Here is a 230686-nt window from a genome sequence, read left to right on the forward strand (position 1 = left end):
GACGAAGGTGATCGCCGCTGCAACGGAGCAGCAAGCACAGGAGCTGTATCTTAAATGGAAGCAATCGCCGGCTGGACTCGCCGCTATTGGTGAAGAAATGCCTGAGCCGATTGTAGGTGGACCGGATACATTGCCAGAGCGGATGCAACAATTATTGAAGGAATATGATGCAGATGAGTTACTTTTGATCTGTCCATTGGATCGCTACGATGAGCGCATGTATGTATACGAGCATGCTGCCAGATGGTTATCGGCGATGCCGTCGCTTTATGAATAGAGCAGATATCGCATCATGCTTCATTCGTAATAGTGGAGTAGACAAAGTAATAATGGAACAGAAAAGATTTGCGAATATATGCAAGCCCGGACAGTTAGAATGAACTGTTTTTATATGGCTACAGTAGCAAATTTGTGATGTCCAGCTATCGAATTTTTACGAGAAGCTAGGGTTAACACAGTGCTTTTTAACCGGGTATCTACTATTAGAAGTGAATCGTACTGACGAGTCATATTTATGCAGCAGGATGAATGGTGATCCAGCTGCTTTAATTTCTGCGAATGGAACGATAAAGCACTAGTCTATCTTTCTCCCAGGCCAGATGGTGAGAGCAAGCAGAAGCTTCTCCTAGCTGTCATAGCGAGCAATCTAACAAAAGAGATTTACTTTTGTGCTAGATGATCTATTTCAGTGAAAAGGAATACAATATCGCGGAATTAGTTCGATCGCTTAGCTATTCCTTTACTTCATTTAAACAAAAAAGTGAATAAAAAAAGGCTCTCTTCCATATAAAGGAATTGAGCCTTTTTTATATTCCTATTGTATTCTGCCATCGCTATCCACTCTGGATGCAGCTATGCAGCAAGGGATAAAAGTTCATTGATCGCTTAATACCCACTGGAATAATCCACCAGATTAACCGGCAGTTTCTCCCCCTGCTGATAAGCCTTCAGGTTAGTCAGGAAAATATCCAGCACACGGTCGGTATAATGCTCATTACTACCTGCAATATGAGGGGTAATCATAACCTGCTCCATCGACCAGAGTGGATGATCCTCTGGCAATGGCTCAGGATCGAATACGTCCAGACCTGCACCAGCAATCGTACCGTTCTGCAAGGCAGCTACTAGATCGTCGGTACGCACTGTCGTACCACGTCCAACGTTAATAAATAGCGCTTCTGGCTTCATCGCAGCAAATCGTCCTTGATCAAATAAACCCCGTGTCTGCTCTGTCAGTGGCAAAATATTCACCACTACATCGGCAACCCCAAGTGCTTCGTCCAGCTGCTCCATGCTATACATCGTATCAAATTCATCGAGCGGCTGACCGGAACGGCGTACACCAACCGTCTTCATGCCAAATGCACGAGCCAGACGAGCCGTACCGATACCGATATTACCTGCACCGACGATCGCGATCGTTTTGCCGTGAAGCTCGCCAAAGCGCCCGCTCTCATCCCAGCGCGCCCGACTCTGATTGCGAATCGCTTGATGCAGATTGCGGCTGAACGCTAGCATATAGGCAAAGATTTGCTCGGAAATCGGAATCGTATGCACCCCGTTCGCGCTGGTGAGCAGCACTTGCTTTTGCTCCAGCTCTGTCAGTGGCATTTTATCGACTCCAGCAGACCAGGCCTGCACCCATTTCACCGCACAATCCGGTGATAAAATAAAATCTTGAAATTTTCGTGACCAGCCGACAATGATCTCAGCATCTGCCAGATCCTGCTCGGTTGCTTCCTTAACAGGAATAGCGACAATCTCATCATGGGGAGCGGCTGCCTCAATTTGCTGCTTTTGTTTTTCGCTCAAATGTTGCAGGAAAACGATCTTGGACATCGGACAATCTCCTCCTCGTATTAGGAACGTTATCGATTCATGCGTCTAACCGTACGTACAATCGGCTACCCTTTAAATGATATCAAATTTGGCTAACCGAACCAAACAGAATGGATTACACCAATTTGGGCTTGTATTAAACCATTTTGGGCTCTGGTTAAACTTTGCACTTCGCGTCAGATTGGTGTATACTATTTGCATTCGTCAAGAACGTGTGTTCGGATAATATAGAATTACATCAATCAACCCGAGGTTAGCGTAGCTTCATGTGCTTGCTAATTAGCAGCAGGGCTGACGAATAACAATGATGAGCTGTGTTGAAAGGAGTGTCGAAGGTGGCAACCGGTATTGATCAAGAGCGCGTATTTGCTGCGATTGCTGTAAAAGAGGAGGCGCAGGAGCGCCTGGCAGCATGGAGTCTTTGGATGCAGCAGCACTATACATTTCGCAAATGGACAGCCGCAGCTGACTTTCATATTACACTCCAATTTTATGGGGATGTGGATCGTGCGCGATTGCCTGAGCTGTCACAGACGCTTGCAGCCGCAGTAGCAGCACATTCACCATTTCAGCTACAGTTAGGTGACGCAGGGTACTTTGGTCTGCCAGAGCGTCCGCGTGTATGGTGGATTGACCCGGAGGGTGATCGTTCAGCACTCAGCGCCTTACAGCAGGATATTGTACATGCCTGTGAAGCCATCGGCTACAAGGCGGAGAATCGACCGTATCATCCACATATTACAGTCGCTCGAAAATATGCTGGAACAGAGCCGTTTCAAGCCCCTGCAATGGAGGAGCTACAGCGACAGACAGCTGCCTGGCAGGTGGATCAGGTCGCTTTGTATTGCACTCGAATGGAGCAGATTCCTATGTATGAGTTAGCAGGTTGTTTTCCGCTTACAGGAGACGAGCTACTCTAAAAACTTGTTTTTGTCAATTTGACAAAAGCAATGGAACTATAATAATATACTTCGTGCTGCAAAAGGCAGTGTTCTTTTAGGGGAAACGATACGAATTTTACATCACGGACAGTCATGATTGTCCGGGTATCCGTTGATCGGATATCGATTATCAAGTTGGCTCTTTTTTCGGATACGGGGTGTGTCCGAGCACTCATGTAATGTGCTTATGATTCAAAATTTGGATGTTGGTGTATTCAAATGGAAGGTCTAACGATTACATAGGAACTGGAGTATGCCAACGTTATTGGAGGAAAAACATGGAGTTTATTAGACGCAATCAGTGGATTACGCCTCTGCTCGGCGTGCTTTTTATATTTGTAATGTGCCTTCCGTTTTGGATGGCTAATCAACATACGACACACAGTCAATCCTTTACTAAGCTGCCCGCGTGGGGTGCGCAGCCGGCAGGTGTTGTTTCGTATGCACAAAAAGACAGGAGCAGTACGGAAGGTACGTTTATGGACTGGAATGAGAAGCATACACGTAACCTGATTCAACAGGCAAAAGCGAACAAAGCTACACTGGCTAAGCAGCAACAGGCTGCAACAGCCAAACAACAGCGCACACAAGCCGCACAAGCGAAGGCTAATAAAGCCGCAGCGGTCACGGCAGATGCAGCGATCGGCAATACCACCCCCACTAAACTATACTTTACTCGGACAAAGCTGCTTTCTCAGGATAACCATGCTCAGGCAACCTGGACCTACGCATTGTCAGATAAAGAACGGCTGATGCTGGAACGAATTGTTATGGCAGAAGCTGAAGGTGAACCGTACGAAGGCAAAGTGGCAGTTGCCAATGTTGTCTTAAACCGGCTACGGTCCGCTAATTTCCCCGACACGATTAAAGGTGTACTGTATCAAAAATATCAATTTTCACCTGTATCCAATGGTCGCTTTGAGCGCGTGACGCCTAATGCCGACTCGGTTAAAGCTGTCCGTGAAGCATTACAGGGACGCAAGGAAGTACCGGATAATACGTATTATTTTGTGTCGCTATCACTGGCGACTGATTTTGCGATTCCAAATTCACAGACGGTCGTGAAGAAAATTGGACACCATACGTTTTACAAATAATATCGTTATTTAACAAGTGTAGGAGCTAGTCGAATGTTCTTATAGATCGCTATGCTGGTCGCACATATATACAGATAGCGCTGGAATTCGAAACTACGCGTATGCAGGCTCTCTGAGATAACTATGCTAGGCGCATATACAGATAGTGCTGGTGCAAGTAGATGGTCTACCGAGCATGAAGCTAACAGCGTTGAAGGCGATCTTTATAGTCAACCGTTCAGCCTCGATTCTGCTATAGCCAGTCATTTCAGCTATGTTCGAATTTGCGCAATTGACGTAGTGATAAGCAACCTGGCACCTGCAAAGTTACAAATCTATCGATTTTGGTGATAAAATAAACGGTGGCTACACCATTCATTTTATTGCGGAGGTGCTTTAACGATGAAGATTACGTACTATGGACAATCCTGTCTGCTTGTGGAAGAAGGCGGTAAAAAGGTGATTATCGATCCTTTTCTGTCCGGCAATCCGCAGGTCGATGTTGATGTAAAAGATATTCAAGTGGACGCGGTCATTTTGACACACGGACACGGTGACCATTTTGGCGATACGGTAGAGATTGCACAAAATAATAATTGCCCGGTGATCGCAGTTGTGGAGCTGGCGCAATATGCAGCAGCCAAGGGCGCGGCAGACACAGTCGGTATGAACCTGGGCGGCTCCAAGCAATTCGATGGCTTCAAGGTAAAATACACACTGGCATTCCATTCCTCATCCAATGAGCTGGACGGACAAAATGTATACCTTGGCGAGCCAGCAGGCATTTTGCTAACAATGGGTGGCAAAACGCTGTATCATGCAGGCGATACTGCATTATTCGGGGATATGAAGCTGATCGGTGAAATGAATAGCATCGACGTGGCGGCATTGCCAATCGGTGACTTTTTCACAATGGGACCTGAGGATGCACTGTACGCGGCTGAATGGGTGCAAGCAAAGCACATCATTCCGGTACACTATAATACATTCCCGCCGATCGAGCAGGATGGCGATGCATTCGTTGCTGCACTGGAAGCGAAGGGCATCAAGGGAACCGCATTAAAAGTAGGCGAAAGCGTCGAGCTGTAAGCACACGCTATGCATTTGTGCGTCATTTATTTTGAGCTTAGTTTATACAGCAACGGACAGTCCTGTACAGGGCTGTCCGTTTTTGTTTTGGATATAGAGGCTAGTTTGATTTGCTCCATTTGGATGAATGCTGTACGGTAAGCTACATTAACCTATTGAATTATTTATTAATTTTAATGTATAATCATACACTATATGTAATGCGTTGCGTTATCACACTAATGCTTTGACGCAAAATAATAATTTATCGCATATATAAAAAGTTTGAATTGCCATCATGTAAGGTCAGTGTTAAAATGTATAAAACTAACGAAGGTTACAGCAATATCACATAGCTAAATAAGTTGCTTGAATCTCATCAAAGTGGATATTTATTCTTCGCCTGTTACTTCTAACCTATATCCAAACATAGGCTGCTTCCGTCACCGTCCTGTACAATATGTACAAATATTGTAGATGATACTGTATGGAATGAGCAGTCTGTTTTGTATACCCTACCCTTAGAAGCATGTATCTTCGTCCGGCCGTCCTCTGGCTCATCTCTTGACAGTCACTTCATAATAGAAAGGTTGCGTATTATGAACATTACAGGTTTACCTCCGAAGCAGGGTCTTTATGACCCGCAGTTTGAAAAAGATGCTTGCGGTATGGGATTTACCGCGCATATCAAAGGCATACCTAGTCACCAGATTGTCAGTCAAGCACTGACCATGCTCGAAAACATGGAGCATCGCGGCGGCCAGGGAAGCGAACCGAATTCCGGTGACGGAGCCGGCATTATGGTACAGATTCCGCATTCCTTCTTTGTAAAGGAAGCCAAAGCTAATGGATTTGAACTCCCTGAAAAAGGTCAGTATGGTGTAGCGATGGTGTTCCTGTCCCGTGACGAGGAACTTCGTGAGCGTCATGAAGCGCTGCTGAAGGACATTGTTGAGCAGGAAGGTCAAGTTTTCCTCGGTGCTCGTACCGTGCCGACAGATGATAGCACACTGGGCAAATCCGCAAAGGCGGCAAAGCCTGTCGTACGTCAATTTTTTATCGGTCGTGGGGAAGGGCTGCGTAATGCAGATGAGCTTGCTTTTGAACGCAAGCTATATGTGATTCGCAGAGTAGCAGAGCGTCAGATTCGTTATGCGGAAGCAGCGGGTGGCGAAACGTTTTACGTACCAAGTCTGTCCTGTCGTAAGGTCGTATACAAAGGCATGCTCACGACGATCCAGGTAGGCGAATTCTATCTTGATCTGCGCGATGATGCGTTTGAATCGGCAATGGCACTTGTTCACTCCCGCTTCAGTACGAACACTTTCCCAAGCTGGGATCGTGCCCACCCGTATCGCTTTATGATCCACAATGGTGAGATCAATACGATGCGTGGTAATGTGAACTGGATGCATGCACGTCAATCTCTGTTTGAGAGCGATGTATTTGGTAGTGATCTGGATAAGGTTCGTCCGGTCATTAATCCAGATGGGTCGGATACAGCGATGTTTGATAACACGCTTGAATTCCTGTACCTGAATGGACGCTCCCTGCCACATGTGGCGATGATGATGGTACCCGAGCCGTGGAGTAACCACGATACGATGGATGAGAAGAAAAAAGCATTTTACCAATACCATAGCTGCCTGATGGAACCATGGGATGGCCCTGCCGCAATGGCGTTCACCGATGGGATCCAGATTGGCGCGATTCTGGATCGTAATGGACTGCGTCCGGCACGTTATTATGTAACGAAGGATGACCGTATTATTCTGTCCTCCGAAGTCGGCGTACTCGATATTGCACCGGAAAATGTACTATATAAGGATCGTCTGCGTCCAGGTCGTATGCTGCTGATCGATACGCAGGAAGGTCGCATTATTTCCGACGAAGAGATCAAGGAACAGATCGCTTCTGAGCATCCGTATGCAGAATGGCTGGAAGAGCATCTCGTGAATCTGGAGGATGTTCCCGAAGCGCCAGAAGCGATTCAGCCAGATCACGATAATGTGCAGCAGCTACAGCTGGCATTTGGTTATACGTTTGAAGAGCTGCGTAAGGTTATCGAGCCGATGGCATCGACAGGTGCAGAAGCACTTGCTTCTATGGGCTACGATGCACCACTGGCTGTATTGTCTGAGCAGCCGCAACGTTTGTATAACTACTTTAAACAGCTATTTGCACAGGTAACCAATCCGCCAATCGATGCGATTCGTGAGGAGATTGTTACTTCGACGGCAACATCGCTCGGACCGGAGGGCAACCTGCTTGATCCACAGCCAGAGAGCTGTCGTCAGATTATTTTGAATACACCGATTTTATCAAACGAGGAATTTGCTAAGGTTCGTCACGTACGTCGTCCGGGCTTTAAGGCAATGACCATTCCGATCTTCTTTGAAGCAGCAAAAGGTGCAGAGGGATTGCAAGCTGCACTGGTGAACCTGTGCGAAGCGGCAGACCGTGTTATCGCCAAAGGTCACAATTTCCTCATCCTGTCCGACCGTGGTATGGATAAGGAAAATGCAGCCATTCCAGCTTTGCTGGCGGTTGCCTGTCTGCATCACCACTTGATCCGTCAGGGTACACGTACCCGTGTGAGTCTGCTGCTGGAATCCGGTGAGCCACGCGATATTCACCATTTCGCATTGCTGCTCGGTTACGGTATCAGTGCAGTAAATCCATATCTCGTATTCGAAACGATGCAGGATATGATTAAGCAAGGTATGCTGCGCGGCATTTCGCATGACAAAGCCGTGAAGAACTACATCAAGGCTGTGACCAAAGGTGTTGTAAAAATCCTGTCCAAAATGGGTATTTCCACGATCCAATCGTACCGTGGTGCACAGATTTTCGAAGCGGTAGGTCTGAAACAGGAATTCATCGATCAATACTTCACCTGGACACCATCTCGTATTGGTGGGATTGGTCTGGAAGAAGTAGCGGTGGAAGCACTGACGCAGCATAATCGTGCATTTACAGACAAGGACGGTAATGACCGTGTGCTGGATTCCGGCGGTGATTACCAGTGGCGTAATGACGGAGAAGAGCATATGTTCAATCCGCAAACGATCCACCTGCTCCAACATTCGGTACGCACAGGCGACTACAAGCTGTACAAAAAGTACGCTGCGCTGGTCGATGGCGAGAACGAGAAGCATCTGACACTGCGTTCCCTGCTCAAGCTGAAGCCTAATGGTGCTCCGGTGCCACTGGAAGAGGTAGAGCCAATTGAATCGATCATGAAACGCTTCAAAACAGGCGCTATGTCATTTGGCTCCATCAGTAAGGAAGCGCATGAGAGCCTGGCGATTGCGATGAACCGTATTGGCGGTAAGAGTAACAGCGGTGAGGGTGGCGAAGACCCTGCACGCTTTATTCCAGATGCGAATGGCGATTCTCGTCGTAGTGCGATCAAGCAGGTTGCTTCCGGTCGTTTCGGCGTTACGTCGAACTATCTGGTTAATGCAGATGAAATTCAAATTAAAATGGCACAGGGCGCGAAGCCTGGTGAAGGTGGACAGTTGCCTGGCCGTAAAGTATATCCATGGGTGGCAGAGGTTCGTCACTCTACACCGGGCGTAGGCTTGATCTCGCCGCCTCCGCATCACGATATCTATTCGATCGAGGATCTGGCAGAGCTGATCTATGATCTGAAAAATGCGAACCGTCGTGCGCGTATCAACGTGAAGCTTGTATCCGAGGTAGGCGTAGGTACAATCGCTGCGGGTGTGGCTAAAGGCCGTGCCGATGTTATTCTGGTGAGTGGTTATGATGGCGGTACAGGTGCATCTCCACAGGGCTCGATCCGTCATGCGGGTCTGCCATGGGAGCTTGGACTGGCGGAAACGCAGCAAACGCTCATTATGAACAATCTGCGTGACCGTGTCGTGCTGGAAACAGACGGCAAAATGCTGAGCGGTCGTGACCTTGCGGTTGCTGCATTGCTTGGCGCGGAGGAGTATGGCTTCTCAACCGCACCACTCGTTTCGATCGGCTGTATTATGATGCGTGTCTGCCAGATGGACACCTGTCCAGTCGGCGTAGCTACACAGAATCCAGAGCTGCGTAAAAACTTCACCGGTGATCCTCAGCATGTCGTGAACTTTATGAAGTTCGTAGCACAGGATCTGCGTGAGATTATGGCAGAGCTTGGTTTCCGTACTGTGAAGGAAATGGTTGGTCGTCTGGATTGTCTGGATGCTACCGCAGCCGATGTGCACTGGAAGAAGAAAGGTCTGGATCTGTCCGTATTGCTGCACCAGCCACAGCTTCCAGAAGGCAGCGAGCGCTTCAATGTACAGCAGCAGAACCATCTGCTGGAAGAAACGCTCGATCTGCGTCAATTGCTGCCACTCGCAGCTCCTGCACTCGAAAATGGGACAGCGGTTCAGGCTGAACTGGATATCTGTAACGTCGACCGTGCGGTAGGTACGATTCTCGGTAGTGAAGTCACACTCAAATACGGTGCGGCGGGTCTACCGGATGATACGATCTCGTTTACATTCAAGGGCTCGGCTGGACAAAGTCTGGGTGCATTCGTACCGAAGGGTATTACACTTCGTGTCGAAGGTGACTGTAATGACTATGTTGGTAAAGGTCTGTCCGGTGGTAAAATTATCGTGAAGCCTGATGCGGCGGCTACATTCGCTGCGGAGGACAATATCATTATCGGTAACACAGCGCTATATGGAGCAACAAGTGGTGAAGCCTATATTAGCGGTATCGCTGGTGAGCGCTTTGCCGTACGTAACTCCGGTGCGAAGGTCGTTGTTGAAGGCGTGGGTGACCACGGCTGTGAATATATGACTGGTGGACGTGTCGTTGTACTCGGCTCGACTGGACGTAACTTTGCCGCAGGGATGTCGGGCGGTATCGCGTATGTGCTTGATCCAAGTCACGATTTCGTTGGTCGTTGCAATCTGGAAATGGTGCTGCTGGAAGATATCGAGGACGCAGACGAGCTGGCTGAGCTGCGCGCTTTGATCGAACAGCATGTAGCCTATACAGGTAGTGAAGCAGGTAAGCGTGTGTTGGAAGATTGGGAACACCAATCGAAGGATTTCGTTCGTGTCATTCCGAAAGACTACAAACGGATGCTCGAGCAAATCCGCAAAGTTCACGAAAAAGGTCTGACAGGCGAAGCGGCATTGCTCGCAGCGTTTGAGGCTAATATGCGTGAACTGGCACGTTCCGGTGCGTAATCTACTGCAAGCCCTGGGGATGTTACTGGCACTGTTTGAAGTATTTGAGTAGTGCTGGTAACGCCATTGTTAATAATTTAATTATTAATGCTGATTTAATTTAGAACCCGCTCTATGCGGTGGCTATCATCGGGATAGCTGCTGCGTAGGGACGGGTTCTTTTTTGTATCAAGGGGAGGGTGTGTTACAATGAAGGCGCTACAGTGTAGTAGAGCAATAGGAGAGAGGTCGAATGAAGCCTACAGCAGGGGAGAGTAGAGTAGTCGGCGTGCATTAGGGCTTGCTGTGTGTGATGCACCATTAGATCGTGTGGTGTTTTAGCTAAAGGGTGAATAGAAAGGCAGTCGATGTAGCAAGAGAATTAGGAGTTAAACCATTGATGTACATACGTACTCTTGCTGTGACGAGTCTACAGTACACATTTGAAAGGGGCTAGATGATGACGATACAGGCAAAGCAACCACGGTCTTTATGTCAGTTACCCGATGGTAGACCTGAAGGCCATTCCTCCATGCAGCAAAAGAATGGGAACGAAGCAACTCGCACCGCAGGTGAGCAGCGATCGCCAGCGCAATCTGTCCAGTCGGCGCCTGGTGCTGGTGGTACAGATGCAACGACAGCAAGCCATTCGACAGCAGGTAGCACGATCGATCATCTTGCAGCGCCTGTTGTTCAATTTCGCGGTGTAACGAAAAAAATAGGCTCAAAGACGATCATTGATAATCTCACGCTGGATGTACCAGCAGGCTGTGTATTTGGCTTTCTAGGACCGAACGGCTCAGGCAAGACGACGACCATCCGTATGCTCGTTGGGTTGATGTCTCCGACTTCAGGCGATATTCGCATTGAAGGGCAAAGCATCCGCACACATTTTGAACAAGCGATTAGCAAAGTCGGCGCAATCGTCGAGAATCCTGAAATGTACAAGTATATGACCGGATATCAGAATCTCATGCATTATGCACGAATGTCACCGGGCGTGACAAAGGAACGGATCGCTGAGGTAGTCGATTTTGTCGGACTTGGCGGCCGTGTACGCGATCGGGTAAGCACATATTCGCTCGGGATGAGACAACGTCTGGGCGTTGCACAGGCATTGCTGCATCGTCCACGGCTGCTCGTGCTGGATGAGCCGACTAATGGTCTTGATCCACAGGGGATTCGTGAACTACGGGATTATCTGCGTGCGCTCAGTCGTGAGCAGGGAACGACTGTTTTCGTATCCAGTCACCTGCTATCTGAGATGGAGCTGATGTGTGATACCGTCGCAGTCATTAATGGAGGTCGATTGGTGGATGTGCGTCATTTGCACGGACAGACTACAGGATCGGTTGCATCCGCTACGGAGGAGCTCATCACCGTCCGTTTTGATACCGATCAGCCTGAGCAGGTACATGGCCTCATTCCAGGCAGTTATATCGAGGGTACTAGCTGTGTTGCCCGCGCGACACGCTCCGATATTGCTCGCTTGAACGCGCAGCTTGTGCAGCAAGGCATTGCCGTATATAGCATCGTGCCGATGCGTCAGACGCTGGAGGATCAATTCCTGGCGATGACACGCGAAGGTGGTGTGCGCTATGACTAACTTTATCCAGCTCATCTGGAATGAAATGCTGAAAATTGTACTGCGCATCTCCAACTGGGTCATGCTCATTTTACTGCTTGTTTTGTCACCGTCACTCTTATTGTTATTTAAGCTTGGCGATTATCCGAGTCCTGCATTGATGGCATTTCAAGACTCGTTTGCGATGTTTTTCCTGGTGGTACTATTCATGCTCATCGTTGCCTCAGAATCGGTGGCAAGTGAGTTTACGAGTGGTACGGTCAAGCTATTGCTTATTCGTCCATGGCAACGATGGAAGATTCTATGCTCGAAGTTTCTGGCGATGGCCATTTTCCTGTTTATTTTAACGCTGCTCTTCTCCCTGATTAATCTGGCGATATCGTATATGTTGTTTTCGAGCAACGTGACCAGCTTGCCGTATGGGGCAGCAACTTCACTAGAAGATAATCTATTGCTGCTGATCGCTTACTCCTTTATTCGTGCGCTGATCTTAGCGACATTTGCATTTATGCTGTCTGCCTTATTCCGCTCCGCAGCTGTAGCGATCACATTATCGATGCTGCTCTATTTTTCCGGCACCATTACGAATGGGCTTTTACGCGCATTTTTAAAACCGGAGGATTACTGGATTACGAAATATTTGCTGTTCACGAATCTCGATCTAACACAGTATTTCTCCAATCCAACAGGGAACTTTGGTGTAACCTCTGTAGGCTGGTCGCTATTCATTATGGCAGTATACTTCGTTCTCTTCGCACTCATTTCCTGGGTTTCGTTCTCAAAACGAGATGTTCGTGCATGATGGCGTAGTCGTCTAATCAATAAGGGATGATTGGGCAGGTGATGTGACGACAATATGAGCCCTTGTGTAGCGAGTAGATAGGTCATACTGCTATACGTATTGCCTCTAATCTCATCTGACCCGATAGCATAGGCACAGATATCCTGAAATAAATAGTCATCCATGTTCAAGGTTATAAAGCTCACCTGTACGATAAAGTTGTCCATATAGATGGCGGCTGTCGGTTACGGATGAATGAAAAGCCTTCTGTTTCTTATGCAGAAGGCTTTTTGGTGTGATTATGATGTATAGCATCTTCGTGCCGTACTCCTTTGTTGTCACACTACCTTTATCCATACTGTCTCTATCCGTACTACCTCCATCTCATACTACCCTCATGCTTCACTACCTTGATACTACATATACTTACCTGCTCACGATTACATCACAACGATCATTTACAATATTCAATTCCCTATCTATCACTATATAGCTTGTTCAACTATATCGCGTCGTGATATAGTAAGTCTATACACTATATCGCGCCACGATATAGTTGGGCGAATGAAAGTGGTGACAGGATGAACGATAAAATACGAAGCTATTTGCCAATGACGGAAACCGCCTTTTACATTTTACTAACGTTGCAAAAGGTTCGTTACGGCTACGGCATTATGCAGGACGTGGAGAGCTTGACCAAGGGACGAATCAAGCTCGGTGCAGGCACGATCTATGGCAGTCTGTCCCGAATGGAAAAGGATGGTCTGATCAAGGTGGTAGGTGAAGAGAATCGGCGTAAGTCGTATATCGCTACAGAGCTTGGTAGCGAGTTACTGCGCGAGGAGATTGCTCGAATTAGCGAGCAGTATCACAATGCAATGCAAATGGAGGGGATCAATGATGAGCAGCACTAAAAGCGTATTTCGCTGGTGGTGGATCTGGCAGTCGGAGAAGATCGAGGAGTGGTTGGAGGAGCAGGAGCGGCAGGGCTGGCATCTGATGGAGGTGAAGCCGAATCTGATGCGGTTTTATTTTCAAAAGGGCGAGCCGCGTACGATTCGTTATGTGTTTGATTACCAGACAGAAGTGAATGACGATTATATCATGCTATACGAGGATGCGGGCTGGGAGCCTTTGAATAACGGCAAACATAGCTGGTATCTGTGGCGTAAGCCGTACGAGGCGAATAAGCCTGAATCACGTCCGGAAATTTATTCAGATATCGATTCGGTGATTCAGCGTAATGATCGGATGAAGAGAACACTGATTATCGTGGGTGTAATCCTGATTCCGCTTATGATGAGCGTTATGATCACACAGCCATTATGGCAGGTTCGTCTTGCTTTTCTCATCTCGTATTTGTGCATCTGGGTTCTATTTATGTACGGGATCAATCGTCTCAGTGCTCAAAACCGTAAGCTACGCTCACGCTCCGTTTCGTCTCATCGTTAGCTGCTAGGATATCTACACATCATGTCAATGTACTCAAAATGTGCCTCTATACCTTTTCAATAACAAGTCACTCTCACGTTGTGATATAGAGTGGCTTTTTCATTTTATTATATAAAATACCCATCATTCAGCACCTCAATAAATGCCGATAATGCTTCACTATTTTTATAGCTCAGCCTCGCAAGTCCTCACGGTAAAGTACCCATCAACCTCGCCGCTGATCATGTAATTCCAACATGTCTATGTTTACAGATACGATGCTATAAAACGAACAAGCCAGATCGAGTGCTTTTTGCTCCGGAAAAATAACTCCAATCCATCACCCCCAATTTACCTCCGCCTTCCATGAAAAACCGTCTTCCATATTATCCAATCCACAACAAAAATCCCACAACCCCATTTCCTCGATGATAAACATCAAATAGCCCAACATATGTCGTTATGTTTATAGCGAAATCTGCGTACTGAGATGCTAATATTGCAAATGTAAGCGCTTATCTCATATTTTGGTAATTATTGCTGAGTGGATAAACCACTATTAGCATACCCAAGAGGAGGAAATAAAGTGTCTAAAAAATCAAAGCTGTGGAAAGTTGTCGGAACGGTAGCGATGACAGGGGTACTCTGCACCACATTCATGTCGGAGTATAGCTATGCGAGTCTCACGAATGGCAGTAAGTTTCTAGGTAACATTATTGCCGGCAGTGTCCCGTCCAGCTACGGTACATACTGGAATCAGGTGACTCCAGAGAACTCCACCAAATGGGGAGCGGTTGAAGGCAATCGCAATTCGATGAACTGGGGCCAGGCAGATATGGCATATAACTATGCACAGAGCAAAGGCTATCCGTTCAAATTTCATACATTGGTCTGGGGAAGTCAGGAGCCTACCTGGGTGAAAAATCTGTCCGCAGCCGAACAGAAAGCTGAGGTAACCCAATGGATTCAGCTTGCAGGTCAAAAATATGGCAAATCCGCATTTGTCGATGTGGTGAATGAACCGCTTCATGCGAAGCCATCTTACCGCAACGCGATCGGCGGAGATGGTGCGACAGGCTGGGATTGGATCATCTGGTCCTTCCAGCAGGCGAGACAGCAATTCCCGAACTCCAAGTTATTAATCAACGAGTATGGTGTAATCGGTGATCCAGCGCTGGCAGATCAATACGTGAATATCATTAACATTTTGAAAAGCCGCGGCTTGATTGACGGTATCGGTATCCAATGCCACCACTTCAATATGAATACCGTATCCACAAGCACCATGACAACCGTGCTGAACAAGCTCGGTGCCACAGGCTTGCCAATCTACGTATCCGAGCTGGATATGTCCGGTGACGATGCCACTCAGCTGGCACGCTACAAAGAAAAGTTCCCAGTTCTGTGGAATCACCCTTCTGTAAAAGGCGTAACACTGTGGGGCTATATCCAGAACCAAACATGGGAGCCAAACACACATCTGCTGAACAGCAACGGCACAGAACGCCCAGCTCTAAAATGGCTGAAGCAATTCTTCGGTCAATCCGTAACCACTGAAGGCCAATCCATCATGCTGGAAAAAGACAGCATGCAGCCTACCGAGGAAACCGTACAGCAGTAATTGGAAGAAGCACTCTGACACAGCCCAGATATGAATGGAATAGCATGATAATCGATCCGTTACGAAATGAATATCGGTTTGGGGTTGTATCAGATTGGTACTGTGATCGATAGGAAAAGCGATATACCATTCAACAACTGCACATATAGGCTATAAGCTTAGACATCAACAATAACGCTCATTCACAGCAGTATGTCAACCGCTTATTCTATACCGTGTATGCGATTCTAAATGAAAAATATCATTCCAAAAGCATCAGCCTTCCCTTAAATGGGAGCTGATGCTTTTTTCATTGCAACTTATACATACAACAACCAGAATGGTGTGTGTATGAATACTTATGTTTGAAAATAGCACGGAACGAAGGGAAGGAAATAAGGGGAAAGGATGACTTACCGTGTTAGCGATTTTCTAACACGGGGTTCAATAGAAAGTGATTTTTGCGAAGCAAAATATCTTACAGCTTTTGAGCACGGGAATCTACAATTCTCTCCTACTCCGTAGATTCCTGTGCGAGACCGGAGTCCGTCCCCTTATTCCTTCCCGGAGTGGTACCCCTCCAAAACATGAATCTGCAATTTCATTCCAACGCTCAAACAATACAAATCCCACCCCCTGTATCACAAGCTTGCCAAGTTGGTTATATGTTAATGATAAGCTATTGCCAAATAACCCTCCGATTCAGCAGCATTTCTGATATGATATTGTTGGCATAGAGATCCTATCGATCGAACAGGTTAACGTAAGAAAGGAAGGAACCCTGAGCATGGTCTGGTTGTTATTGTTATGTATTCTGTTTATTAGCCAGTGTGGCATTATACTGCTGCTGGAGTTCCGTTCGCCCACCAAGGCAGTAGCCTGGTTGTTCATTTCGTACTGTGTGCCATTTCTAGGCTTTATCATCTACTATTTTGTGGCGCGCAATTACCGCAGTCGGCGCACGATTCGTAAAAAAGGAACGATCCTGTTTCGCGAGGTACGCAGTCGATTATGGAGTCAGGCAGCTGTTATTCAGTCAGCGGACAATATGGGCAATCCCGAATTTCAGACGCAAAGCAGACTGTTTTCGCTATTATCCCATTTGACTGAGAATCCGATCACCTCATGCAGCGAAATTGAAGTGCTGACCGATGGGGAAGCGACCTATGCCGCAATGCTACAGGCATTGGAGCAGGCGCAGCATCATATTCATATTCAGTTTTACATTTTCCGCGAGGATACGATTGGTCGGAAGTTCACCGATATTCTTATACGCAAGGCACAGGCTGGGGTCAAGGTACGTATGATGTGTGACGGACTTGGTAGTTATCATTTGAAGGATCGCTTTGTCCGTGAGCTAAAGGAGGCAGGGATTGAGTTTTACTTTTTCCTGCCGCCATTCACATCGTTTATCCAGCGTGAGGTCAATTACCGCAACCACCGCAAAATACTGGTCATCGATGGCGAGATTGGCTTTATCGGCGGCTTGAATGTGGGTGACGATTATCTCGGTCATGATCCGAAGCTTGGATACTGGCGTGATACACATCTACAGGTGCGCGGCGATACCGTGTACTTTTTGCAAATTGTATTTTTGGAGGACTGGGAGTTTGCTTCCGGTCAGCGGATTACCGATTCGATCTATTTTCCAGTTCATCAATGTGCAGGCAGTGAACGAGCGCTTATCGTTGCGAGTGGGCCGGACCGTAACTGGAATGCGATTCAGGAAATGTGCTTTAGCGCGCTTGCGGTGGCGAAGCGCCGTATTTGTATTACGACGCCCTATTTTATTCCAGATCAGAGCATCTATGCTGCACTGAAAACAGCGGCAGTCAGTGGCGTAGAGGTCGATATTATTATCCCTAAAATATCGGACTCTCAGATTGTACAATACGCTTCCCTTTCTTATCTGGAGGAGCTGATGCGTGTCGGTGTACGTGTGCATCAATACGCGAAGGGCTTTGTGCATGCCAAAATTGTGATCATCGACGATCTGCTCGCCTCAGTAGGAACCGCAAATATGGATATGCGCAGCTTTTACAGTAATTTCGAGCTATCTGCGGTGCTGTTCGAGCAGGAGACGATTGAGCGATTGATGGATGATTTTCGCCGTGATTTGCAGGAAAGTGAGAAGATTAATTACCACGAGTTCATCCGTCGTCCACGCACGCAGAAGACGATGGAAACCTTATCCCGTATGCTCTCCCCACTGCTGTAAAAATGCAGGAGAGGGCTGAAGTCACCGCCGAATGTGGTATACTGGAAAAAGAATGAATAAACACGATGCACCGATCATTGATGTGATCGTGCTGCATGATGGAGGATAACATGGCACAATCATTGCCTCAGCAGGTGGCAAGCTTTACGAGCCGCAGTCTGGAGGATACCGAGCGACTGGCAGCCTTTTTGGCGAGTCGTGCGTTTCCGGGCACGATGATCACACTCGATGGCGATCTGGGTGCAGGGAAAACGCATTTTTCCAAGGCATTTGCTAAGCATCTGGGTGTGGCGGGTATGGTCAATAGCCCGACCTTTACCATTATTAAGGAGTATGAGGGTCGAATACCCTTTTACCATATGGATGTGTACCGGATTAGTGAGGATGAAGCAGCTGAGCTCGGTCTGGATGAATACTTTTTCGGGCAGGGAGCAACGCTGGTTGAATGGTCCAGTCGGATCGAAGACCTGCTACCAGAGCAACGATTATCGTTGCGGATTACGGTGAACGCAGACGATAGCCGCACAATCCTGTGCGAGGGATACGGCGATCCATATGGACAATGGTGCGCCGAGTTAAAACAGAATGGAGTCAATGACAATTCATGAGTGAAATGAACGAACAGCCGCGCAAGCGGTTTTTAGTTTTGGATACATCGACAGCCGCCCAGGTAGTTGCGGTCATGGAAGGGCAGAAGGTACTGGCAGCCGAAAGTAGTAATGCCGATCGTAACCATTCGGTAGGCTTATTGGACAGCATCGCCCGTATGCTGGAGGCGGCATCTGTATCGCGCCGCGAGCTGGATGGAATCGCAGTCGGCGTTGGCCCCGGCTCCTATACAGGGATTCGAATTGCTGTAACCACCGCGAAGACGCTGGCGTGGACACTACAGCTACCTGTTGCAGGCTTCTCCAGTCTGGCAGCGCTGGCGCTGAGTGGTTATCTTCAGGCAACTGGTAATGGAGAGAAAAAGGATGCGAACACATTAATCAACACATCTGCTAGCGGAGCAGATGAGCTATCTAATCAGGCGACAGCAGATGCTAATCAGCAGCAGACTGAACAGAGCGTATCCGCAGCAACAACGCAAAGCTGGATTGTACCGCTGATGGATGCACGTCGAGGTCAGGTGTATACGGGTCTATTTACAACAGAGGGTGAAGGCGTACCTCATTGTGTAGAGGCTGATCGGATTGTATTGATGGACGATTGGGTGGATCAGCTAATCGAGCGCTATCGTGTACTGGCTGAGCAGGAGCGTCCTGCCAACGTATATATTGTCGGTGATACGGCGCTGCATGAACAACGTGTGGCGAAGCTTGTGGAGCTGGCTGGAGATCGTGTACAGCTTCTGGCTTGCAGTCTGGAAGCAGAAGATGCAGGGAGCGTCGGAGCCGCAGCATTGCTGTCAGGGCAAAGTGAACCTGCGCATACCTTATTGCCGAACTATACGCAGCTATCGGAGGCAGAAGCCAACCTGCTGCGTCATTCCTGATGAAAGGACGTGCCGACGTGGCCATGTTATCAGAGCAGGGGGAAGAACATCCGGTTCTTCGCCAGATGAGTCTGGACGATCTACCTGCAATTATTGAAATTGAGCATGAGGCGTTTACCCTTCCATGGACAGAGGAAGCGTTTCGCAACGAGCTCATCATGAACCATTTTGCTAAATATATGGTGTTAGAGCTGAACGGCTACATTGTTGGCTATGCAGGCATGTGGACGATTATGGATGAAGCGCATGTGACGAATATTGCGGTTCGTGAAGCCTATCGTGGTAGAGGGCTGGGAGAGCTGCTACTCGTGCGCATGATGGAATGGGCAATGGAGCTTGGTATGATTCGTATGACATTAGAAGTACGGGTGACCAATGAGCTTGCACAAAGCCTGTATCGCAAGCTAGGCTTTACGGGTGCAGGCGTACGTAAAGCGTATTATTCGGATAATAATGAAGACGCACTGATTATGTGGTGCGAGCTCCCTGTCGATGGGGAGTCGGGAAACGGGAAGGAAGCGTGAACGATAGATGATGCATCAGGAGCACCGGGAATCGGTGTGTAATATACTTGCGATCGAGACAAGCTGTGACGAAACCTCGGTTGCGATTGTACAAAATGGGAAGCATGTGCTGTCCAATCTAGTCTCCAGTCAGATCGAGACGCACAAGGCATTCGGTGGCGTTGTCCCCGAGGTGGCTTCACGCAAGCATGTGGAGACGATTACGTTAATGATTGAGCAGGCGGTCGAGCAATCCGGGCTGACACTGGATGATGTATCCGCTGTTGCAGTGACAGAAGGGCCTGGCCTAGTGGGCGCACTACTCGTCGGCATTATGGCAGCGAAAAGTGTCGCCTTTGCACTGGATAAGCCGCTAATCGGTACGCATCATATTGCCGGGCATATTTATGCAAATAATCTGACTGCTGACATTGTCTATCCTGCATTGGCGCTGGTCGTATCGGGTGGACATACCGAGCTGGTATTGCTGGAGCGAGAGGGACAATTTCGTCTGATCGGCAGTACCCGCGATGATGCAGTAGGTGAAGCATATGATAAGGTGGCTCGCGCACTGGGCTTCCCTTATCCCGGTGGTCCCTATGTTGATCGACTGGCGATGGAAGCCGAGTCAGCGGTAGAGCTGCCGCGTGCATGGCTGGAGCCAGATTCCTATGATTTCAGTCTGAGCGGATTGAAGTCGGCGGTGTTAAACGTGGTCAACCAGAAGAAGATGCGCGGCGAGGAGCCGATGACTGCTGAGATTGCACGTGGTTTTCAGGAATCCGTCGTAGAGGTGCTGGTCGAAAAGGCAATCCGTGCGGTAAAAGCCTATGATGTACGTCAACTGCTATTATGCGGTGGAGTAGCTGTGAACAAAGGGCTACGTCGTACATTAACCGAACGCTGTGAGCGTGAAGGCATTGAGCTACTGATCCCACCATTTGAATACTGCACAGATAATGCAGCCATGATCGGTGCCGCAGCTTATTTAAAATGGAAAACAGGGGAGTTCTCCGATCTGCGCATTAAAGGCGATCCGTCGTTATCGCTGGAAAAGTGGTCAACTGCATCGATCGGCTAAGCCTACGCTTCAACAGCCATACCGAATGAGCAGAGTTATACGAAGAGATATGGAGTCACATCAAACAAGACCGTACAGGCAGAGATACACGTTCTGCGCTATACGGTCTTTTTGCTATACCGGAACAGCTCCAGTCGACAATCAACACTGGAAGTTTGGCTAATAATGGGTTTTACAATGGCATGCATCTTAGAGGTGGTTTTGTCAAGATGTTAACAAAGTTATCCACATATCCCCTGAAAAATGTGGGCAAGTTACAAAATGCTTGCTATATCTGTGTTTTTTAAAATCCTCATTCAGGGGATAGTTAAACACAGCTTTCTACCCAAAAACTGTGGACAATGTGCATAACTTGGTGGATAAATATGGATTTTTCTAAAAAAAGCGATTGTACCAACAAAAAACAGCTTTTTTTAATCCTTTTTATCGCTCTAAATCCACTGATTACTGTGGACAAGTCTGTTCACAACATTGTTGAGCTTCTTTTACAAAAAAAGTACGGACTTTTACAATTATATGGACAGGTCTTGACAAGCGTCTATTCAGCAGCTAACAATTCCCATTCCTCATAAGCTTGCTCCAGCGACTGCTGATGGCTGGCAATCTCCTCCTGACGAGTCTGTACCGCAGCATAATCCTGATAAATCTCCGGTAAAGTCAGCTCCTGCTCCAGCTCGGCAATGCGATCCTCATGCGTCGCGATCTCGCCCTCCAGCTGCTCTAGGCGGCGCTTACGATTACGCTCGTCACGCTTGGCCTGCTTACTTTCCTCGAAAGACATTGCAGCCAGACGAGTAGGATCAGTAGCCTGTGCATCTGGCTTCGCTGTTTTCATAGCGTTAGCCGCTTCTTCAGCCGCAATTTCCAGTAGCTCCTGCTTTTTAGCGGTATAATCATCGAAGTTACCGAGATACGTAGTCAGACCATCCGGACGTAGCTCCAGAATACGCTCTGCCATTTTGTTCAGGAAATAACGGTCGTGGGAAATGAACAGCAATGTACCTTCATAATCCATTAGCGCGGATTCCAGCACTTCCTTACTCACCAGATCCAGATGGTTGGTCGGCTCATCCAGAATGAGTACATTCGCTTCCAGCAGCATCAGCTTGCTGAGCGATACGCGTGCTTTTTCTCCACCACTCAGAGCCGCTACCTTTTTGAGCACATCCTCACCGCTAAACAGGAAGTTACCGAGCACGGTACGAACGCGTACCTCCTCCAGATGTGGGAAGCTGCTCCATACTTCCTCCAATACCGTATTGTTCGGATTTAGATGCCCTTGCTCCTGATCGTAGTAACCAATTTTCGTTTTGGCACCCCATTCAATTTTACCGCCATCCGGTGCATGATCACCGATCAGCGCCTTGAGCAGGGTCGTTTTACCTGTTCCGTTCGGACCGATCAGTGCAACCATATCGCCGCGCCACAGCTCGAATGAGATCGGCTCAAACAGCTTTTGCTTGTCCTCATACGATAGCGTTAGATTGTGCACACGCAGCACATCTTTGCCTGACACTACCGAGGTTTCAAATGTAAAGCTCGCCTTTTTCAGATCACCGGCAGGGCGATCCATACGATCCATCTTCTCCAGTGCACGGCGACGACTCTGTGCACGCTTCGTCGTAGACGCGCGAACGATATTTTTCTGGATAAATTGCTCCATACGGGCAATCTCATCCTGCTGCTTTTCAAATTGCTTCATAGCCGAGTCATACTCTGCCGCCTTAATATCGATATAGCGGCTGTAGTTACCGGTATAGCGTCTGGAGCGGTGACGCTCAATCTCGACGATGCTAGTTACGAGGCGATCCAGGAAGTAACGGTCATGGGATACAACCAGCAGAGCGCCAGAATACGCACGCAAATAATCCTCCAGCCAGGCGAGTGTGTCCAGATCCAGATGGTTAGTCGGCTCATCCAGCATGAGCAGATCAGGTGCTTGTAGCAGAATACGAGCGAGTGCCAGTCTTGTTTTCTGACCACCGCTTAATGTCGATACCGGTGTATCCTGTGAAAAATCAGCAAAGCCCATCCCGTGCAAAATGCTGCGAATCCGCGTCTCCATCTCATAGCCACCACGCTCACGGAACCAGTCCGATTGCTGGGAATAGCGTTCTAACAGATCAGCATAAGCTTTTTCATCGCCCATATGTGCCGGATCAGCGATTTGCTGCTCCATCGTACGCAGCTCACGCTCCGTCTCGATCAGATCAGCATACACCGAGCGCATTTCTTCACCGATCGTATTGCCATGGTGCAGCCCGCTATTTTGCGCCAAATAGCCCAGTGTGACTTCCTTACTGCGAAAGATTTGTCCGCCATCGTGGGACATTTCACCAGCGATAATTTTGAGCAGTGTCGATTTGCCGGCACCGTTGACGCCAACCAGACCGATCCGTTCACGCTCCTCAATCTGTAAATTGATGCCTTCCAGCACCGGTGTGATGCCATATAATTTGGTGATACCGCTTGCTTGCAATAACACAGTTCATTCATCCTTTCCTATATGAACAGCGATTCGCTGCTCGGTTCAATTGATCTGTTATACGAGTCCTATACCGATGGATATCGTCAGCTTCGCTTCTACGAAATAAGGCTAGCGGCAGCATCAGCATGGAGCATTTTATAAAGAAGCTTGTGTAGTAGATGGATACAGCGTTGTTGTTCATCGTGCTGCTGTATACGGACAGGGAGCATACACCTTACCCTATACTCAGCCCATCCTGTCTAGTGTACATGAAATGCTGTTATTTTGCATGATTTAATCCGGTATGCTGGCGCAAAAAGAGCTCACTTCCAGCGTATACAAGGGCATGCAAGAAGGGTACATACAATAGAAAGGGAAATTGGTTTTTTGACAGGAAAGTGTTACACTGTCAATATGAATGACTCGTGCCTTTTGCATCTCATTCGCCGGGTCGATGTACGGGAGGCTTTTGATGGAACACCTGAGTGATAAACGGCTACTTCGTGAGCAGCTTCAGCAGCGAAGACGAGAGCTTGATCCAGAGCTACGTGTTCAGCAATCGGCAGAGCTATGTGCGATTGCATCAGCGTATATTCATCGCTTGCGAGAGCAGAAGCGTAACCAGCCTTTTACGGTGTTCAGTTATTTGGCTTACCGGGATGAGCCGGATACATTGCCCTTGCTGGAGCAGTGCTGGAAGCATGGTGATCGTGTACTGGCGCCTCGTATTCAGCGAGAGCAGCAGGGCATTTTTGAATTGTATGAAATTAGTGGAATTGATGATGTTGAGCCTGGCATGTATGGCATTCCTGAACCACAGGCACATACCGCTCATTATCCAACCGAGCGCTGGCATGAGATTGATCTGGTAATTGTACCGGGTCTTGGCTATGATCGCTCTGGCGGACGGATCGGCTATGGTGGTGGATATTATGACCGCTTTATGGCACAGCTTACCGTTGCTGATCGGAATCATCGATCGTCTCATAAATCTTCTCCACTACTGGCAGCACCGGCATTCCATCAGCAGCTGGTACGACATATTCCGATGGAGCCGCATGATTTTCGAATTCATCTATTATTTACACCTTCCGGAGTAATTCATACACATGAATGACGGTGTACCGTTATCTTATAGATTAAGCAAGCGACGAAAGTTGGGATTTCATTGAGTCATGAAGGACATAACGAATATGAGGGCTTGCCGACCGCTAGTGGGCCACTCACTCATTTTAATGAGCAGGGCAGAGCACGAATGGTTGATATTTCAGGCAAAGAAGAAACGGTACGTGTAGCTGTAGCTACCAGCCAGGTCACGATGCAGCCTTCCACACTGCAAGCGATTCGCTCCGGCGAAGTGGGTAAAGGAGATGTACTCGCGGTCGCGCAGGTAGCAGGCATACAGGCAGCCAAGCGTACCTCCGACTGGATTCCAATGTGCCATCCATTGCCATTAACGGGTGTGAATATTACATTTCAGGATAACGGCAAGGATGAACTATATATTGAGGTCAAGGTGAAGACCGAAGGCAAGACAGGCGTTGAAATGGAAGCATTAACCGCCGCTTCAGCCGTTGCTCTAACGATCTATGATATGTGCAAAGCGTTACAAAAAGATATGGTGATCGGCCCTACGCTGCTGCAATCCAAGAGCGGCGGCAAAAGCGGAGATTTCACCAGAGGCTAACGACAGCGACACCAATAACAAGCTTAAATAGCAATGAAGATACAGAAGCAGCCGAAACAAAGATGGCATAGAGATGGGAGGGTGAGCGTATGGTTTGGAGAACGGCTATTTTAACTGCCAGTGATAAGGGAGCTCGCGGTGAACGTGAGGATACGAGTGCACAGGTCATTCGCGAGCTGGTAGAAGAGGAGCTTGGCGGTGAGATCGTAGAATACCGTGTCGTACCGGATGAGCCGGATGAGATTATCGCGGCACTGATCGAAATGACCGAATATTTTAATGCGGATCTGATCCTAACGACTGGCGGAACCGAGCTTGCCCAGCGCGATGTGACACCGGAAGCAACGCGGCGTGTCATTCAGCGCGAAGTACCGGGTATGGCAGAAGCGATGCGTGCTACAGTGATGCAGAAAAATCGTTCAGCTATGCTGTTCCGTGGCATTTGCGGTATTCGTGAGCGCAGCCTGATCGTGAATCTGCCAGGAACACCGAAGGGTGTGCACGAGCATCTGGCAGCAATTATGGATCAATTGCCAGAAGCGTTACTGATGATTACAGGTCAATATCGCCCTGGGGATGAGCGTTAACTCTAGCAGTTTGAGCTCTCATATTGCTGCATAGATACGGTCATGTCATAGCCACGGGTCGGGATGCTTCATATACAGATCGCTGATCAGGTAGAAGCTTCACGATGCAACAGGTATACTAGCATGAAAAGATGAGGACACAGCACAATTTTTCCAGATGGAGGAATTGTGTGTATTTGTGTGGAAGCAGGAAAATATTTTACGTGATCCAATAGTGAAGCGAAGTGCGTAGTTATGCTATGATAGGAGCACGATAGACGGATGCTGTCGTACAATGAAGGAGGAGTTCCAATGTTTAACGGTCTGGGTATTGGCCCAACTGGCTTCATTTTGCTCATTATACTAGCGCTTATTTTATTTGGTCCGAACAAGCTGCCAGAGCTGGGACGTGCAGTAGGACGTACATTCCGCGAGTTCAAGGAAGGTACACGCGATATGATGAAGGAAGAAGATAATAAAACAAAGGCACCAGCAGAGCCAGTTCAAGCGACTCAGCTACAGCAGGAGTCGAAGCCAGTAGACAAACTTTAATCCTACCTACCCGGTGCTTCGTTCAAAGCAGAACGTCATCACCGTTCAACTATGACGGAGGCTAGCTCTATAGAGCCTCCGAATCCCTTCCTTTTTGGAAGGGATTCTTTTCGTATAGGGCGAAAGGGAGCTGCTCGGAATCTGTCCTGTTTATACTACAGGGCATGAAGAAGTGAGGGAATCCATGAACAAATTAGAAAAAGAAATGTCGCTGCTGGATCATCTGACCGAGCTTCGGCGCAGGCTCATTATTGTGATCGCGGTGCTATTTTTCGGTATGATTCTAGGCTTGTTCGTCGCTCAGCCGGTCTATCAATATCTGGTGTCTGCTGAGACAGCGCGCAATCTGGTCTTCCATGTCTTTTCCTTCTGGGATGGCATTGGCTTATATATGAAAATCGCGATGGTTGTCGCGTTCGCCTTAACCTTACCATGTGCGTTGTTCCAGCTGTGGGCATTTGTTAGCCCGGGCTTGCTACCTAAGGAGCGGCGAACGGCCTTACGTTATATCCCATTTGTATTTTTAATGTTTATCATTGGTGTATTATTTGCGTATTATGTTGTGTTTCCGATGGCGCTTACCTTCACCTCGCAGGTGACTCGCAGCATGGGGCTGGAAGAAACGTATGGTGTAGTGCAATATTTTACGTTTATGTCCAATATCGTTTTTCCTGTGGCAGCCTTGTTCGAGCTTCCGCTGGTCATTATGTTTTTGACCACACTGCGTATCGTATCGCCTGCTCTGCTGCGTAAGCTGCGGCGAATTGCTTACTTTGTGCTTGTGTTTATCGCGGTTGTCGTTACGCCACCTGACTTTATCTCCGACATTCTGGTGGCGATTCCACTGCTTGGTCTGTATGAGCTGAGTGTATTCCTGTCGTCGATCGTCTATCGTAAGCAGCAGGCAAGAGATCGAGAACATCTTGAGGAATAAAGTAAATGACAGGACGCATGAGCCGATAACATCAAGGATGATGAATTAGTTAAACGAGTAAGTTATTTGACAAAAATGTCGACAAAGACAGAAAAGTAAAGAATAATATACGGATAAAATCACAAATCCAAAGACTGTTATTGGAAATTGTAAATACTATTTCTACTGAATTTTAGATTTGAAATATCTCTATTATGCATCCAAGTGCTCTTCCAGTGTCACTCGATCATGCAGGTAAATGCCTGTAGATACTGGAAAAGCACTTTTTTTACTTAATTATCTATTAAAACACTATCTTTTTTTAGCATAGCCGATTATAACTAGTAAATAAGGACTGATTTGAACGGTAACCTTTTGTAGAATAAACACGACAAACGCAGGTTGCTGGAATTGAACGGGTGAATGGGAGGAATGCGAAGATAAAGAGAAGCCAAACCTGTAAACCATAGCCTATACGATCGGCTTTGTGATTACATAATTCCACTCGCAGTGGAGCTTTACGAAGCCAGCAGGCGCACATATCCAGTATATAAACAAAAGGGGTTACGACATTGAAAAAAGTAGTCTTTCTAATCATTACATCTGCTTTGATTTTTTTACTGCCTACACTGGGGAGTATTGTAAGATGGGGAGGCTTGCCGGAAGGCTATGGTTTGTTTCCGGCACAGCAGGCAGGGAATGATCCCGGCTTTAATCTAACCTATTTCATCTGTGCTTCTGTCGTTGCTGCGTTTATTTTAATCTTCCTCTTATTCCCGAGATTGTTTGGCTTTAAAAAGGTAGTGGCAGCACCGGTTGTACGCCAAAAGGTAAATTTCCCATACTGGTTCTGGGGAGCGCTACCTGTACTGATCATTTGCTGGATTATCATGTGGACACGCGCGAAGATTCCCGTTGATCTTGAACCGATTACCTCTCTCCCGATTTCCTTCTCACTTGAACGTTATACTTTTGTACCGTTATGGTGGTCATTCATTTGTATTTTGGATGGCATTGTCTATAAGCGTAATAATGCGATATCTCTATTGTCGATCAAGCCACGCGTGATGCAGGTGCTCGCTGTGGTGTCGTGTTATAGCTGGTTTGCCTTTGAATATTTGAACTTTTTCGTTATGGAAAACTGGTATTATCCGAATAATCACGTTATGAGTGACTTCGGTAATATCTTCTGGTTTTCATTATCTTATACAACAGTATTGCCAGCTATTGTAGAATGGTATTTATTACTTAAAACGTTCCCGCGTATGCGTGATCGTTACAGTAACGGGCCACGCTTGAAGGTGAATAAGGGCTGGCTGATCGCTTTGTATATTGTAGGCCTGGTATTGTCCTTACTGATGGGCTATTTCCCTTACCAATTGTTCTGGGTATTATGGGTCGCGCTGGTGCCGCTATTATCAGCAGCAATGGGTCTGACTCGTCTATGGACACCATTTACCCCAATTCGCGAGGGCAACTGGTCACCTATTTTACTGATTGCTATCGGTACCGTATTAAATGGCTTGTTCTGGGAAATGTGGAACTTCGGTAGTGAATGGTTCAAATCGGGATATCCTGCGAATCCGAACTATTGGAAATATTCTGTTCCTTATCTGGATAAGTTTCATATTTTCTCTGAAATGCCGATTCTGGGCTATTTCGGATATTTATTCTTTGGCGTCAATTGTTGGATTTTGTGGTTAGCAGCAGCATATATTTTCAAATTTAACCCTAACTTTGAGCTGGATGGTAGACAGGATGAAACGAGGGGACGCTAATGATATGGAAAGATCACAAATACACGGTGATAGAGGAAATTGCAGATCACGGCAATAAAGCTATTTATCGCTGCATTAATAATCTTTCCGGACAACGTGTAATTGCTAAGGTGCTTGGAGCTAAAGTATCTACCTATGAGTCGATTATGCGTATCAAAAAAGAATACAAGCTACTATCAGAGCTCAGTCCGACCATCTCAGGCATTATTCGCCCGATCCAGCTAGAGGAACGCGGCGGCTATATGATTTTGACACTGGAGGATATCTCTGGAGATTCGCTAAAAAGCATCATGAAAAAGCAGCATCTGGATACGCAAACCATTTTGCAGCTGGCGATCAAATTGACCGATATTATCGGCAGCATTCATGATCGCCAGATTATCCATAAGGATATTAAGCCTGCCAATCTCATCTGGAACCGTGAGACAGACGAGCTGCGCTTGATTGACTTTGATCTGTCCGTGCGCTGGAGTAATGAAAAGCTGGATTATGTGGCTACCGGTGTGATGGAGGGAAGTCTCGGCTACATTTCTCCGGAGCAAACGGGCAGAATTAACCGTACGATCGACTATCGATCTGACTTTTACTCGCTTGGTGTCACGCTGTACGAGATGCTGACAGGTAGCCGTCCACATCCTGTCGCGACGACGATGGAGCAGATCTATGCGATTATCGCGAGAAAACCGGTATCTCCTTATGAGCAGACGAGTGGCAAGGTTCCAGAGACGCTCTCTAATATTGTAATGAAGCTGCTTGAAAAGTCGCCAGAGGATCGCTACCGTAGCGCGTATGGCATTCGTGCCGATCTGAAGAAGTGCCTTGCTTCTCCAATGAATTATCAGTTTAAGGTCGGTCAGGATGACCGTATGACCTTTTTCCGCATTCCACAGCGATTGTATGGTCGTGATGCCGAGCTGACGATGCTGGAGCAGGCGCTAGATCGTAGCATTCAGGAGCGTGTGCAGCTCGTGCTCGTTGCTGGTGAAGCTGGTGTGGGTAAAACGGCACTCGTGAATGAGCTACAAGCGACAGTGTCTGCACGTAAAGGTCACTTTGTACAGGGGAAATTCGAGCAATATAACAAAAATATTCCGTATAGTGCCTTTGTTGAAGCATTGCGTGTATTGCTCAGTCAGTGGCTGAATAGCCCTGATGAGGAGCGCACAAGCTTACAGCATGCCTTGAAGCTGAATCTTGGTACAAATGCGGGTCTGATGACCCGCTGGCTACCAGAGCTGGAGCAATTGATCGGATCACAGCGTGAGCCAGACCAGCTGCTGCCAGTCGAAGAGAACAACCGATTTTTCCTGTCCGTATTGCGATTGTTGGAAACGCTGGCAAGTCAGCAGAAGCCGATTGTTTTGTTTATGGATGATGTGCAGTGGGCAGACATATCGAGTGTACAGCTTTTTACCCGTTTACTAGAAAGCAAAACACTGAAACGAGTCATGATTATCGCTTCATATCGTCCAAATGAAGTGAATGAGTTGCATCCACTTACCGCAGCCATTGAGCGTGTGCAGGAGCAGGAATTTATTCATCAAATGCACCTACAGCCACTGAGTGAGCCGGTTATTCAACAGTTTATTAACGATACGGTTGAATTGAATCCTCAGCAGCTCAAATGGCTGGCGCCTGTTATTCATCGCCAAACTAGCGGTAATCCATTTTTCGTGCAGGAGATACTGAAGGACTTATACAAGCAGAATGCGATCTATTTTGATCAGATGACTGGTGAATGGACGTTTGATTCGGTACAGATTCGTTCGCTAACATCGAACGAGGATCTGATCGATTATTTGATTCAGAAAATGAAAACTCTACCGGCAGAAACGCAATTGATTTTGAGCATTGCTGCATTGATCGGTCGTAGCTTTCACTGGCGTGTATTGCAATTGATCGGATATGCCGAAAAGAATCAGCTATTGCCTGCATTATTGCTGGCGGTAGAGGAGGATATTTTAGTGCCGTTACAGGCAAGCTATCATCTGCTTGATGCATCAACATTGTCTGAAGATGAGCTGGATCGGCTGAATATTCAGTTTGCCTTCCAGCATGATAAGCTTCAGCAGGCATTGTACCAGATGATCGATCCCCAGTTGCGTCAGCATCTGCATTTGAAGCTGGGCTGGTTATTATTAGAGCAGCCGGAACAGAGCATCCAGACCGATATTATGGATATTGCTGGACATCTGAATAAAGGCATTACATTAGTTGCTAACGATATCGATCGAGAGCGTCTAATCGAAGTGAATATGCAGGCAGGACGACGTGCGAAAAAGGCATTTGGTTATGCAGCCGCATTGACGTTTTTACAGGCGGCGATGGATCTGTCCAATGTACAGCACTGGTCTACTCACTATGAACGGATGTATGAATTATATTTCCTGTACAGCGAATGTGCTTATTTGATCCAAAATTATGATCGCGGTAATGAGATTAGTAAGGCATTGCTAGAACGTGCACATACGGATATTGAGCGTGCGACCATTTATGAAATGCGTTCCAGTCACTATATGTATCTCGGTATGATGGCAGAGGCAATTGCTGCTGGCAAGTCAGGATTGGCTTGTCTGGGCTTCGCTGTACCAAAACGATTAACGATGGTCATTGTAGGCAAAGAACTCATTGCTGTCAAAATCAAAATCGGTAGACGCAAGCCTCAGGAGCTACTCGAAGGCCCAGAAGTCAAAGATCCAAGAATGAAAATGATTATGCGATTGTTGCGTGGCTTTGCAGCACCTGCATTTATTAGTGGCGAAAAGGAATTGTTCGCCTGGTCGGTGCTCCGACAAACGGGACTTTCGGTTCGTCATGGCAACTCGCCCGAATCCGCAGGAGCTTATGTAGGCTATGCGATGCTACTGGCCGGGCTTGGTGATTTTAAAGGAGCTGAGGAATACGGTCAGCTGGCTGTACAACTGAATCGCAATTATGAAGATTTGCAGTGGCGAAGCCAGATCCATGTGCTATACAGCCTGTTCTGCTATAGCTGGAGTCACGATTGGGAAACACTGGAGGAGCAATATAGTCGCACTATGGAGTACAGCCTTCAATCCGGGGATATGCTGTATTTGGCACATGCCTGTTATTATATGAACCTGTGGAATCCAGGAATGGAGATCGAGACGTATTTGCAGGAAAGCGACTTTATGCTGGACAAGATTGAGAATACAGGCTATATGCCTGCACTGGCGACAGCACGCTTAGCTCAGCAAAAGTTCAGACTGCTGGCAGGTAAGCTGGAGCATACCGATTCACTGAACGAAGGAGCCTTTAATGAACAGGAATACCTCGATCTGCTAGAAGGTGCACGCTATTATTCTGGTATTGCGATCTATTATGTTACGCATTTGCAGATCGCCTTCTTGTTTGAACAACGTGGTCGCTCCCGAGAGCTATTGGAGCAGGCGGATCGTGTGATGCCAACGCTCGCAGGCTCGGCTTTCATGGAGGAAGCGATCTTTTATACCTTTATGTGTCTTGCAGCCGATTATGATCTGTACAGTATCCATGAAAAGCGCAGGGTACGGAGTAGAATGAAACGCGAGCTGGGCAGAATGAAGAAGCTTGCTGCACACCATCCGCATAACTTCCTGTCTCAATATGAGATGATGCAAGCCGAATGGCTTCGTCTTCAAATGAACTACCGTGAAGCGGAGAAGCACTATCATCAGGCGCTACGGCATAGTGAACAGGGACACTTTACACGTTATAAGGCAATCGCCAGCGAGCTGGCTGGACGCTTTTATTTGGAGCGTCAGTTGCCCGAAATTGCGGCTTATTATGTGAAGCAGGCATCTTACTACTATTCCGTCTGGGGAGCCAAGGCAAAGGTCATGCAGCTTCAGGAAGCCTACGAGGAATTAATGGGACATATTCAATGGTTGCCGCTGCATGGCGATCAAACGATGAGCATCTCTACCGAAAATATCGATATTCATCTGCTGCTCAAGGCTTCGCAATCGTTCTCGCGTGAAATCGAGATCGATCAGCTGCTGCATAGTATCATGAACGTGGTGCTGATTAATGCAGGGGCGCAGCGCGGCTGTATGATTATGAAGTCTGGACCGAGTCTATGGGCAGAGGGGCGATATGATGAGAACACCGATCAGGTAGATGTGCGCATTCATCATGATCAGCTCGCAATGGGGACTGAATTTCCATGGCTGACCCTGGAAGAAGTTGCTTCCGGTCAAGAGACGCTCATTTATAATGATGCGCGGTTGAGTAATCGGTTATCTGATATACGCTATATGACAGAGTATCAGCCCAAGTCCGTGCTGTGTATGCCGCTGGTGAATCAGGAGCGTGTGATCGCAGTCATCTATCTGGAGAACAATCTGATCACCGGTGCCTTCACACGTGAGCGACTGAATATGATCAATCTGCTTTCCCGTGAGATGGTGTATGCGATTGAGAATGCCAGTCTGTACAACGAGCTGGAGCATCTGGTCACGCAGCGTACCGAGGAACTGGAGATCAAGAACGATCAATTGCTCAAGTACCTCGATATTGTCGATAAAAATGTCATTATTGCTAATATCGATATCTACGGTCGTATTACTCATGTGAGTGAAGAGTTTTGTTTCCTAACTCGTTACAAGCGTGAAGAGCTGATCGGCAAGCCGCATCAATTTTTCCAGCCACCATCATCCCAGAGGGGAGACATACTGGAAGTCTTTGCGATCAATGAGCATCGCACCTGGCATGGCGAGCTACTTCAATTTTGCCGTGATCACAGTACGTTATGGCTTGATATGGTCATTGAACCGGAATTTGATGGAGATAAGCTGACCGGCTATACGTGTATCGGTCATAATATTACGGATAAAAAGCGAATCGAGCATTTGTCGATTACCGATGAATTGACCGGGCTGTACAATCGTCGTTATTTTAATAGCCAGATTCCGTATAAGCTGGAGCAGGCAGTGATCCAGCAGGCGAGCATCACGTTTATTTTGCTGGATATTGATCATTACAAAAAATACAATGACGCCTATGGTCATTACGAAGGCGACAATGTACTTCGCATCATTGGCTCTACCTTACTGGAGCAGGCAGGACATGACAGTATGGCTTTCCGGCTTGGTGGGGAGGAGTTTGCGATTCTGCATATTGGTAGCACTTATGATCAATTAGGTGCGTATGCCGAGCGTATTCGTCAGAGCATTGAAGCCTTGCAGATTCCGCATGAGCAAAGCGATGCTGCACCTTATGTGACGATGTCGATTGGTGTTGGCTTTGTAGAGCGTGCCACCGCTGATCTGTCAGAGGAGAAGCTGTATCGCCTGGCGGATGAAGCTCTTTATCAAGCAAAGGATAATCAACGAAACTGTGTCGTTATTCATACCCAGCAGACAGAGCCAACGACCTCGGATGAGGAAGATTATTCTGAGGCTGAACGTTGAGAGTAGCTAGTGGAGTAGCAATGAGAAGAGCAGAGCATTATTTTTCAGAAGTCACCGATCCTCGGTTAGACTCTATGAGAAATGATTCTCTGCTCTTTTTCTATGACTGCCGTACGATTTTTACATAAAGGGACTTGAAATCATCGCTCAAGTTGAGTATCATAAAGTTGGTTGTTAGCACTACACGTTGTTGAGTGCTAACACAACGGTGCAGATGATCTGCACAATGTAATCATTCAAAATAAGGAGGCTATTTTTCATGATCAAACCTTTAGGTGAACGTGTATTGGTAGAAGCGAGCCAGCAGGAGGAAACAACTGCGTTTGGTATCGTGCTTCCGGATTCCGCCAAAGAAAAACCACAGGAAGGTACAATTATCGCTGTGGGTAGCGGACAACTGAAGGATGGAGTTCGTGTTCCGCTTGAAGTAAAAGAAGGCGATCGCGTGCTGTTCTCCAAATATGCCGGTACAGAAATCAAATTCGAAGGCAAAGAATACCTGATTATGAAAGAAAGCGATATTCACGCAATCATCGGTTAATTCCGCGACCTTGCACATACATCGCCTGGACGATTATTGTCTAAGCAACGCTTTTCCAAACCTGATTTTCCAACATACTGAGGAGGTACTATTCAAATGGCTAAAGACATTAGATTTAGTGAAGATGCTCGTCGTTCCATGCTGCGTGGTGTGGATGCACTGGCAAACGCAGTAAAAGTAACTCTCGGACCAAAAGGTCGTAACGTTGTACTGGAGAAAAAATTCGGTAGCCCGCTCATCACGAATGACGGTGTAACGATCGCAAAAGAAATCGAGCTGGAAGATGCATTCGAAAACATGGGTGCACAGCTCGTTAAAGAAGTAGCTACCAAAACAAACGATGTTGCTGGTGACGGTACAACAACAGCAACCGTTCTGGCTCAAGCGATGATTCGCGAAGGTCTGAAAAACGTAACTGCTGGCGCTAACCCTATGGTTGTGCGTAAAGGTATCGACAAAGCGGTTCGCGCTGCGGTAGAAGAACTGCAAAAAATCTCCCGTCACGTTGAAGACAAACAATCCATCGCTCAGGTTGCAGCAATCTCCGCAGCTGATGATGAAGTGGGTCAACTGATCGCAGAAGCAATGGAAAAAGTCGGCAACGACGGCGTTATCACCGTTGAAGAATCCCGTGGATTCGCGACGGAGCTGGAAGTTGTAGAAGGTATGCAATTCGACCGCGGCTACATCTCTCCATACATGATCACAGATACAGATAAAATGGAAGCTGTCCTGGACAACCCATACATTCTGATCACTGACAAAAAAATCAGCAACACACAAGAAATCCTGCCGTTGCTGGAAAAAGTCGTACAACAAAGCAAACCACTTGTTCTGATCGCTGAAGATATCGAAGGCGAAGCACTGGCGATGCTGGTTGTAAACAAACTGCGCGGTACATTCAATGCAGTAGCTGTTAAAGCTCCTGGCTTTGGCGATCGTCGTAAAGCGATGCTGCAAGATATCGCTGCATTGACTGGTGGACAAGTGATCACAGAAGAACTCGGTCTGGATCTGAAATCCGCTACAATCGATCAACTGGGTACTGCACGTCAAGTACGCGTAACCAAAGAAAACACAATCGTTGTAGACGGTGCTGGCGACAAAGCTGACATCGATGCACGTATCAGCCAAATCCGTTCCCAGCTGGAAGAAACAACTTCCGAGTTCGACAAAGAAAAACTGCAAGAGCGTCTGGCTAAACTGGCTGGCGGCGTAGCCGTAATCAAAGTCGGTGCAGCAACAGAAACAGAATTGAAAGAGCGCAAACTGCGCATCGAAGATGCCCTGAACGCAACTCGCGCAGCGGTTGAAGAAGGTATCGTATCCGGTGGTGGTACTGCACTCGTGAACGTATACAACGCAGTAGCAGCTGTAGAGGTAGATGGCGACGAGAAAACAGGCGTCAACATCGTCCTGCGCGCTCTGGAAGAGCCAATCCGCACTATCGCAGCAAACGCTGGCGAAGAGGGCTCCGTTATCGTTGAGCGTCTGAAAAAAGAAGAAGTAGGCATCGGCTACAACGCCGCTTCCGGACAATGGGTAAACATGTTCGAAGCAGGTATCGTTGACCCTGCTAAAGTAACACGCTCCGCACTGCAAAACGCAGCTTCCGTAGCAGCAATGTTCCTGACTACTGAGGCAGTTGTAGCAGATAAACCAGAACCAGCAGCACCAGCAGCACCAGATATGGGCGGCATGGGCGGTATGGGTGGCATGATGTGATAAAGGCGTAAAAGCCTTTTAGCACCAGCCATACTCAATCTGAATATCAGACACTTTTAAAATAGAAGCCGCTTATGAGATCTTATATCTCATAAGCGGCTTTTTTTTATAGTTGAAATATATCAAGAGAGTGAAGCACAAAAAAGAAAGATTACCTGATGATTTTATACTTACCTGGATCATAAATTGAGAGAAGAGCATATTAAGAATTACAGAATAATTAATGTATATCAGATATAGATTTCTATAAGATGCTCGAACACCTCAACTTATCTAAAACAACATCAATCCAAACAAAAGCTGACACTCAGGGGAGAATGTCAGCTTTTTGCATTGGGCACGTATTTGGCAGATACGCACCCGATCTATAAAATTCGGCCGATTTTGAAAGGGGGACTTTCAATCGTGTTGGATCTATCACTTCGATTTCGAATGTTAGTCCTTGGATGCCAGCTTGATGGGGAGCAAGCTGGAGTGAATAACATCGAGTATTACGTTCAATCGATCTATATCAATTTGAATCGTAGTATTTCAAGCAAAACGTTCTTATTTTTGTGGAACAGTCAGTTGGAATCCAGCAGGCAGCAGGTTGTTGGCAGCAACCAGCTCGTCTACAGTTACACCATATTGAGCAGCAAGATCAGTCAGGCTGGCACCTTGTGGAACGACAACAGTGATCGTTTTGTTTGTTGCATCAGTAGCTGGAGTTTGGGAGTTGGCAGGCTCCTGTGTAGTCGTTGTGCTGTCTTCTTCAGTTGTACCAAACAGTGCTTGGAATTGAGCTTCTTGAGCTGCCAGGAATGCTGCGTTGTTAGCGATACGATCTGCTTTATCTTGACGTTTGTCGTGATTGGATTGTTCGTTCGTTGCAGCGTATGCGTGGCTGCCTCCGATTGGGGCAATTGCAACTGCACCCAGGGTAGCAGCTAAAGTAGCGGACATCAGGATTTTACTAAATTTTGTGTTCATGAGTAATGGCTCCTCTTTGTTAATATATTTTTTGTTTTTGTCATGGTAGTAATACCGTGCTGTTCTTCATGTACTAAATATAACATAGATTAAAGATGATTGCAATACTAAATAAAAGTAAATCTAAATAAAAGTAAAACTATTTATTTGAAACACTATTTATTAGTAAAGCATATCATTCAAAACCAACACAAAAGCCTGCACCCTGAGGATAAGCGGTGCAGGCTGTATACGAGCCAGAAGCTGACGCGTCACGCTTGCGGATTCGTGGTTGATGGTGTAAGCCCATTATAATAGAGCTGTATGTCGACTATATGTCAAAGGATGATCGTATCATGCAGCCATATCATCTTTTATCTATATAGCTATTTCGTATACTGCTCGTTTTTTAAAGACTACTAACGACTACTATGGTGAATAATCTCAGCAAGACGGTCTGCGACATAGCGAGGACCGCGGCGCAGCTCATCAGTACTCAGATTCAGCCAGCTACGACGCTCGTCCATATCAAATGCACTTGCGAAAAATCCACCTAAGCCTCGCCCACGACGATCCACCTCAACCAGTACCTGCAAGCCGTCTCCACTGAACGCCATCATCAGCTCCAGCTCGCTAACACGACCACTGAACTGGGGAGCCGGATAAAATTCGATCTCCTGTACATAGGGAACACTAAATGGAGCACGGGATGCATATTCCACGGTCGATGCCTTAAAGCGGAAGCCAAGCACCTCAGCAGCCTCCAGCACCGTGTCCATATACGGATGCGGCTTTACCGAAATATAATCCTGATCCGTTGGATCTACACTCATTTCAATATCGAGTCCAGTATGAAGCCATACTTTTTGGCTGCCGATCGTAAGCGGCGTTTGAGCGGGTAGCAGGAAGGCGAAGGGAACCTCAGTTTTTTGTCCACTTTTGATCAGCAGTTTATCCGATACACGGTGACGAGCAATCGCGTAATTCACTTCATGCTTTTTATCGTCCTGCTCGCGAGTATAACGAGTCATTACTTCGATATAGATACTTCCCACTTCCTGATCGACATTGCCGCCCTCAATATAGACTTTACCGTGCACCTCGCCTGTAGGCACATATTCGCTCTGCTCCAATACGGTATCGATTTTGGCAGCACCTACACCTACACGCGCAAGCATTTTGTTAAAGAATGACATTGTCCATTCCCCCTTTGATCCATATAGTGGTTTTCTGATTGCGTCTGCATGTCGTAGCGACGACAGCTAAGCTCGGACTGTATATGTATAAATAGAAGCTTGCTGCTCAGCGCTAGGATGATCTTGCTATGGTGAATATACGCAATAGAAACAGCATTCGTTTCCAAAAAAAATATATGTAAAAATACCTAGTGCAAAAATACCAGAAAATTGTCGAAATTAATTTAAATTACCTATTAAAAACGATTACACTAACCGATATAGCTAACATAGAAACTTAACTTTGAGTGAACATGGCCAGGAGGCACACACATGAATATTAAAATGAAGCTATACAGCATTTTCTCGATTATGATCCTGATTGTGCTGATCGTAGCAGGTGTAAGTAGTTATGCTGCACGTTATTTGAACAATAGTTATGATACGTTGCTAAATGGTCATGTCGAAAATATTTCAGCAATTAAGGATTTGAAGTATTTTGCGGCAGATGAAACCAAATACATGCGTGGTTATTTGTTAACAGGTCAGCAGGATCAGTTGAATCAATTGCAAGATGCAAAGCAGAGCACCACCAAGCAGATTGCTATGCTGGAGCAAATGTTGTCAGGTAACAATGCACAGCTGCTAGGTGAATTTAAAAGTGTACAAAATGATTATGCAACCCTAACAGAACAGCTAACTGCTCTGAAGCAACAGGGGGATGCAGCTACGTATAATCAGCTGGTGGCGACCAAATGTGTACCTATGGCAGAGGCACTTGCAGATAAAGCTGAAGCGATGGAGGATTATGAGCGTCAGCAACTTGTACAGGAACGTGCAGAGAATGCGCATACTGTGAATGTGGTGCAATGGACATTAATTACTGTTGGCATTGTAGCTGTGTTGCTTGGAATTATCATCGCTACCTTCGTAGTGCGTATGTTCTCCAGACCGATCAAGCTTGTTGCCGATTCTGCGAGTGAAATTGCTAACGGTAATCTGACCATTCCAGATATTGAGATCCATTCTAAGGATGAGCTTGGACAGATGGCCACAGCCTTCAATTCTATGAAAAATAAGCTACGTGAGCTAATGAATATGATTGCTAGTAGCTCCGAGCAGATGGCTGCGGCGTCAGAGCAATTGTATGCGAATGCGGAGGAAGGCATCAGTGTTTCCACCAATACAGCTGCAATCGTAAGTGGTATGTCTGATTCAGCGACAGCACAGCGTATGCAGGTGAACGAGAACAAACAGCGACTGGATCAGAACTCCAGCAGTATCGCTGATATCGTTGCAGCTACCTCGCAGGTGTCGCAGTCCTCTGAGCGTGTACTCAGCGAAGTGGAGCAGGGTAATCGTAATGTACAGCATACCGTTACTCAGATGAGCGTGATTGATCAGACTGTACAGGAAACAGCAGCATCGTTGTATAAGCTTGCTGAGCATTCGCAGGAAATTGCCGCCATCATACAGGTCATTCGTGATATTGCCAGTCAGACAAATCTACTATCGCTGAATGCTTCTATCGAAGCAGCTCGTGCAGGTGAGCATGGTAATGGCTTTGCCGTCGTTGCCAGCGAGGTGAAAAAGCTTGCGGATTATTCCAGTCAATCAGCTGGACAGATCAGCACGAAGATTGAGGATATGATTCAAAATATGTCATATACTGTGTCGAAAATGGAAGAGGGAGCACGTCAGGTACAGAGTGGAACCGCAGCAGTACAGCAGATGGGTGCGATTTTTGATACCGTTCAGGATACAATTCAGATTGTATCGGTTCAGGTGAAGGAGGCGCTACAGGCATCCGATGTATTATCGCGCTCGGCATCCAGTATTATGGACGCAGAGAATCATATCGTTGGTATGGCAGATATGATTATGGATAACTCGCGCACCGCTACAGATGCCTCCAATCAGCAGGTGAGTATGATGCAGGATATCTCCGCTGCTGCCGATTCACTCAGCCAGATCTCGATGGAGCTTCAGGAAGAGATTCGCAAATTCCGTGTCTAATACTGTAATCATGCTGTAATAAGATCGCATGGAAATAGGCTGGGGTCTGGATAATAGGCAGACTCCAGCCTAAACGTATGTTCCCATCTCGTGCAATCCCGTTTATACTTGTAAGGTATAGAAGTGTCAGATGAACGGATATTAACCACGGTCTGGCACGAGGGGGAGGAAATAAAATGTCATCCAAGAAAAAATGGGCTGCGGTAACCGCATTGATTGCGGCGATCCTCATTTACTTGATTACAGGCAAGCTGGATCTATCGCATGTGCTGGGACAGCTTCAAACAGGTACAGGAAGTGTAAAACAACAACAGGGGAATGCAGATTATACACTGCAATTTCCGCTTGATCGTTACCCAGAGACGGGAGCGCATATTCGCGAAGCGATTGCTGCGGGCAAATCGTCAATCTGTACGATTGATCGCTCTGGTGCGGAGGAGAATCGCAAGGCTTCCTTAAAAGGAATACCGACTCGTAAAGGCTATGATCGGGATGAATGGCCGATGGCGATGTGCCAGGAAGGCGGAACGGGTGCGGATATAAAATATGTCACTCCAGCCGATAATCGAGGGGCTGGTTCATGGATTAGTAACCAATTAGACAATTATCCTGATGGCACCCGTGTATTATTTGAGGTAAAATAGCTAGTGTATGGTTATTTATAATCAAATGATGTAAATCGGTGAAGGAGGAACGAGTGTGGAAACAGCGATGACGGCTCTACTGCCTTTATTTATGGAATTCAACGCACATACCCCTTACATTCTGCTGTATGCGGTCATGATCGTAGGCGCGTCCATTTTGTTCGGAATTTGGATCAAAAAGCTGAATGATCACAAAGATGATTCGGATAGCGGTATGTAATTGGAAGCAATGACGCATGTGTTCAACATGATAATGCAGGCTAGCTCGAATGGGTGATCCTGCAAATGATAAAAGAGGCTTCCTTAGACAAGGAAGCCTCTTTTATTTTGTACTTGTGTATAGCTATGATGTGAACGATTATTGCTGATCTTTCAGCTCTTCAATCGAGTTGACATTCATATAAGATGGAACGACCAGACCGACTTTAACACCTTTCAAATTCGGACCTAGATCTTCCAGTTTATCTTTGTATTTTGCCCAGTAATCCGCGTGTGTCAGTGGCAGCCATGCTGCTACTGTTGCATCCGCATCACCATTGGCAACACCGGTGAACATTGGGCCCGCTTCAACCTGAAGCGCGGTTACCTTGTAGCCCAGCTTGCTTTCGAGCACATACTTGACCAGATTCGTACTGGCAATCTCGGAATCCCATGCTACATAGCTGAGTGTCAGCGATTTGCCATTGGCTTTGCTCAAGCCTTTTGTCCATTCATTGACACGATCTTGGTGAGACTCTGCCCAGTCTTTGGCTGCGGCAGCTGGATCAGCACCATCTTGAATCGCAACCATGATTTCGCCCATTTCATCGTCTGTCCAGGAGAAACGGTCGAGGAATTGATAAGCAGTTGGATCCTGTTCTTTTAAGCCTTTGCGAGCAATCGTATGAATTTCTTCCGCATCACCGTAGGATTTTTTCGGATCCTCCAGATATTTTAGATCATATTTGCTAAACATCCAGTGTGGTGTCCAGCCGGTTACGATGATAGGCTCCTGGTTACGAATCGCTTTGGCGAGTGTAGCTGTCATCGCTGCACTGGAGCCTTCTACCAGTGTCCAGTCGCTCAGACCATAATCTTCAATCGCTTTGCGTGTAGCCTTCATAATACCTGCGCCTGCATCAATACCGATAATCTGGTGATTCACCTGTGCTCCGACAGGATCAGAGCTGGTAGCCACCTCGCCAGTACCTGGGAAGCTTGGGAATGGCTGGCGATCCGGGTTACATGCCGAAATAATCATAATCAGCACGATACAGCCAGAGAGAAGCCAGTTTCTGTACTTTTTCATAAGTGAATTCGCTCCTTTTGCATTCGTAGTCTTCATGGTCATATCTAGTTATAGTAATAGTAGGAAAAGTCATGCTCGATCATTGCATCGGAATATCCATGTATGCGTTTCGGTTATTTCGATCCGTAGCTATCGTTCAAGATACGGAGTATGTGATATTGCGATTATTAATGTACAACGTATCGATGTACATCTTTACAAAGGTAAAGCGGCTGTATTAAGCCGCTTTTTTGCTTTTACCATTAAAGAAGCTTTGGGACAGACGATCCAGTACGATCGCCAGCACAACAACAGCCAGACCGGCTTCAAAGCCTTCACCGATTTTCAACTGACCAACTGCACGATAAACGACTGCACCGATACCCTGTGCACCGATCATAGACGCGATAACGACCATAGACAGGGACAGCATGATCGTCTGGTTCACACCCGCCATAACGGATGGCAGGGCTAGTGGAAGCTGTACCTTGAATAGCTTTTGTCCACCAGTAGAACCGAACGCATCAGCCGCTTCGACCAGCTCGCCAGATACCTGCGTAATACCCAGATGAGTCAGGCGAATCGTTGGTGGCAGTGCGAAGATAACAGAAGCAACTACACCTGGTACGACACCAAGGCTGAAGAAGGTAACAGCCGGAAGCAGATAGACGAATGCAGGCATTGTCTGCATAAAGTCAAGTACAGGTGTTACGATACGTGCAACAATCTTACTTGAAGCACACCAGATACCGAGTGGAACACCGATAACGATCGAGATCAATGCCGATGTAACGACCAGACCAAGTGTATTCATTGTTTCTGTCCAATAACCGAGGTTATAGATTAGCAGGAAGCCGAGTGCAGAGAATAGCGCCATCGTCCATCGTCCTGCCATATAACCAAGGATTGCAATAATAGCAACGAATAAAAATGGATGTGGTAGCATGAATAGCCAGGTGAAGATGTCCACCACATACGTAATAATGTTAGAAACTCCTTTGAAAAATGCTGCCCAGTGAATGCTGAGCCACTCTACAATGACGTCAACCCAGCTTGCTACAGGAATCTTAGGCATTTAAAGCAACCCCCTCATTTTCAACTTCACCAGCAAGTGCGCCCAGCAATGCACCACGTACGATTACGCCACTCAGACGTTCGCGTTCGTCCACTACGGCAACCGGCAGCTTCGCCGTACTTACTAGCTCAAACAGATCGTTCAGCATACGTTCAGGCTCTACATGCGGAACATCCTTAATCAAAATATCTTCAAGCTTCTGCTGCTGACGTACAGCAGTGGAAGCATCTTCGGCTGTAATAATACCAAGCAATTTTTTCGAGCGGTCGATGACAAACAGGTTCGAAATACCGCGTTCGCGCATCAGCTCAAGTGCTACACGAGGTCCACGATCCAGTGTGATCGTTTCTGGTCTGCGCATCACATGGGCAGCAGTCAGCACTTTAGACAGATCGACATCCTCTACGAAGCGCTCAACATACGAGTTCGCTGGTTGAATCATAATTTCTTCCGGTGTACCGATTTGCACGACAGCTCCGTCTTTCATGAGAGCGATACGATCGCCGATACGCAATGCTTCATCCAGATCGTGCGTGATGAAGATAATCGTTTTACGCATTTTTTCTTGCAGCTCCAGCAGCTCATCCTGCATATCACGGCGGATCAGTGGGTCAAGTGCGCTAAAGGCTTCATCCATCAGCAGTACTTCAGGATCATTAGCAAGTGCACGAGCCAGGCCGACACGCTGCTGCATACCACCACTCAGCTCGTCTGGCATTTTATCGCCCCAGCCCTTCAGGCCGACCAGCTCCAGCGATTGCAGAGCCTTCTCACGGCGCTGTGCTTTGGCTACCTTTTGAACTTCCAGTCCATACTCTACATTGTCGAGTACGGTACGGTGAGGGAACAGTGCGAATTTTTGGAACACCATACTGATCGTTTTACGGCGTACATTACGCAGTTGTTCTTTGTTCATTTTGCGAAGGTCTTTACCATGTACAAGAATCTCGCCGGACGTTGGTTCGATCAAACGGTTAAACATACGCACCAGTGTTGATTTACCGCTACCGGACAGACCCATAATGACGAAAATTTCGCCTTCCTTGATCTCCATGTTGACTCGGTTTACGCCGACGGTGATCTGCTTTTCTTTCGCCATTTTCTCTTTGGTCCAGCCCTGCTCAAGTAGTTTTACACCCTGATCTGCGTTTGGGCCAAACAGTTTGCTGACATTTTTAATTTCCAGAATTGTAGACATTCCATCGTCACCCCTTATTAATAGTAGAAACATCATTCATCATGCTGTGTACATTCGGTATGCTGTATACATACTGTCTGCAGTGCTGCACAGTTTCCATATCGCGACGTGCGGATAAGATTGCCGCCGTATGGGAAGCCTCTGGAGCATAGCAGCGCATTTGCTCATTTGCTTGCTTTATTAACAGTAAGGTTATTAACCAGTTGTTAGCGAAATGAAAACAAAATTTATTTTCACATGAATGAATAATTTTCATGGCTTTCAATTCAACGGGATTAATTGTAACAAATTCGATTTTGCAAATCAACCGTAAAATCCGTATAATAAGTTTGTACAGAAAAAACTGTACGATATTTATAAAGTAAATACTGCCATATGCTAAATGATGCTCCCAAATGCTCATCTTTACATTTGGTGAGAATTTTTTTAAAATGGAAAAAGTCAAATTAATATTCTGATCGTTTTGTATAAACTGTATATATAGAATGGAGTTGTCAAGCATGAGCTTGAATCAATTAGATGAAAATCAAATCGAAATTGTGCAAAAATTAAGAAAACGAGTCATTGAGACACTCGGTCGCAATATGGATCTATACGGGATTTCACATTCCACAGGTCATTTATATGGCTTGCTTTTTTTTGCAGATCATCCGATGACGCTTGACGATATGGGGCGCGAGATGGCAATGAGCAAGACAAGCATGAGCACGGGCGTACGGAATCTGCTTGATCTTCATATGGTGAATAAGGTATGGGAGAAGGGCTCGCGTAAGGATCTATATGAAGTGGAGTATGATTGGTATCAGACGTTTACAGATTTCTTCGTTATCAAATGGCGTAAAGCGGTGGAAAGTAATCTGCTCATTCTGCGCAAGTCGGTGAAGGAGATCGATAAGCTGATCGCCAGTGAGGAGCAATCGCCGATACGTGACGTATTATTGCGGGATAAGGAGAAGATGCAGGAGTCGATCAAGTATTATGTCTGGCTGGATCGACTCATTGATACGATGGAGGATGGTACGATTTTCGATCTTGTACCACGTGAGGAGTAGGAACGGAATCGAGGAATGATCATAGAGCATTCATTCACTGCATTTATAAGTATGCAGTAGGATGAATGCTTTTTTTATTTTACGTATAGGTAAAAAGGCTGATATGAAGCGGTTTTGAAGTGGGACCTGTTCGGATTGATAAAAATAACCTTTTAATTTATACGTAACGCAAAAAAAATCTATACTTGGATAAAATATCTAGCCAGTGGTTAATTCAGGTGATAATATAATCCTATGTAACAAAATCTTCCTAAATATCTGCCGAATGGGGAAGGAGGTTAATAAAACTAACATATATATATTTTTGCTTACAACAGGGGTATCGGAATCGGAAGTATACACTATTTTATTGAAATGAGGGACGTAATTTGACGAAAACGAAATTTCACGTTTTACGCAAGCTGTCTACTGCATCTTTGGCTGTATTGCTTACCGCAGGAACCATCTGGGCGCCTGGTGCTGCTTATGCGGCGAATGAAGGCACAGCAGAATCACCGTACATTTTACAACAAAAAACATTGCCGGATCATCTGATCGGCTTGCAGGGAACAGATCAGGAGCATGTGATCTCTCCGAATATCAATACAAAAGGTACATCGAATATTCGCGTTATCGTACAGCTGACGAATCAACCAGCAGCGGTAGGTGAATATGCAGCGAAGATCGGTTTGCAGTCGATTGCTGCTGAATCTACAGAGAGTGCGGTTAACAACCAGCAGAACGACTTTGTAACGCGTGCACTGGCAGCAGGCATCAATCTGCATGTCAATTATCGCTACAACACCGTACTGAATGGTCTGGAAGTTACGATTCCTGCTAATCAGGTGCCAAAGCTGGCTGAACTGGAAGGCGTGCGCTCCGTATTTGAAAACAATACATACTACACCGTTCCCGTACAGGACCCACCTTCGTTGACGGCGAGCCAGGCTACATATGATGCTTCCCCACTTTCACTGATTGGTGCTCAAAAGGCATGGCAAAAGGGCTTAACCGGTAAAGGGGTAAAGGTTGGCGTTATCGATAGTGGTGTCGATTATTACCACCCTGATCTGAAGGGTGCTTATAAAGGTGGATATGATTCCTTTGATAAGGATAACGATCCGTACGAAGCACCTCCAATCTCTGTAGAGGATGATCCATACGGTATCGGCTTTGCAGGTACATCTCACGGTACACACGTATCCGGTACGATTGTAGGTCGTGCTGCCAACAAGCAGAGCGATGTCGTACAAAAGGGTGTGGCGTATGAAGCGGATCTGTACGTATATCGCGTACTGGGACGTAATCCACAAACAGGTCGTGCTTCCGGTTCCTCGGCACAGGTTATTGACGGTATCGAACATGCGGTAAAAGACGGCATGGATGTTATCAACCTATCGCTCGGCTCGGATGCAGAGAAGAATGTAAATTCTCCTGATTCGGTTGCGATCAACAATGCGGTACTGAGCGGTGTTACCGCAGTTATTGCTAACGGTAATGCTGCCAAAGCTGGCTATTACTATTACTCGATGGGTTCGCCTGCAAGCGCACAGCTAGCGATCTCGGTAGGGGCTTCCACCACACCGTACAATTTATATGAAGCAAGTGTAACGGCTTCGGTTTATGGTGGCACTACAGCAGCGGCTACGGCTTCGCCTGTACGCTATCTGAATGACAATAGTGCATCAACGGTGAGCGAGAATGTGTATGGCGATTCTACGTACGGACTGAGCCTGATGGGCTGGTATGTAGGTCAGGAGAATTTTGCTTCGATTCTGGGTACATCGAAACAGCAAGGTGTTTATGTAGGACTCGGTACAGAGGCGGATTATGCTGGTAAGGACGTGAAAGGTAAAGTCGTGCTGATTTCCCGCGGTAATCTGGCATTTGTAGACAAAATGTCGATTGCTCGTAAAAATGGCGCGAAAGCAGCGATTATTTTCAATGGTAATGCAAAGACTAGCAACCCGAACGAAGCTGATCTGTCCGAGAGCATTAGCGGACGCGATGGTCATATCGGTCCATCTGCATTTATCGGAGAAGGCTATGATTATGTACCAACCTTCGATATGTCCGGTAAAGAAGGACGCGCACTTGCACGTACTGCACTGGACAGTGCCAATGGCGAGCTGACGTTCAAATTCGGTAGTGAATATCCAAAAACAGTAGTAGCAGGCGACAACATGGCTGACTTCAGCTCACGTGGTCCGAACCAGGATGGTCTGCTGGGCATTAAGCCAGACCTGGCTGCACCGGGCGTAGGCATTCGTTCCTCGATCCCAGCCTATGGCAAATACATCAAGGACGCTTCCTACAGTCAGGCGTATGAGCGTGAAAATGGTACAAGTATGGCTTCCCCACACGTTGCCGGTATGGCAGTGCTGTTGAAGCAGGAGCATCCAAACTGGACGCCGTTTGATATTCGCGCAGCACTGGCGAACACTGCGGACAACATTGCGGATCAGGAAGGTACACCGTATGATGTGTATTCTCAAGGAGCTGGACGTGCGAATGTTGGCTCTGCGGTATACACACCAGCTGTACTGCAAACGGTAGAGGATATCACTATTCTCGATAAAAACTGGAACAAAACGAAAGTAACGAACTACAATCCATCTGCGGCATTTGGCTTGATCGCAGCTGGTGGCGATGCAGTAACCAAGCAGCTTCAATTGAAGAATCTGTCCGGCTCTACGGTAACGTATAAAGCAAGCGTGAAGCTGCATCCATCTGTAACTTCTGATCCGTACAATCCAGTGGCAACACCGGATGTAAGTAATATTACAGCTACGCTTGAGGGTGCAGGTGCAGACGGCTCCGTAACTGCAACCGCAGGTACAGCATCGAAGTTTGCACTATCGGTCAAAGCTTCCGCAAGTGCAGCAGAAGGACCTTACGAGGGCGAAGTGGTGTTAACAGCAACGGGTTATCCAACACTGCATCTGCCATTCGTTGCTCAGGTAGGTAAAAGCAATCCAGATAGCGGACTGGGTCTACAGGAAATCTCCGTAAGTGAGCCAGTTGTACGTTTGAACGGTAAACAAGATTCTACCGATGTTCGTTTCCGTTTGCTGAATACGGATACGAATGTAATGGAGCTGTATGTATACGATCTAAATGATGATTATGTAGGTACACTGGCACAGATTGTACAGCCTCCAGGGGATAACGGCTATCCAGTCTTTGCACCAGGCTACTATGAGTTCAGCGATATCGATAATATCTATATCGGTCAGGACGCGAACGGTAAGCCTGCCTTCAAGGTATTGGGTAAAGGTGTGTACAAGCTGGAGCTGGTAGCTTATCACATGGCTGCTGATGGCAGTGTAGCGGAAAGCTCCATCAAGCGTGCGTATTCTTCCTATCGTATTGATGCGACAGAGAAGGATCGTGTGAATACAGCAGCTCGTGCATTCAATTACATTCTGGATGGCAATACAGTCATCGGTCAGTCGGTACTGAATCTGCCACAGGATGGACGTGTACAATATAAAGTGCTGTCCAGCAGTGATGTAAAATATGTAGATAACAGCGGCACACTGATCAAATATCCAGCGACAGGCTATCGTATTGCTCGCTTGCAGGTACAGATCAGTTCACTGAATGATCCAACAGTGAAGCGTACCGTACAGGCACTGGTGAAGATCCAGAAGCCTAAGAAATAAGTCGAAGAAACACATGATTATTCGTTGATGATTATTCCATCCAAGCAATGATCAACGTGCAGTGTTAGTGTATCTTGTCTAATGACATGCTCTGTATGATCACCTGCACAGTTGGAATACTGAATCCACCCGTCATTATGATGTGTTGAAGTACAATATACCCTTTGAAATCGAGTCTATTCCCCTGTGGGAAGCTCGTTTCAAAGGGTATTTGTCATTGCAACAGTCCTGCTTTGACCTGTCCTATGACGTATAGAGGAATGAAGCATACAGGCATAATAGATCAGAATGTTATATAACTAAAGATACATAACAGATGAAAATCAACTTGCATCGTTTTCCTGGATTCATTTATTAATTTCCAAAAATAGAGAATATAAGGCGAGTATAACGTGGAAATGAGTAATTTTCAGATGGTTGATAAATAACATTTTCTCGATATAAAGTAGCGTTAAAAAATTGTTATCTGCTCGGAAAGTCTCTGTTCAGATGAATCATCACGATGATAGGATAGCTCTGCTTCATTACCAAAACCATATGAAATGAGGTAGAACGCTTGAGAACAGGGAATATGCGTAATCCATTCTGGATCTGGTCCATGGTGAGTGTACTGGCTGTGAGTATGATAGCTGGGCCATCAGTGGCGGGAGCGGCAGCTCAAGGAACAGCAGCATCACCGTATATCATTCAGCCAGCCGATGTCAAAGGACAGTCTGTGAATCTTCGCACTGCGCAGGAGCATATGATCTCGCCAGATATCAATACTGCATCGAGCGATCCGGTCTCTGTTATCGTACAGCTAACAGATCAGCCAGCCGCGGTAAGTCTGCACGATTCCAAGCTGGAGGCTAGTAAACGAATCGAATCAGAGCAGCTTGATCCAGCTGCTGATGAACAAATGGTCGCTTCTCAACAAAATCTAATTTTACAGCAAGCGCGCAATCAGAGCATTTCGTACACGGTCAATTATCGCTACAATACCGTACTGAACGGAATGGAAATGACGCTGCCAGCTAATCAGATTCCAGCACTGGCGAAGCTGCCTGAAGTCAAATCGATTTATCAAAATAAAACCTATACGACGATGCCTGTACAGGATCGCACAGCAACGCAGGCAACCTATGATCCTACGCCATTATCGCTCATCGGTGCTCCGATCGCCTGGCAAAAAGGATTGACAGGTAAAGGTGTGAAGGTCGGCGTAGTCGATACAGGAATCGATAGCGATCATCCCGATCTGATCGGTGCCTATAAAGGTGGCTACGATTCGGTTGATCATGATAATGACCCCTATGAGACACCACCTGTATCGGTGCAGGATGATGTATACAAAAAAGGCTATCCGGGTAGCTCACACGGCACTCATGTATCCGGTACCATTGCGGGGCGTGCAGCGAATCAACAGGGCGAAGTAAATCAAAAGGGTGTCGCTTATGGAGCCGATCTGTATGTGTATCGTGTGATGAAGCGTGATCCTGTCACCAATGAAGAGACAGGAGATTCAGCTACGATTATCGATGGCATTGAGCATGCAGTAAAGGACGGCATGGATGTGATCAATCTATCGATCGGCTCGGATGCCGATAAGGATGTGAATGCTCCCGATTCAATCGCAGTTAACAATGCAGTGCTAAGCGGAGTGACCGTTGTGATTGCAAATGGTAATGCTGCTGCGCCGGGTTCTTACTATTATTCGATGGGTGAACCAGCAACCTCACAGCTAGCGATTGCCGTTGGCGCATCAAGTGTCCCTTTTAGCCAGTATGTAGCGACTGTGCATGCAGATGTGTATGGTACAGCAGACCACGCTACTCCAGTAACAGGGGATGTGTACGGTTCGAGCAAGCCTGCCAAGTCGGCATCTACAGTAAGCAGCGATGTGTACGATACGAATGTGAATCAAGACTATGCGCTACAGATGCTTGCATGGAAGACGCATCAAGAGGATTTTGCTTCGATCATTGGTAAGGCTCCAGTGCAGGGAATATATGTAGGATTGGGTAGCGAAACGGATTATGAAGGCAAGGATGTGAAGGATAAAGTCGTCATTGTCTCACGCGGTGGAATCGGCTTTACTGATAAGGCTGAAAATGCTGCCAAGCATGGCGCACGTGCCGTGATTCTATTCAATGGAAATGCCGATCCGAGTCATCCGGGCAAAGCGGATCTGTCCAAAAGTATTTCAGGGCGAGATAGCTATATTGGTGGAGCAGCGTTCATGGGAGATGGATTTACGTATGTGCCTACCTTTGATATGAAGGGTGCAGAAGGTCGAGCGTTAATTCGCGCTTCACTGGCACAGGGTGGACAACCGATCACATTTACATTTGACACTAAGTATCCTAAGCAAGATGTGAGCGGTGACCATATCGCAAGCTTTAGCTCGCGTGGTCCGAATCAGGATGGGGTACTTGGCGTGAAGCCTGATCTGGTTGCACCGGGTGTGACGATTCGTTCTACCGTACCTGCTTATGGCAAATATATCAAGGATGCCAATTATGCGGATGCGTACAAGCGTGAGAGCGGCACAAGTATGGCTGCTCCGCATGTAGCAGGTATGGCAGCATTGCTCAAGCAGGAGCATCCAGACTGGACGCCATTTGATATTCGGGCAGCTCTTGCGAATACGTCCGAGTCGTTAGTGGATGAATCTGGTCAGCGTTATGATGTGTATTCTCAAGGAGCAGGTCGTGCTGATGTGGGCGCTGCTGTGAATACACCAGCACTGCTGGAGACGGTAGACGATATTACCATTCTGGATAAGGATTTTAACCGTAAAACGGTCACTAACTATAATCCATCTGCCGCATTTGGCGTGATGCAGCCCGATGGAAAACCACACGAACAGCCCTTACAGCTCAAAAATACGTCCGGCTCATCGGTGATATACCATGCAAGTGTGAGCATGCATCCGTCAGTAACATCAGATCCATCCGCACCTGTAGCTACACCGGATGTGAAGGCGATTCAGGCTGTATTGCAAGGGCTGGACGCGAACGGTACAATTACAGCCGCAGCGAATAGCGCAGTCTCGTTCAATCTGGAGGTTACACCTTCCACATCTGCGGCTGAAGGAGTGTATGAGGGAGAAGTCGACTTAACAGCAGAGGGCTATCCAGCGCTGCATTTGCCATTCTCACTTCATATTGGCAAGGATCAGCCAGATACAGGATTAGGTATTCAGCAGGTGGAAGTGAATCATCCAGCTGTGCGTTTGGATGGTAAGCAGGATTCGGCAGACGTAACCTTCCGTCTGCTTTCTAATAATGTGAATGCTTTGGAGCTAGACGCGGTTACACTGGATGGTCAATATGCAGGTACGCTTGTGCAAACGATCAAACAGCCTACCGCTACGGCATCACCAGCCTTTGCAGCAGGCTATTATCGTCTAACTGGACTGGACAATATCGTCACTTACTTTGGCGATGATGGAACCGGTGAGACTCGCGTGCTACAGCCAGGCACCTATTCGCTTCAACTGAACGCTTTTAATATTGATAAAAACGGCAATATTAAGAAAAGTGCGACCAAGCGTGCGAGCACGGCTTATCGGATCGCAGGTACAGAGAAGGATCGTGTAGCGACGGCTACCGCTCGTTTTAGAACGATTCAGACAGGCAATCAGGCAGTAGGTCAGCCTGTGCTTACTCTGCCACAGGATAATCGACTGGATTATAAAATTCTATCCAGCAGTGATCCTCAGCTTGTCGACAATAGCGGTAAGCTACTCAAGCTACCTGCTTCATCGTATCGGATTGTACGCCTACAGCTGAAAATTAGCTCGATCCATGATCCATCTGCATCACAGACCGTATCTGCACTAATCAAAATTAAAGGCACAGGAAAATAAAATATTCTAATCATCAATTAACTAATTCACAATTCATTAACTAACTGATTGCGAGAGTCGTACAGCCAGCGACTATTACATGAATAACAATAGTTCTACCCTTTGAGGGAGTGCACAGGTCGTTGAGTGTGCTCCTTTCAAAGGGTGTTTTTATATGCTTATATTTTTATAATAGTTCTCAATTCCCAGGTTGTTGCATAGATATGCTAAATCGAATTTCAATGCATGCTTCTAAAGTCGCTTTTACGAGAAAAATCAAGTTTGCCAAAAATAAATATTAGCTATAAAAATTACTTTCACTGGATAAATACAGGTGATTTTTAACTGATTTTAGATGTTTGATAAAAATCAGTTTTCGTTAAATAAGTATCGCAAAAAAAATATAATCTATGAAAAAAGTCTCTATTCAGTCATTTAGCAACGGTGATAGTATAGCACTGCTTTACTACAAACATATGGAATGAGGGAGAGAACTTGAACACAGGGAGTAAGCGAAATCGATTGTGGATGTGGTCTGTTATAACTATGCTGACGGTTAGCATAGTGGGTGACCCCTTTGTTGCCTCTGCTGCTTCGCAGGGTACAGCGCAATCGCCTTATATGATCCAGCAAGGCAATATCGCTACCATGTCTGGAGCGATTCAACAGCAGGAGCATCTGATTTCACCGGATATTGACACTTCCTCTAGCCATCCTGTCTCCGTTATCGTGCAAATGACGGATCAACCGGTAGCGGTTCAGCTACAGGATCAGACGACGAAGGCGAATCAACTGAATTCTCTGGCAGGTAGCGAATTGACAGCCACCCAGAATACGGTTGCCTCGCAGCAAAATACGATTCTACAGCAGGCGAGTAGTCAGAACATTTCGTATAAAGTGAATTATCGCTACAATACCGTACTGAATGGTGTAGAGATGACACTACCAGCGAATCAAATTCCGAAGCTTGCCAAGCTATCAGGTATCAAATCCATTTCTAAAAATAAAACGTATACGACATTGCCTGTGCCTCAATCAGCTGCTACTGCAACGAGTACAACGTATGATGGCGTACCTTTATCCATTCTTGGTGTACAGGACGCATGGGCAAAAGGCTTAACTGGAAAAGGCGTTCGCATCGGTGTGCTGGATAGCGGAATTGATTATGATCACCCTGATCTCAAGCAAGCGTATAAGGGTGGTTACGATTCAGTCGATCATGATCGCGATCCGTATGAGAATCCACCTGTCTCTGCTACAGATGATGTATACGGCACAGGCTATGCAGGGAGCTGGCATGGAACGCATGTATCCGGCACAATTGCCGGACGCGCTGCGAATACGACAAGTGATGTCGTACAAAAAGGTGTAGCTTATGGCGCAGATCTGTACGTATACCGCGTCATGAGGCGTGATCCTGATACGAATGCAGATACAGGTGATACAGCAACGATCATCGATGGTATCGAGCACGCGGTCAAGGATCATATGGATATTATTAATATGTCTATCGGTACGGATGAAGATAAAGATATCAACGCGCCGGAAACGATTGCTGTTAACAACGCAGTATTGAGTGGAACAACTGTTGTTATTGCAAGTGGTAATGCTGCTGCACCGGGATCGTACTATTATTCACTAGGTGAGCCAGCAACATCGCCGCTGGCAATTACCGTAGGTGCTTCGACTGTGCCTGTTACGTACTATAGCGCGACTGTCAAAGCTGATGTGTATGGTACAGGAACAGCAGCTACTCGTGTTATAGACGATACGTATGGGACAGGCACACCAGCTGATACCACAGGCAGCACCAAACAGTCCAATAATGTCAACCATGCCTATGATCTGCATCTGCTTGCCTGGAAGACTGCTCATGAGCAGTTCGCTTCCGTCCTTGGCACGAAGCCACTGCAAGGAGTATATGTTGGCTTAGGGGATGAATCCGATTATAGTGGTAAAAATGTAAATGGTAAGGTCGTGCTTGCTTCTCGTGGGGGCATTACATTTGTACAAAAGATTGCGAATGCGAAGGAGCATGGTGCTGTAGCCTTAATTCTTTTCAATGGTAATCAAAATGCTACAGATTCCAGTAAAGCCGACCTGACAGCAAGTATTAGTGGTCGTGATGGATATATTGGCTATAACGCTTTTTTACGGGATAGCTTTGACTATATTCCAACCTTTGATATGAAGGGTGCAGATGGTCGTGCGCTTGCTCGGGCTGCACTACAGCATGATGATCAGCCGGTCACCTTTACCTTTGGAGCGGATTATCCAGCGCAAAATGTGCCAGGTGATCATCTGATCTCCTATAGCTCACGCGGTCCGAATCTGGATGGAGGACTGAACATCAAGCCAGATCTGGTTGCACCGGGCTTGTCGATTCGTTCCACCTTCCCAGCGTACGGAAAATATATTAAGAATGCCAATTATGCAGATGCGTATGCTCGTGAGAGTGGTACGAGTATGGCAACGCCGCATGTAACCGGGATGGCAGCCCTGCTCAAGCAAGAGCATCCAGACTGGACACCATTCGATATTCGAGCAGCACTTGCGAATACTTCGGTACCGTTAGTAGATGAATCGGGACAGCAATATGATGTGTACTCGCAGGGATCTGGACGAGCGGATATCGGCGCTGCTATGAATACGCCAGCAGTACTGGAAGCTGTACAGGATATTACGATTCTGGATAAAAAGCTGAACCTGAAAGCTGTCACCAACTATAATCCATCTGCCTCACTGGGTGTGATGGAGGGGGATGGTAAGTCACACGATCAGGTGCTCCAGTTGAAAAACATTTCTGGCACAGCGGTCACGTATCACGCCAAAGTCAATCTGCATCCATCCGTCACATCTGATCCAGCTGCATCGGTGACTACGCCCGATGTAAACGATATTCAAGCGGTGCTTCAAGGTGTTGGTGCAGATGGAAGCATTAAAGCGAATCCGAATCAGGCGACTTCGTTCACCCTTTCGGTAACCCCGTCCACATCAGCAAAGGATGGAGTGTATGAAGGGGATGTGCAGCTAACCGCAGACGGCTACCCAGCCCTTCATCTGCCGTTCGTGCTTCATATCGGTAAGGATCAGCCTGATACGGGCTTAGGAATTCAGCAGGTAACCATCGATCATCCAATCGTGCGCTTGAATGGCAAGGAGGATGCAGCAGCACTGACCTTCCGTTTGATGCCAGATCATATCAATGCACTGGAGCTGGACGCATATACGATCAATGGTGATTATGTTGGTACACTGGTACAGCAGATCAAGTCGTCACCGGACACATTCAGTCCAGGCTATTACACGCTGAGTGGACTGGATAATATCGTGAATTTCCTAGGTGATGATGGTAGCTCACAGCTTCAGATTTTACAGCCAGGTACCTATCAGCTTCGTCTGAATGCATACCATCTCGATGAGAATGGCAATGTAGTACAGAGCGATACGAAGATCGCCAATAGCATCTATCGTATCGCAGGCACAGAGCAGAATCGTGTACAGGCTGCGGCTGATGCATTTCATAAGGTAATCACAGGCAACTCGGTTGTAGGGCAAGCTGTGCTGACTTTACCGCAAAGTGATCGTCTCCATTACAACATATTGTCCAGCAGTGATCCTGAGTACGTCGATAATACGGGCAAGCTGTTAAAATTACCGCAGTCCTCGCACCGAATTGTGCGTCTACAGCTACAAATCAGCTCGATCAATGATCCTTCTGCAACAACTACAATCACCGTGTCCGTCAAGATTCAACGTCAAAAGTAAGGCTTGATGCGATGTAGATATAAATGTAAATACAGACACAGATATAGCTTATTTGTCTGAAAGATTTCTTTTAAAATAGAAGAGTAAAGTAAAAGAACTGCTTCTCCATGTAGAAATATCAGCTAGAGCATAGGAGCATCAGTCACAGTCAATGCAAAGAGACATCCGCCTTAGTGGAAGGAGGATGTCTCTTTGTTATGATTGGTCAGATAAATCGTATGACCTGAAATGAATACTACAGCCTGAAATGAATGCTATAACCTCAAATGAAGCGTATCATCGATCAGCTACTTTGCTTCACGCCAAGCTGACTGTACAAAAGAGCCTGCTGTCGTAGCGCTTCCGCATATTTCTCATGATCGGCCTGCTGTAAAATAAAGGTCAGATCATCATGGAAATCCTGCACCATATAGCCTTCTGGCAAATCCTCGAACAGGCTATGGAAATCAACCTCAGGTAAGGTCTGCTCACCCTGCGCACAGCGCGCCATCCAATCGATCCAATCCGAGACAGCAAGAATGCCGCTCATGCACAGATCTTCCTGCAAGCTAATACTATCCTGTAGCTGCTCATACGCTTCCGGCTCGCTATAGCGCTGAAAGGCTTTGATCACAATCGTATAAAGGGCATCTGCCGCTACAGCAACCTCACCTGTTAAAGGGGCTTCCAGCTGCTCATGGAAATCCTCTAACTTTAAATGTCCGCCCTCATCGTACAACAGCGGCACAACCGAGCATTGATGCAAAATATCAATGAGTGTATCTTCTGGTAATATTCCTTCTGCAAACCATTGTTCCAGTTTATGTGGTGACATCGTTATCCTCCGGTTTCGATTCTTAGCAGCGTTGATGCTGCATCCGTCATACTGGATCAACATCCATATGACCCGTAACGATTATACACCACATGCTGAGACGATGTCCGCTGTTTGCACCATTTATACCTAGATAGTAGCAGTTACTGCTCCCACTGAGATCTGGTAGGTGAAGGACAATAGCTTGCCTGTAAACGCGTACGAATATGCACCAGACAGCCACAATGCTTGCAGGTAGTGCCGAATTGCAGAGAGGGGCACGCCATACAGCGCTGGAAGCGCTCCTGCTGGACAGCTTCGGATGCAAGCTCATTAGCCTGCTTACCAGCAATAGCAAGCTGTACGAGATGATTAATCTTTTCCTCGGATAGCACGGGACTGCGATTGCAGCCTTTACAGCCTTGATTCGTATCCGAATGAACCTGCATAGGACGAATTGCGCTCATTGCTCATCCCCCTTTCTGCAACTGAATATACCGCATATGATATACCGCATATGTTCATAAACGATAATCATATCTGGATTCCAAATAGGATCTACACGCATCGACTGCTTGCTACATCTCATAGGATATCGGGTCACTGCACATCCCATCGTCTTCCATAGCATCGTTCTATATTTCGTAGTTCTATTGGATGGACTGTATATTCGTCGATACGGTAGCAGAGTGTAGCATGTACAATTACGACAATGTAATACGTGCCACCGAAGCAGCAGGAAGCTCGAAGCTCAGTACACCTTCTGCTGACAGCGTTACGCTCAGCTCGGTTGGAGCTACACGCTCTGGCTGTTCAAATGTGTTGTGTGCATCCAGTGCATCGCCTGCCAGTACGATACCTGTAGCTGTATACGAGCCGCCTTCGATCTGACAGCTGAAGCTTTCGGATTCGTCATGACTCAGGTTACATACGGTAATGTGTACCTGACCCTGAGCATCCTTCGATGCAGCCGCACTAATTTTTGGAATCGATTGTGCGCCCATCACGTATTCCGGGCTTTCCCATTGCAGGTCAAGACGCTCGCTATCCTGATGCACCTGATACATATTGAATACATGGTACGTTGGCGTGAGCAGCATACGATCGCCCTCTGTCAATACCATTGCTTGCAGTACGTTTACCATTTGAGCGATATTTGCCATTTTGATTCGATCTGCATATTTATAGAACAGGTTCAGGTTCACTCCGGCTACGACAGCATCGCGTACTGTATTTTGCTGGAACAGGAAGCCCGGATTGGTGCCTGGCTCCACATCCGTCCAGATGCCCCACTCGTCAATGATCATACCGACCTTTTTCTCTGGATCGTATTTATCCATAATTTTGGAATGCTTCACGATCAGCTCTTCCATAAACAATGTATTTTTCAATGTGCGGAACCATTCTTCAGCAGCAAAGCCCGTAGCAGGCCCTTTAACCGGGAAAAATTCGCCCGATGGAATCGTGTAATAATGCAGACTCAGACCATTCATCAGATGACCCGCTTCACGCATCAGCACTTCGGTCCATTTGTAGTCGTCTGTATTTGCACCACAGGCGATTTTGTACACCTGATTGTCGCCATAGTTACGCACATATGTTGCATAATGACGGTACAGATCCGCGTAGTATTCGGGACGCATGTTACCGCCACAGCCCCAGTTTTCATTACCTACACCAAAGTACGTCAGCTTCCACGGCTCATCGCGACCATTTTGACGACGCCAATCTGCCATTGGAGACGTACCGTCCTGCGTCATATATTCGACCCATTGCTGCATCTCGTGTACCGTACCGCTACCTACGTTACCACTGATGTATGGCTCTGTATCCAGCAGCTCACATAGACGCAAAAATTCATGCGTACCAAAGTGGTTATTTTCCTCCACGCCGCCCCAGTGACTATTCACCATACGTGCGCGTTCCTCTGGCTTACCTACGCCATCTTTCCAGTGGTATTCATCCGCAAAGCAGCCACCCGGCCAGCGAAGCACGGGAATGTTCAGCTCACGCAGCGCTTCCAGTACATCATTACGGATACCGTCTGTATTCGGGATCGGCGAATCCGTGCCAACCCACATGCCTTCATAAATACAACGACCCAGATGCTCAGCAAATTGTCCATGCAGATGACGGCTTAATGTTCCGGTCGTTACAGTTGTGTTCACATTCATGTTAATCATAGTAAAATGCCTCCTTTGGTAGTAAAAGCTAGGTTAATGCTTGAATTAGCCTGATCTCATAACGATATTTTCAAAATTCAACGGGAAACGTTTGTATTTTTGTTAACCTAAGGATATAGTGAAAAGATAAATAAAAACGTTACACACTCGCTAATGGAGGAGCTTGCCCATGAATCTGGATATTTCGGACAAATCATTACCTGTGTACGAAGCCCTTGCCAGCAGTGTACGGCACAAAATCATTCAACTGCTTGCTGATAAACCGATGAATATTCGCGAGCTAGCAGAAGCGGTTGGGCTGACCAGCGCCATCGTATCGATGCATGTTAAAAAGCTAGAAAAGGCAGCGATTATCTCGACTAACATGCAGCCCGGTAAAGGCGGCGTGCAGAAGGTATGCTATCTACAGGTAGAAGAAGCGAATATCGCTTTTCCTAACAAGGTAGAGCATGTGCGTCACTATCATGAAAGTGAGATTTCGATCGGACACTATACCGATCTGGCGGCAGAGCCAACCTGTGGTCTGGCTTCAACCGAGAAGTTTATCGGTCAGGTCGATGATACACGCTACTTTTTCGATGCCGAGCGTTTTCAGGCGAAAATTCTATGGTTTAGCGAAGGCTTTATCGAGTATAAAATCCCGAATTTCCTGCTATCCACCGAAAATCCGCTGGAGCTGATCATGTCGATGGAGATTTCCTCGGAAGCTCCGATGACCGATGATCGTTTCCCGTCGGATATCACCTTTTACCTGAATGATGTGAAGCTCGGTACATGGACAAGCCCAGGCGACTATGGCGACAAGCGCGGCAAGTACAATCCTGCATGGTGGCCGGAAATTATTAACCAGTACGGTCTGCTCAAGCACTTGCAGGTTACGCGTGAAGGCACCTTTATGGATGGAATTCAGCTGTCGGATGTGACGCTCGATCAAGTGAATGTACGGGATCGACAATGGACACTACGACTGGCTGTGGAATCCTCAGCTGAGCATGTTGGTGGCCTGACTCTGTTCGGACGTGGCTTTGGTAATTACAATCAGGATATTGTGTTCCGACTGTATTACGACAAGCGTGTGCGCCCAACGGCAACGCCAGTTGACCAGCCCAAGCAGGAGAAGCAAGAGCAGCACTAGAATAGTGAGATCCGGCTTCGTATGAAGGCTACGGATCGGCTCTACTCATTTTGATAACGCTTGCATATTATGCTGTAGCTTGTTGCCTTGAAGCCTACATAGACTACAGGGTATCCAATCCAGCTTATCGTCATCAGCATCCAATGCTTGTTTTATGGTTGAATCTATTTAAGTAGATAGATACAAGCAGCAGGGAGGAAGTAATCGATCGATTGCTTCGCTCCCTTTTTGCTTTGTATGAAGATCATGAATGGTCATATGGGCTGAGTACAAGGATGCCATGTATATCGATTACTCGGATATGATGGCTAGTCTGAAGAAACGGTTTTACGTATTGATATAGAAAATTGTACGGACGTATGGGAATGAGTATGTTTACGCTTTACGCAAACGAATTACGTTCCACGAAGCCTTGCTCAAGCGTGCAGTCAGCATACCGCCATCCAGCGTAGAGTTACCACCGCTATGTGGCTTCACCTGCTCATTATCGGCTGTATTGACCGCTTTTAGATCATCATTTTCCAGTACGATATGCTCCTCGATCACATAGCCTTCAAACGAGCGAACATCACAGTTCAGATCAAGCGCATCGGTGAGATGACGGTTAACAGCGAAGATCGTCAGATGCTCATTTTCCTCGTCATGGACAACAGCGCTATCCAGATAAGGCACATCGGTGTAATCTTTAGCATCATAGACAGGCGAGTCGATAACTGGTTTCAGGGATACACCACGACCATACACCGAAGCGTGCATATATGGATAGAAGATCGTTTGCTTCCAGGAGCGTCCGCCAGTCTCTGTCATGATCGGTGCAATAACGTTTACGAGCTGTGCCATACACGCCATTTTCACGCGATCTGCGCGACGCAGGAAGGTGAGCAGCATACTACCAACGAGCAGTGCATCCTCAAAGTTATACACATCCTCCAGCTGTGGTGGGGCGATGCTCCACGGGTCCATTTTGCTATCTGCATCATTGGAGTGATACCATACATTCCACTCGTCAAAGCTGAGATACATATTCTTTTTGCTGCGTTTTTTCGCTTTGATATAGTCACAGGTCGAGATAACGGTATGAATAAAATGATCCATATCGACTGCGCGAGCCAGATAGTTGGCAGGGTCATTTTCCTGATTGCCATAGTATTGGTGAAGGGAGATGAAATCCACCTCATCATAGGCATAATCAAGTGTAGTTGCTTCCCATTGTGGGAATGTAGCCATACCTGTATTGGAGCTACCACATGCTACCAGCTCAATAGAGGAATCCACCAGACGCATTGCTTTTGCCGCTTCCAGCGCCAGCTTGCCATAATCCTCTGCATTTTTGTGTCCGATCTGCCATGGGCCATCCATCTCGTTACCAAGACACCAGGTTTTGATGCCATGTGGATCAGCATAGCCATGCTGCTTACGCAGATCACTATAATATGTACCGCCCGGATGATTGCAGTATTCCACCAGATTACGTGCAGCATCGATGCCACGCGTTCCCAGATTGACTGCCATCATAACTTCGGAGCCAATTTCACGCGTCCATTGCGCAAATTCATTTGTACCTACTTCATTTGGCTCGATTGTTCTCCATGCCAGCTCCAGACGCTTCGGACGCTGATCAACCGGGCCTACGCCATCCTCCCAATTGTAACCGGATACAAAGTTACCACCAGGATAACGAATAATAGGAACCTGTAGCTCCTGAATCAGTTTTTTTACATCGTTGCGATAGCCATGTTCATCGGCGAGTGGATGCCCTGGATCATAGATACCGCCATATACAGCACGGCCCAGATGCTCGATAAAAGAGCCATAAATTCGCTTATCAACCTCGGCAATACGGAAGGATTTGTCAACAATCATTTTAGCTTTGATGCTTGTTTGGGACATGGTGTTCATCCTTTCATCTTCAATGTGGAGGTGGTGCAGGTCGGAGCCTTTGCAGCTAGATATACAGCAACAGTAAGTAGCTGCAAGATCCTATCGTTTATAGTTTGAATGTAACATAACGTTCATAGATAGGTCAATTATAATATTAATAATTAATGTTTTTATTAACTAATGATCTCTCGGATGTAAAATCTACTTGTTGCGGAGCGCTTGATGATTCTGCACTGTTCTCTCCTTGCTATGGCATATCGCTATTACATGACGAAGGTCGAATCGACATATGATGGATATGACACGATAGAACGATGAGCGAATGTAGCGATAAAAGTAACCTTTTGTGCAGTGGAATTTGTTATAATCTCACCATATACGCGCGCTAATCGCTTGTAGGATGATGCAAGAAGAGCGCACGACCAATGAAAGGGTGGATGACGTATGCAATCTAAGGATGTATTTCCAGCGCGTGTGCGCGAAGTGATCGACTTGATTGAGCAGGGGGATGTATTAAGTGGAACCTATAAAGAGTCTGTTCCAATGGTAGATATAGCTACACAGACACCGAAGCATTACATAGAAATGAGTACGCCAGCGAATCTGTTTAACGATTTGCAGGAAGCGTTGCAATTTTATCAGGATGAAGATATAGAGCCGCCTTATTATCATTTGCCCGATATAACGGCAGAAGCATTAGGAGATATTCCAGCTGCGACTAGCGATGAGCAGAGAGCGCTAAATCGTGCGCTAATTGAATATGAGGAGGAGCATAATTTTTACGAGCTTATAAAGGAAAGAATTGCTCCGCTTGCTGCCAAACTACATATCGAGGACGAGGAAGCTAGTCTTGTGGCAGATATCATTAGCAGCGATCTGTACCATTGTGCCAAAGCCAGATTGTTGCTAGAGGAGCCACATCCATATTTTGAGCATATACTGAGTATTTATCGTAATCAGGGGATGCCTATTGGCTGGATTGGAAGCGAAGCACCGGATGAAGGGGAATTCATTATCTATACGCGAACGTATAATGTGGAATAGGTACTATCGATAGGATGGCTCAGCAAATTGATGAGAATATTCCATACAATTAGCTATTCGCACAGCTACTCGCAAAAAATCTACAGGTGAAAATGTAAACTAATCCGGTATAGCGGCACTCTATATTTTAGCGCCGATACAGATTTTCTTCTTCCTATTTACAAGTACAGGCGGTTCCGATATGATATATTTATAATTATTCTAAATATAAATACAAGTTACGTGTGTTGATGGTCTCTCTTACAGTCAGGCACGGTATTGTGCCGTGTGCGTGAATATACAGATATCGGTATCCATTTATATTATGTTCGGTATGTGCAGACATGGATGTGTACGTCGTGTCGAGATGTTAGCTACACCGTACCATTTGGAATACATGACGATGATGAAATGCCCAACCGAAAATGACATTGTGAAACGTTACTTGGACAGGAAGAATGAAATCAACCGGAAGGTGTGAAGAACATGATGGTGCTGACGGAACAGGTAGACCGGATTAAGGAACGACTCAAATCCAAAGGCTACAAGCTGACGCCACAGCGTGAAACGACAATCCGGGTATTGCTGGAGCATGAAAAGGATCACTTGAGCGCAGAGGAAGTATTTTTGCTCGTGAAGGAACAATTCCCGGAGATCGGTATGGCGACCGTGTATCGGGTACTTGATCTGCTAAATGAGCTACAGATCGTACAAAAGGTGAATTTTGGCGATGGGGCGGCACGCTTTGATCTGCGTGCAGCGAATAGTCCCCATTTGCATCACCATCTCATCTGCACACGCTGCGGCAATGTAGAGGAGATTATGGAGGACTGGCTGGTCACACTGGAAAAGCGTGTAGAGCGTGAGTACGGCTTTACAGTGACTGATCACCGACTGGACTTCCAGGGTGTATGCTCCGCTTGCCAGGCAAAGGAACGCGAGAAGAATAAAGGCGGCAAGAACTGCCAAGCGGTTTCCTAATAATAAACGGTGAGCGTGCTATCGCTATTGAGCTAGGATGGAAAAGTAATGATGTATGAAAGAGCCTGCAAAGGCTCTTTTTTGCTGTGTGGGTTATTTTTTTAGCCAGTCTAGCCGACATTATACAATAAAAGTATGATTTTACAGTTAGTCTATGTAGCGTTGTGGTCATATTAGAAAATAGAAATGAAGCAAGCCACTTACTTTTGGAACGCGAGCTTCATTCCCAGCGTACATAGAGTATAGATTTACATATATAGAAAAGGGGTTAGAACAATGGCCTTATTTGAAGTTGTAAAATATGATGGCACACCGGATGTGTATGCGTGGAAGTATCCCAATGAAGAGGTTAGCACATGGACACAATTAGTTGTAAATGAATCGCAGGAAGCGATTTTGTTCAAAAATGGACAGGCGTTTGATACGTTTCAGGCGGGTCGTCATACACTGAGCACTATGAATATTCCGCTACTAAACAAAGTGATCAATCTACCCTTCGGTGGACAATCTCCATTCGCCGCTGAAATATGGTACGTGAACCGGGTCAACAATCTGGATGTAAAGTGGGGAACCACATCACCGATCCAGCTTCAAGATCCGAAATATAATATCATCGTGCCTGTACGTGCATTTGGACAGATGGGGATTCGTATTGAAGACTCCCGTCGATTCCTGATCAAGCTGGTCGGGACATTACCAAAGTTTGAACTGGCTGATATTTCAAGATATTTCCGCGGTTTATTGTTAATGAATATTAATGAGTGCATTTCATCGTATCTCGTTCATCGTAAAATTAGCATTCTGGAGATCAATGCGTACATTAGTGAGATTTCTACCTTTGTACAGGAACGTATGGCTCCTGTATTCGCCGAGTATGGCATTGCGGTTGTGAATATGTATGTCGACTCCATCAATACACCGGACGAGGACGTTTCCGTTCAGCGACTGCGGGAAGCACTCGCCAAAAAAGCAGAGATGGATATTATTGGTTACACCTATCAACAGGAGCGCAGCTTTGACACGCTGGAGGGTGCAGCTAAAAATGAAGGTAGCATGCAGTCCGGTATAATGGGTGCCGGGTTAGGACTTGGTATGGGCGTAGGCATGGGCGGCCCGCTTGGTCAATTGATGGGACAGGTTGGACGTGTGATGGACGTGAACACGAGCAGTGTATCCAGTAACTCCACATCGACAAATGCGAAGCCGTGCAGCAATTGCGGTCAGCCGCTCATCGCTGGCTCCAAGTTCTGCCATCATTGTGGCGATGCGTATCTGGCATGCGAGCATTGCGGTGCGGACAATCCGGAAGGTGCTGTGCAGTGTAACAGCTGCGGGAAGGCACTCTCTCATCCCTGTCGTCAATGTGGCGCTTCGTTAAAAGCAGATGCGCGCTTCTGTCATGCATGTGGTACACCAACTACGGTAGCATGTAATCATTGTGGAAAACCAATGCAGCCCGGTCAGAAATTCTGTATGGAATGCGGACAAGCAGCGCCGGAGCAGGGGGGACAAACCTGATGAATCGTAATCGAGGTATCGCCATCATCGCTCTATTGTATGGACTGACACTACTGGTCACCATCATTAGCTTTATCCTGCTCGGTAATGTGCTGATTGCAGACAGTCGCTTCTGGATATCGCTTGCAGCTCTATTATTAGCTGAAACGTTGTTCTGGTCGCTGGCTGGATGGGGAGCATTACGTGGAGAACGTTTTGCTTCTACCGTGCCTGCCTATATGGGACAGCTTGTGACTGCTGGTCTGTATGCTATACTGGTCATCGTCTATACGCTTCTATTCTGGTTGCTGTTCAATCTAGGGGCGTTGTTCTACGGCTGGCTGCAATTAACGACATTTGTCGTAGCGGTTGGCGTGATCGCGCTTATCAGCTGGTTTATGCAGTCTGAACGTTATATCGATAGTCAGGAACGTCTACAAAAGCTGAGCATTCATGATATTCGGCAGGGTTTAGGCGAAGCTGGTCTGCATATTCGCAGCTGGCAGGAGCCGTATCGTAGTGAGGTGAGTCGCCTGCTGTCTGAGCTTGAGGAAAATGTACGTTTTAGTGATCCGGTTACCCACCCTGCTATATGGAAGGAAGAGGAGCAGCTCACCGATGAAATACGTCAGCTGCGTGAATGGATGATGCAGGCGCCAACTGGAGATGAGCAGCAGATGAATCGTCAGCTGGAGCAGCTGCGACAGCATTTCCAGACAGCACACGATATTTTACGTCAGCGAAACACTCGACTGGCAGCTTCCAAGTCATAGCTCTTTATTCGATCGAGCAGGCTTGTCTTCAAACAATATAGAAGAATATAGAATGATGTAAAAGGGGAGATCGACCATGCTTGCAGGAGGGATTGTTTGTATTATTTTTGCCCTTCCTTTATTGTTATTTGCATTGTTTGGAGTAGGTGGTACATTATCGAGTGATCCGGGATCAGCGATTGTACTGGGAATGGTGTTTGGTTTCCCGGGAATCATATTGATGGTATTCGGAATTTCTATGATTCGCAAAAGTCAGGCACAAACGCGATTGGAATATGAGCAAATGATGACGGCTCAGCAGCAGTGGAATCAGAACAATCTAAATGGGCAATTTCAGCATTCGTCATCACAGTCATCCATGCATGTGAATATATCTTCCAGTACAAATGGAGTGCAGCGAGTCAATGAATCGTATACGATTCATAATCCGCTTGATCCACGCACAGCTGCCTATGTGAATCATCGAGCAAGGCAGCAAGCAGCGTCCTCGACATCTTCAAACCCTATGAATCAGGCATCTACTAGTAATCAACCGAAAACCGTAGATTGTCCGGGCTGCGGGGCGCCACAAACGCTGGCACCAGGTCAGAGCCGTGAGTGTGAATACTGTAGCACAGTCGTTGCTTACAAATGATTTCAGGATGACTTTAGCACGCTTGTGTAAATTTTCTGAATTGCAAAATATCCGCTTCTATTCTGAAAGAAGCGGGTAAATACTACAAACAAGGCGAAACCGAACAGACCTATGCTGGGCGGCTGTTCGCCTTTTTAAGGTGTAGTTATATATAATAGGATTATGTCTTTCATTTCGGCTGATGTCATATGCCGAATATTTTTCACCATCAGCGGTGAATTCGTACGCTGCATTGTCCGATTTCGAAGCGTTAGCATGGCATCTGATAGCATCTTGCAGGTCGCTCATAATTGACAGTTATCCGGCTTCCGCATTAACATAGTTGTATTGCCCGGATGGGCAAAAACGGATAGAAGGTGACTGTAATTGCAAGAGCAATATCGACCAACAAGAGCGGAAATTAATCTGGATGCGCTGCGGGCGAATTACGAAGCTTTTCGGAGTGCATTGCCGCACACAACCAGACTGATGCTTTGTGTAAAAGCAGGAGCGTATGGACATGGTGCTGTAGGGGTAGCCCGTGAGCTGGAACAGCTCGGTGCGGACTACTTGAGCGTAGCTTTTTTGGACGAAGCGATTGAGCTACGTCAGCACGGCATTTCGTTACCGATTCTGGTACTGGGCTATACGGCACCAGAAGGGGTAGCAGCAGCGTACGAGTATGATGTTACTTTAAATGTGTTTACAGAAGAAGTGCTTGAAGCGATTGCCGGACTGTCTGTGGAACCTTCCGGTCGCAAGCTCAAGGCTCATATCAAAATTGATAGCGGAATGGGACGACTCGGACTATTTCCAGATCAGGCACCTGCATTTATCGCCAAGGCGTTTGCAGTACCAACACTGGAAGTAGAAGGAATGTTCACTCATTTTGCAAGAGCAGACGAGCATAATAAAGATTATACACTGATGCAATACGAGAACTTCCAACGCGTGGACCGTGAAGTGCGAAGCATGGGCTATACTATCCCTGTCATACATACGGGGAACAGTGCTGCCGCGATTGATGCTCCCGAGCTATCCCCACAGATGGTTCGGGTAGGAATTGCACTGTATGGGCTGTATCCTTCGACCGAAGTGAACCAGCAGGCGATAGCGTTAGCCCCGGTCATGGTCTTGAAAACCAGAGTGGTCTATACCAAAACGCTGCCGGCAGGCGCGGGTGTAAGCTATGGCACCCGTTATGTCACCGAGCAGCCAGAGGTTATTGTCACACTGCCAATTGGCTATGCGGATGGATATTCGCGCTTACTCAGCGGAAAAGCCGAAGTGCTGCTTCGCGGACGCAGAGTCCCTGTCGTTGGAACGATCTGTATGGATCAGTGTATGGTATCACTCAAATCTTTTGCCCATGAGGCAGAAGAAATCCAAATCGGCGATGAGGTTGTCTTAATCGGCCGTCAGCAGAATGAATTCATCTCGGCTGATGAGCTTGCTTCATGGCTCGGTACTATCAATTACGAAGTGGTTTGCATGATCGCTTCCCGCGTCCCTCGTCTCTACTACCGTGACGGCGAAATCGTTAGCTGTTTAAACCCCCTTTTGCGTTAAAATATTTTTCGCAGAGTGGAAGGAAACGGAAAATGTTGAGCGAATCTTACATAATGTGATGAAAAGTCTGTACTCATACTGTTGTTGTAGTTTATAATGAGGGCAGCAAAGTGGCTTTATGTATTGTGCATGAAGCCAGACCATAAACTTGGATTCGCATTATGAAAAAATGCCGTTACAACAGCTAAGGGGTATAGCTGAAAAGGTTTTGGGGGTGCTGGACAGTTGGACAACATGCAAAACGTGCAAGGGATTATGGTCCATTTACCGGATCAGCTTTTGCAGGAAATCGATGGGATCGCAGCCTTGGATAATTCCGACCGTAATGAGTTAATCAGAAAGGCGACGAAAGTGTATCTAACGGAGCGTAAGAAGCGGATTGTCCGCGAATCGATGCAGCGTGGATATATGGAAATGGCCAAGATCAATCTCAGAATTGCTAGTGAAGCATTCTATGCGGAGGAAGAAGCGGACATCACTCTGGACCGCTTAGTTAGCGGGGTGTAGACATTGATCGTAAAGCGTGGCGATGTATTTTTTGCAGATTTATCGCCCGTCGTCGGTTCTGAGCAGGGTGGCGTGAGACCGGTTCTGGTGATCCAGAACGATATCGGTAATCGCTTCAGTCCGACGGTCATTGTGGCGGCGATTACGGCACAGATTCAAAAGGCCAAATTGCCGACGCACGTGGAGATCGACGCGAAGTCTCATGGTTTTGACCGGGACTCCGTCATTTTACTAGAGCAGATTCGTACCATTGATAAGCAGCGTTTGACTGACAAAATCACACATCTGGATGAAGATACCATGCGTAGGGTGCATGATTCTCTCCAGATCAGCCTCGGCCTGGTGGACTTCTAAAAGGCTTTCGGCAAGCAAGTGGACCCGGTGACTGCACCGGGTTTTTTGCGTCTAATGGGGCAACTTCATCAATATGGTTTGAGATCATGCCCAACTTTTGAGATAATACAGCTATTGATATAGGGTTCTCTGCATGAGTAGAGAATGGAAAGAGGGATCAGATTGTCTGAACAAAAAGTAATTCATGAAGCGCAAGCGAAAGATAGCGAGCAGCAGGTACGTGAGCGGATCGTACGTCAGATCGCCGATGAGCTGAATATCTCGCAAAAGCAGATTCGTACGACGATTGATCTGCTGTCGGAAGGCAATACGATTCCATTTATTGCTCGTTACCGTAAAGAGATGACCGGAGAGCTGGATGAGAACCAGCTTCGCGATATCGAGGAGCGCCATCAATATTTGCGCAATTTACAGGAACGTAAAGAAGAGGTGCTACGCATCATCAGCGAGCAGGACAAGCTGACCGAGGAGCTGGCAAAAGCGATTCAAAATGCAAGCAAGCTGCAAGAGGTCGAGGATCTGTATCGTCCATATCGCCAAAAGCGTAAAACACGTGCAAGCGTAGCGCGTGAAAAAGGATTAGAGCCACTTGCACAGTGGATTCGTAGTGCGCCGAAGGCGCCAGAAGCGCTCGTAGAGGCTGCTAAGTATGTGGATGAGGCAAAAGGCGTCGAGGATGCCTCACAGGCGCTACAGGGAGCGATGGACATCATTGCCGAGGAGATTTCGGACGATGCAACAATTCGTGCCTGGATCAGACGTTACACCTTGGATCATGGTATGCTCGTGACCGAAGCGCGTAATGCCAATGAAGAATCCGTGTATGAAATGTACTACAGCTATCGCGAGCTAGCGAAAAAAATGCCGCCTCACCGCATTCTGGCAATTAACCGTGGTGAGCGTGAAAACGTACTGAAGGTACAGCTGGAGGTAGCTCCAGAATCGATCTATCGTTATATGGAGAAGCAGCTCATTCAAGGGCCATCTGCGGTACAAAAGCTGCTGGGCGAAGTAATCGAGGATGCCTACAAGCGTCTGATTGCCCCATCGATCGAGCGCGAGGTACGTACCGAGCTGACAGAAAAGGGAGATAGCCAGGCGATCTCGATCTTTGCTGGTAATCTGCGCAATCTGTTGCTGCAAGCACCGATCAAGGAAACAAGAGTGCTCGGCGTTGACCCAGCTTTCCGTACAGGCTGTAAGCTAGCAGCTGTTGATGAGACAGGCAAGCTGCTGGAGGTAGCGGTAACGTACCCAACTCCACCAGTCAACAAAAAGCGTGAAGCGACGGAAATCTTCCATCGTATGATTAATGAGCACAATATCGAGCTGATCGTGATCGGTAACGGTACAGCTTCGCGTGAAACGGAGCAATTCGTAGCCGAGCTGATTCAGGAGATCAAGGATCGCAAGCTTGCGTATCTGATCGTGAGTGAGGCGGGTGCAAGTGTATATTCTGCTTCCAAGCTGGCGCAGGAGGAATTCCCTGATCTGGATGTCGCACAGCGCAGTGCAGCATCGATCGCTCGCCGTGTACAGGACCCACTAGCAGAGCTGGTCAAAATCGATCCAAAAGCAATCGGTGTCGGTCAATACCAGCACGATGTATCACAGAAAAATCTGGAAAGCTCGCTTAAAGGCGTTGTAGAGTCAGCGGTTAACCACGTCGGCGTCGATGTGAATACAGCTTCTCCATCGCTGCTGTCCTATGTGGCAGGCGTGAATGCAACGATTGCTAAAAATATCGTAAAATATCGTGAGGAAAATGGTCGCTTTATTAGCCGCAAGCAGCTGCAAAAGGTGCCACGTCTGGGTGCTAAAACGCTCCAGCAATGTGTCGGCTTCCTGCGTATCAAGGGTGGAGACAATCCACTTGATTATACCGGTATTCACCCGGAATCGTATGCAGCGACAACGAAGCTTCTGAAGTCGCTCGGTATCCAGCCAGAGCAATTAGGCAGCACCGAAGCGGTAACGGCTCTTGCAGGCGTCGATGTGGAGCAGACAGCGGCAGCACTGGATATCGGTGTGCCAACACTGCGCGATATTTTAGATAGCTTGCAGCGCCCAGGACGCGATCCACGGGATGAGTTGCCATTGCCAATCTTCCGTACCGATGTGCTGAAGATCGAGGATCTGACGCCAGGGATGGAGCTACAAGGCACGGTACGCAATGTTATCGACTTTGGTGCTTTTGTTGATATCGGCATCAAAAATGATGGATTGGTGCATATCTCCCAGCTGAGCGAGCAATTCGTGAAGCACCCGATGGACGTTGTTTCTGTTGGAGATAATGTAACGGTGTGGGTACTGAATGTGGATTTGAAAAAAGGTCGCGTAGGTCTGACGATGCGCCCATCCTCTGCTCAGGAAGCAGCTGGACAGTAAAAGGTATGAATCAACACTCTGCTTACTGGCAAGGCGTAGATACGGATGTACAAGCTATTGAACGTCATTATGGTAAGACATCGTATGAAGCCATACATGTTAACTATAACGATGTAAGGATGCGTAAGCGGAGCGGCATGTAAGCAACCAGAACTGCGAGTAAGCAGGTCAAGCTATGTATCAGCTATCAGAGAGCTAGAGCAAAGCTGTAATGATAACCGGAACGAAACGCAAACAGCCCTGTAGATCATTCTACAGGGCTGTTCGTATCTTCTAACTATTCAGATCAGATGATTAGTGGCAGTATTATTGCTGCTCCGCATACTCTTCATACCACTGCTCAAGCTGCGCCTGTAGCGCACGAATTTCAGTGAGCAATGAGATCAACGGATACTCCTGCTCCTGTAGACGGGCAAATGACTGCTCCAGCGCATTGATATAATCTAATCCGCCGATCGTTTGTGTGCCATCCTGTAATAGCTCCAGATCACTACATTCAGCAACTGCGCGTGGAAGCTTCGGCACATCCGTAGCAGTCAATTTGCTAATTTCCTTATGTAAACGTAAATTAAGCGCGCTGAGCTGGTAAGCATAATCAGCAGGCATCTCCACATATTGAAGCTCCGTGTCCTGCTGTAAAAGTACATAGCGCATAAGTGAGGTGCTCATCATCATTCTCCTTCAATCGAATTGCCGGCATGCCGGTATACATGTTCGCTACAAATAAATGAACGAAAATGTAGTTTGTACTTGAAGTGTAGCGCATAACAAAGTTAAAATTCAAGAGAAGCAGGTTGATCTTTTTCTATGCAAACTGATCTGGAACAATCATGTCAAAGGAGCAGAGCGGGTTTCATGACTAACGAAGAACTTCAGGCATGGGTGGAGCAGCTATCCTTGCAGCATTTTGAACGTCCATTTTTGCATGAGGCCGTCTTTAATGCACGACTACGCACAACCGGTGGACGTTATTTTCTCAAAAGCCATAATATCGAGATTAACCCGCATCAGCTTGCTGCCTTTGGTCGCGAGGAAGTGGAGAAGATTATTAAGCATGAGCTGTGCCATTATCATCTTCACATTTTAGGTCGAGGCTATCAGCATAAGGATGCAGAGTTTAAATACTGGCTGCAACGCGTAGGTGGCGGACGATATTGCCAGATTCCACCCGATATGTTGAAAAGTAAACCCAGAGAGTTGTACCGTTATCGACTTCTATGCGGGGATTGCGGCACCCAATATTTACGTAAGCGCCGTATGGACCCGGGCAAATACCGCTGTGGCAAATGTGGAGGAAAACTCACATTGGAATCGCTTGACTTGCCCAGAGAAACATGGTAAATTATTTTTTAGATTGAACAATGTTCCCTGATAGCTCAGTTGGTAGAGCACTCGACTGTTAATCGAGTTGTCACAGGTTCGAGTCCTGTTCGGGGAGCCATTTCTTGGAGAGATACCCAAGTGGCTATAAGGGGACCCTCTGCTAAGGGGTTAGACTGCGTAAGCGGTGCGAGGGTTCGAATCCCTCTCTCTCCGCCATATGAATTTATATTCATGTAGCAACTTTAGCAACAAGCATACATAGGTTAAGTAAAGAGTCGGCGCTGCCGGCTCTTTTTTTGCTTTGAGTTTTATAGTTGGAGTTTTTATATATTTTGCAGCCATTTTTGAATAGAACAGCCTTCGATAAGAGTAGTCAAGCTTATCAACAAGCCTAGATTCAGATTCAAGGAAGCTTTTATACAATGTGCTCATGTAAGCTAATGCTCCATAGCGCATACAAAAAAGATCATCCTATAAATTAGCTAAGGATGATCTTTTTGCAGTTTCTTATATTACATCAATACATGTACAGGATATTGATGTCTGCCCGGTAGAATGGTATGTGTGAATCAATACAGTGATTCAATCCAATGAAGCTATCCAGTGAAGCAACTTTAATCTGGTGACTAGCGTTGCCTGACAAGTAGCTTTAACCTTGTAAATTAAAATCACACCAGCGGCACATTCAACCCCAGCGCCTTATAGATCGCATGAGCCACGCCATCCTGCTCATTCGTCAATGTAACGTCATCGGCGATAGCCTTCACCTCAGGTTCTGCATTGCCCATAGCTACCCCCAGCCCAGCAAGCTGGATCATGGATACATCATTAAAGTTATCGCCAATCGCCATCGTTTGCTCCAGTGGGATACTATAGTGCTCTGCCAGATGCTGGAGCGCTGTTCCTTTAGAAGCATTTTTATGCTCAATCTCAAAATTCATATGACCGGAAACGACCATCGTCATATCCTCACGACCAGCAAAATGCTGACGTCCCACTTCCAGCTTCTCCTGTTCAAAGGATAAGGCAAGAATATTGTAAAACTCCGTGTTGTCTGGAATCTCATGATACGTATTCACACGAATCATTTTTAGCTTGGCACTCATTCCCTGCATCGCTTCTAGCATTTGCAAATAGCTTGGATCAGGATTGGTGCTCAGCAGACGATCAACCTCTACAGCCAGTACCTGATGACCGGTGCTAATCGTATAAATGCCTTTGCTCGTATGTGCTTGATAGTAGTACTGATTCGTTTCCAGCCAGTTCAGCACTTCCATCGCTTGATGATGTTGCAATGGGAGGGAGAACATCGGCTCTTTATGCTCATTATGGATAACCGAACCATTAGAGGAGATGACCGGAGTTACCAGCTCAGCAGCTTCTAGAAAAGAGCGTACATTATTATGCTCGCGACCCGTAGCAATCGCTACAATTACGCCTTCCTCCTGTGCAGCACGAATGGCTGCCTTGTTCACATCATTAATATACGTATGGCCACTCAGCAGTGTACCATCCAGGTCAATTGCGATTAATTTGATACTCATAGACTCAGCTCCTTCGAAAATGATTGATCGGCAACCCATAGCTCTACCTCATGCTGATCAAGTAGCTCCAGCATTTCGGGAGTAGGGGAGCGATCCGTAATAATCAGATCGACTTCAGACAGATCGGCAAACTTATAAAATAGCTCACGTCCAAATTTGGAATGATCGGCGAGAATGATCGTCATCTCGGCTTGCTGCATCATTTTATGCTTAATCCGACCTTCCTCCACGGTGAGTGAGGTAAGACCTTTGCTAGAAATGCTACCGACACCGATAAAAGCTCGTTCAGCAAAATAATGCGATAGGGCTTCAACAGCAGCTGAGCCGTATACATAACGATGCTGTGATTGCAATTGCCCGCCGAGCAGATGAACAGAAATATCTTGCTTGTTGGATAAAATGTCTGCCTGATTAATTGAGTTGGTGACAATGGTACAGCCAGGTGCTTCGATAAATTCGGCGCATGCCTGAACCGTAGTAGAGGAATCGAGGATGATGCGTTGCCCGCTCTGAACAAGCTGTGCAGCGCGACGACCGATCTGCTTTTTCTCAGCAGATACCGTATTCAGGCGGTCATTATAGCTTGGGATAATGATCGGACCAGCTGAGAGTAGCGCACCACCACGCGTGCGTACGATTGAATTCTGCTCTTCCAGTCGCACAAGATCACGTCTGGCAGTATCCCGGGATACTTGAAAAATACGGCAAATGTCTTCAATCGTAATTCGCTGGTGCTTACTGAGATACTCCAAAATATGAAGCATGCGTTCTTCCTGATACATAGAAGCTCTCCTTTGGAAGAATAGAGAAAATGGATACAGCTCATGCTTGTTCGTTACCCATCATGATAAGCACAACAAGTATGATGAAGAACGGTAGCAAGCAATTTAGCTCATAAGTAAGTAGAAACAAGTAGAGGTAAGTAAAGTATGTCGTTTATGCTGCTTATTTAAGTTTATATAAGCAATTATAAGTAATGATAAGTCAAACTACAAGTCATTCTTTCGATTTTGACTTAAATAAAGCAACAAAATAGGGCATTTAAAAACTAATAAAAAAGTGCTTGCAATATAACTCTGTACTTGATATAATCATTTTTGTTGTTAAGAAAACGTGGCCCGTTGGTCAAGGGGTTAAGACACCTCCCTTTCACGGAGGTAACAGGGGTTCGAATCCCCTACGGGTCATCCCTTATTTCATTAGTGAGAGCCATTAGCTCAGTTGGTAGAGCACCTGACTTTTAATCAGGGTGTCGAAGGTTCGAGTCCTTCATGGCTCACTTTTTATATGCCATGCGGTCGTGGTGGAATGGCAGACACGCTATCTTGAGGGGGTAGTGGGTGTATACCCGTGGAGGTTCGAGTCCTCTCGACCGCATTCTGCAATACGTAAAAGTCCCTGTTTTATAACAGGGACTTTTTGTTTGCAATTTGTAGAATAAAATGGAATAATTTGAATAAATAAGGTGATCTTGCGCATAACCTTGTTGAATTCCATTCCAAACCATACTATATTAGTAATCATAATTGTGTTTTGGTTTGAAGCTAGACAGACTACATAATTCTTATGGCAGGCGGAATATCAATATTTATCCGAAAAGCTGGAATTGGTAGTTATAAAGCCGATTGTTTTGCTTGATTATGTACGTCCTTATGGAACGTAGACAGCCATTCATTGAAAATACTCGGGAATATCGAGTAGCTCAGCGACTTGTTTACGGTATCGTGCCGCCTTGCGTGTTCCATTGATCAGGTTGGATAAACGAGATGGCGGAATCCCGTAACACTCGCAAAACGTCTTTTGATCCATTTGTAGCTCTGCCAGCCTTTGCTTGATAGCCCAACCGAAGGAGGTAACCGGCTGCTTGCGGTTCAACGATATCACCCCTTGCTTGCTAAAAGTATAACGTACCATATGACTATAGGATCGGTACCGGTTCCCGATCATTATGGGCTCTATGGTATAATGATTCAGGAAAAGAAGTAAAAAAATGTCGTTAGATCAATTATATACTTAAATGCGATTTTTATCAATATTAAATTACTTATAAAAGTGTTATTGGAAGCTTTAGATGACATGGTCGGGGAGTTGAAATCATATGCAGTCGCAATCCATTTATGAACGCATTGAATTACTGATCAAAAATAAAGGCATCACGAAAAAGTCATTCTGCGAACAACTTAAAATTAGTACCGGTAACTTTGGCGATTGGAAACGTGGCAAATCGACACCAGGTACACACAAGCTGATCGAAATTGCAGCTTATTTTGATGTTAGTCTGGATTGGCTCCTTACGGGGAAAGAGCGCTATGCACAGACGGTAAACGAGCAATCCAGCCCGTATTTTTTTGAACTTATGGGGCAATTGAATTGCCAGGATGAGGTACTGTCTGAGCGAGAGAAAGATTTCATTAAGGAATATATTGAGTTCTCCGTGTATCGCAAATCCAGACAGCAGGGTAGTAACCGCTAACTGTTACGTCTATATTGTCGGATAGTCTTGAATCGGAATTGGCAACTGAATGAGCAGAAGCCAATCAAGGCAGTGTCGAATGAGGATGAGCTTGGGGGGAAGCTAGTTCAGCTACAGGTCGTACAGAGCAATGAAGCTATAATAGAGGAATGTGGGACGCAAGCATTGTGAACGATCATGCAGAGCATCGACATTCATCCATATTCATTCATCGGCGCCCATTCAATGGAAGCAATTCAGATCATTGTATAGCAGGGCATTGTATATTGGCATAAAGAGGCTGGCAGATCACGTCTATATGACGCAGATGCCAGCCTGTTTGGTTATGCGGATTGCAAATCATAAATTCTTGTAGGGAGTGAATAGCTCCTTTTGCAATACAGGTCTATCGATATAACAGGTCTATACAGGTAGATGAGTGAAGTGGAGTAGAATAGTTAGTTGCCGGATACGGTTGGAGATAGGGATAGTGGCGATTGGAAGGAAGGAGGGAATAGCTGACTCTGTTCGTGATAGGCTTCCTGTGCCTGCGCTAGCCACTGCTGTTCCATGATAGATGACCATTCATCGGTTAGCTGCTGAGCTTCTCGTATCGTCAAGCCGAGCGCCTTAGCGACTCTACCCATACAGCAGGATAATAAAGTATAGAAGTAACACTCAATCGCCTGCTCGCGCTGCATTCCAAGCTGGATATTAATCCAGGCATGCAGAACGGTCAGTGAAAGGATCGCCCCATGCTGCTTCATTGCTTGCTCCAGCAGCTCAAAGCTCATCCACGGATACAGATTACGTGCTAGCTTGAGTAAGCGTTTTCCTGTTTGGCTGGCTTCCTGCATATGATCCGGCTCGATAATTTGCCGGATGATTGCGTGATCCATGCGGGCAAGGGTATGAGCATCCTGCTGGGCTTCGGCAAGATATACACCATAAATAGCAGGCGCTTCCCAGCGAAATAGATGAGGCTGTAAATGATTGTGAATATAATGCTCCAGCTCGGCGACACTCGTCATTCGACCTTCCTGTACATGCCTTTCCAGATTGTGCGCATGGGTAAAGCTAGCTGTTGGTAGCTTGGCTTCCAGTAGTTGCACATACACCAGCAACTTCTGATTGCTTTTCATTTTGAATCCTCCTCCGCACGGTGGATTAAATAATAATAGATGGAAATAATAACAGAATCCTATCTCTCTATTTAAATGTCTGATTAGCTATCATGAATATTAGTAATATAGCAGTTAGAATAAAAAGAAGTAGTTATTTTGTTAATAATAGTTACATAAATGTTGTCTATGTGTCAATAATATTAACCTGAATAACATGATTTAAACTAAAAAATGTAAATTATATAGGTTGTAAATTAATTTTATGATACTAGTGAAAATTATGCTGAAATATAAGTGACATTGAATGTGTAGTATATGATAGGATTATCCAATAGGGTGAAATAAGGATTTACAATGACATAAGAAGATGGTATATTATAAAAGTTGCTGAAGATGGTTCGACTATTTCATCCATCTACAGCTAATATTGTCTGCGCGGTCGTGGTGGAATGGCAGACACGCTATCTTGAGGGGGTAGTGGGTGTATACCCGTGGAGGTTCGAGTCCTCTCGACCGCATTTAGGTAAGAAGCATACGAAACGGTTCAATAGAACCAAAAAGCAAGCAACGGATCTGATCAAGATCGGGTTGCTTGCTTTTTTATTTATACGCCTGTTTTATGAATAGATATTCAGCTTATGAGGTGTATAAGGATATAATGTATGATGATACATATTGAAGTTCGCTAACATGGGTATGACTCAGAGCTTGAGACTCGGAGCTATGGTGATGGCTCGGCTGCTTCTACATTTTGCTAAAGAAGACTGGAGCTAGAAGATCAAAGTTGCTTACGAATGTCGTCTTCGATCTTATCCGGTGTTGTTTGTGGAGAATAGCGCTTCACAGGTGTACCATCTGGACTAATCAAGAACTTGGTGAAATTCCATTTGATTGCCTTGGAGCCTAGAATACCGGGTGCTTGCTCGGATAAATATTTGAACAGGGGATGTGCATCAGTACCGTTTACATTGATTTTTTCGAACATCGGGAAGCTTACACCATAGTTTAGCTGGCAAAATTCTGAAATCTCTTCATTGCTACCTGGATCTTGATTCGCAAATTGATTGCTCGGAAAACCTAGAATTTCAAAGTTTTGGTCTTTAAATTTGTCATAAAGCTCCTGTAGACCAGAGAATTGTGGCGTTAATCCGCATTTGCTTGCCGTATTCACGATTAGCAATGTTTTACCTTCATATTGATCCAGTGATACCTCTTCACCACGCATGTTGGTAGCTTTAAAATCATATACGTTCATCCGTTACACAGCCCCCTTTAATTATAATGATATCAACTTAATTTTAAAAAATTAAAATGATAAAGTCAATTTTAGTTTACCTATATAAATTCGCAAAATGGCGTTTCATTTGGAACGCAGTGCTTTACAAATATAGTGTTGGTTCAAAATCATGACGTATGAAGGAGCTGAATAATAATGGCATTGTATACTGCAACAGCGAAGGTTCATGGTGGACGTCAAGGTAGGGTTGAATCCAGCACAGGTGCTGTAGATGTGAATCTGGTGATGCCTAAGGAGCTGGGTGGCGGTGGCGGTAACGGCACAAACCCGGAAGAATTGTTTGCCGCTGGATATGGCGCATGCTATCAGAGCGCACTGGCTAATGTAGCGCGCAAAGCAAAGGTGAACGTAACGGATACACTCGTTACAAGTAACGTAATGATCGATAAAGATCCAACAGACGATGGCTTTAAGCTGTCGGTACGCCTGGATGTGAGTATCCCAGGTCTGTCTCATGATGAAGCACTAGAGATTGCCAAAAAAGCTCATGAATTTTGCCCGTATTCCAAAGCAACACGCGGCAATATTGATGTAGAGCTGAATATTGTGTAATTCAGGCAATTCGATTCGTATAGAGGATAGGTAGAATGATCTGCGCTGATATAGGCTGATGTAAAATGCTGATATAAGCTGATGTAAATTAATGATAGGTAGCGTAGTCCAGGTACCTATGACATTTCTATACGATTACCGTATGTATAAACTATAAAAAAATCCCCCTTTGTTTTTGCAAAGGGGGATTTTTATGGCGATATAGGGGAGCATGTACATATTGATTGTATTACAACTTCATCAACCGATATATTCATTACGATGTCAGCTGCTATTTTAGTTATATGCTACAGATTAGATAAGATTCATATTTTTTTGTTTACATAACCTCATCAGTTTTTTGGCTGAAAGCCGATTAATTTTACAGGACACGGGTAAGGTTAACATAACAGGGCAATCCGTCGAATAGATTCTGGTTGTAAAACCAGAGTGCTTCCTGTACAGTAAATGGCAATAGTTGATGCGGCAGATCGTGACAATCGACGCAACAATTACCCGTTCGGCTCCATATTTGTGCTCCCCCGTACATCTATAGAGTTGACACATACCATAAAATTCTTTAATATGTCATAGGTGATTTGTAATTTGCTACGAAATTTTAAGGATAACGGGTGATGATAAAATGGCATATAGACCGACGATTACGACGCTCAAAAAAGCCGGTATCAATGAAAAAGAAGGACTGTACGAATTTACGGCAACACTGGTAGACGGAACAGAGTGCCGCATGTTCTACAATCGTTTTCCAGAGTGGAAAATGACTTATATCAATCGACTGCTGACCAAGCCATGTCCTGTATGCCGCAAAGACTTTATTTGCAACTGCTTCAATGCCTTTGCTGGCGAAATTGATCAGCAAATTAAAGATCGTCAACTGATTGACGAAGCACTAGCATAAGCTATTTTGTCACAACGCCATAACGTTTATATGCAGAGCGCGGGGGAATCTTCTTCGTGCTTTTTTGCTATTTTTGTAGTGTTGTAGTGGATGTAGTGAAGGCTCAGCGTATCGCAAACGACTTTGTATATTTGTATAAAGGAGAGTGGCGAGAATGGTAACTGCACATGCTCCGGTATCGAGACCGGGCGAACCTACGGAACTGACGGATCAACAGATCGAAGTGCTTATTCAGGGTGATCATCCGATTGTACTGGTAGATGGAGTTTGTCATTTTTGTCAGGGCGCGACCAAGTTCATCATCAAGCGTGATCCAAAAGGAATTTTCCATTTTGCTTCGTTACAATCTGAGGTGGGGCAAAAGCTACTTCAAAAGGGTGGCATGAGAACCGATCAGATGGATACGTTTGTATTGATTGAGAAGGGCACCTTTTATACTCGTTCGACAGCTGCATTGCATATTGCGCGTAAATTACGGTTTGCGTGGCCGTTATTGTATGCCTTTATTATCATTCCACGTATGCTACGGGATGGAGTCTATAATATTATTGCGCGTAATCGCTACCGCTGGTTTGGTCAATCGGATCAATGTATGCTGCCAACACCTGAGATTCGGGAGCGTTTTTTAGAATAGTTGAGGATAAGCAACAAGATCGTTTTAAGTGAACAGTGGTGAGCAGAAGTAAGTCTGGATGAAGATAAGCTGAAAAGCCTGTCGCATTATACAGATCACTAATCCATCCGTGTGCTTGTAGAGCAGATCATGGATTGTGATGTAGGATGCGAGCAGGCTTTTTGGTGTGTTTATTTTTGGACTACATATTTAGAAAGGGTGCCTTGGCCTTGATTGGTGTATACGGCATGATCAGCGTAATCAAAGGTCAGATCAGACGAAGTGCGGTGCCATGCAGCAATGATCGCATGTGTCGTTGGATTTAAAATATACGTACGATCCAGCATTGTAATTAACAGATTGCCGTCGCTTGTATGCTGTATCCAGCTCGTATCGCCGGGGCTGCCTTTTAAGGTGGTAGACGCTACTGGCTTTTGCGAGCTAGAGCGATACCATTTAAATATATTATGGTCGTACAGAATATAGCCTGAATCGGTGGATTGAAGCTGATAGTCATCGGATACGGCTTGCGTTCCGGTGATTTTGCCGTTGGCATCAAAGCGAATGAACCTATTCCCTTCGTCAGGCTTATACGTACCGATTAGCACTGTTCCATCATTCAGTACAGCAATCTGATCGTCATAATGATCAAATTCGAGTATAGCCCGATGGTTGTAGATGGAGTTTAGCTGTAGTCCATAAACGTCGACTTTTGCATTTTTTAATTGCGTATCATTGTTTTTGTAAATACTCGCATCTACAATGATCCGCTTACCGCTGGCTGCCATCACATAGCCGTTCACTACTTTTTGTTGCAGCAATTTGCCATTGGCATCATATCGCTTCAACATCGATTGCACATTGCCCTGTGAATCGGTATGAACCGCAACCGATACGAGTAGAGAACCATCCTGCATCAGACTTAGATCATAAGGAAAAGCATTTGCCATTGCAGGGAGCTTCACTGTCCAATTCACCTTTCCTGTTGGATTCAACGAGGTGAGTCTGTAGTGACCGTCGGCATATCGATTGCAAAAATAAACGGTGCCATTATTAGCATATTGTGTCACGCCAGTGTCTCCGGGTTCACCCAGATTGGTGTAGCTCCACTCTAGCTTGCCATCCTTCGTACTATAAGCATTAAAGGTATCGATCTCATGTGTATTCGTATCACTGGTAGAAGACGTAGCATGAGCATTCTGCTCGACATGTGAAGCCTTCACATAAACGAGTGATTGGGAGGGGATCACCTTAATATCATTTACTTCGGATAAATCGGGATGATCAGTGGCTGAAAAGAGTGGTGTTGACCAGGAAGCAGACTTTAGTGTCGTCAACGAATCGGCTTGAGCTGCAAACGAAGGCATAGCGATTGTAATGCCAAGGATCGCGGTGAGTAGACCTGTACCGAGACGGTAAAGGCGAGGTTTAGTTTTCAATATGTAATGCCACCTTTCCTATTCAAGTTTCTAATTTTTGTGCTGTGTTTTTACCGTAGAGCTATGCTACGGGCAAGCTAATCTACTAGCAAAAACAGCAGCTTGTAATGCTCGTACCCATCTATGTACTATGTTAGGATACTGCACTTATTATAGGATACTCTGGCAAAATGATAAGGTGAAATACGTAACAAGAGGTAACATTATTTTAAGATTTACATATAAAAGCCTGACCGTATGTTGCTGTTATTCTCCATTTATGCCGGATGTTGAAGCATTGATGGAGAGCAGGCTATACAATGGTCAGGCTTTTACATTATGATTTCTGTTGTTTGGCTTTAAGTGGCTTCAAATATCAGAATCGCCCTTATTTTTTGATCACATATTTGTATAATGTGCCATCCTTAACAGAGTACACGGTGCGATTCACATAATCGATCGGTGAGCCTAGATTCGTTGTATCGATCGTTTCTACAATCGCCAGTGTGGATGGATATACGATGTAGGTGCGGTCATCCATATTGATCATTAAATTGCCATCGCTTGTGCGCAGTACCCATGTGTAATCGGCTGGCGTACCTTCCAGTGTGACCGAGGCGATTGCTTTTCCAGACGACGTATTATACAGCTGTAGCGTATTATTTTCATAGGTGATATAGCCCGTTCCTGTCGATTGTGCGATAGAGCCACCCGGAATGACGCGTCCCCACATGAGTTTTCCTTTAGGATCGAAGCCAAATAGCTTATTGCCTACATCATCGATATTCGCACGGATTAGGACGGTGCCATCTTTAAGTACGAACATGGAGTCACTTCCATCGCCATAAATATTAGATTTTGGTGGGAAGGTATAGCTATACAGGCGTTTTAGCTCCAGCCCGTACACATCCACCTGTGGGTTAGGCACCATTTCCCAGCCGTTGGCGTTTTTGTTCAGCTTGCTGGCAGCGATGAGAATGCGATTGCCTTCTGCTTTGAGCAAGGAGCCCTGAATAGGCTGTTGATTGAGTAGCTTTCCATTATTGTCGTACCGCTGGAGTGTAGAGCGAATGATTCCTTCGGAATTGACGGTGCCTCGGCTAGCTACAAGCAGTGAGCCGTCCTTCATTAGCGTTATATTGGCTGCATCGCTGAGCGGCTTTTGCCAGTTTAGCTTGCCTGAGGAATGGATCGAATATAATTGGTACGTACCGTCTGAATATTCGGCATACATATAAACGGTGCCGTAGCTAGTATACACGGATTGTGTAGACAATGTGTAGGCTCCTGCTGGCTTGTGTAGGCTATAGCTCCATTGCAGCTTGCCAGTCGTTGAGCTATACGCCTTTAGTGTATCCAGATACCAGCTATTTTGCGTTTTGCCTGTAGTATTAGGAATATCCTGCTGGGTATGTACATAGACCAGCGATTTGGAGGGGACAGCATGCACATCGGTCACTCGGGATGCGAGCGCATTGTCGACTACATCTGCGAGTAATGGTGGCGATGACCATGAAGCAGGGCTAAGACGTGTGACCGTCTCTGCTGCAAATGCAGGTAAGGCAATAGACATGCCAAGTACGCCTGCAAGCAGAGCAGATGTCCAGGCGTAGCTGCGATGTGAATGATGGGAAGATTTCATAATTGAATTCCGCCTTTCTGTAAAATAGGATGGGCAAAGCTAATAGCAGATTTATACGAAGCAAGCCAGTAATGACATGCCATGGATATGCAGAATACAGCTAGTGTTAGAATTGGGTGTGTACGTATATTGGAAGAGAGGGATGTGGTCATAATAAGTCTGCTCACCGGAAGTTCCCTATACTTTTTAACCTGAATAGTGAATGACGCAACAAACATGAATGAAATGTCATTATTTTCAAGCCGATTCGACGGATCAAGCCGATCGTTCTAGCGCTTTTTGTATAGAAATAGAAAAATAGTATTGCAGACCTATAATTTCTATGCTATTCTTACGTTAAATTATAGCTTTTACAACGGAAGCACCGTTTAAGTTACGCACCCCAAGTGCGTTATTTAAACGGTGCTTTTTTTGTTGTTGTCAAAGAAGGAGGAATATCGATGGCTCCTATACAGATGGTAGTGTGCGTCGAGGATCAAGAGTATATTGAGCTGTTGCTGCGATACATCCGTTCTAGCGAATATGCAGCACGAGTTACGATTCGGGCATTTTCTGAGGTCGCCATGTTTGTAGAGTATATGCAGGATGGTCGTTATAAAGGGCTGGTTGCTGCTGAGGATGCATTTTTGGAGCCATGGCGTGCGAATGAGCAGGGTGGCTCCGTACGCTGGGTACGATTAGGTGAGCATGACCAGCAGCAGGCGGACGGACATACTATTGCTAAGTATCAGCCGCTGCATCATTTGATGGAGCAGTTATGTAATTTTACAGGGCGAACGGTGATCGAATCGCCGCGCGAAGCAGGCAGAGCGTGGGTTACCTGTCTGTATTCAGCCGTTGCAGGCAGTGGGAAATCGGTGACAGCGATGAATATGGCGAAGCAGCTTGGGCTGAAAGGACAGTCGGTATTTTATCTAAATCTGGAGGCAGCAAGCAGTGTGAGCCTGCTACAGCTAGAAACAGATCAGAATACACCTGAATTATCACGATTACTATATGATCTACAAGCCGCTGCGGAGCAGAAGCAAGCACCTGACGGAGCGATTACGGACTATACGGTATATGCGGAGGAGATTCGGGCAGAGACATTTATCCCGCCGTCTAATTTTAATGAATGGCTGCGTATGACGGCTGAGGAGACGACACTGCTGATTGATTATATCGCAGGCAGTGGTCAATACGATCACGTCATTATCGATTGTGAATCTGGCTGGGCAGAACGCGTTCAGGCTGCGCTGAACGGCAGTGACCGCATCATCTGGCTATTAACGGACGATCTACCCTGCATGACTCGAACAGAGCAGTGGCTGTCGTACTGGCAGTCATATCATGGTGAGTGGCTGGAGCAGATGGAGCCGAAGCTTTCATTTGTTATGAATCGTTACAGTGGCAATGTGATGAACACTCTACCAGCAGGTATACACCCGGAATCGACACTTCCTTATGTGCCTTCATGGAAGCAGGTTACGAGCAGTGAGCTATTATGGTGCTCGCCCATTTTTCAACGAGATATTTTGAAGCTATGCCGCCTTGACGGGGAACGTAGTCATGAGGGTGTCTGGGCGACAGGTGGGGTGAGCATGTGACCGAGAATGTATTTATTACACTGCGCGATGAGGTTCGTTCAGGGCTGGATGTCACATTTGCTGTAGATGATCGGGAGCTGATAAGCAGGATCGAATCGAAAGTGCTTGATGAAGCACGTTATCCTGAGCTAACAGCAGGTGAACGACGCAGATTAGTACGGCAGGTATTCGATTCTTTTCGTGGACTCGATATTTTGCAGCCGCTTGTTGATGATCGCAGTGTCACGGAAATTATGATTAACAGTCATGAGGATATTTTTATTGAGCGACATGGACAGGTGCTACGAAGTGAGTCTGTGTTTGAATCGCCAGAGCGACTGGAGGATATTATTCAGACAATTGTGGCAGGTGTGAACCGTGTTGTGAATGAATCCTCGCCGATCGTGGATGCACGTCTGCCAGATGGCTCACGTGTCAATGTGGTGCTACCGCCAGTAGCGCTCAAAGGGCCAACGATGACGATTCGTAAATTTCCAGAGAATCCGATGACGATGGAGGATCTGGTACGGATTGGCGCACTTGATGCTACAGCTTCAAGTCTGCTACAAACACTGGTACGTAGTAAATTTAATGTTTTTATCGGAGGAGGAACAGGCTCCGGTAAAACGACTTTTTTAAATGCACTATCCCAGTATATTCCGCCGGATGAGCGAGTGATTACGATTGAGGATTCAGCAGAGCTACAAATTCGCACTGTACCTAATCTAGTATCGCTAGAAACTCGCAATGCCAATACAGAAGGCAAAGGGGAGATCGGTATTCGTGATCTGATTCGATCCTCGCTGCGTATGCGACCGAACCGTATTATCGTCGGTGAGGTTCGTGGTGCAGAAGCATTGGATATGCTACAGGCGATGAATACAGGTCACGATGGATCACTCTCTTTAATACTGTGGTACAGAATCTACTGCTTCAATTGAATGTCACGTTTTGAAGGTATGCATCAAAAAATGAGTTTTTTACACCTTTGGGTTTTGTAAGTGGAGTATTGATTTCAATCCTATGGAACAAGGTTAAAATCATTTCTTTCTTCTCGTGATCATCCAGAAGACTCCAAAGTTCTTCTAGCTGTGCCAACTCTTCTACTTTAGGAATACCGGACAATGATTTTTGAGTCATTGCCAGCTTATCACGAATGAGCATTTCAGCATCGTTTTCAGCCTTCAGTTTCCGTCGTACATCGTCTTGACTGATCAAGCCTTCTACAAACATGTATTGCCACCTTGAACGTCTCTCAGCAAGCTTGGCGAGCTCACGTTTAGCTTCTGCAATGTCATCATTATACTCTTTTGCTTCGCTTTCGATTTTCGATGTTTCATCCCTAAGCTGTGCCACATCTACTTTAACCTTCAGAATATAATCCATCATAAGCTTTTCAACATGAACTTGTCTGAAAATTGGTAGATCACAGCTGCGGCTATGGTGTCGACTGGAACAAATATAGTATTGAGTTCGTTTCATTCCTCCAGTAGTTTTTCTTTGAGTTGTGAGCTTGCCAAACATAGCAGCTCCGCAACGTCCGCATCTTAATGCTCCAGAAAACCAGTAAATAGAATTCGGACTAAATCCACCCGAAGTTTTGCTTTTTTTATATTTTTGGATAGCATTGTATTCTTCTTTAGTAAATATTTCCTGGTGATCGCCTGATCCATATATACACTTTACTCGCTCGCCTCGATTGCTATTTACATATTTACCGTTTTTGTCTTTTGTGCCAACTCGAATTATTCCAGCATAAAACGGATTCTCTAGTGTGTATGAGACAGTTGCATCTGTCCATAACTTTCCGCGTCTGAGTTTGCCAAGACTGTTGAGTCGCATTGCTACTGATTTGTAACCCAATCCACTCATATACAATTGAGCAGCCTCACGGATCAGCGCAGCTTCTTCAGGAATAAACTCTCCAGTTGACGTATACCCGAAAGGGAAAATACCACCAGGACGTTTTCCTTCCTTTACCATTTGCTCCACACCAAAACGGACACGTTCAGAGATTGTTCCACGTTCCCATTCAGCCATTGCGCCCACGAGAGTGATAAAGAAACGTCCCATTGCGGTAGTTGTTTCAAATATTTCAGTAGCAGATTTGAATTTAACGTTATTTGCATCAAATTCTTCTAGCAACTCATGAAGGTTAGCGACTGAGCGTGTCAATCGATCCAATTTATAAACCAACACTACATCAAATTTTTGTTCTTTGACTTCGTAAAGCATCTGTTGCATTGCTGGACGCTTTAAATCTTTCGCAGAATAACCATCATCGATATAAAAATCAGTAATCGTCCAGTCTTGTGATTCTGCATACGAAATCAGACGGCTGCGTTGTCCTTCGACTGAGAACCCATCTTCTGCCTGCATATCTGTACTGACACGTATATATATTGCTACTCGCATTAATAATCGTCCTTCCAACTTCATTTAAGTGAGTCAGCTAATCTTGATTTGATAAGAATTCTTTTTACTTTTTATTATGACTTCTTAATTTTCTAAGTTGAATTACAAATGCTTCAGCAGCTATTTGCTCTTCTTCTGTCCATTCGCTCTCAGGAAACGATTCAGTATTTTCTATTTCTTCATCTTTTTTTATTCCTAATAAGTAATCTGCACTTACTCTATAAAAATTACAGAAAGCGATTAGTTCATTATGATCAACAGGCCGTTTGCCTGATTCCAACTTTGAAATTCCGCTATGATCGATTCCAATTTTTAAACCCAACTCTATTTGACTATATTTATGCTTCTTTCTGAGATATTTCAGACGTTCTCCGATGCTCATAAAATCCCCCCACACTTTATTTACAATAAATTCATAGTAACATTTTTGCTATTATAGAAAAATAAATTTTCTATTTGAGCAAATAATTGATTGACTTTTCTATTTTAGAAATATATATTGAAATTACAAATTTTCTAAAACAGAAAAAAAGTAGGTGCTCTATGAACCAATTTAATCTTCATTTCATACAAAAAAGACGTGACGATTTAAATTTAACATTGAAAGAAATGGCAGAGGAATTCGGCATGAAGAACGCATCAAACTACTCAAAATATGAAACAGGATTTTATGCATTTAAAGCAAAGGATTTGCCCAAACTCGCAATAAAACTAAAATGTGATGTGACAAATTTTTTTAGTTAAAAGTTTTCTAAAATAGAAAATTAATTAGGGGGATCATCTAATGGATGAAATTTGCGAGAAAAGCAAACCCGTGGGTATGAGTGATCTTACATGGAAAAAGTTTTATAAGCTTCTAGCTAAAGCTAACATCAAATATCGAGAAGAAATTATTAATATTCGTGCAGCTGAAGGACAAGTAAATCAAAAAACTTCTTAGTGTAAATCATTTAATTTGGTAGCAGTTGCAAAAACAACTTACTTAGACATATAGCAAGTTAATGCGTATAACAACGAGTTAACAATTACAGGTGAATTTAAATTGGAGGTATAGCAATGGGAGCTGCATTCGCAATTCAAGTGATGAGCGGTAAAGAGTCCAACGTTAAACGATTGATGGAATGGGCATTCTCAAAAAATGCGAATGCCCAAAAGTGGATCAAAGAGATTCACACATTTACACAATCCACTCAACGTGCACTCCGGTCTGGAGAACTAGGCAAACCAGTTAGCCGTGCATTGATGCCGGGCTATATTTTCCTAGAAATGAATTACAGCGTTGATGGTGAAAACACATCTGCATACATTGCTGATGACATATGGCATTTAATAAAAAGTGTTCCTGGCGTACTCAAACAATTTACACGTACTGGGCAAATTATCAGTACTGAAGAGTTTGGACAAATGCTTGGACTGGATCTGGAGGATCAGGTAGAAGTTGCTGTTCCTCTCTCTATAGAAGAAACGGATCATGATGAGGAAGAATTAGCTATTGCCGAATCACGAGTGCTTAATTCGCTACACCAGGTCAATATGGCAAAAACACCGCAAGAACGAGCAGAAGCTGAAAAGGTCTATGACGAAGCGGTACAAAATGAAGCCGAGTTGCTTTACGGACATGATCAAGTTGAATCGATCAGTAGCGAGCTTGAGTCGCTGGATGAACAGCACAAGTCCAATCCGATCATCAGCCGGATCAAGAGTATTTTGCGTAATGACAGGGAGATAGTTCGCTTTCCCAAGAGCATGCTGCAACGCATTGGTGTTCCGGAGCATGATAAGCCACTTGCTCATGTAGTCATTGATCGCCTACGGCAATTCATACGCTTGCTGGTTACATCCTAATGGATACTACAACGCTTACTGGGCACATTGATTATTTTATTCATCCTCAAAATGGACGATTGAGCGAGGAAAACCATTTTGGAATAGCTCATTTTCAACTGGATAATTTATCAAAAGAACCTGTTGTCGTCAAAGGTTCGCTATTTGGCATGGGCAAAAACGAGAGAATTACCGTAAATGGAGCGTGGGAAACTCATCCTAAATATGGGCAACAGTTTGCTGTTACACATTGGGAACGTCCATTACCAATCTCTACGGAGCAGGTGGTTGCTTTTCTAAGCTCCAAGTTTGTAAAGGGCTGTGGGAAGAAGCGAGCTGAATTGATTGCGAAACATTTAGGGGATAAGGCGATTGATCGAATTATGCAAGAGGGAACCGGCTGTCTGCTGGACATTAGGGGAGTTGGGAGTAAAAATGCTGGAAAGATTGCCAATAGCATTCAGCAAAATTTTGAAATCCAACAAGTAATGGCAGCGCTGATGCCTTATGGTATAACAGCAGAATTGATTACGAAAGCTTATTCCGCTTGGGGTACAGAATGTGTTGACATGATCTGCCGTAATCCATATCGGCTTACAGAGCTGGGGTCGCTTGGTTTTGTAAAAGCGGATGAAGTGGCATCACAGATCGGTATTGATATGGACTCGCCATATCGCTTAAATGCTGCATTGCATCATACGCTAAATGAAATGTGTTATGGCAACGGACACTGTTACGTAATGGAGCAGGAGTTGATCGATCGCACGATGCAACTTTTACATGGGGTGGATGGACGTGAAATATGGACAGAGTTACAATTGATGGCAGCTCATGAGCAAGTCATTTGGGAAAGAGATCGCGTGTATCCTAAATCGCTGTATATCTACGAGAGTAAGCTGGCTTACAAAGTGAGTTGCATGGTACAGCGTCCAGCGCAATCTGCACCAAATTTGGATCAGCTGATCCGTGAATATCAGTTGCAGAAAAAGATCGTACTGGCAGAGAAGCAACGCGAAGCGATTCGAATGTTATTTATGCAGCAACTTTTAATTGTCACTGGTAACCCCGGCACAGGTAAAACAACTACAGTGCAAGCGATGCTGGAATTGTACCAGCAGAAGCATACAGACGCAAAGATAGGCTTGTGTGCGCCGGCAGCTCGTGCAGCACGCCGATTAGGTGAAATCACTCATCGTTATTCTGAGACACTACATCTGTTGCTTGGGTTTCGTCCAGGAGAAGAGCCGGAGTACGGGGAATCTTTACCTTTGCCCTATGATCTTGTATGTATAGATGAATGGTCAATGGCTGACCTTCAAATGGCATATTATTTATTTGAGGCTATCGGCTCAAGAACAAAAGTGATTCTGGTTGGTGACAGTGATCAATTGGCATCAGTTGGCCCTGGTAACGTTTTACGCGATCTCATCGCAGCGGGAGTTCCACATATCCGCTTGGATGAGATTTTTCGTCGTGCCAAAGAGAGCCAGATCACTATGAATGCTCACCGGATCAATGGCGGTAAAGATATTCAAATTGATGATAGTAAAGATGACTTTTATTTTATTGAACAGTCTAGTCCAGAAGCAATTCAGCGGCTAATGATTCGAAGCGTACTACGATTTCTAGATATTGGGTACGCTTTGGATGAGATCTTTATCCTCAGCCCAATGAAGAAAGGTCTTATTGGAACGGAGGAACTGAATGTCGCTTTACAAGCTGCTATTAATCCGCCAGCAGGGGACAAGGTGGAGTTGAAAGTACAGGGGATGGTTTATCGACAGGGCGACAAAATTCTGCGATTACGTCGGAATGATTACAGTAAAAAAGTATTGAATGGGGATATCGGCACAGTCAAAGGCACGAAGTCTTTATTAGACGAAGAAGGCAAAGAAACTGATGAGATAGGTTTACTTTGTGACTTTTACGGTCACGAAGTGCTCTTATCTCAGCGTGAATTACGTGATTTTGGTTTGGGATACGCCGCCACGATCCACAAAACGATTGGATGTGAGGCTCCAATTGTGATCATGCCTGTATCGATAGAACATCGCAGTATGTTAATCCGAGAAAACGTCTATACCGGATTGACCAGAGCAAAACAGATTGCCGTTATGATCGGATCGCGCCAAGCTTTGCGCTATGCGATCCAAAACAAAAATAAATCCCCACGTAATACGGGGCTAAGGGAAAGGATTGGACAGCATTTAACTAATCGGTCTGCATCTATAAATCACAGTGGAAAGGAGAGAATAAATTGAGACAGGAATATTATTTTCATGTATATGTATTGTGCTGTTTATTGGTGATTCTAATATGCTTCTTAATTGTGATTGTCAATCAATGTAAATGGTCATATCCCCATATAGAGCAACCATATTTCGATAAGACGCGTCCCCTATTATCTCCTTTCTTTAATAATAGAAAGGATGATATAGATGAAAGAAATTAATTTTGAATTTATCATTGCAATAATAGGTATATTAATTATGTTTGGAATTACAATCCGTACGTTAACTAATGTACTTATTGGAACTCTATTAATAATTGGAGTTTGTATGGCAGGCTGCATTCGTATGCTGTATCAATTAAGTGACGTGATCTTTCATATATTTTAGGAGAATCCTCAGAAACCGCTAAATAAAATTATGATCAATTTGGCATTCATACTTAGCTGCGTTTATGGAGTAATTAAATTGTTATTTTAGAGAGGTCGATATCTATGAAAATGAGGAAAGTCTTAGATACATTTATGGCAATCATATTAATAGTTGGAGTGTTCGTGGCAGGTTGCTTGCGTTTCTTTCATTCCGAGGTTTGGCGTGTCCTATTTGCCCTACTTATAGGTAGTTTTATAGCGCTTGGTATGTATATGTATATCTTCTACCCATTCGTACTGTTCAATTGGCTCTTTAAATAGTTTCAAACTAAAGGTCGCTCTCACACGGAGAGCGACTCCGTAACAATTGCTGTTCCTTCTGAGGATGCAAGATTTCAATCCACGCTCTCGCACGGAGAGCGACAACATATTGAAGTGTAGCTAGATAAGCACCAGCTTATTTCAATCCACGCTCTCGCACGGAGAGCGACTTGTGCGGGATATCATCCAGCCGCAGATCTTCCTATTTCAATCCACGCTCTCGCACGGAGAGCGACCAATACCAACTCGCCATTTGATTCAACAAATTTTCATATTTCAATCCACGCTCTCGCACGGAGAGCGACACCTACTGGTACAAAGTGGGAGATGGACGAACCACTATTTCAATCCACGCTCTCGCACGGAGAGCGACAGCCTATCGCCAGCTTACCGCTTACGAATATTGGATTTCAATCCACGCTCTCGCACGGAGAGCGACAGTAGGCACTTTCAGCCCTTACACAGCAAGGCATTTCAAGCCCAAAAGTGCGAACCTCTTTGTTAGAGTAACGGAAAAGGTGGGAAAATACAATAAAAATGCTGAAATCCCTTATGTAGCAAGGAGTGCGAACCTCCCAGGGATTTTATGTGAACTTGGGGTTCGCACTTTTTTACTGATTATAGGAGGTGAATACCAACAGTGTCAGATCAGCATCAACTCAGAAAAAGGCTCAGTCAAGCGGAACAGCAGGCAAAGCGTAGAGAACAAGTGGATCTAAATCTAGTTAATCAAGAAGCTACTAAAGCCAATGAGCAAGGCTTTACGATCATTCGGCAAAAGCGAGTTAATCGTACTCCGTTTTCACAGACTATTAATCCTAATATCCTTTATTTATGTCAGCAAGAGTATTTAAGTGCTGCTGAATTAGCCTTTATTTTTACACTCTCACCTTTACTCAAAATGGGAGTCAATGCTATTGTCGATCCGCAAACGGATCAATATTGCTCGGTGGTAGAATTGGCTTCACTTTTAAAACGAAGTCGACAGAAAACCAGTGAGATGATATCTAATCTTATCAGAAAAGGCATTATGTATGAATTTGCAAATATTCACGAACTCAAAATTTACGGACGCCAAGTAACGAAGCGTCCGTTTTTTTTGTCGCCAGAAATTGTCTGTTGTGGAGATAAAAATAAGCTGGAGAGCGGAATCACACAGCTTATGATCCATCACGACATTTTAGAAAAGAAAGGTATTAAGCTGCCCATTAAGGCTATTGTGGAACCACATGCCACTTACGGAAAACTGGTTGCACGAAAGCAATTTTTAGAGTTCCAACAACAGTTGCGCAAAAAAATGGGAAATAAATAGGCTATTTTTTTGTGTTGGAAGTGTCACCAAAACGGGACACATGTGTCACTAAAAGGTGACACCCAAAATTGGATAAAAACGCTGTTGTATCAAGGGTTTACGACATTTTTGTAATGGTCTTTCTTCTTACTCTATAAATATGCAGAGGAGATAAAGTATGCAGCCATCTAAAAACATACGTGTTCTGTTTCATTTTGGTGAGGGAGACGAACATGAAGTAGACCTGCAATTAATATGGAAGTCAGATACTGGAACAGAAGCGTCAGCAAAGCCGCTATGCTCTCAGGAAGCATTAAATGCAGCAGTTGAACATTGGGTAGCTGAAAACGTAAGCTACACCTGGGAAGAAATCTTATCGGATGACGAAGCATAGAAAGGGGCAAAAAACGTGAAAGAAGTGCAGGATATTCTCGATCATTACGCTGAAAAGCAGGAAGATACCATAAAAGCAAGCAGTTACTGGGTTTGGACTGTAGAAGCCGAGCAGCAATCTCGTGGACGGCGTAGAGCGGGTAAGCGTATCGATACAACCTGGCAGCCGTATGCACCGGTATGGATGGTTGAGCAACAGTTGATCGTAGATGAAGAGGTGTTTCCTTATCCTGAAGGACAAGCCGATTTAATGGAACTGATCTGAAATATTATCAAATAAAGAATACCTCAAGATATCTTGAAAGGAGCATAATTAATGAATACAGTAATTAATGCATTACCGATTCTAATGATTATTTTTAATATATTATTCCTATTGTATGCATTAAACAAATTTTATGATTCTAGTTTTCATCGCAATATAATCAAAATTGTGATTGGAGCAGCATTGATAATAGTAAACGTTGTAGTTTTATTCAAATGACTTTGTGAATAGACTATATACTATAAAGGAGAATGCAGAGTGAAGGCCATTACAATAAGGCAGCCGTGGGCGACATTGATTATGCTACGGGAAAAACATTTTGAAACGCGGAGCTGGAAAACAAATTATCGAGGTCCGATTGCTATACATGCAGGCTTGGTGGTAGATTTTGACGCTTTAAATGAACCGCTTATTGCTATTGCCCTGAAGTCGCATGGTTATAAAACGATATCTGACCTACCAACAGGTGCTATAATCGGTAGAGCGATGATGACTAACTGTTTCAAATCTATAGACATGTGTGCAGATGGTTATCTGTTGGAGGGTGACCGCTATATTGCTAGTCCAGAATCTTATTATGGGGACTTCACGGTTGGGCGATTTGCGTGGGAGTTGACGGAAGTTGAGCAATGGAACGAGTCTGTAGAGGCAAAGGGAAAACAGGGGTTATGGGAGTGGGATCATGAGCGTGTTGCTACTATAGATCAGGGGGCTGAGGGAAGGGATGGAACCAGGGCATAGCTGCACAGTCTGCTAGCATGGCAGGTGGATCGGCACAGCAGCTCCCTGCCCACGTGTCCTCAGCCCCATGTTTAAATGATATTAATCCAAAATCCTCACTGGATGCGAACAAAAGTTCTTGCCAACTCTTGATTTTGGTATTATAATGGAGTTAGCCCAAAAAGCGTACATAACCAATTGGCCCATTCAGGGGCTTTTTTTATTGCCTAAATCTGATAAATCAAATAAATAGTAAAGCTGATATTCGCTTAGTTTGATGCGACTATCGGCTTTTTTCAATTCAGCTTTTAGACTGATTAGGAATTAAACCAACAGTTGGAGGCGCATTATGATTGATCCTAATCCGATCAAAGACACAAAAGAAAAAATAATAAATAATCGCAAAATTATAATATCAATAGATGATCGTCTTATGATTATAGTAATGTTATGTCTGCTTCTGCTTATTTTTTTAAAAATTTGGTTTGTTCTATCATTACACATACCTATCCTCATTAATCCAACATTTCTTAGTGGACTGAAATTTTTAAATGATCCATTACCATTTCATATTATCGTTTTAGGTTTGATCATTTTTAATTTAAAAACAAAAATAAGGTCTATAGACAAAAAATACACTTGGTTAATTTTAATATTGACATACTTACTTTCTTACGACTTTATGGTTGGTCTATTGTATTTAATGTTCTTATAAAATAGCGTTTCAAAATCAAGCCACTATGTGCTCCTTTGCATGTAGTGGCTTTTTTCGTTCTAAAGGATGTGGACTGTTAAAGTTCATAAAAAAAATAAGGAGGAGTCCATATGGCTATTGCACGTACGGTCGTAGCTGCTACTGATATTAGTCAGGAAAAGATGGCAGTCTATAAAGTATCAAAAAATTCAAAATTAAGTAATCTTTCTGGCGCAATTGCTTCGGCAATTCAGTGTGGAAAAGTTGCTGAGATGCAAGCGATTGGCGCTGGAGCAATCAACCAGGCAATCAAAGCAGTTTCTGTTGCTCGTGGAATGACTGCACCAAACGGTTATTATTTGGTAGTCGTACCGTCATTTTGTGATGTTGAGATCGGTGGAGAGACAAAGACCGGGATGAAGCTACTCGTACAGTCCGTACCCGTGTAAAAGGGAGGATATCAATGATCTTACAAAACGTTCTTGAAATGGTTGATCCGGTTCATTCTAATCGAGTTAGCTTATTGGCAGGGCAGTTCGCACGTCACCTTAATTTATCTTCTCATGAAGTCGAAGTGATTCAAGCAGCGGCGAAGTATCATGACATTGGTAAAATTTCTATACCTCTATCCATTTTACAGTCTGTAGAACCATTCACTGATATACAACGCAAGATCATGCAGCGACATGTACAGTATGGTTTGTCCATTTTATCTGTATACAACAGCGAAGAAATGGAAGTAGCCAAAACGATTATTGCAACCCATCATGAGCGCTGGGACGGAAAAGGTTACCCGAATGGATTGAGTGGTAACAATATTCCACTTGCAGGTCGGATCGTTGCCCTATGCGATGTGTTCGATGCGTTGTCTTCAGAGCGTCCGTATAAGCCAGCTTGGGCGTTGGGGCAGGTACTGGATTATATTCGTAGTGAACGGGGGAAGGCATTTGATCCAGAACTTACCGATAAGTTTCTGGAGCTGATCTGTGAAGGCGTATCGGAAGGTATCGCGTTATGAATGGTGCATCGCATTTGATCGGCGGCGTTACAGCTGCAATGCTATTAGGTATACACTCTCCAGCACAACTTGCGGTAGTCGCTGTTGCATCACTATTACCGGATATTGATCGCTCGAATAGTTTGTTAGGGCGATGGATTCCAGTGTTGCCTGCTGCTCTGGAGCAAGGTGTTGGGAAGCGTACGATAACGCATAGTCTACTCTTTGGAGTTGGTATCTGGCTATTGCTGGGCTTGTTACATACAAGCTGGCAATGGTCTTTTTTGATTGGGTACGGATCGCATTTGGTACTGGACGTATTTACTGGACGCATCGCGTTGCTCTGGCCGCTTCCATACCGATTCGGTATCCCGTTATTTGGAATTCCACCAATATTTATCGAAAGTCTGAGCCTTGCGGGGTGGGGAGCTTGGATGGTGCTGGGCGGATACCATCATTTTCATATCATGCTGTAAAAAGAAAGGAAGAAAGCAATGCAAATGATGTTTAAAGCTTGTTCGGTGTTGATTGTATTGTTAGCACTGTTAACGGTAGTTGAAGCGCCAGCTTTAGTTTATGCCGAAACGAAAGGGACTACTGGAACAAGTATTAAGGATAAGTTGACTAACACGACTAATGGATTAGAGAATCAAGTGGACAAGTCAACGAATAACTTTGTTGATAGTGCTCGCCATATTTTTATTTTTGGTGCTCTTGTGTTTGGGTTTTGGTTAGGTGCCTGCTTTTGGGGAGCTGGGTTCAGTCCAGATATATTAAGACAAACAAAAATTCAATCTCTTGCATTTATTGCTTGTATGGCAATGATTTTTTGGACTGAACCCATTCTCGGCTTTATCTTTGGCATCTTTGGTGTTGATATTGCCACCATCATGAGCTAGAGGAGGCAATCCTATGTGGGGACAATATCATCCCATTTCATACAAGTCTAGAATCAAGGAACGTTTCCTAAAAATTGCTGGTATTAGCCTGAGTTTTAAGGACACCATATGGTGGGGCTTGGGATTATATTTATCTACGCGTATGAGTCAATTTGTACCGCGTATTGGGAGCGATTGGCTTTATTCACGTATTCATTACGGCATCCCTTTTGCTGTATGTCTATATCTTTGTTACGCAAAACATACCGGGACTAATCTCCCGGTATGGCGTTATTATGCAGGAATAATCAAATTAAGATTAAGAAAGAGAATCTATCAATACAGGAAAGGAGGTTCGTAAATGATTTGGGCGATAAGTGGTATTTTCCTTGCGTTTTTCATATGGAAAATAAGAAAAAAAGATCAAAAGGAGCTAACGGTACAAGATGTGATCGGTGGCGATAAAACATCTGTCACTTGGGATGGGATGACGCAGCGCGGCAATTTATTTCGTCTTGTAATTGAAGTCGAGCCGATCAATACGGATCATGCATCGATTGAAGAGCAACGAGCAATGTGGTCTAACTTTTTAGGGTTAATCAATACGCTATCACTGCCATACAAACTTGTTCTTCAATCACAGCTATTTGAAATGCAGGATTATTTGCGAGATTACCAGGCTTCAATTGAACAACTATCGGATGATTATCCGCTTTTAAAAGCGAGCGGCAGAAATGTGAGTTTGTATCTTTCCGAGTCACAAGAGGAAGATGCGATTCGCGATTACCGCGGATATTTTATATTGGAATATGATCCTGTCCAAGCTGCATCAATCAATGGAGTAAATCTCGGCATTGGAAAATTAGATGATGTCGTTGGACAGCTTGGTAACAGAAAAAATCGATTATCCGATGAAGAAAAATCGGACCTGGCGCTCCAAATATTAGAAGAAGCTGCTGAAGAAATATATGGATTTTGTGAGCAGATCGATATGCGTTACCAGCGCTTGGATCGTGCTGGGGTATGGAATTATAGCTATCAAATGTTACATCGTGAGTTATCGGCTCATGCACGTATGGTGGATGCAATTGCAGCTGACAGCTTTAAACGTATTAAACGATCTTTAACTGATATCGGGGAGGAGGGAGCCTGATTGAGCTTTCTACGTCGTTTGAAAAAAAAGAAAAAGCATGTACCAACCGAACCGGTTTTAGACGCTGGTAAGGCGAGTGGTTTAGACTTTGCCGCACCTTCGATGATAAAAGAAACCTTACCAGGAGACATGACTTTTGAAAAAACGAAGGCAGATAGTTATGCCGTAGAGGTTGGTGGAACAATCACGCCTGCTCGATTTTTTCGCAATTTCTTTGTTGAAATATCGTCTGGGAATACATGGGCAGGCATGCTGGATAGTCTGATCCGATCCAAACAAGGCAATGGCGATGTCGATCTGGTATTGCATGTACAACCATCAGCAAATGATAAAGAGCTGGATGATATCGGACGAAGACTGGCCGGCCTGTTGTCCGATATAAGCGACGAAAAAGACGTCCGTAAAATCGATGCGATGAGAGATGAAATCGCAGACTTGAAGGAGCGTCAGAAGCGGATTCGCTTGAATGTAGAGCGTAGCTTTAAAGTTGGAATCCAAGTCATCGTAAGTGCGCCGAGTTGGTCAAGCTTGATGAAAATTTGTCGGTCATTGATCCAACGTTTTGCTGGCAAATCGCTCTATTTGCGTTCGACAGATGGTTGGCAGCTTTCAGCCTTACAAGGCGTTCTACCTACGGCAGCTGAGTGCAAACATGCTCCAGAGCATATCTTATCTCTGGAAAGTTCGAACGTGTCTGATCTATTTCCCTTCGGCGGCGGATCGCTAAATCACCGAACAGGCGTTGTGATTGGAAAAGACAGTAAGGGACGACCCGTAATGTTAGACAACTGGCATGCTGATCTCGTCAATTATCATATGGCTATCATGGCGAGAAGTGGTGCAGGGAAGTCATTCTTTATTCAGCTATTCGGTCTTCGATCCACTCACATTGGTCGCCAAGTGGGTGCGATCGACTGGAAAGGGGAGTATGGTGACTTTTGTAAGATGATCGGTTGTCCTTACATTGAGCTTAGCGAGCATAGTAAAGCTCGTTTAAATCCGTATGATGTCGATATCACTGAACTGGCAGACGGATCGCAATTTGTTGATATTGAAGAAGCTGCAAATGCTGTGCAGGCGACTGTTTTTAAAATGATCTCCGTTTACGACCGTACTGTACTCACTGGCGAAGTCAAAGTTTTTATAGGGACAGCTATTCGTGAGCAATATGCGGATTTAGAAATTGATTCTGATCCAGAAAATTTATATACCGTTAGCAGTCAAGAAATCGATGAGCAGTTCCGTATACATCGAACTCGGAAGGATATGCCTATCCTCTCTGGATTGTTTGATAAAATGCAGGCAAGTACCAGTGATATGATTCGTCAAGCAAGTGAACTGCTACGACCATTTACTAAAAAAGGGACAATGAAGTCCTATTCGATCTTTGATGGACAATCCACCGTAGAATTAAAAAGAGCTCCTTTCTTTGCTTTTGCAATCAACCGACTAGATGCCGAAATCATGCGTCCGATCGGTTTATTTGTAACGCAGAACTGGATGATGGAACGCTGGGCAAAAAAATATCCTGATGTTCAAAAAAATATGATCATTGAAGAATGTCAAAATATTTTTCTTGATGAGGATTTTGGTGCGGTTTGGGCAGAGCGTGCATACCGCGAAGGGCGTTCTACCAATACAGGTATTGCATCGGTCACGCAAGGCTTAGAAGTTTTTACACGCTCACAAGCTGGCATGGCAGCGATAAAAAACAGTCCAATCAAAATAATAGGCATTCAAGAAGCATTGGATATTGATGCTGTACGAGGAAAACTGGCACTCACTGAAGGTGAGGCTGATTTTCTTGTGTATCAAGCCCGAAAGGGCGATATGCTTGTAAAAGTTGATAATCAGTCTGTCATCGTTCATGTAGATGCTTCACCACATGAACATATGATGTTTACCAGCGATCCGAATGATCCAGCATACAAAGAGCGTAAGCGATATATACGTGAGCTGGAGGCGATGCAGCGTGAAGCATAAACTCGTCGCATTGATGGTAGTGTGCCTGCTGCTTAGCCTACCGATTAGTGTCTTTGCTCAGGGGATGGCAAACCAGCAAAATCAGGCTACTCAAAATCAATCCAATTCAGGCACTTCGCATTCTGGATCGAAAGGAAGCATTGATGGTGCGAAGGAAGGTTCGAAGGGGATTATTGGTAAGCAGATCGATGCGTACTACGAAGACCCAGATAATCAGCCGGGGCTGTTCGAACGCTCGATATCGGATGTGTTGATCGGGACAGCCAATTTTCTGATCCGATCGTTTGGAATGAAAGATGTCACCCTATTGGTATTTGATAAGAATCCTAATCCAACCAGTGACGGGTTTTTACAGGGTGGCGATACTCAAGCTTCAGGCACGTTATATCTTGGTGTATTTACAGAAGGCATGATGAGCGCCATTGATGCGTTGTATGCTACTTTTGAGCATTTTATGCCGTATCCCGTCGTTATCATTGTCATGGTTTTAGCATTCCTATCCCTTTGGAATAGTACACAAGCGGAAAAAAGAAGCCAATGGAAAGATTATGTAACGGCTTTTCTGGTTGGCATCTTATCGATTCGCTTCGGTTCTTACTTGTGGAACTTCGTATCGGCAACAACTGAATATTTCACCGATATGATCTGGGATACGATGGTCAGGCATGGTGTACAGCCTGATCTATTCCTTAATATGATTTGGGGAACTGGAGCTGAAGGCTACAATGAAATGATTCAGTATCGAGGATTCGTTGTCAGTATACTGGTATTAGCAGCGGCAATCATGACAGCAATGATCAATTATCAGTACACGATGCGAGTTATTATGTTGATGATTTTAGTAGCTGTGTTCGTTCCGTCATGCATCATCACTATTTTTCCTAAGTACCGTCATAGTCTTCAGATATGGTGGGACTTATTTATCTCTTATATGCTTATGCCTTGTGGTCATGCTCTTGCCCTGGGGCTATTTTTTTTGCTGCTTAAATTTAGTCCGGATGGTATATCTAACTGGGTTATTGTTGCTTACCTTTTCGGTTTTTCTGCAATCCACGGCATAATAAGCAAGATTGTCGGGGGAGAAGAGCAACAGCGCTCTGGAATGGGATCAATGTTTGGTGTCGGATCAATGATGGCGCTAGGGCGTATGTTTAGCCCGAAAGGGTCATCGTGGGGAAGGAAAGGTAAACAATCCGGTAGAGAAGCGGAGCAAACGAGTCAAGCTGGAAGTGAGAGCATGGCGGCAGGTACAGGGAATATGGCAGCAGGTGGAGCATCAGACGCTGCAATAGCATCCTCAGGCTCCAGATCAGCAGCTCCTATCTCGTGGAAACGTAAGGCTGTACAGACGGGTGGACGGGTGGCTGGCTTAGCGCTTAATTATGGAGCCAAAACAGCAGGTACAGTTGCCGGTACCTCGATTGGACTTATGGCTGGCAATCCGGTTATTGGAGCTGCGGTTGGCATGAAGTTAGGTGGCATGGCAGGCAAGGGAGTCGAGTATATGGCTCGTGGCGGAATAGCGGCAGGTAAGGGGGCAGCGCAAGGGGTACAAGCCATCCAGCAGCGACGACAAGCATCAAAAGCCACGAAGGAATTCGAACAAGAAAGTAATAGTGGAATGAATGCAGGTAGTGTCTCCGGCTCTGGTGGAAGTGAGATCGCTCCCGGATCAATCCCTTTAACAGGATCAGCAAGTGTGGGTGCCACCCAGTCAGAAGCTGGACTCTCCGTAGCGGCTGCTCAAGTGTCACTACCTGGTAGAAGGAACCAGATGGAGCAAGCAAGGGGAACTGGAACGATAACAACGGGACAATCTGGCTCAGCGCAGCCAACGACTTCCGCTCCTGCTAGTAACCGTAAAGGTACAAGTGCACCTACCAACGCTGAATCGACGATACCTTCTTTCTTAAAGCAACGTCAATCGTCTAGTGGTGCAGCTTCCGCTCCTTCTAAACCAGTTCGTAGTACACAACAGGCTCCTACTTCGACTACGCAGGCTTATAACGCTCCGCAAGGAAGTGAGCAAGTACGGCAATCGATCAATAAAGGCACTACGCCTCAACAACCGAGTCGTCCAGTAAAGCGCTACAGTGAGTCATCACGCTATAACGAGCCACCGCTACCTGAACCGCCGCCAGAAGAATCGCAAGAGCCTGTACGTAAACGTCATCCAAGTCATTATAACTACGATATCTAGGGGGAGATCATGTGGATATAAAGCAGCTTAGTAAAAAGGCTGCTCGTTATGTAGGCGATCTCTTACTTCGGAAGTTGCTTATTGCCATTGCTCCCTATGTGCTCATTTTTGTCGGCATCTTTATTCTTGGAGCGATTGCTTTCTATTCTATTTTTGAGATGCCAAAGGAAGCTTTAACCGGGACCACGACTGATCCCTTACAGGCTTTTTTTTACGGGACGAAGGAAGAACAGGAAGATGTATTTCCTAAATACCAAGAGGTTGCTTCAAAGTGGAATGAAGGATTAAATGCGTTTCAATTAGCGCAAGTTGATCCGTACAGCTTACCTTATGGCTGGCTTGCGATTGTGGATCGAACACTGCAAGATCCATTCTTTTTACAGACGTATAGTGATCCAGAAGTAGTATATAAAGAGTTGGTTTTGAAGCCGGATGAGACGTTTGAAGAAGTGAAGCCCGTCTTCACCTGGGAGAATAGACAGCAGAAAACGGTTCAACAAGTGTGTGTACGAAAGTCAGGGGGAACGAATGCAAATGGCAAAAAAAGCTACGTGATCCAGACCACAACAACCATTGTCACTAAAGAACTGTTGATGAAAGCACGCACGATGCAAAATGAGTATGTTTATTCTTATGTACCTACTGTAAGCAGTAGTAAAAAAAGCTCAAAGTGCGGTACGTTGACAACGACAATCTATTGGTTTGCTGTATCTGATGTACAGACCACACTAGAGGATTGGCAGCCGCTACGTGAGCTGCTTGTACAGCACAAGGTTTCGGATAAAGATCAGGATTTCTTAATGGATTATTGGAAAGAATATTTAGTAGATGATGATATAGAGGGTGGCTTTTTACCAGACGATAGCTGGGTACCTAGCGGTGGCTCTTTGACGTGGCCAGTACCCTCATCCCACCGGATCACTTCTTCATTTGGAGTGCGAGTACATCCGGTTACTGGCGAGACAAAGATGCATAACGGGATTGATATTGGAATACCAGAAGGTACGCCTGTCGTAGCTGCTGGGACAGGCACGGTTGTATATGCCGCCCCAATGGGCACAGCGGGTAATGCAATCATCATCAAACATGAGGGCGGTGTGGAGACACGTTACTACCATTTGCTCAAGATCAATGTACAGAGTGGTCAGACCGTTGAGGCAGGGCAGCAAATAGCTCTGTCTGGCACAACCGGACGGTCAACGGGTCCGCACTTACACTTTGAGGTACGTGTCAATGGCAATCCGGTTGATCCAATCAGCTACTTTGGTGGCGGTGGTAGTGATCCGCTCAAGTATCGTCCGCTTAACATCATGGCGATACAACTGTGGCTACAAAGTCGCAACTCGGCGCTTGCTAATGCCCCTACGTTACGCATGATTGATGCGGCTGGTAAAGCAACGAATGTCGATCCACATCTGCTAATCGCAATAACTGGTGCAGAGCAATCCTTTGTACCAGCCAGCCATCCGCAAGCCGCTCAAATCATCCGCAATCCGTGGAATGTGTTTGGATTTTGGTCGAAGGGTAAGGGCGCTACACTTACGACAGGAGAGTCTGCACGTATTGCAGCAAAGACAATTGTGAAATTGTCGAAGGGAAGACCAGCAAACGTTAATCCGATTCAGTGGTTGAGCAGTAGAGATAATCCATCCGGTTATTATGCCGGGGATGGAGACAATTGGTTTAAAAATGTCAGCATTTTCTATGACCAATTATCACAATTACGTTAGAACAGGAGCAAGCCTATGAAGTGGTGGATTTTAAGTTTGATTATAAGTCTAATTGTATTCGCTCTGCCCAGCTATGGTTTCGCTGCGGAGGACTCTGCGCCATCGAGTGTACAACAGCGGATAGAAGAACAGCAAAAGTTTAATCCTGAAGAAATAGGTAAAAACCTAGAACAAAAAGGAAATGAGTTAATGGGCATGGCACAATCGGGAGGCAAATTGTATCTAGGTGCTGCCTTGATCGTTTTTTTGATCTTACTATTTATTGGATTATTTTTTAAAAAGGTCAGAGCGTTAGCCTTCCTATCTCTCGTGCTATCCTTAGTTGGCTTTTTCGTAATTCAGTATTGGCAGGAGTTTAGCGACTTTGTTCTAGCTATCCTCCAGTGGTTTTTCACCATGAAGAAAGGAGAAGCTTCATGAAGATACATGTTGTCTTTGCAGCTGCTATTGTCCAACCACTTGTTCAAGCTTTACAAAATCGCGAGATTACGATTTCTGGTACGGATATCACACTGGAGCAATTTTACATTGCCGCTGAAGCAGGAAAAGTGGAAGCGGATATTGCTCTAATTGATGCATCTGCTGGTGCCAACAAACGAGATAGCATTGAAATTCTTCAAAAAATCCGAATGTGCATTCCAGCAACTCGGCTCATTGCCATATTGCCTGATGCGGATATCGAGTGGCAGAAGGCTCTTGGAACATATGGTATCTATGATATCTATATTGCAGAGCAGTTTAATGTAGATGATGTAATCCACTGGATCAATACACGCAAGACGATTGCAGATGTGCCTAAGCTGGATATAGTCGTGCCATCAAAACGCGATTATAAAGCGACGAAGCAAACATCATTTCATGATGCGCCGGAGCGGGATCGAACGTTGGAATTACCCTCTTGGTTGCGGCGCAAACCTAAAATAGATCGAGTGCTGGATACTGCAAAAGAAGTAGACCAAGTGACATCAGAACCAGATTCCGATCCGCCTCCACTAGATGAAGAATTGCAGGAGGATGCTACATCTGAGCCGGAACCCATTACACCGGTACAGCCTGATCAAAAGGATGACCTGGAAACATCTGATCCTCCAGTAGTCGAAACCACGGCAGAGGTGAGTCCGAGTCCAGTCCTTATTTCTCAGCCCCATGCAGTCAAAACGATGCTTATTAGTGTGGGAGCATTGGTGAGCCGTAGTGGAACAACGCATACGGCTATTCAGGCTGCCTATGAAGCTTCTAAGGGACATAAACATAAGACGGCGCTGGTAGACCTATACAGTGAACAGAAGCGATCAGACTTACGTTATCTGCTATCTCATCCTGGAACCGAAAACGTTGAGCGTGTAAATGGTATCGATATCTATCCAGAACAATCAGAAAAGCAACTGATGGATATCATCGCCACAGGCAAATATGAAGTCGTCGTGATTGACTTAGGTGTGTTAGTAGACCCGGCAGATCAACGATTATTGAAAATAACCGAATACTACTGGTTTACACGTAGTGATGTGGCATTGCTTACTCTGCCAGTTGCACCATGGGATATTGCTCGCTGGATCAACTTGTTACCGAATGTATGGCAGAACCACAAGCGTAATGCAGTTACCATACTGAATTATACAGATGACGAACGTACTGCATTATGCGCTGCTTTGTTAAAAGAATATTGTTCCATTGTTGTTCCTAATATAACAGCAGCCGATCCATTCACAGAGGAAGGACGTTTACTCGAAGGTCAATTGGTGGGGAAACCCCGTAAAAAAGGTTGGTTCAGATGATAAGGAGGAATGACATTGATTTGGAAATGGTTTAAGAAGGATCAGCGTGGAGGTATCGGTTTAGCTGAGTCAGAGACATTCGTGATTTCTGCTCCAGCTGAACCTAATCCTCCATCTAAACGAGCACGAGTGGTTTCCGTATCTAATTTTAATCTTACCGATACCAGTATGGGTGTCATGAGCTTGGTTAAAGCGTTACCGCACACAAAGACACTGGTTATTGAAATGCCGTGTCTTAGTGTTCCGCGACTGGCGGTTGCCGTTGTTCCTAACAAAGAGTTGCCGAAGTTGGATAGCGATCAAACGATGGATCGGCTCGTTTTGGATATGGATAGAGGGCAACTCAAGTCCCTTTCAGCCTACACGTATAGTAGTGGATCAACCGACTATATCTTACTTAATCCGCACGCGATGCTAGATCAGTCTCTAATTAAGCAGATACAGGATGCAGACACATTGATCAATCTGCCAGAGTGGATTATCGATCAAGCTGAAGCTGATTACGATACAGTTATGCTGGTGACGCAAGGCAAGCTGGATATGCCAACAACATTTTTTTCAATTGAGCAGGCAGATGCCAATGTATTCATAATCCATGATTCGAGCGATATAGTGCTAAATCAGTTAGCCATTGAACGTCTCAAGCAGGATTATCATTTCGCTTCAGATCGATTTGTCTTATTTGCTTCGAATCGTTCAGTTCAATCCGTAACGAAAGAAACGATGATTGTGTCTCCTAAACGACTGTGGAAAATGGTATATGACATTCCGCTATTGGACAATGAGGCTACATCCAAACCTATTGCATCGGATGAATCACATTTTGGCTATATTCAGCCTGTAAATTTCATTCGTAAAGAAGGACAAGATAGGGATCATTTGGTGTCCTCTAACCATTCCCTCAAGCCTATTCGTGATCTGAAAAAGTGGAATGACATTAAAGATCAGGTACAGCAGCAGCTCCAAGAAAAGCATCTGGATGATTTTGTCGCTTCATTGATGGATGGAGATGCGAGGGAACGGGTACGATTTTATATTGCGGACTTGCTTCGTTCATTCCCAGTGGGCAGTTTGCCAGGTAGATTAGAAGAAGTCACCCAGTTTGTACAAAGGGAAATTACAGAGCTGGGCGTTTTGCAAAAATTATTGGATGATCCGCAGGTAATCAATATTGAAATCAATGGGCCCAAGCAAGTCATTATTGAACGCGCAGGACAAGTGATGCAAGCCACAGACGTTGAATTTGAAGATGTGGATCATTTGTACCGGATTATCAATCGGATGCTCAGCTTTATGGGAAAACAGCTCACCAGTAATGAGCCTGTCATTGATACCACTTACCACGGTACACGCGTATGTGCTGTAGCGGATCGGGAAAGACGAAGTGGTCTAAGTATGGGATCGCCACTAGCCTCAATTCGGAAGTTCCCACCGCGTGTTTTGTCTGATGAAGAAATTATTGCGAGCGGCAATGCTTCGCAAGAAATTGTGGATTTCCTGAATTTTGCTGTGCCTGCTGGAGCCAACATTGTTGCCGTTGGAGCAACCAATAGTGGAAAGACAAGTACGTTGATCCGTTTTCCACTTTATGTTGATCCCTTAACTAGGATTATCAGTATTGAGGATTCGCCGGAAGTCTTACTTTCTAGCAAAGAGCAATACCGTCATTATCCGAATTTGCTTTCGTTGCTCACTAAAATTTTAGAGGATGTCACCAAAAGTTATCCGATCCAGCGATTGATTCGAACCTGCATGCGACTCAATCCGTGGGGGTTTCTGATTGGCGAAACACGCGAAGAAGAAGCTGCACTCGAAATGTTGAAAGCAGCGAATACAGGGCATGTGATGTGGACGACTACTCACGCCAATGGATGCGAAGAAGGGGCGATGCGTATTTTACAATTGTGTGGGAATACCTCAGCCATCGCTGCACAGATTAGTCAGTCGCTCGATATTTTCATTTTCCTTAAACGATTACCCAATGGTCGCCGCGTGATCATGCGGATTGCAGAACTTGTGCGGTATGAAGGCGTAGAAAAGCCCATCATGAACGTGATCTTTGCTTACGACTTGAAGCAGGAGCGTCATATTCAAGTTGGATATTTGAAGACCAATCGGATGCGCGACAAAATCAACAGCCATACACAATATTCGGAGGTAGAAATCAAACAATGGTGCCGTTTTGAAGAGGAGAATTTCTCATACCAGGAGGTGAAAAGGTCGTCATGATCTTAGTTTCAATGATCGTTTCCTTGTTAGCCACGTATGCTGTTTCCATTGTTTTACCTGAGCGCACACAACTAGGCGAACGTAAACGGTTCTGGCAGATGCAGCTTGGCACCTTTACCGTAAAACGTAGAGGCTCAGAGCTTGGTCTAGAATGGTCACTTTTGCACTATGTATGTATGATCGGCTCTGGGCTTGCCGTAGGAGCTATTCTCGTTTGGTTAACGCATAATGTACTCCTCATCATTGTTGGTGTGGTCGCTGGTTGGGTAATTCCTACGCTAGTGATGGAGGATGTCATCTATCGACGGAAACGACGTGTATTGATGAGCTGCGTGCCGAATTTGCGGCTATTGACATCCAAGTTACAAGAAGGCGGTAGCTTGGAATATGCTTTATCAAACACCGTGCCCCTTATGAATGGAGTCACTAAACCGATTTTTGCACAAATGCTTCAGCTCATTTCAATTGACCGTGGAGAGCCAGAACGAGCGCTTCGCTATTTAAAACAACAGCTTACCTTCCGGCGAATTGAGGATTTATGTGAAAAGTTGATAATTGGACGTAGCGAAGGCTTCACCTTCCGCATGGCGAGAAGCATTGGCAAGACAGTCGATGACATTTCACTCGACATATTAGATATTCAGGAAGTCGAGCTGATCAATCAAAAGAAGAGATGGAATATGATCACGCTTCATCTGATGTTGTGGACGTTGCCGTTTCTATTTAAATTCATGGAAATGAATATGGCAGATACCGTTTCTATGACACTAAGTATGAATACATTCTTAGGTCAAACCCTACTTGCTGCATTGAGTGTGAATACACTTATAGCAGTTTTGTATCTAAACCGCCTCACGCGCTTTGATATGCGAGATGCTTAATCTAATGCGACTATTTCACGAAGGGAGGTGAAATCGAAATATGAGTATCCTCATATCGATATCCGCAGCCACAATATTTGTTCTAGTGGCTTCTTTGTTGTTGCCGGGATTTTCACGGCATAAAGATACGCTACGTGCATTTCAAGCACTTCAGCGTGTACGGCATCAACCCCAGTCACGATTGCAGAGAATGATCTATGGTTTGATTGACCAGATCATACCTGAAGAATTGCGAAAAAAATATGAGGAGCTGGGTGAGAAAAAGACGCTTGAAGCGTATCTCACACGGCTTTTTTTATTGTCACTCTTAGTTAGCGTCGTGTGTTTAATAGTAGGTCAATCACGCGACAATGTATTGATGTACGTTCTAGCTGTATTAGCACCACCTATGCTGCTATGGGCTGGCATACAGAATATCGATAAGATGGTCAAAAAAAATGAAAGTTTGATTCTTGGTGACTTGCCCTTACTGTTTGATCGCATGGAGGTTGCCTTAGAGACAGGGAAAAGCTTTCAAGGTATTTGGATGGAAGTCAGCCAGCGATGTAAACCAGCACTAGCGCGTCATTTGAAAGAGTTAATTACTAACTCTGCATATGGCGAATACGAAGCTTTGCAGCAATTCGCCGATCGGATACGTCATCCGGTCGTGTATAACCTTGTTTCTGTCATTATGATGGTACGTGACTCTGGGTTTGAGTCATCTGAGAGCGCACTGCGATCAATTCAAACGGATATGCGTTCATTACGCCGTGCGAGCTTACAAGAAAAAAACCGTACGAAACCTGCTCTACTCAATGTATTTGTTGGTATTGCTGCTCTAATCTGCCTCAGTTTTATGATCATGATGGCAAGCAAAATTGTTGTGTTGATGAATGGATTCTAAAATAAAAACAGTCCTCAAAGGACCAAAGGAGCTAATTTATAATGATGCAATCCGTAACTTCCCTGGTGAACAATGCAAAGCAAAAAGTAGTTGCTGTACAAAATGCTGTAACGAATCGTATGTACACGCTTGTTAATACTCAAAGAGGGGCTATTTCAATTGAAACTGTAGCGCTTATTATTGTTGGCATAGCGCTAATTGTGTTTTTCTTTCCGCAAGCTAAAGACCTTATTACGACAGGGTTCACTAAAGCTAAAGGCTGGATGGATCAAATCTTGTAGGTGAAAGAAGGGAAGCGATATGGTCGCATATATTCGACACCGCTTCAGCTTCTTTTTCAGACAGGAACAAGGTGTTGTGGCTGACATTTTAGGTCTTATATTCTTCGGCTATTTTGCTGTTGTTACTGTCGCATTCATTGTTAACTTTTTGATGGCATCTACTTATCAGGGCGACCTGAATTATGCCGCAAAACAAGAAATGGGAACAATGTCAGAACAAAATGGAGCAGATGCAGGTTCTGAACAGAGGTTCAGAAATATGATTAAGGTGATGGGACATGATCCAAACAAAGTTACATTTAGCGCAACGCCACAGACGGTACAGCGTTATGACCCGCTCTATATACACTACACGTCCACTTATCCACTATGGGCATATAAATTTCTAGGAATGCCGAATGAAACGCTACAAATCGATGAGACAATACCTGGTGTAGCTCGTAAGTTGCTTCGTGGAGGTGGCTGATGGGGGCGCTTAAATTGCTAGCAAGCATCTTATTATTTGTTATCGTCGTGCCAGTAGTAGGAAGTCTTATCCTTCTAACTACTGTGCATCATAAAGGCGGTGATCGGTTAGAGATGGCAATCAACATCGCTGTGATCGATGCTTTAGAGTCTGTAGATGCAAGTAGCGGTGGCAAGGTAGTTATGAACCCGGATGTGCTTCGTAGCACCATCCGGGCTTCTTTTCGCTCGCAAATGAAATTAAACGAGCAACTGGAGAATGGTTTTATGTCAAACAGTCAGTTAGTGACGGAGATTACGACAACTTCATCTGGAAGTACAATCGTGACTTGTCGATTTTCGACAAAAGTTAGGATGCTCATTCCCGGCTGGACAAAGGATGAGTCTATTGTAAGGAATATACCGGTGTCAACCGAGTATAATTAAGGAGGACAGAAGTTGAAACGATTATTGGATCGATACTTGAATCGTACGACAAAAATGCTGGTGCTTATTGTATTGGCACTAATTGTATTCATGGTAAGTTATAAATGGCAGCAAGCAAAGCTGGCAGATCAGCGAGTCACCGTACCAGTATTGGTAGCCAAAGCAGATATCTTACCCTATCAGGAGCTAGATGATACCAACAGCGAGGTGCAGCAGCGAGTCAAAAGTGATGTACCTACAGATGCTCTAACAGATATCAAGCAATTAGAGAATGGTCAACGCTTTGCAAGTGGCATTGGCTTTTCACAAGGCAGTATGATCCGGCAAAACTATCTAACTACAGCGAGCCAGTCGGCAAAAGGAAGCAGTGTAGCGTTGAAGCAAGGAGAATATGAGTTGGGTGTGAAGGTTGATCTACCTACTGCTGCTGGCGGTGAAGTAAGAGCTGGCTCGAAAGTCGATGTGATAGCCTACGTAGGACGTGATAATCAAGGAACGGTACGTAGTGACCCGGTTCTAAAAGGAATTGAAGTTCAAACGGTTTTTGATTCTCAGGGGGGCATTATCAATAGCAGCGATGCAGATGGAAATAGAACCGTACCAGGTGTTGTAGTGTTACGTGTTAATGAGCAGCAGCGTAATTTAATCGTGGGGTATCAGGAAAGTGGAAAGGTGTACTTGGCTCCAGCTGGGCAACAGAAGTAATGAAAGAAAGACCAGTATGATCGATCGTACTGGTCCTTCTTTTGTAGAGAGGCGGAAGAGCAATGGAGTGGGATGTAAAAGAAGTGATCGACCAAGTGAAGCTCTTAAATGCGAATCAAAAGATAGCTCTTCTAGGATTTTTACTTGTGAAAATGGCAGATGAACTAAAATTTCGAGAAACGATAGTTGAAGGAATTCAGCAAATTTCTCATCTTCACTTAGATGAATATGGTTTTTTGACACCGCCTAATGGAAATGTACAATAATTTTTTTGGAAAACCGAACAAAAGTTCTTGCCAACACTTGATTTCCACGTTATAATGGAGTCAGCCCAAAAAGCGTCTAACATAAGTTTTACTAAATAAAGCCTAATTTGAGGCTTTTTTTGTTGGTTATATGCAAGGTGGGGTGCATCATGGACGAGGATTTGAAAAGAGTTATTTTCACATTTGCTAGTGTAGCTGTATTAATTAGCGTCATCTACTTGCTTGCCCATTTGAGCACTTGGACAGGCAATCGATCACGAAAAAAGCAAATCAAAAAATTATTTCCATTAGATGCAGAACTGTCTCAAGAGCAACGTGCTTTTCTTTTAAGTGACTTAGCACATACAATTGTATTTTTAAAATCTGAGTTTGATGACGAGCCACAAAAGGCAGAGCGTGTAGCTGATCATTTACAGCTTTTGCTTACAAAGCTGCAAGACGAAAAGTTATCCGAATCAGACATCAATCAACTAAATTCCATTTATAAGCATCGATTATGAAATAGGCCGCATGTACAGGAACTCCTGGGCATGCGGCTTTTTGCATTTTATAAAAAGGATGAGGAGGCATATACTATCTAACGAAATTTGGAATGAGCAAGTTAGAGAGATCAGGTATACTACAATTAAGGAATAGCTGGATTTTTGTGTAAGTCTATTAATTAAAAGAGGTGAATGTGATGAAGAAGAAGCTCTCGTTTATCACTGCTACGACACTTGCAGCTGTTGCTGTTACGCTTCAGCCACTACCGAGCTATGCAGCGGCAGCAGCCGACATTAAAGTAACGGTGAACCAAGCAGCCGTACAGTTCCCGGATCAGCGTCCAATTATGGATGCTAACCGCGTGTTGATCCCGACAAGATTCGTGGCCCAATCATTGGGTGGCAAAGTAGCATACAACAGTGCAACAAAGACTGTGACAATTGAGCAGTCTGGAAAGACCATTACGCTCAAGATCAACAGCAGTAAAGTAACAGCCGGTGGCAAAGTAGTCACACTCGATGTCCCAGCAAAGGTCATCAAAGGACGTACAATGGTGCCGCTACGATTTGTCAGCGAAGCGATGGGTGCAACAGTTGACTGGCAGCAGGCACGTAACCTGGTATCGATCACTACTGGCTCGGTGCAGACCAATCCTGTTCCTCAGCCCCCTGATACGACAGATGCTTTCCAGTTCGACCCGAACTTTGAAACGCTGGGTAAGATGCTCTTTGCGAATAATCTGAAGGAAGCTGATGGTAAGGTGACTTTCACACTTCCAGCAGGTGCAACTGGAACATACACGACGAGCTCAAAATATGAGAAATTGAAGCCGGGCCAAACGTACACTTTTCCAGTCGGAAAAGGAAATGGTTTTGTAACTATTGCCTATGTTGATCCAAACAAGCAAACTTCCATTCATGATCAGAAGACTTCTGAAGTATATTCGATCTTCTTAGATGGTTCTCGATATACTGGGCTTTCAGGTAATGAATCACCACGAAGTACAGATAGAGCATGGGTGGTTTCAGATATTGTTATCAACAAAGAATTTGTGAATCAGGTTGGAACAGTTGCAGAAGTTATTGCTTTAGCAAAAAGTCTGTAATTGTAGTTTACTGAGTCCCTAAAGGGACTCTTTTTTATAGGAGGTAACTATTTTATGAAGAAAAAGTGGTTAATAGCTCCATTAGCGCTCACTATCTTTCTACAGTCTGTTGTATCTGAAGCAGCAAGCACATCGATGGTTAGTTCCTTTGCTCCTTATAACTATGAGGATACTGGAGAACGGCTTAATGGAGTCATTCCCGCATTAGGAGATACTGAACCAGTGACTCGTGCATGGCAATTGAGTCGGTGGACAGGAATCATTAATTATCCAAACAACAAGCAGAGTATTATCCCGAATTATGATGTGTTCAATGTAAAGCCGCGTGATGGTGATCCTGATTTTGACAAAGAGAATGGATTTGGTCTTGTCTATAAAAGTCCAGAAGCATTAGGTCAACTATTTGATGCTTTTACCAAAGGAAATAATGGGGGAATATCAGCTAAGCAGTGGACTTTCTACCGAGATAGTTTTGAATCAAATGCTGATGATGAAGTGTTCAAATATCGCCATCCGTTTTTTTATAATGTAGAACAAAATTTTTTCTTTCTGCGTACATCTGGCATCATTCAACGGATGGGCTATAAGTTCGACAGTACCAAAAAGATCAGTGATGATGAGCGACAAGCGATTTACACAGCATCTGCCTGGCCTGAGTTATCGTTTACACGCACTGGTCAAGGATTCAAACTTAACTACAAGGCTTATGGTTTTACACAGCGCGATATTCGTATCGTAGCAACGAAGAAGGGTGCTTTTCCAGATCTGAAGCAAGTCATGTCGCTCACGGACGGGAAAATGATCTCAACAGATAAGGATACTGCTACCGGTAGCGTGAGTGTGACGAACCTGAACTCATTGCGTGAAAATCTCGGCAATGAGATCGATGTTGTGCTGGAGGATGGCTATGGTCGCACAGCAATTAAAACTATTAATATTGCGGAGCTGCTGAATATGGACTTTATTCCAGACTCACTTACACTTACAGACAGCAATCAATTGTGGGTCAAGTTCCATTACAAAGGTGAGGATTACGATAGTGCCGATTACATTAGCGAGCGCGGTATTCCGATGCTGGCGAAAGTCACCATTACGGGGCTGGATGGGGAAGATCAGACGTTGCAAGGGATGTACACTGGAAGTTCAAAAAAGACCGTGAATGGTCAAGAATATTCGTATTACTTTGGCAATGTACAGGTGGGGGAACAAGCTGGCAGGTACAAGATTAAAGCCGCTGTGACGATTAACAATCCATCGCATGAGGAACGTGCTACTGAATTTCCAAGCGAAGCATACGATAATAATACAATTACCGACGAGTGGACACGCGACTACACAGATTTGATAGCGCAATCTGTTACCGTCGATCCTGATAAGATCACAGACGGGGATAAAGCTCAGATCACGGCTAAGATTAAAAATGTGGGGCCAACTACTCAGGGTAACGTACTGATTCGCTTCACTGATAATGGGAATACTGTGTATGAAGCGAAAAAGACGTTACCATCTAATGAGATAACTACTGTCGGACCTTTTACCTGGGAAGGCACAGGTGAAGGAAATCACCAGATCATGGTCATTGTTGATCCGAAAGAGGAAACCGATGATATCGATTATAGCAACAACACGGCTATTGGAAGCTGTTTAGTTGTAGGGGCTGACGGTAAAGCAGGATCATGTACTGGCGATAAGGCAACGTCAAACTGGTCAGTCACATATCCCACCATTACGGGATATAAAAAAGATCGGAAAGGTAAGAAGCGTCCGATCTGGGAGTATAAACGGGTTTCTTATAAAGAATCGCTGACATTATCTGCGGATTTAAACACCAAGCAAGGAATTGCGACTGATCCTAATCATCCTAAAGACAGTGACCGAGAGAGTCGGGGGAGCTGGGAGATTATTCCCTGGAGTAAATCTCATGGAAAAGACCCGAATCAAGTTACGAGAGCCGGGTATGGTTTCGAGCTGACGGTTAAAACTAATTATTACACCGATTGGGAGAGCAAGGTGCCAAATGGCTATGAAGGTACCGCTCGCAGGATCGGAGGCAGCTACCACGGACCGACTCAAGTCACAGCAACGATTTACAATACACTGGGTCAGAAAGTAGATACAGTGAAAATGGAACGCATTGCTGGTGGTCAAGATCAAGCTACTTGGGCATTTCCGAAGCATACAGCGGTATCACCCGTAACGGGCGAAAAATATGTTGATCGCAAATGGTATATTGACGAAAAGACACGAGATGGTAACTATACGGTTAAAATCACAACGGACGCTGCTGGTAAAGATGGACTGATTGCTTGTACGAGTAAGGTAGTTACAATCTTTGGTAGCATGTACGACGATACGCAAGACCTGCGGGTCTACAACAAATGATCGAGTGGATGAATCATTATCTGTTATGGGCATTAGCATTGCTATGCCTCTATTTTGCGTACACGGATATCCGCTATCAAGTTATACCGAACCGGTGGACGCATCCGCTGCTGCTGATCTTGTTGCTGTGGCGAGTCGTTACATTTGAATGGACATGCCTATATGGGCTGATTCCAGCTCTGGTCTTGCTACTCATTTTTGTGATCCGTCCGGCAGCAATTGGCGCTGGGGACATTAAACTGCTTGCTGTTATCGGATTGGTTGGTGGCTTACCGATTGTACTCAGTACAATTTTCATTATGGGATGGTTATGTATGTTTTACGCAGGAGTGAGGATTATACGGAGACAGCCAGTTCGTCACCAGTTCCCCCTTGCTCCAATGATTGCAGTAGGTTACTGCCTAGCAATTCTGATAATTTAAAAGTTATACAGCAGAAAGCCCGTCATTTCTCTTTTAATGAGAGAGGTGACGGGCTTTTTTTATTTCATCTATCAGTGTAACAAGCTTTGCTTGTATTTGTGTAAGGAGGCGAATCTATGTAACTGCATAATTATTTCTATATGTGATGACAAAAGCCATAAAGTTTAAGTGATCAGAATGGATGGAGGAGGAATATGGGGAAAAAATATATTAATGGGTGCTTAGCAGCGATGGTGTTGTTAGGCTCTTTGGCGTTACCGATAGGAGACGTTCCGGTCGCGTATGCTTCGGAAGCTACGGCTTCCGACATTGCATTTGAACAAGCGAATTACGGGACGTTGGTAGCTCAAGGCTATGTCGAAAATCCTGCTTTAGGTAGTGTAACGGTTTCGGGAAACGCATCATACGGCTATGAAGGTGGTACCTATTACAAATATGCGAAATCGATTGAGGTATCGTTTCCGATTCCAGCACCAAATAATATGGGCAGCTCAGAATATTATGTGGTGATGGAAGCGGGCATGTCGACCTATGGATTTGGTGGTAACGGCGTAACCTCGTTTACTCGGTATATTGAGGCCAGTGACGGTACATCCACAACGCCAGTATGGGCTCATCCGTCCAATGGTCAAGCCGTAGGTGCAACTAATTATTACACGGGAACGCAGTATCAAGTGGTAAAAATCAATGGAGGTCTGTTCGATAATCGCACGGATGCTAAAGGGAACAGCGTTCAGTACGGTACCGATTTTCAAAAAACGATGAACAACATGAAGATTTCCTGGTCATGGGGGAGTAACTATTACGAATCCATGAAATCCATGAAATATCGTGTATATCGTAAAGAAATCCAACCGACTGCTCCACCGGTGATTACCGTTTCCCCTTCCGAAAACTTTCACACAGGAAACAATAACACCTTCACGATCCAAAAGCCCACTCGGTATGCCAACTACTTTGAAGGCGTATACGGTAAAATTCAGTATCGTCTCAATTATGGCCCTTGGATCAACTATACGCTGGAGGATGTAATTCCTGTGAAAAGCGAGGGTTCGGTGGTCATTCAGTCGCGTTTGGTGACGCAATATAATAATAGCGAGCTGGAGAGTCCGTATGGTCAGGCGTATAGTCGGCAAGATAATTCGCCGCCTAGTGTACCGAACTTTAGGGACTTGGATTCCACCAAGTGGTATAAAGGCGGGTATGACCTGTACGTAGACTCAGGCACCGACGCAGAGTCTGGCGTGGAAGGTGCCTATTATTCGCTCTTCGGCGCAACCGAACAAGCGAGAACGATCTTTAAACGTAGCGATATGCCCATGCTCCCTAAGCGCATTGTGGCAGAAGGAACCACGATTGTAACGGCTATTACCAGAAATAATGCGGGCATCGAAAGTGAAGTTGCATCCGGCAAAATCAACATCGATAATACGCCGCCGCTTGCGATCCTGACTGCGCCGCAAGGATGGGTGAAGTCACTTTCGATCCAGGCGAACGGATTGGATTCTGCATCGGGCATGAAATCGATCACGTTGCCATCTGGGGACGTGGTGCCTGGTAGTCAGGCGAGCTATCTTGCAACAACCAACGGTGAATACCCGTTTGTGTATAGCGACATAGCGGGGAATAAGGTCACGAAGTCGATTACGATCACGAATATCGACGATCAAAAGCCGACCGTCTCCCTTTCTAAAAACGGCACATCCTATACAGATCAAGCCGTATCGACGGAGTATACCTTTGCCGATGCGATGTCGGGCATCAATATTTATAAAATGTACTACAAGTGGACGCAATCCCCGGATTCGCCGTCTACATGGGATCAGGCGACAAGATTACAGGATACCCTAACACAAGCCCAAGAGGGTACATGGTATCTGCATTTGAAAGCTTACGATCTAGCGGACAACGCTGTCGAAATGACGTCTGCACCATTTCTGATTCAAAAGCAGCCGACTGCGCCTAAACTTTCGGTTCTGGGTACAGCAACTGATCAAATGCTCCTGAGCTGGCCGCTTCCATCCGGTAGCACAAACACCGACGGCTGGCAGTACACGGTGAAAAATGAGACCACCGGTAAGAGTTGGACAGTGAACTATCCAACCAATCAGCTGCTGGACTACTCACTGGAAGGGGGTACCGAATACCGCTATACGATTACCGCAAGTAATCATGTGGGTACGGCAACCAGTACCAGTGAAGTCATTGGCGTAACGCTGCCAATCGCAACCGTCCATGCGGACGTGTATGCATCGGGCAATGATTACCGGACAGCATTAGTAAGCATCGATCCGATTCGTTCGGCAACGGACTATCATATCACGGCGACCAATTGGACAACGCAAGAGGTCGATGCCGATGTGACGGTTACGGGAAACACGTATCAAGCGGTAAGTGGATTAAAGCCGTACACGATGTATGACTTTGCCATTCGTGGGGTGAATGCTTCTGGCGAAGGCGCGGCATACCATACCACATTCCTGAGTTTACCGGATCAAGTTGGCGGCTTCCAAACCGTGCAGATTGGCACCGATGCGATCGCACTCAAATGGAACACCCCTACACGAGCGGTGTATGGCTGGAATAGCGTGACAGAGGATACGTATTATCCGTTCTGGCGAGATAATCAGCTCAAGTATAACGGGACGAATCCTTTCTTCACCGATACGGGCTTAACCCCTGGCACCGAGTACAATTATGCAGCGGCGGCAGCCAACCGCACGGGTGAAGGAACTAAAGCCACGCTGAGTAACGTGCTGACACTCCCTGCACCGCCGACTGATCTACGCCAACTGTCTGCGACCCGTACATCCGCAATCATCGGAGTCTCGATGCCGCAAAGTGCGGATGCCATCCGCTTTGTTCTGAACGGCACCCGTACGTTCGATACGGCGGGATCAAAAAGCAGCTATACCATTCCGCGATTAACTTCTGGCACCACGTATCGCGCCGAAGTGTATGCTCGGAATAAAACAGGATTTTCAGCGCCAACGACCTTTATCTTCACCACCCTTCCGGATCAACCCTCAGCTGGAGGGATTGAGGTGAAATTGATTGAAGAACGTGCAGTTACCTTCCACGTTACAGACATCGTACCCGGCGCAACGAAGTACAAATTATCGATTGCTGGCAAGGATTACGAGCTGGGCGCTGGCGATTACACCGTAACGGATCTTGAGGCAGGTACATCCTACACGTATCAATTCGCAGCGGGTAACGCAGCTGGGTATGGTCAAGCCGTCGAAGGTCAAGTTCTGACGCTGCCAGCAGCTCCTACGGACTATAACGTCACTGACCATACGCCAGCCACGCTATCGCTAACGTGGACGCCTGTGAAGAGCGCGACAGCCTATGAGGTGATGGATGCAAGCGGTCAACTTCTGTCTACCGTATCCACGCCGTCGTATCAAGCAACAGGATTAACACCGGGTGCGACAGCTGGCTTCCAGGTACTTGCGGTTAACGATTCAGGCAAAGGCGCGGCATCGCACTATGCATTCCGCACGCTGCCGGGCTTTGACTCCGCGGTGGACGAGAATGATCTGGTACATGTTGATCCAATCGGCGTGCATGAGGCGACCTTGAATTGGATGGCGGTACCGGGTGCGGATCAATACCGTGTCTATGATGATCACCACCAGCTGTTGCAGACCGTTACCGCAACCCAAACGGTGTTGGAGAAGTTAGAAAGTGCGGTTCGCTATGCGGATTACACCGTTGTACCGGTTAACAGTGCAGGCGAAGGGAAGGCGATGAAAGCGCCGAGCTGGGTAACCCTGCCGGACGATACAATGGACATCAGTTATGAGAGTACACGGGATCGGGTGACCCTGCTGCTTCAGCACCAGTTGCACAACGAGCAGCTGGTGATCGCATCGCAAGGCACCGAGCTGTATCGCGGATCGATTCAAAATATGGACTCCTTCATGCAAGATCGCTTATCCGCAGGTGGTACCTACACCTTTAGTATCTGGACCGAAAACGAGCTTGGACAAGCGTCCAAGCCACATGAAATCGTGACGTATACGAAAAAAGAACGTGTTGTACTGCCTACTGCACCTGTCGTAAATGAGACGCAGCCTGTGGTGGAAGATCCGGTACCAACTGATCCTGAACCCGCACCAGTCGTAAAACCGGATGATAAAAAGAAAAGCTTTATTGATATCAGTACGAGCTTTGCCAAGACATCGATTAATCGTCTAGCCGACATGGGGATCGTACAGGGCATTTCTGATGATCTTTATGCACCGCAAAATGGTACAACACGTGCTGAATTTATGGCGCTGTTGACTCGGTTGGCATTGACTCCTGAGCAGATCAAGCAAGCTGGAGATGAGTCTCTTAGCTTTACAGATGTAAATAGCGAGGGATGGTATATACCAGAGCTGAGAGCCGCAATCCAACATGGTATCGCTAAAGGTTTCAGTGCGGATCGATTCGCCCCCGACGAGGCGATTGACCGTGAACAGGCAGCAAAGATGTTGGCTAATGCATTACAAAATACGGTATCAGTAGCGGATACGTTTTACACTGACGCTGATGCTGTATCACCGTGGGCGCAAAATGATGTAAACGGATTGACTGCAAAACGCATCTTGGAAGGTTACCCAGATCAAACCTTCCGTCCGCATGCGACACTTACCCGTGCGGAGAGCGCGGCGATGATTGACCGCGCTTTGCAACATGATCTGATACAAGTTAAAAAGTAAGTGTAAAAGGCTCTTGCCCTCTGTAGGGTGAGAGCCTTTTTTATGTAAAGAATGAGAGGAGGTTGTTGTGTTGAATCGTGAACAAATTTTAAAAGCATTATTAACAGCTACTGCTCGAAACGAAAATATGATCTGGATGCTTGCTGGACTCAAAATGTCAGAGCGTCCGGTGCAGAAAGAGCAATTGCGCGATGTCACAAATACAATCTATAAAAAAATTCATCCTGAAGCGGAGCAACTACCGATTCGTTCTAGGCATTTACTTGATGAGGCTGCTGCTATGCTGGAAGGAGCTGCACTGGTTGATGTAGCAGAGATCGCTAAAACCAAACAGTACACTGTATCTGTTTTAGGAGAAGAGTTGCTTCAATATCGGCATGATCAACGACAAATGGAGAAATCAAAAGGGGAGGAAACTTCTACATGTTAGATATGAAAATTAGTTTGAAATATGGTTTTTTTGGCTGGGGAATGGGCGGAACATCCATTGCCGTTGATTGTGCAGATATTCCGATGTCATCAGCTGATCCAACTCGTCCGTATACTTCATTACTTATTAATAGTAATGAAATCGACTTGGACAAATTACCTAATCTTCCTAATGCCAAAAAGCTCTTACTAAAAGGATACGGGCGTGGGGTTGGACGAGATATCGTACTGGGACAAAAAGCATTTGAGGACAATAAAGAGATGATTACGCAAGAGGTAGTAAGTTACTTTAAAGATCGCGATTATATATTCATTTCATGTGGACTTGGTGGAGGAACCGGTACAGGGGCATTGTTAGAAGCTATTCGTCTACTGCATACTTCTGGTTTTGCTGGACGGTTTGGGTTGCTACTTACCTTGCCGCGTAGAAATGAGGGGCGCAAAGTACTTTCTAATGCTCTGCAACGCCTACAAACACTCAAGCGTGCGATGTCTGGACTTGGTGCGATTATTGTTGTAGATAATGAGCAACTCTTTCAAGTCGGACTTGCTCAGGAAAAACCAGCCAGTGTAGAAGAATTTATGAAGTCTTGCAATCGTCATATTGCGAAACTACTTCATGAACTCAACACAGTGACTTCAAGCTATATTCCTGTTGGTAACTATCATTTTGATGCATCAGAGTGGCTCAACATGCTACGCAGCAGCGGATGTTTGCATATTGCTAAGTGTGTTCTGCCGATTAAAGACATTGATGTAAGTTCTCCGGTCACCTATATGGATAAGATCAAGCAAAGCGTACTAAATGGAGAACTGAGCACGGGCTATGATCTTTCCGATGCAGCTAGCAGCGCAGTTAGCATTGTAGCGGATCAGTCCTATGCAAATGAGCTTTTCACTCATGCATTTGTAGAGGAAGTTCAATCCTTTTTGCAAAGCACTACGCCTACACTGGATGAAAATCCAGTAGCTACGTATGGAGCAGATCAACCTGGCTTGGTAACGATCTATACCGTAGTTTCGGGGCTGAATTTTCCGAATAGTGTTGGTAAGCTAGCACTAGAAGCAGCCGAGCTTGAACGACTTGCAGAGGAACGCAGTCAAAAAACAGATGCGATTGCAGCTGCACTTGCTGGATTCAACAAGCAAGCCAAAAAGGAGACGACTGATCTGGAATCGCTATTATTTGATGATGACTCATCCCCAGCCCCTGAACCTAAAGCGCCGAAAGACCCGTTTGATTTTTTAAACGAGTTGAAGTGATACGCATCACTTAGATAGATGTGATGCACTAACTGATGCACTAGCAGAACCTATACTTCTGCCAAGTGCATCGATATGTGATGCACTTAACAGCCAAGAAATTACAATATTAAAAAAGGAGTGATGCAGTTGGTATTTTACGAATTCGAAAGCCAAAGAGAGCTACAAGAAATGGAAGCATTGGAACAGATGTATCAGCAAGCCATCATCTTATCGAAGCAACTTGGTAAAGCCATATCTGAAAAACGACCATTTTTGCCTGATAGTCTATCACCTGACCCCGTGGCATATCCGCCTTGCTTTATGAAAAAGTTTGAATTAGACGGGAGTCCAGTTTATCAATTCAACTATGAAGGGATGCTACCGCTATACTTTTCAGATAAAGCCTATGAAAATTCAATTCGTGATTACTATGTACAGGCAACAGTAGAAGCTCTTGCTGATCACAGACCTGAACCATTTAAAAATGCTATTGTTTATCTCTGTCATTATTTTAGTGATTTGCGGATTCGTGACTTAGATAATCGCAATCGAAGGCATTTAATTAATGCACTTCGAGCGGCTCGTATTATCGAAGATGATAGCTGGAAAAAGATGTCGTTCATGGAATCTGGATACTTGGATCATCAGAAAAAGAATCGGCTTGAATTGTATGTCACTAGCAAAGAAAAAATGATTGATTTGTTGCATCATGTGGATGAAATAAATGCTTGAATATCGGGTATATTTCCCCTGTTTTTGAGCACTAAGCAAAAATACCCGATATTTAAGCAGAGAAAGGTAGCTGGAATCCTTGCTATGACTGGGATCTCATGCACTTGGCAATACAGTTTTAAAGCGAGAGGTCATGGAGGGCTTCCGCTCAACTCAAGTTGAGGGGAAGGCTGGAATGACCCGCGATTGCAGATAGTGTGTGACCCCAACGAAGGTGTAATAAGAGAGCAAAAAGGAGCGTTTAGAATTTCCAGCAAAAGAGGGGGAGGAGCGTGCCGAAGCAGCGAGAATGGACGGAACGAGATGTGCAAATGTTGAGGGAGATGTATCGACTGCGAGAGATGACGAAGGAGCAGTTATTGCGGCGATATTTTAGCGGAGGGAAGGAAGGGTATGGGAGTAAACGGCTCCATGTGCTGAAGCAAGAGGGGCTGGTGATATCAGAGGTGCATGGGGCAAGAAAGAATGGACGAATGCTGCGTACCGCCTATTATCGTCTGACGGAGCAAGGGCTGCGGTTTCTACGAGAGAGAGGGGTGATTGAGGACTGCGGAGATCGGGCGCGCGATTTAAAGTGGAGTACGAAGCAGCGAGAGTTGATGCTGGATATGAATGAGCTGCACCTGAGTATGCCGGATATCGCATTTTCGGATTCGAGGGCAATCAAGCGAAAATACAGCATGAATCGTGGGGATCGCGTAGTCGGTGGATTTAATGTGGGAGAAGGAGACTATCTGGTTTACCTTCTGACTGCCAACGCACAGGAAGATACGCTGATCAAAATCATTGAGGAAATACGCAAACCGAAACCGATTCAAGGACACCTGGTGTACGCAAAGAGCAGTGCCGTTAAACGCCATTTTGAACGCCTGTGTGAACAGCAGAAGCTTGTCACGGGGGGAGTTCCCATGCATGTATTGTCATTGGATGCGCTTGGTGTTGGGATTACTCGACACTATATTCTATTGAACGGGTATAGCCATTTGCAGGAGCTGCTAGCGGATCACGGTAAGCTAAGTCGCGTGAAGGATCGGAGTAAATATGGATTTTGGTATGGAATGCGTCCACTCACCAGTATAGAAGCTGCCGCTGCCCCTTATGTGATTGAGTTGCTTACAGGCAATATCCTGATGCTAAAGCGCTGTTTATCTGCGTATAACCGAGATCGTAGTGAGAGGGAAGGACGGCGAATACTGCTCATTTGCTGGGATACTGAAATAGAACTCTATAGGCAAGAGCTGATCATGCATACACATATTGACCTGCTCGGCATACCACGCAGTGCCGTTGAAAGCCATTTTAAACGACTAGGAGGATAGGAACGATGGAAATGGATTACGATCATGAAGTTTCATGGCTCATTTCGGAGCCGACGATTTATTTGATGCATCGATTTACGCAGCCCGTCATCGTCTACGATTTCACCAGCCCCAGATTTACAGAGGATCATACACTGTCTGTTGATGCAGCTGATCCTATGGACTGCGTATGATCCGGTTTGTATGGCTCGTGCTCAGCTTAGGTGGCTGGGCTTATTTGTATTCGCGTACGCCCGACTGGTCTGGTTGGTGGACATGGTTACCTGCGCTGGGAGCATTACTCGTGTATATGTATGGTTGGGTGCTGGAGCAGCGTAATCAGGTGCTAGTGTTTTTCACTTGCCTGTTGTGGAGTGGAGTAGCATTAGCGCTCAAAGGGCAGGTCTGGCTGATCAAGCAGCCGACCTTTCCGATCTCATCCGTAACTGGATTGCATGTGCTACTTGTGATCGGATTACTGGCATCGCTGTTTTTGACGTTTGCCAATCATCGCATGCAGCATAATTTAATGAATCGGCGTGGAAATGTTAGTAAACAGCAACTGGTGGTTGTCAAACCAACTGTGTCTGACCGTTGGAAAGCCATTAAACGCGTGTTTACTCGCAGTAAAAGTACCGATATTCAACTGAATCTGGGAGAAGAAATCCCGATGAAGGAGTAATGTGCATGTCTTCAATTCAATTTGGTGGGAGTGATTTATTTACTCATATGCTGGCAGTGGGACCGACACGCTGCGGTAAAACAGCAACCCTGCTCAAGCCCATCATTTATCAGCTGCTGTTGATGAAAAAAAAGGGAGTACCCTTAGGACTTTCTGTAGTCGAACCTAAAGGCGATGTAGCGGCTATGGTAGCAGAAATGGCTGGGGAAATGGATATGCCGTGTGTGCATGTTGATCCGACTTCTCCAACAAGTGCAAGGTTTCCAGTCATGAAGGGAGATGAGGACGATGTAGCTGAAGCTACTGTTACCGTGCTCAAGTCAATGTTTGGTAAACAGGAGGCATTCTTTGCAACCGTTCAAGAGCTGGCTGGACGCAATATTACCAAGCTTTTAAAACGTCTTTACTTGGACGATGTGAATCTGGGCGATGTACTACGAACGATGCGTGATCAACGTGTGCTGGAGGATAAAGTGGCTGAGTTACGATTTAAGGAAGGCGAATCGGATTTAGTGCAGTTTTTCCAGTCGGAGCTATTAGGAGCGCAAAAAGAAAAATACCAACAATTCGTTATTGGTCTTCGAGCCCAATTGGAAAACTTAGTCTCTAATCGTCACTTGGAGCCGATCTTGATGGGACAGTCTGATTTTGATATGGATGCACACTTTGCCAATGGAGGTATCCTTGCGATCAATACAGCGATGGGAAAATTACGCAAAGCAGGGGATGCTTTCGGACAGTTTGGAATCATGCACCTGCAATCAGGGACATTTAGGAGACCAGGGACAGAGCTTACACGTATTCCGCATTTCATCCTTGCAGATGAGTATTCCCGGTATATTAATCCCGATGTAGAGCTTTTCTTGTCCATTGCTGCTGAATACCGAACAGCAGGATTTTTTGCAACACAATCGCTTGGTCAACTTGAGGTAGAGGCAGGTAAGGTCAGTGCTAAGGCTATGAAACAGGCAATATTAACAAGCTGCCGTAACAAAATCGCGTTTGGTGGTTTGGCATATCAAGATGCGCTGGAGTTCAGTCGTGAGTTTGGAAAGAAACAAATTATTAGTCGACAGAGTACCTTCAAACAGCAGCTCCTTGTCCCTAATCTACTACCAGAGACATATCGAGATACAGAGACTGAGGAAGATCGTATCTTTTATACACAGATGATGGATGGTTTACCCAAGTTTCACTATGTAGCCAAGCTACTCCAAGATGGAACGCCATTACCGCCAAAGATCGGCAAGGGAAGATTTGTTCCTCATGACTGGAAAGAGCGCAGAGAGTGGGAAGTCCGTAAAAAGCAGTGGTCATTTAAATTTCATTTTAAACGCAAACGTGATCATCCCGTTTCAGATCAAGTGACTGAACACAAATCGGAATTTCAAGAAGAGGAGAAGCCGATCAGTTCGTCTAGGCTGACATTCATTCAAACAGAGCAGCCAATAGAACATTCGGATGTGGATGCCAATCTGGAACCACCGATACAAGAAACTTCTCATATTCATGATCATTCGCAGGTCAAAGAAGAAGAGTCATTTGAAATGTATTTATTTACTTGGATATTGGACGAGTTAAAACTTCAATATAGCGACAATGATATATGGGTTGAGGTCATTCAGCATCCAGAAGCGCAGGCAGTCTTTCAAATGCTATTTCAGTTGCATGGAAGTGAGAATCCAACATTAAATAAGTTACACCACGAGTTTCAGTCTCGTAAGGAGCAGGCTATAGCTGTACAACATGAAATTGAAGATGATCCATTCGAGTAATTCCCTCACTGATTATCAGTGAGGGAATTTATATTGCTTTAAAACATCAACTAATGTGGAGGGTTTACCTATGAGTGAAGAATTGAAACGTGTACTGATTGAAGGCTACGACGAAAGCAAATTACAACAGAGCAGTTATGATGAGGGCTGGGCGCAGATTTATAGCGCGAAGCAGAACAATTTAATCTTACAAGCCGAACTCATCGGGATGGAAGTGAAGCTCGATAAACTTTGCGGCATTGTCCAGGTGGGTGATGTGCGTGGGTTAATTCCGCAGGATTATTCAGGTAGTGATGTCCATGCATTTCGTCGTATGCTTGGTGAACCAGTTGCATTTAAGATCGTTTCTTATGATCGCGAAGGCGAAACTTTCGTCGCTTCCCGTGCAGCAGCGATTGAACACATGGAATCCAGCACTTGGAAGTGGCTGGAGCTAAATGCAGTCATCACAGCAGTCGTTCGCACCGTATACACTAAATACATGATGGTCGATATCGGAGGGATCGAGGTCGAGCTGCCGGTTAAGGAGTTTGCCTACGGTTGGACAGAGGATTTACGCGATCTAGTGGATATTGGTGATCATTTCAAAGTCAAAGTAACTGCGTTGGACAAAGAATTGAAGCAAGTTACAATCAGCAAGAAAGCATTAGACACGAGTCCGTGGCCAGCTTGCAGCAAGCGCTATAATGTTCGTGGTGAATACATTGGGCGAGTGTCTGGTATTGCGGAGTATGGCGTATTCGTCAATCTGGAGCGTGGAGTGGACGCGCTTGTCCGGCACATGCCGTTTGATCGAGTAAAGGTGGGCGATAAAGTGCCAGTACGGATCATTAATATTGATCTAAAAAAGATGCAAATTTTTGCTCAAATTACTCGTAAACGCTGAGGAGGGCAACGGTATGGAAGATCATTATGGAGATCGGGCAATGTCCCGATCTCCTTTTTCGTTATCGCATGAGTGGGAATGGCAGCCGGTACAAGTGGACAAAGACAAATCTGGTTACGCTCCGCTCCGACTACCAATGGAGGAGGTTGGGTTACAAGCGATCGGGGCGATCGGGTGTATCGGCAGCGTGCAGCTTGGACGTTTATTTGCCTGGAAGCGTCCGCACATTCGGCGTATGCTAGCTGAGCATAAATTGGTGCAACACCAGCTCAGGAAGAACCGAACAACGATCCCAGTATTTACGTTAGGACCAAGAGCGATTCAACTGTTTAATCCTCACCAGCAGCTGAATAGTTGGTGTAACTGGAGTGTATCTGATGTATTGAGTAAGCTCGTATTTTTTCAATTTTCGTGTGCGCTACATGAGAAGCAGAAAGGGTTTCAGATTCATCCAGCAGCTGCACCTTTCACAGGTAAAGTACAAATGGGGGAGCATATGCGGTACGTGCTGATTCTTCGGGGGCAGGAAACTAGCGCTATTGAAAGGGAACTGCGGCGTAGTCAGTTGCCAGTAATCGTTATTGGAGAAAGTTTGCAAGAGATTGATCCGTTAAATCACGTTTTAACGACAGCACATGCATTACAGGATCATGATCTGCGTCAAGACTACACGTTTTACCGTCAAAAAGACGGGATTTGGCAACGTAAAGTAACTTTAGTTGAATAATATCTTATAGACCGTCTCAATTATGCTAAAATAGGTATAATTTTGTTTTATCTAAAATATATTTTATATTAGAGGTAGTAACAAATATGTGTCCTCACGACTCTACAACATGATAATCAAATAGAGAATAGAAATAGAAACAAGTTTTAAAAAAATCGCCAATATTTGTTGCTTCTAAAAATTAGCTACTCACAGAACTGCTTGAAGTTTATTTTTACATTTAAATTAAAACTAAAAAAGACGAACTCTTCCAATTTAAGGAGGGTTCGTCTTTTCATATCAACTGTAGAAAAGAACATAAATAATATTCAAATAGTAAAGAAGTGACTTGAAGTTGTTAATATCAAATAATAACTAATTAATAAATTTTAATCTAAATCATATATCGACCCTGCCAAACTTCCATACAATTCTTGATAAAGTTTTTCTGCATAAGAATCAGTCATACCCGATATATAATCAGCAATAAATCGTAGCCATTTTGGATCCTCTTTCTTACAATCTACATCATCCAAACCATCTAACCAACTTGAAGGGATTATCGACTTCCCATTGTAAAAAAAAGCTTCCCATAACTTATTGATGATATTCTCACCACGTTGTTGTAGACGCTGCACTCGCAAATCTTTGACTAAAGTTACCCATGCCAATTTCTTTAGAATAATCATTTTTCTTTTCAGTTTAGTGTCTTCAGAATTGTTACCATTTACAAATGTAACTTTAAACCAATTATCTTCCTCAATAATTCCAACCTGTTTAATAAAATTATTTACTGAAGAAGCTTTGTTTTCTTTACGAGTGAGAGAATCATTTTTGCCTAATTTTTCATAAGTTTTTTCCCAATCACCTAGAAATTCTTTAACAGTTGAATTTACTTCAGAATCAATATCAACATTTTCCCAAATTTTAGGATCCTTTTTTTTCGAATCTGCAACTTCGTTGGTGACATACTTAATTAATCTTTCGCTGAGCAGGAAAGTCTCCGTCATTTGTATTTTGCCCGCACGTATTCCATCTTCGATGTCATGCGAAGAGTAGGCAATATCGTCACTTAAGTCCATAAGTTGAGCCTCAATAGTTGCTTTAGTATTCGGCATATTCCATTCTTTGCGAATGCTTGAAATTGTAGACCACTCACTATCGTAAAGTCCTTTTAACGAATCTCTCTTAAGTTCATAAGGATATTTATTAATTGCTAATAAAGTTGCTGCTGTTAAATTAAGTCCATTATAATTTGCACTTCTTTTTTCTAAATGCATGAGTAAACGGAAATTCTGAGCGTTCCCCTCAAAAAATAAATTGTAATCTTTTAATTTTTCATTAAGGTCATGTTCACCTTTATGACCAAAAGGAGGATGACCAATATCATGTGCTAAAGCTGCACATTCTACAACTAAAGGATCAATAGTTAAGCCCGGCTCGTCATTTTTTTTTAAAACAGGATCGTCTTTTAACTTATTTGCTATACTTCTTGCAATTTGAGCTACTTCCAAAGAATGCGTTAGTCGAGTTCTATAGTAATCACCAGAACCAGCACCAAAAACTTGTGACTTACCTTGAAGACGTCTAAAAGTAGGGGAATGTATTAAACGACCATAATCTCTTTCAAATGAAGATCGAGTATCTAATGAGTCTCTACCAGAACTATCTTCATCAAACTGACGTCTTATCCTTACATCTTTAAATTCAGTCATAGGGCCTCCTAGGTAAATCAAGATGGAATATAAGTATTTTAATTACTGATTTACCAAATATCAACTTAAATATATGGTGGGATATTAATTTTAGTTCTTGCTTTTTTTAATTGAGAAACTTAATATAAGTTTAAAGATCAATACTTATACTCCCTTTATGCTGGAGACAAAGTAAATGTGTGTACGACCCTCGATCCTGCTGACTTATTGTAAGATAAGGAAGAGTGAGGTAAAAGCAGGCAAAAAGTTATTGTCCGTCACTCCCATTTGCTGGAGACAAGGAACAGAGTACCGAAAGGCTCTCCAAAAGTTATTGTTATTCTATGCAAACAAGCAAATAAACGTATACAAAGCCGATTTTAGCAGAGTTTCATTCTGCCGGAATCGGCTTTTTTGCGTTTAAATTAAAAGCCGAAAGGATGATCTACATGTTGTTGGGACTAAAAGAAATTGAGGAAGAGATCGAGGATGTGCGTAATCAGATGCATGGCTTGGCTGAATTAAAAGGTTTTCTCGATCCTCTCGTTATCGAGAAGTCGCAAGAACTGGATCAGCTGTTAAATCGGTATCATTTTCAGAAAGTGAATACGTTAGCTTAAACGATGATTGCATGTATCCATGTGAGCATCGTTTTTTAATTTCAAATTTGAAAAGGATAGGTGAAGAAGATGAACAAACAAACGAATACTCAAGGTGCAGCAATTCCTGAGCAAGTAGAAGCAACTCCATTCGAAGCATTATTGCCTGAATTGCGTGTAGCTCTAGCACTGCTAGATGATGTGTATCTAGCTGCTGATCCGAAGTTTAAAGGGGAAGTATTCAATGTTTGGCAGTCGTTAAATGGTCTGGTAAACAAGCATAGTTCTCCAGAAGAACAGCGAGATCAAGAGCCTATTCCTTATGTTATGACGACGATCAATGAGATGTTTGAAACCATTGATCCAGCTGCAACGGAGGATGCTCAAATCGCTGCATCGAGTACAGCCTTTGCACTTGGTATGTACGTTGCGGAAACATTTGGGCTTAGTCAGAAGGAGACTATTTTGGATAGTCTTGTCGTCATGATCCAGGCAGGTATGAGCAATGTGACTGAGGATACTAGCCATTAAAAAAACGAGAGGATGATTGTATGTCTGATTCCAAATTATTACCGACCGAGACGTTTGCAGAGGGGAATATCCTCATTTGTGTGTTCCCTAGTAGCCGATCCAACGGTGTGTATTTGGTACAAGTAAAGCCGTATCAGCACGACTTGGTTATCACGCACGAATGTCCCGCTTGTCGGTATAAACGACAGCAGCACATGTGCAAGCATGTTACGGCAGCACTAGAAGCATACAAACGGTGGCAATGGCAGGAGCCATACAAACGGGTGCATACTGTCACACAAAAGATTGTGCTTGATCCGGCTTGGGAACAAGTTCAGCTTTCTCTCAGCCCCATCGAGCGCATACTGGAGCGCATACTGGATGTGATCACCGATGCTACCTAGTATTGTTGAGATAGCAGAGCAACATGGACTGATCATGGATTCATCTTCCCGAAATCGAGAAGAGGTCAAATGTAAATGTCCATTTTGTCATGAAGATAGTAAACCCAATAAAGAGCGGAGATATTACCTTTCTCTCAACAGTAAAGACCAGGTATTCAAGTGCTGGTTTTGTGGGGAACGGGGTGGTGTCTTCCGCTTTATTTCGCTTCTGGATCAATTACCTGAAGCCGAAGTGGTGCAGTACTATCGCAAGCGGAAAACTGTACATCCGGTCGAGCGTCTGACCAGTCATCAACGCCACTTGCTAAGACAGTGGCTCGGTGGCAAAGAACCCGACTGGCTAAAAATGAGAGTACGCGATGCTGCTTATTACAAACGCTCGCTTGATCTTCTTTGGGAAGATTGGCAAGAGTTTGTAGCCTGTGAACAGCAACACGCCTACTTTGAACTTATACTTGGGATTCAATGCCAAAAGTATCCAGTTTATGTAGAGCGTATTCAGAAGCGTGAGAAGCAGATCGATGTTAATTTGCTCCAATACGTATGTGAAACGTATTCGATGGCACAACGTCCTGAATGGACATGCGCCATCGAGCAACGTGTGGAGCAGATGCTGATCGAAATTCAGATTTCAGAGATGGCAAATTCAAGAACAAATGGAGGATGACACATGTTAAATCGAGTGATATTAATTGGACGACTGACGAAAGACCCGGAGCTGCGTTATACACCAGCAGGGGTTGCAGTCGCACAGTTCACGCTGGCAATTGATCGTCCGTTTAAAGGACAAGACGGAGAGCGCGAAGTCGATTTTATTCCGGTCGTTGTTTGGAGACAACTTGCAGAGACTTGCGCGAACTACTTGCGTAAGGGTCGCTTGACGGCGATTGAAGGTCGCATTCAGGTACGTAACTATGAGAACAACGAAGGGAAGCGTGTATACGTGACTGAAGTTGTTGCCGATAATGTACGTTTCTTGGAATCCAGTCGCGACAGTAGTAGTCACAGTGGAGGCTATAGTGAGGAGACATCGCATGGCGGCGGTAATAGCAATAATAACCGTAGCAGCAGAAACAGCTCTTCTCGCAACAATCGCGATCCGTTTCACGATGACGGTAAACCGATCGATATTTCCGATGATGACTTGCCATTTTGATTAAAAACTGAATTTTATTTTAAAGAGGCGAATTGTTCCTATATGGGGATAATTCGCCTTTTTCATTTTAAGGAGGAAATTTTCATGAGAAAAAATGTGATTACTTGTAATATGTCGGATGATGCTATTGAGGTAAGTGTTCAAGACGCTCAGTTTTATACGCCGCCAATACTTTGTGTGGCAGATCAAACAAGCCGTATTGAATTGCTGCTCACCGATGAGCAATTGCTGCAACTGGAGCAAGCGATCCGTGATTACAAGCAACGCTTGAGTATGAAAGGAGCTGCAACGGTATGACGACTATTTTGTTGCTCCGTCTGACCCTCCGTAACTTCAAAGGCATTGATGAGTTCGAGTTTAACTTGGATGGAAAGCATACGAAAATATTCGGTGCGAATGCGACAGGTAAAACGACAATTGTTGATGCGTTTTATTGGCTGTTGTTTGGCAAAGACAGCCAGAATCGTACCGATTTTCAGATCAAGAAATTGAATCCAGATGGAACTGTAGCACAACATATGCTGGAACATGAAGTGGAAGGCGTGCTACAGATTGACGGGATCGAGCGAACGTTCCGCCGTGTGTTTGCGGAAAAATGGACAAAGAAACGGGGATCAGTGAAGAAGGAGTTTACAGGTCATGAAACGTGCTACTTTGTAGATGAAGTACCTATGAAGGAAGTCGCATACAAGGCTGAAGTTGCTCAGATCATAAAGGAAGACATCTTTCGATTGATCACGAATCCAGTTCATTTCAATGAACAACTCAAAACAGAGCAGCGCCGAGCTTTACTGCTAGATATTTGCGGGGATGTAACCGATCAGGATGTAATCAGTAGCAATGAAGAGCTAAAAGAGCTACCTGGCTACTTGAATGGTCGAACAATTGAACAGCACCGCAGTATCATCGAGGGACAAAAGCGCAACCTCAACAAAGAGATTGAGAAGATACCAATTCGGATTGATGAGGTGCGCCGGAGTATGCCGGATATTTCGCAGATTGATGTTAATAAGATCGATACGGAAATTTCTAACCTTCGTGATCAAATTGCGGAGCAAGAAAATCAGCTCCAGCAGATCCGGTCGGGTAGTGCAGCTATCGACATCCAAAATAACATTCGGCATCTGGAGGGTAAGCTGCTGGAGATAACAAATCGGCTTAAAGCTGGCAGTGTAGATTTAATTGCTGCTCAGCGTAAAGCCCTTGCAGATCATCAGTGGGAATACGATCAACTGACTCAGCAAATCGCGCAGAAGCGTAGCCAATGTCAAAACAATCAACGTCGGATCGATGCCGGTAAAGCAACCGCTCAGACACTACGTAATCGATGGTCAGAAGTGAAAGCAGCTACTTTCGAGCACAAGCACGAAAACGAAGGTAGCTGCCCAACTTGTGGACAAGCCTTACCGGAAGACCAGCTGCAAGAAGCGTTTGAGAAAGCTGAGGCTGATTTTAATCGCCAACGTGCTCAAACACTGGAAAGCATTCAGATGGATGGCAAAGCATCGATGAAAGAAGTGAATGAGCTGGAAGCATCTAATGAGACATTACTTGCTGAAATCGAAACTTTGACGCAGCAGCAATCGGAAAAGCAAGCAGGTATCATTTTTGCAAAGACTGAGCTAGCTGATCTGGACGATGCCATGATCGATCCGAAAGAGGATGCTGACTATCAAGCCGTGCAACAGCAAATCGTGGCGCTGCAAAATCAGTTGAAGGATATTCGGACGCTTGAGCAGGAAAGTGTAGCCAATACTCAGCAAATGATCGCTAGTCTTCGTACTGAAGCCGCTCAATTGGAGCAGCAGCGTGCACAGGTGACGCAGGCTAATGCGGTAACAGCTCGAATTGCAGAGCTGGAGCAGCAAGAAGCTCGCCTGGCAGAAGAGTACGAGCAACTTGAGTATCAAGTATTCCTGATTGAAAACTTTATCCGAACCAAAGTAAGTATGTTGGAAGGACGGATAAACAGTAAATTCAAGTACGCACGATTCAAATTATTTGAAACTCAGATCAATGGTGGTTTAAAGGAAGTGTGCGAAACAACCTACAGGGGTGTACCGTACAGCTCAGGACTCAACCATGCGGCTCGGATCAATGTGGGATTGGATATTGTCAATACGCTATCGGTTCACTGTGGCGTCACGGCACCGATCTTTTTCGATAATGCCGAATCGGTAACGAAATTAATCGATACGAATTCGCAGATGATCCCATTAGTTGTGAGTAAAGAAGATGCTACTTTACGAATTGAAAATATGGAGGGTGTACACGCATGAGTGATTTTTCTACCGCTTTAACTAAAGTAAATGAGAACTACTTTCCAATGATTGAACGGCAGCTCGTTAACAATGGTATTCACATGGATGAATATTCAAAATCATGTGTATTAAATGGACTGTCAGCAATCAACAATGCATTGGATACTAAAGGTATTGGTTGGAATGATACGGACTTGGATAAGAGCAACGTTACTCAAATCTTGTTGCAAGTTGCAGCTTTAAAGCTTAATGCTGCTGCAAGTCCTCGCGAAGTATACTTTCAAGTTCGAAGTGTCAAAGTGAAAGTGAATAGTAAAGAAGTGTGGAGGAAACAGATTGAAATGGGGATCGAGGGGGATGGCAATGATGCCATCCTAGCTCGTTTTGGTCGCGATGTGAAAAAGGTCGGACAGTATTGGTTAGTTCGAGAGAATGATCCATTTACCTACCCGCAATATACCGGATTTGACGTAGTGGCACCAACTTGGACACCTACTGGAAAAGGTAATGTGATTCGGGTAGTATATCCGATTCTGAAAGTAGACGGCACCATTGAATATCACATTGCAGAACGCGACGATGTGATCCGCAACCTACTTGCTCATATCAGCAACCAAATGATGAATGAAACATTTGATATCTGCGAAGACCGGTATAAGGCGACTACGGAGCAGCGGAAAGAAATTGCTTCGCGAAAAGCTGCAATTCTTAAACGCGCGAGTGAACTAGGATTAGCCGCTCTGGATAATGCTGAACTCAAAGCGTATATGAGTCCAGCTTGGACAGAGCCACAAAGCCGAGAATCTATGATTATTCGAAAAATGCGTAACAATGTGGTCAAGAAAATTCCGAAAGACTTTGGCAACTTCTTGGTGGAACGTTCTTATCAAGAAGCGAGCGATGAAGCGCTGCGAGAGATCAAAAAGGAAATCGAGGAAAATGCGAATAAGACTGTGATCGATGTGGAGCCATTGCATCCTAATCCTGAAGTCACTACACCAAAAAATGAAACGGTGGATGACACAGACGATGCACATGAACCGGATGTTGAGTCCAGTAGTGATCAACTGGAACCTGAAGCTTCCGAGCAAGATGGGCCAGGATTTTAATGATCCATATTACGGTTCTAGCTTCTAGCAGCTCTGGTAATGCCTATCTGATCACGGATGGGCAAACGGAGTTGCTGATTGAGGCAGGCATCCATTACAAACACATTCAGCGTGCGCTGGCTTTCCGGGTCGTATCCCGGTTAGCTGGCTGCTTGCTGAGTCACGAACACCGCGATCATAGCGAGTCGATATGCAGCTTGATCAAGTCTGGGGTCGATGTGTATACCAGTCAAGGTACAGCTGAAGTGCTGAACATTGCAAATAGCCACCGAGTCAAGCAGATTAAAGCACAGGAACGATTTGTCGTAGGTACGTGGACAATCTTGCCCTTTGAGGTTGAACATGATGCTGAGGAACCGTTAGGCTTTCTTCTAGCAAACCAGGACGGCGATAAGCTTTTGTTTGCTACAGATACGAGCTACTTGCGATATCGATTTGCTGGTCTGACACACATCATGATCGAGTGCAATTATGCGCTTGATATTTTGTATCAGAATGTCTCTTTAGGCAAAGTGTCAGTAGGTGTGAAAGACCGCGTGCTCGCATCGCATTTTTCATTAGAGCACGTAAAAGACTTCTTGAGAAGCAATGACCTCAGCCATGTACAGCAAATCCATCTACTTCATCTCAGTGACAACAACAGCGACGAAGAGCGTTTTCGCCGCGAAGTGATGGAACTGACAGGCTTACCCGTCTATGTTGCGAAAAAATAAATGAGCGAAGGAGCAAATTAAAATGGGATATACACATTATTGGTACCGACCGAAAGAAATCGAACCGATCACATTTGTGAAGATCAAAATGGATTTTGAACGCGTTTTGCCAGCCTTGACTGAAGCGGGTATTAAACTTGGTAATGGATATGGTCTTGGCTTTCCGATCATGAATGGAGAGATGATCCTATTTAATGGACCCGGATCACAAGGATATGAAGGGATGAATTTTCCACGAATCCTGACTCTTCACCCCGATGATCAGCCCAATGAGCAAGGTCATCACTTCGAATTTTGCAAAACGGATCAGCGTCCATATGATCTTGCAGTTACTGCTTTTCTGCTAATTGCCAAACATCATCTACAGGATGATCTGATCATTCGTAGTGATAAAGGACACAGCAATTGGGAAGCAGCGCAGAAGCTATGTGAACCTATTTTAAATTATGATGTTGCTTAAAAATTAAATCAATCAATTAAAAGGCGAACTTTCCCGTTAGGGTAGAGTTCGCCTTTTTTTATGATTCTAGGAGGAATTATATATGAAATACTATCCAATCAATGAAGCAGATGCTCGTCGTGCAAAGGAAGCGAATAGTTTTTCTGATTATAAAGAGGGTAACGCTACTGGTGAATATCAGGCGATGGTAGACCATGCATATGATGTAGCAGAAAAGTGTAAAGCGACAGCCGATCCAATCTATTATGAAAAATTGGATGCTCTTGTAGATACGTACGCTCGCAAATTGGCGCAGAACCTCGATGAACGTAATGTTATCGATGCTCGTGTGCCTTCTATCCTAATCGCAGGTGGAGGGAATTTCCCCACTCGTAAAAAGGAAAAGCAGAATGCAGCACGAGACCAGAATATGCAAGAATATCGAGAGATCGAGAAGCTTTTGGAGAAAATGCATAGTGTTGGTCGAGGAGGCATCAGTGCAGACGATCCTGACGTTATGGTCAAGCTGCATCAGAAGCTTGAGGCTATGCAAGCAGCTCAGAATCGCATGAAGGTGGTCAATGCTTATTATCGTAAGCATAAGACGCTGGATGGCTGCTCAGAGCTTACCGATCAACAAGTAGATGAGCTGAAGATGTCTATGTCCAAAGATTGGCGGACAGTTCCTGTGCCTTTTCCATCCTTTCACCTAACAAACAATCTACAAAATATTAAACGGGTGCAGAAGCGTCTGGATGATCTAAAGCAGAAACCTGCCGATGAATGGGAATTTGAAGGTGGAAAAGTGCTAAGTAATACCGAAGCCAACCGCCTGCAAATCGTATTTGATGACAAGCCGTCCGATGAGCAGCGCCAGATGCTTAAAAAGCGCGGATTTAAATGGGCACCGTCTCAATGCGCTTGGCAGCGGCAACTTACTGCTAATGCTCTCCAGGCAGTAAAATACATCGATTTTCTTCAACCCATTTCTAAGGTGTAACAGCCATGAAATATCGCTACTACTATAAAAAAGACACTCGGAAGTGTTTGCAAACGGTTCGGCGATTGATCGAGTCTGGACGTATTAGAATTAGTGATATTGTCACCATCCGAGGAAACTTCAACGATCACAAATGGTATCGGCTTACGATTCGAACCAAGACAGAGCAGCTTCAGTTTACTGGACTGAGCTGGTTTTATTTTGGCACTGGTTCGCTAGGTCTACAGCAGGTCTTACGATGGCTGCTTGTGCCATCTGCTTATCAAAAGGCTGTATTGGACGTGAAGTATCAAGGCGATACCTATCAGCCCAATTGCTTCGTGATTTGTTTTGAAAAGTGATGATAAATAAAAAATATATATTCAGAGAGGAAGATAAATATGAGTCATTTTACAGTTGCCGTTATCACACCTAATTTGAACAGAGTAGAGGATCTATTAGCTCCATTTCAAGAAAATAATATGGGGAATTGCCCTGAAGAGTATCTGGCATTTTTTGATGTAGAAGAGGAATATCAACGATCGTATGAATCGGAGTCAACGGAATATGTACAAATGGAAGATGGACGACTTGTCTCACCATATGATTCACGTTTTTATGTTACTTCTTTTGAGACGATGATGACCACGCTTGAAGCTCCAACACACTTACAACGTGTACAAATTCCACATAGAGAGAAGTACCCTACATTTGACGATTATATGATGGAATATGTAGGGTATACCGCTAAAGATGAAAAGACAGGCAAATGGGGATATTGGGAGAATCCGAATGCTAAATGGGACTGGTGGGAAGTCGGAGGACGTTGGTCGGATATGTTGTTGCTTCGATCAGGTGAACAAACCAGTGCAGCTCCAATTAAAGATATTTTCTTTATCGAGCAGGAGCACCACGAAGAAATAAGCGTTGAAATCGAAGGGATGTCTGTACCCGTGGCTATAGCTCCAAAACTCCAGATTTCCGTAGCGGAAGCTTCTCAAGAATGGAATCAAGTCATGACGGGACAAGGCTTATATAAGCCGGAATATTACATTAAACGATATGTTAATAAAGAAAGTTTTGTACGCGAAATACTGAGTATCAGCACATATGCTGTATTAACACCGGATGGTAATTGGCATGCTTCAGGAGAGATGGGATGGTTCGGCACAAGTTCGGAAAGTCCAGAAGAAGCCAGAAAATTCAGTACTTCATTCTATGATACGTTTATTAAAAATGCTAATCCAGAACACTTTTTAGTAATAGTAGATTGCCACATTTAAATTTGAATGAAAGAAGGTTATAAAATGAAAAATACTGCAACAGCAACTATTATTGAAACGGCGCAACAGACTGCTGATAAGCTGATCGTAGAGCTTCAGCATACGTATCCAGGCGTGAACTTCACTCTACTTGCGAATGAAGAAATGGATATTCCAAATGATGAGGCACCACACATTATCATCAAATGGCTGGATGGTCCGACCGAAATGGCTGTATACAAAACAGCGCGTCCATATCAAAGCACTGAAGATGGGCGTATTGAAGCTCCAATGGGGTATTACATCCGCGATCAACATTTCATTGGTGCATATTATATTGTGCCAGAGCGTGAGCTATCGACAGAACGCAAAGCAGCCGTTATGAAAGTAGCAGAGTCATTTGGATACACTGAAAAAACAGTGTGCGGATTTCAAATGGACTTGTGGGAAGAGGAACTTGTAGCAAACGGTAAATTATCTAAATAACGTGTAGAGTATAGATATAAGCGAGTGTTCTTCAATGAAGAATGCTCGCTTTTTTGTTTGCAACAAATTGAATGCATTGACGCTATATAATTAATGTAAGATACTTGTAAATAAGTTCTAGAATGGGAGAGTAGATGTTAAATGACAACAGAAGAAAAAGTAGAACAAAAGAAAGAGGAGCATAAAATATTTAAAATTGGAGGAAGCGTTCTAGTTATTTGGGGAATATCATTTTGGGCTATCAATAGGTTTGTAAATTCAGATTATAGAGGAATATTTGGTGATATGTTTGGAGCAGTAAACGCTCTGTTTTCTGGACTTGCGTTTGCCGGATTAATATATACAATCACGGTGCAAAGAAAAGAATTATCGCTTCAAAGAGAAGCAATTCAAATGCAGACAAAGGAATTAGAAGCACAACATATAGAAACAGCTCGTTCAGCAGATCAGTTACAAATGCAGCAAGAATTGTTGAATTATCAGCTTGTTTTAGCTACAGTAAATGATTTACTTAAGCTGAAGAATGCGGCTATCCAAAACATAAATACACACAATGGTGCTGATCAGTTTACGAATCGGTTTAAAAATTGGGTAACGTTTAATAAAGTATTTGATGGGGAAAATCTCAAGAATTTAGAACAATATAAAGAAACTTGTTTTTTGACATTACATTTTGTAATTACAAGCAATTTAAGGAATAAACAAATTTTTAAGCTGATAGATATAGTGAATGTAAACATAGATGCTACTGAAAAAAAATTATTAACTACTCTGGCCATCCATGAAAAGGATTTGTACATTCAGAATTTACTTAAAGTATTTAAAATATACCAAGAGAAGTAGTTACGATCCTGATTTTTGGGAATCTGTATATTTATTAAAAGGCGAATATTTTTTAAGGGAGATGCTCACCTTTTAAATTATTTTGATTATGGTATTCTAGTTGTATCAGCAATTATTAGACTGGATTAGTATAAGATCAATATTATTCTCGAAAGGAGCTGTAAAATGAATAAAGAAATTTACACGCGCGTAAGTAAACAGCAAGCAAAGAATGAGGATTCACTTGTAAAGCAACGTGAAGTTATAACCGACTATGCTAAGTCGAAAGGCTTTATAATCCTTGGTAATGAGTCAACAAAACCGACGAATAAGTCAGATTGAAGAAATGTCGATGCTAAAGTGGTTTGAATTACGAGTTGATTGCAAGTGGATTGATTCCATTCACGATTTTTCTGTTGTGCGAAATTGTAAGCTGTGCTAAAGTGAAAGTGTAATTTAGTTTCTCTCTTATACTCCCAATGCTGGAGACAAAGGAAATGTGTGTAATCCCCCTCGATCCTGCTGACTTTCTATATTTGTAGAAGGGAAGAGTGAGGTAAAAGCAGGCAAAAAGTTGTTGTCCGTTACTCCCATTTGCTGGAGACAAGGAACAGAGTACCGAAAGGCTCTCCAAAAGTAGTTATGTGATTGTATGTAAACAAGCGAATAAACGTATACAAAGCCGATTTTAGCAGAGTTTTATTCTGCCGAAATCGGCTTTTTTGCGTTTACATTAAAAACTGAGAGGATGATTTATATGTTGTTAAATCTATTCAAAGCAAAAAAGCAGGAAGAAAGCACACTGGAAAATGAGATCAATTCGTTTTTCCAAGATGAAAAAGAGCGTCGTCAAAAAGCAGAATCATTTGTACGCATGATGTTGGGACTTATCCCGTATGCTGCACAAGAAGTCTGGGGCTACAAAGAGGATCGTATGATCATCGGTGAAACGGTTCTGTTTGAAATGAGCAGCCAGCACTTTTTTGTGAAAAGTACAGATGGAGTCGAACTGGCTGTCCTTGACCTTAGAGGACAACCCTTCTGGCAATCGGTACAGGAGGTAATGAACTTTGCTCACGATTTGCTAGAGGATATCCAGCAGCGCGAGGTTGGCCGTAATCAATTGATTTCAAGTATGGATCAGTTGACACAACGAATCAAAGATAGTTCGATTGCAGCCAATAAGAAGGGTCTTGCGATTGCTCAGCAGGTTCCACAATTTGCGAAAAATAATTAAATACGTATAAATGCGATCCCTACAAGAGTAGGGATCGTTTTATTATCCAAATCAGAGAGGAAGATTCCTATGAAAAAAAATGACCGTAAACCTACACTTAAACAAAAAAAGATGATCACGTCTGCTAAATTTATTCCCGAAAATTGGTTGGTACGTCGCCAAGAAGACAATGTGTTGATCATTGTAAGTAAGAAATCCGGTATGGTTCGTGAGATTGCAATTTAAATATAGGAAGGACTCCAAGTGGCTGAATAAGCTGCTGGAGTCCTATTTATTTTAAAGGAGAGTGCAGCATGACCGTTCATGGTTTTGTATCGTACAGCATGGAGCGCGCATACGCCGCTTACAAGCTTGGAAAGATTACTCGGTGCGAATACTGCAATCGGCTGGCATATCTTATTTCGCTGCATTAAGACAAGGAGGTTAAGCAATTGAATTCAATTTTAAACAATATGGCTGCTGTTGGTGGTCAAGCGCCAACGGATATCATTGGACATTTAACCTGGGCAGGTGTGGGTGCGATGCTGATCACACGAGATGAGTTGAAACAAAAGCTCATCGATTCTGGACTAGGCGAAGGTTGGATGCCGAAACCGATCCGGTTGCCGGATGCATTTCGGCGTGCAACATCGGCTAAGTTCCGTCAAGAACTGCCAGATGGGAAAATCGAAAATTATATGTTCCGGGAAGTAACATCTAACAAACAGACGGTACAACGGAATTTAGTTTGCGAAACCGTAGATACCAAAGGTCGTCGCTTAGATTATGATGGCGCTGCCGGTATCGTTATTCTGGACAAAAATACAGACACGATTGATACGAGTCATACTTCTCCTATAGCGAGCCAGATGGTACAAAATGCTGTACTCCGGTTCGATATTTGTAAAAACCATTACGAGAGCACTACACTTCGTACTGTGATGACGAACGTTCTAAAAAGCATGTCGCCTACACCTGTCCGGCAATCCGGCGGTGTTTATTTTGTTCCGAAGCAATTTGATCTAGAGCTGCAAGCCTATATTGAATTTATTCGTTCGCTTGAAAAAGGCGAATCGGAAAAAATTCCAGTAATTAACACCAATGATATGCGTGGGATGATTACTCGTAAACTGCTGGAGCATTTGAAAGGAACACTGTATGCTTGTAAAGCAGGCGTAGATAACCAGCTTCGGAAGGCAGAGTTAAAGACCTTATTAGATGATGCCAAACGGATCGTGGAGGATTACAAGCAGTATGAATCGATTGTCACAGGCGATCTGAAAGATATGGAGCAGCTTTGCCTATCGATTCGTCAAAATATCGCTGTAGCTTTACAAAACATGGCGGACGATTAAAATACGAAAGGATGCTTAGATATGCAAGGACAAGCTTACATGCAGCACTGGGCGTTGATTCGCCAGGTGCTTCAAGATCATATCGTGCTGGACAAAGTTCGCTATAGCCAGCATGCAGGTGAGCGTATGGAGCAGCGTGGGATCAGTAAGCGGATAGTCGAATATGTACTGTACCACAATGATCCAAGCGAAATGCACGAAGCTGGTAAGTATCCACATGGTTCGCAGCCTTTTGCGAATAGTGATCCGGTTTTAACAGTGGTTGGTTCCTATGAGGAACAGACCGTTGCGATCGGACTTGCTATCAAAAAGCGTCCAGCGGGTATTCAATTCACGATTGTAACAGCGCTGTTGCCCGAATCAGGGCGGCATCTTCTGTAAAAGGATATACGCACATCTTGTTCGATATGGTGTATACTGAGTACACCATACTTCATAACAGGCGGTGACATTGATAATGAGAGGGAAAACAACCATGATGATTAATAACGTGGCGACAATCAATTTTCCTGTTGAAATGGTGGATGGTGAAGAGCAGTATCCTTTACACTCGGCTGCTGTCGTAGAAAGTATTGCGGATACCATTCCAGATGAAGTAAAAGCTTCGGTCACGATTGATTACGAACAGATTCCAGCCGATTACTTCTTGAAAGTAAAGAAGGAGCTTGGGATCGGATCAGTGGATCATGATAAAGCTTTACGAAACGAGCTGGAGCTACTGGACATGTTAAATCGGGACGGTGCTTTTACTAACCGTAAAAACTAAACCATATACGTATAAAGAAATGAGCTGAAGACTTCCTAAGTATAGGAAGCTTCAGCTTTTTTTATTTCAAAAATAGGAGGACTACACATGAAAATTTGGAATTTACTTAAAGAGCTGAATAATCAATTTGCAGAACGTGAAGAAGTAATTGAGGGTTTGGTTGTTGCCATGATTGCTCGGCAACACGCACTACTTATCGGCCCACCCGGAACGGGGAAAAGTGCTTTAGTGACTGAACTTGCACAGCGATTTACGGGTGTGAACTACTTTCAGTGGTTGCTTACACGTTTTAGCACGCCAGAAGAACTATTCGGTCCAGTCTCTTTAAAAGAGCTGGAGCAAGGCGTGTACAAGCGTAATACGGTTGGGAAATTGCCAGAAGCGCATACTTCCTTCTTGGATGAGATTTTTAAAGCCAACAGTGCCATCTTAAATGCTCTACTGACACTCATCAATGAGCGGCAATTTTACAACAATGATGCACCTGTACGGGTGCCTCTCATGTCTCTCATTGGTAGTTCAAATGAGTATCCCGAAGAAGGCGAAGGATTGGAGGCATTGTTTGACCGATTCCTTCTCAGGTTCGAAGTCAATTATATTGGCGAAGAGCAAGCATTTATCGACATGTTAAAGGGACAACCATCGAATCCTATCTATATGACTGTAGAGGAGTTAAAGGAGCTTCAACAGTTAAGCGATACGGTGATCATTCCCGACGAGATATACGAAATGCTGAGTAAAATTCGAATTGAATTGCGGAACCAAGGTATTCTTCCATCGGATCGTCGATTTAAGCAGATTCTCTCGCTTATTCGGGCAAAAGCTATTTTGGCAGGTAGAACGTCAGCGATAGCAGAAGATATTTCGATTCTTAAACATTCACTGTGGGACACTCCTAATCAACAAGATAAAGTGGCCAAGATTATCCGTATTCATTCGCAAGATGTGATTAAGACTAAAATAGACGATTCTCTTCTTGAAGTAGCAGATATCCTTCAAAATCTAGAGAAGGAAAAGAATAGCACTGAGGCTGCTATAGAATCTATCAAAAAAATAAAGATTATTGCTAACGATTTGAAAACCTTGCAAACCAAAAATCCTGAGCGTTTGGAGATACCTGGTGCTCTACAAAGTATTCAAGCATCACTAGATCACATTTCATCAACTGCATTGGGAGTATAGGCATATGAATCCTATCGAATCGGTATTAAATACGGATCAATATGATCGTAGACGCTTTGGCGAACTCCTACAAGTATCTGAAAAGTTAGCGAAGGTAAATGAACAAGGAGAGCAGCATATCCCCTTGTTTTCATCCTTGATGGGTGATCTATGGGCTGGATTATTTAAGATGCAGCCTCGGCTACTGGATGAAGTATCTCCCGATTTAAATATGAATCAGCAGCTCATGGATCATATCATGCATGATCGTCATTATACCGATTTTCGCGAGTTCACTCGGCTTGATGATTTTGCTTCTGCACTTGGAGCAAGCCAGTATAGTGAGACTGTACTTCATTGGATAGATCAACAAGCGGACGCTCGCCAGGATATACAACAGGCAAGGGATCAATATCAACAAGGTCTAGATGGTGCATCAGAAGCCTTTGCTGATGCTGTATTCTCAGCCCTGAGCGAACAAGGTCACTCGTTATCTCAGATGCTAACACAAGCGGCAGAGCAGGCGATGGAGACGAAGGATCAGGTGCAGTCATTGCTCGGTGGATTACAAGCCGGGCAAGGAGCTGCGGAGCTGATGAAAGTACCCTTAGGAGATAAACTACTCCTTGCAGAAAAATTGAGTCACGATAGGAAGTTACGTGAGATTGCAATGTGGGCAGGACGCATGAAAACCATTGCCCGTCGCAAGCAGCGATCCAAGCATTCGGAATCAATGAGTCGCAGCGGTATCCGACAAGGTACGGACATCGAGCACTTGTTGCCGATGGAGCTGGGCAGCTATGCAAGTCCAATCACTAAAATGGATTTTCTGCGCCGGTATGTAGAAGGTCAGACGCTACAGTATGATACTCAAGGGCAGGAAGAGCTAGGAAAGGGCCCGATCATACTATGCTTGGATCAGTCGGGAAGTATGATGAGCCAGGATTCAGTCTCTAAAGGTTTTGCGCTTGCTTTAATGAGTATTGCGCGAAAACAAAGAAGAGATTTTGCTCTCATTCCATTCTCAAGTAGTGTCCAAGAAACACTTATATACAAAGGTGGGAAAAGTACAGTACAGGATATGATTTCACTGGCTACAACTTTTCTGGATGGAGGAACGTATTTCCAGCCTCCCTTACGAAAAGCTATGGAGCTACTGAATCAGCATCGTTTCCAACAGGCAGATATTATATTCGTTACGGATGGAGAGGCTACAGATATAACGAGCATGTTTTTGAGTAGATGGAAGCAACTTCAGAAAGAGAGAAGGTTTTCAGTACTCACTTTGCTACTTGGAGTGGAGTCGGCTTCAGAGGTGGAAGGTTTCTCGGATCGAATTGTCAAAGCTTCATCATTTGCAGATGAATCGATCTATCAGGCTTTTGAAATTTGAGATGAGCAGGGCAGTGATAATGCTGCTCTGTTCTTTTCTTCTATTAAGATGAGGTCTATATGAAAAGATCAAGTATTCAACGTACTGTAAAAAGCTTACTTAATATGCGTGACCGTATCCGTTTTGACTTACCCTTCCAGCGTAATAGCGTATGGAAAAGAGATCGACGCTCCTATTTAATCGATTCTGTAATCCGAGATAGATATGTTCCCAACATTCTCGTTTGGAATAATGGCGATGGATATGTTTGGGTAGTTGATGGAAAGCAGCGTTGGGAATCTGTTTTCATGTTCAATGATGGGGAATATCGTCTTAGTAAGGGTACGGCTGACTTTCAGAATGAAGTGATTGCGAATAAAAAGCATGCAGAGTTATCAGACGATGCCAAGTTTGAATTTCTGACGTATAACTTTACTGTCACTGAGTTCAGCGAATGCACATTTGAAGAAGTCGAAGAAATGTTCTACCGAGTCAACCAGGCAGAGCCGCTTACTTCGACTGAAAAAACGCGTGTTAAGGTGAGTCCAGACGTTCGCGAAGTCGTACAGGAACTAGGCAGTCACTTGTTTTTTGAGAAGATTGCTTTTACAAAAGCAGATCGCAACCGTTATGTCGATGAGAAGTTGATGTGGCAGTTTTTAGCTTATACCTCACATGCAGATATCGACTACAGTGGAGCAAGCTTGAACATGTTTATTTCTAATCTGGATGAAGTTCCAAGAACTATTGCGGAACAAGTCGAACATCGATTAGAGTTTCTGGATGCCAGTTTCCGAAATTGGAATACGAAGCAACGGAAAGTGCTGAAAAAAGTACACGTAGACACGTTATTTCAAATCGTAGAAGATGCTGAGAAACATGCAGTTACCGAAGAACGATTCGGAGAATGGGCAGCTTCTTTCCTCATTGATCGGTACACGGTCGATAGTCCCTATGGACAGCTTTGTCAAAAGGGAGCGACCAGTAAACAGGGTATTCTTAATCGGAAAAATTATATGCTAGAGGATATGCAGAGTTGGTTGAAGACAGCAAAACACTAGAGCTGTCGAATTGCTGGAAAAAGTGAATATTATACTATACAAAGGGACTGCGGGTATGATGCCAACAGTCCCTTTTTGTATTTTAAAGGAGTGAATTCGAAGATGGGTCATCACTTATATTTCACCCCTGAAGCTGCTAAAAGTGTACTGCCACGTTATGAATATGCACTTGAGGAAGAACGCAAGTTAGTCAATCTATTAAAAAGCCAAATTGCTGATATACAGAAGAGTTCGCTAAAACGTCGGCGATCAGTTTACGGAGTATTTGGTTCAGAGGAGTTTCAGAAAGAACTGACGGAATGGCGTGAGCCTATTTTGGCTGGAATTGAACGTGAAGTAAGCGAGTTGAAACTTATAATAGCAGGTTGGACTTGGGAGCAGATTGTTGCACAACGAAAAAGGTCGCCAGAAGACGAAACTGAACCAACTCTATTTTGAAAGGATGATTAATATGGAATGGATCAAATACGAATGCGAAAATTGTAAACGCCGTTTTGCTGTAGAGGAAGAACCAGCAGATCGGCTTGATGAACCTTGTTGCCCGGAATGTGCAGAGAGCAATTGTGTAGAGCTTGGAGAAATGGAGGGATTAGAGTGAATATCGAATATAAAACATCGGCATTTTTGTTCGCTGGAGTGGGTGGAGCAACAGCCGGAGCCATGCGCAGCGCAGCTGAATATGCTGGTAGAGTCTACAAATTCAAAGTGCTTTGCGCCATTGATAGCGATCCCATTGCATGCCGCAATCACGATTTGATCACAGGAGAAAACACCTCTGTATGCATGGACTTGTTTACACGTTGGCAATATGAGGCATGGCACGGGCAAAAGCCACCGAAGGATTGGAAAGAAGTCACTGCTTGGGATATCTGGCAGGCGTTCAAGGAACAGGTGCCTTTCTTCTTATTCCTCAGCCCTCCGTGCAAAGGCTTGAGTGGTCTTCTACCTGGTGACAAAGCAGCCTCTGAGAAGTATCAAGCGTTAAATTATCTCACTGTACATGGATTAGAGTTGTCACTACAAGCGTGCTTGGAGTATGGCGGCTCTGTACCCGCTATTATTCAGTTGGAGAACGTACCTAGAATCACGACTAGGGGGAAAGCACTCTTATCGAAGATAAAAAAGTTGCTCAAGAAATTTGGTTATGCGGTCAGTATCCGAGCAGATCACAATTTAGGAGAGATCGGAGGGCTGGGGCAAAACCGGGTGCGCTTCCTAATTCTTGCCCGGCATGAAGCTCAGCTTCCGAACTTTATCTACTATCCAGAACGAAAGCCACTACGAACGATCGGAGATGTACTGTCCGACCTTCCTGCACCAGGCGATATCGTAGGAGGAGGGCCATTGCATAAGTTGCCACGCTTGCAGTGGAAAACGTGGATGCGACTTGCTTTAATCCCTGCCGGTGGTGACTGGCGTGATCTCAATAAGATTGATTGGGAAAATCTCCGTGTAACACATACTCCACGCGCTGGATCAACAGCCGTATCAGATCCACGTTTGCAAATATCTGGTGAGGGAAAGACAAATTTGTACCGGGTTCAGTCTGTTGATGAAGCAGCCACTTGTGTAACAGGAGCTGCTGGTGTCAATCAAGGTGCAGGTTGTATCTCTGATCCTAACTTGTCAGATCGATCCAACCGACATCCGGGCGTATATCAGATCGTGCGAGCAGATGAGCCAGCTCCATGCGTAACCGGTACTCGGTTTGGTAGCGGCGCAATTGCCGTTGCTGATCCTCGCGTCAATACCAAGTTGATGCCTGATAGTTACGGCGTGCAAGAGTGGGACACAACGGCTAAGACTGTGCGATCTGCCAATCGGATTATGCAGTCTGCTGGTAGCGTATCTGATCCTCGTGTACCGGATAGACCAGGGCGTTATACTGATCAATTTCGAATGCAGTCTGTTGACAGTCCGGCAGCTACAGTAACGGGAGCAACGGACGTACAAAACGGCGCGCAGCTCGTCGCTGATCCTCGAATCAATAGTGCACCGCGAGCAGACACAATGGGAGTACAAGATTGGAATTGTACTGCGAAGACAGTCATCGGCAGTATGGATGTGCATGCCGGAGCTGCGGCTGTAGCCGATCCGCGTATACCGGATGACAAAGAGCAAGGGGTATGGACGATTGTCTCACTAGATGGCACCTGGCATCGTCCACTCACAACTTACGAGCTGGCAATGTTACAAAGCTTCCCTACACATCTGCCGGATGGTCGTCCGTTTCAATTGGAGGGATGTAGCGATCAGAAAGCACGCGAGTATATCGGAAATGCTGTACCACGTGAAGCCCAAGAAGAAATGGGAAATGTATTACTGTTAGCAGCTGCTGAAGCTGATGCAAATGTGGGTTTTGCGCTTAGTTGGCAACCAGTATGGGTTGCTCCAACCAAAGAAGAATCTGCTCAACTAATTCAATAAGCGATAACTACGAAATGGAGTGAATACTATGAGTAAATATTTTACCTGTTCTCAACACCTGAAAAATTATCAACAGTTAAAAGCGAAATTTGTGCACCATTGGTCAAGCGAATATGCAGCGGCTGCTTATGTCGCCTCATTACCGGAAATCTATTATCGGATTAATTGGAATGATCAAGATTCGCCTGTTGCCTGGTACTTTGAATGGGTGGCTACGGGAACAGATGAGTATGGAGACGAAGACGGATACCATGCAGAATCTAAGATTATGAGAGGTCTTTCAGGAATCTATCAAGAATTGGTTCGTGGAGCTGTTGAACTATTTACCAGTGGTGATTTCAAATTTGATTTAATGCATTTCCTCGGTGGAGCAGATCAAACCCTCTACCTTGTATTTTTACAAATGATAGAGATTCGTCGGCGTTCATTTATTCTGAGTTTATCTAGCTATAGTCGAGATATAGAATCTTAAAAAGCGAACTATTATAAGTGAAGAAAATGAGGCGGCTACCTATATGGTAGCTGCCTTCTTTAAGTAGAAAGGACGGTGTAACTAAATGAAATCTCCACGTATTTTACATTACCCAGGGAGCAAATGGTCGATGGCGGAGTGGATCATAAGTCATATGCCGCAGCATAGCGCATACCTTGAACCATTTATGGGAAGTGGCGCTGTATTATTTAATAAACCGCCTGTATCGTTGGAAACAGTAAACGATTTGGATGGTGACATTGTAAATCTATTTAGTGTCATCCGCGATCATCCAGAAGAATTGGCGCGCTTGGTTGAGTACACTCCTTATAGCCGTCAAGAATACTATCGGTCATACGATTATACTGATGATATTACCGATCTGGAGCGTGCAAGACTCTTCATGGTGCGTTGTTGGATGGCGCGTGGCGCACGTAGCTCGGATCGTAATGGATGGCGGCATGTCATTGATCATAATGGACCGCGCCCTGTAAGGCAGTGGAATGACGTGCCACAAAAGATCATGCAAATCACAGAAAGACTCAAGTCGATACAAATCGAGCAACAACCGGCCGTAAAACTCGTAGAGCGATACAAGCATCCTGATTATCTGATTTACGCTGATCCGCCATATGTACTTGAGACCCGTAAAGGTCGTATCTATAAGCATGAAATGAACGACAACGATCATGTGGAACTTCTGGACGCATTAGATGCACATCCAGGACCGGTGTTGCTATCTGGTTATGATCATCCGTTGTACAACGATCGCTTACGACATTGGAGCCGTGAAGAACGTATTGTTCAAGCTGAGGCTGGTCAAAAACGTATAGAGGTCTTATGGATCAATCCTAACGCAACCGAACAAGTTGGACAAATGAAATTATTCTAACCTTTTGGAAAGGTGACCGTCTTAATGATGGTTACCTTTTTGTTTGATTAGATGCAAAGTTTATAAGTTATATCAGCCAGATAGGAGGGGGAATATGAGCAAACATAGTAAGCTGTATGATCGTGCTGGTCTATGGCAGACACGCGCATTACAAGCCTTAGCTAAAGGAGATTATGATCGTGCAGGGCGGCTCCGTACAAAAAGTTTGCAACTTGCTGCTCATGCTAAACGTGAAGAAGAAAAGAGAATAAAGAAGGAGCATCGTCCACAGAGAGAAATAATCAGGAATAAAAAAATACAAAATTATGTAAAAAAAGAAATAAGTTACAATTAAAATGTATTAGTTGTATAATGGAATTAGAGAACATGGTAAAAATTAAAATGGGGAGGAGATTATTTATATGACTGCTTCATTTATTATGATGGTACTTTATTTACTTTTTATAGTTGCCATTGTCGCTACAGCAGCTTTTTTCATAATAAGGTATGTTCGCAAAAATAAAAAGAATCACTCTGAGCAGCAATTAGCATTCAATTCTCATAAAGAAAAATAGCTCATTTTATGAATTGCAAAATAGTTAATAAAAGGCTGTCCCTCGAAAACAATGTGGGACAGCCTTTTATTCTTAGAACCTGATCAATACTAGTTCCAAGTTAGAGTCATCCATCCAGAGCTAGTTACGGTTGTATAAGCTATCCATCTTGAACTTCCAAGAGGTACCCAAGCATTGTCGAACATCTTTGCAGTGACAGAAGAATTGATTTCTGCTGGGAAGCTAGCAGTTGAAGTACCACGAGTGATAGTCAATGAAGGATCAGCAAATTGAGTAAATAGTCCCCAGTATTCTTGGTTACGTGCATTAGTAATTTGAAATTGTGATCCTGTTTTAGTGAGATCGAATCGGTAACTCATTGTAGAAATACCGTATGTAACTTTAGATGTCCATGTTCCTGTATAAGCTTGGTTTGATTCTGTACCTTGTGTAGAAATACTAGATTTAATTGGAGTGAATGTATTAGTCACCGTATACTCATTTCCTTTAGAATCGCTGTATTGCTTGGTTTCGGTAAAAGGAAGAGTAAAATTAACCTTGTTTAAATCCTTTTGTACATTCACATCTGGAGTAGCAACCGTAGATACAGGACTTGATACCACTTCATTTGCGAATACGGGTACAGCAGATGTAAGAGAGAGTGAGACAGCTGCTGCACATAACAACGTTCTAAATCCTTTTTTCATGCTTAAAACCTCCTAGTATATTATGTATTTCTTCTTTATTATAGAATTAGTACCAAATAAATACATTTATAAATGTTACAATAATTTGAATTTTTAATTTATTATGTATGAATTACATAATTTACTATAAAAAATATTACATAGCATATTAAAAATTATACTAAATAAATAGTTAGTGTTAGGAAGTAATCATTTGTGTGCGACAAATTTTAATTTAGATATATCGCTAAGTTTCTAAGTTTTGGTTAAAAATGTCTGTGTCAATAATAACTCCGCATGGTAATATAAGAACAAGTGTTCTTAAATGAGGATGTGGAATATTTGCAAATACAGATTGATTATACGAAATTACCAGACAACAAAGTGATCTGTGCAGATGCTAAGTCCTTTTTTGCTACTGTCGAAATAGTCAGTAGAGGACTTGATCCCATGAAAACCATGTTAGCCGTAGTTGGAGACTTGAGTCGGCGTGGATCGGTTGTATTAGCCTCAAGTCATGCGCTGAAGGAACGCTATCAAATCAAGACGGGTAGTCGCCTATTCGAAATTCCCAATGATCGCAACATACACGTCGTTCAAGCCCGGATGGGCTTATACATAGATCAGTCGATGAAAATACTTGAAATAGTTAATAGGTTTGCTCCTATAGAAGCCATACAACCTTACTCAATCGATGAATTGTTTTTCACTACGCTCGGAACAGAACGGCTTTTTGGATCTACATATGATGTGGCAATGTCCTTGAAAAAAACAGTGTATCGTGAGCTTGGTTTACTACTGGCTGTGGGGATTGGACCGAATAAATTTTTGGCAAAAGTGATTCTGGATAATTACGGGAAAAAGACGGGGGTATCTGAAATTACATACTCTCAAATTCAAAAAACGCTCTGGCCATTGGATATTATAAATATTTGGGGCATCGGTGTGCGTATGCAAAAACGTCTAAACAGTATGGGGATATACAAGCTTGGCGATATAGCTAAAGCTCCACTAGCTAATTTAAAACGCCAGTTTGGAGTTATAGGTGAGCAGCTCTACATGCATGCCTGGGGAGTCGATCTTAGTCCAGTATTTGTTGATCCACTTGTTGAAATCCGAAAGGGTGTAGGCTCTGGTATTACATTGATGCGAGACTACAAAAAACATGAAGCTCGCACTGTGATTATTGAGCTGACTGATCACCTAACAGCCAAGCTCCGGCGATACAAGGTTGCTGCGTACACTGTCACGCTATCGCTCCGTTATAGTCACAATGTGTCGCTGAGAAGCTATCATAAGGCGCATACAATGTATGCCGCCAACAATCTCACCAGCCCATTCCTTGATGTTCTGGAGAAGCTGTTAGAGCAAGGAACAGACGCACCCATACGGCATATAGGAATCTCATTTACAAATTTGGTTGATGAGTCCGCAATACAGCTTGATCTTTTTGATAGAGAAAGGCACATGCAGCAGCTACGCTTGAGTAGGACAGTCGACTATATCACACAAAAATATGGATCGAATGCGATCTATCGCGCTCTATCGATAACCGCTGCCGGTACTTGGTTAGATCGTGGACACAAAATAGGGGGGCATTATGAATGAACTATCAGGATCGAGGTAATAAGAAGTGGACAGCGATGTTTCTACCAGAGCATCGAGATCGACTGCATGAATGGGCTCTATCGCAATCAGACATTACGCATCCCATACTTGCTAATGACGAATTGGAAGAACTGAATCATTCTATCCATTTATACTTGCAGGATCATAGCTCAGTAAATGTCTCATTTTATAAAGATAAACAAATTAAGAATATTAATGGCATCCTTCATGGCTGCGATTTGCAGAATGGATTTTTAGTTATGTATAATCAAGATGAAAAAGTGGTACGTATTTCTCTTTCAAATATTTTGAGTATAAAAAAGGTTGAAAAAATATTCTGAAAAATGAGTTCATTTTTATTCAACAAATTGATAATGCTTAAAATAATAATACTGAGCAGTCAACGTTTTTTGCTTATTTTTATTGACAACATTGACAGTTTTATATATCATGAATATATATTCAACGCAACAGGCAATACGTTTTAAGGCGCTATAAATTACATCGTAATAATTTTATCGATTATTCAGTATCCAAATCATTCAAAGATTATTCCTAAAAAAAGAACGCCCCGAAGGGCGTCAGTTGTAGATAATATTACTTACGTTCTTTTAGATGCTTGTTGAGGTAGTCCCTAACTTTTACAAGTTTAGGATAGAACAATGAAGTGTTAACTAGCCATATGAAAACTGGTTTGTTAATTAGATACCTTATTAACCCATAACAAGCTGAAAAAACAATAGTGACAATTTCCCAAATTGGGAAACCAAAAAACGTATTTACTCCGTATTTGACCAATTCAAATATATTATCATTTAGAAAATTCAATAAAAAAACTCCTTTAAAGTATTGTAGTATGTATAGAAAATACAGTTGGTAGGACAACTGTATTAATCATTTGAGTCAGCCTAATTGGTTGACTCTATTTGATTATACACCTATGTATTAATATAAATGTTGAAGCAAATTTTGTCAAGAGGGGTTATGTATGGGTAATATTTGATGAATAATTCTGCCGAATTAGGGGCGAATAATAACAGAGTGGGTTAAAGACATCGTAGAATTTGTGAATACATATAAGGAACGAAAATCATTAGTTGAGAGTATAATAGATTCCCTTTTATTAGAGCTAATTAGCGAATTGCCTAATAGTAGTTCTAAGTATGAACAAATTACAATCAATCCAATGAGATGGAGAATAGATCTAGAATTTGAAGGACTAAAAACAGTTTCTTTTACTTTTAATTACAATGAGATTCTTGAAAAAAATAATTCTGTATTTCCTAAGATTGACAGAGTTCTTTCTATAAATAGAGGGAATATGCCAATATAGTATAAAAGAAGCAATGAGACCCTAGCTGCTTTATAACTAGGAACTCATTGCTTTTTTAGTAATCTGTAAACTATTGTTGACCATTCATCAATAGTTTTTTAGTTTGTCCTGGTAACTGTAATAGCTTAATTGTTTTCGGTTCTTCATCGATCCATTCCAGCTTGCCAATTGACTGCATTTCATCTAGGAAACGGATCAATTGCTCTTTGGATTTGCCAGTGGACTTGAGCAATACAGTCCATGACGGCATTTCCCTATAACTAGAAAAATAATTGTACAACACTCTGTGTAATTTTCTTTGCATGTCATTCACTTTGTTGTGTCCCTTCGATTAAAGGATATGAACTGTTCTCATATTCTTTAATTATTTTATAAAAGGTGTTCTTTTTCAAGTCAAGTTTCGTCATCAGTTCTACACCAGTCATTTCTCTAGATTTCCATTTAGGATAAGCAGATTTTAGTAAAGAACTTTGTATAGGTGAAAGTGTGGACAACTGGATTGCCGGTCTTCCCAAATGCTTACCCCTCTTACGAGCTGCTGCTATGCCTTCAGCTTGAGCTTGTTTAATGTCATTCCATTCTTCCTCAGCCAACCAGCTCAATATATGTAGTACTAAATCCATGATTAGCTTGCCAACACCTTCAAGTTCTTGATACTTACGTGTATCTAGAATAGGAATATCAATTACAACTACATGAACATTAGCATCAATAAGCCATTGCCATTCTTTTAATATTTCTTGTTTGTTGCGACCGAAGCGATTAATCGATTTAACAAATAGAGTATCCCCTTCTCTTAATACTCTTTTAAGTAGTTGATATTCGGGGCGATCAAAGTTTTTACCACTTACTTTATCAATAAAGATGAACTCGTTAGGAATGCCTTGATCTAGCAGAACGGTTAGTTGCCGATCTTCGTTCTGATCACGAGTTGAGACGCGAGCGTAACCATATTCTCTAGTATGTGTGCGCATTTTATTCTCCTATCGTTTGTAAAGGTATTGCATTTATTATAAACGTTTAAAATAGTAAATGCTAACCTTTAAGGACGTTGCTATTAGTCTTTTTATATAATCCTTAAAGGTACACCTTTATAAACATGTATAGGATTTAAAATATTTTGTAATCACACAAAAGAAGCCCTCTAATTGTAGGGCTTCTTTTGATATCATCTAAATATAAATAACTAAATTGGTAGATCGCTAAAGTCGCCATCAAAAATACAATATTCAAATACTACTTCATCATCTCTTCCCAGAGCTGTTGGTCTTCCATTATCGATTATTTCCACTGTTTTAGTTGCAGCATATTTATTTTTATTGTTTACCCATATTATAATTTCTCCTAGATTAGGACGTCGATGATGAGAAGAGAAGTCAAAAGTTTTACGAATGAGTGATTCATGAGGCAGCTCATTTTGTCCAAACTTATAACCTATTCCACGCATAGTTCCAGATGTATGCACTTGAATACTTGTATCGCCTGATTTGCTCCAACTTGTCTCGAATAAAAAATCTCCACTTCCTATACTGTACTTCCCATCGTTATTCGAATAATTAAATTTAGCAACCCCAGATTTTTCAGACGAGGAATATGATTTTTGGTCAGATAGATCAAGAGTATCAAAAATTAGTTCTGCTGTTGGAGGTATGGGGCGATCAAATTCTGTAATTACTTTTTCTGCTGAATTTGAGTATGATCTTTTTGAGTTACGATCAACATTAGTTTCAGGTAATACTGCTTGCATAATCCGTTCTTTTTGTTGTTGTTTGTTGTCTTTATAAGTTTTCACTTGATGAAGCAAATGTTTGCGAATTTGATGACCATCCTCATAATTGAAATAAATACCTTTACCTGAATACTCATTTTTAAATTTTTTAAGTAAAGCAGCTTGTTCGGCATATTCCAAATCAATTTGTTTTGGCTCATCGAAATAAATCATAATCGGTTTCTTACTTTCTATAAATATATTCAATTCTTCTATCGTTCCAGAAGGAGCATTTTTTGTTGGACTACCAAATCGATAACCAAAAATACCGATTAGCATATCAGCTGAATTCACAATTTGTTTATTTATTTCACCCTGAACATCTCCATAAGCGTAGTTTGGCATTAAATCTTTTTCCCAACGTTTTGGTAATAATACAATTTCGTAATCTTTTGAATGTTCATTATTCCATTCATATATAGCCTTTTCTATTTCATCCCTTTGAGCATTTACATCAGATGGAGAAGCGATTAAAACTTGAAGAACTGTAGCATTGTAGCTCATTAATAATTCTCCTCACTATTTTAATAAAAAATTTAGAATTTACTAAAACATAAAAAATGTATTTAAATCCATTATAGAGTATTTTTGAGTAATATTGATGAAAAAAACGTTTAAATGCTATTTTAAAAATTTCCAGCATATTTCATATGTTTCTAAATGCCAGTAGCTTATAATTTAATCATAAATTATGAAGCAGGATGGTGGATGGTGGACAAGGCGATTTATATCATATTAAGTATTTTTGACGCAGCAGCTATGTTGGCATTAATGTGCAAGTTATATCGTTTACCTATCCTAATGTATGCGAAACGAATGTCCATTTTAGTATTGATTATTGCGGTAGTATCTTATTTACTACGTATACGGCTTAGCTTACCTTATTTTGATCTGCCTATGCAGTATGTAATATTCGTTTTATTTTTTCGTTACATAATAAAAATGCGATTCCATTATGCAGCTTTTATAGTAGCAGCAGGATTTATTACTTTTACAAATATCCAGCTACTTGTATACTATTTTTATACAGCTACTGGTGCTGCTAATAGCACAATTTTGGCAGCTGTGAGCGGAATTGCAGTATACATTGTCCAAATAAGTACAGAGGCAGTAGTATTTGTGCTATGCTTTTTACTTTGGCGATTTGGCTACGGGTGGTCTTTTATCATTTTGCCGCCTCATAATTTTGCTAAAAAAGAGAAATATACAGGATTTAATATGGAACTCATTGTAAGTACTATTATTTCAGTTGTAGTTATTGTCGCTACAGTTGTATTTCTGCACGATGGAAATTCATTTCCTTTAATTATTCTTGTATTTATTTGCTTTGGAGTGTCTTATTACCTAAGTAAAAAGGGAGAAATGGAACCTTGATCACTATGGCATCAAGCCGGTTGGCTAAGCAGCTTAAAAGATATGATGAAGACGATGAGTATGATATAGAAGTTTTGGAATGGCAAATTGGGATTTATTTAAATTATTTGTTCACATTTCTATTTACTCTATTACTAGGTTTGATCTTAAATAATTTAATTGAAGCCTTTTTATCAATGATATCATTTATCGCTATTCGTAAATTCTCTGGTGGTGTACATCTGAGATCTCTTACACTATGTGCTATCGTATCGGCTGGATTATTCTCAAGCTTACCTTTTATTCATATCGGCACCGGAACTTTGATGTTTATAAATATCTTTAATTGTATTGTTTTTATCTTAATGTCTCCTAACATATTTGAAAATCTAAATACTTCTTTGATCGATCCCTATAGAAAATTTATCTCGATTCTCATTGTTTCTTCCAACCTATTGATTGGATCTGAGTTACTGGCTTTAACGTTTTTTGCTCAAGGATTGTTGATCATGCCATTTTGGAAAGGAGGTGGAAAATCCTTTGAGAAAAGAACTTGCTCACAAGATTCTGAATTTCATCAGTCGTAGTGCAGAAAGGTCAGCAACACAAAGCAAAGGACCTATTGGCGCCAAACCAGTACCTATGGCTTTGAAGGAGAAAAAATGACCCAATTGTTAGGTGTCCGCGTCGAGAATGGCGAAAAGACCGATATTTTCGAAGCTTTTAATTTAGAAGATGTTATCTTAGTGGACACTATTAAGCCAAAAAATCACAGCGTGCCATGCATGCATACAAATTATGGCGCTTTCGCATGCATGCATACATTGTCTGAATGTAAAGATTTTCTAGGAGACGAATTCATATCACTCTCTAATGGTGCCTTAGCTAGACTGAATCAAATAGCTTTTATTGTCGATTACGGCTATACAGTAACTGTGTATTTTAAAGACTCGCATTTAACTGGAGATTTAGCAAAAACCAAAAGAAAAATAAAGCCATTCTGTGATCTGATGATCGCCAGTGACTTCATTCCTGAGACCTTTTGAGAGGTCTCTTTTTTATTCATAAATACATATGAAAGTCAAGAAGAATCGGGGGCTTGGATATTTAGATACTTACTACAACAATCGACAAATTTCCTGTTTCTGGATTTTGTCAATTATAATAAACTAAATCAAGAACCTTTCTTATTTTGAAGTTGATAGATATTGAGTAACTGTTATAAGAAAGAATGAAAATACAATACTATAGAGGGAGGCAGCTCAAATGCTTGAGTTTATAGTTCCATCAATCGAAAAAAGAATCGAGAATATAACAAAAGAAAGTAATCAGAATTCGCAGCAGCAATATATAGAATTCGATCAAATATTAGCTAATATTAAAAGGCATTTACCAGATCACCTTCATGATGCTGCTGAACAGCTGGAAACAATGTACATACAAAGAACAGATGACATTGCCCCAGTATATTATCGTACAGGTTTTGATGACGCAATAAAACTTTTTAGGTTTTTCCAGAACGTTAGCTCAGATCAACTCAAAATCAATCAAATTTAAAAAACCGCCCTTCTATGTAAGGGCGGTTTTTTAAATATACTGTTCAGGTTGCAGCTGGAGCTGCTGTATAGATTGAAATGATCAATTTATAAAACTATAGTAGCTTGAAATAGTTATGATTAGTTTTTACTATACAATTTTTTCGTATGTATGATCCTTCTGCTGTCTTGATAGCCCCATCACTATATTCCATAATTTCTCCGGTATAATCCAATTCTTCAGCAACGTAAATTCTTACTTCAATAGCTGATCGTATAGCGTTGAATAGCTGTTCATCTGTTACTAAAACGAGTTCTTTTCTTCTTTGATTCAAGTCTCATGCCTTCTTTCCGTGATTCTTTTATACTAATCTATTATAGACAATGTGAGCCTTTTTTACTATTATAATTTAGGGAATATTTAGAAAGGAGTATAAAATAAGAAAAATATTTAATTAAGAGGAGAATTTTATTGAAAAAACCATCTGGTTTATTAAGAAGCTTGATCCTATGTTTGCTTATAGTAGCACTTATAACAACAGGTACATACACGAAGAAAGCTGAAGCTTTTGCTCCTGCACTTGCTTTAGGAGGCGTTGAGGCGGGTGCTATTATGTTCTGGGGTGGTGCAGTTGCTGTTGCAGCAACTGGTACTGCTGTAGGTCTTGATCCAGAAGCTATGAAGCAAATTGAACAATTCGGTAAATCTGCTTGGGAAGATGCGGATGAATTAACCCGAAAAGCAATTACTGCATCAGTCAATGGATTAAACCAAGTATGGAATGGTAATTCGAAATACAGTTTGCAATGGCAACCGGATGCAAGTATTTACCTTACTCAAAAATGGAATGAATACTTTGGTAATGGTGTGTTGATTGATCCAAATACAAAAAAAATCACTAAGATTGTAAGTATAACCGAAGTAATTGTACCATCTTATGTTGTCATTAATCCTGATGTTTATCCCAAAGACTTAGGTGCTTATCGAAATGGCTCATATTATTATATTAAAAATGTTAGCGTTGATCGCTATGGTAAAGTTGAATTATCGACTTCGCCCAATCTTGGCTTAGGCGACCGAAACTTAATTGCTGCAATGGGGACGTTTCCTAATGCATTAGCTGCTTACAATGCTGTTAAGAAGCTGCCACAATATTCAACAACGTTGCAAACCGTAAAGCCTGCTTTCTACTCTTATAATGATAAAGATCAAAAGGTCAGTTATACCAGCGTAAACTATCCTGTTAGTTTTCCTAATGTTATAACCATTCCAGCTCCTAAAAGTGGTGTAGACATTAGTGGTAAAGTAACACAATTGATACCTCCTACTATAGGAAAAAATGGGAATACAATTGTAATGGGTTATCCTAATGTTTGGGGTTCAGTTGAAACACTATCTCCTTCCGATTCAATAACTACTCCAATTGTAATAAAAGTTAAACTATCAGATAAGATAAAAAAGCAAATGCAGAAAAGAAATTGGACAGAAGAAGATATTGAGGATACAGTCAAAAACCCACATGCCACCAGCGAAGCTACAAATAAGGCAAATGGTAAAGAAGCTACAGCTTATTTTAATGAAGATGGAACGTATGTCGTTAAAGAAAATGAAACAGATGAAATTATACAAATTAGCAATAGGAAAGACCCGGATTGGGTTCCTGATCCTACAATTAAAACACCATATTATCCAAGTGGACGGGGGGCAAGTATGCCAACAAGTGATGAGCAGCCTGGAACTGTCAAACGTGGAGACACAATGTATTACAACGCTGAAGAAGCGCTTAAACTTATTTCTAAGTTGAAGAATAGTAAGTCAGTTATATACGGAATAGATTCCGTGAAAATTGGAGCGAATCAAACACAGCCCTATATGGAGCATAGCATCGATTTCAAAAACTCTAAAAGCAATTGGGATGCAGCTTCTGCTTTCATTGAATCGAAGGCGAATTTAGGGCTTATGTTTGATATTGTATCGGATGAGGAAATGACTAATACTACGTCTGTTCCATCATTTTTGGATATGCTAGTATATAAAGCCATGTTGAATTTCCTAGATAAACATCAAACTGAGGATGTTAAAACTCTTCTTGATGCTATGCAGCTTAATTCTGATGGACAAGCTTCTTCTGAAGTTTGGGCTGAGTGGCAGGAGAGTTTAAAAACATCTAAATAATTAATAAAAAATGGAGGAATGCTTGTCAATGATTCAGATAAAAACTATAGAAGAACTAAATAGCTTAAATGTGGGCAATCAAATTAAAGCTGTAGGAAAATTTAATAAACCTTATGCAGATAATTATCATACTCGCATAGAAGTGTATATGAAAGTGATAAAAAATGAAGCGGGTTCGAATACTTTTGCTGAAATCAACAACAATAATACGAAGTGGACAGCTTTAGATATAGATAGAGTTGCAGATCAGGTGTATTTAATAAAAAATTAATTCAAGGAGAACTTATGAATAGTGGGCGCTGGTGGGAATATTATTTGGTTCGTTATTTTGTGGGAACTATAGTAGGAACATTAATAGTCATGCATTTGTCTACGCAAGAGGGTATTTTCATTCATGAAATTTTATATGAAAAGTTGAAGTTTAACAAAGATGGAACCATTACCACTAGCAATCTTATAATATTTGGTTTTGTAGGACTCACTTTTTGTTATTTAGCTAGCGCTCCAATTTTATTGCTACATGCTTTAAGAAGTAATCTTCAGAGTGGTTTTTTGAGGAATATACTTAGATTCTCAAAAAACATAATTTATCTAAAATACACTTGGAAAGATTGTGAGTTTATTAGGAAGTTATTGTTTATAGTTGGAACTATAGCAATTATAGTAATAGCATATTTTGTCATTTTCAAGTTCCTTGAACCTAGCAATATCAAAATATATGGATTCTGGAGTTCTATTACAATATGTATTGTTTTCTCATTGCAGATTTCGTATATATTTTATCAATTAATAAAAAGGGACATATATGACTTTTACAAAAAATTAGCATCTAAACGTGCTAGACAAATTACAGCTTCTCAAGAATATGTGGAATCTTATCGACATTTAAGAGAACATGGGAATGCTTTTTTTATAGTATTTTGTGAGATGATTCTTGGATTCATATATTCAACAGTGAATTCGGTCACAACTGCTTTTGTATACACGTTGTTATGGATTATTCCGGTCTGTAGTGTATGGTTTATAGGTAGTTATTTAGAAATGAAATTTAAAAACAGTTAACTTTAAAAGAATATTTTATAAACAAGAGGAATATAAGTAATAGAAAATGTATAGCTTCTCTCACTATTACTATGTAGCTAAATCCCCAATTGACAAGCTTAATATGAAATTTGTACTGGCGAAGGGAAAGTTTGAGAGCTTTTAATTAATTGATACAAGGAGGAATCTATAAGAAGTCACTCTATTATCAGAGTGACTTCTCAATAATAAAATTCTAAAATGATCAGACAATTATACTTGTTCTTTTTTTAATTCTTCTTCAGCAGCAGCAATAACCTTCAGATGTTTAGATTTGTAATTTTCTTTAAAACTTCTTGCTACTATAATGATTGCTAAAACTACAAAAGCTAGTACACAAGTAAGCATAATGTTAGTAAATGAACCGAGTCCAATTTGTAAATTGTTTAGTATTTTATTAGTGATGTCGACCCATACAGTATAATTTTTCTGAAGATCTTTATTGTCTTTTAAAAATGCCAAGTTAGCAATAGTAATAGTAATGGTTAGTGTAATACCTGCTAACAAAACAGATAATACAATCTTATGAAAATAATCGATCAGGTTACCAATTAAGGTGCTACTATAATCTTCTGATTAGAGCCATAATTTAATCATTTTACGATTATGTTCTGGCATGAGCTTATAAGAATGAAAAAGAGATTCTGTTTTTTTGAAAGGAGTGAGTGCATCTATAGTTTTAATTCTAAGATGTGGTCTACGTAAGAGTCTAAAAAATAAGATCAGAGACAATATGTGAAATAAAATTATTAAGACCGCAGCAATGATTAAAAATGTAATCACGTATGATTCCACATCTTTCATTTACGCAAACTCCTTTTAGTTAATTTTTTAACTTTTATAGTATCGGTTATAAGTTTGGTAATATTTAGTGTTGTCAAAAACCTATATTTTATTATGGTTCTAACATCTCTCAGAATCAGTACGTAATCATTAGTTTAGAGTTGATAGAGCGTAGCGGATCACAAAGATAACATAATGTGATATCAATTTAATAGACCCGTCAGAGCTGGTGTATTCCTAGTCAACTTGAAATGAGGACAATAAATGAAGAAAAATAAAATAAAAGGTACTTCAAAAAAAATTCCACCCTCTATATCAATTCAAGCAAGTTACAAGAGTTTAACAGGTCGTATCATGTCTAAAACTGAAATTCAACATTCAATTGAAAAAATGCCTTTAGGGAGCATTTTAAGTGTTTTAAGCGACTTATGTTCAGATACGTTGGATAATTCAAAGCTTATAAGACGATTTAATACTCATCTTTTAAAACAAGGAAAAACCCCTCTTAAAATCGACAATGAACTTATATGTTCGCACCAGGGTTTAATGCTTTTATGGAAATGGATAATAGCGTATGGTGATGTGGATACAGTATCTAGTTTTAGTTATGACGAGGAGGAAGTTTTTTATGATATCATCTTGCTCAACTTGGCTCTTGTAGATCATTATTCTTCACCACTAGATGATAATATAAAGTATGAGTTTTTTAGGAATTTATTTTTTAATCATACAACTTATACTTATATATCATTATCTAGAAGTGTCATATTATATACTGAAATTGCACAAAATAGAGACTATTTTGACACTAAGGATTTTATGGATATCGGCGAATTTTTTTTTGAAAGGTACGGTTATACTATTCGTGATTATCTACATGTTCTTACTACACTATGGGCTGGTTATACTGGAAATTCATCAAAAGGTCGGATAGCGATGGATAAAAATTACTTTAAAAGAGCCAGATTTTATCCGATTGCTGAAAGAATATTAGATGAACTTTCTTTATCTATAGAAGAACGAAGGGAATGGGCAATCGATACTTTAAATGACCGTTGGAATTTTACTCAATTTATTGAGAAACCCTTGTTAGAAGTCATTCCAGGAGGATATATTTGTTTTCATGAAAAACTGATTGAAGAGTTATTTATTAATCAGCTTTATTTCAAAATCCGTCATTTGTACAATAATAATGACTCTCAAATACTCAGTTTTATGGGTAGATGTTTTGAAAAATATGTAGAAATGCTTACTGAGAAAGCCATAAATCTTTCTAGCTTACCATACGAATTAATTAAAGAATTTGAATGGAAAGGTAGAAGATCGCCAGATGTATTAATACGATTGGGAAATAAATTACTGGCTGTTGAAGTAAAAGGGCATAGGTTAAAGTTAGATTCTATTATAGGTTCAGATTCAAAATCGATAGACGGAGATTTAAATCGGATGTTGAATAAACCTATAAGTCAATTATATAAGTGTATACACTTTTTAAGTGATAGGAATCATCACGTAATGAAAGGAGTAGAAGAAATACACCTTATTACTGTGAGTTATGGTGGCATACCAACCTTTCTTCCTTTTGAGAAAGAATTTCAGAGTATAAAAGATTCTTTTGAGCTCCCTATATCTACAATAAATCATATGGACATCAGCGAATATGAAGAAATGATGGGACTTATCGGAAATAGAAACGCTATTCAGTTATTTCAAATGCTAAAGAATAAAGAAAATATCAGCCCATATGAATCATTTTCTAATTTTTATGCTAGATCTTCCTTTGGAAAGAAAGGTTCTAGATTAATTAGAAGCAGGTTTTATGAAATCATAGATGAAACATTAGATTTAATTGAGAAAAATTATAATCATTAACTGCTTTGTGGCACGAATTTATGCCTTTTACTGAAGATAACATATGCGATGTAGAAATACTCCTTCTCCAAGTCAGCATCAGATGTAAACCTTTATTATTACAATTAAATCATGCGCTGCTCTTTTGCTCTATACAAACAAAAAGCATTAAACTTAGTCATTGGGAGTCATATTAAAATAAATAGAACATTACCCAAATATACTATTACTTAGATTCAGGAGGACGTATTTAATGAGCGATCGCACCAGGGTGCAAAATCCACTAACTATTATAGCTATATTCGCAGGTATAGCTGAAATCGCAGGTACTACAGTTTTGCTGGGGCTTCCTCTTGAAATCCAAAAAATATTTGTATGGTTTGTAATCAGTTTTCCGTTTTTATTAGTTGGAGCTTTTTTTGCAGTATTACTTCTAAATCACCGTGTTCTTTATGCTCCAAGTGATTTTTCTAATGAAGAACATTTTATCACTTTGCTTAAAGAACGGCGTACAGCTAAGCAAGCAATTGCTGAAACAAATGATGTAGTTGAAGAACTAAAACTTTTGACGAAAAGCCAAGATTCAAACAGTGAGATATTAGATGCTGTTACAAAAAGATTGATCAGTATTGAAAGTGAGCTTAAAGAGAAGGCTTCATCAATAATACTGTCAACTGAAGAAAATAAGTTACAGTCTAATGGAAAGAAAGTTAAAATGTTTCGTGATTATGTTGATTTCATCGATATTGCTAATGGCATAGTCATCCCTGAAAAACAAATAAATTCACTTGAGAATGAAATCGTGAAGGAGTTAAAACATAATTATCCTACGCCTATGACAATCGAAGCAATTTCAAATAATACTCGCTTAGAAAAGCGAGTTGTAAAAATTTGTTTGGGGAACCTTATACGTAATGGTTTTGTAGTATCTTACGGAGAGCAAGGTTTTGCTTGGTGGAGAAAAGAAGAATGATCGAGAAATTACCATAATGGATATTAATAAAATAAAAGAAATCAAGTAAAAAAGCATCTCAATAAATGAGATGCTTTTTTACTTAGAAACGCGAAACAAAAACAACTTAATTGACTGCCTAAAGAAGATATATGAATTGGGAATTATCAAAAAAACAATCCAACAAATCAAAGAAGCCATTCACTTAACTCAGTCTAGTGTTATGTTTATGATCTGATTTATAAGAGTAGATATATACAAATAAATTACACCAAAAACCTTTACAATTATATGGAAAGATTGATTTAAATCCATCCTATTTTTTGTTGCGGATCACTATCGATAAAGTATATAGGCTAATACATAATGTCAGTAGCGTTATTGCTAAAGTAATATATTGAAGCATATATGCCTCCTCATAGTATAATGAAGCTAAATGATATTTCAGCAAAACACTTAACAAATGTTTAGTTTCTGGGTATAATTGTGTTAGGGGAACTGGCAATAGTATTGCCAGTTCGGATAATTACTTGGTTTTTTTCTTTCGGGACTTCAAGCGCCGCAAACGCTTAGAGTCCTTTTTCTTTTTGTCAGCAGGAGTAGAGTTACGCAATGCAATGAATAGATTGATCAATGCTGTTACCAATCCAATCACAGCTGCAATTAGAGTAAGAAGGTCCAGAGTAATCACCTCCTTCCTAACACTTCATTATTATATCATGTACATAAATCAAAATTACCAATAAGTATGCTGAAATAAGATCATTCGAAGCTCACAATAATTTTATTTAGAGCATTCAATGATCTTATTTCTGAATTTTAAATCGATCATTCAAATAGAACCTAGATCTATTTTTAGATTATAATAATCATCTGTTGTATAGAAATTAGTATTATCAGACGTCTTCAGCCTAAAATGAATTGGTTGATTTAATGTTAAGTTCTGTTTTCGTATTGTTTCTAAGATAGCATCTGTATTGCTTTTTATAACTTCTTCAAAATCTTTTAGTGCTGCTAAGTAGTAATCAGTATCTCTAATCGAAAAAAGATTATAGCCACTCATAGTAACTCCATTGCCTAAGGGGAAATATATATTGTCTTGGTCAATAGTAATTGGTGTATTTAAATTTGATTTTCTGAATTTTTTGAGTTGATCTTTGCTATATTTTTCTCCAGAGATTCCATATGCTCTATGATTTTCAAGTGTTTGTGGCCAATTATTATGAATGATTTTAATCAGATCAAAATCAGTGAAAGCTGTATGATCTAGTATTTGTAATAGATAAGCCTTATCGTCTACAAAACGAATATATAACAACTCTGAATGTTTTTGTTTATTATACCCTTCAACATTTCCTGGTTTACTGCTGATATGAAGATGATGTATGCCCCAGTGATTTAGCAACCCATCTTTAAATTCTAAATTTTTGATTTTTCTACTTATATGAAAATTGATGTCTGCGCCTTCCTTTATTTTTGAAATTAATTTTTTTAAAGATTTTCTATACATTGGAGGACAATTGAATTCTTTTGCTATATAAACTTCTCGCGGCAAAATATTTATTCTTCTTAATCGAAAGTTATGGTACATAATAGCTACCTCTACAACATCTTTATTTACTAACTCTTCCGTTAGCTCGTAGCCGTGATGTTGAAATTGCATAAGCAAATATTCTTTCCAGTCACTATTAAAGTCTAATTTTAGTTCAATATTTAAAGGCATTTTTTCCTCCTAAATAAAAGCATGTAAATGAGATGATTTTTTCTTCTTATTAACAATATTAATTTAGTTGGAGATTCTTTATATAAATATGCCGGTTGATAATTATCGTTTTGAACAGTATTTAGCTTTGAGACATTCTTTTCGTTTTTCCTCACAAGACAATTTGTTTTTTTTAATACTATTTTCAATTTCTTTTTTATATAACAAGGCAGCTTCATAAGCAGAATCAATTTTTTCTTGCTTACTCTTTCGCTCATTTAATTCATATTCAATAGATTTGATATGCGTAACATATACAGATGCTGTCTGAGAGTTTGCAAGTAACTTACCAACAATATATCCGATAGTTATAGAAATACTTAATGTCATAATTAATTTAACCCATAAATTAGCGTCTTCTTCAAAAGCCTTATTCATCGAAATAGAAAAAAACGCGACGGCAACTGATATAGCAGGTATAGGCAAACCTGAGTTCTTGATATATTCTAATTTAGCCTCATATTCTATTCTCTGAGCAATCAAACTCTCAGTAGGAAGATTTTTGAATTTTTTTATAGTTTCAGCAGCAGTTTTTTTTTCATGATTTTACTTCTTAATATATATTTAATCTCCGCTATCCTTGACCAGATCTGTGGGGATCAATTCAAAAAATAACCTCACCAAATATTATAACAGGTAAGGGATCGTAAGATGGGAAAAAGCGTAAAATATTGTACAAATGTACTCAATGACACCGGATGAAGGGGCTACTCGACAAGCAGTAGCAGAATATATTAAGGAAGTCCGGCTTTACCGGCAGATCGGCTTTGTACAGCGTGAAGCAAGTATTACGCAGGGGTACAGTCCGATGGAGCATGAATCAACCAATTAAATCAATAAACAGACAGAACTTATTACAAGTTGGAAGATGGATACGGAAGCTAAGCATTAACTACAAGATGCAGAATTACCAGAGGCTATGAGCCAGCGGAATAGGCACCAGAGAGAGGTTGTAAAGCGCAGCTACGCAAGGATGAGAGCTAGTTTTAGAGAGATGGGAGTTGCTGACAACACCTCACGAAGGACCAAGAAGGAAGCAAGTTTATTTATATAGGGGGATGCTTTATAGCTAAATTTACCCAAGATTGTTTAAAGCACTGGAAAAGCAGGCTTCTGTATATAGAAAAATTAAAACTTACGAAAGAAACATCAAATTATCTTCATAACTTATCTGCTTTGTTATATATTGTTGAACTATTCTGTAGAGTGACTTTTCTTAAGTTAACTATTAGTATATATATTATATTTCTTAGAGTTTAAATATGGAATTTAAACAAATAAATAGGGTAAGTATAAATTAGTATAAAGTGGGGATAAAATGAAGGAATTATTTAAAAGCTATTATCAACTAACTGAAGAAGAATTTAAGGAACTTTGGGGAAATTGTACCTTTGTTTTTGATAGCAATACGCTTCTTAATCTTTATCGTTATCCTGAGACAACCAGAGAAGTGTTTTTAGAAATTCTTCAAGAAATTAAACAAAGGTTATGGATACCTTATCAAGTTGCTTTCGAATATCATAAAAACCTCAATGAAGTGCTCTACACTCAAAACAATGGCTATACACTATTTCAGAAAATAGTTGATGATTCTATAAAAGAACTCATTTCTAAGATTGACACAAAAGCTAAAGAACTAAGGCACACAAATATCACAACTAATAGTCTTTTATCAATCATAAATAAGACTAAAGAGCAATTAACCAATGAGATTATTTTACAGCAAGGTGAACATCCAGATTTAGAGGATTTAAAAGAAAGACTCAATCTCATTATTGGTGATCAGGTTGGACGATCGTATACACAAGAGGAACTAGATAAGATATATGGCATTGGTGAGGGCCGTTACTCAAATTTAGTACCTCCAGGTTTTAAAGACTTGAAGGATAAACAAGGAAAAACTTCATTTTATGATGGAGTTAAATATAAAGATGAATATGGAGACCTTGTTTATTGGTTTCAGATTATTGAAAAAGCTAAAAATCCAGATGTAGATGGAATTATACTGATATCAGATGATACGAAAGAAGACTGGATATATAAAGTAAACGGACAAAAAAAGGGGATACATCCAGAACTAATGAATGAATTCCGAAGAGAAACAGAGGGAAAGTTATTTTATTTGTATAATTCTGAGCAATTTATTAAACATGCTAAGAAATATTTGTTAACGGATAATCAAAATATGCAAAATATAGATGATGTTATTACTGATATAAAAGTAACTAAGCAGAGTGAAGAATTGATTCAGGAAAATAATAAACGCTATATAGAATTAAGTCATTTTGTGCCTAGGAATATTTCTAAATCAAAAAATTATAATAACTCATATAAAGTGGATGAAGCTTCCAAAAGACCATATTACTATTACGTTATAACTGCGTCTAGTCTTTCAGAAAATCATGAACCTGATTTCTCTTACATCATTCCACATATAAGGAAATTATTAAAAGATTATATAAATTTACCAATTAAATTCGAAAAAATTTTAATAGAAAATCTACAAGTTTTTATTGGATTTTCAACGTTACGTCTTATTTATGACATTGAAGAGGTAGTGTATCTGATTAATAAAATTTTATTGGCTAGTAAAGATAGGGAATATTCGAATGTAGTAATAACCGATTATGAAGTTTCAAAAAGAATAATGGATGAGAACAATATTCCAGATAATATATTTATAGAAGACGATGAAACTATGATCAGTGAATTTTTAAGATTTAAAAAATTGATAGGAACTAATCATTGGATCTGGCATGATGAATACGGAAATGGAAAGGTAATTTTAGCAGATGAAAATAAATTTGAAATTATTGTTGATTTTAACAACCTAGTCAATCCTATTCGTTTTAGTTATCCTTATTCAGAGATTAGAGTGCTTTTAAAAGAGAAATAGAATCACTTTGAAAAGAAAATGTTTGGTGTAGAGTAGCCCTTAACAGTTATTTTGTTAAGGGCATTTTTGTATGGTCGCAAATTTGAATAGTTTGTATTTAAAGTGAGTATCAAATTATTAGTTACACATTAATAAAGATAGATCGATGTGTGATCCGCAGTTTTTTCATTTAAAACGCTGAATACCTACTTATACATGATTGTTATCTCATCAAATGAAAGCAAAACTAATAGGATTATTATAGAGGATTTATTGAAACTCACTGAAACAACTAAAGTAGCTAAGTTCAGTTAAAAAATGGAATTAAGTTGGTAGCTTATAAAACAGGCTTATCAATCAACTTAGCTCCATTTCTTATGTAAATATAGAATTAGGCTACATAAGAGTTCAAGCTTCTTTATTAAAAGCCATAATTTCTTATGAGGGGCCCTTATCAACTAGACGGGTAAAACAGAATAAGAACGAATAGAATTTTAAAAAGTAGTTATACTTTCAACTAATAATTAGCAGTCTATATTTGAATTTGCATAAGGGTTTTGATAATTTAATAAGTAAATTATTAGAGCCTATAATAAACTAATTTGTGACGGCATTGCTAGAATTATCAAACTTCTAGCAAGAAAGTAACCTTAAGATTTATAAATTATGTAGCGATAATTTGAAATCTTTAATATAGTGAGTTGTAAGATGAATTAGATGAATGCAATAAATATTAAGACGTGAATGAGCTGGCAGATCTGATTGAAGTAGCTTATCAGTATTGAAGAGTTTGAGTAGCTACTATCGAAAAACAAAAAAGAAATACGAAGGTTTTAAAGAAAACTTATATTGCTAAATGTTAAGTAGTCTATAAGTGAGGAGCAAAAAATGTTTAAGTATAAAGAACTTAGTAATTGTGACACTGAAAATTTAATTTTGCCTATCCTTGTTCATAAAGATTGTGAATACAGAAAAGATCTAAACAAAAAATTAAAAAAGTATATTGAGATGCTAGAAAACATGCAATTCATATCAAAAGATTTATTAATAGAAATCAAAGATATCAATAGAACAATATTATCCGCTGTAGATAACTATTATAATGCTGAAGTATTTATGGCACAAAAAGGTATAAGTGACTTATTAAATAAATTTAAAGAGTACGAGCTTTTAGTTTCTAATTTAGATAATTGTTTTGCTTTTAAATCAATGGTTCCTTATTTAAATTCAAAAATCATAACTAAAAAAGAAAGAGTAGAAGTGAAATCAAAACCTTTAAATTTTTATAGAGCTCGAATTGCGGCTAATCCTGGAAAAAGATTTATTGATAAAGAGATGCTTCATATTCCATTTAATAATCGAGGCATTATACAAACACAGCGATTTAGTATAGCTGGAGTACCTTGTATGTATTTTGGAGTCTCTTCATATGTTTGTTGGACTGAATTGGGTATGCCATCTAATGAGCTATTTAATGTAAGTTCCTATAGAATTAAAGGGGTTTTGAAGATATTAGATTTAACTTTTGGATGGTCATTGGTGAAAATTGTAATAGAAGAATATGAAAGTTTAGAAAATCCTGAAGATTTAATTCATGCATTATTAAAAATTTGGCCATTAATATGTGCAACGTCGTATAAGGTAGAAGAAGAAAATCGAAGTTTTAAATCTGAATACATTATTTCACAACTAATTACGTCATCTCTTTCAAAGATTGGAATTGATGGAATAGCTTATATATCTAAACAATCAGCGGTAGATTATGAAGCTTACCCTGTAAGTGTGAATTTAGCAATACCAATGAGGACTAACAATAACAATGATATTATCTCTGATTTTTGCAATAATATAAAAATATCTCCTGTAGTTAACTTTGAAGAATTTAATAAATTAAAATCGCGTCATCAAAAATCAAGTGAACAATCTTCTTTGATTTATTTCCATAAATATCATCGTACTCCTATAAATATCACAATGGCTGCTCAAAAAGTAATATATGATGACAGTAAGTTTGGTGAGTTCGACAACTATTTATCAGGACTTACTCATAAAGAAATAGATTTTTGAATTTGTTATAATATTACAGTATTAAAGATACTGCGTATTACCATCATAAAGACAAGTATTGCAGTTAAAAAGTTGCTTATTAAACACTATACGAACATTCTAAAGTAAAAACTCAGAATTATTATACAAAGAGATCTATACTCAATACATGCTTCTTAGAAAAATTGATATTATTTTAAATAAAAGAAATCATCCAAAATAGAAATCATATTATATAATAAAAATGCTATTTTGAAGCTAAGACTTCAAACTAAAAAGGGATATGTTGGAAAAAAAGATATACTTTTTGAGAGAAATATGAGATACTTTCAAAGAAATTTAAATATGATTTTATGAATGATTCTATAAAATTATTTTATTTCGTAGCTATGTGTTTAATATTTATGCTTCTGTGAATATTTTCTTCTTAGTCAGTCACCCTACCAATTTCTATTATGGTAGGGTTTTAACATGAATCAATGTTTGTCTTGCGCTCTAAATTAGACTTATTTCATCTTATTTTCATGCTATTTTAAGCTTATTTACATACTCTATATTTTATATTATGTATTATAATTTATTAAAAAAGAAGGAGGCATACAATGAATAATCAATTTATTCCAGTTTACAAGGTACATGAATATTTAACTGGGAGTCCTCCTTCTATTAAGACATTAGAAGATAGAGTAGAGGCACAAAAATCAATATACCTAGCATCAATATTAGGTGTGAATTGTGGAGATTTTGTTTATACTTGGTACAAAAAAGGGCCATATTCCCCTGCACTTACAGAATTATTGTACGATAATAAAGACAGTCTAGATAAAAATTACAATAGTTACTCATTGCGTGAAGATATTAAGGAAATACTAGAACCTTTAAAGATAGTCGTAGAAAAAAATTATATCAAAAAAAGTATGACAGATTGGATGGAGTTATTGGCTTCGATTCATTATTTATACTATGATGATTTGAAAAACAAAAAAATTAATGAATTAACAAAAGAATTATTGTCATATAAATCAAAACTAAAATATGATAGAAAAGATATTGAAAAAGGATTTACAGCACTTGCAGAAATTGGATTAATTAATTAATATGAGTCTATAGACCTTAGGGTCTGTAGACTCATTTTTTTGATAGGAGATTTTGTATGCTAACTGGAGATTTTCAAAGTGTATTAGAAATGTGGGAAAGTAAAATTAAATCTATAGAAAAATTTCAATCAGAACCGTTAACTGAAACAGATACTAGGTGTAAGATCATCGATCCAATTATTTTTGATATTTTAGGATGGAAGCAAGAAAATGTGAAAATGGAACCAAAAGTTGAGGCGGGTTATATAGATTATTTTTGTGAAAGTGAATCAAATAAATTTGTTATCGAAGCCAAGAGAACTAATGTTTTATTTAATATGCCTTCAAGTAGCGGAGGATATAAAACTAAAATTCTTTCTAAAAATAAAGAATTATTTGCTGCTATTGCACAAGCAAGAAGTTATGCTCAAGAGAAATATTGTGATTTTTGTGTTGTTAGTAATGGTTTAAACTTTGCAATTTGCAAAACTTATGTCACTGAAGAGGAAAGTGATGTTTATATAATTAATGGAAAAGATAGTATGAGAAAAAATCTACATATTATCTTTGAAGTAATGTCTCCTTATAAAGAAGGCAGAAAGTTTTTTTTCGAGAATGTATTTAAAAATAAAGCATATAGAACACCTCCACAATTTTCAAATGTTTATAAAAATAGTTTATATAATGTAGATAAACAGATAGACACTAATAAATTAGCATCATTTTTAAAAAATTATATGGATAAATACTTCCGCAACGTTGATTCTAATCCAGAATTACTTAATGAAGTGTATTGTAACACTGATAAATTAGGATCGTATGGATTAGAATTAAGAACTTATTTAAGAGATAGAGTTCCTTTTTTTAATTCTCCAGTAGAAGAAGTTGTTGTCGAAGGTTTAAGTGCTGGGAGTATAAGTAGAGATTATACATTGAAATTTCAAGCAAATAATAATGGGCATTTATTTCTATTACTAGGTAACTTAGGTGCAGGAAAAACTACATTTATTAAAAGATTTTATACAAAAATTTTAGATGAACCCACTAGGAAAAAACTTGTTTGGATCAATATAGATTTTATGAGATACTCTTCTGAAACAAGCTTTAGTGATTTCATTTACGAATGCATAGAAAGATATTTCCGACAGGATTATAAAGGTTTTAAGATTAATTCATTACAAGTTTTAGAAGAAATTTATAAAGAAGAAATAGTGGAAAAAGAAGACGGAGGTTTGTGGGAATTATTAAATGATGAATCCAAAAACCAGGAAAAATACAATTTTTTTCAAAGCAAACAAAAAAATAAATTTGAACACTTAGCTAACCAAATTGAATATATTAGAAAAAAATATGCTAATGAAGTTTGTTTAGTATTTGATAATGTCGATCATCACTCTGTTGAGAAACAAATGGAAATATGTTCTTTTGCAACTGAAAAAGCTACTCAACTTAAATCACTCATAATACTGTCTCTTCGCGATGAAACAATGTGGAGTATGAAGTCTAACTTACCTTCAAATGCATATAATAATACAAGTTATTATCAGATAATTCCTCCAGATGTAATAGAAATGATTCAAAAAAGAATAAATTTAGTGAAAAAAGATGTGAAAAATGAGAAGGTTTATTTTGATGCAATTCAAAGCGGACAACCTATGGGAATAACCTTAAAAACAAAAGAGGTTTTTGAGACTATAGAAAATACTATTAAGAATTCTCAAACAAAAAATTTGTTAGAACAAATATCAAGTGGAAATATGCGTTATGCTTTAGAATTTTTTAGCGATATGAATACCTCAGGGCATACTAATTTAATCAAGCTGTTTAAAGATTTAACATTTAAAGATCAACCTAAAATGCTAAATCATTGGGAGGTATTAAAAAGTATTGCTTTAGGGAAATATGAAATATACAACAATGATAAATCTTCAGTGGCTAACTTATTCCAAACTTTCGAAGATGGTTTTTTTAGTCATTTTGTGTTGATTAGAGTTTTAGAAAAGCTAAATGAACGAAAAAATGAGCAGTTTAATACTGATGTAGGAAAAGGATACATTCCTATAAACTCGTTGTTAGATTCGTTGCAGCCTTATTGTATTTCAGAACCAAGTTTAAGACAGGTTTTAATACCACTTTTAAGGAGCTATTTGATAGATAGTGATATAGGTTCTAGAAAACATCAAGATAAAAATTATTATGACAAAATCAAGTTGGTTAAATTAACACCTGCTGGAAAATATTATATAGATGAATTGATGGGTAGTTTTCAATATTTGGAGATAATATTACAAGACACTCCTATACATGATCACACTATATTAAGAGAACTAACTGATCATATTTATTTTTCAAAAAGAGAAACTAATAGGGATCAATGGGAAAGAAAATTCAAAATTGTGGAACAATTTTTGGCATATTTAGAAAAGGAAGAGAATAATGATTTTTCATATTTTTCTAGCGCTGGAATAACAAAATGGGGGAAAATAGTTCCGAATATAAGAAGTATTTATGATAAGGATAAACAGCGAATTATGAAGCAACTTTCTAAACATAAAGTATTTAATTAAGTATTATTTTATAGTATGAAGAGTTTTGCTTTCTCTAGAGTGAGTAGTTTCTTCATACTATAAAATAAACAAATCACTTCGAAACTGTATGAACTGAAATAAACAACTGAAGGAGTCTGATTACGTGGATTGGCTAGAGGAATTATCGGATCTAGAAAATAGATTAGTGATTGAGGGGAATGAAGCTGCAAAGGATTTTTTTGACACTGTAAAGTCGATAATTGAATATTATAATATAGCTATTAAAGATAAAAATTTTGATGAAGAAACAGAAATGTTTAATTTGTTTTTTTTTCAAGTGCGTAACTCTTTAATGCTTGCTTTTTTATCTGTTTTGAGACTACATACTATACAATCACATTTGATGTTAAGATATGCATTAGAATCTGCTGTATTAGCAGGTTATGCGATTCATCATAGTGATCGTTCTGTCTTCTTATCTATTAATGAACTAGGTCATGCTATTGAACATAAGAACTTGAAAAAGATATCAAAAAAATGGATAGAACGACATTTTCCTGAGTATTCTGAAACTATAAAAAGACATAAGGAAATAATTAACCAGTATTCTGCGCATGCAAATATTATTTCGACATATACTAATATGGATTTATCAGAAAGTTATGTTTCTTATAAATTTTTTGATAACCATAGTTATGAAATTATTAAGAGTTATATATGGGAAATAGGAATGCTCAGTATTACGATTCTAGAATTTATACACAAAGCTTCTCAAGAAAAAGATATAATAACATTTCAAGAAACTATAGAAATGGATTTGGAAAATTTTAAAATTGAAAGTAATAGCTTAAGAGAACAACTTCTTAATAGTGAAGTTTTTTCTAAATACAATATCTAAGATGAAAATTAATTAATATTTAATTTGTTCAAACCCTTTGATGTTTTTAGACATCTAAGGGTTTTTTTATGATCATAAATTTATTAATACCACAATATTAGATATACTTCACTCTCGACCGGTCACGCGAACAGCTCACGTGATATGCTGAGTCGTTTAGAAACGATGGTACTCAGTGGAGCAGAGCTACCGATTCAGGTCGTACGGCAGCAGATTAGCTCGGCGATTGATATTTTTGTGCATTTATCACGATTGCGTGATCGTTCTCGGCGTGTAGTCGAGATTTCGGAAGTGCGCGGTATGATCGATGGCGAGGTTGTATTAAATCCTCTATTTCTATTTGAAGAACAAGGCGAACGCGAAGGCAAAATTGTAGGTCAGCTGATGCCGACGGGGAATCTACTGATTCATACGGATAAGCTACGCGCGGCTGGTGTAGAGGAATGGAGACGGCTGGCTGCTATGGGCAATACCGAGTATACCGCTAATGCCTGATCAGAAAGGAGGAGCCTCACATGAACAGAAATAGTCGTTCTCTCTTAGGAAGACCACCATCCAATCAACCAATCAATCAGTCGATCAAGTCTCATCCCACACGACCGCCTATCAAGCAGGCTGTTGATGAAAGACCGCATGGAGCTACCTCAGCACCTGCGCTGGTCGATTACACTACCTACCAGTTAAGTGTTGTACAGCGAGTTAGCTGCATGATCATATGTGGAGCGATCTTTGCGCTGGTCGGCTATCTGTTTTACCACAGCTGGATTGTAGGCATTATGCTGGCGAGCGCAGCCTGGTTTATGCCGCGCTTACTACGCAAATACTTAATTGAGCGAAGGCAGAGCGCACTCAGTGCTCACTTCAAGCAAGCACTGTATTCTTTATCTTCATCCTTAGCAGCCGGTCGTTCGGTTGAAAATGGTTTTCGGGAAGCGGCACAGGATTTGCGGATGCTATATCCAGATGGCGATAACGATATGATACGCGAGCTAACGATCATTACAACGAGATTGGATTATGGGCAACCGATTGAGGAGGCGCTGGAAGATTTTAGCGTTCGCGCTGCCAGTGAGGATATTGCCAATTTTGCAGATGTGTTTGTGACATGTAAGCGAACTGGCGGTGATCTGGTGGAAGTTGTGCGCAAAACGTCGACGATTATTGGTGAGAAGCTGGACATTCAGCAGGATATAACAGTAATGATTTCGCAGAAGAAATTCGAGTCTTACATATTGATGGCGACACCGTTTATATTTTTGATTTTTTTGAATGTAGTAGCTGGTGATTTTATGCAGCCGCTATATGGCAATCCAATAGGTATCGTTGTATCTACCATTTGCTTGCTAGCTTTAACCGGCTGCTTTGCATTGATTCGTAAGTTTATGAATATCCGGGTGTAATGGATAAGGCTAAATCGGCATTGAAGGGAGGTGAATCAACTGATAGGAGTGTGGCTGGAGGGATTGATTGCGGCTTCGCTAATAGTGGGCTGGATTGTATTGTACCAGAGCGCCGATGAGAAGCATAAGCAGCTAGCGGAGGTACCATTTGACATGATCAAGCTAAGGAGATTTACGCCTGCATGGCTGGTACTGTTGGAGAAGGTCCGGTTTGTAGCTCGCTTTCCCGGTATATTTTATCGTGTTCAAAGCCATATTCAAAAAGGATTCGGGGTCCATTTGAGCGGAGAACGGGCACTATTATACATTGCCGAAATGACAGGCTACTGCTGGCTGTTACTGACTGGTGGCTGCATCGTATCAGCGCTAAACGGTGGAAGTATAACCTGGCTTGCACTATGCATATTGCTTGCAGTCGTATTACCAGCTTCGCTTGTACGCGATTTGCAAAAGAAGGTGCAGGAACGCGAGCACGAGATTTTGATGGAATTACCAGAGCTACTGAACAAAATCGTGTTGCTGGTTGGAGCCGGAGAAACGGCGCAGCGAGCGATTACGCGTTGTGTACAGCGCAAGCAGGCAAGTGCATCGACCCATCCTTTATATCGCGAGCTGTTCCAGATGCTTAATGAGCTGGAGAATGGATATCCATTTCAACAGGCATTAGAGTCGTTCAGTAAGCGCTGCGGGGTGCAAGAGGTGTCTGTATTTACGACGACTGTGCTGCTTAACTTCCGCCGTGGTGGTGGAGAGTTTGGACTGGCATTACGTGAACTGTCTCGCACATTATGGGATAAACGTAAAGCGGTCAGTCGTATGCGAGGGGAACAGGCTTCCTCTAAGATGGTACTGCCGATGGTCATGATTTTTTTGATTGTAATGATTCTAGTTGGAACGCCAGCATTTATGATGATGAATATGTAGGAGGAATAATACATGAAAAACGTACTTACCCAATCCTGGAATGGGATGAAAAGCTTTTGGAAGCAGGAAGATGGTATTGGCACGCTGGAAATGGTGCTGATCGTAGCGGTTATTTTGATCATTGCATTAGCGTTTAAAAAGAAAATTAAAGATGTTGTAGATGGGATGCTTGAATACATGGGCAATAAAAGTGAAGAGTTTAAAAACTAACTCTGCCATGACAAAACAAAGATTTTGGAGAAATACGCGTGGGAGCTTCACCATTGAAGCTTCCATCGTGTTTCCGATCATACTATTTACGACGTTGCTGCTGATGTTCTTTTGTATGTATTTATATCAAAATACGATGCTCAAGCAAGCCGCCTCTAAAACATCGGAGCGTGCAGCCTATTCCTGGGACAACAGCTACAAAAGTCCGAATAACGGCGCATTTGCAGAGGGTGAAAATGATGGCTTGTACTGGCGACTCACTCAAGATGAGATGCTGAGCAAGCTATTTGGATGGGCGGGTGCAGAAAATGGTGCTGAAGTTTCCATTCCAGGAGGAAGCGGCGGATCATTACCGGAGAAAAAGCTATCTGCCGCTGCCTCCTGGGTTCCTGGTGAAATGAGTGGAAATATCAAGTATGACAATGGGATGCTTGTTCGTTCGGTTGAAACCAATTTATCGCGTCCTATTTCCTTTCCAGCTCTTGAACGGCAATTGCATAAACCGCTTCGTTCCGAGATCGGAGCAGGCTCGGTCATTGTAGAGCCTGTTGAGTATATTCGTAACATAGAGCTGATGCGATATTATGCTGCCAAGGCAGCAGGCGTAGCTGGCCCTGCACTCCAGCTGGATAAAGCCGGAGCGATTTTAAAGTGGTTTGGCTTATAGGTGATAGCTGATTAAGCGGTGAATAGCAAAATACAAATGTCTGAATGATGGAAATGCTTAGTGGAGGAACTATGGGGAGAAAACGACGTTCAGCTCGCAAATGGCGAGACTGGGTGAGCTCGCTGCGGCACAGAGCGACAGATGCTCGTGGTGCGGTCACTATTTTTATGATTGTTGTGCTTGCCGGTGTGTTTTTGTTTACAGCGGTATTTATTGATTATGCGCGCATTGCGGCGATGCAGGTGCAGGCGGAGCGCTTAACACATGCTCTACTGCGCTCCGTGATGTCGGCGTATGAGCCAGAGTTTCAGTCTGGCTATGGTCTATTCGCTTTTGGGGAAAGTGATCCGAACAAATTATTGGATATCGCTGCGGCTGACAATCTGAGTTACACCGATCTGGATGACAGCTTCAATCTGATTCCACTACAAGTTGGTGATACCTCAATCGCGATGAGTCGTCCGCTCGGCAAATATGATGTATTCAACCAGCAGGTGCAGGAAGAGATGAAGTATAAAGCACCGATCGATTTTACAGTCGAGGTCGTCGAGAAGCTACGTGGCATGTCAATCATTATGAAGGAAACCACACAGACGGTAGATGTGTTGAACAAGGTTCGCGTTCCTTATGAAAAGAGAGAAAAAGCGATTGACGATCTGATTGCTCTGCAAAAGAAGACAGCACTGGATGTGAAAGAACTCGCCAAAATGGTCATGCATCCAGCGGCCAATCGTATTGCATCTAAAAACATCGGCTCGATCCAATCGCTTGCTGATATCGCGGCGCAGTTTAGCGACTATGCAAGCAAGATCGCTGAGGATAAAAAGCGTAAAAAGAACAAGAAATCAGCTATTCATACAGAAAAGATAGCAAAATACAAAAGCAATGCGTCAAGTCTAATCAGTAAAGTGATGCCCAAAGCTGGTCTGCTAGTCATTCAACACGGAGCTACATATAAAGACGCGGCTGCTCTAATGCAAACCATTCGTGAAGAGAACCAAAAGATTATTACGATCATTAAAGAAGCGAAAAGTCGAGCAGCGAATGCTGCTTATGATCGTGTTAGTAACACACATACGCCTGGTAGCACCAACACATCTGCAAATTCATCAGCCGAGGCGCAAATTGCCGAGCTGCGCAAAAATCTGGAGCAGCTGGTACTGCCTGAAGAATTGATGAATCGAATGGAATCAACGTATACGAGTCAGCAGACTGACTATGCGGCAATCAGACAAGCTGTGCAGGTTGCTACAGGCGAAGCACAGCAGCAGGTTGCACGAACATCCGGTAGTGCTTTGGTATTAGAATCAAAAACGATCGCTGCTGCCAGACTGCTGGATCGGTATCTGCAAGCGTACATGGGTAAGCCAGAATCACCTTCTGGTGCACTAGGCAAAATTGAGCAGGATGTATCTACTGCTCGCGCAGGGACGGATACCGTGGCAGCTAATGAAAAAAAAGCAAAGCAATCGATGAAAAAGGCAACTGCTATGATTGCTACCATTGCTGCACTGGGAGCAGGCGCCAAAGCAGCTAATGTTAGCTTTGATGAGGTAGATGGCTATTACCAATCCAATCTGGAGTTTAACCGGGTTGTCGGCGGTGGCTCTAATGCCGAGAAATCATTGAATAGCGATCCTTACGATGAGAGTCAGGAATCGATGAACACAATGGATATTTTATTTGGTGGTGTCTCCGATGTGCTGATGAAGAGCCGAAATGAGTTTTTTATGAATGAGTATGCGATTCATTATTTTGAGCCATTTGATGTGATGATGTGGGGCAATTTGCTCGATTCAGTAAAACAGCGTGATGCCTCACTGGCAGGAGATTTTCCGATTGATGATCTGATGAACAGTGGCAGTGCAGAGGAAGCGCTGACGATGCTGACAGTAGATCAGCAGCAACTGGAATATATCGTGTACGGCTTCAATGGCCCCGTTGCCAATCTAACAGCCGCATACACCGAAATTTTTGGTGTACGACTGGCGATTCGTACGGCTGAGGGCTTAGTGAAAAATGCACGACTGGGACATCCCCTTGCAGTGCTGGCAGCTGGGATCGCTTACGGTGTAGAGCGTGCCGTTATGGATATGTTTGATTTGTTTAGCAAAGGACATACGGATCTATCGGATTATTTGAAGGTGGAGTTTGAGTATCGTGATTATTTGCGACTATTTTTACTGCAAACGAACAATGAGAAAAAGATGTCTCGAATGCTGGCACTTATTCGCTATAACACAAAAATCAATCCACAGGAACGAGATACGTATGCAACTGCCCATGTGCGCACAGGGATGAAGGTATGGTTTTTGCCGGGCATTACGAAGATGCTACGCTCCGGTTATAACAATAGTTCAGTAGAGCAGGGTGTATATTATGCGGATCAACAGGCAGATTACAGTTACTAATCCGGTGAAAAGGCTACGACGTGAAGAAAAGGGTAGCATCGTTCTAGAAGCGGCGATGGTACTCCCGATCTTTCTGTTTGTTACTATTTTCCTCGTATATATCGTACAGATGACATTGCTATCCACCGCTCTGAATAACACCGCATCGGATACTGCAAAGTATGTGGCGACACATATGTATCCGGTAAAAATAGCAGCCCAGGCGGTGGATAATGCTCCTATTATGCAGAAGCTGAGCCTGACCGATCTTGCAGCAAAGTATAGCTCTGTCTTCCCTTCGCCGTTAAATGATTGGATTCAGGATGCAGCAAGTACAGGGGATACTCGACTTCGTCAGCTTAAAAATCAGGCTGCCGCAGCGGTACTGGATTCATCGATCAAGCCGCTTATTGAGCAAGTGTCTTCGGATAATGGTCTTGATTATGATCGTATCCATGTAACCGAGGTGACGGTACCGGATTTTTCAGGTGATCCTTATTTTGGAGTAGAGCTAAGTTACGAGCTGCCATTCAAGGTGCCACTTATTTTCAAGCCAATTGTATTACAAGCGCGTGCTACAGAGCGTCTCTGGATCGGGGATACTGGAGAAGGTGAAGCAGCCTCCAGTGATGATAGTAAGGAGGAAACAGGTGTACGTGTCGTGTCTGTACCGCATCCTGCACATCCTGAATCGCTTATTTCCATTGCAGCCACAGCGCCTGCCAATTCGCGTGTGAAGCTAGAAGTCCACTACAAAAGTGGGGTTAGCACTGCACAGGGGCTAGGAGAAGCGGTCGCTGATGCGAATGGCAATCTGATCTGGACATGGAAAATTCCTTCTTCCGCTTCGGCAGGCTGGGCAACGTATGTACTGACGACAGAAGACGGGCAAAAAATCCGCGGTACATTTGAGATTGCTACGTACGATGGTCGTCCAGTTGTCTCAGGTGCCCCAGGAACAGGAGCTTATCCTATACCCTAATTCGTAATAGGAGCAGTACGAGTGGGTGCTGACTGTGATGCACACCGAATAGCGAAGCGGTGAAAATGGCAGGGACGTCATTTTCGTGAGTAAAGGAGTCAACTGAAATGGAAACGATATTTATAGGTAGTGGAGTCTTTATTTTATGGGCATGCTGGACCGATATCCGCGCACGCAAAATTCCAAATCTGCTTAATCTGATCTTTGCACTCACAGGGATCATATATCACACTGTTGATGCGGGCTGGGAGGGAGCCTGGTTTGCTAGTAAAGGCATGCTGCTAGGCTTCGGAATCATGCTGCTGTTATATATTATGCGAGCGGTTGGCGCAGGTGATGTCAAGCTATTTGCAGGAATTGGTGCATGGTTTGGATTAGCGATGACGGCGCAGGTGATGATGTATTCCATTTTGTTTGCTGGCTTGATCGGTATTGTGATTATGATCTGGCGTCGCGAAACGATTGTACGTATGCGAACCGTATTATGGCGTATTACAGGAGCTTTATTGTGGAAGCAACCGATCCGACCTAACCAGGCAGAGCATCAGCAATATTTAACGTTTCCATTTATGACAGCGGTATTGCCTGGGGTGATTTTCTGCTATCTATATGTGTGAAATGACGAGACTAGAGGAATTATAGAATGAAGAAATAAGGCAATAAAAGAATAAAAACTCAAGTGATTGTTGATCACAAAAGATTGGAATGGGGTTAGGAGGGAATTGTGTTTATGGGTAGTGCATTAACACAGGATTTTATTCAGGATGGTAAAACATTCATGATTATTGATCGGGAGCAAGGCTTCGCGTCTGGCGAGTTAAGCCGCACGCAAACCGGTATGATGCTATCGAGTCGTATACAGGGTGTATTGCAATTACATTTGCATGAACTAAACATGAAGTCACAGCTACGCTACGATATTACAGGTAAACGGATGCTCAAGCATTGCCTGCAAAGTGAAGCGATTGGTATTGCTGAATATTTAGGATTGTTATTGCAGCTTGTATCGACGCTGGAAGAGAGCAGTCAGTATATGCTGTCATTATCTAATTACATTTTGGATGAAGATTATATGTTTATCGACGGTACATTACAGGCCGGGCGATTATATATCGCGTATGTACCTGTTACAGAATCACTGACAGATGAGCCAGTACAGGAGCATATTGCTCAGCTGGCTTCGCAATGGATCGCGGCTGTTCGAGAGCTTCATGGCAATATCGTACAGCAGATTTTGCGTTACTGTCAGGATCAGTCGTTTACACTGGCTGGCTTAAAGCAATTATTGCTGCATCAGCTTGCAGGAGGAACAATGGCTACAGAGCGGCAAAATCCTACATTTGGAGCATCTTATCCACCACGTCCGGGTGACCGGGATTGGGCAGCCGCTACCTATGAAGGAGCAATGTCAGCAGGAGGACAAGCTGCTGATTACAATAATACGGGTCAGGGATTTTCCAGCGCGTCTTCGCAGGGTTTACCTGGCTATGCTACCAATGAAGCGCCATACGCTCATCCAGCTGGCGCACGAGAAGTGCAGCGTGAACAAGCAGCTTATGGGCAGGGAGCTAGAGCAGATTGGCAGACACAGGCAGCATTTAAGCCTACACAGGGGATTGCTGGTATGTCATCTGCTGGTAGTATGGCTTCAGTTCAACAGGAAAATAAACCCAAACGCGCACTATTTAATACGAAAAAAAAGCAGGCTTCAGTGAACAGCAATCCAGATTATCAGGATACAGGAGATATGGAGCAAGAGCCCAAGAAGCTTCCATCCTCGTATCGGACGTATTTGCTGGCAGGTAGCGCTCTGTTAATTGCAATGATCTGGCGTTATGGTTATTTAGAGCATGGAAATGATCTCATGCTATATGGTTGCTCGGCATTAACGATTACAGTTGTACTGACGATCTATCTGATACTCAAAGGTAAAATTTCGATCGGTCCCAAAATTAATTCGGCTATTGAGCCTGTCAACGTTCATTCCGCAGTGGTTTCTAATGCTACACCGCTTAAATCAGGGCGCTTTGGAAGTAAAGCTAAGCAAGAGGCAGAAGCTTATGGGCAAGAGCAATGGCGCTGGAATAAAGAATCGATTACAGCTTCACCGATGAATCATCCAGCAGCGGCGATGCCGAATAGTGAAAGTGACGTACCACATTTTACTAACCATTCCGCTCCGTCACAGGAGTCTGTCCAGCAAAGAGAACGTAGCATCGCGGAATTATTTGGTTCGTTTGCACATTCGTCCTCTCGAAATAAATATGATAACGCAGGTGGGATCGAACATAACGGCTACGGGAATCGTAATGATCAGGCATCTGCTATGAAGACAGGGGCAGGATCAGTAGCGATGAATTTTGATTCAATGAATTCCCAATCTGCTAGTACAACGCGCGCATCAGATGAATATGGGAATTCGTATGGCAACTTTTCTAGTGAAGCTCATCAGTTTGAAAATCAAGCAGCAGGCTATGCGAATTATGCTCCTACCGAGACATTATCTTCCCATATGGCAACTGTGTTGCTCGATGAGCGTGACAACTCGAACCCGACATCTATGAGCGAAAATGTCTGGAATGGTTATTTGGAACGTCGTGATAAGGAGGGAGGGAGCAATGAGTCGATTCGTCTGCGTAAGGGAAGCTTTATTATTGGGCGTGCAGAAGATGGTGTGCACTATCATGAAAAATCGGTAGGCACCTCACGTAATCATGTAGAGCTGGAAGTACGCCAGGGACAGGTATTTATTAAAGACCTTGGTTCACGTAACGGTACACAGCTCAAAGGAGAAGCACTCGTTCCATATAAATCGTATCCCATGCAGGATGGAGATAGCTTTACTATAGCTAGAGCATTGTACACACTTCGGCTAACTAGCTGATACGAACTGTTTTGGAGTTGGAGTATTCAGTTAGTGGCCAAAAGCAATAAGGTAGCAATCCATGTAGAAGTATTCATAGAAGTGTTATGTAGCTAAAACAAATAGAAGTGAGATAAAAACGTAGAAGTGCTATAGCAATGAATTAGCATTAAATTAGAAATAAAGCAGAAATACCAACAGCAATAAAAAACGTGAAGATAGCAAAATTAGTAAAGTGCTAGAAGTGCTAGAAGTGCTAGAAGTGCTAGAAGTGCTAGAAGTGCTAGAAGTGCTAGAAGTGCTAGAAGTGCTAGAAGTGCTAGAAGTGCTAGAAGTGCTAAAGTCGTTACAACCAGTAAAAGCGATAACAGAAGTAAGAAGAAGTGCGAAGAATTAGAAAGCATAACTAGCAAATATAAAACAAAAGTTGAGCACAGCAAAATAGCAAGCTTCTCAATAAAGATACAACGTAGCAACAAACTATAACAAATAAGCCATGCTGAATAATACTGACAGAACCACAAAACTGCAGAACTACCGAACTATCACTGACTCAAACAAGTGAAATCACAAAACAATACCCGCAATTTGAAATCGCTTCTAAACATGCTTGTGCAGAACGATTTCATCTATTGCGGGTTATTGTGACTTTTCAGAGTCATATCGAATGGTACTACTGCGATCGATCGGTACTGTACTCAACCGTAAGCCCAGCCCAATTACACATCCACTCAACTTCTCCATATCATCAAGCGGATCATACATAGCTCAAATCACACCACACATGCACACATACATTTATTCATTTTCACGTATGTTTTCACGCACGCTTATTTTTGTGAACAGCAACTTCCTTCCCTTCCAGTTCAGCAATCGCTGAGCGTAGATCAGGATAGTGGAATGTAAATCCATGATCCAGTGCCTTTTGTGGGATCACCCGCTGACCTTGGAGTAGGATAACAGACATTTCACCAAGCACAGGCTTAATAGCGAATGAAGGCACATGGAACCAGTGTGGACGATGCATCACTTTGGCAAGGGTGGCGCCGAACTCTGCGTAACGCACCGGGCCTGGGGAGGAAGCATTTACCGGGCCTTCTACTTCTTTATTTTGAATACAAAAATCGATCAAGCGCACCATATCATCAATATGAATCCAGGATACCCATTGATGGCCGGAGCCGATTTTTCCACCAGCATATAGCTTATATGGCAGACTCATTAGTGGATAGGCACCGCCGTCTTTTCCAAGCACTATACTGATGCGTAGCTTGATCAGACGAACGTCCTTAATACTATCTGCAACAGCTTCCCATTGCTCGGCTAAGCTGGAAGGAAAGTTCATCGTACGTCGTTCACTGCTTTCGTCAAAAGTTTCATCGTCGGATGTACCGTAGATCGCCATAGCGCTCGCTTGCACGACAACCTCTGGTTTGTGTTGTAGCTTTTCAAGTGCTTTGGAAACGATATTAACGGTACGCATACGGGATTCGACCAGATCCAGCTTAGTTTTCGTTGTCCAACGTTGATTGAGCGATTCGCCGGATAGATTCACCAGCGCATCAACACCTTCGATCTTTTCTGGACGTTGCTCCAGATCATCCCACGTCATATAGTGAACACGTTCTGCACTAGAGCGTTCTGGTGTCAGATGCCGGGTGACGATGATGACCTCGTGTCCTTCATTCAGCCAGTATGGAACAAGATGCTTGCCGACAAAGCCTGTACCGCCGCAAATTACAATTTTCATAGCAATTCCCCCTTGGTCAGATCATAAATATGGATAATGATGCAATGTACGGATAAGGATTCATTTCATGATGTAATGATTCATGGTTAAGCGGATTCGCCGATCATCGAAACGCGATCATATGGGGTAGAATACGTTAATCATAAGGTAAGAATATGTTGGGGTTGTGTCAATCTATCCATTGCAGAGGATATTCTGCAAACCTGCAATCGTATGAGCTTGCTCACCGAAACGTGTGCAATTATAGGATGTCTTATCATGTATTACCCATGAATGAGGGCTACTGACCTGTTATTCTATTTATCATTTCTTCATCGAGGATTTCTAGCTTTCTGGGACTATTCACGTTAAAATAAGTGAGATTCAACTGGCGCTTTTATGAAGTGGCATACGGGTAAGCGTAGAGTATGCTATACGTTTTGCTGGGCATATGTATGTGTACATCAGGGAATTACAGTTTAAGGAACTAGAATATGCTATGGGGTTAGGTTCTATATGAAGTAGCATGATACCATGCGATTTGCACGCCAGCTATATGAATGAGAAGTATCGCCAGTAAGGACAGAGTAGCTTTCACCAAGGAGGAAAAGAACGTGTTGAAAATTGGTTCTCATGTATCGTTTTCAAATAAAGGTCTGCTCAGTGCAGCGACTGAGGCAGATCAATATGGATCAAGCTCGTTTATGATTTATACCGGCGCACCGCAAAATACGCGCCGCAAACCGATGGACACGATGTTTATCGAAGAAGGTAAAGCGAAAATGGATGCAATGGGCGTTGAGGAAATTGTTGTCCATGCACCATATATTATCAATCTTGGCTCGTATAAAGAGAACACGTATGAGCTGGCTGTGAACTTTTTGCAGGAAGAAATTCATCGTACGCATGAAATTGGTGTACGAAATATTGTTCTGCATCCAGGTGCGTTTACCGATATGGACGCCGAGTATGGCATCAAACGGATCGCGGCAGGTCTGGAGCAGGTTCTAGCTGGTGTACGCGAAACAGATGTAAATATCGCACTTGAAACGATGGCCGGTAAAGGAACAGAAATTGGGCGTAGCTTTGAAGAGATCGCTCGTATTATGGATCTTGTGCCGCACAATGAGCGTCTAACCGTATGCTTTGATACCTGTCACACGCATGATGCAGGTTATGATCTGGTGAACAACCTGGATGGCGTGCTGGATGAGTTTGACCGAACCGTTGGGCTTGATCGTATCGCTGTCGTGCACGTAAACGATAGCAAAAATCCAGTTGGTGCAGGTAAAGACCGCCATACTCCGATCGGCTCGGGTTGGATTGGCTATGAGGCGATTCAGCGTGTCGTACACCATGAGAAGCTGAAAAATCGTCCATTCATTCTGGAAACGCCTTGGATCGGAAAGGATGCGAAAAAACAGCATCCGATGTATGAGATTGAGATTGCGTTGCTGCGCGGTGATGTGGCTGGACGTTTTGGCAATGAGTTTGTTGACGATGTGGGCAAGCTGCACCAATTCTTTGATGGAAAAGGAATCGATGCGCGTACCTATGTGCTGGATACGTGGGCAGTGCTGAAAAACGATGCGAAAGCACGTAAAGCTGATCCGCGTGAGCCGCTGGAGCGTTTGTATGATCTAGTCGCGGAAGAAGGCATGTTTGCCACACTGCGTGAAGAGCAGATCAATTCGCGTCTGATTGCCTGGCTGGCAGGTAAACAATCACTGTAAGTGTTTCTCTATATCTACACTAAATATTCTCTACACTATTCTTCATTCATATTCTAATAATCCCGGTAAGCGCCGGGATTATTTTTTTGCATGTTCTTTTTCGCTTTAATGCGGTATATTAGAATAGTTGATTTCTGGCTTATGAGCAAGAAATCTATTTACTTTGCGTGCCATATCACATAGATTGTAATATAAGATATTTTGCCATATCGGCTAATTGGATGCAGTGGACGGTCAGTGTTGGGAATAAGAACATGCTGGAGCTGCTGAATAAAGAGCGAGTGGACGATCAGATCAGGACTAGCTGTAGCCTTAGGATGAAGCTAATGCGGATATTCAAACACGTATATTCGTATATGATGCAAGCTATGGCACCGATCAGATAGAAGAATATGCCATTGTATTGTTATTTAAGGAGGACATGAATGTATTATGGAAGTACATGTTAAACAAAATCGATCTGCACGCGAACCGCAGGATAACCGTGCACGTATGCTCATCTCCTGTCCGGATGGACCGGGTATTGTAGCAGCAGTTTCTCAGTTTTTGTATGAGCACGGCGCTAATATTGTGCAATCGGATCAATATACGATGGACCCGGATGGCGGCATGTTTTTCATGCGTGTAGAGTTCGATCTGCCGCAGCTGGCAGACAACCTGGAATCCTTACAGCAGAGCTTTGAAGGTATTGCAGGTCGTTTCCAGATGAAATGGACAATCAATCAAGTGAGTCGGAAAAAGCGTCTGGCTATCTTTGTTTCTAAAGAAGATCATTGTCTAGTTGAGCTGCTCTGGCACTGGCAGGCAGGCGATCTGGATGCCGAAATCGCTATGGTTGTGAGCAACCACAATGATATGCGCAGCTATGTGGAATCGTTCGGTATTCCATTCCATCATATTCCGGTTACAGCGGATACGAAGCAGGAGGCAGAGCGCCGTCAGCTCGAAGTGATCGGTTCGGATATCGATGTGATCGTGCTGGCGCGTTACATGCAGATCATCTCGCCATCGTTTATCGAGCATTATCGTAACCGCATCATCAATATTCACCACTCCTTCTTGCCAGCCTTTGTCGGCGGTAAGCCATATGCGCAAGCTTATGATCGCGGTGTGAAAATTATCGGTGCAACAGCGCACTATGTTACCGAGGAGCTAGATGGTGGCCCGATCATCGAGCAAGACGTGCAGCGTGTGAGTCACAGCGATAACGTAAATGAATTGAAGCGTATCGGTCGTACGATTGAGCGTGTGGTACTGGCACGTGCTGTACAATGGCATGTAGAGGATCGCATTCTAGTACATCAGAACAAGACGGTTGTTTTTAACTAATTGTGCTTGAAATAGATGCATGGTAATCCAAGCTATGTTGGATAGTTTAAAAGTATAGTGATGCCAAATGCCACTCTTATAATGAGAGTGGCATTTTTATATGGGTATTGAGTTTGCCACCCTTGTAGTAGACGTTAAATGAAAAGTATCCAAGCAAAGCTTATAGTATTATTTAACGAACTTCATTAATTCTACAAACAGTTTTAAGCTACCATCAAGCAAGTCGTGAATCTGTTTTAAATTCGTTTTAATCTTTTTCAAAATTTCTTTTAACATCACATATCCAAAGGCTCAATCAATAATACTTCCATTAATTTTACTATTGTGTAATTTTATGCTAAAATGTAAACGTTATCAAAATACATATCAAAGGAGAGCGTAACTATGAAATTTGTGAATGTGGCTTGGAAAATGCTTGTATCTTCTGCTCTAGTCGTAGGAACACTTGCTTTCGTTTCCGCTCCAACTTCTGTTTCGGCTGCGCAGCCAACTTTGAGTGTGCCAACAGCAAGTAAGTATGTAGAGGTTCGCTTGCCTAATAATCCGGGGCCAACCTATTACTACAACCGGGGAGGGTATTCCGGCACGTTAAACTATATTGCACAGGATACCAGCGGCTATATTTTCGGTGGTTATGTATTTTCGAATTGATCGCTGAGGATAGAATTCAATTTTAAACTTGAGGATCAATAACCAAACAACTGTAGGATAAGCATACCCATCATATACATGGGATGGCGAATCTAATGCTATAGGCTTCATTCAAAGTGTACAGCAGCTAAATACGTAACATCCAAACAATAACAGCCTTTCTTCCAACCGACGAGACGAAGCTCATCCTTCATCTGTCTGTGAGATGCAAAAGGCTGTTATTTTTTATTCCCTTTAATGCGCGGTTAATATTGAAATGCTATTTTAAATGAGCATGCGTCTAATCAGCATAAAGAGCCAGTGATTTCATATCCGTTTATCCGGTACATTTGCTGGCTCACGATAAGGAGCAGACTGGACTCATCATACTAGCCGTCCACATTCCGTTTACATTCAAACCGGATCAGCCAGCTTACTTCCGCATCTGCAAGGCACCAGCAGCACCAAGCACCAGCCCATACAGCACATGCCCGCTCAGCCAGTACATATAAGCCTGCCAGTCCTGCAACGCAGGCACACGATCAGACAGCATCGTTAGTGGGAAAAATAATAACGATGAGGCGAAGCCAAGCGTCAATCCTGCCAGCCACGGATGCTGCCAGCGTGTGATCCACCATCGGAAAAGAACACCAAGCACGAGGGCAACCACCAGATGCAGCGCAAATTCTAACCATTCAGGCAAGCGTGGTGGCAATAACGGAATAAAATCAATATTCAACAATAATGTGTACACAAGTGATCCGGTGCGGTACTGAATCCATTTCAATACAAGCCCGAGCACGATGCCGCTGATCAATCCAGCTAGCAATCCCTGTCTAATAATCGTACGCAAAATACAGTCCTCCTCTTTTCGTATAGGGGATATTGGGTATAAATACAGTGGAACAAAATAACGATATGGTAAACTGTCCAAACTAGTGTTACAATGGACAAAGGGTTAATAAGTCAAATTGAAAGACTCAAGGGACATATTTCATTTGAGAGGTATTCAAACGGAATAGACGATCTTGTTTCAAATGAAATAAGAGCCGAGCACCTCGCTTTACCAAGAAGAATGAGGAGGATTAACATGACTGACAAGAAACAAGAGCAAGAACAAAGCATCTCCAAATCCGAAAACTCTAACGTGGACAATCTTTCGATTTCCACAATTCGTACGCTTTCTATCGACGCAATCGAGAAAGCTAATTCTGGACACCCTGGTATGCCAATGGGCTCCGCGCCAATGGGTTACCAATTGTTCGCTAAAACAATGACACACAATCCGGCGAACCCAACCTGGGTAAACCGCGATCGTTTCGTGCTGTCCGCAGGTCACGGCTCCATGCTATTGTACAGCCTGCTGCATCTGTCCGGCTACGGTCTGGAAATGGACGAAATCAAAAACTTCCGTCAATGGGGAAGTAAAACTCCAGGTCACCCTGAATTTGGTCACACTGCTGGTGTAGATGCAACAACTGGCCCACTGGGTCAAGGTGTAGCGATGGCAGTAGGTATGGCAATCGCTGAAGCACATCTGGCAGCTACTTATAATAAAGGCAACGCTAACGTAATCGACCACTTCACTTATGCAATCTGTGGTGATGGCGATATGATGGAAGGCGTAGCGAGTGAAGCTGCTTCTATGGCAGGTCACATGAAACTGGGCAAACTGATCATGCTGTACGATTCAAACGACATCACACTGGACGGTAAAGCAGGTCTGTCCTTCTCTGAAAATGTAGAAGATCGTTATAAAGCATACGGCTGGCAAGTACTGCGCGTAGAAGACGGTAACGATCTGCCTGCAATCGAAGCGGCACTGGCAGAAGCGAAAGCTGACACTTCCCGTCCAACACTGATCGAAGTGAAAACAGTGATCGGTTATGGTAGCCCGAACAAACAAGGTATCGGCGGTCACGGCGGTACGCACGGTTCTCCACTGGGCTCCGCAGAAGCGAAGCTGACAAAAGAATTCTATCAGTGGACATATGAAGAAGATTTCTACGTACCAGAAGAAGTACGCGAGCATTTTGCAAAAGTAAAAGCACGCGGCGTAGAAGCCAACAAAGCATGGGACGACATGTTCGCTCAATACAAAAAAGAAAATCCAGAACTGGCTGCTCAATTTGAGTCTGCATTCTCTGGTAACCTGGCTGATGGCTGGGATAAAGAACTACCATTCTACAGCACAGAAGACAAAGCGGTATCGACACGCGTAGCTTCTGGTAATGCACTGAATGGTCTGATCAACGGTGTTCCTCAGCTGGCAGGCGGTTCTGCTGACCTGGAGAGCTCCACAATGACTCACCTGAAAGGTCTGGACAACTTTACACCAGATACTCGTGCTGGCCGTAACATTTACTTCGGCGTTCGCGAATTCGCGATGGCTGGTGCAATGAACGGTATTGCTCTGCACGGCGGTATCAAAGTATTCGGCGGTACGTTCTTCGTATTTACCGACTATCTGCGTCCAGCTGTACGTCTGGCTGCTCTGATGGGTCTGCCTGTAACGTATGTACTGACTCACGACAGTATCGCTGTTGGTGAAGACGGTCCTACACACGAACCAATCGAGCAACTGGCTTCTCTTCGCATCATTCCAGGTCTGACTACAATCCGTCCTGCGGATGGTAACGAGACTTCGGCTGCATGGGCACACGCTGTTGAAAACAAAGGCGGTCCAATCGCACTCGTGCTGACTCGTCAAAACCTGCCAATTCTGGCTGGTACAACAGAAGGCGTACGCGAAAACATCAAAAAAGGTGCTTACGTGGTATCCGATGCTAAAGCGGGTCAACCAGTAGCACAACTGATCGCAACAGGCTCCGAGGTTCAACTGGCTGTTAAAGCACAGGAAGCTCTTGCTGCGGAAGGTATCGAAGTTCGCGTTATCAGCATGCCAAGCTGGGAACTGTTCGAAAAACAAGATCAAGCATACCGTGATTCCGTTCTGTTGCCAGATGTGAAACCACGTCTTGCAATCGAAATGGCTCAAACCTTCGGTTGGGAGCGTTATGTGGGCGATAAAGGCGCAATCCTGGGTATTACTACCTTCGGTGCTTCCGCTCCTGGCGACCGCGTAATCGCTGAGTACGGCTTCACTGTAGATAACGTTGTACAAAAAGTAAAAGGTCTGCTGTCCTAAGCTTTTTGGAACACGTATAGAATAAATTGCTTACAAGGTGCAGAGGTGGCCAAGCGCCGCCCCTGCGCTTTTTTCTGATATATTTCAGAGCGATTGTAGATTAGATGGCAGCGCGAGGTTGTAAAATTGCTGCTGTCACAATGCTGAAGGTAATGCCATTACACATGCAGGGAGCGGAATGACGAATGAGCCAATTCGAAAATGTAACTGTAATTAAGCAAGCAAATGTATACTATGATGGCAAGGTAACGAGCAGAACCGTATTGTTGCCGGATGGAAGCAAAGTGACGCTGGGCATTATGCTGCCAGGCTCGTATGAGTTTGGTACAGATCAGCATGAAACGATGGAGATTCTGGCAGGTAAGCTATCCGTTCTGTTACCAGGTAGCGAGGAATGGCTGCACATCGATGGTACAGCTACATTTGAGGTGCCAGCCAATACACGCTTCAAGCTGGAGATCAGCACAGTTACCGACTATTGCTGCTCGTATTCCTGATCGATCCTACTGGTTAGCTATAACATAAGTCATTGGTCATGGCAGATGGACTGGATTATACTGACGTCTGGCTAGCATCTTCGTATGCGAGAATGACTTGTATGGTGGCATTCTAGTTTTGGAAACCGGATAATCCGGGTAAACATATCGGTGTGTGCTACATGTATACATGGCATGGGTCTGTGTTCCGACATCCAGAACATTTCCGCTCCGCTGGATACAGACCAATCAAGCTTGTCGATTAATGCATGGATTTGCATGGCGTAAAAGAAGAGGCTGTCCGGTCACGACGTATGCAGCCTGCTATGACGCTATATACGAGTGAATGGTCATTATGCCTGACGCTTAATGGAAGTACAGATGTGATGCGTTATCGGCATCCTGCGTGCATCGGCTTGCATTGATGCGTGCATCGCGTCATACTTAACATTGGGTTTGCCTCGCACAGCCAGTTAGAAAGTGATGAGCTGGCTGCCGAGGGTACGGTGCAGCAAGGTGCTGCATACAGAATGAATTTATGGGAGGGTATTGAATTATGTCTAAAAAAGTGAAATTTGACTACAGCAAAGCTCTTTCTTTTGTTGCTCAACATGAAGTGGATTACTTCGCTGAGCCGATTCGCCTTGCACATGAGCAGCTTCACAACGGTACAGGTGCAGGCTCTGACTACCTGGGCTGGATCGATCTGCCGAACAGCTATGACAAAGATGAGTTCGCTCGCATTCAAAAAGCAGCGGCGAAAATCCAGAGCGACTCCGATGTACTGATCGTAATCGGTATCGGCGGCTCTTACCTGGGTGCGCGCGCAGCGATTGAAATGCTGAGCCATTCCTTCTACAACGTACTGCCAAAAGACAAACGCAAAACACCAGAAATCTACTTCGCAGGTAACAACATCAGCTCCACTTATGTGAACCATCTGCTGGAAGCGATCGAAGGTAAGGATTTCTCGGTTAACGTTATTTCCAAATCCGGCACAACAACCGAGCCAGCAATTGCATTCCGTATTTTCCGCGCTGAGCTGGAGAAAAAATACGGTAAAGAAGAAGCAAGAAAACGCATCTATGCGACAACAGATCGTGCAAAAGGCGCACTGAAAACACTGGCGGATGCAGAAGGCTACGAGAGCTTTATCATCCCTGATGATGTAGGTGGACGCTACTCCGTACTGACTCCTGTAGGTCTATTGCCAATCGCGGCAGCGGGCATCAACATTCAGGAAATGATGGACGGCGCAGCAGCGGCAGCCAAAGAATACAGCAATCCAAATGTTGCTGAAAATGAAAGCTACCAGTACGCAGCGGTACGTAACGCACTGCACCGTAAAGGTAAAGCGATCGAAATTCTCGTCAACTACGAGCCATCCCTGCACTTCGTATCCGAATGGTGGAAACAGTTGTACGGCGAGAGTGAAGGTAAAGACTTCAAGGGTATCTTCCCAGCAGCGGTTGATTTCTCGACTGACCTGCACTCCATGGGTCAATTCATTCAGGATGGTAGCCGTAACATCTTCGAAACTGTGATTCAGGTTGAAGAAGTGGCAAGTCATATTACGATTGAAGAAGATCCAGAGGATCTAGATGGTCTGAACTTCCTGGCTGGCAAAACGCTGGACTTTGTTAACAAAAAAGCATTCCAGGGCACATTGCTAGCACACACTGACGGACAGGTGCCTAACCTGATCGTTAACATTCCAGACCAAACGCCATATTCCTTCGGCTATCTCGTCTACTTCTTCGAGAAAGCCTGCGGCATCAGCGGTTACCTGTCTGGCGTGAACCCATTTGACCAGGAAGGCGTAGAAGCTTACAAAAAGAACATGTTTGCTCTGCTGGGCAAACCGGGCTTTGAAAAGCAAAAAGCGGAGCTGGAAGCACGTCTTTCCGAATAATCCAGCGAGCATTTGTTTGAATTTGCGGAAGAAGCTTCTGTAAAGGTCTTTTCGACAGAGCTACTTTTGATGTAAAATAGGATAAACTTCACGAGGAAAGCAGTTCTCTGACCGGAGTGTCGGGGGGCTGCTTTCTTGATACCTAAATATGGTGTATGATATCTTTAGTAACTGTGGGAAGACCCTCGGTGCTATCATACCCATATCGTGCAGGCATTTGCTCATGAATATATACTAATACCTATTGTTTGTTCTGCCTCATACGATCGGCAAGAATGATCTTATACAAGGAAAGGAACATCATGACAACAGACAAGCCAGAACGCTACAAAACGATACAGGAAGCCGGCGAAAAAGAGATAGTGATCAAAAAGTCGCGTTTCATCGGTCACTCCAAGCCAGTGGCAACAGAGGAAGAAGCACTCGAGTTTATCGAGAGCATCAAAAAACAGCATTGGAACGCCACGCATAATTGCTCTGCCTATCTGATCGGCTCGCGCGGAGAGCTTCAGCGTCAGTCCGATGATGGAGAGCCAAGTGGTACGGCGGGTAAGCCGATTTTGGAGGTGATCAAAAACCAGGGGTTGCAGGATATCGTCATTGTGGTCACTCGTTATTTTGGCGGTATCATGCTAGGTGCAGGTGGATTGATCCGTGCGTATACGGATGGTGCAGTTGCAGCGATTGAAGCAGGCAAGGCGATCACGCGTGTGCTCCATCAGCAGGTGCGGGTCGAGATTGATTATACATGGCTTGGAAAACTGGAAAATGAGCTGCGTAATCGTGATATTCGCATGGGGGAAACGGAATTCACGGACAAGGTCATTTTAAATTGCCTACCGGTTGCCAGTGAATCGGACGCATTTGAAGCCTGGATGACCGATCTTACTCAGGGACAATCCGTCATTACACGGGGAGAGCAGCGTTACTTTGCAGAGTGAACGATCTGTAGGGATTGCAGATCATACCGGATAAGAAGAATCGATGACGTCATGTATCCGCTCATGACCATCATCTGGACTGAAATTGGCAAGCGGGGTATGCCGTTTTCGAGCTATAGATGGCGAGTATACAGCCATACGTACAGACAGATGATACGGAACGGATCATGCAAAATGCTTGCTTGAAGGGGAATCACACTATGGCGCGTAGAGCGGTTGAGCAGGAGTTATCAAGAGAGAGAATTTTGGAAGCCGCTAGGCATCTATTTGTGACAAAAGGATATCGAGCGATATCGATGCGAAGTATTGGTCAGCATCTAGGCTACAGCCATGGTTCGCTTTATTATCATTTTAAGGAAAAAGCAGAATTGTTTTATGCGATTGTGATGGAGGACTTTGATCATCTATGTCAATTGCTGAATCAGGTAAAGGATATGCCAGAGCAAGGGGAGACGAGCAAGGTGGAACGTCTACTGCTGGAATTTATTCGCTTTGGACTGAATAATGCGCACCAATATGAGATCATGTTTATGATTCGTGACGAAGAGCTGCTAAGCTATTGTCGTGCTGAGCAAGCACGCTGCTTTGAAGTGTTTGCTTCGATTGTGAGAGGCAATATGGATCTGAATGAGCATTCGCTGGAAGCAATGCATACCGTGCCATTGAGTTTATTTTTATCGATCCTTGGCTTTATCTCGTATTATATTCAGGATCGAGTCACGTATGAGGAAGTCGAAGCTGCCGCCAATGCGCATGTTAAAACACTGTGCCGGGTACTGTGAGCGAAACGTTGAAGGTTAGAGGATAACGCCTCTGTTCAGCCTAGCTTTGCTTTACACTCGTTCAGGCATCCCGGTGGGGCAAAATACAGTAGAAGTAAAATCTATAGTGAAAAAGGATGTAAACCATGGATGCTGTGCGTCTGCACACTTTAAGACTTTCCCCTGTCAAAACGTTGAATCCCTATAGCGGACGAGGGAGTCAGAGCAAGGATAATCTTACCGATCACGGTAATCAACATAAAAGGCGGCTCACCTGATGACAGAGATCAGGAAGCCGCCTTTTTGTGCGCTGTATTCTCAACCTGTTATAGCTGTATAGACTGTCGATCCTTTTATAAACTAACTATACTTCTATGAACTAACTATACTTTTATGAACTAGCTATAGCTAAACAGAAGGGGATAACTAAAAAGAAAGTTATCACTAAATAGAAGGCTATAGCTACATAGAACAATTATAGCGATAGAGAACAATTATAGTACCCTCAGCCTTCCATAATTTTCACTACATATTCACGTGTACGTGGCCCATCGAACTCACAGAAATAGATACCCTGCCAGCGTCCTAGCAGCATATGCCCACCATCAATAATGACTGTCTGAGATGGCCCGGTTGTGATGGACTTGAGGTGTGAGGCTGTATTGCCTTCCATATGGCGATATTTCGGATGCTCCCACGGATAGACCTCATCCAGTCGCATTAATACATCATGCTTTACGTCAGGGTCGGCATTTTCATTAATCGCGATCCCTGCTGTCGTATGCGGGCAATAAATAATGACAATTCCGCTTTGAACGCCGCTCCGGCTCACCAGTGCAGCTACATCTCGTGTAATATCTCTAATTTCATCGCGTTTATGGGTTGAAATTGTGATCGTTTCTAGCATCGTATTCCCTCCTGATTGGCTTTTTATCAGTCTGGTGCTTACACTCGTTGTTCTTGCACAAAATGATCGTCAAATGATCATTTTCGGCCATGATTCTGCTCTTATATTACCCGAATTGGCTATAGCTTGAATAGGAAGGTGAAAAAGTAACTGTAACCGATACAGTTTCAGTCATGCTAAACATAATTCCACGGTAGGGTGACAAATGTGTTAAAATCGCCTCTATTCAGCGGTATAACGGTCATTTTTATCTCAGAAAAGTCTAAATTAGAGCTTTTCGTCGCCACTATTAATCATTTTGGCAAAAAGTTGTGAGGACATTGACGCAAATGTGACGATTTTGCTAAAGTATGGCTAAGATTTAAAACCAAGTATCCTAATAGGAAATAAAGGTTAAATGAAAAGATTCGAACGCATTATACCAAATCAATCGATATAATGACTCGGATGCAAGGAACGGAGTACTCGATCTGAACTATCACTGGTCAATGGTAAAGGGGTTATGACGTGAATAATACCTGGATTCGACACAAGGGCTGGACATGGGGCTTTCGCACAACTGTATTACTTTATTTTTTGATACTGATCGTACTGCCGATTGCAGGTGTATATGTGAACTCGCTATCGGATGGCTGGAGCGCATTTGTACAAAATATCGCTGATCCGATTGCATGGAAGGCGGTGCTGCTCACCTTACAGCTTGCACTAGTGGCAACGGTTATCAATGTGGCGATCGGGACGATGTCTGCCTGGGTGCTTGTGCGGTATGACTTTCCCGGCAAATCGCTACTGAACAGCATTGTCGATCTACCGTTTGCGCTGCCGACTGCGGTGGGAGGGCTGATGATTCTCGTGCTGCTCGGGCCGCATAGTGTCGTCGGACGTGCGGCTTCGGCACTTGGACTGGATCTGGTATTTCACCAGCCAGCGATTGTCGTGGCGATGGTATTTGTTACATTTCCGTTTGTGATTCGGGCGATTCAGCCGTTGCTGGAGGAGCTGGATACATCGGCAGAAGAAGCATCGTACACGCTTGGTGCATCGCGTGCATTGACCTTTTTTCGAGTGATTTTACCAGCGATGCTACCAGGGATTTTGAGTGGAGCGATGCTCGCCTTTTCACGGGCGCTGGCTGAATTTGGAGCGGTTGTACTGGTCGCTGGTAATATTCCGGGACGAACGCTGACCGCATCGGTGTACATTTTCGGCGAGGTGGAGAGCGATAATGAAGCAGGGGCGGCAGCCGTCTCTATTCTGCTGCTCACCTTATCCTTCTTAATTCTATGGTTGATTAATCTCGTGCAAACAAGGAGAGCGGACACATGAAAAGATTATGGATTACGCTCACCTGGCTCGTGTTCAGCATTCTGATTCTGATTCCGCTTGTTGTACTGGCAACAGGTGCCTTTGGTGAAGGCACGAGTGGTTTTATAAAGGCACTGGCACGGCCAGAGGCGCTGCATGCACTCAAGATGACCGGCTTGATTGTGCTGGTCGTTACGCTGCTCAATGGACTATTCGGCATTATGATGGGCATCTATCTTGTACGTGCGACATGGCTGAGTCGGCGCCTGCGGCAATTGTTTAACAGTATTGTCGATCTGCCTTATGCGGTATCGCCGGTTATCGGTGGTCTGATGATCGTCTTGCTGCTTGGGCCGGATACGATTGTAGGTGCATTTTTCGAGCAGATTGGCTTTAAGGTAGTATACGCATTTCCGGGTATGGTGATTGCCACGCTATTCGTCACTTTTCCGCTTATGGTACGCGAGGTGATGCCTGTACTACAGGAGCTGGGAACCGATCAGGAGCAGGCGGCTTCTACACTGGGTGCATATAGCTGGAGAACGTTCTGGCAGGTGACCTGGCCATCGATTCGCTGGGCGGTGATCTATGGAACGATTCTGACGGTGGCGCGCTCGCTGGGTGAGTTCGGCGCCGTGCTGGTTGTGTCCGGTAACATTATTAACAAAACGCAAACGGCGACAACGCTCGTTTATCAGGATATGGAGAACTTCAATGTGACCGCAGCGAATGGCGTTGCGCTTGTGCTGGCGGTATTCTCAATCGGGCTATTACTGCTCATGGAGCGTGCGAAGAAACGAAAGGAAGTGCATTGATATGCATATCGAGGTTCGCAATCTGGACAAGCATTTTGGTCAATTTCATGCGGTTAAGGACGTCAGCTTTTCGATTGAAAAAGGGCATCTGATCGGTCTGCTCGGCCCAAGTGGTGGGGGTAAAACATCGATTCTGCGTATGCTGGCAGGGCTGGAGACGCCGGATAGCGGTGATATCGTATTCCACGGTCAGCGTGTGAATAATTTGCCGCCACAGGAGCGAGAGATCGGCTTTGTATTTCAGAACTATGCGCTATTTAAGCATATGACTGTATTTGAAAATATCGCCTTTGGTCTAAAGGTAAAAAAGCTCAAGAAGCCTGCGATCCGCGAGCGTGTACAGGAGCTGGTAGAGCTGACAGGGTTGTCTGGATTTGAGAATCGCTATCCTCATCAGCTATCCGGTGGGCAGCGTCAGCGTGTTGCCTTTGCCCGTGCGCTTGCACCGGAGCCACAGCTCTTACTACTGGATGAGCCATTTGCCGCGATTGATGCGAAGATTCGGCAGGAGCTACGCACCTGGTTGCGCGAGCTGATCGAGCGTGTCGGCATTACCTCGATCTTTGTCACCCATGATCAGGATGAGGCGATTGAGGTTGCTGACGAGATTATGATCATTAATGGTGGACGTGTCGAGCAGAAGGGGACACCATGGGACATTTATAAGCAGCCTTCCACGCCGTTTGTCGCTTCCTTTATCGGGGAATCGACCATTATTGAGGATGTGAATCGACTGAAGGGCTTTGAAAATAGCTCACAGGCTTCGCGTGCACTGATTCGTCCCGAGTATATCGAGATCGGTCATGCTGGTGAGTTCCGTCTATTATCAGCTACAGAAAAGGGAACCGTGCGACATCTCCATTTCCGTGGAAGTCAGTGGATGGTCGAGGTGGAAGTGGGAGCAAGCCGTCTGATCACCTATCGTTCGCTGGAAAAGGAAACGCTGGAGGTTGGACAGGAGGTACATGTGCTGGTGCACCGTGCGTACCTGTTTAACGAGGAAGAAAGCTGGATTGCTGAAAATGCACTCAAGGCGGACAATGTGTCGATGTTCATTTAAATACAGCCGATACGTAGCAGAAAATACTACAGGTACAGAATGGGATCATCGGTCAAATGGCTGATCAGAGGGAGGAAGCCGACGTGAAAACAATACGAATAGCTACACGTTGGAAACGATACAGTATCGGTATGCTGGCAGTGCTCATGCTGCTGACGGTAGTTTTATCTGGTTGCGGCAAGAGTGCCAGTGAACCATCCGCAGCAGCGGCATCTGCGAATAACGGGGACGTAACGCTAGTGATCGGTGCATATAGTGTAGCTAAGGATGCGCTTGGTGAGATTTTGCCCAAGTTTCAGGCGTATTGGAAGCAGAAGACAGGGCAGACCGTTACTTTTCAGGAATCGTATGAAGCTTCAGGTACACAGGCACGAGCGATTGCAGGTGGCTTTGAAGCGGATGTAGCGGTACTGTCACTGGAAGGTGATATTGATAAGCTGGTCAAGGCTGGTCTGGTCAACAAGCAATGGAAAAAGGAAGCACCGGACAATAGCATGATCACGCGCTCCATTGTCGTGCTCGGGACACGCAAAGGGAATCCACTCGGCATTCATAGCTTTCAGGATTTGACCCGTCCTGGTGTGAAAGTGCTGTATCCAAATCCGAAAACCTCGGGCGGCGCACAATGGGACATTAACGCTATCTATGGTGCCGGACTGAAAGCCTCCGAACGAACAGAAGGCAAAAAAGATCCAGCCGCCGCCAAAGCATTTCTGGAGGCTGTGCATCAAAATATCGAATCGCTTGATAAAAGTGGGCGCGCCTCGATGGCAGCCTTTGAATATGGTGTCGGTGATGTGATCGTTACCTATGAAAATGAATTGCTGGCACGGATGGCAAAGGGAGCGGCGTATGATCTGGTCGTACCGGACGATACGATTTTGATCGAAAATCCAGCGGCTGTTGTCGATTCCTATGTGGATAAGCATGGTACACGCAAGGTGGCAGAAGCATTCCTGCAATATTTGTACACACCGGAAGCGCAGGAGATTTTTGCAAAAAATGGCTTCCGCCCGGTTGACCAGACTGTATTCAACAAGCATAAGCAGCAGTATCCAACGCCGCCAGGACTGTTTGATATTCAATATCTTGGGGGCTGGAGCGAGGTACGCAGCACGTTGTATTCCAAGCGTGGGATATGGTATCAGGTGCTAGCAGGTATTTAAATGCGCTTGTATGCAGATGTGAATGATCTCTTACACTTCATTATCTGTTATCTTTTACGAAGCTAGTTCTTACACTGTTATCGGCGATGGTATCAGTAGATAATATTAAGTAGATGATATCAGTAGAGGATCGATGGCGCGGCATGCTAGTATGGAGAGATAAAGCTACGGAATAACGTCGTTTTACATCTCCATGTATGCAGAATAGAAAACCAGGGAAATAAATAGGGGAAAAAGCGCGAATAGCGGCTTTTCCCTTTTTTGTATGTCTATAGTCATCCCTGAAGAAAAGGGATCGATTTGCGGTAGGAAGTTGGAATGAGCGGATGTCGCAAATTTCAGGAAAATGGTATACTCTAAGATATAATCCTATGGATATAAATAACTATAGTTCAATATAAACAGCCTGACTTTTTTATTCGCAATTACGGCTGAACGGATCGCGTCCTTAGCTACTTCGCTGGCGCAGATCGGAAGCGCGGTTTTCTCTCGGTAGGGAGTGGTATTCGGGCATGAGGTGATGGCGATACGCCAGGTAGAGCCTGCTTCATCATCCGTCCGGTATCATCCATCAGCGTGTGTACCTGTAGCAGACGATCCAGGCGGTGTATACGTTGGAGGTAAGCTTGCCAATCCACATACTGTAATCATGACGAGCAAAGATGATATCATCAGGCACAAGGAGAGAAGACGGAATGAACGGACGCATAGTGGACCGATTAACTTTTTTGGGTACCGGAGATGCGATGGGGGTTCCCCGCGTATATTGTGATTGTGAGGTGTGCGAGGAAGCACGTAGTGGAGGTAGTAACCGTAGACTGCGTTCCTCAGTACTCATCGAAGGTACAGGTGGCGATTTCCTGATGGATTGCGGGCCTGACTGGCGATTGCAAATGGAAATGATCAATCGACGTGCTGATATTACCGATATTGTGATTACACATGCCCATTTTGATCATATTGGTGGGCTACCGGAATGGGCAGATGCCTGTCGCTGGCAAAATAAGCAGGGACGTGTGTTTGCACCACAGGAAGTGCTTGATCTGATCCTGCGCCAATTTCCATGGATAAGTCGTCATCTGGAAATGATCGCCAATGACGATGGCATGATTTTGAGCGGCTGGAAGCTAACGCCGTGGAAGGTGAATCACGGGCACAATGGGTATTCCTACGCGTATCGTCTGGAAAAGCAGGATTTTAGCTGGGTATATTGCCCGGATGCGATTGGTCTGACGGAGGAGCAAAAGCGTCCGTTGGATCGACTGGATCTACTCGTGCTCGGTACGACCTTTGTCCATGAGCAAGCAGAATATGAGACACGCTCGGTGTATGATATGCATGAAGCAGCGGTTTTAATCGATGAGTTTTCCCCGATTCAGACGATCTTTACTCATATGTCGCATGATGTGGACATACGGAAAAGTCTACCTTTACCGACAGGTGCAACACCTGCACGTACAGGGATGACCGTGGATCTGGGTAATTATTCTGCACTGCTGCCTGAGGAATAATAGGAATACGTACAGTACTATACTACAGCATATGCTAGCTCACGTTATGGCATTCAATTCCCTACTCGATATGGATAAAAGCCGAGGCTGGTCATGGATTGGCTTCGGTTTGGAACCGGGGAACGGAATGCTATATTCTTATATACATGAAGTATTAAGCTACATAGCAATGGAATAGATATAACATGAACCGCTATCTAATGATAACGGTTTCTTTGTGTTTTTCGGATGATTATTTGTATCAAACGACTTAATTTTAGCTATTTTTAGTCGGATTACGTAGGATTATGTAGTCCGAACTTAGGATTATAAAAAATGTCATTATTCCTTACAACATAATCCTAATAAATGGCTATTTTGTACATATGAAAGGAGGAGTAGGATGATAACCTTCCATGAAGTTAACAAATTTTATGGTAATTTTCAGGTGTTAACTGGAATCAATCTCCATGTCAAACCAGGCGAGGTGGTGGTTGTGCTTGGTCCCTCCGGTTCGGGAAAAAGTACGATGCTCCGCTGTATCAATCGTTTGGAAGAAACGAGCAGTGGTCAGCTTACGGTCAACGGAGTTCGCGTCGATGATCGCAAAACCGATCTGAACAAGCTACGTCGCAATATCGGCATGGTGTTTCAGCATTTCAATCTATACCCGCACAAAAAGGTCATCGACAATATCACCCTTGCTCCAATCAAAGCGCTCGGTGTCTCCAAATCCGAAGCCCATCAAACCGCCATGCACTATCTGGAAAAGGTCGGTATTGCTGACAAAGCACAATCCTATCCATCCCAGCTCTCCGGTGGACAACAGCAGCGCGTTGCGATCGCACGCGGACTGGCAATGAAGCCACAAATTATGCTATTTGACGAACCCACCTCCGCACTCGACCCGGAAATGGTCGGCGAGGTACTCGACGTTATGAAAACACTCGCTCGCGAAGGCATGACCATGGTCGTCGTCACCCACGAAATGGGCTTCGCCCGTGAGGTAGCCGACCGCGTCGTCTTTATGGATCAAGGTAAAATCATCGAAGAAGCACCACCCGAACAATTCTTCTCTGCCCCACGCGAAGAGCGCGCTCAGCTATTTTTAAGCCGCTTGCTCAATCATTAAATGATATAGTGATGCACAGAACGGAGGGAAGGAATAAGAGGAAAGGATGATTTTTGAGCACGGGAATCTACATTTTACTCTTACTCCGTAGATTCCTGTGCGAGACGAGAGTCCGTCCCCTTATTCCTTCCCGGAGTGGTCGTCATCCTAAAACAAAATTCCAAATGAAAAGGGGAACTACGATGATGAACAAAAAGAGATTTTCATTACTGCTCGTATGTATGATCGCACTGGTAACCGTGCTTGGAGCATGTAGCACGACAACCGCTCCAAGCGCAAGCAATGGTGCAGGTGGAACGGATAGTGCCAGCTCACAGCTAGATCAGATCAAGCAACGTGGCAAGCTAATCGTAGGTGTGAAGTACGATACAAAGCTGTTTGGTTTAAAAGACCCGTCGAGCGGTAATGTCGAAGGGTTTGACGTGGATATGGCACATGCGCTCGCTAAAAGTATTCTGGGCGACGAAAGTAAGGTGGAGCTGAAAGAGGTTACTTCCAAAACACGTATCCCTATGCTGAACAATGGCGATATCGATATGGTTATCGCGACCATGACGATTACAGATGAGCGTAAAAAGGAAGTCGACTTCTCAGATGTCTATTTCCAGGCGGGTCAATCGCTGCTTGTGAAAAAGGGCAGCCCAATCAAAGGTATTGAGGACGTAACAGCAGATACAACGATTCTGGCAGCAAAAGGTGCAACCTCGATCAAAAATATTGAAGAAAAGGTGCCTAACGTGAAGGTGCTTGAATATGATAACTACCAGGATGCTTTCAACGCACTCAAGGCAGGTCAGGGTGATGCGCTGACTACGGATGATGCAATTCTGTACGGTATGGCTGCACAGGACCCGAACTATGAGGTGGTTGGAAAACCATTTACAGATGAGCCTTACGGCATTGCTGTGAAAAAAGGTCAAACCGCACTCGTGGAAGCGATCAATAAAGGTCTGACCGATATGAAGGCAGACGGTTCGTACAATGAGTTGTACAAAAAATGGATCGGTAAAGAGCCTGAAAGCAAATAATTGACCGCTTCAACATCGAAGCGATCTGGCGCTGGTAGACCAGTTGATGAGAAAAGGTGGGCCAGTTGTGCCCATCTTTTTCATTCCTAACCGAAACAGACGTTAAAGCGAAAACAATCTATAGGATACGAGTCCGAAGTAAAGCTGAAGGAGGGATGCTGGATGATCGATTTTTCGATTCTAGTTAATTATTTCCCCTATTATATCGAAGGTTTTCTGAATACGATTCTGGCAAGTGTGCTGGCGCTGATTGGGAGCTTTGTGCTGGGTTCGATTCTAGCGGTATTCCGAATTACAGGTGTGAAGCCGCTGCAATGGATCGGTACAGCATATGTTGAATTTGTACGAAATATACCGCTGCTGCTCATCGTATTCTTTTTCTGGTATGCTTTGCCGACATTTGGCATGCGACTGGATGGATTTCAAGCAGGAACCGTTGGGTTGACGATCTATACGGCTGCTTTTATTGCGGAAGCGATTCGTGCAGGTATTCTCTCTGTACCTAAGGGGCAAATGGAAGCGGCACGTTCGTCAGGCATGACCTATGTACAGGCGATGCTACATGTCGTTTTACCGCAGGCGATCAAGCTCGTCATTCCGCCGCTGAGTAACCAATTTATTAACCTGATCAAAAACTCCTCTGTGCTGACTGTCGTTGCAGGTCTGGATCTGATGTACTTTGCGGATAAGGTCAATGGGGATAGCTATGCAACGGTGAGTGCGTATGTATTTGCTGGCTTGTTCTATCTCGTGCTGACTTTGCCGATGAGCTACGGTTCTCATGTGCTGGAGCGTCGACTGGCGAAAAGCTCATAACTCGCAACATAGGAGGCTATTTTCTCCGATCATTGCTATCTGTGAAGTATTTGTACTGATCGTGCTGATGAATAGTGCTCCAGCTACCGAGCAACCGGAATGAGGACACAGAAAGAAGGAGGAGTATTATGGATTTTGCAGGAGCTTATTCAGCTGATAATTTGCGCTTTCTGATGGAAGGGCTGAAAATGACATTATACATCGCTTTCTGGGCGATTCTGCTGAGCTTTGTGATCGGCTGTATTATTGGAGTCATTCGTTATATGCAGGTGCCTGTCGTTTCACAGATTCTGGCGGTGATCGTGGAAGTGCTAAGGAATCTGCCGCTGCTGCTGATTATCTTTTTCGTGCAGTTTGCGATTCCGCAAATCAATGTGTTCGGCTTGCAGTTCAAGTTTACCGTTCCAGCAGGTGCGATCATTGCACTGACACTGTTTGAAGCGGCGATGATCTCGGAGGTCGTACGTGCCGGTCTGAAGTCGATTCCGAAGGGACAGGTCGAAGCCGCACGCTCGTCTGGTCTTGGCTCGATTCAGGCATTATGGCATATCGTACTGCCACAGGGCCTGCGCCGGATGGTACCCCCACTGGTGAGTCAGTTTATCTCACTACTCAAGGATACGTCACTGGCGGTTATCGTTGCACTGGCAGAGCTGATGCATAATGCACAGATTATTATCGGTCAAAGTCCGAACTATTCGATTCCGATTTTGTTACTTGTCGCCATGATCTATTTTGTTGTAAATTATACATTATCCCTGATCTCTAGACGCCTGGAGACCAGAACTGCCTGATCCTCTCTATTGATATTGATCGACCACCGAATGCTGCTGGTGAGTATACATGGCATGAAGCGAGTAGGTGATCATGTGAAGAACGATGGCAGAAGGCCGGTTTCCGGAAGGAGGCCGGCTTTTGTTGTACAGAGGGGCAAGGTGTTAACAGAAGGGCATTGTATTTTTGCGATCAAAACCGCATGAGAGGGACATTTTATGGTAACATATAAACAATTTCAAAAATCGGCGAGTGTCGTGCTTTCCACATTCCGGAAGCCTGTCGCCCGCTTCCGCCGCAAGGAGGCTGAAGGGCGGATGCCTGCTCTGTTCAGAAACGAAAAAATACAGATGCTTGTTGTGGCGCTTGGTACAGCTGTTGCAGGGGAATTCAAAATTAATCCGGTGCCGGGTGATCTGTTTCGCATTGGACTTGGTGGCAGTGCTTTTTTGTTGTTTTTGTTGTTAATGTCCCGACTTCCGTATATTCGCACAGGCTTGTATACGGCGGTGACGGTAATTGTTTTTCGTATGGTGCTGGATTACGTGTTCGCACCGGATAGCTTTGGCATATGGAGTAGCTTACAGGTGCATACCTCGGGTGGTCTGTATTATCTTACCTTCGCGTTGGGCATGTCGCTTATTCAAGGTCAGATTGAGCGGATGCATCTGCTGTTGCTTGGTGTGGTGGCGACCTGTATTGATTTTAGCTCCAATACGGTGGAAATGGTATCACGCTGGCTGCTTAATGGCTCGGATATTTCCAATCCCGCGACATGGGGCTATATTGCGCTGGTGGCTGCGTTACGTGGATTTTTCGTAACTGGATTGTACAGCAGTATTGCGGTCAGTCAGATTCGAGCGCTATCGCAGGAGCAGAATAAGCGGATGGAACAGATGCTATCGGTGAACTCGGGGCTGTATGGCGAAGTGTTTTATTTGCGCAAGTCGATGGATACGATTGAGCGTGTAACGAGCAGCAGCTATCGGCTCTATATGGATCTAAAGCGCGCAGAACTGAAGGAATTCAGCCAGCGTCAGCTCGGTATTACCCAGGAAATACACGAGGTGAAAAAGGACTCGCAGCGTGTAGCGGCTGGACTGCTCAAGCTATTCGATCAGGAAGCGCAAACGATGCTGGCGATGTCCGAAATTATGGATTATGCCATTCGTGGCAACCGTAAATACGCGGTGATGCTGAAAAAGCAGGCGGTGATCAGCGCCTATCTGGACGATGACTTTGTCACCTCAGATTATATTCCGCTTCTTACCTTGCTGAATAATCTGCTTGCCAATGCGATTGAAGCGCTCGGTCCGAGTGGTTCGATTGAGCTACGAATCGAACAGGAGGCACGCTGGACGGTCATTACGGTATCCGACTCAGGAAAAGGGATTCCAGCCAAAAATCGAGAGACGATCTTTGAGCCTGGCTTTACAACCAAGTTCGGCGAGGGTGGCAGTGCGGCGACTGGTATTGGACTGTCGCATGTACATGATATTATTTCCTCACTTGGCGGCACGATCAAGCTGTACTCTGATGAGCAAAATGCGCCGTGGACAACGATTTTTCGGGTAAAGCTACCAACTGGAGCGCTAAAAAAGGGGGAGTAGTATGGGATTGACTTTTTGTATTGTGGACGATGATCCGGCAACACGAGCGATGCTGGAAAATATTATTCAGGAGAGCCGCCTGGGGGAAGTCACGGGAACGGCACGCGGTGGCGAAGAGGGCGCACGGATCATTATGGAAACACGCCCGGATGTCGTGCTGATCGATTGGCTGATGCCCGATCAGGATGGGCTGGAAACGATTGTACAGCTCAAGCGACAGGGCTTCAATGGGAAATACGTGATGATCTCGCAGATTGAAAATCAAGAAATGGTCGGGGAGGCATACCAGTCGGGGATTGAATTTTTCATCCGTAAGCCGATTAATCGAATCGAGGTCGAATCGGTGTTATCGCGTGTAAGTGAGCATTCCGAGATTCGGCAGTATCTGAATGAACTCAAGTCCTCGCTGTCCAAGCTGGATACGCTCAATCTGTTATCAGCCGATCGTCAGGCAACAGCTTCGGTAAAGCCGCGCAGTGTGAGCGAAGTGGTTCGTCCTATTTATATGAATCTTGGCATTGTGGGCGAAGCAGGCTGTAACGATATTACGGCAATTATGGAGCTACTGCTGGAAAATGGGCAAAGCGGCCCTTTTCCACCACTCAAGCAGCTGTATGAAGGGGTAGCGGCAGGGTACAAAAGCACGCCGCGTGAGATTGACAAGGAAGCCAAAGCAATTGAGCAGCGTATTCGCCGTACAGTCACGACAGCACTGACGCATCTGGCTTCGATTGGTTTGACGGATTACGGAAATCCGAAGTTCGAGCATTATGCGCCACTGTATTTTGATTTTGAGGATATTCGGGCGAAAATGAAAGAGATTGATGAAGAGCGCGATGATGGCAAAAGCAAGGTGAGCATTAAGAAGTTTTTGCAGGTGCTGTATTTGGAGGCGCTGGATCAGATGCAGAGTGCTTGAGCGTAGTGATGGCTTTGCAGGCATGGATTTAGGTTTATGAGTTTAATTTCATAAGCTTAGTTATATACTGGAGCTAGTGTGATCATGTCGGTAAGGAATAAGAAATAAGGAATGAGCGCAGGTAGAATCTGTGAATCGATAGATTAGGATGCAGAATGAATTCTCAGGCTCAGAAAACGTGAAAATCCATCCCAATCAAAGGTTTAATGCTTCTTTACTGTATAATATTGAACTTATATAGAGGAATGTTCTAAAGTATTTAGAAACACGTGCGTAGAAGTACGCACCTAGAAGTATGTATCAAAAAGCATGTATCAAAAAGCATGTATCAAAAAGCATGTATCAAAAAGCATGTATCAAAAAGCATGTATCAAAAAGCACCTTGCAACGAGTATAGGATGATCTGTCCCTTAAATAAAGGAGATGATCCTATACTCGCTGGCAAGGTGCTTTTCAGTATGGCTAATGCCAGAAGCGATTCTTTTTTACCGAATCATAATGAAGCCGGATGGAATTAAACAGAAGCTTCTTCTGGGTTCAGGATGAACTTTTCGATCACTTCTTTGACGCCATCTTCATTGTTGCTAGCTGTGATATAGTTAGCGATCGCTTTGAGTGGTTCGATGGCGTTCCCCATTGCGACACCAAGACCTGCGGCTTCCAGCATTTCGTGATCGTTCCAGGAATCGCCGACAGCGATAGTGTCTTTCAGATCGCAGCCAAAGTGGTTAGCCAGGAATGTGAGTGCAGCACCTTTAGTGCCTTCTTTGTGCATGATTTCCAGGAATTCTGGCTTGGATTTGGTAATGTGTACGCTATCGCCAAGCAGCTCGCGCAGGATCGGTTGCAGCTCATCCAGGAAAGCAGGATCGTCGATGATCAGCATTTTGGGTGTTGGCAGCTCCATCAGCTTAGCGAAGTCAGGCTCGATATAGTATTGGGTACGGTTGAGCGTCGTGTAGTCGATCAGATGCTGGTTCAGCTCGCGAGCATATAGCTTGTCATCGATATACGTTTGCAGATGCAGGTTATGCTCGATGCAGTAGTCATGCAGCTTGCGTGCAGCTTCGACTGGAACATAACGCTCATACAGCACCTTTTCGTCCATCAGGTTTTTGACGAGTGCACCTTGATACGTAATGATCGGCACATTCAGACCCGTTTGGCGAGCAATCGCTTGAGCGGATGCATACGCACGTCCCGTTGCGAGTGTGACTACAGTTCCTTTCGCTACAGCTTGCTCCAGTGCTTGCTGTGTCGCAGGGGTGACTTCCTTGTCGTCATTGATCAGAGTGTCATCGATATCAATCGCAATCAGTTTATACATTAGGGGTACTCTCCTTCTATCCAGTTGATTTTATCTATATGAAAAGGGTTGAAGCTATGATTGTTTAGCGGTGGTAAAAGGGAAGATAGACAATCGTACAGGGAACGGATTTGAGCTTTCCATGCTTGAGCTGTCCTTTGCAGCTTAGTCTTCCAGCAGTACCAGTCCGATAAATTCGTCCAGCTCAATATTGCCAAAATAATGCTTGATGTCCACGCCGCTCATCGCTTCGCGCACGCTAATCTCCTCATAGCGCTTACCACGCAGACGATCCTCGATATCTGCAACATCGCCAATACCGAAAAAGTCGCCGTAAATTTTGATCTCCTGAATGTGACCATCCTTAATATCCATACGAATATCGATGATACCCACCGGGAACTTACGTGTGTGCTTAATGTTGGATGCTGGCGATTGACCATAGTTCCAATCCCAGTTACGATAGCGTTCTGCTGAGATTTCGTGAATTTTGTTCCAGTCTTCTTCAGTCAACACATATTGAGGCACATCGGCTGGCTCTACGCCGAAAATATGACGCAGAATCTCGTCGCGGAACTGCTGCATGCTCAGCGGCTCTTTGAGGAATTCGGATATATTCGCTACGCGGCTGCGTACAGACTTGGTGCTTTTGGATTTGAACTTTTCCGGGTTCACCTTGAGTGCAGATTGCACATTGTCCAGCTCCGAATCGAACATAAGTGTACCGTGGCTGAACATACGTCCGCGCGTGGAGAACTGTGCATTACCAGAGATTTTACGCTCACCGACCTGTAGATCATTGCGTCCAGACAGATCGGCATCTACGCCAAGCTGCTGCAATGCCTCAACAACAGGCTGCGTGAATTTGCGGAAGTTGTGGAAGGACTGTCCGTCATCCTTGGTCAGGAAGCTGAAATTCAGATTACCATGATCGTGATACACTGCACCGCCGCCAGATAGACGACGCACGACATGAATGTGATTTGCTTTTACATATTCGGTATTGATCTCTTCGATCGTATTTTGATGCTTGCCGATAATGATGGATGGCTCATTAATATAAAAGAGCAGGTAGCTATCATCCATTGGCAGATGCTTGAGTACGAATTCTTCTATTGCCAGATTGATGGTCGGGTCATTAATCCCCTGATTATCGATAAAGAGCATAGGGCGTTCCTCCAGTATTATTTACCTTGTACAAAAAGTAAGATATTTTGCTTTCGCAAAAATCACTCTTTCATTGAACCCCGTGTTAGGAAATCGCTAACACTAGAAATGGAAGCATACAGGCGCATAGCCTTCTTACTTATTGTAAACGAAACCGTCAGTAAAACCAATTGAATGTTGCAAAATGACAGTATCATACTATCACCGTCTGTAGAGATAAATTCCATTTCCATCCATAATGTCGTTTTATAGGAAAAAGGGAAGGGTAATAACAACTAACGCTTGCAAAAGGAGGCAAAACATCATGAATGATCAAGCACGAGAATTGCTGAAAAGTAAGCAGGAGAAGAACGAGCACAATCAGGATATGAAAAAGTTTGTAGAAGGTAAGGAGCATGCGCCTGATCTGGAACAGGGAGTGTCCGATCAGAACCAGCCGGATCAGCAAAATCGGATGAAAGATCAGGAGAACCGTATCACCTGATCGAAACACAATATGCAATACATGGGGCGCAGCAGGTGCATCACCATATAGCTTTATCATACAAGGTGGAATCCCCTCCAGCTCAGCAACGAATGTCACTCATTCCAGGATGAGGAGCATGCTGACGGTTGGAGGGGATTTTGTCGTGCAGTATACTCCTATCTATAAAGGCAATTGTAGCTACGATTATTATGCCCTATAATCAGAGGGATTGTATTCGTGTTGACCGAAGGTACTGAATAATGGCAGAGATGCCGCAAAAGGAGACTGTATAATGAACTTCAATTCTTCCCAACTACGCTGGTTGTCCTCAATCGTTATGGCAGCTATGCTATCCGTGTTACTTGCCGCATGCGCTCCAACACAGCCAGCGCCGACAACACAGCAGCCTGCTACCGAAAGCACAGAGTCGAGCAATACTAGCTCATCCTCCAATGCAACAAGCTCGGCTGGCGAGCAGACTACATATCCACTCACGATTAAGGACGCAACAGGCTATGACTTTACATTCAAAGAACAGCCTAAACGCATCGTATCCATCTCTCCAGCGGAGACAGAAGCCCTATTCGCGCTAGGACTGGATCAACAGATTGTTGGTGTATCCGAGTATGACAATTATCCTGAAGGCGTAAAAAGCAAAGCGCGCATCGGCGGTGTGAGTAAGCCAGATGTGGAGGCGGTTGTAGCTTTGCGTCCAGATGTGGTGTTCACTGGTATTTCGTCCAGCGAAGCGCTGGTAAAGGAGCTGCGTGCTGCGGGCATTCCTATTTTCAAAACAACGCCAAAAACGATTGATGATGTGATAAGTAATATCGAGCTGTATGGCAAAATTACGAATCGTCAGGCAGAAGCCAAGCAAGTGACCGATCATATGCGTGAACAGGTGAAAAGTGTGACGGATGCGGTAGCATCGCTAACACCAGAGCAGAAGAAAAAAGTCTATATTGAGTTTTCTCCCGGCTGGACAGTGGGGAAAGGCGAATTCATGGATGAGATGATCACCCTTGCCGGTGGCACGAATATTGCAGGCAATACGACAGGCTGGCATGAGATCAATGAAGAAGCAATCGTTGCCGCTGATCCTGATGTGATCCTGTATTCTAAACAATCGATGGATGCAACAACCAATCAGACGCTCGATCAGATTATTCGCGCTCGTAGTGGCTGGAATAAGATCAAAGCGATTCAAAATAATCAACTGTTCGGCTTGGATGACGATCTGGTGAGCCGTCCGGGTCCACGTGTTACGGATGGTCTGGTCGAGATTGCTCATGCGATCTATCCGAATCTATTCAAGCAATGAGTCGTCAACACGTATGGCCGTTGCTGCTATTTCTCATTTTGCTGGTCATTAGTGTGGTATTGAATACAGGAATCGGTTCGGTATATATTCCGGGCGGTCAGATTACGCGTATTTTGCTGCATCATATTCCCGGTATGCAGCGCTGGATTACACCGGATTGGAGTGAAGCAGCAGAGCAGATTATGCTGAATATTCGCCTGCCACGTGTGATGCTGGCACTGCTCGTAGGAGCAGCACTGGGGCTGGCAGGAGCGGCTTTTCAAGGAGTGCTGCGTAATCCACTTGCTGATCCTTTTACATTAGGGGTGTCATCGGGCTCCTCTGTCGGAGCGGCGGTACTGATTTTTACCGGATATCAATATTCGTTATTTGGCGGCTGGACGCTGCCATTAATTGCTTTTGTCAGTGGAGCGATTACGTTATATATCGTATTGGCACTGGCGCGAGAGCAGGGCAGAATTCCAACGGGAAGCTTGATTTTATCGGGTGTAGTGATGCAGTCATTTCTCGGAGCGATTGTATCGTTTCTAGCATCGATGTCAGAAGGCAGTGTGAATGAGATTATTTTCTGGACGATGGGTAGCCTGAGTCTGCGTGGCTGGCCCTATGTACTGGCAATGCTGCCCTATGTGGTGATCGGTATCGTGCTACTCTGGAGTCAGGCGCGTGCGATGAATGTGCTGTCACTGGGCGAAAGGGAGGCCGCGCATCTGGGAGTTCATGTTGATCGCACGAAGACGGTTGTACTGATCATCGCTACCTTAATTACAGCAGCAGCGGTATCTGTATCCGGTGTAGTCGCCTTTGTCGGCCTGGTCGTTCCACATATGATTCGCTTGCTACTGGGACCCGATTATCGATTATTGATTCCACTATCGGCCATCGGCGGAGGCATCTTTCTCATGTGGGCAGACACAGCGGCACGTACCGTGCTGGCACCTACGGAAATTCCACTTGGTGTGGTGACCGCTTTTGTGGGAGCGCCGTTCTTTGCTTATTTATTACATCGCAGCAAAAAGAAACAGCCCGATATGATGTGACGGTGCTGCTCCTCAGCTAATTTCACTATAAAATGCACCAAGCAAACATTCAAAATTACATTGCAATATCAAATAAGTAGTAGAAAAATGAAAAAAGTTCAATATACCTATACGCACTGGAGGTGGAATGATGCTGTCAAAGTGGAAGAAACGAAGTACCACCCCATCCAATCCATACGATCATTCGTCTACATCTGCTGGTCATCGTCATCCTGTCCTCCAGCTAAAAGAACTGACGAAGCGCTATGGCGAGCAGACCGTCCTGCATGAGATCAACTGGTCGGTACAGCCTGGCGAATGCTGGGGCATTGTCGGCCCCAATGGTAGCGGCAAAACGACGTTATTGCAGCTACTAGCCGGCACAGAGCATGCCCAGCAGGGCGAAATCTTTTTGCAACAGCGTCCACTCCATACCTACAGCCGCCGTGAGCTTGCACAGCATACAGCAGTGCTGGGACAGGAAGGACTGGCACCATTACACTACCCGGTCAAAGAAGTGCTAGCGATGGGACGCTATCCTTATCAAAACTGGCTCGGTCACGACCAGCTAGCTACAGCGGATCAATTGCTAGACGAGATCATGGAACGACTCGATCTAAAGGAGCTTGCCGATCGCCCATTGGATCAGCTGAGCGGAGGACAACGCCAACGTGTAGCATTCGGTAAAGTCATGGCACAGCAGCCCAAGCTACTCCTACTAGATGAACCAACCACCTATCTTGATATCGCTTATCAGGTGCATTTTATGGAATGGCTAGATACATGGCGCAGAGAAAGCAACATCACCGTCATCGCCGTACTACACGACCTCAACCTCGCCGCCCGCTATTGCGATCGATTACTAGCCCTACAAGAAGGCCAAATCATGATGCAGGGAACCCCGGAGCAATTAATGGAAGAGTCCGTCCTAAAACAACTCTTTCGAATCCGCCCCGCAATCGTCCATCATCCCGATATCGATGTCCCCCAGCTGTTATTAAAACGACGTTGAGATGCACTAAAACAGCATACTTACTACTGCTGCTTAAATCCTGTAAGCAGGTATTCCAGATCAAGATCAGCTCCCTAAAAGGAAGTAGACACAGCATCAAATGAATATGCAATTGTCTCGCCGCTAAAATGAATACTGCTCTACTGTTATTTAACTGCGATATTCATTCATAATATTCAACCAACGATCGAACAAGGATCAGGTGTCTATGATTTAATCTTTAATAGTGCGATCTTCCATATTTCAATAAAGTGAATGCACCTTAGATGATTATAATGCTATCAATAAAAAATGCCGTCCCCTCCAAAGGCGAGGGGACGGCATTTTTTGCTCGAATGATGTAATACTCACTTTTTTGATTAATCTTGATAGGTTGATCTGAATGATAAGTTTCGTATCACAATTTGTTGAGATACGAGATACGAGATACGAGATACGAGATACGAGATACGAGATAAACCGCACAGAACGAAGGGAAGGAAATAAGGGGAAAGGACGATTTACAGTGTTAGCGATCTCCTAACATGAGGTGCAATAAAAAGTGATTTTTGCGAAGCAAAATATCTTACAGCTTTGGAGGGGCGGGAATCTACAAGTCATTCCTAATCCGTAGATTCCCGCGGCTCCACTGAGTCCGTCCCCTTATTCCTTCCCGAAGTGGTTGCTGCCCACCCAATACTCTATCCAATAGACTCTATTAAGCAGCTCAATCTCACTAACCCCGCACTCTATTTAAGCGTAAACTTACTAACCGCATCCTGCAACGACCGAGCCTGTTCATTCAACTCTTCCATAATCGCCGCATAAGCAAACATCTCCGATGATTGACGATCCGTATTCTTCGCAATCCCTTGAATATTATCCAATGCCTTCTGCGTAATTTCAGCCGTTTCATCTACCGAAGCACTCACTTCCTCAGACCCTGCTGAAATCTGCTGCGTAGCTGCTGAAGCCGATTGTACCGTCATGTTCACCTGCTGTACCAGCTCAACGAGCTGATCAAATGACTGACCTGCCTGCTGCACGAGCTGTGTACCGGATTGGACTTCCTCGCTAACACGATTCATCGATTCAGTAGATTTGAGCGATTCCTCACGAATGGATTGCAATGCTGATTCGATCTGCTGAGCAGCTCCGCGTGATTGATCTGCCAGATTGCGAACCTCAGCCGCTACGACCGCAAAGCCGCGTCCATGCTCACCAGCACGAGCCGCTTCAATCGATGCATTCAGCGACAGCATTTGAATCTGCTTGGTGATCTCGCCGATGGACAATAGAATCTGACTGATCGATTCCGAACGATTAATGAGCATTTGAACCGATTCGCGTGTGTCGGATACAACCATTTCAACCGAATTCATTTGCTGAATCGCATGCTGTGCCATACCGTTACCGGATACCGCGTGATCGGAGGCTTGTCCCAGCTGCTCTGAGATATCCGCAGTCGAGGAAGCGATATGCTGAATACCGTTAGTGATTTCTTCCATTGCACGTGCATTTTCCGTTGAAGAAGTGGCGATCATTGTACTTCCGTCCTTGATCGTAGTGATCGAGTTAACGGATTGATCGACCATGCCCTGCATTTTGGTGATCCGTTTGCTAAGCGCTTCTGTACCGAATAGAACTTTGTCCGAGCTATCGATCACATGATTTACCATCATGCGCAGATTCTCAGTCATCAATCGGAAACCGCGTGCCAGCTGAGCGATCTCGTCGCTGCCCTGCATCTTGATATCCTGTTGCAGATTCCCCTCGGCAACAAGACGGGTATGACGTACAAGACGTGCGAGTGGCAGGGTGATTTTACGACTAAAACGATAAGCGACGAACAGACATACTGCAACCGACGCGATGGCTACGATGATTGTAGTTACGATCAGGTTCGTTATAATGCCGCCAACAAAGCTTGCATCCATGCTTGCTGCTACGAGAACAGAGCTGCCTGGAATACGATAATAATAGGTCACATGTGCGCCATTTTCAGTCGAGTAGAGGTCAGTGAGCAATTTACCTTTGTCCATCGCGATGTTGATATTATCGCTCAGCTCTACTTCCTGACCATCCTTGAAATTCTTCGATTTGTTGGAGGTAGCAGCAACGACTGCCTTATCCTTATCGACACGAAGCACATACAGATTATCCAGCTCATACGTATTCAACTGATCATTAAGATACGTTTCCAGCTTCATAATTTCGCCTGTATTTCCCTGTGCAGCCTGCATTACCTGTGTATTATCGATTCCTTTTAAAATCCCATCCATTGCGATACTTAGCACCTGACGGAATTGAGGTACCACATTGTCATTGACCACTCCACGGGTCATAAAATAGAAGAACGTACTCATTACAAGACAAACTACAATAATAAGGAGAGCAAAAGTAACCATGATCTTACGGCTAATCGATTGATTCATTCGAAACATACATAATCCCCTTCCTGTACTTGACACGATGCGAGATCTAAGATGTAAATATGCCAGTTCATCCTGTCTTTGATTCAAACACAGTTTACATACGTTAAAATAAGTGACGTGAGCAGTGAAATAAATTATCCGATTAAGGATCTAATGTAACAAAAGCCGGTCTTAGCGACTTTAGGCTTATTTTGTCAATAAAACATCCGACTCCCTTCAAGCTTCCGGAAACATATAATCTGTTAGTAGCAGTAAATATGCAAAACCAGGCTTTATACATGCTTAATGAACTAAGTAAAAAGACTTAAATGATTATCTATATTATATCAATTGACCGTTGTTTGAATAGTTCTTTGAGTCGATAAAATGATAAAAATACAAAAAAATCTGAAAAACAACAGCATTTTCGTGAAAAAATCTATAATATTTAACATATAGCTAACATCGTATTTTGCTTTACAATTTATAGGTGATTAGACGACACTACCTTTAAAACAAATGTTTAATTGCAAATGAAGCATGATGGGACGGCTCCGTTTCGCTAGCTCATTCAGTTTGAAACGCTTAAAAAAGGATACTTTTGACAGCAAAACAGGGTATTTAGACACAAATTGGGGTTGTGGAGTCGGTATTCCTGTGATAAAGTAAAACAGTTTTCAGCATGTTTCGCGGTTCGTAACCATCCCGCGTTATCAAAACTAGGGGGAAATTGGTGTGTTTAACCTATGGTGGGGTATTTTATTCGTTCTTGTTACGTATACATTATTTGTTCTATGCTATCGTCTATTTGGAATTAAAGGGATCTATGGCTGGATTGCGATTGCAGCGATTCTGGCGAATATTCAGGTGATCAAAACGATTGAGCTTGTCGGTGTCGTGACCACGCTCGGTAATACGCTATATGTGAGTATGTATCTGGCAAGTGATCTGCTGAATGAACGATTTGGACCACAGGTCGCTCGTCGTGCGGTATGGTTTGGCTTTCTCACATTGATTATTACGACGATTGTAATGCAGATGGCGCTGCAATTTGAGGTGGCACCTGGCGTGGATATTTCAGCAGATGCGCAGAGCGCACTGGAGCTTATTTTTGGACAGGTCTCGATTTTACTGATTGCGAGCCTGACCGCGTATCTGGTCAGTCAGCTGCTCGATGTACGTCTGTATCGCTGGCTGCGTCGTTCATTTCCGAAGCCAGAGCAGCTATGGATTCGCAATAATGGTAGTACAATGATCAGCTCATTTGTCGATACACTGATCTTTTGTACGATTGCATTTCTCGGCATTTATGATTGGTCGGTCTGGCTACAGATTCTGTTTACGACCTATATTTTAAAGTTCATTTTGACAGCAGCAGGCACGCCGTTCCTGTACTGGGCGCGTACCTTTAAGGCTCCGGCAGAGGATCAGCCCTTATTGCTGCGCCATGGCTCCGCGCATAGTGAAGCAGAGCGAGAATGGACTTGATTGGCTGAGCATTTTCACCGGACGGGTAGCGCAATAGCTATTCAAAACAAACCAAGCGATGGATACGCAGCATATGCGTATCCATCGCTTGGTTTTTTATTTACAGCATCGAAGCACGCTTCTTGAATATAGAAGCAGGCTTATGGACTGTAATAGATATTGTATAAAAAAGAGCAAAGAATGCTTCGGTCTTGTATACGAATCTACACTATAAAATAAAGCATAGATTGTTAGCCTTGCTAGCGTTACAAAGCATAGCTCGCTTGGCTTTAATTTAGCCGATAACTGTCAGCTCTTTCGGGAACGAGGATAGCACATCTACACCCTGATCGGTAACGATCACATCGTCCTCAATACGAACGCCGCAATGACCCGGAACGTAAATGCCTGGCTCCACGGTGAACAGTACGCCCGATTCCAGCAGGTTCTCATTTCCGCCATGAACCGATGGATATTCGTGCGTATCCATGCCCAGTCCATGTCCAAGACGGTGGATGAAGTATTGTCCATAGCCGGCTTCCGTAATCACATCGCGTGCCGCTTTGTCGATCGAGGCAAAGGTTACGCCCGGACGAGTCGCTTGAATGGCCGCTTCATTTGCAGCGAGCACCGTATGATACACACGAGACGTTTCCTCATCGATATCACCGAGTGCAAACGTACGGGTAATATCCGAAGCATACCCATTATAAAATAGACCCAGATCGAACATGACCAGCTCGCCAGCTTGCAGCTTGCGCTCACCAGGTACGCCATGTGGTAGTGCAGTATTCGGGCCAGACAATACCATCGTATCAAAGGCTGGTTTTTCTGCACCGACCTTCTTCATCTGGTATTCCAGCTCAGCTACGAGATCCAGCTCGGTCATACCGATTTTCAGACTGGAGATACCACGGCGCAGCACTTCCTCGATCTTTTGAATCGATAGACGCATACGCTCCACCTCTTCTGGTGATTTGCGTGAACGCATACTATTCAGCATGCTTGTAATATCATGATAGGCTTCCGCTTGCAGCACCTCAGCCAGCTGTTCAAAGCGTGCCACCGATAAATGCTCCTTTTCCACGCCCAGCTTACCGACTTTGCTGCCGATACATTGTTGCAGGCGCACATACGGATTATCGGTATCCATATGCGTTTCAATGCGCTGAATGATCGATACACTACGTGCCTTATCGGCATCGAGTGCAGGCAGCAAAATAAAAGGCTCATTGCCTTCTGGAATAAACAAGCCTAGAAAGCGCTCGTGCGGATCACTGGCGAAGCCGCTCAAATAGTATACATGCTTGGGATCGGTAATTAGCAGGCTGTCCAGCCCGGCTTGCTTCATCAATCCACGCAGTGTGGCGATTCTGTCGTCCATAAGTTACAGCTCCTTGTCGTTATAAAATAATCCTCATACCAAACATACCCGTATGAAGTCCTTATGCTCACTTTGTCTATTGTAGCGGTTAATGTGGCTCAGGAAAAGTCAGTCGGTCATGAGGGATAGATCAGAGCAGCTTACCAACATGTGGAGTAGCAGGCAGCTCAAGCGACATATCGATGGATGCAGAAGGAGATACGGCGTTCGTTCTCGAACATAGTTTACAGATACGTTTTAGGGTACAGATATGTATTTGAAGCAAAGGAAGCATGTTTGTAAAAGGAGGTAAGAAATACCGTGCTCAAGCTAGTACCGGAAAAAGTAGACTTTTACATATCGACCACCGATCTGATGGCAAGCTATACGGAATCAGGTGGCGTAACGATTCGATTGGATGTGCAGACGAGAGAGGATTGGCAGCAGGAGCGTTATCGTGAGCTGGAGCTGATCTTCCAGACTGTTGCCGAGCTACGTTGTATAACAATAAATATATTTGAGCATGTAGAGCATGTGATCGAGCTAGCGGAAGGTGCAGATGATACAGATGCATTTTGGCAGCAGCATGGCTATCATCCTAATCCGGGAATCTATGAAGTAGAGGCATCCGAGTGGCTGGCGGAAAAGCAGTCGCTATATGATCCGAGAGGACGACTTCAATTGAAGCATTATGTGATTGCAGGTTATGACAGTCATATCGAAATACTTGCTTCCAGCTATCAATATCGAATGGTAGAAGCACAATAGAACAGAGCGGAGGCTGCGAGGCTATCTAGCCGTTGCCATGGCTTATCTTCATATCAATAGAAGCTTGATTATAAAAAGCCGCCCATCCCTGTACATAGGAATAAGCGGCGTGGATGAAGCAGATGATCTACCCAGCTATTATGCTGAGGCGGACAGCTAGAACCAGAAAACTAGAAGCCGTCTTTTGCAAATAAAATATTGTACACTCGATCTACAGGGCACTCATTTTTAACCGTGAGCCGCCTTTAGTGCAGACTGAATTTCTTTCATTTGCTCCAGATGACGCTGTTCATGCAGTCCGATAAACTCTACCCATTCCTCCAGCGTCATCGAGCCGAAGACAGGGTGGTTCATCGTCTTCTGCTGTAGCTGCTGGGGATCACTACTCTGCACAAGCTGATTCAGATGCGAGCGTGAGCGTGACAGACGAGTATGCAGCTCTTGCCGCGTCATATGCTTATCCGCAGGCACAAGGTCGGTGGGCGCTTCAATTCGGCGCGAGCGATCCGGTGTCAGACGGAAAGAAGGAACATCGCTATGCTGAGACAGTGGCGGTGATGTAGGCTCATTTTGCTGTAGCACTGTGCCCATGCGTGTTGTAATGGCTGTCTCCATCAGGTAAAGATGCTCAAGCACCTGTGCCATACTCCATTGTCCGGCACGGGCATGTTCATTTAGTAATGTTTCGTCCTGTGAATCCATAAAGTCACAAATATGCTGGCGCATCGTAACAGTATGTGGATGAATCATAACAAAACCTCCTTAAATGGTGGTTTGCCTGCTAAAGGCGCGATACTGTGCATCGAAGCCCAAAGCGGTTATAATTGCAGAGTACCCCGCTAAGCTTCCCTTTGAAACGAAAGCAGCTTGAACTGCTTCTATACCAGATTATACACTAATTGGGAGCAGGACAGCTATCGAAGGTGTCGCGAGGATAACGGGGAGATACATAACGTACCAGATTACGCCTCGTTCAGAATGTCATGAAACAGGGTAATAAAGAGCAGCAAGCCAGATCCATCCCTGCTATCATCGTCTGCTCCATGAAGCTCACTATAGCGATAACAGGGGAAGTGGATGAGCATTTACACTTGATGAATGGCTGGCATGTTTACGACAGCAGCATCCCGATTCGGTTTGGAAAAGGAAAGGAGCTTGATGAGAAGATGACATCTATGCAACCCGGTCAACCGGACCCAGAACAACAACGCGAAATGGAAGAGGATTACGGCTACGCTCCCATTTATACGGTGCAATTATTATATAAAGAAAAGCCTGTTATTGATCGCGAAGCCTTATATGCCAAAATTATCGAATATACAGGGCCTGTTCGTACCTCTGAGGATTTAGCCGAGGATACGGAGGAGACACTGGCCGTATGGGAAGCGCGCAGTGAAGCGGGACATGAGGAGGATGAGGATCATTACCATTTCTTCCACCTGAATCATACACTGAACTATCAGGAAGGCCCGATGCCTGTACAAACGGTATTGATGCCAGTCAATGATACACCAACAGTCGAGATGTATGAGACGGCGCTCCAACAATCGTGGCACTGGGCAGAAGCAGCAGGAACGATCGAAGCGTGCCAGTATGAATTGATGCTGACCGATATGATGGCACGAGGCATGCCGCCACAGCGCAGATTGCCGCTCTTCAACAATGTATTGCGAGCGATTTTGGAGGTAGCTCCATGTGAAGCCGTATATTACAAAGCAAGTGATAAGCTGGTTTCCTCAGCAGAGCTATTACAGGCGCTTCAGCAGGATCAGCAGCTCTATGGTGCCCTGAATATTCGTCTGTATCAGATTCCAGGTGATAGTGAGCGGAAGGAAATGGTGATGGATAGCTGTGGACTGGCAGCGCTTGGCGTAC

208 protein-coding genes, 6 tRNA genes, 2 pseudogenes and 1 CRISPR repeat array (2 of these 217 only partly in view) are annotated in these 230686 nt (G+C 43.7%); of the genes and pseudogenes, 177 read left to right on the plus strand and 39 right to left on the minus strand.

The window, feature by feature from the left end:
- Positions 1 to 277: the end of an MsnO8 family LLM class oxidoreductase gene (locus IEX62_RS01125; RefSeq protein WP_188773569.1), read on the plus strand. The gene continues 677 nt to the left of window position 1, outside the view; only the last 277 of its 954 coding nucleotides appear in the window; its start codon lies off the left edge, out of view; the stop codon is at positions 275 to 277.
- 608 nt (positions 278 to 885) lie between these two features.
- Here the strand turns inward: IEX62_RS01125 and IEX62_RS01130 are convergent.
- Positions 886 to 1839 carry a D-2-hydroxyacid dehydrogenase gene (locus tag IEX62_RS01130; RefSeq protein ID WP_188773570.1) on the minus strand — a complete coding sequence of 318 codons (954 nt, stop codon included), beginning with the start codon at positions 1837 to 1839 and terminating at the stop codon, positions 886 to 888.
- Between the two features lie 335 nt (positions 1840 to 2174).
- Between IEX62_RS01130 and thpR the strand changes: the two genes are divergently transcribed.
- The 14 genes from thpR (at position 2175) to tsaD (ending at position 20798) form a co-directional block, all read left to right on the plus strand.
- Positions 2175 to 2759 (plus strand): RNA 2',3'-cyclic phosphodiesterase, encoded by a 585-nt coding sequence (gene thpR / locus IEX62_RS01135; RefSeq protein ID WP_188773571.1) that lies wholly within the window; start codon positions 2175 to 2177, stop codon positions 2757 to 2759.
- 299 nt (positions 2760 to 3058) lie between these two features.
- The gene (locus IEX62_RS01140) at positions 3059 to 3877 is read left to right on the plus strand and encodes a cell wall hydrolase (RefSeq protein WP_188773572.1); all 819 of its coding nucleotides are present in this window, start codon (positions 3059 to 3061) and stop codon (positions 3875 to 3877) included.
- Positions 3878 to 4258: 381 nt separating this feature from the next.
- A complete protein-coding gene (locus IEX62_RS01145; RefSeq protein ID WP_188773573.1) occupies positions 4259 to 4945 on the plus strand; it encodes a metal-dependent hydrolase in 687 nt (228 codons plus the stop codon).
- A gap of 578 nt (positions 4946 to 5523) precedes the next feature.
- Positions 5524 to 10125: a glutamate synthase large subunit gene (gene gltB / locus IEX62_RS01150; RefSeq protein WP_188773574.1), complete on the plus strand. Its 4602-nt coding sequence runs from the start codon at positions 5524 to 5526 to the stop codon at positions 10123 to 10125.
- Positions 10126 to 10636: 511 nt separating this feature from the next.
- Positions 10637 to 11710 carry an ABC transporter ATP-binding protein gene (locus IEX62_RS01155; RefSeq protein ID WP_188773575.1) on the plus strand — a complete coding sequence of 358 codons (1074 nt, stop codon included), beginning with the start codon at positions 10637 to 10639 and terminating at the stop codon, positions 11708 to 11710.
- Positions 11703 to 12491 (plus strand): ABC transporter permease, encoded by a 789-nt coding sequence (locus IEX62_RS01160; protein ID WP_188773576.1) that lies wholly within the window; start codon positions 11703 to 11705, stop codon positions 12489 to 12491. Before IEX62_RS01155 ends, IEX62_RS01160 begins: the two co-directional genes overlap by 8 nt.
- A gap of 560 nt (positions 12492 to 13051) precedes the next feature.
- The gene (locus IEX62_RS01165) at positions 13052 to 13384 is read left to right on the plus strand and encodes a PadR family transcriptional regulator (RefSeq protein ID WP_188773577.1); all 333 of its coding nucleotides are present in this window, start codon (positions 13052 to 13054) and stop codon (positions 13382 to 13384) included.
- Entirely contained in the window at positions 13368 to 13922 is a 555-nt protein-coding gene (locus IEX62_RS01170) for a DUF2812 domain-containing protein (protein ID WP_188773578.1), read from the plus strand. Before IEX62_RS01165 ends, IEX62_RS01170 begins: the two co-directional genes overlap by 17 nt.
- Before the next feature lie 610 nt (positions 13923 to 14532).
- Positions 14533 to 15522, plus strand: a complete 990-nt coding sequence (locus IEX62_RS01175; RefSeq protein ID WP_188774017.1) for an endo-1,4-beta-xylanase — start codon at positions 14533 to 14535, stop codon at positions 15520 to 15522.
- A gap of 766 nt (positions 15523 to 16288) precedes the next feature.
- Positions 16289 to 17719 (plus strand): cardiolipin synthase, encoded by a 1431-nt coding sequence (gene cls / locus IEX62_RS01180; RefSeq protein WP_188773579.1) that lies wholly within the window; start codon positions 16289 to 16291, stop codon positions 17717 to 17719.
- Positions 17720 to 17829: 110 nt separating this feature from the next.
- Positions 17830 to 18327 carry a tRNA (adenosine(37)-N6)-threonylcarbamoyltransferase complex ATPase subunit type 1 TsaE gene (gene tsaE, locus IEX62_RS01185; protein ID WP_229685544.1) on the plus strand — a complete coding sequence of 166 codons (498 nt, stop codon included), beginning with the start codon at positions 17830 to 17832 and terminating at the stop codon, positions 18325 to 18327.
- The gene (gene tsaB / locus IEX62_RS01190) at positions 18324 to 19214 is read left to right on the plus strand and encodes a tRNA (adenosine(37)-N6)-threonylcarbamoyltransferase complex dimerization subunit type 1 TsaB (protein ID WP_229685545.1); all 891 of its coding nucleotides are present in this window, start codon (positions 18324 to 18326) and stop codon (positions 19212 to 19214) included. The genes tsaE and tsaB overlap by 4 nt, the downstream gene beginning before the upstream one ends.
- Before the next feature lie 23 nt (positions 19215 to 19237).
- Positions 19238 to 19738: a ribosomal protein S18-alanine N-acetyltransferase gene (gene rimI, locus IEX62_RS01195; RefSeq protein WP_229685586.1), complete on the plus strand. Its 501-nt coding sequence runs from the start codon at positions 19238 to 19240 to the stop codon at positions 19736 to 19738.
- A gap of 7 nt (positions 19739 to 19745) precedes the next feature.
- The gene (gene tsaD / locus IEX62_RS01200) at positions 19746 to 20798 is read left to right on the plus strand and encodes a tRNA (adenosine(37)-N6)-threonylcarbamoyltransferase complex transferase subunit TsaD (protein WP_188773580.1); all 1053 of its coding nucleotides are present in this window, start codon (positions 19746 to 19748) and stop codon (positions 20796 to 20798) included.
- Positions 20799 to 21336: 538 nt separating this feature from the next.
- On the opposite strand, the gene IEX62_RS01205 is transcribed toward tsaD, so the two are convergent.
- Positions 21337 to 23283, minus strand: coding sequence for an ABC-F family ATP-binding cassette domain-containing protein (locus tag IEX62_RS01205; protein WP_188773581.1), 1947 nt, complete (start codon positions 23281 to 23283; stop codon positions 21337 to 21339).
- Positions 23284 to 23737: 454 nt separating this feature from the next.
- Here IEX62_RS01205 and IEX62_RS01210 point away from each other — a divergent pair, with 454 nt between their 5' ends.
- From IEX62_RS01210 to groL, 9 genes are all read left to right on the plus strand, one after another.
- Positions 23738 to 24382, plus strand: a complete 645-nt coding sequence (locus tag IEX62_RS01210) for a 5-formyltetrahydrofolate cyclo-ligase (protein ID WP_188773582.1) — start codon at positions 23738 to 23740, stop codon at positions 24380 to 24382.
- A gap of 51 nt (positions 24383 to 24433) precedes the next feature.
- Positions 24434 to 24952: a cyclic pyranopterin monophosphate synthase MoaC gene (gene moaC / locus IEX62_RS01215; protein ID WP_188773583.1), complete on the plus strand. Its 519-nt coding sequence runs from the start codon at positions 24434 to 24436 to the stop codon at positions 24950 to 24952.
- Between the two features lie 89 nt (positions 24953 to 25041).
- A complete protein-coding gene (locus IEX62_RS01220) occupies positions 25042 to 25539 on the plus strand; it encodes a MogA/MoaB family molybdenum cofactor biosynthesis protein (protein ID WP_188773584.1) in 498 nt (165 codons plus the stop codon).
- 291 nt (positions 25540 to 25830) lie between these two features.
- On the plus strand, positions 25831 to 26070 hold the full coding sequence (tatA, locus tag IEX62_RS01225) for a twin-arginine translocase TatA/TatE family subunit (RefSeq protein ID WP_188773585.1): 240 nt from the start codon (positions 25831 to 25833) through the stop codon (positions 26068 to 26070).
- A 184-nt stretch (positions 26071 to 26254) separates the two neighbouring features.
- On the plus strand, positions 26255 to 27004 hold the full coding sequence (tatC, locus tag IEX62_RS01230; protein WP_188773586.1) for a twin-arginine translocase subunit TatC: 750 nt from the start codon (positions 26255 to 26257) through the stop codon (positions 27002 to 27004).
- 551 nt (positions 27005 to 27555) lie between these two features.
- Positions 27556 to 28761, plus strand: coding sequence for a small-conductance mechanosensitive channel (locus IEX62_RS01235; RefSeq protein ID WP_188773587.1), 1206 nt, complete (start codon positions 27556 to 27558; stop codon positions 28759 to 28761).
- Entirely contained in the window at positions 28761 to 34172 is a 5412-nt protein-coding gene (locus IEX62_RS01240) for a diguanylate cyclase domain-containing protein (protein ID WP_188773588.1), read from the plus strand. The genes IEX62_RS01235 and IEX62_RS01240 overlap by 1 nt, the downstream gene beginning before the upstream one ends.
- Positions 34173 to 34431: 259 nt before the next feature.
- On the plus strand, positions 34432 to 34713 hold the full coding sequence (gene groES / locus IEX62_RS01245; RefSeq protein ID WP_188773589.1) for a co-chaperone GroES: 282 nt from the start codon (positions 34432 to 34434) through the stop codon (positions 34711 to 34713).
- Between the two features lie 96 nt (positions 34714 to 34809).
- Positions 34810 to 36438: a chaperonin GroEL gene (gene groL, locus IEX62_RS01250; RefSeq protein ID WP_188773590.1), complete on the plus strand. Its 1629-nt coding sequence runs from the start codon at positions 34810 to 34812 to the stop codon at positions 36436 to 36438.
- Positions 36439 to 36984: 546 nt separating this feature from the next.
- On the opposite strand, the gene IEX62_RS01255 is transcribed toward groL, so the two are convergent.
- A complete protein-coding gene (locus IEX62_RS01255; RefSeq protein ID WP_188773591.1) occupies positions 36985 to 37407 on the minus strand; it encodes a LysM peptidoglycan-binding domain-containing protein in 423 nt (140 codons plus the stop codon).
- A 398-nt stretch (positions 37408 to 37805) separates the two neighbouring features.
- Complete coding sequence (locus IEX62_RS01260) at positions 37806 to 38582, minus strand: sporulation protein (protein WP_188773592.1); 777 nt, start codon at positions 38580 to 38582, stop codon at positions 37806 to 37808.
- A 312-nt stretch (positions 38583 to 38894) separates the two neighbouring features.
- On the opposite strand from IEX62_RS01260, the gene IEX62_RS01265 reads away from it, so the two are divergent.
- The 3 genes from IEX62_RS01265 to IEX62_RS01275 all read left to right on the plus strand — a co-directional run bounded on the left by IEX62_RS01265 (position 38895) and on the right by IEX62_RS01275 (position 41441).
- Entirely contained in the window at positions 38895 to 40577 is a 1683-nt protein-coding gene (locus IEX62_RS01265) for a methyl-accepting chemotaxis protein (protein WP_188773593.1), read from the plus strand.
- Positions 40578 to 40753: 176 nt separating this feature from the next.
- On the plus strand, positions 40754 to 41221 hold the full coding sequence (locus tag IEX62_RS01270) for a NucA/NucB deoxyribonuclease domain-containing protein (protein WP_188773594.1): 468 nt from the start codon (positions 40754 to 40756) through the stop codon (positions 41219 to 41221).
- Positions 41222 to 41276: 55 nt separating this feature from the next.
- Positions 41277 to 41441 (plus strand): hypothetical protein, encoded by a 165-nt coding sequence (locus IEX62_RS01275; protein ID WP_188773595.1) that lies wholly within the window; start codon positions 41277 to 41279, stop codon positions 41439 to 41441.
- Between the two features lie 138 nt (positions 41442 to 41579).
- Here the strand turns inward: IEX62_RS01275 and IEX62_RS01280 are convergent, their stop codons facing one another.
- The 3 genes from IEX62_RS01280 to IEX62_RS01290 all read right to left on the minus strand — a co-directional run bounded on the left by IEX62_RS01280 (position 41580) and on the right by IEX62_RS01290 (position 44761).
- Entirely contained in the window at positions 41580 to 42509 is a 930-nt protein-coding gene (locus IEX62_RS01280) for a glycine betaine ABC transporter substrate-binding protein (protein ID WP_284446175.1), read from the minus strand.
- Between the two features lie 217 nt (positions 42510 to 42726).
- Positions 42727 to 43563, minus strand: a complete 837-nt coding sequence (locus tag IEX62_RS01285) for an ABC transporter permease (RefSeq protein WP_188773596.1) — start codon at positions 43561 to 43563, stop codon at positions 42727 to 42729.
- Positions 43556 to 44761, minus strand: coding sequence for a quaternary amine ABC transporter ATP-binding protein (locus IEX62_RS01290; RefSeq protein WP_188773597.1), 1206 nt, complete (start codon positions 44759 to 44761; stop codon positions 43556 to 43558). Before IEX62_RS01290 ends, IEX62_RS01285 begins: the two co-directional genes overlap by 8 nt.
- Positions 44762 to 45261: 500 nt before the next feature.
- Here IEX62_RS01290 and IEX62_RS01295 point away from each other — a divergent pair, with 500 nt between their 5' ends.
- From IEX62_RS01295 to IEX62_RS01310, 4 genes are all read left to right on the plus strand, one after another.
- Positions 45262 to 45813: a GbsR/MarR family transcriptional regulator gene (locus IEX62_RS01295; RefSeq protein ID WP_188773598.1), complete on the plus strand. Its 552-nt coding sequence runs from the start codon at positions 45262 to 45264 to the stop codon at positions 45811 to 45813.
- Positions 45814 to 46181: 368 nt separating this feature from the next.
- Positions 46182 to 49457 carry a S8 family serine peptidase gene (locus tag IEX62_RS01300; RefSeq protein ID WP_188773599.1) on the plus strand — a complete coding sequence of 1092 codons (3276 nt, stop codon included), beginning with the start codon at positions 46182 to 46184 and terminating at the stop codon, positions 49455 to 49457.
- Between the two features lie 556 nt (positions 49458 to 50013).
- Positions 50014 to 53307, plus strand: a complete 3294-nt coding sequence (locus IEX62_RS01305; protein WP_229685546.1) for a S8 family serine peptidase — start codon at positions 50014 to 50016, stop codon at positions 53305 to 53307.
- A gap of 474 nt (positions 53308 to 53781) precedes the next feature.
- Positions 53782 to 57054 (plus strand): S8 family serine peptidase, encoded by a 3273-nt coding sequence (locus tag IEX62_RS01310; protein WP_188773600.1) that lies wholly within the window; start codon positions 53782 to 53784, stop codon positions 57052 to 57054.
- A 283-nt stretch (positions 57055 to 57337) separates the two neighbouring features.
- Here the strand turns inward: IEX62_RS01310 and IEX62_RS01315 are convergent, their stop codons facing one another.
- The 3 genes from IEX62_RS01315 to IEX62_RS01325 form a co-directional block, all read right to left on the minus strand.
- Positions 57338 to 57868: a hypothetical protein gene (locus IEX62_RS01315; RefSeq protein ID WP_188773601.1), complete on the minus strand. Its 531-nt coding sequence runs from the start codon at positions 57866 to 57868 to the stop codon at positions 57338 to 57340.
- A gap of 143 nt (positions 57869 to 58011) precedes the next feature.
- The gene (locus tag IEX62_RS01320) at positions 58012 to 58314 is read right to left on the minus strand and encodes a hypothetical protein (protein WP_229685547.1); all 303 of its coding nucleotides are present in this window, start codon (positions 58312 to 58314) and stop codon (positions 58012 to 58014) included.
- A 237-nt stretch (positions 58315 to 58551) separates the two neighbouring features.
- Positions 58552 to 60030 (minus strand): alpha-N-arabinofuranosidase, encoded by a 1479-nt coding sequence (locus IEX62_RS01325; RefSeq protein ID WP_188773602.1) that lies wholly within the window; start codon positions 60028 to 60030, stop codon positions 58552 to 58554.
- 169 nt (positions 60031 to 60199) lie between these two features.
- On the opposite strand from IEX62_RS01325, the gene IEX62_RS01330 reads away from it, so the two are divergent.
- Positions 60200 to 61165 (plus strand): ArsR/SmtB family transcription factor, encoded by a 966-nt coding sequence (locus IEX62_RS01330; protein WP_188773603.1) that lies wholly within the window; start codon positions 60200 to 60202, stop codon positions 61163 to 61165.
- Positions 61166 to 61540: 375 nt separating this feature from the next.
- Here IEX62_RS01330 and arfA read toward each other — a convergent pair whose 3' ends face one another.
- A complete protein-coding gene (arfA, locus tag IEX62_RS01335; RefSeq protein ID WP_188773604.1) occupies positions 61541 to 63055 on the minus strand; it encodes an arabinosylfuranosidase ArfA in 1515 nt (504 codons plus the stop codon).
- Between the two features lie 435 nt (positions 63056 to 63490).
- Between arfA and IEX62_RS01340 the strand changes: the two genes are divergently transcribed.
- The 9 genes from IEX62_RS01340 (at position 63491) to IEX62_RS01380 (ending at position 72751) form a co-directional block, all read left to right on the plus strand.
- Complete coding sequence (locus IEX62_RS01340; RefSeq protein WP_188773605.1) at positions 63491 to 64090, plus strand: hypothetical protein; 600 nt, start codon at positions 63491 to 63493, stop codon at positions 64088 to 64090.
- 468 nt (positions 64091 to 64558) lie between these two features.
- Positions 64559 to 65050 carry a ferric iron uptake transcriptional regulator gene (gene fur / locus IEX62_RS01345; protein WP_373289082.1) on the plus strand — a complete coding sequence of 164 codons (492 nt, stop codon included), beginning with the start codon at positions 64559 to 64561 and terminating at the stop codon, positions 65048 to 65050.
- Positions 65051 to 65326: 276 nt separating this feature from the next.
- Positions 65327 to 66568 (plus strand): SPFH domain-containing protein, encoded by a 1242-nt coding sequence (locus IEX62_RS01350; RefSeq protein WP_188773606.1) that lies wholly within the window; start codon positions 65327 to 65329, stop codon positions 66566 to 66568.
- Positions 66568 to 67320 (plus strand): hypothetical protein, encoded by a 753-nt coding sequence (locus IEX62_RS01355; RefSeq protein ID WP_188773607.1) that lies wholly within the window; start codon positions 66568 to 66570, stop codon positions 67318 to 67320. Before IEX62_RS01350 ends, IEX62_RS01355 begins: the two co-directional genes overlap by 1 nt.
- A gap of 76 nt (positions 67321 to 67396) precedes the next feature.
- Positions 67397 to 67954, plus strand: a complete 558-nt coding sequence (locus tag IEX62_RS01360; RefSeq protein WP_188773608.1) for a hypothetical protein — start codon at positions 67397 to 67399, stop codon at positions 67952 to 67954.
- Between the two features lie 366 nt (positions 67955 to 68320).
- Positions 68321 to 69502 (plus strand): alanine racemase, encoded by a 1182-nt coding sequence (alr, locus tag IEX62_RS01365; RefSeq protein WP_188773609.1) that lies wholly within the window; start codon positions 68321 to 68323, stop codon positions 69500 to 69502.
- A gap of 225 nt (positions 69503 to 69727) precedes the next feature.
- Positions 69728 to 70009, plus strand: a complete 282-nt coding sequence (locus IEX62_RS01370; RefSeq protein ID WP_284446173.1) for a CopG family ribbon-helix-helix protein — start codon at positions 69728 to 69730, stop codon at positions 70007 to 70009.
- 3 nt (positions 70010 to 70012) lie between these two features.
- A complete protein-coding gene (locus tag IEX62_RS01375; RefSeq protein WP_188773610.1) occupies positions 70013 to 70363 on the plus strand; it encodes a type II toxin-antitoxin system PemK/MazF family toxin in 351 nt (116 codons plus the stop codon).
- A gap of 162 nt (positions 70364 to 70525) precedes the next feature.
- Positions 70526 to 72751, plus strand: coding sequence for a Tex family protein (locus IEX62_RS01380; RefSeq protein ID WP_373289076.1), 2226 nt, complete (start codon positions 70526 to 70528; stop codon positions 72749 to 72751).
- 306 nt (positions 72752 to 73057) lie between these two features.
- Here the strand turns inward: IEX62_RS01380 and IEX62_RS01385 are convergent, their stop codons facing one another.
- Positions 73058 to 73420 (minus strand): hydrolase/acyltransferase, encoded by a 363-nt coding sequence (locus IEX62_RS01385; RefSeq protein WP_188773612.1) that lies wholly within the window; start codon positions 73418 to 73420, stop codon positions 73058 to 73060.
- Between the two features lie 186 nt (positions 73421 to 73606).
- Here IEX62_RS01385 and IEX62_RS01390 point away from each other — a divergent pair, with 186 nt between their 5' ends.
- The 3 genes from IEX62_RS01390 (at position 73607) to IEX62_RS01400 (ending at position 74290) form a co-directional block, all read left to right on the plus strand.
- Positions 73607 to 74092: a SprT family protein gene (locus tag IEX62_RS01390; protein ID WP_188773613.1), complete on the plus strand. Its 486-nt coding sequence runs from the start codon at positions 73607 to 73609 to the stop codon at positions 74090 to 74092.
- A gap of 24 nt (positions 74093 to 74116) precedes the next feature.
- Positions 74117 to 74192, plus strand: a tRNA-Asn gene (locus IEX62_RS01395).
- A gap of 6 nt (positions 74193 to 74198) precedes the next feature.
- Positions 74199 to 74290 (plus strand) — tRNA-Ser (locus IEX62_RS01400).
- Positions 74291 to 74742: 452 nt separating this feature from the next.
- On the opposite strand, the gene IEX62_RS01405 is transcribed toward IEX62_RS01400, so the two are convergent.
- Both IEX62_RS01405 and IEX62_RS01410 read right to left on the minus strand, forming a co-directional pair.
- Positions 74743 to 75618 (minus strand): HAD family hydrolase, encoded by an 876-nt coding sequence (locus tag IEX62_RS01405; RefSeq protein WP_188773614.1) that lies wholly within the window; start codon positions 75616 to 75618, stop codon positions 74743 to 74745.
- Positions 75615 to 76400, minus strand: a complete 786-nt coding sequence (locus IEX62_RS01410; RefSeq protein ID WP_188773615.1) for a DeoR/GlpR family DNA-binding transcription regulator — start codon at positions 76398 to 76400, stop codon at positions 75615 to 75617. Before IEX62_RS01410 ends, IEX62_RS01405 begins: the two co-directional genes overlap by 4 nt.
- A gap of 333 nt (positions 76401 to 76733) precedes the next feature.
- Here IEX62_RS01410 and IEX62_RS01415 point away from each other — a divergent pair.
- From IEX62_RS01415 to IEX62_RS01425, 3 genes are all read left to right on the plus strand, one after another.
- A tRNA-Glu gene (locus tag IEX62_RS01415) sits at positions 76734 to 76805 on the plus strand.
- A gap of 19 nt (positions 76806 to 76824) precedes the next feature.
- Positions 76825 to 76897, plus strand: a tRNA-Lys gene (locus tag IEX62_RS01420).
- A 15-nt stretch (positions 76898 to 76912) separates the two neighbouring features.
- Positions 76913 to 76995 (plus strand) — tRNA-Leu (locus tag IEX62_RS01425).
- A gap of 294 nt (positions 76996 to 77289) precedes the next feature.
- Here IEX62_RS01425 and IEX62_RS01430 read toward each other — a convergent pair.
- The gene (locus IEX62_RS01430; RefSeq protein ID WP_188773616.1) at positions 77290 to 77493 is read right to left on the minus strand and encodes a helix-turn-helix domain-containing protein; all 204 of its coding nucleotides are present in this window, start codon (positions 77491 to 77493) and stop codon (positions 77290 to 77292) included.
- A 223-nt stretch (positions 77494 to 77716) separates the two neighbouring features.
- Here IEX62_RS01430 and IEX62_RS01435 point away from each other — a divergent pair, with 223 nt between their 5' ends.
- Positions 77717 to 78091 (plus strand): helix-turn-helix domain-containing protein, encoded by a 375-nt coding sequence (locus IEX62_RS01435; RefSeq protein ID WP_188773617.1) that lies wholly within the window; start codon positions 77717 to 77719, stop codon positions 78089 to 78091.
- A gap of 437 nt (positions 78092 to 78528) precedes the next feature.
- Here IEX62_RS01435 and IEX62_RS01440 read toward each other — a convergent pair whose 3' ends face one another.
- Positions 78529 to 79212, minus strand: a complete 684-nt coding sequence (locus IEX62_RS01440; protein ID WP_188773618.1) for an urease accessory protein UreF — start codon at positions 79210 to 79212, stop codon at positions 78529 to 78531.
- A 417-nt stretch (positions 79213 to 79629) separates the two neighbouring features.
- Here IEX62_RS01440 and IEX62_RS01445 point away from each other — a divergent pair.
- Positions 79630 to 79712, plus strand: a tRNA-Leu gene (locus IEX62_RS01445).
- A 260-nt stretch (positions 79713 to 79972) separates the two neighbouring features.
- On the opposite strand, the gene IEX62_RS01450 is transcribed toward IEX62_RS01445, so the two are convergent.
- Positions 79973 to 80449 carry a glutathione peroxidase gene (locus IEX62_RS01450; RefSeq protein ID WP_188773619.1) on the minus strand — a complete coding sequence of 159 codons (477 nt, stop codon included), beginning with the start codon at positions 80447 to 80449 and terminating at the stop codon, positions 79973 to 79975.
- Positions 80450 to 80623: 174 nt separating this feature from the next.
- On the opposite strand from IEX62_RS01450, the gene IEX62_RS01455 reads away from it, so the two are divergent.
- From IEX62_RS01455 to IEX62_RS01465, 3 genes are all read left to right on the plus strand, one after another.
- Positions 80624 to 81043: an organic hydroperoxide resistance protein gene (locus IEX62_RS01455; protein ID WP_188774026.1), complete on the plus strand. Its 420-nt coding sequence runs from the start codon at positions 80624 to 80626 to the stop codon at positions 81041 to 81043.
- Positions 81044 to 81665: 622 nt separating this feature from the next.
- A complete protein-coding gene (locus IEX62_RS01460) occupies positions 81666 to 81941 on the plus strand; it encodes a hypothetical protein (protein ID WP_188773620.1) in 276 nt (91 codons plus the stop codon).
- Positions 81942 to 82095: 154 nt separating this feature from the next.
- Entirely contained in the window at positions 82096 to 82575 is a 480-nt protein-coding gene (locus IEX62_RS01465) for a thiol-disulfide oxidoreductase DCC family protein (protein ID WP_188773621.1), read from the plus strand.
- A 170-nt stretch (positions 82576 to 82745) separates the two neighbouring features.
- On the opposite strand, the gene IEX62_RS01470 is transcribed toward IEX62_RS01465, so the two are convergent.
- The gene (locus tag IEX62_RS01470) at positions 82746 to 83993 is read right to left on the minus strand and encodes a hypothetical protein (protein ID WP_188773622.1); all 1248 of its coding nucleotides are present in this window, start codon (positions 83991 to 83993) and stop codon (positions 82746 to 82748) included.
- Between the two features lie 367 nt (positions 83994 to 84360).
- Positions 84361 to 85614, minus strand: a complete 1254-nt coding sequence (locus IEX62_RS01475) for an outer membrane protein assembly factor BamB family protein (RefSeq protein ID WP_188773623.1) — start codon at positions 85612 to 85614, stop codon at positions 84361 to 84363.
- Between the two features lie 440 nt (positions 85615 to 86054).
- On the opposite strand from IEX62_RS01475, the gene IEX62_RS01480 reads away from it, so the two are divergent.
- Both IEX62_RS01480 and IEX62_RS01485 read left to right on the plus strand, forming a co-directional pair.
- Positions 86055 to 87200 carry a CpaE/TadZ family protein gene (locus tag IEX62_RS01480; RefSeq protein WP_188773624.1) on the plus strand — a complete coding sequence of 382 codons (1146 nt, stop codon included), beginning with the start codon at positions 86055 to 86057 and terminating at the stop codon, positions 87198 to 87200.
- A pseudogene (locus IEX62_RS01485) lies at positions 87197 to 88084 on the plus strand (TadA family conjugal transfer-associated ATPase); the annotation flags it as partial. The gene IEX62_RS01480 and the pseudogene IEX62_RS01485, both read left to right, overlap by 4 nt.
- A 28-nt stretch (positions 88085 to 88112) precedes the next feature.
- Here IEX62_RS01485 and IEX62_RS01490 read toward each other — a convergent pair.
- A complete protein-coding gene (locus IEX62_RS01490; RefSeq protein WP_188773626.1) occupies positions 88113 to 89594 on the minus strand; it encodes a recombinase family protein in 1482 nt (493 codons plus the stop codon).
- Positions 89595 to 89658: 64 nt separating this feature from the next.
- A complete protein-coding gene (locus IEX62_RS01495; protein WP_188773627.1) occupies positions 89659 to 89976 on the minus strand; it encodes a helix-turn-helix domain-containing protein in 318 nt (105 codons plus the stop codon).
- A 161-nt stretch (positions 89977 to 90137) separates the two neighbouring features.
- On the opposite strand from IEX62_RS01495, the gene IEX62_RS01500 reads away from it, so the two are divergent.
- From IEX62_RS01500 to IEX62_RS01700, 41 genes are all read left to right on the plus strand, one after another.
- Positions 90138 to 90338, plus strand: a complete 201-nt coding sequence (locus IEX62_RS01500; protein WP_188773628.1) for a helix-turn-helix domain-containing protein — start codon at positions 90138 to 90140, stop codon at positions 90336 to 90338.
- A gap of 40 nt (positions 90339 to 90378) precedes the next feature.
- Positions 90379 to 90534 carry a hypothetical protein gene (locus IEX62_RS01505; protein WP_188773629.1) on the plus strand — a complete coding sequence of 52 codons (156 nt, stop codon included), beginning with the start codon at positions 90379 to 90381 and terminating at the stop codon, positions 90532 to 90534.
- A 116-nt stretch (positions 90535 to 90650) separates the two neighbouring features.
- The gene (locus tag IEX62_RS01510; protein WP_188773630.1) at positions 90651 to 91439 is read left to right on the plus strand and encodes a transcription termination/antitermination NusG family protein; all 789 of its coding nucleotides are present in this window, start codon (positions 90651 to 90653) and stop codon (positions 91437 to 91439) included.
- A complete protein-coding gene (recD2, locus tag IEX62_RS01515; RefSeq protein ID WP_188773631.1) occupies positions 91439 to 93679 on the plus strand; it encodes an SF1B family DNA helicase RecD2 in 2241 nt (746 codons plus the stop codon). The genes IEX62_RS01510 and recD2 overlap by 1 nt, the downstream gene beginning before the upstream one ends.
- A 729-nt stretch (positions 93680 to 94408) precedes the next feature.
- A CRISPR array of direct repeats spans positions 94409 to 94777; the repeat unit is 33 nt; unit sequence TATTTCAATCCACGCTCTCGCACGGAGAGCGAC.
- Between the two features lie 201 nt (positions 94778 to 94978).
- Positions 94979 to 95650, plus strand: a complete 672-nt coding sequence (locus IEX62_RS01520; RefSeq protein ID WP_188773632.1) for a hypothetical protein — start codon at positions 94979 to 94981, stop codon at positions 95648 to 95650.
- Positions 95651 to 95807: 157 nt separating this feature from the next.
- On the plus strand, positions 95808 to 96023 hold the full coding sequence (locus IEX62_RS01525; RefSeq protein WP_188773633.1) for a hypothetical protein: 216 nt from the start codon (positions 95808 to 95810) through the stop codon (positions 96021 to 96023).
- A 15-nt stretch (positions 96024 to 96038) separates the two neighbouring features.
- A complete protein-coding gene (locus IEX62_RS01530; protein WP_188773634.1) occupies positions 96039 to 96287 on the plus strand; it encodes a hypothetical protein in 249 nt (82 codons plus the stop codon).
- A gap of 258 nt (positions 96288 to 96545) precedes the next feature.
- Positions 96546 to 97028 carry an ASCH domain-containing protein gene (locus tag IEX62_RS01535; protein ID WP_188773635.1) on the plus strand — a complete coding sequence of 161 codons (483 nt, stop codon included), beginning with the start codon at positions 96546 to 96548 and terminating at the stop codon, positions 97026 to 97028.
- A gap of 328 nt (positions 97029 to 97356) precedes the next feature.
- Positions 97357 to 97722 (plus strand): hypothetical protein, encoded by a 366-nt coding sequence (locus IEX62_RS01540; protein WP_188773636.1) that lies wholly within the window; start codon positions 97357 to 97359, stop codon positions 97720 to 97722.
- A 161-nt stretch (positions 97723 to 97883) separates the two neighbouring features.
- Entirely contained in the window at positions 97884 to 98150 is a 267-nt protein-coding gene (locus IEX62_RS01545) for a stage V sporulation protein S (RefSeq protein ID WP_188774027.1), read from the plus strand.
- Between the two features lie 14 nt (positions 98151 to 98164).
- On the plus strand, positions 98165 to 98719 hold the full coding sequence (locus tag IEX62_RS01550; RefSeq protein WP_188773637.1) for an HD-GYP domain-containing protein: 555 nt from the start codon (positions 98165 to 98167) through the stop codon (positions 98717 to 98719).
- A complete protein-coding gene (locus tag IEX62_RS01555) occupies positions 98716 to 99174 on the plus strand; it encodes a metal-dependent hydrolase (RefSeq protein WP_188773638.1) in 459 nt (152 codons plus the stop codon). The genes IEX62_RS01550 and IEX62_RS01555 overlap by 4 nt, the downstream gene beginning before the upstream one ends.
- Positions 99175 to 99192: 18 nt before the next feature.
- A complete protein-coding gene (locus IEX62_RS01560) occupies positions 99193 to 99597 on the plus strand; it encodes a hypothetical protein (RefSeq protein WP_188773639.1) in 405 nt (134 codons plus the stop codon).
- Between the two features lie 340 nt (positions 99598 to 99937).
- Positions 99938 to 100729 (plus strand): hypothetical protein, encoded by a 792-nt coding sequence (locus tag IEX62_RS01565; protein ID WP_188773640.1) that lies wholly within the window; start codon positions 99938 to 99940, stop codon positions 100727 to 100729.
- Positions 100730 to 102712, plus strand: coding sequence for a VirB4 family type IV secretion system protein (locus tag IEX62_RS01570; protein WP_229685549.1), 1983 nt, complete (start codon positions 100730 to 100732; stop codon positions 102710 to 102712). It abuts the gene before it with no gap.
- Positions 102702 to 104912, plus strand: coding sequence for a hypothetical protein (locus IEX62_RS01575; protein ID WP_188773641.1), 2211 nt, complete (start codon positions 102702 to 102704; stop codon positions 104910 to 104912). Before IEX62_RS01570 ends, IEX62_RS01575 begins: the two co-directional genes overlap by 11 nt.
- Before the next feature lie 11 nt (positions 104913 to 104923).
- Positions 104924 to 106642, plus strand: coding sequence for a M23 family metallopeptidase (locus IEX62_RS01580; RefSeq protein ID WP_188773642.1), 1719 nt, complete (start codon positions 104924 to 104926; stop codon positions 106640 to 106642).
- 15 nt (positions 106643 to 106657) lie between these two features.
- Positions 106658 to 107062 (plus strand): hypothetical protein, encoded by a 405-nt coding sequence (locus tag IEX62_RS01585; RefSeq protein WP_188773643.1) that lies wholly within the window; start codon positions 106658 to 106660, stop codon positions 107060 to 107062.
- Positions 107059 to 108420 carry a hypothetical protein gene (locus tag IEX62_RS01590; protein ID WP_188773644.1) on the plus strand — a complete coding sequence of 454 codons (1362 nt, stop codon included), beginning with the start codon at positions 107059 to 107061 and terminating at the stop codon, positions 108418 to 108420. Before IEX62_RS01585 ends, IEX62_RS01590 begins: the two co-directional genes overlap by 4 nt.
- A gap of 15 nt (positions 108421 to 108435) precedes the next feature.
- Positions 108436 to 110649, plus strand: a complete 2214-nt coding sequence (locus tag IEX62_RS01595; RefSeq protein ID WP_188773645.1) for a TadA family conjugal transfer-associated ATPase — start codon at positions 108436 to 108438, stop codon at positions 110647 to 110649.
- A complete protein-coding gene (locus tag IEX62_RS01600; RefSeq protein WP_188773646.1) occupies positions 110646 to 111530 on the plus strand; it encodes a hypothetical protein in 885 nt (294 codons plus the stop codon). Before IEX62_RS01595 ends, IEX62_RS01600 begins: the two co-directional genes overlap by 4 nt.
- A gap of 40 nt (positions 111531 to 111570) precedes the next feature.
- Positions 111571 to 112416 (plus strand): type II secretion system F family protein, encoded by an 846-nt coding sequence (locus IEX62_RS01605; RefSeq protein WP_188773647.1) that lies wholly within the window; start codon positions 111571 to 111573, stop codon positions 112414 to 112416.
- Between the two features lie 41 nt (positions 112417 to 112457).
- Positions 112458 to 112697 (plus strand): hypothetical protein, encoded by a 240-nt coding sequence (locus tag IEX62_RS01610; RefSeq protein ID WP_188773648.1) that lies wholly within the window; start codon positions 112458 to 112460, stop codon positions 112695 to 112697.
- A 19-nt stretch (positions 112698 to 112716) separates the two neighbouring features.
- Complete coding sequence (locus IEX62_RS01615; RefSeq protein WP_188773649.1) at positions 112717 to 113163, plus strand: hypothetical protein; 447 nt, start codon at positions 112717 to 112719, stop codon at positions 113161 to 113163.
- On the plus strand, positions 113163 to 113588 hold the full coding sequence (locus tag IEX62_RS01620; protein ID WP_188773650.1) for a hypothetical protein: 426 nt from the start codon (positions 113163 to 113165) through the stop codon (positions 113586 to 113588). Before IEX62_RS01615 ends, IEX62_RS01620 begins: the two co-directional genes overlap by 1 nt.
- A 12-nt stretch (positions 113589 to 113600) precedes the next feature.
- Complete coding sequence (cpaB, locus tag IEX62_RS01625) at positions 113601 to 114293, plus strand: Flp pilus assembly protein CpaB (RefSeq protein WP_188773651.1); 693 nt, start codon at positions 113601 to 113603, stop codon at positions 114291 to 114293.
- Between the two features lie 62 nt (positions 114294 to 114355).
- On the plus strand, positions 114356 to 114559 hold the full coding sequence (locus tag IEX62_RS01630) for a hypothetical protein (RefSeq protein ID WP_188773652.1): 204 nt from the start codon (positions 114356 to 114358) through the stop codon (positions 114557 to 114559).
- Positions 114560 to 114708: 149 nt separating this feature from the next.
- A complete protein-coding gene (locus IEX62_RS01635; protein WP_188773653.1) occupies positions 114709 to 115059 on the plus strand; it encodes a hypothetical protein in 351 nt (116 codons plus the stop codon).
- A gap of 179 nt (positions 115060 to 115238) precedes the next feature.
- A complete protein-coding gene (locus tag IEX62_RS01640) occupies positions 115239 to 116147 on the plus strand; it encodes a copper amine oxidase N-terminal domain-containing protein (RefSeq protein WP_188773654.1) in 909 nt (302 codons plus the stop codon).
- Positions 116148 to 116201: 54 nt separating this feature from the next.
- Positions 116202 to 118529, plus strand: coding sequence for a CARDB domain-containing protein (locus IEX62_RS01645; protein ID WP_188773655.1), 2328 nt, complete (start codon positions 116202 to 116204; stop codon positions 118527 to 118529).
- An 8-nt stretch (positions 118530 to 118537) separates the two neighbouring features.
- Positions 118538 to 118951 carry a prepilin peptidase gene (locus IEX62_RS24070; protein ID WP_373289083.1) on the plus strand — a complete coding sequence of 138 codons (414 nt, stop codon included), beginning with the start codon at positions 118538 to 118540 and terminating at the stop codon, positions 118949 to 118951.
- A gap of 194 nt (positions 118952 to 119145) precedes the next feature.
- Positions 119146 to 123660, plus strand: a complete 4515-nt coding sequence (locus tag IEX62_RS01655; protein ID WP_188773657.1) for an S-layer homology domain-containing protein — start codon at positions 119146 to 119148, stop codon at positions 123658 to 123660.
- Positions 123661 to 123730: 70 nt separating this feature from the next.
- On the plus strand, positions 123731 to 124090 hold the full coding sequence (locus tag IEX62_RS01660; protein WP_188773658.1) for a hypothetical protein: 360 nt from the start codon (positions 123731 to 123733) through the stop codon (positions 124088 to 124090).
- On the plus strand, positions 124084 to 125352 hold the full coding sequence (locus IEX62_RS01665; RefSeq protein WP_188773659.1) for an FtsZ/tubulin family protein: 1269 nt from the start codon (positions 124084 to 124086) through the stop codon (positions 125350 to 125352). Before IEX62_RS01660 ends, IEX62_RS01665 begins: the two co-directional genes overlap by 7 nt.
- 129 nt (positions 125353 to 125481) lie before the next feature.
- The gene (locus IEX62_RS01670; RefSeq protein WP_188773660.1) at positions 125482 to 126066 is read left to right on the plus strand and encodes a hypothetical protein; all 585 of its coding nucleotides are present in this window, start codon (positions 125482 to 125484) and stop codon (positions 126064 to 126066) included.
- Positions 126067 to 126338: 272 nt separating this feature from the next.
- The gene (locus IEX62_RS01675) at positions 126339 to 127385 is read left to right on the plus strand and encodes a hypothetical protein (RefSeq protein ID WP_188773661.1); all 1047 of its coding nucleotides are present in this window, start codon (positions 126339 to 126341) and stop codon (positions 127383 to 127385) included.
- Between the two features lie 5 nt (positions 127386 to 127390).
- Entirely contained in the window at positions 127391 to 127558 is a 168-nt protein-coding gene (locus IEX62_RS01680; RefSeq protein WP_188773662.1) for a hypothetical protein, read from the plus strand.
- Positions 127555 to 128046: a hypothetical protein gene (locus IEX62_RS01685; protein ID WP_188773663.1), complete on the plus strand. Its 492-nt coding sequence runs from the start codon at positions 127555 to 127557 to the stop codon at positions 128044 to 128046. The genes IEX62_RS01680 and IEX62_RS01685 overlap by 4 nt, the downstream gene beginning before the upstream one ends.
- Before the next feature lie 5 nt (positions 128047 to 128051).
- A complete protein-coding gene (locus IEX62_RS01690; protein ID WP_229685550.1) occupies positions 128052 to 129821 on the plus strand; it encodes a type IV secretory system conjugative DNA transfer family protein in 1770 nt (589 codons plus the stop codon).
- Between the two features lie 70 nt (positions 129822 to 129891).
- Positions 129892 to 130707: a S1 RNA-binding domain-containing protein gene (locus tag IEX62_RS01695; protein ID WP_188773664.1), complete on the plus strand. Its 816-nt coding sequence runs from the start codon at positions 129892 to 129894 to the stop codon at positions 130705 to 130707.
- 13 nt (positions 130708 to 130720) lie between these two features.
- Positions 130721 to 131434, plus strand: coding sequence for a hypothetical protein (locus IEX62_RS01700; RefSeq protein ID WP_188773665.1), 714 nt, complete (start codon positions 130721 to 130723; stop codon positions 131432 to 131434).
- A 368-nt stretch (positions 131435 to 131802) separates the two neighbouring features.
- Here the strand turns inward: IEX62_RS01700 and IEX62_RS01705 are convergent, their stop codons facing one another.
- Positions 131803 to 133128 (minus strand): deoxyguanosinetriphosphate triphosphohydrolase family protein, encoded by a 1326-nt coding sequence (locus IEX62_RS01705; RefSeq protein ID WP_188773666.1) that lies wholly within the window; start codon positions 133126 to 133128, stop codon positions 131803 to 131805.
- A gap of 428 nt (positions 133129 to 133556) precedes the next feature.
- On the opposite strand from IEX62_RS01705, the gene IEX62_RS01710 reads away from it, so the two are divergent.
- The 31 genes from IEX62_RS01710 (at position 133557) to IEX62_RS01860 (ending at position 155123) form a co-directional block, all read left to right on the plus strand.
- Positions 133557 to 133727: an aspartyl-phosphate phosphatase Spo0E family protein gene (locus IEX62_RS01710; RefSeq protein WP_188773667.1), complete on the plus strand. Its 171-nt coding sequence runs from the start codon at positions 133557 to 133559 to the stop codon at positions 133725 to 133727.
- A 69-nt stretch (positions 133728 to 133796) separates the two neighbouring features.
- Positions 133797 to 134237, plus strand: coding sequence for a hypothetical protein (locus IEX62_RS01715; protein ID WP_188773668.1), 441 nt, complete (start codon positions 133797 to 133799; stop codon positions 134235 to 134237).
- A gap of 20 nt (positions 134238 to 134257) precedes the next feature.
- Positions 134258 to 134620: a hypothetical protein gene (locus tag IEX62_RS01720; protein ID WP_229685551.1), complete on the plus strand. Its 363-nt coding sequence runs from the start codon at positions 134258 to 134260 to the stop codon at positions 134618 to 134620.
- Positions 134610 to 135287 (plus strand): hypothetical protein, encoded by a 678-nt coding sequence (locus IEX62_RS01725; protein ID WP_188773669.1) that lies wholly within the window; start codon positions 134610 to 134612, stop codon positions 135285 to 135287. The genes IEX62_RS01720 and IEX62_RS01725 overlap by 11 nt, the downstream gene beginning before the upstream one ends.
- Before the next feature lie 3 nt (positions 135288 to 135290).
- Positions 135291 to 135776: a single-stranded DNA-binding protein gene (gene ssb / locus IEX62_RS01730; protein ID WP_188773670.1), complete on the plus strand. Its 486-nt coding sequence runs from the start codon at positions 135291 to 135293 to the stop codon at positions 135774 to 135776.
- 84 nt (positions 135777 to 135860) lie between these two features.
- Complete coding sequence (locus IEX62_RS01735; RefSeq protein ID WP_188773671.1) at positions 135861 to 136073, plus strand: hypothetical protein; 213 nt, start codon at positions 135861 to 135863, stop codon at positions 136071 to 136073.
- Positions 136070 to 138055, plus strand: coding sequence for an AAA family ATPase (locus IEX62_RS01740; RefSeq protein WP_188773672.1), 1986 nt, complete (start codon positions 136070 to 136072; stop codon positions 138053 to 138055). Before IEX62_RS01735 ends, IEX62_RS01740 begins: the two co-directional genes overlap by 4 nt.
- Positions 138052 to 139146, plus strand: coding sequence for a Sec-independent protein translocase family protein (locus tag IEX62_RS01745; RefSeq protein WP_188773673.1), 1095 nt, complete (start codon positions 138052 to 138054; stop codon positions 139144 to 139146). Before IEX62_RS01740 ends, IEX62_RS01745 begins: the two co-directional genes overlap by 4 nt.
- The gene (locus IEX62_RS01750; RefSeq protein ID WP_188773674.1) at positions 139146 to 139859 is read left to right on the plus strand and encodes an MBL fold metallo-hydrolase; all 714 of its coding nucleotides are present in this window, start codon (positions 139146 to 139148) and stop codon (positions 139857 to 139859) included. The genes IEX62_RS01745 and IEX62_RS01750 overlap by 1 nt, the downstream gene beginning before the upstream one ends.
- Positions 139860 to 139881: 22 nt before the next feature.
- Entirely contained in the window at positions 139882 to 140319 is a 438-nt protein-coding gene (locus IEX62_RS01755) for a hypothetical protein (RefSeq protein WP_188773675.1), read from the plus strand.
- An 82-nt stretch (positions 140320 to 140401) separates the two neighbouring features.
- Positions 140402 to 141298: a DUF8626 domain-containing protein gene (locus IEX62_RS01760; RefSeq protein ID WP_188773676.1), complete on the plus strand. Its 897-nt coding sequence runs from the start codon at positions 140402 to 140404 to the stop codon at positions 141296 to 141298.
- A 5-nt stretch (positions 141299 to 141303) separates the two neighbouring features.
- Positions 141304 to 141639, plus strand: coding sequence for a hypothetical protein (locus tag IEX62_RS01765; protein WP_188773677.1), 336 nt, complete (start codon positions 141304 to 141306; stop codon positions 141637 to 141639).
- A gap of 39 nt (positions 141640 to 141678) precedes the next feature.
- The gene (locus tag IEX62_RS01770; RefSeq protein WP_188773678.1) at positions 141679 to 142560 is read left to right on the plus strand and encodes a hypothetical protein; all 882 of its coding nucleotides are present in this window, start codon (positions 141679 to 141681) and stop codon (positions 142558 to 142560) included.
- Positions 142561 to 142584: 24 nt separating this feature from the next.
- Positions 142585 to 143025 (plus strand): hypothetical protein, encoded by a 441-nt coding sequence (locus IEX62_RS01775; RefSeq protein ID WP_188773679.1) that lies wholly within the window; start codon positions 142585 to 142587, stop codon positions 143023 to 143025.
- 141 nt (positions 143026 to 143166) lie between these two features.
- A complete protein-coding gene (locus IEX62_RS01780) occupies positions 143167 to 143868 on the plus strand; it encodes a hypothetical protein (protein WP_188773680.1) in 702 nt (233 codons plus the stop codon).
- Between the two features lie 165 nt (positions 143869 to 144033).
- Positions 144034 to 144189, plus strand: a complete 156-nt coding sequence (locus IEX62_RS01785) for a recombinase family protein (protein WP_188773681.1) — start codon at positions 144034 to 144036, stop codon at positions 144187 to 144189.
- A 415-nt stretch (positions 144190 to 144604) separates the two neighbouring features.
- Positions 144605 to 145084: a hypothetical protein gene (locus IEX62_RS01790; RefSeq protein ID WP_188773682.1), complete on the plus strand. Its 480-nt coding sequence runs from the start codon at positions 144605 to 144607 to the stop codon at positions 145082 to 145084.
- Between the two features lie 69 nt (positions 145085 to 145153).
- Positions 145154 to 145309 (plus strand): DUF6906 family protein, encoded by a 156-nt coding sequence (locus tag IEX62_RS01795; protein ID WP_188773683.1) that lies wholly within the window; start codon positions 145154 to 145156, stop codon positions 145307 to 145309.
- A 206-nt stretch (positions 145310 to 145515) separates the two neighbouring features.
- Positions 145516 to 146418, plus strand: coding sequence for a DUF6744 family protein (locus IEX62_RS01800; RefSeq protein WP_188773684.1), 903 nt, complete (start codon positions 145516 to 145518; stop codon positions 146416 to 146418).
- A gap of 21 nt (positions 146419 to 146439) precedes the next feature.
- Positions 146440 to 146799, plus strand: a complete 360-nt coding sequence (locus IEX62_RS01805) for a DUF4258 domain-containing protein (protein ID WP_188773685.1) — start codon at positions 146440 to 146442, stop codon at positions 146797 to 146799.
- 94 nt (positions 146800 to 146893) lie between these two features.
- Positions 146894 to 147184, plus strand: a complete 291-nt coding sequence (locus IEX62_RS01810) for a hypothetical protein (RefSeq protein WP_188773686.1) — start codon at positions 146894 to 146896, stop codon at positions 147182 to 147184.
- An 87-nt stretch (positions 147185 to 147271) separates the two neighbouring features.
- Entirely contained in the window at positions 147272 to 148366 is a 1095-nt protein-coding gene (locus tag IEX62_RS01815; RefSeq protein ID WP_188773687.1) for an AAA family ATPase, read from the plus strand.
- 4 nt (positions 148367 to 148370) lie between these two features.
- Positions 148371 to 149738: a vWA domain-containing protein gene (locus IEX62_RS01820; protein ID WP_188773688.1), complete on the plus strand. Its 1368-nt coding sequence runs from the start codon at positions 148371 to 148373 to the stop codon at positions 149736 to 149738.
- A 59-nt stretch (positions 149739 to 149797) separates the two neighbouring features.
- A complete protein-coding gene (locus IEX62_RS01825; protein WP_188773689.1) occupies positions 149798 to 150778 on the plus strand; it encodes a DUF262 domain-containing protein in 981 nt (326 codons plus the stop codon).
- Positions 150779 to 150880: 102 nt separating this feature from the next.
- Entirely contained in the window at positions 150881 to 151216 is a 336-nt protein-coding gene (locus tag IEX62_RS01830) for a hypothetical protein (protein WP_188773690.1), read from the plus strand.
- Between the two features lie 13 nt (positions 151217 to 151229).
- Positions 151230 to 151376: a hypothetical protein gene (locus IEX62_RS01835; protein ID WP_188773691.1), complete on the plus strand. Its 147-nt coding sequence runs from the start codon at positions 151230 to 151232 to the stop codon at positions 151374 to 151376.
- Complete coding sequence (locus IEX62_RS01840) at positions 151373 to 153205, plus strand: DNA cytosine methyltransferase (protein WP_229685552.1); 1833 nt, start codon at positions 151373 to 151375, stop codon at positions 153203 to 153205. Before IEX62_RS01835 ends, IEX62_RS01840 begins: the two co-directional genes overlap by 4 nt.
- 28 nt (positions 153206 to 153233) lie before the next feature.
- On the plus strand, positions 153234 to 153677 hold the full coding sequence (locus tag IEX62_RS01845) for a DUF2538 family protein (protein ID WP_188773693.1): 444 nt from the start codon (positions 153234 to 153236) through the stop codon (positions 153675 to 153677).
- Between the two features lie 85 nt (positions 153678 to 153762).
- On the plus strand, positions 153763 to 154569 hold the full coding sequence (locus tag IEX62_RS01850) for a DNA adenine methylase (RefSeq protein ID WP_188773694.1): 807 nt from the start codon (positions 153763 to 153765) through the stop codon (positions 154567 to 154569).
- A gap of 94 nt (positions 154570 to 154663) precedes the next feature.
- Complete coding sequence (locus IEX62_RS01855; protein ID WP_188773695.1) at positions 154664 to 154903, plus strand: hypothetical protein; 240 nt, start codon at positions 154664 to 154666, stop codon at positions 154901 to 154903.
- Between the two features lie 67 nt (positions 154904 to 154970).
- Positions 154971 to 155123: a FeoB-associated Cys-rich membrane protein gene (locus tag IEX62_RS01860; RefSeq protein WP_188773696.1), complete on the plus strand. Its 153-nt coding sequence runs from the start codon at positions 154971 to 154973 to the stop codon at positions 155121 to 155123.
- A gap of 89 nt (positions 155124 to 155212) precedes the next feature.
- Here IEX62_RS01860 and IEX62_RS01865 read toward each other — a convergent pair whose 3' ends face one another.
- The gene (locus IEX62_RS01865; protein ID WP_188773697.1) at positions 155213 to 155809 is read right to left on the minus strand and encodes a hypothetical protein; all 597 of its coding nucleotides are present in this window, start codon (positions 155807 to 155809) and stop codon (positions 155213 to 155215) included.
- A gap of 321 nt (positions 155810 to 156130) precedes the next feature.
- Here IEX62_RS01865 and IEX62_RS01870 point away from each other — a divergent pair, with 321 nt between their 5' ends.
- Both IEX62_RS01870 and IEX62_RS01875 read left to right on the plus strand, forming a co-directional pair.
- Positions 156131 to 157396, plus strand: a complete 1266-nt coding sequence (locus IEX62_RS01870; RefSeq protein ID WP_229685553.1) for a Y-family DNA polymerase — start codon at positions 156131 to 156133, stop codon at positions 157394 to 157396.
- The gene (locus IEX62_RS01875; protein WP_188773698.1) at positions 157393 to 157737 is read left to right on the plus strand and encodes a YolD-like family protein; all 345 of its coding nucleotides are present in this window, start codon (positions 157393 to 157395) and stop codon (positions 157735 to 157737) included. The genes IEX62_RS01870 and IEX62_RS01875 overlap by 4 nt, the downstream gene beginning before the upstream one ends.
- A 1062-nt stretch (positions 157738 to 158799) precedes the next feature.
- Here the strand turns inward: IEX62_RS01875 and IEX62_RS01880 are convergent.
- From IEX62_RS01880 to IEX62_RS01890, 3 genes are all read right to left on the minus strand, one after another.
- A complete protein-coding gene (locus IEX62_RS01880; protein ID WP_188773699.1) occupies positions 158800 to 158979 on the minus strand; it encodes a hypothetical protein in 180 nt (59 codons plus the stop codon).
- A 55-nt stretch (positions 158980 to 159034) separates the two neighbouring features.
- A complete protein-coding gene (locus tag IEX62_RS01885) occupies positions 159035 to 159703 on the minus strand; it encodes a recombinase family protein (RefSeq protein ID WP_188773700.1) in 669 nt (222 codons plus the stop codon).
- 212 nt (positions 159704 to 159915) lie between these two features.
- Positions 159916 to 161001 (minus strand): DUF4062 domain-containing protein, encoded by a 1086-nt coding sequence (locus IEX62_RS01890; RefSeq protein ID WP_188773701.1) that lies wholly within the window; start codon positions 160999 to 161001, stop codon positions 159916 to 159918.
- 204 nt (positions 161002 to 161205) lie between these two features.
- Here IEX62_RS01890 and IEX62_RS01895 point away from each other — a divergent pair, with 204 nt between their 5' ends.
- The 4 genes from IEX62_RS01895 to IEX62_RS01910 all read left to right on the plus strand — a co-directional run bounded on the left by IEX62_RS01895 (position 161206) and on the right by IEX62_RS01910 (position 163407).
- Positions 161206 to 161871, plus strand: a complete 666-nt coding sequence (locus IEX62_RS01895) for a hypothetical protein (protein ID WP_188773702.1) — start codon at positions 161206 to 161208, stop codon at positions 161869 to 161871.
- Between the two features lie 5 nt (positions 161872 to 161876).
- Positions 161877 to 162437 (plus strand): accessory gene regulator B family protein, encoded by a 561-nt coding sequence (locus IEX62_RS01900; protein WP_229685590.1) that lies wholly within the window; start codon positions 161877 to 161879, stop codon positions 162435 to 162437.
- A 75-nt stretch (positions 162438 to 162512) separates the two neighbouring features.
- Positions 162513 to 162896, plus strand: coding sequence for a hypothetical protein (locus IEX62_RS01905; RefSeq protein ID WP_188773704.1), 384 nt, complete (start codon positions 162513 to 162515; stop codon positions 162894 to 162896).
- 220 nt (positions 162897 to 163116) lie between these two features.
- Positions 163117 to 163407 carry a hypothetical protein gene (locus IEX62_RS01910; protein WP_188773705.1) on the plus strand — a complete coding sequence of 97 codons (291 nt, stop codon included), beginning with the start codon at positions 163117 to 163119 and terminating at the stop codon, positions 163405 to 163407.
- Positions 163408 to 163501: 94 nt separating this feature from the next.
- Here IEX62_RS01910 and IEX62_RS01915 read toward each other — a convergent pair whose 3' ends face one another.
- A complete protein-coding gene (locus tag IEX62_RS01915; RefSeq protein WP_188773706.1) occupies positions 163502 to 163720 on the minus strand; it encodes a hypothetical protein in 219 nt (72 codons plus the stop codon).
- Positions 163721 to 163857: 137 nt separating this feature from the next.
- On the opposite strand from IEX62_RS01915, the gene IEX62_RS01920 reads away from it, so the two are divergent.
- The 3 genes from IEX62_RS01920 to IEX62_RS01930 are packed head-to-tail and all read left to right on the plus strand — an operon-like array spanning position 163858 to position 166623.
- Complete coding sequence (locus tag IEX62_RS01920) at positions 163858 to 165561, plus strand: colicin E5-related ribonuclease (RefSeq protein WP_188773707.1); 1704 nt, start codon at positions 163858 to 163860, stop codon at positions 165559 to 165561.
- Between the two features lie 28 nt (positions 165562 to 165589).
- On the plus strand, positions 165590 to 165832 hold the full coding sequence (locus IEX62_RS01925) for a hypothetical protein (RefSeq protein ID WP_188773708.1): 243 nt from the start codon (positions 165590 to 165592) through the stop codon (positions 165830 to 165832).
- Positions 165833 to 165846: 14 nt separating this feature from the next.
- The gene (locus tag IEX62_RS01930) at positions 165847 to 166623 is read left to right on the plus strand and encodes a hypothetical protein (RefSeq protein WP_188773709.1); all 777 of its coding nucleotides are present in this window, start codon (positions 165847 to 165849) and stop codon (positions 166621 to 166623) included.
- A 231-nt stretch (positions 166624 to 166854) separates the two neighbouring features.
- On the opposite strand, the gene IEX62_RS01935 is transcribed toward IEX62_RS01930, so the two are convergent.
- Positions 166855 to 167148, minus strand: a complete 294-nt coding sequence (locus IEX62_RS01935; RefSeq protein ID WP_188773710.1) for a hypothetical protein — start codon at positions 167146 to 167148, stop codon at positions 166855 to 166857.
- 540 nt (positions 167149 to 167688) lie between these two features.
- Between IEX62_RS01935 and IEX62_RS01940 the strand changes: the two genes are divergently transcribed.
- Positions 167689 to 169296 carry a hypothetical protein gene (locus IEX62_RS01940; RefSeq protein ID WP_188773711.1) on the plus strand — a complete coding sequence of 536 codons (1608 nt, stop codon included), beginning with the start codon at positions 167689 to 167691 and terminating at the stop codon, positions 169294 to 169296.
- A gap of 232 nt (positions 169297 to 169528) precedes the next feature.
- A complete protein-coding gene (locus tag IEX62_RS01945; RefSeq protein WP_188773712.1) occupies positions 169529 to 170248 on the plus strand; it encodes a homeobox domain-containing protein in 720 nt (239 codons plus the stop codon).
- 811 nt (positions 170249 to 171059) lie between these two features.
- Here the strand turns inward: IEX62_RS01945 and IEX62_RS01950 are convergent.
- Together IEX62_RS01950 and IEX62_RS01955 are read right to left on the minus strand one after the other, a co-directional pair.
- Positions 171060 to 171950 (minus strand): hypothetical protein, encoded by an 891-nt coding sequence (locus IEX62_RS01950; RefSeq protein ID WP_188773713.1) that lies wholly within the window; start codon positions 171948 to 171950, stop codon positions 171060 to 171062.
- Positions 171951 to 172052: 102 nt separating this feature from the next.
- The gene (locus IEX62_RS01955; protein ID WP_188773714.1) at positions 172053 to 172472 is read right to left on the minus strand and encodes a hypothetical protein; all 420 of its coding nucleotides are present in this window, start codon (positions 172470 to 172472) and stop codon (positions 172053 to 172055) included.
- A gap of 835 nt (positions 172473 to 173307) precedes the next feature.
- Here IEX62_RS01955 and IEX62_RS01960 point away from each other — a divergent pair.
- The 14 genes and pseudogenes from IEX62_RS01960 (at position 173308) to IEX62_RS02025 (ending at position 190869) form a co-directional block, all read left to right on the plus strand.
- Positions 173308 to 174885 carry a PIN-like domain-containing protein gene (locus IEX62_RS01960; RefSeq protein ID WP_188773715.1) on the plus strand — a complete coding sequence of 526 codons (1578 nt, stop codon included), beginning with the start codon at positions 173308 to 173310 and terminating at the stop codon, positions 174883 to 174885.
- A gap of 867 nt (positions 174886 to 175752) precedes the next feature.
- The gene (locus IEX62_RS01965) at positions 175753 to 176931 is read left to right on the plus strand and encodes an RES domain-containing protein (protein ID WP_188773716.1); all 1179 of its coding nucleotides are present in this window, start codon (positions 175753 to 175755) and stop codon (positions 176929 to 176931) included.
- A 581-nt stretch (positions 176932 to 177512) separates the two neighbouring features.
- Positions 177513 to 178007 carry a hypothetical protein gene (locus IEX62_RS01970; protein WP_188773717.1) on the plus strand — a complete coding sequence of 165 codons (495 nt, stop codon included), beginning with the start codon at positions 177513 to 177515 and terminating at the stop codon, positions 178005 to 178007.
- Between the two features lie 56 nt (positions 178008 to 178063).
- Complete coding sequence (locus IEX62_RS01975) at positions 178064 to 180553, plus strand: P-loop NTPase family protein (RefSeq protein WP_188773718.1); 2490 nt, start codon at positions 178064 to 178066, stop codon at positions 180551 to 180553.
- 124 nt (positions 180554 to 180677) lie between these two features.
- Positions 180678 to 181412: a hypothetical protein gene (locus IEX62_RS01980; RefSeq protein ID WP_188773719.1), complete on the plus strand. Its 735-nt coding sequence runs from the start codon at positions 180678 to 180680 to the stop codon at positions 181410 to 181412.
- Positions 181413 to 181520: 108 nt separating this feature from the next.
- A pseudogene (locus IEX62_RS01985) lies at positions 181521 to 181907 on the plus strand (CpaF family protein); the annotation flags it as partial.
- Between the two features lie 20 nt (positions 181908 to 181927).
- Positions 181928 to 182812, plus strand: coding sequence for a type II secretion system F family protein (locus IEX62_RS01990; protein ID WP_188773720.1), 885 nt, complete (start codon positions 181928 to 181930; stop codon positions 182810 to 182812).
- A gap of 39 nt (positions 182813 to 182851) precedes the next feature.
- Positions 182852 to 183736, plus strand: coding sequence for a type II secretion system F family protein (locus IEX62_RS01995; protein WP_284446188.1), 885 nt, complete (start codon positions 182852 to 182854; stop codon positions 183734 to 183736).
- Positions 183737 to 183748: 12 nt separating this feature from the next.
- Entirely contained in the window at positions 183749 to 183946 is a 198-nt protein-coding gene (locus IEX62_RS02000) for a Flp1 family type IVb pilin (protein WP_188773721.1), read from the plus strand.
- Positions 183947 to 183953: 7 nt separating this feature from the next.
- Entirely contained in the window at positions 183954 to 184613 is a 660-nt protein-coding gene (locus IEX62_RS02005; protein ID WP_188773722.1) for a TadE/TadG family type IV pilus assembly protein, read from the plus strand.
- Between the two features lie 71 nt (positions 184614 to 184684).
- Complete coding sequence (locus IEX62_RS02010; protein WP_188773723.1) at positions 184685 to 187024, plus strand: hypothetical protein; 2340 nt, start codon at positions 184685 to 184687, stop codon at positions 187022 to 187024.
- Positions 186993 to 187985 carry a TadE/TadG family type IV pilus assembly protein gene (locus tag IEX62_RS02015; RefSeq protein ID WP_188773724.1) on the plus strand — a complete coding sequence of 331 codons (993 nt, stop codon included), beginning with the start codon at positions 186993 to 186995 and terminating at the stop codon, positions 187983 to 187985. Before IEX62_RS02010 ends, IEX62_RS02015 begins: the two co-directional genes overlap by 32 nt.
- A gap of 107 nt (positions 187986 to 188092) precedes the next feature.
- Entirely contained in the window at positions 188093 to 188602 is a 510-nt protein-coding gene (locus IEX62_RS02020; protein ID WP_188773725.1) for an A24 family peptidase, read from the plus strand.
- A 113-nt stretch (positions 188603 to 188715) separates the two neighbouring features.
- The gene (locus IEX62_RS02025) at positions 188716 to 190869 is read left to right on the plus strand and encodes a DUF6382 and FHA domain-containing protein (protein ID WP_188773726.1); all 2154 of its coding nucleotides are present in this window, start codon (positions 188716 to 188718) and stop codon (positions 190867 to 190869) included.
- 799 nt (positions 190870 to 191668) lie between these two features.
- On the opposite strand, the gene IEX62_RS02030 is transcribed toward IEX62_RS02025, so the two are convergent.
- Positions 191669 to 192598, minus strand: coding sequence for a TIGR01777 family oxidoreductase (locus IEX62_RS02030; protein ID WP_188773727.1), 930 nt, complete (start codon positions 192596 to 192598; stop codon positions 191669 to 191671).
- 593 nt (positions 192599 to 193191) lie between these two features.
- On the opposite strand from IEX62_RS02030, the gene IEX62_RS02035 reads away from it, so the two are divergent.
- From IEX62_RS02035 to IEX62_RS02045, 3 genes are all read left to right on the plus strand, one after another.
- The gene (locus tag IEX62_RS02035; protein WP_188773728.1) at positions 193192 to 194310 is read left to right on the plus strand and encodes a deoxyribonuclease IV; all 1119 of its coding nucleotides are present in this window, start codon (positions 193192 to 193194) and stop codon (positions 194308 to 194310) included.
- A gap of 432 nt (positions 194311 to 194742) precedes the next feature.
- Complete coding sequence (gene purU / locus IEX62_RS02040; RefSeq protein WP_188773729.1) at positions 194743 to 195639, plus strand: formyltetrahydrofolate deformylase; 897 nt, start codon at positions 194743 to 194745, stop codon at positions 195637 to 195639.
- Between the two features lie 384 nt (positions 195640 to 196023).
- Positions 196024 to 196290, plus strand: coding sequence for a hypothetical protein (locus tag IEX62_RS02045; RefSeq protein WP_188773730.1), 267 nt, complete (start codon positions 196024 to 196026; stop codon positions 196288 to 196290).
- A gap of 412 nt (positions 196291 to 196702) precedes the next feature.
- Here IEX62_RS02045 and IEX62_RS02050 read toward each other — a convergent pair whose 3' ends face one another.
- Positions 196703 to 197122 (minus strand): hypothetical protein, encoded by a 420-nt coding sequence (locus tag IEX62_RS02050; protein WP_188773731.1) that lies wholly within the window; start codon positions 197120 to 197122, stop codon positions 196703 to 196705.
- A 237-nt stretch (positions 197123 to 197359) separates the two neighbouring features.
- Here IEX62_RS02050 and tkt point away from each other — a divergent pair, with 237 nt between their 5' ends.
- The 5 genes from tkt (at position 197360) to IEX62_RS02075 (ending at position 203528) form a co-directional block, all read left to right on the plus strand.
- Positions 197360 to 199417, plus strand: coding sequence for a transketolase (gene tkt / locus IEX62_RS02055; RefSeq protein WP_188773732.1), 2058 nt, complete (start codon positions 197360 to 197362; stop codon positions 199415 to 199417).
- 185 nt (positions 199418 to 199602) lie between these two features.
- Positions 199603 to 199914, plus strand: coding sequence for a pyrimidine/purine nucleoside phosphorylase (ppnP, locus tag IEX62_RS02060; protein WP_188773733.1), 312 nt, complete (start codon positions 199603 to 199605; stop codon positions 199912 to 199914).
- A gap of 535 nt (positions 199915 to 200449) precedes the next feature.
- Positions 200450 to 201805, plus strand: a complete 1356-nt coding sequence (locus IEX62_RS02065) for a glucose-6-phosphate isomerase (protein ID WP_188773734.1) — start codon at positions 200450 to 200452, stop codon at positions 201803 to 201805.
- A 302-nt stretch (positions 201806 to 202107) separates the two neighbouring features.
- Entirely contained in the window at positions 202108 to 202746 is a 639-nt protein-coding gene (locus IEX62_RS02070; RefSeq protein WP_188773735.1) for a YigZ family protein, read from the plus strand.
- Positions 202747 to 202946: 200 nt separating this feature from the next.
- Complete coding sequence (locus IEX62_RS02075) at positions 202947 to 203528, plus strand: TetR/AcrR family transcriptional regulator (RefSeq protein WP_188773736.1); 582 nt, start codon at positions 202947 to 202949, stop codon at positions 203526 to 203528.
- Between the two features lie 484 nt (positions 203529 to 204012).
- Here the strand turns inward: IEX62_RS02075 and IEX62_RS02080 are convergent, their stop codons facing one another.
- Entirely contained in the window at positions 204013 to 204414 is a 402-nt protein-coding gene (locus IEX62_RS02080; RefSeq protein ID WP_188773737.1) for a secondary thiamine-phosphate synthase enzyme YjbQ, read from the minus strand.
- A gap of 507 nt (positions 204415 to 204921) precedes the next feature.
- Here IEX62_RS02080 and cysT point away from each other — a divergent pair.
- The 4 genes from cysT (at position 204922) to IEX62_RS02100 (ending at position 208760) form a co-directional block, all read left to right on the plus strand.
- The gene (cysT, locus tag IEX62_RS02085; protein ID WP_188773738.1) at positions 204922 to 205740 is read left to right on the plus strand and encodes a sulfate ABC transporter permease subunit CysT; all 819 of its coding nucleotides are present in this window, start codon (positions 204922 to 204924) and stop codon (positions 205738 to 205740) included.
- Entirely contained in the window at positions 205737 to 206534 is a 798-nt protein-coding gene (locus IEX62_RS02090) for a sulfate ABC transporter permease subunit (protein WP_188773739.1), read from the plus strand. Before cysT ends, IEX62_RS02090 begins: the two co-directional genes overlap by 4 nt.
- 1 nt (position 206535) lies before the next feature.
- The gene (locus IEX62_RS02095) at positions 206536 to 207594 is read left to right on the plus strand and encodes a sulfate/molybdate ABC transporter ATP-binding protein (RefSeq protein WP_188773740.1); all 1059 of its coding nucleotides are present in this window, start codon (positions 206536 to 206538) and stop codon (positions 207592 to 207594) included.
- A gap of 131 nt (positions 207595 to 207725) precedes the next feature.
- Complete coding sequence (locus IEX62_RS02100) at positions 207726 to 208760, plus strand: sulfate ABC transporter substrate-binding protein (protein WP_188774032.1); 1035 nt, start codon at positions 207726 to 207728, stop codon at positions 208758 to 208760.
- A gap of 452 nt (positions 208761 to 209212) precedes the next feature.
- On the opposite strand, the gene IEX62_RS02105 is transcribed toward IEX62_RS02100, so the two are convergent.
- Complete coding sequence (locus IEX62_RS02105) at positions 209213 to 209398, minus strand: hypothetical protein (protein WP_188773741.1); 186 nt, start codon at positions 209396 to 209398, stop codon at positions 209213 to 209215.
- A gap of 57 nt (positions 209399 to 209455) precedes the next feature.
- Here IEX62_RS02105 and IEX62_RS02110 point away from each other — a divergent pair, with 57 nt between their 5' ends.
- The 7 genes from IEX62_RS02110 to IEX62_RS02140 all read left to right on the plus strand — a co-directional run bounded on the left by IEX62_RS02110 (position 209456) and on the right by IEX62_RS02140 (position 216529).
- Complete coding sequence (locus IEX62_RS02110; RefSeq protein ID WP_188773742.1) at positions 209456 to 210271, plus strand: MBL fold metallo-hydrolase; 816 nt, start codon at positions 209456 to 209458, stop codon at positions 210269 to 210271.
- Positions 210272 to 210653: 382 nt separating this feature from the next.
- Positions 210654 to 211382: an amino acid ABC transporter ATP-binding protein gene (locus IEX62_RS02115; RefSeq protein WP_188773743.1), complete on the plus strand. Its 729-nt coding sequence runs from the start codon at positions 210654 to 210656 to the stop codon at positions 211380 to 211382.
- 182 nt (positions 211383 to 211564) lie between these two features.
- A complete protein-coding gene (locus IEX62_RS02120; RefSeq protein WP_188773744.1) occupies positions 211565 to 212410 on the plus strand; it encodes a glutamate ABC transporter substrate-binding protein in 846 nt (281 codons plus the stop codon).
- Between the two features lie 165 nt (positions 212411 to 212575).
- Positions 212576 to 213226 (plus strand): amino acid ABC transporter permease, encoded by a 651-nt coding sequence (locus IEX62_RS02125; protein WP_445376100.1) that lies wholly within the window; start codon positions 212576 to 212578, stop codon positions 213224 to 213226.
- Positions 213227 to 213354: 128 nt separating this feature from the next.
- Positions 213355 to 214020, plus strand: coding sequence for an amino acid ABC transporter permease (locus IEX62_RS02130; RefSeq protein ID WP_188773746.1), 666 nt, complete (start codon positions 213355 to 213357; stop codon positions 214018 to 214020).
- Positions 214021 to 214218: 198 nt separating this feature from the next.
- Positions 214219 to 215610, plus strand: coding sequence for an ATP-binding protein (locus tag IEX62_RS02135; RefSeq protein ID WP_229685559.1), 1392 nt, complete (start codon positions 214219 to 214221; stop codon positions 215608 to 215610).
- A 1-nt stretch (position 215611) separates the two neighbouring features.
- Complete coding sequence (locus IEX62_RS02140) at positions 215612 to 216529, plus strand: response regulator (protein WP_188773747.1); 918 nt, start codon at positions 215612 to 215614, stop codon at positions 216527 to 216529.
- Positions 216530 to 217043: 514 nt separating this feature from the next.
- Here the strand turns inward: IEX62_RS02140 and IEX62_RS02145 are convergent.
- Both IEX62_RS02145 and lplA read right to left on the minus strand, forming a co-directional pair.
- On the minus strand, positions 217044 to 217856 hold the full coding sequence (locus IEX62_RS02145; protein ID WP_188773748.1) for a Cof-type HAD-IIB family hydrolase: 813 nt from the start codon (positions 217854 to 217856) through the stop codon (positions 217044 to 217046).
- Positions 217857 to 218000: 144 nt separating this feature from the next.
- Positions 218001 to 219002, minus strand: a complete 1002-nt coding sequence (gene lplA / locus IEX62_RS02150; protein ID WP_188773749.1) for a lipoate--protein ligase — start codon at positions 219000 to 219002, stop codon at positions 218001 to 218003.
- A 304-nt stretch (positions 219003 to 219306) separates the two neighbouring features.
- Between lplA and IEX62_RS02155 the strand changes: the two genes are divergently transcribed.
- The 4 genes from IEX62_RS02155 to IEX62_RS02170 all read left to right on the plus strand — a co-directional run bounded on the left by IEX62_RS02155 (position 219307) and on the right by IEX62_RS02170 (position 222820).
- Complete coding sequence (locus IEX62_RS02155; protein WP_188773750.1) at positions 219307 to 219486, plus strand: hypothetical protein; 180 nt, start codon at positions 219307 to 219309, stop codon at positions 219484 to 219486.
- A 274-nt stretch (positions 219487 to 219760) separates the two neighbouring features.
- Positions 219761 to 220789 carry an ABC transporter substrate-binding protein gene (locus IEX62_RS02160; RefSeq protein ID WP_188773751.1) on the plus strand — a complete coding sequence of 343 codons (1029 nt, stop codon included), beginning with the start codon at positions 219761 to 219763 and terminating at the stop codon, positions 220787 to 220789.
- Positions 220786 to 221829 carry a FecCD family ABC transporter permease gene (locus IEX62_RS02165; protein ID WP_188773752.1) on the plus strand — a complete coding sequence of 348 codons (1044 nt, stop codon included), beginning with the start codon at positions 220786 to 220788 and terminating at the stop codon, positions 221827 to 221829. The genes IEX62_RS02160 and IEX62_RS02165 overlap by 4 nt, the downstream gene beginning before the upstream one ends.
- Before the next feature lie 127 nt (positions 221830 to 221956).
- The gene (locus IEX62_RS02170) at positions 221957 to 222820 is read left to right on the plus strand and encodes an ABC transporter ATP-binding protein (RefSeq protein ID WP_229685560.1); all 864 of its coding nucleotides are present in this window, start codon (positions 221957 to 221959) and stop codon (positions 222818 to 222820) included.
- 728 nt (positions 222821 to 223548) lie between these two features.
- On the opposite strand, the gene IEX62_RS02175 is transcribed toward IEX62_RS02170, so the two are convergent.
- Entirely contained in the window at positions 223549 to 225243 is a 1695-nt protein-coding gene (locus IEX62_RS02175; protein WP_188773753.1) for a methyl-accepting chemotaxis protein, read from the minus strand.
- A 705-nt stretch (positions 225244 to 225948) separates the two neighbouring features.
- On the opposite strand from IEX62_RS02175, the gene IEX62_RS02180 reads away from it, so the two are divergent.
- Complete coding sequence (locus IEX62_RS02180; protein WP_188773754.1) at positions 225949 to 226701, plus strand: queuosine precursor transporter; 753 nt, start codon at positions 225949 to 225951, stop codon at positions 226699 to 226701.
- Positions 226702 to 226975: 274 nt separating this feature from the next.
- On the opposite strand, the gene IEX62_RS02185 is transcribed toward IEX62_RS02180, so the two are convergent.
- Positions 226976 to 228064 (minus strand): M24 family metallopeptidase, encoded by a 1089-nt coding sequence (locus IEX62_RS02185; RefSeq protein WP_188773755.1) that lies wholly within the window; start codon positions 228062 to 228064, stop codon positions 226976 to 226978.
- Positions 228065 to 228364: 300 nt separating this feature from the next.
- Here IEX62_RS02185 and IEX62_RS02190 point away from each other — a divergent pair, with 300 nt between their 5' ends.
- Positions 228365 to 228811, plus strand: a complete 447-nt coding sequence (locus IEX62_RS02190; RefSeq protein WP_188773756.1) for a hypothetical protein — start codon at positions 228365 to 228367, stop codon at positions 228809 to 228811.
- Positions 228812 to 229039: 228 nt separating this feature from the next.
- Here IEX62_RS02190 and IEX62_RS02195 read toward each other — a convergent pair whose 3' ends face one another.
- Positions 229040 to 229561, minus strand: coding sequence for a DinB family protein (locus IEX62_RS02195; RefSeq protein WP_188773757.1), 522 nt, complete (start codon positions 229559 to 229561; stop codon positions 229040 to 229042).
- Positions 229562 to 229977: 416 nt separating this feature from the next.
- Here IEX62_RS02195 and IEX62_RS02200 point away from each other — a divergent pair, with 416 nt between their 5' ends.
- On the plus strand, positions 229978 to 230686 hold the 5' portion of the coding sequence (locus IEX62_RS02200; protein ID WP_188773758.1) for a DUF4261 domain-containing protein. The gene runs 269 nt beyond the window's last position; 709 of the gene's 978 nt are visible here — the first part of the coding sequence; it begins with the start codon at positions 229978 to 229980; the stop codon falls past the right edge of the window.

The sequence above is a fragment of the Paenibacillus hunanensis genome (assembly GCF_014645615.1).
Classification (GTDB): Bacteria; Bacillota; Bacilli; order Paenibacillales; family Paenibacillaceae; genus Saccharibacillus; species Saccharibacillus hunanensis.

What these genes read in the sequence shown, in the direction of transcription:
- IEX62_RS01795 (WP_188773683.1), top strand. Translation starts at nt 145,154, where the DNA reads ATGAAAAAAAATGACCGTAAACCTACACTTAAACAAAAAAAGATGATC.
- IEX62_RS02095 (WP_188773740.1), top strand. Translation starts at nt 206,536, where the DNA reads ATGCATATCGAGGTTCGCAATCTGGACAAGCATTTTGGTCAATTTCAT.
- IEX62_RS01565 (WP_188773640.1), top strand. Translation starts at nt 99,938, where the DNA reads ATGATTTGGGCGATAAGTGGTATTTTCCTTGCGTTTTTCATATGGAAA.
- IEX62_RS01965 (WP_188773716.1), top strand. Translation starts at nt 175,753, where the DNA reads ATGTTTAAGTATAAAGAACTTAGTAATTGTGACACTGAAAATTTAATT.
- IEX62_RS01405 (WP_188773614.1), bottom strand. Translation starts at nt 75,618, where the DNA reads ATGAGTATCAAATTAATCGCAATTGACCTGGATGGTACACTGCTGAGT.
- IEX62_RS01620 (WP_188773650.1), top strand. Translation starts at nt 113,163, where the DNA reads ATGGGGGCGCTTAAATTGCTAGCAAGCATCTTATTATTTGTTATCGTC.
- IEX62_RS01780 (WP_188773680.1), top strand. Translation starts at nt 143,167, where the DNA reads ATGACAACAGAAGAAAAAGTAGAACAAAAGAAAGAGGAGCATAAAATA.
- IEX62_RS01750 (WP_188773674.1), top strand. Translation starts at nt 139,146, where the DNA reads ATGATCCATATTACGGTTCTAGCTTCTAGCAGCTCTGGTAATGCCTAT.
- IEX62_RS01350 (WP_188773606.1), top strand. Translation starts at nt 65,327, where the DNA reads ATGGCCTTATTTGAAGTTGTAAAATATGATGGCACACCGGATGTGTAT.
- IEX62_RS01830 (WP_188773690.1), top strand. Translation starts at nt 150,881, where the DNA reads ATGGGTCATCACTTATATTTCACCCCTGAAGCTGCTAAAAGTGTACTG.
- IEX62_RS01435 (WP_188773617.1), top strand. Translation starts at nt 77,717, where the DNA reads ATGCAGTCGCAATCCATTTATGAACGCATTGAATTACTGATCAAAAAT.
- IEX62_RS01295 (WP_188773598.1), top strand. Translation starts at nt 45,262, where the DNA reads ATGAGCTTGAATCAATTAGATGAAAATCAAATCGAAATTGTGCAAAAA.
- IEX62_RS01720 (WP_229685551.1), top strand. Translation starts at nt 134,258, where the DNA reads ATGTCTGATTCCAAATTATTACCGACCGAGACGTTTGCAGAGGGGAAT.
- IEX62_RS02090 (WP_188773739.1), top strand. Translation starts at nt 205,737, where the DNA reads ATGAAAAGATTATGGATTACGCTCACCTGGCTCGTGTTCAGCATTCTG.
- IEX62_RS01315 (WP_188773601.1), bottom strand. Translation starts at nt 57,868, where the DNA reads ATGTCACCACATAAACTGGAACAATGGTTTGCAGAAGGAATATTACCA.
- arfA (WP_188773604.1), bottom strand. Translation starts at nt 63,055, where the DNA reads ATGTCCCAAACAAGCATCAAAGCTAAAATGATTGTTGACAAATCCTTC.
- IEX62_RS01810 (WP_188773686.1), top strand. Translation starts at nt 146,894, where the DNA reads ATGATGATTAATAACGTGGCGACAATCAATTTTCCTGTTGAAATGGTG.
- IEX62_RS01555 (WP_188773638.1), top strand. Translation starts at nt 98,716, where the DNA reads ATGAATGGTGCATCGCATTTGATCGGCGGCGTTACAGCTGCAATGCTA.
- IEX62_RS02175 (WP_188773753.1), bottom strand. Translation starts at nt 225,243, where the DNA reads ATGTTTCGAATGAATCAATCGATTAGCCGTAAGATCATGGTTACTTTT.
- IEX62_RS01910 (WP_188773705.1), top strand. Translation starts at nt 163,117, where the DNA reads ATGCTTGAGTTTATAGTTCCATCAATCGAAAAAAGAATCGAGAATATA.
- IEX62_RS01160 (WP_188773576.1), top strand. Translation starts at nt 11,703, where the DNA reads ATGACTAACTTTATCCAGCTCATCTGGAATGAAATGCTGAAAATTGTA.
- IEX62_RS01220 (WP_188773584.1), top strand. Translation starts at nt 25,042, where the DNA reads ATGGTTTGGAGAACGGCTATTTTAACTGCCAGTGATAAGGGAGCTCGC.
- IEX62_RS01775 (WP_188773679.1), top strand. Translation starts at nt 142,585, where the DNA reads ATGAAAAATACTGCAACAGCAACTATTATTGAAACGGCGCAACAGACT.
- IEX62_RS01855 (WP_188773695.1), top strand. Translation starts at nt 154,664, where the DNA reads ATGAGCAAACATAGTAAGCTGTATGATCGTGCTGGTCTATGGCAGACA.
- IEX62_RS01480 (WP_188773624.1), top strand. Translation starts at nt 86,055, where the DNA reads ATGGCTCCTATACAGATGGTAGTGTGCGTCGAGGATCAAGAGTATATT.
- IEX62_RS01930 (WP_188773709.1), top strand. Translation starts at nt 165,847, where the DNA reads ATGAATAGTGGGCGCTGGTGGGAATATTATTTGGTTCGTTATTTTGTG.
- IEX62_RS01495 (WP_188773627.1), bottom strand. Translation starts at nt 89,976, where the DNA reads ATGAGCATCGGAGAACGTCTGAAATATCTCAGAAAGAAGCATAAATAT.
- IEX62_RS01975 (WP_188773718.1), top strand. Translation starts at nt 178,064, where the DNA reads ATGCTAACTGGAGATTTTCAAAGTGTATTAGAAATGTGGGAAAGTAAA.
- IEX62_RS01285 (WP_188773596.1), bottom strand. Translation starts at nt 43,563, where the DNA reads ATGCCTAAGATTCCTGTAGCAAGCTGGGTTGACGTCATTGTAGAGTGG.
- fur (WP_373289082.1), top strand. Translation starts at nt 64,559, where the DNA reads ATGGTGCTGACGGAACAGGTAGACCGGATTAAGGAACGACTCAAATCC.
- IEX62_RS02005 (WP_188773722.1), top strand. Translation starts at nt 183,954, where the DNA reads ATGACAAAACAAAGATTTTGGAGAAATACGCGTGGGAGCTTCACCATT.
- IEX62_RS02015 (WP_188773724.1), top strand. Translation starts at nt 186,993, where the DNA reads ATGCGGATCAACAGGCAGATTACAGTTACTAATCCGGTGAAAAGGCTA.
- IEX62_RS01895 (WP_188773702.1), top strand. Translation starts at nt 161,206, where the DNA reads ATGGTGGACAAGGCGATTTATATCATATTAAGTATTTTTGACGCAGCA.
- IEX62_RS01890 (WP_188773701.1), bottom strand. Translation starts at nt 161,001, where the DNA reads ATGAGCTACAATGCTACAGTTCTTCAAGTTTTAATCGCTTCTCCATCT.
- IEX62_RS01825 (WP_188773689.1), top strand. Translation starts at nt 149,798, where the DNA reads ATGAAAAGATCAAGTATTCAACGTACTGTAAAAAGCTTACTTAATATG.
- IEX62_RS01260 (WP_188773592.1), bottom strand. Translation starts at nt 38,582, where the DNA reads ATGTCATTCTTTAACAAAATGCTTGCGCGTGTAGGTGTAGGTGCTGCC.
- IEX62_RS01680 (WP_188773662.1), top strand. Translation starts at nt 127,391, where the DNA reads ATGGAAATGGATTACGATCATGAAGTTTCATGGCTCATTTCGGAGCCG.
- IEX62_RS01330 (WP_188773603.1), top strand. Translation starts at nt 60,200, where the DNA reads ATGAATCTGGATATTTCGGACAAATCATTACCTGTGTACGAAGCCCTT.
- IEX62_RS01860 (WP_188773696.1), top strand. Translation starts at nt 154,971, where the DNA reads ATGACTGCTTCATTTATTATGATGGTACTTTATTTACTTTTTATAGTT.
- IEX62_RS01735 (WP_188773671.1), top strand. Translation starts at nt 135,861, where the DNA reads ATGAGAAAAAATGTGATTACTTGTAATATGTCGGATGATGCTATTGAG.
- tatA (WP_188773585.1), top strand. Translation starts at nt 25,831, where the DNA reads ATGTTTAACGGTCTGGGTATTGGCCCAACTGGCTTCATTTTGCTCATT.
- IEX62_RS02145 (WP_188773748.1), bottom strand. Translation starts at nt 217,856, where the DNA reads ATGTATAAACTGATTGCGATTGATATCGATGACACTCTGATCAATGAC.
- IEX62_RS02115 (WP_188773743.1), top strand. Translation starts at nt 210,654, where the DNA reads ATGATAACCTTCCATGAAGTTAACAAATTTTATGGTAATTTTCAGGTG.
- IEX62_RS02185 (WP_188773755.1), bottom strand. Translation starts at nt 228,064, where the DNA reads ATGGACGACAGAATCGCCACACTGCGTGGATTGATGAAGCAAGCCGGG.
- IEX62_RS02110 (WP_188773742.1), top strand. Translation starts at nt 209,456, where the DNA reads ATGAACGGACGCATAGTGGACCGATTAACTTTTTTGGGTACCGGAGAT.
- IEX62_RS01665 (WP_188773659.1), top strand. Translation starts at nt 124,084, where the DNA reads ATGTTAGATATGAAAATTAGTTTGAAATATGGTTTTTTTGGCTGGGGA.
- IEX62_RS01525 (WP_188773633.1), top strand. Translation starts at nt 95,808, where the DNA reads ATGCAGCCATCTAAAAACATACGTGTTCTGTTTCATTTTGGTGAGGGA.
- IEX62_RS01585 (WP_188773643.1), top strand. Translation starts at nt 106,658, where the DNA reads ATGAAGTGGTGGATTTTAAGTTTGATTATAAGTCTAATTGTATTCGCT.
- IEX62_RS02000 (WP_188773721.1), top strand. Translation starts at nt 183,749, where the DNA reads ATGAAAAACGTACTTACCCAATCCTGGAATGGGATGAAAAGCTTTTGG.
- IEX62_RS01145 (WP_188773573.1), top strand. Translation starts at nt 4,259, where the DNA reads ATGAAGATTACGTACTATGGACAATCCTGTCTGCTTGTGGAAGAAGGC.
- IEX62_RS02120 (WP_188773744.1), top strand. Translation starts at nt 211,565, where the DNA reads ATGATGAACAAAAAGAGATTTTCATTACTGCTCGTATGTATGATCGCA.
- IEX62_RS01615 (WP_188773649.1), top strand. Translation starts at nt 112,717, where the DNA reads ATGGTCGCATATATTCGACACCGCTTCAGCTTCTTTTTCAGACAGGAA.
- IEX62_RS01705 (WP_188773666.1), bottom strand. Translation starts at nt 133,128, where the DNA reads ATGACTGAATTTAAAGATGTAAGGATAAGACGTCAGTTTGATGAAGAT.
- IEX62_RS01945 (WP_188773712.1), top strand. Translation starts at nt 169,529, where the DNA reads ATGAGCGATCGCACCAGGGTGCAAAATCCACTAACTATTATAGCTATA.
- IEX62_RS01820 (WP_188773688.1), top strand. Translation starts at nt 148,371, where the DNA reads ATGAATCCTATCGAATCGGTATTAAATACGGATCAATATGATCGTAGA.
- IEX62_RS02155 (WP_188773750.1), top strand. Translation starts at nt 219,307, where the DNA reads ATGAATGATCAAGCACGAGAATTGCTGAAAAGTAAGCAGGAGAAGAAC.
- IEX62_RS01505 (WP_188773629.1), top strand. Translation starts at nt 90,379, where the DNA reads ATGGATGAAATTTGCGAGAAAAGCAAACCCGTGGGTATGAGTGATCTT.
- IEX62_RS01600 (WP_188773646.1), top strand. Translation starts at nt 110,646, where the DNA reads ATGATCTTAGTTTCAATGATCGTTTCCTTGTTAGCCACGTATGCTGTT.
- ssb (WP_188773670.1), top strand. Translation starts at nt 135,291, where the DNA reads ATGTTAAATCGAGTGATATTAATTGGACGACTGACGAAAGACCCGGAG.
- IEX62_RS01745 (WP_188773673.1), top strand. Translation starts at nt 138,052, where the DNA reads ATGAGTGATTTTTCTACCGCTTTAACTAAAGTAAATGAGAACTACTTT.
- tatC (WP_188773586.1), top strand. Translation starts at nt 26,255, where the DNA reads ATGAACAAATTAGAAAAAGAAATGTCGCTGCTGGATCATCTGACCGAG.
- IEX62_RS01960 (WP_188773715.1), top strand. Translation starts at nt 173,308, where the DNA reads ATGAAGGAATTATTTAAAAGCTATTATCAACTAACTGAAGAAGAATTT.
- IEX62_RS01755 (WP_188773675.1), top strand. Translation starts at nt 139,882, where the DNA reads ATGGGATATACACATTATTGGTACCGACCGAAAGAAATCGAACCGATC.
- IEX62_RS01725 (WP_188773669.1), top strand. Translation starts at nt 134,610, where the DNA reads ATGCTACCTAGTATTGTTGAGATAGCAGAGCAACATGGACTGATCATG.
- IEX62_RS01635 (WP_188773653.1), top strand. Translation starts at nt 114,709, where the DNA reads ATGGACGAGGATTTGAAAAGAGTTATTTTCACATTTGCTAGTGTAGCT.
- IEX62_RS01685 (WP_188773663.1), top strand. Translation starts at nt 127,555, where the DNA reads ATGATCCGGTTTGTATGGCTCGTGCTCAGCTTAGGTGGCTGGGCTTAT.
- tsaD (WP_188773580.1), top strand. Translation starts at nt 19,746, where the DNA reads ATGATGCATCAGGAGCACCGGGAATCGGTGTGTAATATACTTGCGATC.
- IEX62_RS01875 (WP_188773698.1), top strand. Translation starts at nt 157,393, where the DNA reads ATGAACTATCAGGATCGAGGTAATAAGAAGTGGACAGCGATGTTTCTA.
- IEX62_RS01165 (WP_188773577.1), top strand. Translation starts at nt 13,052, where the DNA reads ATGAACGATAAAATACGAAGCTATTTGCCAATGACGGAAACCGCCTTT.
- IEX62_RS01785 (WP_188773681.1), top strand. Translation starts at nt 144,034, where the DNA reads ATGAATAAAGAAATTTACACGCGCGTAAGTAAACAGCAAGCAAAGAAT.
- IEX62_RS02025 (WP_188773726.1), top strand. Translation starts at nt 188,716, where the DNA reads ATGGGTAGTGCATTAACACAGGATTTTATTCAGGATGGTAAAACATTC.
- tsaB (WP_229685545.1), top strand. Translation starts at nt 18,324, where the DNA reads ATGAGTGAAATGAACGAACAGCCGCGCAAGCGGTTTTTAGTTTTGGAT.
- IEX62_RS01655 (WP_188773657.1), top strand. Translation starts at nt 119,146, where the DNA reads ATGGGGAAAAAATATATTAATGGGTGCTTAGCAGCGATGGTGTTGTTA.
- IEX62_RS02010 (WP_188773723.1), top strand. Translation starts at nt 184,685, where the DNA reads ATGGGGAGAAAACGACGTTCAGCTCGCAAATGGCGAGACTGGGTGAGC.
- tsaE (WP_229685544.1), top strand. Translation starts at nt 17,830, where the DNA reads ATGGCACAATCATTGCCTCAGCAGGTGGCAAGCTTTACGAGCCGCAGT.
- IEX62_RS02195 (WP_188773757.1), bottom strand. Translation starts at nt 229,561, where the DNA reads ATGATTCATCCACATACTGTTACGATGCGCCAGCATATTTGTGACTTT.
- IEX62_RS02020 (WP_188773725.1), top strand. Translation starts at nt 188,093, where the DNA reads ATGGAAACGATATTTATAGGTAGTGGAGTCTTTATTTTATGGGCATGC.
- IEX62_RS01140 (WP_188773572.1), top strand. Translation starts at nt 3,059, where the DNA reads ATGGAGTTTATTAGACGCAATCAGTGGATTACGCCTCTGCTCGGCGTG.
- IEX62_RS01610 (WP_188773648.1), top strand. Translation starts at nt 112,458, where the DNA reads ATGATGCAATCCGTAACTTCCCTGGTGAACAATGCAAAGCAAAAAGTA.
- IEX62_RS01710 (WP_188773667.1), top strand. Translation starts at nt 133,557, where the DNA reads ATGTTGTTGGGACTAAAAGAAATTGAGGAAGAGATCGAGGATGTGCGT.
- IEX62_RS01990 (WP_188773720.1), top strand. Translation starts at nt 181,928, where the DNA reads ATGAACAGAAATAGTCGTTCTCTCTTAGGAAGACCACCATCCAATCAA.
- IEX62_RS01175 (WP_188774017.1), top strand. Translation starts at nt 14,533, where the DNA reads ATGACAGGGGTACTCTGCACCACATTCATGTCGGAGTATAGCTATGCG.
- IEX62_RS01130 (WP_188773570.1), bottom strand. Translation starts at nt 1,839, where the DNA reads ATGTCCAAGATCGTTTTCCTGCAACATTTGAGCGAAAAACAAAAGCAG.
- IEX62_RS01255 (WP_188773591.1), bottom strand. Translation starts at nt 37,407, where the DNA reads ATGAACACAAAATTTAGTAAAATCCTGATGTCCGCTACTTTAGCTGCT.
- IEX62_RS01805 (WP_188773685.1), top strand. Translation starts at nt 146,440, where the DNA reads ATGCAAGGACAAGCTTACATGCAGCACTGGGCGTTGATTCGCCAGGTG.
- IEX62_RS01880 (WP_188773699.1), bottom strand. Translation starts at nt 158,979, where the DNA reads ATGCCGTCATGGACTGTATTGCTCAAGTCCACTGGCAAATCCAAAGAG.
- lplA (WP_188773749.1), bottom strand. Translation starts at nt 219,002, where the DNA reads ATGCTCTTTATCGATAATCAGGGGATTAATGACCCGACCATCAATCTG.
- IEX62_RS01450 (WP_188773619.1), bottom strand. Translation starts at nt 80,449, where the DNA reads ATGAACGTATATGATTTTAAAGCTACCAACATGCGTGGTGAAGAGGTA.
- IEX62_RS01465 (WP_188773621.1), top strand. Translation starts at nt 82,096, where the DNA reads ATGGTAACTGCACATGCTCCGGTATCGAGACCGGGCGAACCTACGGAA.
- IEX62_RS01280 (WP_284446175.1), bottom strand. Translation starts at nt 42,509, where the DNA reads ATGAAAAAGTACAGAAACTGGCTTCTCTCTGGCTGTATCGTGCTGATT.
- IEX62_RS01355 (WP_188773607.1), top strand. Translation starts at nt 66,568, where the DNA reads ATGAATCGTAATCGAGGTATCGCCATCATCGCTCTATTGTATGGACTG.
- IEX62_RS01440 (WP_188773618.1), bottom strand. Translation starts at nt 79,212, where the DNA reads ATGAAAAGCAATCAGAAGTTGCTGGTGTATGTGCAACTACTGGAAGCC.
- IEX62_RS01715 (WP_188773668.1), top strand. Translation starts at nt 133,797, where the DNA reads ATGAACAAACAAACGAATACTCAAGGTGCAGCAATTCCTGAGCAAGTA.
- IEX62_RS02135 (WP_229685559.1), top strand. Translation starts at nt 214,219, where the DNA reads ATGGTAACATATAAACAATTTCAAAAATCGGCGAGTGTCGTGCTTTCC.
- IEX62_RS01500 (WP_188773628.1), top strand. Translation starts at nt 90,138, where the DNA reads ATGAACCAATTTAATCTTCATTTCATACAAAAAAGACGTGACGATTTA.
- IEX62_RS02075 (WP_188773736.1), top strand. Translation starts at nt 202,947, where the DNA reads ATGGCGCGTAGAGCGGTTGAGCAGGAGTTATCAAGAGAGAGAATTTTG.
- IEX62_RS01325 (WP_188773602.1), bottom strand. Translation starts at nt 60,030, where the DNA reads ATGATTAACATGAATGTGAACACAACTGTAACGACCGGAACATTAAGC.
- IEX62_RS01590 (WP_188773644.1), top strand. Translation starts at nt 107,059, where the DNA reads ATGAAGATACATGTTGTCTTTGCAGCTGCTATTGTCCAACCACTTGTT.
- IEX62_RS01845 (WP_188773693.1), top strand. Translation starts at nt 153,234, where the DNA reads ATGAGTAAATATTTTACCTGTTCTCAACACCTGAAAAATTATCAACAG.
- IEX62_RS01410 (WP_188773615.1), bottom strand. Translation starts at nt 76,400, where the DNA reads ATGTATCAGGAAGAACGCATGCTTCATATTTTGGAGTATCTCAGTAAG.
- IEX62_RS01510 (WP_188773630.1), top strand. Translation starts at nt 90,651, where the DNA reads ATGGGAGCTGCATTCGCAATTCAAGTGATGAGCGGTAAAGAGTCCAAC.
- IEX62_RS01885 (WP_188773700.1), bottom strand. Translation starts at nt 159,703, where the DNA reads ATGCGCACACATACTAGAGAATATGGTTACGCTCGCGTCTCAACTCGT.
- IEX62_RS01605 (WP_188773647.1), top strand. Translation starts at nt 111,571, where the DNA reads ATGAGTATCCTCATATCGATATCCGCAGCCACAATATTTGTTCTAGTG.
- IEX62_RS01290 (WP_188773597.1), bottom strand. Translation starts at nt 44,761, where the DNA reads ATGTCTACAATTCTGGAAATTAAAAATGTCAGCAAACTGTTTGGCCCA.
- IEX62_RS01690 (WP_229685550.1), top strand. Translation starts at nt 128,052, where the DNA reads ATGTCTTCAATTCAATTTGGTGGGAGTGATTTATTTACTCATATGCTG.
- IEX62_RS01630 (WP_188773652.1), top strand. Translation starts at nt 114,356, where the DNA reads ATGGAGTGGGATGTAAAAGAAGTGATCGACCAAGTGAAGCTCTTAAAT.
- IEX62_RS01770 (WP_188773678.1), top strand. Translation starts at nt 141,679, where the DNA reads ATGAGTCATTTTACAGTTGCCGTTATCACACCTAATTTGAACAGAGTA.
- tkt (WP_188773732.1), top strand. Translation starts at nt 197,360, where the DNA reads ATGACTGACAAGAAACAAGAGCAAGAACAAAGCATCTCCAAATCCGAA.
- IEX62_RS01560 (WP_188773639.1), top strand. Translation starts at nt 99,193, where the DNA reads ATGCAAATGATGTTTAAAGCTTGTTCGGTGTTGATTGTATTGTTAGCA.
- IEX62_RS02065 (WP_188773734.1), top strand. Translation starts at nt 200,450, where the DNA reads ATGTCTAAAAAAGTGAAATTTGACTACAGCAAAGCTCTTTCTTTTGTT.
- IEX62_RS01540 (WP_188773636.1), top strand. Translation starts at nt 97,357, where the DNA reads ATGATTGATCCTAATCCGATCAAAGACACAAAAGAAAAAATAATAAAT.
- IEX62_RS01550 (WP_188773637.1), top strand. Translation starts at nt 98,165, where the DNA reads ATGATCTTACAAAACGTTCTTGAAATGGTTGATCCGGTTCATTCTAAT.
- IEX62_RS01210 (WP_188773582.1), top strand. Translation starts at nt 23,738, where the DNA reads ATGGAACACCTGAGTGATAAACGGCTACTTCGTGAGCAGCTTCAGCAG.
- IEX62_RS01265 (WP_188773593.1), top strand. Translation starts at nt 38,895, where the DNA reads ATGAATATTAAAATGAAGCTATACAGCATTTTCTCGATTATGATCCTG.
- IEX62_RS01865 (WP_188773697.1), bottom strand. Translation starts at nt 155,809, where the DNA reads ATGAAAAAAGGATTTAGAACGTTGTTATGTGCAGCAGCTGTCTCACTC.
- ppnP (WP_188773733.1), top strand. Translation starts at nt 199,603, where the DNA reads ATGAGCCAATTCGAAAATGTAACTGTAATTAAGCAAGCAAATGTATAC.
- IEX62_RS01170 (WP_188773578.1), top strand. Translation starts at nt 13,368, where the DNA reads ATGATGAGCAGCACTAAAAGCGTATTTCGCTGGTGGTGGATCTGGCAG.
- IEX62_RS01850 (WP_188773694.1), top strand. Translation starts at nt 153,763, where the DNA reads ATGAAATCTCCACGTATTTTACATTACCCAGGGAGCAAATGGTCGATG.
- IEX62_RS01545 (WP_188774027.1), top strand. Translation starts at nt 97,884, where the DNA reads ATGGCAGTCTATAAAGTATCAAAAAATTCAAAATTAAGTAATCTTTCT.
- IEX62_RS01835 (WP_188773691.1), top strand. Translation starts at nt 151,230, where the DNA reads ATGGAATGGATCAAATACGAATGCGAAAATTGTAAACGCCGTTTTGCT.
- IEX62_RS01340 (WP_188773605.1), top strand. Translation starts at nt 63,491, where the DNA reads ATGCAATCTAAGGATGTATTTCCAGCGCGTGTGCGCGAAGTGATCGAC.
- IEX62_RS01905 (WP_188773704.1), top strand. Translation starts at nt 162,513, where the DNA reads ATGACCCAATTGTTAGGTGTCCGCGTCGAGAATGGCGAAAAGACCGAT.
- purU (WP_188773729.1), top strand. Translation starts at nt 194,743, where the DNA reads ATGGAAGTACATGTTAAACAAAATCGATCTGCACGCGAACCGCAGGAT.
- IEX62_RS01900 (WP_229685590.1), top strand. Translation starts at nt 161,877, where the DNA reads ATGGCATCAAGCCGGTTGGCTAAGCAGCTTAAAAGATATGATGAAGAC.
- IEX62_RS01695 (WP_188773664.1), top strand. Translation starts at nt 129,892, where the DNA reads ATGAGTGAAGAATTGAAACGTGTACTGATTGAAGGCTACGACGAAAGC.
- IEX62_RS01790 (WP_188773682.1), top strand. Translation starts at nt 144,605, where the DNA reads ATGTTGTTAAATCTATTCAAAGCAAAAAAGCAGGAAGAAAGCACACTG.
- IEX62_RS02170 (WP_229685560.1), top strand. Translation starts at nt 221,957, where the DNA reads ATGATGCTGTCAAAGTGGAAGAAACGAAGTACCACCCCATCCAATCCA.
- recD2 (WP_188773631.1), top strand. Translation starts at nt 91,439, where the DNA reads ATGGATACTACAACGCTTACTGGGCACATTGATTATTTTATTCATCCT.
- IEX62_RS01490 (WP_188773626.1), bottom strand. Translation starts at nt 89,594, where the DNA reads ATGCGAGTAGCAATATATATACGTGTCAGTACAGATATGCAGGCAGAA.
- IEX62_RS01740 (WP_188773672.1), top strand. Translation starts at nt 136,070, where the DNA reads ATGACGACTATTTTGTTGCTCCGTCTGACCCTCCGTAACTTCAAAGGC.
- IEX62_RS02140 (WP_188773747.1), top strand. Translation starts at nt 215,612, where the DNA reads ATGGGATTGACTTTTTGTATTGTGGACGATGATCCGGCAACACGAGCG.
- cls (WP_188773579.1), top strand. Translation starts at nt 16,289, where the DNA reads ATGGTCTGGTTGTTATTGTTATGTATTCTGTTTATTAGCCAGTGTGGC.
- IEX62_RS24070 (WP_373289083.1), top strand. Translation starts at nt 118,538, where the DNA reads ATGAATCATTATCTGTTATGGGCATTAGCATTGCTATGCCTCTATTTT.
- IEX62_RS01700 (WP_188773665.1), top strand. Translation starts at nt 130,721, where the DNA reads ATGGAAGATCATTATGGAGATCGGGCAATGTCCCGATCTCCTTTTTCG.
- IEX62_RS01815 (WP_188773687.1), top strand. Translation starts at nt 147,272, where the DNA reads ATGAAAATTTGGAATTTACTTAAAGAGCTGAATAATCAATTTGCAGAA.
- IEX62_RS01320 (WP_229685547.1), bottom strand. Translation starts at nt 58,314, where the DNA reads ATGAGCGCAATTCGTCCTATGCAGGTTCATTCGGATACGAATCAAGGC.
- IEX62_RS01390 (WP_188773613.1), top strand. Translation starts at nt 73,607, where the DNA reads ATGACTAACGAAGAACTTCAGGCATGGGTGGAGCAGCTATCCTTGCAG.
- IEX62_RS01460 (WP_188773620.1), top strand. Translation starts at nt 81,666, where the DNA reads ATGGCATATAGACCGACGATTACGACGCTCAAAAAAGCCGGTATCAAT.
- IEX62_RS01385 (WP_188773612.1), bottom strand. Translation starts at nt 73,420, where the DNA reads ATGAGCACCTCACTTATGCGCTATGTACTTTTACAGCAGGACACGGAG.
- IEX62_RS01155 (WP_188773575.1), top strand. Translation starts at nt 10,637, where the DNA reads ATGCAGCAAAAGAATGGGAACGAAGCAACTCGCACCGCAGGTGAGCAG.
- IEX62_RS02130 (WP_188773746.1), top strand. Translation starts at nt 213,355, where the DNA reads ATGGATTTTGCAGGAGCTTATTCAGCTGATAATTTGCGCTTTCTGATG.
- IEX62_RS01760 (WP_188773676.1), top strand. Translation starts at nt 140,402, where the DNA reads ATGAAATACTATCCAATCAATGAAGCAGATGCTCGTCGTGCAAAGGAA.
- groES (WP_188773589.1), top strand. Translation starts at nt 34,432, where the DNA reads ATGATCAAACCTTTAGGTGAACGTGTATTGGTAGAAGCGAGCCAGCAG.
- IEX62_RS02030 (WP_188773727.1), bottom strand. Translation starts at nt 192,598, where the DNA reads ATGAAAATTGTAATTTGCGGCGGTACAGGCTTTGTCGGCAAGCATCTT.
- IEX62_RS01645 (WP_188773655.1), top strand. Translation starts at nt 116,202, where the DNA reads ATGAAGAAAAAGTGGTTAATAGCTCCATTAGCGCTCACTATCTTTCTA.
- IEX62_RS01940 (WP_188773711.1), top strand. Translation starts at nt 167,689, where the DNA reads ATGAAGAAAAATAAAATAAAAGGTACTTCAAAAAAAATTCCACCCTCT.
- IEX62_RS01765 (WP_188773677.1), top strand. Translation starts at nt 141,304, where the DNA reads ATGAAATATCGCTACTACTATAAAAAAGACACTCGGAAGTGTTTGCAA.
- IEX62_RS01640 (WP_188773654.1), top strand. Translation starts at nt 115,239, where the DNA reads ATGAAGAAGAAGCTCTCGTTTATCACTGCTACGACACTTGCAGCTGTT.
- IEX62_RS02160 (WP_188773751.1), top strand. Translation starts at nt 219,761, where the DNA reads ATGAACTTCAATTCTTCCCAACTACGCTGGTTGTCCTCAATCGTTATG.
- rimI (WP_229685586.1), top strand. Translation starts at nt 19,238, where the DNA reads ATGTTATCAGAGCAGGGGGAAGAACATCCGGTTCTTCGCCAGATGAGT.
- IEX62_RS02080 (WP_188773737.1), bottom strand. Translation starts at nt 204,414, where the DNA reads ATGCTAGAAACGATCACAATTTCAACCCATAAACGCGATGAAATTAGA.
- IEX62_RS02045 (WP_188773730.1), top strand. Translation starts at nt 196,024, where the DNA reads ATGAAATTTGTGAATGTGGCTTGGAAAATGCTTGTATCTTCTGCTCTA.
- IEX62_RS01475 (WP_188773623.1), bottom strand. Translation starts at nt 85,614, where the DNA reads ATGAAATCTTCCCATCATTCACATCGCAGCTACGCCTGGACATCTGCT.
- IEX62_RS01240 (WP_188773588.1), top strand. Translation starts at nt 28,761, where the DNA reads ATGATATGGAAAGATCACAAATACACGGTGATAGAGGAAATTGCAGAT.
- IEX62_RS01970 (WP_188773717.1), top strand. Translation starts at nt 177,513, where the DNA reads ATGAATAATCAATTTATTCCAGTTTACAAGGTACATGAATATTTAACT.
- gltB (WP_188773574.1), top strand. Translation starts at nt 5,524, where the DNA reads ATGAACATTACAGGTTTACCTCCGAAGCAGGGTCTTTATGACCCGCAG.
- IEX62_RS01925 (WP_188773708.1), top strand. Translation starts at nt 165,590, where the DNA reads ATGATTCAGATAAAAACTATAGAAGAACTAAATAGCTTAAATGTGGGC.
- IEX62_RS02070 (WP_188773735.1), top strand. Translation starts at nt 202,108, where the DNA reads ATGACAACAGACAAGCCAGAACGCTACAAAACGATACAGGAAGCCGGC.
- IEX62_RS02165 (WP_188773752.1), top strand. Translation starts at nt 220,786, where the DNA reads ATGAGTCGTCAACACGTATGGCCGTTGCTGCTATTTCTCATTTTGCTG.
- IEX62_RS01270 (WP_188773594.1), top strand. Translation starts at nt 40,754, where the DNA reads ATGTCATCCAAGAAAAAATGGGCTGCGGTAACCGCATTGATTGCGGCG.
- IEX62_RS02100 (WP_188774032.1), top strand. Translation starts at nt 207,726, where the DNA reads ATGCTGGCAGTGCTCATGCTGCTGACGGTAGTTTTATCTGGTTGCGGC.
- IEX62_RS01950 (WP_188773713.1), bottom strand. Translation starts at nt 171,950, where the DNA reads ATGCCTTTAAATATTGAACTAAAATTAGACTTTAATAGTGACTGGAAA.
- IEX62_RS01360 (WP_188773608.1), top strand. Translation starts at nt 67,397, where the DNA reads ATGCTTGCAGGAGGGATTGTTTGTATTATTTTTGCCCTTCCTTTATTG.
- groL (WP_188773590.1), top strand. Translation starts at nt 34,810, where the DNA reads ATGGCTAAAGACATTAGATTTAGTGAAGATGCTCGTCGTTCCATGCTG.